Origin of the sequence: Sphaerisporangium dianthi (genome assembly GCF_042654065.1) — a bacterium.
Classification (GTDB): Bacteria; Actinomycetota; Actinomycetes; order Streptosporangiales; family Streptosporangiaceae; genus Sphaerisporangium; species Sphaerisporangium dianthi.
Genome location: NZ_JBHSFP010000006.1, coordinates 113677 through 344362, shown reverse-complemented (window position 1 = coordinate 344362; position 230686 = coordinate 113677). Strand labels below are relative to the sequence as shown.

General features: G+C 71.4%; 176 protein-coding genes (2 of these 176 running past the window's edge). 76 read left to right on the top strand and 100 right to left on the bottom strand.

Annotation, left to right across the window (positions count from 1 at the left end; genetic code table 11):
• A protein-coding gene (gene ftsE / locus ACFO60_RS12785) for a cell division ATP-binding protein FtsE (RefSeq protein WP_114029179.1) crosses the window boundary here: on the bottom strand, window positions 1-361 show its 5' portion. 329 nt of this gene lie to the left of the window's left edge; the window shows 361 of its 690 coding nt (coding positions 1-361); it begins with the start codon at window positions 359-361; its stop codon lies beyond the left edge, outside the window.
• Between the two features lie 236 nt (window positions 362-597).
• Here ftsE and ACFO60_RS12780 point away from each other — a divergent pair, with 236 nt between their 5' ends.
• On the top strand, window positions 598-789 hold the full coding sequence (locus ACFO60_RS12780; protein ID WP_380840282.1) for a hypothetical protein: 192 nt from the start codon (window positions 598-600) through the stop codon (window positions 787-789).
• A 219-nt stretch (window positions 790-1008) separates the two neighbouring features.
• Here ACFO60_RS12780 and prfB read toward each other — a convergent pair whose 3' ends face one another.
• Window positions 1009-2130: a peptide chain release factor 2 gene (prfB, locus tag ACFO60_RS12775; protein ID WP_380840281.1), complete on the bottom strand. Its 1122-nt coding sequence runs from the start codon at window positions 2128-2130 to the stop codon at window positions 1009-1011.
• A gap of 84 nt (window positions 2131-2214) precedes the next feature.
• On the opposite strand from prfB, the gene ACFO60_RS12770 reads away from it, so the two are divergent.
• Entirely contained in the window at window positions 2215-3279 is a 1065-nt protein-coding gene (locus tag ACFO60_RS12770) for a DUF8094 domain-containing protein (RefSeq protein WP_380840280.1), read from the top strand.
• A 104-nt stretch (window positions 3280-3383) separates the two neighbouring features.
• On the opposite strand, the gene ACFO60_RS12765 is transcribed toward ACFO60_RS12770, so the two are convergent.
• Window positions 3384-8270 carry an NAD-glutamate dehydrogenase gene (locus tag ACFO60_RS12765; protein ID WP_380840279.1) on the bottom strand — a complete coding sequence of 1629 codons (4887 nt, stop codon included), beginning with the start codon at window positions 8268-8270 and terminating at the stop codon, window positions 3384-3386.
• Between the two features lie 346 nt (window positions 8271-8616).
• Here ACFO60_RS12765 and ACFO60_RS12760 point away from each other — a divergent pair, with 346 nt between their 5' ends.
• From ACFO60_RS12760 to ACFO60_RS12750, 3 genes are all read left to right on the top strand, one after another.
• The gene (locus tag ACFO60_RS12760) at window positions 8617-10245 is read left to right on the top strand and encodes an FAD-binding oxidoreductase (RefSeq protein ID WP_380840278.1); all 1629 of its coding nucleotides are present in this window, start codon (window positions 8617-8619) and stop codon (window positions 10243-10245) included.
• Window positions 10246-10505: 260 nt separating this feature from the next.
• Window positions 10506-10937 carry a VOC family protein gene (locus ACFO60_RS12755; RefSeq protein ID WP_380840313.1) on the top strand — a complete coding sequence of 144 codons (432 nt, stop codon included), beginning with the start codon at window positions 10506-10508 and terminating at the stop codon, window positions 10935-10937.
• Between the two features lie 178 nt (window positions 10938-11115).
• Window positions 11116-11976 carry a hypothetical protein gene (locus ACFO60_RS12750; protein WP_380840277.1) on the top strand — a complete coding sequence of 287 codons (861 nt, stop codon included), beginning with the start codon at window positions 11116-11118 and terminating at the stop codon, window positions 11974-11976.
• A 204-nt stretch (window positions 11977-12180) separates the two neighbouring features.
• Here the strand turns inward: ACFO60_RS12750 and ACFO60_RS12745 are convergent, their stop codons facing one another.
• Together ACFO60_RS12745 and ACFO60_RS12740 are read right to left on the bottom strand one after the other, a co-directional pair.
• Window positions 12181-14061 carry an acetoacetate--CoA ligase gene (locus tag ACFO60_RS12745; RefSeq protein WP_380840276.1) on the bottom strand — a complete coding sequence of 627 codons (1881 nt, stop codon included), beginning with the start codon at window positions 14059-14061 and terminating at the stop codon, window positions 12181-12183.
• Window positions 14062-14222: 161 nt separating this feature from the next.
• The gene (locus ACFO60_RS12740) at window positions 14223-15170 is read right to left on the bottom strand and encodes a DUF2218 domain-containing protein (protein WP_380840275.1); all 948 of its coding nucleotides are present in this window, start codon (window positions 15168-15170) and stop codon (window positions 14223-14225) included.
• Window positions 15171-15517: 347 nt separating this feature from the next.
• Between ACFO60_RS12740 and ACFO60_RS12735 the strand changes: the two genes are divergently transcribed.
• Window positions 15518-15739, top strand: coding sequence for a helix-hairpin-helix domain-containing protein (locus tag ACFO60_RS12735; RefSeq protein ID WP_380840274.1), 222 nt, complete (start codon window positions 15518-15520; stop codon window positions 15737-15739).
• A 93-nt stretch (window positions 15740-15832) separates the two neighbouring features.
• Here the strand turns inward: ACFO60_RS12735 and ACFO60_RS12730 are convergent, their stop codons facing one another.
• The 10 genes from ACFO60_RS12730 to ACFO60_RS12685 form a co-directional block, all read right to left on the bottom strand.
• Window positions 15833-16540 carry an HAD family hydrolase gene (locus ACFO60_RS12730; protein WP_380840273.1) on the bottom strand — a complete coding sequence of 236 codons (708 nt, stop codon included), beginning with the start codon at window positions 16538-16540 and terminating at the stop codon, window positions 15833-15835.
• Between the two features lie 203 nt (window positions 16541-16743).
• Window positions 16744-17382 (bottom strand): HAD family hydrolase, encoded by a 639-nt coding sequence (locus ACFO60_RS12725; RefSeq protein WP_380840272.1) that lies wholly within the window; start codon window positions 17380-17382, stop codon window positions 16744-16746.
• A gap of 265 nt (window positions 17383-17647) precedes the next feature.
• Window positions 17648-18154, bottom strand: coding sequence for a DUF6912 family protein (locus ACFO60_RS12720; RefSeq protein WP_380840271.1), 507 nt, complete (start codon window positions 18152-18154; stop codon window positions 17648-17650).
• Window positions 18155-18557: 403 nt separating this feature from the next.
• A complete protein-coding gene (locus tag ACFO60_RS12715) occupies window positions 18558-19205 on the bottom strand; it encodes an HAD family hydrolase (RefSeq protein ID WP_380840270.1) in 648 nt (215 codons plus the stop codon).
• 86 nt (window positions 19206-19291) lie between these two features.
• Window positions 19292-21055, bottom strand: a complete 1764-nt coding sequence (locus ACFO60_RS12710) for a glycoside hydrolase family 3 protein (protein WP_380840269.1) — start codon at window positions 21053-21055, stop codon at window positions 19292-19294.
• Window positions 21056-21318: 263 nt separating this feature from the next.
• The gene (gene ptsP / locus ACFO60_RS12705; protein WP_380840268.1) at window positions 21319-22989 is read right to left on the bottom strand and encodes a phosphoenolpyruvate--protein phosphotransferase; all 1671 of its coding nucleotides are present in this window, start codon (window positions 22987-22989) and stop codon (window positions 21319-21321) included.
• Window positions 22990-23012: 23 nt separating this feature from the next.
• A complete protein-coding gene (locus ACFO60_RS12700) occupies window positions 23013-23270 on the bottom strand; it encodes an HPr family phosphocarrier protein (protein ID WP_380840267.1) in 258 nt (85 codons plus the stop codon).
• A gap of 406 nt (window positions 23271-23676) precedes the next feature.
• Entirely contained in the window at window positions 23677-24126 is a 450-nt protein-coding gene (locus ACFO60_RS12695; protein WP_380840266.1) for a PTS sugar transporter subunit IIA, read from the bottom strand.
• A 23-nt stretch (window positions 24127-24149) separates the two neighbouring features.
• Entirely contained in the window at window positions 24150-24386 is a 237-nt protein-coding gene (locus ACFO60_RS12690) for a PTS sugar transporter subunit IIB (protein WP_380840265.1), read from the bottom strand.
• Window positions 24387-24427: 41 nt separating this feature from the next.
• Window positions 24428-25462, bottom strand: coding sequence for an SIS domain-containing protein (locus tag ACFO60_RS12685; protein WP_380840264.1), 1035 nt, complete (start codon window positions 25460-25462; stop codon window positions 24428-24430).
• Between the two features lie 158 nt (window positions 25463-25620).
• Between ACFO60_RS12685 and ACFO60_RS12680 the strand changes: the two genes are divergently transcribed.
• The 3 genes from ACFO60_RS12680 (at window position 25621) to ACFO60_RS12670 (ending at window position 28843) form a co-directional block, all read left to right on the top strand.
• Complete coding sequence (locus tag ACFO60_RS12680) at window positions 25621-26361, top strand: GntR family transcriptional regulator (RefSeq protein WP_380840262.1); 741 nt, start codon at window positions 25621-25623, stop codon at window positions 26359-26361.
• 342 nt (window positions 26362-26703) lie between these two features.
• Complete coding sequence (locus ACFO60_RS12675) at window positions 26704-28032, top strand: PTS transporter subunit EIIC (RefSeq protein WP_380840312.1); 1329 nt, start codon at window positions 26704-26706, stop codon at window positions 28030-28032.
• Between the two features lie 169 nt (window positions 28033-28201).
• On the top strand, window positions 28202-28843 hold the full coding sequence (locus ACFO60_RS12670; protein WP_380840261.1) for an Rv3235 family protein: 642 nt from the start codon (window positions 28202-28204) through the stop codon (window positions 28841-28843).
• Between the two features lie 73 nt (window positions 28844-28916).
• Here ACFO60_RS12670 and secA read toward each other — a convergent pair whose 3' ends face one another.
• Window positions 28917-31727, bottom strand: a complete 2811-nt coding sequence (gene secA, locus ACFO60_RS12660; protein WP_417765080.1) for a preprotein translocase subunit SecA — start codon at window positions 31725-31727, stop codon at window positions 28917-28919.
• Window positions 31728-32021: 294 nt separating this feature from the next.
• Between secA and ACFO60_RS12655 the strand changes: the two genes are divergently transcribed.
• Together ACFO60_RS12655 and ACFO60_RS12650 are read left to right on the top strand one after the other, a co-directional pair.
• The gene (locus ACFO60_RS12655; RefSeq protein WP_380840259.1) at window positions 32022-32312 is read left to right on the top strand and encodes an HGxxPAAW family protein; all 291 of its coding nucleotides are present in this window, start codon (window positions 32022-32024) and stop codon (window positions 32310-32312) included.
• Between the two features lie 92 nt (window positions 32313-32404).
• Entirely contained in the window at window positions 32405-33676 is a 1272-nt protein-coding gene (locus ACFO60_RS12650; RefSeq protein ID WP_380840258.1) for a winged helix-turn-helix domain-containing protein, read from the top strand.
• Between the two features lie 106 nt (window positions 33677-33782).
• Here the strand turns inward: ACFO60_RS12650 and ACFO60_RS12645 are convergent, their stop codons facing one another.
• The 6 genes from ACFO60_RS12645 to mtrA all read right to left on the bottom strand — a co-directional run bounded on the left by ACFO60_RS12645 (window position 33783) and on the right by mtrA (window position 40890).
• The gene (locus ACFO60_RS12645; protein ID WP_380840256.1) at window positions 33783-34487 is read right to left on the bottom strand and encodes a response regulator; all 705 of its coding nucleotides are present in this window, start codon (window positions 34485-34487) and stop codon (window positions 33783-33785) included.
• A gap of 136 nt (window positions 34488-34623) precedes the next feature.
• Complete coding sequence (gene hpf / locus ACFO60_RS12640) at window positions 34624-35292, bottom strand: ribosome hibernation-promoting factor, HPF/YfiA family (protein ID WP_380840255.1); 669 nt, start codon at window positions 35290-35292, stop codon at window positions 34624-34626.
• Between the two features lie 544 nt (window positions 35293-35836).
• Window positions 35837-36553: a ComF family protein gene (locus ACFO60_RS12635; protein WP_380840254.1), complete on the bottom strand. Its 717-nt coding sequence runs from the start codon at window positions 36551-36553 to the stop codon at window positions 35837-35839.
• Window positions 36554-36661: 108 nt separating this feature from the next.
• A complete protein-coding gene (locus tag ACFO60_RS12630; RefSeq protein ID WP_380840253.1) occupies window positions 36662-38413 on the bottom strand; it encodes an LpqB family beta-propeller domain-containing protein in 1752 nt (583 codons plus the stop codon).
• Window positions 38403-40169 (bottom strand): MtrAB system histidine kinase MtrB, encoded by a 1767-nt coding sequence (gene mtrB, locus ACFO60_RS12625; RefSeq protein ID WP_380840252.1) that lies wholly within the window; start codon window positions 40167-40169, stop codon window positions 38403-38405. The genes ACFO60_RS12630 and mtrB overlap by 11 nt, the downstream gene beginning before the upstream one ends.
• 43 nt (window positions 40170-40212) lie before the next feature.
• On the bottom strand, window positions 40213-40890 hold the full coding sequence (gene mtrA / locus ACFO60_RS12620) for an MtrAB system response regulator MtrA (RefSeq protein WP_114031473.1): 678 nt from the start codon (window positions 40888-40890) through the stop codon (window positions 40213-40215).
• A 304-nt stretch (window positions 40891-41194) separates the two neighbouring features.
• Here mtrA and ACFO60_RS12615 point away from each other — a divergent pair, with 304 nt between their 5' ends.
• The 5 genes from ACFO60_RS12615 to ACFO60_RS12595 are packed head-to-tail and all read left to right on the top strand — an operon-like array spanning window position 41195 to window position 47031.
• On the top strand, window positions 41195-42721 hold the full coding sequence (locus ACFO60_RS12615; RefSeq protein WP_380840251.1) for a DUF7847 domain-containing protein: 1527 nt from the start codon (window positions 41195-41197) through the stop codon (window positions 42719-42721).
• Window positions 42718-43362 carry a DUF4129 domain-containing protein gene (locus ACFO60_RS12610; RefSeq protein ID WP_380840250.1) on the top strand — a complete coding sequence of 215 codons (645 nt, stop codon included), beginning with the start codon at window positions 42718-42720 and terminating at the stop codon, window positions 43360-43362. The genes ACFO60_RS12615 and ACFO60_RS12610 overlap by 4 nt, the downstream gene beginning before the upstream one ends.
• The gene (locus ACFO60_RS12605; RefSeq protein WP_380840249.1) at window positions 43359-44546 is read left to right on the top strand and encodes a DUF4350 domain-containing protein; all 1188 of its coding nucleotides are present in this window, start codon (window positions 43359-43361) and stop codon (window positions 44544-44546) included. Before ACFO60_RS12610 ends, ACFO60_RS12605 begins: the two co-directional genes overlap by 4 nt.
• A 23-nt stretch (window positions 44547-44569) precedes the next feature.
• On the top strand, window positions 44570-45667 hold the full coding sequence (locus tag ACFO60_RS12600; protein ID WP_380840248.1) for an AAA family ATPase: 1098 nt from the start codon (window positions 44570-44572) through the stop codon (window positions 45665-45667).
• Complete coding sequence (locus ACFO60_RS12595; protein ID WP_380840246.1) at window positions 45667-47031, top strand: DUF58 domain-containing protein; 1365 nt, start codon at window positions 45667-45669, stop codon at window positions 47029-47031. The genes ACFO60_RS12600 and ACFO60_RS12595 overlap by 1 nt, the downstream gene beginning before the upstream one ends.
• A gap of 53 nt (window positions 47032-47084) precedes the next feature.
• Here ACFO60_RS12595 and ACFO60_RS12590 read toward each other — a convergent pair whose 3' ends face one another.
• On the bottom strand, window positions 47085-47672 hold the full coding sequence (locus tag ACFO60_RS12590; RefSeq protein ID WP_380840245.1) for an XdhC family protein: 588 nt from the start codon (window positions 47670-47672) through the stop codon (window positions 47085-47087).
• Window positions 47673-47848: 176 nt separating this feature from the next.
• Between ACFO60_RS12590 and ACFO60_RS12585 the strand changes: the two genes are divergently transcribed.
• Window positions 47849-48307 carry an NUDIX domain-containing protein gene (locus tag ACFO60_RS12585; RefSeq protein WP_380840244.1) on the top strand — a complete coding sequence of 153 codons (459 nt, stop codon included), beginning with the start codon at window positions 47849-47851 and terminating at the stop codon, window positions 48305-48307.
• Window positions 48308-48446: 139 nt separating this feature from the next.
• On the opposite strand, the gene ACFO60_RS12580 is transcribed toward ACFO60_RS12585, so the two are convergent.
• Together ACFO60_RS12580 and ACFO60_RS12575 are read right to left on the bottom strand one after the other, a co-directional pair.
• Window positions 48447-50132 carry a penicillin-binding transpeptidase domain-containing protein gene (locus tag ACFO60_RS12580; RefSeq protein ID WP_380840243.1) on the bottom strand — a complete coding sequence of 562 codons (1686 nt, stop codon included), beginning with the start codon at window positions 50130-50132 and terminating at the stop codon, window positions 48447-48449.
• 274 nt (window positions 50133-50406) lie between these two features.
• The gene (locus ACFO60_RS12575) at window positions 50407-51114 is read right to left on the bottom strand and encodes an SDR family oxidoreductase (RefSeq protein ID WP_380840242.1); all 708 of its coding nucleotides are present in this window, start codon (window positions 51112-51114) and stop codon (window positions 50407-50409) included.
• 59 nt (window positions 51115-51173) lie between these two features.
• Here ACFO60_RS12575 and ACFO60_RS12570 point away from each other — a divergent pair, with 59 nt between their 5' ends.
• On the top strand, window positions 51174-51590 hold the full coding sequence (locus ACFO60_RS12570) for a MerR family transcriptional regulator (RefSeq protein WP_380840240.1): 417 nt from the start codon (window positions 51174-51176) through the stop codon (window positions 51588-51590).
• 99 nt (window positions 51591-51689) lie between these two features.
• Here ACFO60_RS12570 and ACFO60_RS12565 read toward each other — a convergent pair whose 3' ends face one another.
• Window positions 51690-52679 (bottom strand): stage II sporulation protein M, encoded by a 990-nt coding sequence (locus ACFO60_RS12565; protein ID WP_380840239.1) that lies wholly within the window; start codon window positions 52677-52679, stop codon window positions 51690-51692.
• A 38-nt stretch (window positions 52680-52717) separates the two neighbouring features.
• Here ACFO60_RS12565 and ACFO60_RS12560 point away from each other — a divergent pair, with 38 nt between their 5' ends.
• Complete coding sequence (locus ACFO60_RS12560) at window positions 52718-53620, top strand: RDD family protein (RefSeq protein WP_380840238.1); 903 nt, start codon at window positions 52718-52720, stop codon at window positions 53618-53620.
• A gap of 162 nt (window positions 53621-53782) precedes the next feature.
• Here ACFO60_RS12560 and ACFO60_RS12555 read toward each other — a convergent pair whose 3' ends face one another.
• Genes ACFO60_RS12555 through ACFO60_RS12535 form a run of 5 tightly spaced genes read right to left on the bottom strand, consistent with a single transcriptional unit; the run spans window position 53783 to window position 59750 of the window.
• The gene (locus ACFO60_RS12555) at window positions 53783-54745 is read right to left on the bottom strand and encodes an ABC transporter permease (protein WP_380840237.1); all 963 of its coding nucleotides are present in this window, start codon (window positions 54743-54745) and stop codon (window positions 53783-53785) included.
• 3 nt (window positions 54746-54748) lie between these two features.
• Window positions 54749-55768, bottom strand: a complete 1020-nt coding sequence (locus ACFO60_RS12550; RefSeq protein WP_380840236.1) for an ABC transporter permease — start codon at window positions 55766-55768, stop codon at window positions 54749-54751.
• Between the two features lie 52 nt (window positions 55769-55820).
• The gene (locus ACFO60_RS12545) at window positions 55821-56822 is read right to left on the bottom strand and encodes an ABC transporter ATP-binding protein (protein ID WP_380840234.1); all 1002 of its coding nucleotides are present in this window, start codon (window positions 56820-56822) and stop codon (window positions 55821-55823) included.
• On the bottom strand, window positions 56819-57868 hold the full coding sequence (locus ACFO60_RS12540; protein WP_380840233.1) for an ABC transporter ATP-binding protein: 1050 nt from the start codon (window positions 57866-57868) through the stop codon (window positions 56819-56821). The genes ACFO60_RS12545 and ACFO60_RS12540 overlap by 4 nt, the downstream gene beginning before the upstream one ends.
• 49 nt (window positions 57869-57917) lie before the next feature.
• Window positions 57918-59750, bottom strand: coding sequence for an ABC transporter substrate-binding protein (locus tag ACFO60_RS12535; protein ID WP_380840231.1), 1833 nt, complete (start codon window positions 59748-59750; stop codon window positions 57918-57920).
• A 434-nt stretch (window positions 59751-60184) separates the two neighbouring features.
• On the opposite strand from ACFO60_RS12535, the gene ACFO60_RS12530 reads away from it, so the two are divergent.
• Window positions 60185-61423 carry a carboxylate-amine ligase gene (locus tag ACFO60_RS12530; RefSeq protein WP_380840230.1) on the top strand — a complete coding sequence of 413 codons (1239 nt, stop codon included), beginning with the start codon at window positions 60185-60187 and terminating at the stop codon, window positions 61421-61423.
• Here the strand turns inward: ACFO60_RS12530 and ACFO60_RS12525 are convergent.
• Together ACFO60_RS12525 and ahcY are read right to left on the bottom strand one after the other, a co-directional pair.
• Window positions 61393-62643 (bottom strand): adenosylhomocysteinase, encoded by a 1251-nt coding sequence (locus ACFO60_RS12525; protein ID WP_380840229.1) that lies wholly within the window; start codon window positions 62641-62643, stop codon window positions 61393-61395. The two genes, ACFO60_RS12530 and ACFO60_RS12525, sit on opposite strands and share 31 nt — an antisense overlap.
• Window positions 62644-62723: 80 nt before the next feature.
• A complete protein-coding gene (gene ahcY, locus ACFO60_RS12520; protein ID WP_380840228.1) occupies window positions 62724-64151 on the bottom strand; it encodes an adenosylhomocysteinase in 1428 nt (475 codons plus the stop codon).
• Between the two features lie 111 nt (window positions 64152-64262).
• Between ahcY and ACFO60_RS12515 the strand changes: the two genes are divergently transcribed.
• Together ACFO60_RS12515 and ACFO60_RS12510 are read left to right on the top strand one after the other, a co-directional pair.
• Complete coding sequence (locus ACFO60_RS12515; RefSeq protein ID WP_380840227.1) at window positions 64263-64598, top strand: MerR family transcriptional regulator; 336 nt, start codon at window positions 64263-64265, stop codon at window positions 64596-64598.
• Window positions 64595-64879 (top strand): helix-turn-helix domain-containing protein, encoded by a 285-nt coding sequence (locus ACFO60_RS12510; RefSeq protein ID WP_380840310.1) that lies wholly within the window; start codon window positions 64595-64597, stop codon window positions 64877-64879. Before ACFO60_RS12515 ends, ACFO60_RS12510 begins: the two co-directional genes overlap by 4 nt.
• A gap of 359 nt (window positions 64880-65238) precedes the next feature.
• Here the strand turns inward: ACFO60_RS12510 and ACFO60_RS12505 are convergent, their stop codons facing one another.
• The 5 genes from ACFO60_RS12505 to ACFO60_RS12485 all read right to left on the bottom strand — a co-directional run bounded on the left by ACFO60_RS12505 (window position 65239) and on the right by ACFO60_RS12485 (window position 69459).
• Entirely contained in the window at window positions 65239-66222 is a 984-nt protein-coding gene (locus ACFO60_RS12505; protein WP_380840226.1) for a cation diffusion facilitator family transporter, read from the bottom strand.
• A 67-nt stretch (window positions 66223-66289) separates the two neighbouring features.
• Window positions 66290-67411 (bottom strand): SIS domain-containing protein, encoded by a 1122-nt coding sequence (locus tag ACFO60_RS12500; protein ID WP_380840225.1) that lies wholly within the window; start codon window positions 67409-67411, stop codon window positions 66290-66292.
• On the bottom strand, window positions 67408-67581 hold the full coding sequence (locus tag ACFO60_RS12495) for a Trm112 family protein (RefSeq protein WP_380840224.1): 174 nt from the start codon (window positions 67579-67581) through the stop codon (window positions 67408-67410). Before ACFO60_RS12495 ends, ACFO60_RS12500 begins: the two co-directional genes overlap by 4 nt.
• The gene (locus ACFO60_RS12490; protein WP_380840223.1) at window positions 67578-68951 is read right to left on the bottom strand and encodes a phosphomannomutase/phosphoglucomutase; all 1374 of its coding nucleotides are present in this window, start codon (window positions 68949-68951) and stop codon (window positions 67578-67580) included. Before ACFO60_RS12490 ends, ACFO60_RS12495 begins: the two co-directional genes overlap by 4 nt.
• Before the next feature lie 136 nt (window positions 68952-69087).
• A complete protein-coding gene (locus tag ACFO60_RS12485; protein WP_380840222.1) occupies window positions 69088-69459 on the bottom strand; it encodes a DUF3499 domain-containing protein in 372 nt (123 codons plus the stop codon).
• A gap of 290 nt (window positions 69460-69749) precedes the next feature.
• Here ACFO60_RS12485 and ACFO60_RS12480 point away from each other — a divergent pair, with 290 nt between their 5' ends.
• Window positions 69750-70145, top strand: a complete 396-nt coding sequence (locus tag ACFO60_RS12480; RefSeq protein WP_380840221.1) for a metallopeptidase family protein — start codon at window positions 69750-69752, stop codon at window positions 70143-70145.
• 111 nt (window positions 70146-70256) lie between these two features.
• On the opposite strand, the gene ACFO60_RS12475 is transcribed toward ACFO60_RS12480, so the two are convergent.
• The 4 genes from ACFO60_RS12475 to ACFO60_RS12460 form a co-directional block, all read right to left on the bottom strand.
• Window positions 70257-71723 (bottom strand): DUF5719 family protein, encoded by a 1467-nt coding sequence (locus ACFO60_RS12475; RefSeq protein ID WP_380840220.1) that lies wholly within the window; start codon window positions 71721-71723, stop codon window positions 70257-70259.
• Window positions 71720-74794, bottom strand: coding sequence for a glycosyltransferase (locus ACFO60_RS12470; RefSeq protein WP_380840218.1), 3075 nt, complete (start codon window positions 74792-74794; stop codon window positions 71720-71722). The genes ACFO60_RS12475 and ACFO60_RS12470 overlap by 4 nt, the downstream gene beginning before the upstream one ends.
• Before the next feature lie 282 nt (window positions 74795-75076).
• On the bottom strand, window positions 75077-75319 hold the full coding sequence (locus tag ACFO60_RS12465) for a WhiB family transcriptional regulator (RefSeq protein WP_184889896.1): 243 nt from the start codon (window positions 75317-75319) through the stop codon (window positions 75077-75079).
• A gap of 275 nt (window positions 75320-75594) precedes the next feature.
• Window positions 75595-78129, bottom strand: a complete 2535-nt coding sequence (locus ACFO60_RS12460; protein WP_380840217.1) for a hypothetical protein — start codon at window positions 78127-78129, stop codon at window positions 75595-75597.
• A gap of 211 nt (window positions 78130-78340) precedes the next feature.
• On the opposite strand from ACFO60_RS12460, the gene cofD reads away from it, so the two are divergent.
• From cofD to ACFO60_RS12440, 4 genes are all read left to right on the top strand, one after another.
• Complete coding sequence (cofD, locus tag ACFO60_RS12455) at window positions 78341-79267, top strand: 2-phospho-L-lactate transferase (protein WP_380840216.1); 927 nt, start codon at window positions 78341-78343, stop codon at window positions 79265-79267.
• A complete protein-coding gene (locus tag ACFO60_RS12450) occupies window positions 79264-80529 on the top strand; it encodes a coenzyme F420-0:L-glutamate ligase (protein ID WP_380840215.1) in 1266 nt (421 codons plus the stop codon). Before cofD ends, ACFO60_RS12450 begins: the two co-directional genes overlap by 4 nt.
• A gap of 251 nt (window positions 80530-80780) precedes the next feature.
• Window positions 80781-81695: a hypothetical protein gene (locus ACFO60_RS12445; protein ID WP_380840214.1), complete on the top strand. Its 915-nt coding sequence runs from the start codon at window positions 80781-80783 to the stop codon at window positions 81693-81695.
• An 82-nt stretch (window positions 81696-81777) separates the two neighbouring features.
• Entirely contained in the window at window positions 81778-82281 is a 504-nt protein-coding gene (locus ACFO60_RS12440; RefSeq protein WP_380840213.1) for a peptidase inhibitor family I36 protein, read from the top strand.
• A 194-nt stretch (window positions 82282-82475) separates the two neighbouring features.
• Here ACFO60_RS12440 and ACFO60_RS12435 read toward each other — a convergent pair whose 3' ends face one another.
• Window positions 82476-85181 carry a bifunctional FO biosynthesis protein CofGH gene (locus tag ACFO60_RS12435; protein ID WP_380840212.1) on the bottom strand — a complete coding sequence of 902 codons (2706 nt, stop codon included), beginning with the start codon at window positions 85179-85181 and terminating at the stop codon, window positions 82476-82478.
• A 218-nt stretch (window positions 85182-85399) separates the two neighbouring features.
• On the opposite strand from ACFO60_RS12435, the gene ACFO60_RS12430 reads away from it, so the two are divergent.
• Entirely contained in the window at window positions 85400-85543 is a 144-nt protein-coding gene (locus ACFO60_RS12430; RefSeq protein ID WP_380840211.1) for a hypothetical protein, read from the top strand.
• Window positions 85544-85585: 42 nt separating this feature from the next.
• On the opposite strand, the gene ACFO60_RS12425 is transcribed toward ACFO60_RS12430, so the two are convergent.
• The 5 genes from ACFO60_RS12425 to ACFO60_RS12405 form a co-directional block, all read right to left on the bottom strand.
• A complete protein-coding gene (locus ACFO60_RS12425; protein ID WP_380840210.1) occupies window positions 85586-86509 on the bottom strand; it encodes a DNA-3-methyladenine glycosylase family protein in 924 nt (307 codons plus the stop codon).
• 183 nt (window positions 86510-86692) lie between these two features.
• Window positions 86693-87796: a mannose-1-phosphate guanylyltransferase gene (gene manB, locus ACFO60_RS12420; protein ID WP_380840209.1), complete on the bottom strand. Its 1104-nt coding sequence runs from the start codon at window positions 87794-87796 to the stop codon at window positions 86693-86695.
• A gap of 14 nt (window positions 87797-87810) precedes the next feature.
• Complete coding sequence (locus tag ACFO60_RS12415; protein WP_380840208.1) at window positions 87811-88938, bottom strand: glycosyltransferase family 4 protein; 1128 nt, start codon at window positions 88936-88938, stop codon at window positions 87811-87813.
• 223 nt (window positions 88939-89161) lie between these two features.
• Complete coding sequence (locus ACFO60_RS12410; protein ID WP_380840207.1) at window positions 89162-90085, bottom strand: lysylphosphatidylglycerol synthase domain-containing protein; 924 nt, start codon at window positions 90083-90085, stop codon at window positions 89162-89164.
• Window positions 90086-90120: 35 nt separating this feature from the next.
• A complete protein-coding gene (locus ACFO60_RS12405) occupies window positions 90121-90999 on the bottom strand; it encodes a class I SAM-dependent methyltransferase (protein WP_380840206.1) in 879 nt (292 codons plus the stop codon).
• A 120-nt stretch (window positions 91000-91119) separates the two neighbouring features.
• Here ACFO60_RS12405 and ACFO60_RS12400 point away from each other — a divergent pair, with 120 nt between their 5' ends.
• A complete protein-coding gene (locus ACFO60_RS12400) occupies window positions 91120-92064 on the top strand; it encodes a lysylphosphatidylglycerol synthase domain-containing protein (RefSeq protein WP_380840205.1) in 945 nt (314 codons plus the stop codon).
• 13 nt (window positions 92065-92077) lie between these two features.
• Here the strand turns inward: ACFO60_RS12400 and ACFO60_RS12395 are convergent, their stop codons facing one another.
• The 4 genes from ACFO60_RS12395 to ACFO60_RS12380 form a co-directional block, all read right to left on the bottom strand.
• Window positions 92078-93160: a glycosyltransferase family 4 protein gene (locus ACFO60_RS12395; protein ID WP_380840204.1), complete on the bottom strand. Its 1083-nt coding sequence runs from the start codon at window positions 93158-93160 to the stop codon at window positions 92078-92080.
• A 1-nt stretch (window position 93161) separates the two neighbouring features.
• Complete coding sequence (locus ACFO60_RS12390) at window positions 93162-94091, bottom strand: glycosyltransferase family 2 protein (protein WP_380840203.1); 930 nt, start codon at window positions 94089-94091, stop codon at window positions 93162-93164.
• A gap of 165 nt (window positions 94092-94256) precedes the next feature.
• On the bottom strand, window positions 94257-95180 hold the full coding sequence (locus ACFO60_RS12385; RefSeq protein WP_380840202.1) for a permease-like cell division protein FtsX: 924 nt from the start codon (window positions 95178-95180) through the stop codon (window positions 94257-94259).
• 76 nt (window positions 95181-95256) lie between these two features.
• Complete coding sequence (locus ACFO60_RS12380) at window positions 95257-97539, bottom strand: hypothetical protein (protein WP_380840201.1); 2283 nt, start codon at window positions 97537-97539, stop codon at window positions 95257-95259.
• A 536-nt stretch (window positions 97540-98075) separates the two neighbouring features.
• On the opposite strand from ACFO60_RS12380, the gene ACFO60_RS12375 reads away from it, so the two are divergent.
• The 8 genes from ACFO60_RS12375 to ACFO60_RS12340 all read left to right on the top strand — a co-directional run bounded on the left by ACFO60_RS12375 (window position 98076) and on the right by ACFO60_RS12340 (window position 108396).
• Window positions 98076-99419, top strand: a complete 1344-nt coding sequence (locus ACFO60_RS12375; protein ID WP_380840200.1) for a phospholipid carrier-dependent glycosyltransferase — start codon at window positions 98076-98078, stop codon at window positions 99417-99419.
• A gap of 183 nt (window positions 99420-99602) precedes the next feature.
• Entirely contained in the window at window positions 99603-101459 is a 1857-nt protein-coding gene (locus ACFO60_RS12370) for an LCP family protein (protein WP_380840199.1), read from the top strand.
• Between the two features lie 338 nt (window positions 101460-101797).
• Window positions 101798-102190 carry a GntR family transcriptional regulator gene (locus ACFO60_RS12365; protein WP_380840197.1) on the top strand — a complete coding sequence of 131 codons (393 nt, stop codon included), beginning with the start codon at window positions 101798-101800 and terminating at the stop codon, window positions 102188-102190.
• Window positions 102187-103041, top strand: a complete 855-nt coding sequence (locus ACFO60_RS12360; protein WP_380840195.1) for an ABC transporter ATP-binding protein — start codon at window positions 102187-102189, stop codon at window positions 103039-103041. Before ACFO60_RS12365 ends, ACFO60_RS12360 begins: the two co-directional genes overlap by 4 nt.
• Window positions 103038-104000 carry a hypothetical protein gene (locus ACFO60_RS12355; protein WP_380840194.1) on the top strand — a complete coding sequence of 321 codons (963 nt, stop codon included), beginning with the start codon at window positions 103038-103040 and terminating at the stop codon, window positions 103998-104000. Before ACFO60_RS12360 ends, ACFO60_RS12355 begins: the two co-directional genes overlap by 4 nt.
• Before the next feature lie 233 nt (window positions 104001-104233).
• Window positions 104234-105985, top strand: coding sequence for an acyltransferase family protein (locus ACFO60_RS12350; protein WP_380840192.1), 1752 nt, complete (start codon window positions 104234-104236; stop codon window positions 105983-105985).
• Between the two features lie 80 nt (window positions 105986-106065).
• Entirely contained in the window at window positions 106066-107184 is a 1119-nt protein-coding gene (locus tag ACFO60_RS12345; protein ID WP_380840190.1) for a glycosyltransferase, read from the top strand.
• A 330-nt stretch (window positions 107185-107514) separates the two neighbouring features.
• On the top strand, window positions 107515-108396 hold the full coding sequence (locus tag ACFO60_RS12340; protein WP_380840188.1) for an acetoacetate decarboxylase family protein: 882 nt from the start codon (window positions 107515-107517) through the stop codon (window positions 108394-108396).
• 388 nt (window positions 108397-108784) lie between these two features.
• On the opposite strand, the gene ACFO60_RS12335 is transcribed toward ACFO60_RS12340, so the two are convergent.
• Complete coding sequence (locus ACFO60_RS12335) at window positions 108785-113017, bottom strand: tetratricopeptide repeat protein (RefSeq protein ID WP_380840187.1); 4233 nt, start codon at window positions 113015-113017, stop codon at window positions 108785-108787.
• Complete coding sequence (locus ACFO60_RS12330; RefSeq protein WP_380840185.1) at window positions 113014-113649, bottom strand: toll/interleukin-1 receptor domain-containing protein; 636 nt, start codon at window positions 113647-113649, stop codon at window positions 113014-113016. The genes ACFO60_RS12335 and ACFO60_RS12330 overlap by 4 nt, the downstream gene beginning before the upstream one ends.
• Window positions 113650-113899: 250 nt before the next feature.
• Here ACFO60_RS12330 and ACFO60_RS12325 point away from each other — a divergent pair, with 250 nt between their 5' ends.
• Window positions 113900-118585: a tetratricopeptide repeat protein gene (locus ACFO60_RS12325; protein ID WP_380840184.1), complete on the top strand. Its 4686-nt coding sequence runs from the start codon at window positions 113900-113902 to the stop codon at window positions 118583-118585.
• Between the two features lie 48 nt (window positions 118586-118633).
• On the opposite strand, the gene ACFO60_RS12320 is transcribed toward ACFO60_RS12325, so the two are convergent.
• The gene (locus ACFO60_RS12320) at window positions 118634-119218 is read right to left on the bottom strand and encodes a TetR/AcrR family transcriptional regulator (protein ID WP_380840182.1); all 585 of its coding nucleotides are present in this window, start codon (window positions 119216-119218) and stop codon (window positions 118634-118636) included.
• Window positions 119211-120047 carry an alpha/beta fold hydrolase gene (locus ACFO60_RS12315; protein WP_380840181.1) on the bottom strand — a complete coding sequence of 279 codons (837 nt, stop codon included), beginning with the start codon at window positions 120045-120047 and terminating at the stop codon, window positions 119211-119213. The genes ACFO60_RS12320 and ACFO60_RS12315 overlap by 8 nt, the downstream gene beginning before the upstream one ends.
• Before the next feature lie 258 nt (window positions 120048-120305).
• On the opposite strand from ACFO60_RS12315, the gene ACFO60_RS12310 reads away from it, so the two are divergent.
• The 3 genes from ACFO60_RS12310 to ACFO60_RS12300 all read left to right on the top strand — a co-directional run bounded on the left by ACFO60_RS12310 (window position 120306) and on the right by ACFO60_RS12300 (window position 123998).
• The gene (locus ACFO60_RS12310) at window positions 120306-120890 is read left to right on the top strand and encodes a DUF1707 SHOCT-like domain-containing protein (protein WP_380840179.1); all 585 of its coding nucleotides are present in this window, start codon (window positions 120306-120308) and stop codon (window positions 120888-120890) included.
• A 256-nt stretch (window positions 120891-121146) separates the two neighbouring features.
• A complete protein-coding gene (locus ACFO60_RS12305; RefSeq protein ID WP_380840178.1) occupies window positions 121147-121974 on the top strand; it encodes a DUF998 domain-containing protein in 828 nt (275 codons plus the stop codon).
• Window positions 121975-122114: 140 nt separating this feature from the next.
• Window positions 122115-123998, top strand: a complete 1884-nt coding sequence (locus ACFO60_RS12300) for an alpha/beta hydrolase (protein WP_380840177.1) — start codon at window positions 122115-122117, stop codon at window positions 123996-123998.
• 598 nt (window positions 123999-124596) lie between these two features.
• On the opposite strand, the gene ACFO60_RS12295 is transcribed toward ACFO60_RS12300, so the two are convergent.
• Window positions 124597-124794, bottom strand: a complete 198-nt coding sequence (locus ACFO60_RS12295) for a DUF397 domain-containing protein (protein ID WP_380840175.1) — start codon at window positions 124792-124794, stop codon at window positions 124597-124599.
• Window positions 124795-124801: 7 nt separating this feature from the next.
• The gene (locus tag ACFO60_RS12290; RefSeq protein WP_380840174.1) at window positions 124802-125659 is read right to left on the bottom strand and encodes a helix-turn-helix domain-containing protein; all 858 of its coding nucleotides are present in this window, start codon (window positions 125657-125659) and stop codon (window positions 124802-124804) included.
• A gap of 206 nt (window positions 125660-125865) precedes the next feature.
• On the opposite strand from ACFO60_RS12290, the gene ACFO60_RS12285 reads away from it, so the two are divergent.
• The 7 genes from ACFO60_RS12285 to ACFO60_RS12255 all read left to right on the top strand — a co-directional run bounded on the left by ACFO60_RS12285 (window position 125866) and on the right by ACFO60_RS12255 (window position 136743).
• Window positions 125866-126765, top strand: coding sequence for an ATP-binding protein (locus ACFO60_RS12285; RefSeq protein WP_380840173.1), 900 nt, complete (start codon window positions 125866-125868; stop codon window positions 126763-126765).
• Between the two features lie 114 nt (window positions 126766-126879).
• On the top strand, window positions 126880-127731 hold the full coding sequence (locus tag ACFO60_RS12280) for an AAA family ATPase (RefSeq protein ID WP_380840172.1): 852 nt from the start codon (window positions 126880-126882) through the stop codon (window positions 127729-127731).
• Window positions 127732-127890: 159 nt separating this feature from the next.
• A complete protein-coding gene (locus ACFO60_RS12275; protein ID WP_380840171.1) occupies window positions 127891-128760 on the top strand; it encodes an alpha/beta fold hydrolase in 870 nt (289 codons plus the stop codon).
• Window positions 128761-128964: 204 nt separating this feature from the next.
• Window positions 128965-130437 carry an AAA family ATPase gene (locus ACFO60_RS12270; RefSeq protein WP_380840170.1) on the top strand — a complete coding sequence of 491 codons (1473 nt, stop codon included), beginning with the start codon at window positions 128965-128967 and terminating at the stop codon, window positions 130435-130437.
• 263 nt (window positions 130438-130700) lie between these two features.
• On the top strand, window positions 130701-131960 hold the full coding sequence (locus ACFO60_RS12265) for a toll/interleukin-1 receptor domain-containing protein (protein ID WP_380840169.1): 1260 nt from the start codon (window positions 130701-130703) through the stop codon (window positions 131958-131960).
• 117 nt (window positions 131961-132077) lie between these two features.
• Window positions 132078-132869, top strand: coding sequence for a hypothetical protein (locus ACFO60_RS12260; protein ID WP_380840168.1), 792 nt, complete (start codon window positions 132078-132080; stop codon window positions 132867-132869).
• A 1327-nt stretch (window positions 132870-134196) separates the two neighbouring features.
• Window positions 134197-136743 (top strand): molybdopterin-containing oxidoreductase family protein, encoded by a 2547-nt coding sequence (locus tag ACFO60_RS12255; protein WP_380840167.1) that lies wholly within the window; start codon window positions 134197-134199, stop codon window positions 136741-136743.
• A 112-nt stretch (window positions 136744-136855) separates the two neighbouring features.
• On the opposite strand, the gene ACFO60_RS12250 is transcribed toward ACFO60_RS12255, so the two are convergent.
• Complete coding sequence (locus ACFO60_RS12250; RefSeq protein WP_380840166.1) at window positions 136856-137410, bottom strand: TetR/AcrR family transcriptional regulator; 555 nt, start codon at window positions 137408-137410, stop codon at window positions 136856-136858.
• 121 nt (window positions 137411-137531) lie between these two features.
• Between ACFO60_RS12250 and ACFO60_RS12245 the strand changes: the two genes are divergently transcribed.
• Complete coding sequence (locus tag ACFO60_RS12245; RefSeq protein WP_380840165.1) at window positions 137532-138194, top strand: class I SAM-dependent methyltransferase; 663 nt, start codon at window positions 137532-137534, stop codon at window positions 138192-138194.
• Between the two features lie 165 nt (window positions 138195-138359).
• Here ACFO60_RS12245 and ACFO60_RS12240 read toward each other — a convergent pair whose 3' ends face one another.
• The 7 genes from ACFO60_RS12240 to ACFO60_RS12210 all read right to left on the bottom strand — a co-directional run bounded on the left by ACFO60_RS12240 (window position 138360) and on the right by ACFO60_RS12210 (window position 145858).
• Entirely contained in the window at window positions 138360-138746 is a 387-nt protein-coding gene (locus tag ACFO60_RS12240; protein WP_380840164.1) for a hypothetical protein, read from the bottom strand.
• A gap of 233 nt (window positions 138747-138979) precedes the next feature.
• Window positions 138980-139879 (bottom strand): glycosyltransferase family 2 protein, encoded by a 900-nt coding sequence (locus tag ACFO60_RS12235; RefSeq protein WP_380840163.1) that lies wholly within the window; start codon window positions 139877-139879, stop codon window positions 138980-138982.
• Window positions 139880-140224: 345 nt separating this feature from the next.
• Entirely contained in the window at window positions 140225-140992 is a 768-nt protein-coding gene (locus ACFO60_RS12230) for a CDP-alcohol phosphatidyltransferase family protein (RefSeq protein ID WP_380840162.1), read from the bottom strand.
• Window positions 140970-142010, bottom strand: a complete 1041-nt coding sequence (locus ACFO60_RS12225; protein ID WP_380840309.1) for an iron-containing alcohol dehydrogenase family protein — start codon at window positions 142008-142010, stop codon at window positions 140970-140972. The genes ACFO60_RS12230 and ACFO60_RS12225 overlap by 23 nt, the downstream gene beginning before the upstream one ends.
• A 91-nt stretch (window positions 142011-142101) precedes the next feature.
• Window positions 142102-142836 (bottom strand): phosphocholine cytidylyltransferase family protein, encoded by a 735-nt coding sequence (locus ACFO60_RS12220; RefSeq protein ID WP_380840161.1) that lies wholly within the window; start codon window positions 142834-142836, stop codon window positions 142102-142104.
• A 144-nt stretch (window positions 142837-142980) separates the two neighbouring features.
• Complete coding sequence (locus tag ACFO60_RS12215; protein WP_380840160.1) at window positions 142981-143589, bottom strand: DUF5941 domain-containing protein; 609 nt, start codon at window positions 143587-143589, stop codon at window positions 142981-142983.
• 154 nt (window positions 143590-143743) lie between these two features.
• Window positions 143744-145858 (bottom strand): CDP-alcohol phosphatidyltransferase family protein, encoded by a 2115-nt coding sequence (locus tag ACFO60_RS12210; RefSeq protein ID WP_380840159.1) that lies wholly within the window; start codon window positions 145856-145858, stop codon window positions 143744-143746.
• Between the two features lie 311 nt (window positions 145859-146169).
• On the opposite strand from ACFO60_RS12210, the gene ACFO60_RS12205 reads away from it, so the two are divergent.
• Entirely contained in the window at window positions 146170-147594 is a 1425-nt protein-coding gene (locus ACFO60_RS12205) for an SDR family oxidoreductase (protein WP_380840158.1), read from the top strand.
• A 138-nt stretch (window positions 147595-147732) separates the two neighbouring features.
• Here ACFO60_RS12205 and ACFO60_RS12200 read toward each other — a convergent pair whose 3' ends face one another.
• Entirely contained in the window at window positions 147733-148755 is a 1023-nt protein-coding gene (locus ACFO60_RS12200) for a glycosyltransferase family 2 protein (RefSeq protein ID WP_380840308.1), read from the bottom strand.
• Window positions 148756-148825: 70 nt separating this feature from the next.
• Here ACFO60_RS12200 and ACFO60_RS12195 point away from each other — a divergent pair, with 70 nt between their 5' ends.
• Both ACFO60_RS12195 and ACFO60_RS12190 read left to right on the top strand, forming a co-directional pair.
• Window positions 148826-150319, top strand: coding sequence for an LCP family protein (locus tag ACFO60_RS12195; protein ID WP_380840156.1), 1494 nt, complete (start codon window positions 148826-148828; stop codon window positions 150317-150319).
• A gap of 103 nt (window positions 150320-150422) precedes the next feature.
• The gene (locus ACFO60_RS12190) at window positions 150423-152696 is read left to right on the top strand and encodes a DEAD/DEAH box helicase (RefSeq protein ID WP_380840155.1); all 2274 of its coding nucleotides are present in this window, start codon (window positions 150423-150425) and stop codon (window positions 152694-152696) included.
• Here the strand turns inward: ACFO60_RS12190 and ACFO60_RS12185 are convergent.
• From ACFO60_RS12185 to ACFO60_RS12165, 5 genes are all read right to left on the bottom strand, one after another.
• Entirely contained in the window at window positions 152677-153507 is an 831-nt protein-coding gene (locus ACFO60_RS12185; RefSeq protein WP_380840154.1) for a phosphoribosylaminoimidazolesuccinocarboxamide synthase, read from the bottom strand. The genes ACFO60_RS12190 and ACFO60_RS12185 overlap by 20 nt on opposite strands.
• Window positions 153508-153545: 38 nt before the next feature.
• Entirely contained in the window at window positions 153546-154319 is a 774-nt protein-coding gene (locus ACFO60_RS12180) for a hypothetical protein (protein ID WP_380840152.1), read from the bottom strand.
• A 178-nt stretch (window positions 154320-154497) separates the two neighbouring features.
• The gene (locus ACFO60_RS12175) at window positions 154498-155040 is read right to left on the bottom strand and encodes a hypothetical protein (protein WP_380840151.1); all 543 of its coding nucleotides are present in this window, start codon (window positions 155038-155040) and stop codon (window positions 154498-154500) included.
• A gap of 159 nt (window positions 155041-155199) precedes the next feature.
• Entirely contained in the window at window positions 155200-164256 is a 9057-nt protein-coding gene (locus tag ACFO60_RS12170) for a DUF7927 domain-containing protein (RefSeq protein ID WP_380840150.1), read from the bottom strand.
• A 136-nt stretch (window positions 164257-164392) separates the two neighbouring features.
• Entirely contained in the window at window positions 164393-165394 is a 1002-nt protein-coding gene (locus tag ACFO60_RS12165; protein WP_380840149.1) for a hypothetical protein, read from the bottom strand.
• A 333-nt stretch (window positions 165395-165727) separates the two neighbouring features.
• Here ACFO60_RS12165 and ACFO60_RS12160 point away from each other — a divergent pair, with 333 nt between their 5' ends.
• Entirely contained in the window at window positions 165728-166387 is a 660-nt protein-coding gene (locus ACFO60_RS12160; RefSeq protein WP_380840148.1) for a hypothetical protein, read from the top strand.
• A gap of 39 nt (window positions 166388-166426) precedes the next feature.
• Here ACFO60_RS12160 and ACFO60_RS12155 read toward each other — a convergent pair whose 3' ends face one another.
• From ACFO60_RS12155 to ACFO60_RS12145, 3 genes are all read right to left on the bottom strand, one after another.
• Complete coding sequence (locus ACFO60_RS12155) at window positions 166427-166891, bottom strand: hypothetical protein (RefSeq protein WP_380840146.1); 465 nt, start codon at window positions 166889-166891, stop codon at window positions 166427-166429.
• Window positions 166892-167087: 196 nt separating this feature from the next.
• Complete coding sequence (locus ACFO60_RS12150; protein ID WP_380840145.1) at window positions 167088-169883, bottom strand: helix-turn-helix transcriptional regulator; 2796 nt, start codon at window positions 169881-169883, stop codon at window positions 167088-167090.
• 246 nt (window positions 169884-170129) lie between these two features.
• Entirely contained in the window at window positions 170130-171560 is a 1431-nt protein-coding gene (locus ACFO60_RS12145; protein ID WP_380840144.1) for an MFS transporter, read from the bottom strand.
• A 211-nt stretch (window positions 171561-171771) separates the two neighbouring features.
• On the opposite strand from ACFO60_RS12145, the gene ACFO60_RS12140 reads away from it, so the two are divergent.
• The 8 genes from ACFO60_RS12140 (at window position 171772) to ACFO60_RS12105 (ending at window position 190576) form a co-directional block, all read left to right on the top strand.
• On the top strand, window positions 171772-172350 hold the full coding sequence (locus tag ACFO60_RS12140) for a TetR/AcrR family transcriptional regulator (RefSeq protein ID WP_380840143.1): 579 nt from the start codon (window positions 171772-171774) through the stop codon (window positions 172348-172350).
• 755 nt (window positions 172351-173105) lie between these two features.
• Complete coding sequence (locus ACFO60_RS12135) at window positions 173106-174851, top strand: hypothetical protein (protein WP_380840142.1); 1746 nt, start codon at window positions 173106-173108, stop codon at window positions 174849-174851.
• Window positions 174842-175183, top strand: coding sequence for a hypothetical protein (locus tag ACFO60_RS12130; RefSeq protein WP_380840141.1), 342 nt, complete (start codon window positions 174842-174844; stop codon window positions 175181-175183). The genes ACFO60_RS12135 and ACFO60_RS12130 overlap by 10 nt, the downstream gene beginning before the upstream one ends.
• Window positions 175184-175653: 470 nt before the next feature.
• Window positions 175654-182373 (top strand): amino acid adenylation domain-containing protein, encoded by a 6720-nt coding sequence (locus ACFO60_RS12125; RefSeq protein WP_380840140.1) that lies wholly within the window; start codon window positions 175654-175656, stop codon window positions 182371-182373.
• Window positions 182370-188147, top strand: coding sequence for an amino acid adenylation domain-containing protein (locus ACFO60_RS12120; RefSeq protein ID WP_380840139.1), 5778 nt, complete (start codon window positions 182370-182372; stop codon window positions 188145-188147). Before ACFO60_RS12125 ends, ACFO60_RS12120 begins: the two co-directional genes overlap by 4 nt.
• 1 nt (window position 188148) lies before the next feature.
• Window positions 188149-188334, top strand: a complete 186-nt coding sequence (locus ACFO60_RS12115; RefSeq protein WP_380840138.1) for an MbtH family protein — start codon at window positions 188149-188151, stop codon at window positions 188332-188334.
• Between the two features lie 85 nt (window positions 188335-188419).
• Window positions 188420-189862: a condensation domain-containing protein gene (locus ACFO60_RS12110; protein ID WP_380840136.1), complete on the top strand. Its 1443-nt coding sequence runs from the start codon at window positions 188420-188422 to the stop codon at window positions 189860-189862.
• A 33-nt stretch (window positions 189863-189895) separates the two neighbouring features.
• Window positions 189896-190576: a hypothetical protein gene (locus tag ACFO60_RS12105; RefSeq protein ID WP_380840135.1), complete on the top strand. Its 681-nt coding sequence runs from the start codon at window positions 189896-189898 to the stop codon at window positions 190574-190576.
• Between the two features lie 73 nt (window positions 190577-190649).
• Here ACFO60_RS12105 and ACFO60_RS12100 read toward each other — a convergent pair whose 3' ends face one another.
• Window positions 190650-191366, bottom strand: coding sequence for a class I SAM-dependent methyltransferase (locus ACFO60_RS12100; RefSeq protein ID WP_380840133.1), 717 nt, complete (start codon window positions 191364-191366; stop codon window positions 190650-190652).
• 174 nt (window positions 191367-191540) lie between these two features.
• Between ACFO60_RS12100 and ACFO60_RS12095 the strand changes: the two genes are divergently transcribed.
• Window positions 191541-192284, top strand: coding sequence for a hypothetical protein (locus ACFO60_RS12095; protein ID WP_380840132.1), 744 nt, complete (start codon window positions 191541-191543; stop codon window positions 192282-192284).
• Between the two features lie 37 nt (window positions 192285-192321).
• The gene (locus tag ACFO60_RS12090) at window positions 192322-193245 is read left to right on the top strand and encodes a hypothetical protein (RefSeq protein WP_380840131.1); all 924 of its coding nucleotides are present in this window, start codon (window positions 192322-192324) and stop codon (window positions 193243-193245) included.
• Between the two features lie 114 nt (window positions 193246-193359).
• Here the strand turns inward: ACFO60_RS12090 and ACFO60_RS12085 are convergent, their stop codons facing one another.
• Window positions 193360-194145, bottom strand: coding sequence for an SDR family NAD(P)-dependent oxidoreductase (locus ACFO60_RS12085; RefSeq protein WP_380840130.1), 786 nt, complete (start codon window positions 194143-194145; stop codon window positions 193360-193362).
• Window positions 194146-194231: 86 nt separating this feature from the next.
• Between ACFO60_RS12085 and ACFO60_RS12080 the strand changes: the two genes are divergently transcribed.
• Window positions 194232-195089, top strand: a complete 858-nt coding sequence (locus ACFO60_RS12080) for a helix-turn-helix transcriptional regulator (protein ID WP_380840129.1) — start codon at window positions 194232-194234, stop codon at window positions 195087-195089.
• A gap of 51 nt (window positions 195090-195140) precedes the next feature.
• Here the strand turns inward: ACFO60_RS12080 and ACFO60_RS12075 are convergent, their stop codons facing one another.
• Window positions 195141-196088, bottom strand: coding sequence for a TolB family protein (locus tag ACFO60_RS12075; RefSeq protein WP_380840127.1), 948 nt, complete (start codon window positions 196086-196088; stop codon window positions 195141-195143).
• Window positions 196089-196460: 372 nt separating this feature from the next.
• Between ACFO60_RS12075 and ACFO60_RS12070 the strand changes: the two genes are divergently transcribed.
• The 3 genes from ACFO60_RS12070 (at window position 196461) to ACFO60_RS12060 (ending at window position 199368) form a co-directional block, all read left to right on the top strand.
• Entirely contained in the window at window positions 196461-197684 is a 1224-nt protein-coding gene (locus ACFO60_RS12070; protein ID WP_380840126.1) for a serine hydrolase domain-containing protein, read from the top strand.
• A 143-nt stretch (window positions 197685-197827) separates the two neighbouring features.
• Complete coding sequence (locus ACFO60_RS12065; RefSeq protein WP_380840124.1) at window positions 197828-198316, top strand: SigE family RNA polymerase sigma factor; 489 nt, start codon at window positions 197828-197830, stop codon at window positions 198314-198316.
• Window positions 198313-199368 carry a hypothetical protein gene (locus tag ACFO60_RS12060; protein WP_380840123.1) on the top strand — a complete coding sequence of 352 codons (1056 nt, stop codon included), beginning with the start codon at window positions 198313-198315 and terminating at the stop codon, window positions 199366-199368. Before ACFO60_RS12065 ends, ACFO60_RS12060 begins: the two co-directional genes overlap by 4 nt.
• A 63-nt stretch (window positions 199369-199431) precedes the next feature.
• Here ACFO60_RS12060 and ACFO60_RS12055 read toward each other — a convergent pair whose 3' ends face one another.
• The gene (locus ACFO60_RS12055) at window positions 199432-200832 is read right to left on the bottom strand and encodes a sensor histidine kinase (RefSeq protein WP_380840121.1); all 1401 of its coding nucleotides are present in this window, start codon (window positions 200830-200832) and stop codon (window positions 199432-199434) included.
• Window positions 200833-200837: 5 nt separating this feature from the next.
• Window positions 200838-201506 carry a response regulator transcription factor gene (locus ACFO60_RS12050; RefSeq protein WP_380840120.1) on the bottom strand — a complete coding sequence of 223 codons (669 nt, stop codon included), beginning with the start codon at window positions 201504-201506 and terminating at the stop codon, window positions 200838-200840.
• Between the two features lie 75 nt (window positions 201507-201581).
• Here ACFO60_RS12050 and ACFO60_RS12045 point away from each other — a divergent pair, with 75 nt between their 5' ends.
• Entirely contained in the window at window positions 201582-203762 is a 2181-nt protein-coding gene (locus ACFO60_RS12045) for an MMPL family transporter (RefSeq protein ID WP_380840119.1), read from the top strand.
• Window positions 203763-204042: 280 nt separating this feature from the next.
• Window positions 204043-204510 carry a hypothetical protein gene (locus ACFO60_RS12040; protein ID WP_380840118.1) on the top strand — a complete coding sequence of 156 codons (468 nt, stop codon included), beginning with the start codon at window positions 204043-204045 and terminating at the stop codon, window positions 204508-204510.
• 195 nt (window positions 204511-204705) lie between these two features.
• Here ACFO60_RS12040 and ACFO60_RS12035 read toward each other — a convergent pair whose 3' ends face one another.
• The 5 genes from ACFO60_RS12035 to ACFO60_RS12015 form a co-directional block, all read right to left on the bottom strand.
• Window positions 204706-205050: a cold-shock protein gene (locus tag ACFO60_RS12035; protein WP_380840117.1), complete on the bottom strand. Its 345-nt coding sequence runs from the start codon at window positions 205048-205050 to the stop codon at window positions 204706-204708.
• Window positions 205051-205057: 7 nt separating this feature from the next.
• Window positions 205058-205159, bottom strand: coding sequence for a DUF397 domain-containing protein (locus ACFO60_RS12030; protein ID WP_380840307.1), 102 nt, complete (start codon window positions 205157-205159; stop codon window positions 205058-205060).
• A gap of 121 nt (window positions 205160-205280) precedes the next feature.
• Entirely contained in the window at window positions 205281-205949 is a 669-nt protein-coding gene (locus tag ACFO60_RS12025) for a DUF5753 domain-containing protein (RefSeq protein ID WP_380840116.1), read from the bottom strand.
• A gap of 64 nt (window positions 205950-206013) precedes the next feature.
• On the bottom strand, window positions 206014-206268 hold the full coding sequence (locus tag ACFO60_RS12020; protein ID WP_380840115.1) for a hypothetical protein: 255 nt from the start codon (window positions 206266-206268) through the stop codon (window positions 206014-206016).
• 312 nt (window positions 206269-206580) lie between these two features.
• Window positions 206581-207744 carry an acyl-CoA dehydrogenase family protein gene (locus ACFO60_RS12015; protein WP_380840114.1) on the bottom strand — a complete coding sequence of 388 codons (1164 nt, stop codon included), beginning with the start codon at window positions 207742-207744 and terminating at the stop codon, window positions 206581-206583.
• A gap of 175 nt (window positions 207745-207919) precedes the next feature.
• Here ACFO60_RS12015 and ACFO60_RS12010 point away from each other — a divergent pair, with 175 nt between their 5' ends.
• Complete coding sequence (locus ACFO60_RS12010; protein WP_380840112.1) at window positions 207920-209239, top strand: UDP-glucose dehydrogenase family protein; 1320 nt, start codon at window positions 207920-207922, stop codon at window positions 209237-209239.
• Between the two features lie 122 nt (window positions 209240-209361).
• Here the strand turns inward: ACFO60_RS12010 and purE are convergent, their stop codons facing one another.
• From purE to ACFO60_RS11995, 3 genes are all read right to left on the bottom strand, one after another.
• Window positions 209362-209883 carry a 5-(carboxyamino)imidazole ribonucleotide mutase gene (gene purE, locus ACFO60_RS12005; RefSeq protein WP_380840110.1) on the bottom strand — a complete coding sequence of 174 codons (522 nt, stop codon included), beginning with the start codon at window positions 209881-209883 and terminating at the stop codon, window positions 209362-209364.
• Window positions 209883-211052, bottom strand: a complete 1170-nt coding sequence (locus ACFO60_RS12000; protein WP_380840109.1) for a 5-(carboxyamino)imidazole ribonucleotide synthase — start codon at window positions 211050-211052, stop codon at window positions 209883-209885. Before ACFO60_RS12000 ends, purE begins: the two co-directional genes overlap by 1 nt.
• 67 nt (window positions 211053-211119) lie before the next feature.
• Entirely contained in the window at window positions 211120-212079 is a 960-nt protein-coding gene (locus tag ACFO60_RS11995; protein WP_380840107.1) for a DUF8094 domain-containing protein, read from the bottom strand.
• Window positions 212080-212257: 178 nt separating this feature from the next.
• Between ACFO60_RS11995 and ACFO60_RS11990 the strand changes: the two genes are divergently transcribed.
• Complete coding sequence (locus ACFO60_RS11990; protein WP_380840105.1) at window positions 212258-212875, top strand: GtrA family protein; 618 nt, start codon at window positions 212258-212260, stop codon at window positions 212873-212875.
• Here the strand turns inward: ACFO60_RS11990 and ACFO60_RS11985 are convergent.
• From ACFO60_RS11985 to ACFO60_RS11945, 9 genes are all read right to left on the bottom strand, one after another.
• On the bottom strand, window positions 212859-214130 hold the full coding sequence (locus ACFO60_RS11985) for an ATP-binding protein (protein ID WP_380840103.1): 1272 nt from the start codon (window positions 214128-214130) through the stop codon (window positions 212859-212861). The genes ACFO60_RS11990 and ACFO60_RS11985 overlap by 17 nt on opposite strands.
• An 11-nt stretch (window positions 214131-214141) precedes the next feature.
• Entirely contained in the window at window positions 214142-214810 is a 669-nt protein-coding gene (locus ACFO60_RS11980) for a response regulator transcription factor (protein ID WP_030451323.1), read from the bottom strand.
• A gap of 275 nt (window positions 214811-215085) precedes the next feature.
• Window positions 215086-215574, bottom strand: coding sequence for a bacterioferritin (bfr, locus tag ACFO60_RS11975; RefSeq protein WP_380840102.1), 489 nt, complete (start codon window positions 215572-215574; stop codon window positions 215086-215088).
• 14 nt (window positions 215575-215588) lie between these two features.
• Complete coding sequence (locus ACFO60_RS11970; RefSeq protein ID WP_380840306.1) at window positions 215589-215768, bottom strand: (2Fe-2S)-binding protein; 180 nt, start codon at window positions 215766-215768, stop codon at window positions 215589-215591.
• A 171-nt stretch (window positions 215769-215939) separates the two neighbouring features.
• A complete protein-coding gene (locus ACFO60_RS11965; protein WP_380840100.1) occupies window positions 215940-216563 on the bottom strand; it encodes an MBL fold metallo-hydrolase in 624 nt (207 codons plus the stop codon).
• A 52-nt stretch (window positions 216564-216615) separates the two neighbouring features.
• A complete protein-coding gene (locus ACFO60_RS11960) occupies window positions 216616-217701 on the bottom strand; it encodes an S-(hydroxymethyl)mycothiol dehydrogenase (RefSeq protein WP_380840098.1) in 1086 nt (361 codons plus the stop codon).
• A gap of 80 nt (window positions 217702-217781) precedes the next feature.
• Entirely contained in the window at window positions 217782-218774 is a 993-nt protein-coding gene (locus ACFO60_RS11955) for an adenylate/guanylate cyclase domain-containing protein (RefSeq protein WP_380840097.1), read from the bottom strand.
• Between the two features lie 33 nt (window positions 218775-218807).
• Window positions 218808-219320, bottom strand: a complete 513-nt coding sequence (locus tag ACFO60_RS11950) for a PH domain-containing protein (RefSeq protein WP_380840096.1) — start codon at window positions 219318-219320, stop codon at window positions 218808-218810.
• Window positions 219321-219387: 67 nt separating this feature from the next.
• Window positions 219388-220212, bottom strand: coding sequence for a biotin--[acetyl-CoA-carboxylase] ligase (locus tag ACFO60_RS11945; RefSeq protein WP_380840095.1), 825 nt, complete (start codon window positions 220210-220212; stop codon window positions 219388-219390).
• A 216-nt stretch (window positions 220213-220428) separates the two neighbouring features.
• On the opposite strand from ACFO60_RS11945, the gene ACFO60_RS11940 reads away from it, so the two are divergent.
• The 4 genes from ACFO60_RS11940 to ACFO60_RS11925 all read left to right on the top strand — a co-directional run bounded on the left by ACFO60_RS11940 (window position 220429) and on the right by ACFO60_RS11925 (window position 224333).
• Entirely contained in the window at window positions 220429-222645 is a 2217-nt protein-coding gene (locus tag ACFO60_RS11940) for an FdhF/YdeP family oxidoreductase (RefSeq protein WP_380840094.1), read from the top strand.
• 38 nt (window positions 222646-222683) lie between these two features.
• Window positions 222684-223589 carry a formate dehydrogenase accessory sulfurtransferase FdhD gene (fdhD, locus tag ACFO60_RS11935; RefSeq protein WP_380840305.1) on the top strand — a complete coding sequence of 302 codons (906 nt, stop codon included), beginning with the start codon at window positions 222684-222686 and terminating at the stop codon, window positions 223587-223589.
• Window positions 223590-223654: 65 nt separating this feature from the next.
• Complete coding sequence (locus ACFO60_RS11930) at window positions 223655-223942, top strand: type II toxin-antitoxin system Phd/YefM family antitoxin (RefSeq protein ID WP_380840092.1); 288 nt, start codon at window positions 223655-223657, stop codon at window positions 223940-223942.
• A complete protein-coding gene (locus ACFO60_RS11925; protein ID WP_380840091.1) occupies window positions 223914-224333 on the top strand; it encodes a type II toxin-antitoxin system VapC family toxin in 420 nt (139 codons plus the stop codon). Before ACFO60_RS11930 ends, ACFO60_RS11925 begins: the two co-directional genes overlap by 29 nt.
• Window positions 224334-224385: 52 nt before the next feature.
• Here the strand turns inward: ACFO60_RS11925 and ACFO60_RS11920 are convergent, their stop codons facing one another.
• From ACFO60_RS11920 to ACFO60_RS11910, 3 genes are all read right to left on the bottom strand, one after another.
• A complete protein-coding gene (locus ACFO60_RS11920) occupies window positions 224386-227100 on the bottom strand; it encodes a phosphoenolpyruvate carboxylase (protein ID WP_380840090.1) in 2715 nt (904 codons plus the stop codon).
• 202 nt (window positions 227101-227302) lie between these two features.
• Complete coding sequence (locus ACFO60_RS11915) at window positions 227303-228859, bottom strand: hypothetical protein (RefSeq protein ID WP_380840088.1); 1557 nt, start codon at window positions 228857-228859, stop codon at window positions 227303-227305.
• Window positions 228835-229680 (bottom strand): ABC transporter ATP-binding protein, encoded by an 846-nt coding sequence (locus ACFO60_RS11910; protein ID WP_380840087.1) that lies wholly within the window; start codon window positions 229678-229680, stop codon window positions 228835-228837. Before ACFO60_RS11910 ends, ACFO60_RS11915 begins: the two co-directional genes overlap by 25 nt.
• A gap of 136 nt (window positions 229681-229816) precedes the next feature.
• On the opposite strand from ACFO60_RS11910, the gene ACFO60_RS11905 reads away from it, so the two are divergent.
• On the top strand, window positions 229817-230686 hold the 5' portion of the coding sequence (locus ACFO60_RS11905) for an acyl-CoA carboxylase subunit beta (protein WP_380840086.1). 729 nt of this gene lie beyond the right edge of the window; only the first 870 of its 1599 coding nucleotides appear in the window; it begins with the start codon at window positions 229817-229819; its stop codon lies beyond the right edge, outside the window.

The following is a 230686-nucleotide window of genomic DNA, read 5'->3' as shown; positions in this document are numbered from 1 at the left end:
CGGGCACCACCTTGCGGATGAACCGCCGGGGCTTGCCGATGACCTCCAGCGCGAACGCCACGTTCTCGTAGACGTTCTTGTTGGGCAGCAGCCGGAAGTCCTGGAACACACAGCCGATGCGGCGGCGCAGGTGCGGCACCTTGAAGTTCGACAGGCGCGCCAGATCCTTACCGGCGACATGGATCGCGCCCGAGTTGGGGCGCTCTTCCTTCAGGACCAGCCGGAGAAAGGTCGACTTCCCCGACCCCGAAGGACCGACCAGGAACACGAACTCGCCCTTGTCGACATCCACGCTGACGTGGTCGAGGGCGGGGCGGTTCTGGTTAACGTAGACCTTGGTGACATTATCGAAATGGATCACAGGCGCATCACGGCATGCCAGTCTAGGGGTTAGGACGGTCGCGGAGGTGGCCGCGTGAGCCACATCGCCTTGCTCGCCGGCCGGGGGGCGCCGCTCTTTACCGACGATCGACGTTCCGGTTGGCCGAGGCTCAGTCTAGGGGTAACACTGGCATGGAACGTCCATAACGGAAACAAAACGATTCCACACTCGCTAACAGGGTGGTAAAGCGATCACCGTGGAGAGGGAGATATCCCGTGAGCTGCGAACATCTCATCTGCGCCAACTGCGCCGGCCCGGTGGTCGAGGGTCGCTGCTCGGCCTGCCGGGCCGGCAGGGCCAGGGTCCACCACCATGGGCTGGGCGGGCTGTCGCCCATGCTCATCGCGATCGTGCTGCTCATCGTGCTCGCCTGCACGCTGGCGCTGAATCACCTGTACGGCGCCTGATCCACCCCGCGTGCGGGCGGCTTCGGGCGGCCTGAATCGGCCGCGCGGCGGCACTCGTGCCAAGGGTGCCGGCCGGAGGCCCGGCGGCGCCCGGCCCCCTCTGAGGGTGGCGCGCGTCCTGCAGGACGCCACACGGCCGCCCGGCGGACGGCGGCCTAAGGGTGGCAGGCAGAATTCAGGGGCGGCACTGTGGCGGCGCCCCGGTTCGGCTCGCGGTGATCAGCTTGCCGCGCCGCCGGCCTCCTGACGGCGCATCCAGCGGATCTCGCCCTCGATGAACTCGTCGAGGTCGCCGTCGAGCACCGAGGTCGGGTTGCCCGCCTCGACCGACGTGCGCAGGTCCTTCACGATCTGGTAGGGGTGCAGGACGTAGTTGCGGATCTGCGTGCCCCACGAGGTCGTCGACTCGCCGCGCAGCTCGGACATCTTCGCGGCCTCCTCCTGCCGCTTGCGCTCGAGCAGCTTGGCCTGCAGCACCGTCATCGCCGAGGCGCGGTTCTGCAGCTGGGAGCGCTCGTTCTGGCAGGAGACCACGATGCCCGTCGGCAGGTGGGTGATGCGCACCGCGGAGTCGGTGGTGTTGACGCCCTGGCCGCCGGGGCCGGAGGAACGGTAGACGTCGATGCGCAGATCGTCCTCGTTGATGTCGATGTGGTCGGTCTGCTCGACGACCGGCACCACGTCGACGCCCGCGAACGAGGTCTGGCGGCGGCCCTGGTTGTCGAACGGGCTGATGCGGACCAGCCGGTGGGTGCCGTGCTCGCCCCGCAGCGTCCCGTAGGCGTAGGGCGCCTTGACCACGAAGGTCGCGGACTTGATGCCCGCCTCTTCGGCGTAGGAGGTGTCGTAGATCTCGGTGGAGTGACCCTTGCGCTCGGCCCACCGGAGGTACATGCGCAGGAGCATCTGGGCCCAGTCGGCCGCGTCCACGCCGCCGGCCTGCGAGTTGATCGTCACGAGCGCCTCGCGGGCGTCGTACGGACCCGCGAGCAGGGTGCGCACCTCGAGGGCGTTGACGTCGGAGCGCAGGGAGGACAGCTCGCGGCCGGCCTCTTCGCGCGTGTCGGCGTCGTCCTCGGCCTCTGCCAGCTCGTACAGGACGGAGATGTCGTCCAGCCGCCGGATCAGGTTCTCGACGCGGTTGAGCTCGCCCTGCATGTGGGAGAGCTTGCTGGTGACCTTCTGCGCCTGCTCAGGGTCGTTCCACAGGTCGGGCGCGGCAGCCTGCTCCTCCAACTCGGCGATCTGCTTGCGCATGACGTCGAGATCCAGCACATCCTGAATGCCCTTCAGAGTGCCGGTAAGCTCGCTGATCTCTTCTGCGGGATCGATGGCTGCCACATCTGCCAAGAGTACGCGAAGCCGGAGCCACCTCGCGCGTGGCTAGCATGGGCGTTCTGCGGGGGGACTCATCGGGAGGCGAGCGTGACCAGGACCATGCGTGCGGCCCTCGCGCTGTCTTCGCTGGCCTGCGCGTTGCTCGCCTGTACGGCGCCGCCCGCGCGGATCAGTCGCGGCGCGGTCCCGGCGTCCCCGGTCACCAGCGCCTCCGCCACGCCCGGCCCCTCCGCCGCGCGCGAGGAGCCGGCGGTGACGCTCACCGAGGCCGGCACGGTGCTGCGCGAGATCCTCGCGGCCGACGACGTCGCCCGCGCGGGCGGCGCCGAGTCCTACGCCGTCGAGCAGTCACGGGACGCGCAGCGGCCGCTCACCGTGGTGGCGTTCGAGTCGACCGGTCTGCGGCCTTCCCGCTACCGCTGGGACAGGCCGGCGCTGCTGGTGCCGCGCCTGCGGCCCGACCGCTATCCCTACTGGTTCGCGGCGGTCGTCCGGCGCGAGGATTCCAAGGGCAAGAGCCGCACGGCGGTGCTGGCCTTCATGAAGCAGTACAAGACCTCCGACTGGCAGCTCAGCTTCGCCTCGCTGCTCGAGCCGCGCGCCGAGCCGCCCGCCGTCGCGCTGGACGACGAGGGGTACGCGACGCCGCTGGCCACGCGGGACGACTCGGTCGCGATCAGCCCGCACCTGATGGCGCCGCTGCACGCGACCATCGCCGAGGAGGGCCCCAAGGGGTACGCGGCGAGCCTGATCGCGCCGGGGCCGCTGACCACCGGCTACTTCGACGAGGTCGAGAAGCTCCAGCCCGAGTACAAGTCGCGCGGCTTCCTGTACGACTCGCTGTTCGCCGCCACGGCCTTCCCGATCTACGCGCTGCGCACGACCGACGGCGGGGCGGCCATCCTCTACTCCCTGACGCGCACGACGCTCCGCCAGGCCAAGGTCTCCCGTGCCGCGGGCCTGGTGCCGGTCCCGAAGGCCGTCCGGTGGACCGTCGGCAGGGTCCTGGTGCCCACCACACTGCGCATGGTCGAGACCCAGCAGTACGTCGGCCACGTGGCCCGCAGGGGCGCCGGCCAGCCGGCCACGATCGTCGGCTTCGACGGCGCCGCCACGAGCGTCACCGCCCCGTTCATCTTCCCCCCCAAGTGACGCTCGGGTCGCCGGCCGGCGACCCTCATGTCGCCCGGCCCCCGGCCGAGCGGGGTCCCGGCCGACCCGGGTCCCGGCCGCGCCGTTCGCGCGGCCGGGTTCCCTCAGCGTCCGGCGTGGGGAAGGTTGCTGGTCGCCACCAGGGTGCGGATGGCCCTGAGCGCGACCGAGAGCGTGGCCAGGTCGAAGTGGTCGCTCTCCCAGATCTCCGACAGCGTCTGGCGCGCCCGCGCGACGGCGGCCGAGTTGACCTCGGACCAGCGGCCGAGGCGCTCCTCGGGGGACAGCCCCGGCTCGCTGTGCACGAGCACATCCCTGGTCAGCGTGGCGTGCGCGGCGTACAGGTCGTCGCGCAGCGCGGCCCTGGCCATCGAGTTCCACCGGTTGTCGCGGGGAAGGGCGATGACCCGCTCGCGCAGCCGGGCGAGCTGGAGCCGCTCGGCCAGGTCGAAGTAGACCTCCGCGACGTCGTTCACCGGGCGGCCGGTGAACGAGGAGATCTCCACCAGGTCGAACGTCGAGTACGCCGGCACCATCACCGCCGCGCGCTCGGCCAGGTCGGCCGGCACGCCCCGGGCCAGGTAGCCGTCGCGGCGCTCCTCGAAGGCCGCGAGGTCGGGGCCGGCGAGCATCTTGGGCAGGTGGGGCAGCAGCCCGTTGGCGCCCTCCACGAAGAACCGCGTCGCGCCGGCCAGGTCGAGCGGCGGACGGCGGTTGCCGAGCAGCCACCGCGCGCCGCGCTCGGCGAGCTTGCGGCCCTCAAGGAGCATGGCGAGCTGGGTCGCGGTGTCGACCTTGTTGTCCAGGGACTCCACCGCCCGCCAGAAGCCCGGCAGCTCGAAGACCTCCCGCGACACCAGGTAGGCCCGGGCGATGTCGGGGGTGGAGGCGCCGGTCTCCTCGCCGAAGCGGAACATGAACGTCGTGCCGCTGGCGTTGACCAGGTCGTTCACCACACAGGTGGTGATGATCTCGCGGCGCAGCGGGTGGGCGTCCATCGCGGCGCGGAAGCGCTCGCGCAGCGCCGAGGGGAAGTACGACACCAGCCATGAGGTCAGGTAGGGGTCGTCGGGCAGGTCGGAGGCGAGCAGCTCGTGGTCGGCCACCAGCTTGGTGTAGGCCAGCAGCACCGAGAACTCCGGCGCGGTCAGCCCGAGGTGGGCCTGGCGCCGCTCGGCCAGCGTCTTGTCCGAGGGCAGGGCCTCGAGCTCCCGGTTGATCAGACCGTCGCGTTCCAGCTTGCGCAGGTAGCGGGCGTGGATGTGCAGCATCTCCGGCGCCTGCGAGCGGGCGGCGGAAAGGACGATGTTCTGCGCCTTGTTGTCGCGCAGCACCAGGCCGGCGACCTCGTCGGTCATGTCCAGGAAGAGCTGGTCGCGGTCGGACTCGTTCAGCTCGCCGTCGCGCACCAGCCGGTCCAGGAGGACCTTGATGTTGACCTCGTGGTCGGAGGTGTCCACGCCGGCCGAGTTGTCGATGAAGTCGGTGTTGACGTAACCGCCGTTGAGCGCGAACTCGATGCGGGCGAGCTGGGTGAGCCCGAGGTTGCCGCCCTCGCCGACCACCTTGCAGCGCAGGTCGGAGGCGTTGACCCGCAGCGCGTCGTTGGCCTTGTCGCCCACGTCGGCGTGGCTCTCGGCGGAGGACTTGACGTAGGTGCCGATGCCGCCGTTCCACAGCAGGTCCACCGGGGCCCTGAGGATGGCGCTGATCAGGTCGCTCGGCGTCATCGCCGCCACGCCCTCGCGGATGCCGAGGGCGGCGCGCATCTGCGGGGACACCGGCACCGACTTGGCCGTGCGCGGCCAGACGCCGCCGCCGGCCGAGATGGCCTCGGTGTCGTAGTCGGCCCACGAGCTGCGCGGCAGCTCGAACAGGCGTGACCGTTCCGCGAAGCCCTTCCCCGCGTCGGGCGAGGGGTCGACGAAGATGTGCCGGTGGTCGAAGGCCGCGACCAGCCTGATGTGCCGGGACAGCAGCATGCCGTTGCCGAACACGTCGCCGGACATGTCGCCGACGCCCGCCACCGTGAAGTCGGTGCTCTGGACGTCGACGCCCATCGAGCGGAAGTGGTAGGCGACCGACTCCCAGGCGCCGCGCGCGGTGATGCCCATGGCCTTGTGGTCGTATCCGACCGAACCGCCGGAGGCGAACGCGTCGCCGAGCCAGAAGCCGTACTCCTTGGCGACGCTGTTGGCGATGTCGGAGAAGGTGGCGGTTCCCTTGTCCGCCGCGACGACCAGGTAGGTGTCGTCGCCGTCGTGCCTGATGACGCCGTGCGGCGGGACCACCTGGTTGTCGACGAGGTTGTCGGTGATGTCCAGCAGGCCGCAGATGAACTGCCGGTAGCAGGCCACGCCCTCGGCCAGCACCTCGTCACGGCCCCCGCCGGCCGGCGGCCGCTTGACGACGAAGCCGCCCTTGGAGCCGGTGGGCACGATGACGGTGTTCTTCACCATCTGGGCCTTGACCAGGCCGAGCACCTCGGTGCGGAAGTCCTCCATGCGGTCGGACCACCGCAGGCCGCCCCGCGCCACCTTCCCGAAGCGCAGGTGGACGCCCTCCACCCGCGGCGAGTACACGAAGATCTCGTACTTGGGGCGGGGCAGCGGCAGCACGCTGATCACCGAGGAGTCGAACTTCAGCGAGATGTAGGGCTTGCGCCCGCCGTCCGCCCGCTGGAAGGCATTGGTGCGCAGCGTCGCGCAGATCATCTCCAGGTAGGCCCGCAGGATGCGGTCCTCGTCCAGCGAGGCCACCTCGTCCAGGGCCGCGAGGATCTCCTCGTGCAGCGCGTCGGCGATGTCCTCGCGCACGTCGTCGGCGCGGCGCGGGTCCAGCCGGGCCTCGAACAGCCGCACGAGCAGCTTGGCCAGCCGGATGTTGCCGAGCAGCACCTTCTCGATATAGCGCTGGCTGAAGGCGGTGCCGGCCTGGCGCAGGTATTTGGCGTACACGCGCAGGAACAGCGCCTGCTCCCAGGTCAGGCCCGCGGCGATGACCAGCCCGTTGAACCCGTCGCTCTCGATCTCGCCACGCCACAGCGCCCCGGCGGCGTCCTCGAACAGCCGCTTGAAGTCCTCGTCGCCGATCGTCACCGTGGACGGGCAGCGCAGGCCGAAGTCGTAGATCCAGGCGGGCTGCTCGCCCGGGCTGCCGATCTGGTACGGCCGTTCGTCCACCACCTCGACGCCCATCCGCGACAGCAGCGGGAGCACGTCCGACAGCGAGACGGGCGCGCCGATGCGGAAGAGCTTGAACCGCCACTCGCACTGGACGCGGTCCTTGGGCCGGTACAGGTTCATGGCGACCTCGCCGGGAGCGCCGGCGAGGCGATCCAGGGTGCACAGGTCGGCGACGGCCGTGCCGGGGTCGAAGTCGGCCTTGTAGCCCTCCGGGAACGCCTCCGCGTACCTGCTGGACAGCGTGGTCCCCGCCCGCCCGGACGGGAGCCGCGCGACCTGCTCGTCGGGGATCAGCGCGATCGCGTCGAGGAGGTCGTCCTCCCAGGTGCGGGTGGTGGCCGCGATGCGCGCCTCCAGCGCCGGCACGTCGACCTCGCGCCTGCCGAGGGCCTTGCCGCGCTCGCCGCGCACGACGATGTGCAGGCGGGCCAGGGGCGACTCGCCGAGCATCGTGCTGTAGTCGAGGGTCGCGCCGTCGAGCGCCTCCAGCAGGATCTCCTGCATGTGGACGCGCACGTCGGTGTTGTACCGGTCACGGGGCAGGTAGATCAGGCAGGAGATGTAGCGGTTGTAGTCGTCGGCGCGCAGGAAGAGCTTGACGCGCTTGCGCTCGCGCAGCCGCAGCACCTCGAGCGCCATCGGCGCGAGTTCGTCGGCGTGCACCTGGAACAGCTCGGCGCGCGGGTAGGTCTCCAGGATCTCGATGAGATCCTGGCCGTCATGGCTGTCCGCGGGCAGGCCCGCCTGGTCGAGCACCTCGGCGAGGCGGCGGCGCAGCACCGGGATGTGCGCGATGGACTCGCTGTAGGCGACGTGGGAGAACAGGCCGAGGAAGCGGCGCTCGCCCACGACCTCGCCCTCGGGGGAGAAGACCTTGACGCCGATGTAGTCCAGGTAGGCCGGACGGTGCACGGTCGCGCGGCTGTTGGCCTTGGTCACCACGAGAAGCTGTTTCTCGCGGGCCTTCGCGCGCAGTTCGGGCGACATGGCGGCGAAGCTGGCCGAGCCGGCCTTGTCGGCCCGCAGGATGCCGAGGCCCGTGCCGGGGAAGGCGCGCAGCCCGTCGCCGTCCGGCGCCTGCTCCAGGCGGTACTCGCGGTAGCCGAGGAAGTTGAAGTGGCCGTCGGCCAGCCAGCGGAGCAGCTCGACGCTGTCGGCGACGTCGCCCCGCGGGAGCGCGGGCGGCGCGGACTCGAGGTCGGCGGCGATGCTCAGCGCCAGGGCCCGCATCTTGGCCGAGTCCTCGACGGCGGAGCGGACGTCCTGCAGGATCCGCTGCAGGTCGCCCTCGATCTCGGCGAGCACCTCGGGGGCGGGCCGGCGGTCGAGCTCGATGTGCATCCACGACTCGACGAGGAACTGCCCGGTCAGGTCGGCGTCGTCGGCGCCGAGCATGCGGCCGGTCATGTCGCGGCGCACCTTGATCTGCGGGTGCACGACGAGCTGGCTGCCGATGCCGTGGCGCTCGAGCTCCATGGTGACCGAGTCGACCAGGTAGGGCATGTCGTCGGTGGTGACCTCGACGACCGCGCCGCCCGCCTGGCCCTTGTCCTGCGGCTCGGGCGCGTAGACGCGCACGAGCGCCCGTCCCTGCGGGCGGTGCGAGGCGAACATCCGATGGCCCAGCGCGACGGCGCCGGCCTGGGCGGGGTCGCGGTCGATCACGTCCTCGGGCGCGACATGCCGATAGTAGAGCCGGAGGAACGCCAGGATGCTCTCACCGTCAAGGTGGTCGGCCTCCGGGGTACCAGCACACAGTTCAGCAGCGGACCGGAGCAGCTGATCCTTTGCCTCTTCGAGCGGCATGTCGCTTCTCACTCCTTTGTGAGTGTTCGCCTTGTACGCGTCGGTCTGGTCCGGGGCGGGGGTCACGTCAGGGGCATGCCACGCACCCGGATGCGCGACACCTCCACGGGCGGGCCGGAGCTCGATCGCCGTTGACCAGTTCCATCCCGCCGTACCCGATATCAGCCCATCACACCTGAAACGTCAACTTGTGCGATATCGTGCGCAATTCCCCTGTCAGTGCGAGTCTTCCACGGCCACCACGTGCGCCGTGACCGATCCGTGATAAACCATGACCCTTTCGGGGACGTCTCATAGGACAGGCGTTACCTTCGCCACTGTCGCCCGTTCCGAAAGATGAGTGATCATGCATCCCGCGCTCGACCGGCGGACCTTCCTCCGGGCCTCCGCCGTCGCCGCGGCGGCCGCGGCCACCGCCTGCGCCCCGTCCGGAGTCGCGGCGCGGGCCACGACGGCCGCCGCGACCGGCAGGCCGGTCGGCTCGGGCCCCGCGTCCCCAGGCACGGCGTCCTCCGGCACGGGGCCGGCGGCCGCGGGGTCGGCGCCGTCCGCCGCGTCCGCTACGGGCACCGTGGCGCGCACCGGCGCGCGCGGCGCTCCGTCCCCCTCCGACTGGTCCTCTCTCGGCAGAGGTCTCGCGGGCCGGCTGGTCCGTCCCGGCGACGCCTCCTACGACGCGGCGCGCCGCCTGTACAACCCCTCCTTCGACGGCATCCGGCCGAGCGGCGTGGCCTACTGCGCCAACCCCTCCGACGTGGCCGAGTGCCTGGCCTTCGCGCGGCGGCTCGGCGTGCCGGTGACCTCGCGGTCGGGCGGCCACAGCTACGCGGGATGGTCCACCGGCACCGGACTGGTGATCGACGTCTCGCGCATGAACACCGTCCGGGCCTCCTCCGGCCGCGCCGTCGTGGGCGCGGGCGCGCAGCTCGTCGACGTCTACGACCGACTGGCCGCGCGCGGCGTCAGCATTCCGGCGGGCTCGTGCCCCACCGTGGGCGTCGCGGGCCTGACACTCGGCGGCGGCATCGGCGTCGTCGCGAGAAAGTACGGCCTCACCTGCGACGTGCTGGAGTCACTGCAGATCGTCACGGCCGACGGGCGGGTGCGCACCTGCGACGCCCGCCACGACCCCGAGCTGTACTGGGCCTCGCGCGGCGGCGGAGGCGGCAACTTCGGCGTCGCGGTGTCGTTCACCTTCCGCACCCACCACGCGCAGGACCTCACCCTGTTCTTCCTGCACTGGCCCTGGTCGCGGGCGCGCAAGGCGGTCGCGGCCTGGCAGGCGTGGGCGCCGTTCGCGCCCGACGCGCTGTGGAGCAACCTCCACCTGTCCCAGGACCCCTCGCTGGACCTGCAGATCGGCGGGGTCTACGTCGGCCCGCGAGCCGAGTGCGAACGGCTGCTCGAACCGCTGATCGCCAAGATCGGGTCCGAGCCGTCCAGCCGGTACCTCACCCGGACCTCCTACCAGCACGCCATGATGATCGAGGCGGGCTGCTCCTCCCGCACCGTCTCCCAGTGCCACCGGCCGGGGAACCTGCCGGGGCGGACGGCCGACGGCCGCTTCCCGCGCGACGCGTTCGGCGCCAAGTCGCACATGGCCTACCGACCCCTGTCGGCGTCCGGCGTCGGCACCCTGGTCGACCGGGTGGCGCGCCCCGGAAGGCACGCCGTGCTGCTGGACGCCCTCGGCGGGGCGGTCGGGCGGGTCAAGCCCGGCGCCACCGCCTTCCCGCACCGCGCGGCGCTGTTCAGCGTGCAGTACTACGCGCACATGGCAGGCGCGGCGGCCTGGCTGCGCGGCGCGCACGGCGCGATGGCACCCCACTTCGGCGACCATGCGTATGTCAACTACATCGACCCTGCGCTGAGCGGCTGGCGTCAGGCCTACTACGGTGCCAACGCCACGCGCCTGGCCAAGGCCAAGGCCACCTACGACCCCGCCCGCCTCTTCCGCTTCCCCCAGGCGATCTGACCCCCCGAAAGAACCTGGCCGACCTGCCCCGGCTCCCGGGGCGCCCCTGCTCCCTGGGCCGCCCGGCTGCCCCGGCTGCCCCTGCCCCACCGCCCGGGCCGTCCCGGAATGGCCGGACCGTCCGGGCCGTCTGGTTCCTGGGGTGATGAGACGTCCGCGAGCGGTCTGGGGATGAACGATCCCGACTCCCCCGGGCGGCCCGTTCGTCCCGGTGTGTCCATACTGACCTTGTGACCCGCACGGACCACGAGGAGATCCGCATGGCTTCGCCCGCCCCGTCCATCCCCCGCTTCCACCTGGCCGTCCCGGTCGACGACCTCGCGGCCGCCCGGGTCTTCTACGGCGAGGTGCTCGGCTGCGAGCAGGGGCGCAGCTCCGAGCGCTGGATCGACTGGAACCTGCTCGGGCACCAGTTCGTCACGCATCTCGCCCCGCGTCCCCCTGCCACGGCGCACAACCCGGTGGACGGGCACGACGTGCCCGTCCCGCACTTCGGCCTGATCCTCGCCACTCCGGAGTTCCACCGGCTGGCCGAGCGCTTCCGGGCCGCGGGGGCCCGCTTCGTGATCGAGCCCTACCTGCGCTTCGCCGGAGAGCCGGGAGAGCAGTGGACGATGTTCCTGCTCGACCCCGCCGGCAACGCCCTTGAGTTCAAGGCGTTCGCCGATGACGCGCAGGTGTTCGCCACCTGAACCGGCCGTATTCCGGCGGTGACCGAAATGTTTAAAAGTCTATTACCGCTCAGTAGCGCCGCTACGCTCATACGCCGTGATCAATCAGCAGGTTCCTGTAGAACATACCTCTAATGGGACGAATACCAGCGCCAACGCCCCGGCCCCCTCTGGAGCGGACGACGAGAAGCCGAGCGCCATGGCCCTGCTCGAACGGATCGCCTCAGTGGTCCTGCCGATCGGCGTCGGGCTCTACGCGGTGCTCTACCTCGGCATCGAGGCGATTTACAACCTCTTCGGCATCACGCCGCAGCAGGCGGGCATCGACCAGGCCGTCCTGTTCGGCCGGCTCTCCGGCACCCTGATCCTGCTGCTGCTCATCGCCCTGCCCACGCTCGGGCTCTTGGTCGCCTTGTACTGGGTGCTCGACAAGTTGACCTTCGGTGGGCTGTCACGGCTGGTGGGTTTCTTCCGGGAGCACCCCTGGGTGGCCGCGACGATCGCCGCGCTGTGGAGCGGCGCCACCTACTGGGGCGTGTTCAGCGTCCTCGGCGACGTCACGGCCGCGGCCATGGTGCCCATCGCCGTGGGACTCGGCGTGCTGACGTTCCTGGTGCCGTTCCGGCTGATGCGCCGCAAGCCGGTCGGCCGCGCCGGAATGAGGCTGGTCGTGGGCGCCCTGACCGGCATCGGCCTGGGGTGGCTGCTCATCTGGCAGATGGTCCTCGCGGCCGCGGACGTGTACCAGTACGGCAAGTCCGATCCTCTGCCGGGCCTCGCGGGCAACAATCTGCTGGACTTCGTGGGCTTCCAGGACCAGTGGGCCGTGCTCAAGGACGGCGACGACAAGCCGCTCTATGACGGCCGGTCGATGCTGCTCCTCGGCGAGTCCGACGGCGTCTACGCCTTCTACGACTGCGAGAAGCAGGTCACGATCCGCCGGGCCGCCGAGGGCACCAACCTCGGCGACATCGTGATCGCCCCTGAGCTGCCCAAGGACTACGCCTGCGGCACGCCGGCCGAAGGGCAGGCCGACGACCAGACCGCCACGAACCAGTAGGCCTCTCCCCGCGTCTCTCATGGCGAGGCCGCCCCGCCAGGCGGCCTCGACCCCGGCTCCCGGCCGCCGATCCCCCCGGCGGCTCCGCCCCACTCCCGCTCGCCCCGCTCGCGGACCCTCGTAGTCCCGGCCGCCGCCCCGCTCGCGGCCTCTCCGCTCTCCCGGCCGCCGGACGCGGCGGCCGGGCCTCCGGGGGGACGGGCCTCACGGGACGAAGTGCTTGAGGACCTCCGGGTTGGCCATGGCGCCGGTGTTGGCGGCCTTCTCCACGGGCGTGCCGAGCAGGATCTTGCGTACCGGCACCTCCAGCTTCTTGCCGCTCAGCGTGCGCGGGATGCCAGGCACCTCGATGATCTCGTTGGGCACGTGGCGCGGCGACAGCTCGGTCCTGAGCGCGTTCTTCAGCTCCCTCACCAGCGCATCGGTCAGCGCCTCGCCCTCGGCCATCGTCACGTACAGCAGCAGCCTGCCCTCCTGCCCGAGCTGCCCGGTGTCGATGACCAGGCTGTCCGCGACGGCGGGGAAGCGCTCGACGACGCGGTAGAACTCACTGGTGCCCATGCGGACCCCGCCGCGGTTGAGCGTCGAGTCCGAACGCCCGTAGATCACGCAGCCGCCGTCGGGCAGGATCTTGATCCAGTCTCCGTGCCGCCATACCCCTGGGTACTCGGCGAAGTAGCTCTCCTCGTACCGGGTGCCGTCCGGGTCGTTCCAGAACATCACCGGCATGGAGGGCATGGGCCGGGTGACCACCAGCTCGCCGACCTCGCCGATCAGCGGTTTGCCGTCGGGGTCGAAGGACTCGACCAGCGCGCCCAGGCAGCGGCAGGAGATCACCCCGGCCCTGATCGGCAGCAACGGCACCGCGCCCACGAAGCCGGTGCACACGTCGGTCCCGCCGGAGAACGACCCGAGTTGCACCTTGGGCAGCACCTCGTACAACCACGCGAAGCCCTCGGGGGGCAGCGGCGAGCCCGTCGAGCCGACCCCGCGCAACCGGTCGAGGCCGGACGGGCGCACCCCCTCGCGCATGGAGGCGATGATGTACGGCGCGCCGGTGCCGAAGTAGGTCACGCCTTCCTCCGCGGCCAGCCGCCACAGCGCGTCGGTCCGCGGATGCGCGGCGCTGCCGTCGTACAGGACCACGGTCGCGCCGACCAGCAGCCCGCCGACCAGGAAGTTCCACATCATCCAGCCGGTGGTGGTGTACCAGAAGAACACGTCCTGCTCGCCGAGGTCCTGATGGAAGCTCAGCGCCTTCAGGTGCTCCAGCACGATGCCGCCGTGCCCGTGGACGATCGGCTTGGGCAGCCCGGTGGTGCCGGAGGAGTACACCACCCACAGGGGGTGGTCGAACGGCACCGGCTCGAAGTCCAGCGGCGCCGGACGCGACCGTAGCTCCTCCCACGACTCGGCGCCGACGACCACGGTCGCGGCCAGGCCGGGCAGCCGGGCGGCGATGTCGGCGACGACGTCCGAGCGGTCGAACTCGCGGCCGTTGTACCGGTAACGGTCGACCGCGATCAGCACCTTCGGCGTGATCTGTGTGAAGCGGTCGACGACGCTGGAGGCGCCGAAGTCGGGCGAACAAGACGACCAGATCGCGCCGAGGCTGGCGGTGGCGAGGAAGGCGACCAGCGCCTCAGGGGTGTTCGGCAGGTAGGCCGCCACGCGATCGCCCCGGGTGACGCCGTGGCGCACCAGCCCCGCCCGCACGCGGGCGACCTCCTCGGCAAGCTCCCCGTACGTCAGCGTGCGCCGCCCGCCGGTCTCGTCGCGGGCGATGACGGCCAGGCGCCCGGAGTCACCACGCAGGGCGTTCGCGGCGTAGTTCAGCGCCGCTCCTCCGAACCATTTCGCGCCCGGCATCGTTCCACTTACGACGGGCCCGTCGCCACGGTCACCGACGACCGAGAAATAGTCCCAGACCGCCGGCCAGAACTCCTCGGGAGACTCGACCGACCATCGCCACAGAGCGTCGTAATCGTGCTCGGGACGCCCCAGCCATTCGGCGAACCGGGTGATCTTCGCATTGCCGATCACCTCGGGGGACGGCTCCCAGAGCAGCGCACCTTCCTCAACCATGGCCCCATCCTGCCCCCACCTCCGACCCGGCACCATCCCGCCCGCCCACACAGCGCCTCCCCGCAGGTCCGGCGGGCGACCACACTTCGGCGGACGAGATGCCGCGTGACCATGTGGGCGGCGCCCAGGCCCAGGGGCGCCGCCCACCGTCGCCGCCGGGGTCAGCGCCTGCGGGCGACCGTGACGCCGTCCCGCACGGGCAGCATCACCGACTCGACCCGCTCGTCGGCGACGATGGCGTCGTTCAGGGCCCGCATCGCCAGGTGGTGCTCCTCCTCGAACGCCGGGTCGACGACGCGCCCGCCGAGGAACACGTTGTCCAGGACGACCAGTCCTCCGGGCCGCAGCCGCCGCACGATCTCCTCGTAGTAGGCCGGGTAGTTCACCTTGTCGGCGTCGATGAACGCGAAGTCGATGGACGGCTCGTCGGGCAGCGCGCGCAGCGTCTCGACCGCCGGCGCGATCTTCAGGTCGATGCGGTCGGCGACGCCCGCGCGGTCCCAGTACGAACGGGCGACCGAAGTCCACTCGTCGCTGACGTCGCAGGCGAGAAGGCGCCCCCCGTCGGCCAGCCCCCGGGCGATGCAGATGGAGGAGTACCCGGTGAACACGCCGACCTCGACTGCCTGCCGAGCACCGGCCATGCGCACCAGCATGGTGAGGAACGCGCCCTCGTCCTGCGAGATCTGCATGGTCCAGGCGCCGCCGGTCGTCTCGCGCGTCTTCACGGCCAGTTCCTGCAGCACCTCGTCGGCCGGGGTGCACTGCGTGATCAGGTAGTCGTCGATGAGCGGGTCGACGATGCGCATCTCCTCGGCGCCCACCGGCGCCGACCAGTCGACGGCCAGTTCCTCCTGGGTGGCGAAGCGCAGCAGGTGCTTGGTCACCACCTCCTCCACGTGCTTCAGCGACTCGGCGTCCGCCGCCGTGGCGATCATCTCGATCGCCGGCCCGGTCGGCGTCAGCACGCACCGCCCGCGTTTCAACGTGATGACGGCCCTGCCGTCACCGGAGATCTCGGTGGTCGCTTTGTGACTCATGTGCGAGACCAGTTGCTTGATGTACCGCCCAGGCCGCTCGGTCGCGACGGAGGCCGTCGAGTAAGGCATCGAAGTCCTTAGGGTTTGAGAGGGGCACGGCCCGCAGGCAGCGGGCCGATCGGCGGCCCGGACGAAGATCGCCCCTCCCGGCCGCCGATGGTGACTCATAAGCAACAAAGGTAGGCCGCGCCGATCATCCCCACCTCCTACCCCGTACCGACCTCCCCTCCGTTCGACGCCGGACGCGGTGCCCGCGAAGACACGCACGGAGTCGCTCCGCCTTGCCGCGACGCGGGGTCCGTCCAGTCGGCTCCCGGATGGACGAGCGAGCGGCCCACCCTGCGGACCCGGCGGGGCTACGGTGTACGCGTCGTCGTTCATGCGCCTGTCATGAGCACCACGGAGGAGGAGAACCGATGGCATCCGAGCGGAACGGCTCTGGGGAGCTGGAACTGCCCGCGGGGCTGGGCAAGCCGGCGCAGCGAGCGCTCGCGGCCGCCGGGTACACCCGCCTGGATCAGCTCGCCGAGGTCAGCGAAGCCGACCTCGCCCGGCTCCACGGCATGGGCCCGAAGGCCGTCGCCCGCCTTCGCCAGGCGCTCGCCGACCACGGCCTGACCTTCGCCGCCGAGAGCTGACCGGCCCTCGCGCTCCATCGGGCAAGGCTCCATGTCCTGGCTTCCCCGCCCTTGCGACGGGGGCCCACCCTCGCCCTCGCGCCCGGGAACGCCTCACCCCGCCTTGCGGTCCATCGGGGTGGTGAGCTTGGCGACGGCGCTGACGACCTCGGAGGCGTTGGTCAGGTCGGGGAGGACGATGTCCGCGCCGGCCTCGTGCAGCTCGGTCGGGGTGGAGCGGCCGGAGGCGACGGCGATCATCGACGCTCCCGCGATGCGCGCCGTCTGGACGTCTCTGGCCGAGTCGCCGATCAGCACGGTGTTGGACCCGTCGCAGCGGAAGCCGTACATCTGCTTGACCCTGCCCTGGGACACCTGCAGAAGGCTCGCCTTGGGATAGACCTCCTCGCCGTAGCCTCCGACCTCGAAGTCGACGTACTTGTCCAGGCCGAAGGCGTTCAGCTTGAGCGCGGCATTGCTCTTGATCGTGCCGGTCAGGACGGACTGGACCACGCCGCCGAGCCGGGCCACCGCCTTGAGCGCGTCCTTGGCCCCGGGCATGACGCGCCCGTCCTTGACGAGGCTCCTGCGGCGGGCGGCGAAGGCGTGCGCCAGGGCATCGATGAACCGCGGCAGATGCTCGTCGCCGGTCACGATGCCGTTGATGGCCAGCGTCTCGAAGATGATCTCAGAGTCGGGACGGCCCATCGCGGGCGCCAGCTTCACCAGTGGACGCCCGGTGACCTGCTTGAAAGCATCGGCGTACGCGTCGCGGGTGACGATCGTCACATCGACCAGGGTGAGGTCGATGTTCCATAGCACGAGACGGTTAATGGGGGGCCTCCGAACGCGCGATACCAGTGCGCTCAGGGTACGACGATCGCGCCCTCCCAGCGCCGAACGATGCCCAACTCGTCACCTCACTGGCCGTATGTCCGCTTCGCCCCCTGGCCGGGCGCTTCGAGGCGCCCGGCCAGAGGACGGCGGCCGAGACGGCGGACCCCCGGGTCACGCCCGGGCGAGCGTCACGAGGCGAAGGTGAAGGCCTCGGAAAGAGTGTCGACGACCGGGAAGCCGGAGGCCGCGAGGTCGGTCCGGCGGGTCATGCCGCCGGTGTACAGCACCGCCGAGGCGCCGACGTGCTGCGCCGCGTGCGCGTCGTCGAGGCTGTCGCCGATCACCAGGATGTGGGACGGCTTCACGTCCAGCGACTCGATGTGCGCCACCATGTGCTCGGCCTTGCTCCCGCCGGGCGCGCCGTTGGAGAGGCCGTCGATGCGGGCGAAGTAGCGGTCGATGCCCAGGTCGGCGGCCTTGCGCACCAGCCGGTCGTGAGCCCACATGGACAGCAGCGACTGCGTGCGCCCTGACTCCGCCCACTCGTGCAGGCAGTCGAGCGCGTCCGCGGCCAGGGCGCAGGCCTCCATCAGGTCGTGATAGTTGTCGTGGAAGGCCTGGTCGAGCCGCTCCCACTCTCCCTCGTGCAGCGGCCGGCCGAGGATGCGCTCATAGGCCACCCAGATCGGCCTGGTGTAGGCGGCGCGGAACCCCTCGGCGTCCATATCGGGCAGGCCGTAGGGCTTGAACACGGCGTTCGTCGCCCCGACGACGGCGTCTATGTCGTGGAACAGAGTTCCGTTCCAGTCCCAGATGATGTGCTTCATGGTGCCGTCAAGCCTAATGCGGCTCCGTGCCGTCGTCACCGGATTAACCCCGCGCCGCACGCCATAAGGGCGAGCACGGTCACCGGGTCAACGCCCGTACCGCACGCCATAAGGACGAGCACGATCACCGGGGCAACGCCCGCGCAGCACGCCACGAGGGCGAGCACGGTCACCGGGGTCGGTCCGTGACCACGCCCTCAGGCCGCCGACGGCCCCGCGTCCCCGGGCATGCTCTCGCAGCCGGCGGGCCTGCCGGTGCGGCGCTTCACGCGAGGACGTCGGGGATCTCCTGGGTGGCGTACCACAGCAGTTCGTGGGCCTCGGCTCCGTCGACCACGAACCGCGCGTCGTCGTCCCCCGCGTCGGCCGAGAACACGGCGGCGACGGCGGCCTCGATGTCGGGGACGGCCTGCGGGTCGTCCACGTGCACCGAGGCGATCTGCTTCATCCGGACCTCGGCCGGGATGCGCACCCGGGAACGCTCGTCGATGTCGAGACCGGCGATGACGAGGTCATCGGGCACCTCGGCGGCGACGACCACCCGCCGGGCGGCGACGTCGACCCCGTCGGCGCGGTCGGCCGCGAGCATCCGCAGGGACGCCTTCGCCGCGTCCGTCAGGGCCACATATTCGAGTTCCTCGGTGTCACCCGAGGCGTACCACTCGACCAGCGCGGGCGTCACCGCGTATCCGGTCAGGGGAGCCGGGCCGACCTCGCCCGCACTCACCACCCGGGCCAGCGAGGGAAGGGTGCACGGCAGGTACACGCGCATGCGTTTGTTCCTCAATCACGATATTGCCGGACATCGGCGTCAAAGCGGCGCCGATCAGCTGAACGAGTGCGCCGGCCACCGCCTCACGGACCGTACACCATCACCGGCGTTCCCATCGCGAACTCCCCCGCCGCACCCGGCCCGTGAAGCCGGAGCCGCCTGTCGTCAGGGCTCCGTGCTCAACAGCCGGAGGGGATCCGGTGCGGAGACGGCAGAGCTCGGACTCCGCCCCGGTCACCGTGGAAGCGTCTTGTCGAAGGCCGAGGTCACGTGGCCGGTGAGCGCGGCGGTGCCAGCGCCGGCCACCACGCCGGCCGCCGAGACCCGCGAGCGCGTCAGCCTCGCCTTCCCCCCTTCGGGGTGGGCCGGTGCGAGCGGGCGCTCGCGCGCGGCCTGTTCGCCGTCATCGGAGGGGGAGGTCGCAGAGGGCTTCCAGGGCGGTGATGGTGGTGTCGGTGTCGCGGTGGTGCAGGCCGACGATGCCCAGGGCGCGGGCGGCCACGATGTTGGCCTCGATGTCGTCGATGAAGACGCATTCGTGCGGCCGCAGGCCGACCAGGCCGAGAGCGTGGTGGAAGATGCGCGGCTCGGGCTTGCGCATGCCGACCTCGCCGGAGATGACGATCTGGTCGAAGTAGTGCTCCCAGCCGTCCCTGCTGTAGGTGTGCCCCCAGGAGTTGGAGACCAGGCAGGTGGCCAGGCCCGCCGCGCGGGCGACCCGCAGCATCTCGTACATCGGCTGCACCGGCCGGAAACCGGCGAACATGCGGTCGATCAGCCCCTCGGCGACCAGCGGCACGCCGTGAAGAGTGATCAGCCGGGCGGCCAGATCGCGCTCGAACGTCGCGACGTCGATCTCGCCTCGTTCGAGCGCGTGGATCGGATTCTCACCGGTGACGGCGCCCTGCTCGTAGGCACGCCTGACGAGCTCGCTCATGAGCTCGCGGTAGTGCTCGCCGTCGATGCCGTCGGCGTCGAGCCACTCGGCGATCGCCTCGTGCAGGCTGGTGGTGAGCACCCCGCCCCAGTCGATCAGCACACCTTTCACCATGTTCGCTCCTCATGTCCCGCCGGGGCCTTTCAGGGTAAGCCGAGCGCTGCGCCCGCCCATAGCCCAGCCCCTGTCAGGGGACCGGGTCAGCGAGCAGGTAAGCGGACGGGGAGGGTGCCTTTGGGGGTGAGGGCGCCGGTCAGGGCCTTGGCGGCCGCGCGGAGGGAGGCGTCGCCGTCCGCGTAGACGGCGAGCGCCGCGTCGTATCCCCGCAACCGCGCAAGCTCGTACGGAGCGCCCATCGACACGATGACGACCTTCTTGCCGGTGGCGTCCATCGCGGAGACCAGGCGCGCCTGCGCGGGCCCGGCGTCCTTGGTGGTGACCACGATCGTGTCGGCCTTGGCGGCGGCCGACCGGGCGCTCGCGATCTGGGCCGCCGTCGGCGTCTCCCCCGTGCCGGCGGCCGACGCGCCCTCGAGTCTGCCCGCGAGGCGCCGGCCCGCCGGCCCGGTGACCAGCACGCGGCCCTTCAGCGGGAGAATCTTCGCGCCCTTGACCGGGGTGACGGAGCGGTCGGCGATGCCCTGGGCGATCGTGCGGTGCTCACCCGAGCGCACGGCCTTCGCCGCCTGACCGGCGTCGGCCGGCGGCGCGTCGAGAATGCCGCGGTCGGCCTTCAGCGTGAGCAGCCGTGTGACGGACTCATCGAGCCGCCGGCGGGAGATGCGTCCGGACTTCACGGCGTTCAGCACCGCGTCGTGGGCCTTGCGGAAATTCGGTGGCATGAGCAGGAGGTCGACCCCCGCGAGGACGGCGCGCACGGCCACCTCGGCGTCGCCGTACCTCTCGCGGACGCCCTGCATGTCGAGGGCGTCGGTGCTCACGACGCCGTCGAAGCCCAGCTTGTCGCGCAGCAGCCCGGTCAGGATGGGCTTGGACAGGGTCGCGGGATCGCCGGTCGGGTCGAGCTTGGGCATCACGACATGAGCGGTCATCACGATGTCGACGCCTCGGCGGACGGCCTCTTTGAAGGGGGGAGCGTCCAGCCTCTCCCATTGGGAACGCGTGTGGCCGATGACCGGCAGGCCGCTGTGACTGTCGACCTTGGTGTCGCCGTGCCCCGGGAAGTGTTTGGCCGCGCTGCCCACCCCGGCGTCGTGGAAGCCGTCGACGGCCGCCCCCACCATGGCCGAGACCCGCTTCGGATCAGAGCCGTAGGACCGAACGCCGATCACTGGATTCGCGGGGTTGACGTTGACATCGGCCACCGGCGCGAAGTCGAGGTTGATGCCGAGGGCACGGAGCTCTTCGCCGGTCACCCGGGCGGCCGCGCGGGCGGTGGCAGGGTCGCGCGTGGCGCCGATCGCCATGCTGCCCGGCACGTCGGTCACGATGGACCCGAGCCGCGAGACCACGCCGTTCTCCTGGTCGGCGCCGATGAGCAGCGGGACCTTCGAGGCCTTCTGCAGACCGCGGGTGAAGGCGACCAGCTGGCGGGCGTCGCCGACGTTGCCCGCCCACGGGAACAGGATGACGCCGCCCGGATGGTATTTCCCGACCACCGCGGCGGGGCTGCCCACGCCGAACCTGGCCTGGTTCTCGCCGTGCGCGCCGTCGGCGCGCGGGCCGTACACGACGGGCATGAACAGCTGGCCGACCTTGTCGGCGAGGCTCATCGCGGCGAGCCGCGAGGCGACCGCGGAATCGGAGGACACGCCGGTGGACGCCTGCGAGGATGCGGCCCCGGCGGAGGCCGAGGCCGGGCCGGCGCCGGTGGTCTCGGTGACGCCGGGCGGGGCCGCGCCCGTGCGCGATGGCGCCTCGACGGTCGTGGGCGATGTGGCGGCGCACCCGGCCGTCAGCGTCGCGACCAGCAGAAGCACCGATGCGGGGGAAGGTCTGGCCATGCCCCAACCGTATCCGCGCCACCGGGCGCACGTTCGCCGCTCTGTGGATAACTCCTGTCACGGCGATCCGAGGAGCACGGCTATGCGACGCGCACACGCGCACATCGAGTGACCGGCCTCACCCGCCTCCACCGGCACCGCGACACCGGCCTCCACCGGCACCGCGACCGGCCTCCACCGGCACCGCGACCGGTCTCGGCCGGCACCACGATCAGCACCGGGCGTACGGGTGGGCTCGGCGACGGGGACCGGCGGAGACGCGGTCAGAGGCCCAGCGCGGAGAGGCCGGGGAGGTGGGTGCGGGCGGCGGCCCGCGCTGCCTCGGGGGTGCTCTGAGCACGGGCGGCGACGGCGGCGGCGCGGCACTGGGCGAAGGTGTGGCGGGCGAGCGCGGCGCGCACCCAGGGAAGGGCGGGGGCGCCCATCGACAGCGAGCTCATTCCGAGGCCGACCAGCACGCACGCGAGCGCCGGATCTGCGCACGCCTCGCCGCAGACCCCGCAGGGGACCCCCGCCGAGGCGGTCATCGCCACCAGGTCGAGCAGGACGGGCTGCCAGGGGTCCTGGAAGGCGGCCAGCGCGCCGACCTCGCGGTCGGCCGCGAAGGTGTACTGGGCGAGGTCGTTGGTGCCGATGGAGAAGAAGTCGACGGCGGGGGCGAGGTCGGCGGCGCGGAGCGCCGCGGCCGGGACCTCGATCATGACACCTGCCGAGCGCAGGCCCGCGGCCCTGCACGCCGCCACGAACCAGGCGGCCTCCTCGGGCGTCGCCACCATCGGGGCCATGGCCCGGACGTCGGCCTCCGAGCCTTCCGCGGCGCGGGCGAGCGCGCGCAGCTGCCCGGCCATGACGTCAGGAAATATCCGCATAATGCGGATGCCGCGTGCGCCCAGAGCCGGGTTGGGCTCGTTCTCGGTCGGCGGCAGGAACCCCAGCGGCTTGTCCGCACCCGCGTCCAGCACGCGCACCACCACAGGCCCCCCGGGGAAGGCGGAGACGACCTCGCGATAGGCCGCCTCCTGCTCCTCCTCCGAGGGCGCGACGTCGCGGTCGAGGAACAGGAACTCCGTGCGGTAAAGCCCGACTCCCTCGGCGCCGTACTCTTTGGCCAGCTCCAGGTCGCGAGGCCCGCCGATGTTGGCCAGCAGGGCCACGGGGCGGCCGTCGGCGGTCACGCCGGGGCCGGTGGCCGAGGTGAGCGCCGTGTCCCGCGACCGCGCGGCCTCGATCGTCGCCGCGACCTCCTCCTGCGAGGGCACCAGCCCGACCGTGCCGGTGGCGCCGTCGACCAGGACGGAGGTGCCGTTGACGATCGAGGTGGCACCGGCGCAGGCGACGACGGCCGGCACGCCCATGGCGCGGGCGAGGATCGCCGTGTGGCTCGTGGGACCGCCCTGCTCGGTGACGAACGCCGCGACGATGTCCCTGGACAGCAGCGCTGTGTCGGCGGGCGCGAGGTCGCGGGCGACCAGCACGTACGGTTTGTCGCCCTTCTCGGGCAGGCCGCGCGCCGGCAGGCCGGCCAGTTCGGCGATCACCCGGTCACGGATGTCCTCCAAGTCGGCGACGCGTTCGCCGAGGTAGCCGCCGATCTGCGCGAGGATGTCGTTGTACCGCATGAACGCCTCGTACACCGCCCGCTCGGCGGAGGTGCCGGCGTTGACCAGGTCGGCGACCTCGCTGGACAGCGTGGGGTCGCGCGCGATCATCGCCTGGGCGGCGAGGACGTCCTGCGCGTCGCCGCCCGCGGCCTCGCCGCGGGCCTCCAGCTCGGCGGCCACCCGCTCGACGGCCGCCTCCACGCGTGCGACCTCGGCCACCACGTCGCCCCCGTGCCGCGACCCTGCCGGCGGCTCGGGAACGGCGGCGCCCATGAGGTACGCCGGTCCGTAGCCCGCGCCGGGACTGACCCCGGTCCCCGTCAACCTCTCCATGGCCTCGGGCCTCGCATCAGGTCTCAGGGCACCGACACGATCGCGGCCAGCTCGTCGAGCACCTGGTCGGCGCCGTCGCCGTCGGCGTGGATGACGATGACCTCGCCGTTCCTGACGTCCAGCGCCAGGATGGACAGGATGCTCTTGGCGCTGACGGGCGGACGGCCCGGCTTGCCCACGGTGATGTCGATGGGGGCCTTGGCTGCGGTCTGCACGAACGTCGCCGCCGGGCGGGCGTGCAGACCCACCGATGACTCCACGATGACCTTGCGCTCGGCCACGGTTCCTCCTTCAATCCGTCCGGGGCGGTCCGGACCACCCGGTGACAAGCAGTACGGCTAGCACGTTATTCGGAGATAGGTGCTATCTCCGGGAACGGCCAGCTAACACCGGGCAGATCCGGCATGGCTGGTTCGGCGACGGACAGGTGACGCAGGGATGTCGCCGCCCCAGCACGTTCATACCCGCCCTCCGGACGGTGGCAGGCGGCACGAGCGTACCTGGTCACCGGCCATGGACGGTCTCCGCCTGCCAGTCTCGGCCAAGGCGGGCCTTCCTGCCCCACCCGAACCGGTCCTACTTTCGTTCCCCACGGCCGCCCGGGGGGCTCGCGACCGCCGCCGCCAAGCACCCCGCCGCGCGTCCCGCGCGCCTGGCGCGGCTCCTGATCCCGCCACAGACCGGTGCTCAGCGCCACCGGAACAGTTCCTCCCCCGCGCGCACGGGGCCGGCGGCGAGGATCGCGGTGAGCGTGCCAGGAAGCGCGTCCAGGGCGACGACCGGGCAGACCGGGGACATCCCGCCGGCCGCGACCGCCGCCGGGTCCCAGGCGACGACCGGCTCGCCCGCGCGCACGCGCTCGCCCTCGCCGGTGAGCAGCCGGAACCCCTCGCCCTTGAGCAGCACCGTGTCGATGCCCAGGTGGACGAGCACCGCCCGCCCGTCCTCGCCCGCGATCACGTACGCGTGCGGATGGAGCTTGAGCACCCGCCCACCGATCGGGGCGAGCGCCTCAGCGGCCTCCCTGGCCGGGTCGATCGCCGTGCCCGGCCCCACCAGCCCGCCGGCGAACACCGGATCGGGCACGGCGGCCAGTCCCACGACATGCCCCGCCACGGGGGCGAGAACGGTCGTCATGGCACTCCCGCCGGCCGCGAGGCTCACTCGATGAGATCGTCGATGTCGGAGGCGATCGTGTCGGCGTCGGGACCCACCACGACCTGGACGACGTTGCCCGCCGCCATGACGCCGTGGGCGCCGGCCGCCCGCAGGGCGGCGTGGTCCACCTTGGAGGCGTCGCGCACCTCGGTGCGGAGGCGGGTGATGCACGGCTCTATCTCGATGATGTTGTCGACGCCACCGAGCCCGGCGATGATCGCGTTGGCGTCTGCCGCCATGTCCGTCCTCCTCGTTGCACCTGAAGGCAAAGCTAGTGGCGCTATTCCGTCTGCGTCACCTTGTTCAGGCCGCGAGGAGAGTCGGGGTCGATGCCCCGGCGGCGGGCGAGGGCCTCGGTCAGGATCTGCGCCGGGACGATCAGGCCCATCGGGGCCACCCACTCGGGCAGCGCGGGGCCGTTGAGCGAGGCCGTGGAGGCCGCGGCCAGCTCGGCGCCGCCGCCGACGCCGTACGCCGACGCGCCGGCGCCGGTGACCCGCCGGGCGAGGGCGACGGTGCCGGGCAGCGTGGGCCCCTCGTCGGCGGCGACCAGCAGCGCGGGCGTCCGCTCGTCCACGACCGCGATGGGGCCGTGCAGCAGGTCGGCGTACGACAGGCCCATGGCGTGCAGGTAGCAGGCCTCCTTGAGCTTGAGCGCGGTCTCCAGCGCGGTGGAGAACGCCATGCCGCGGCCCGACACCACGACGCCGGACACCTCGGCGAGCCCTTCGACCACGGTGTCGACGTCGCCGGGATCGGCGATCAACTGCTCGACGGCGTCGGGGACGCGGTCGAGGTCGCGGGCGTCCACCTCGGCTCCGAGGCCGAGGGCGAGCACGGCCAGCGCGGCGAGCTGGGTGGTGTAGGTCTTGGTGGCGGGGACGGCCTTCTCTTCGCCCGCCTGGGTGCACAGCGCGAGGTGGGCGGTCTCGGCGAGCGGCGAGTGCTCGCCGCCGTTGGTGATCGCGACGGTGCCCGCGCCGCAGTCTCTGGCCCAGGCGAGGGTCTCGACGATCTCCTCGGTCTTGCCCGACTGGGAGAGCGCGACCGCGAGCACGCCGGTGAGGTCGAGCTTGCGCTTGTAGGTGGTGGCGATGGACGGCGCGGCGAGGGAGGACATGCGCCCCGCGCGCGCCTCGATCAGGTAACGGCCGTAGACGGCGGCGTTGTCCGAGGTGCCCCGGGCGATGAAGATGAGCTGCCGGGTCTGCCCTGCCAGGGCCGCGACCTCGCCGACCCTCGGGAGCAGGGCGTCGAGCGTGGCTCTGAGCGCGGCCGGCTGCTCGGCTATCTCGCTGCGCATCATCGTGGTCATCGGTGCCCGTCCTTCGGCTCTGGAGGGCGAGATCGGGCCGTTATCGATCCGTCGCCGGTCCGTACGTTGACACTCTTTTCAGGCATGTGGTCTAGTCCGGACTAGACCAGCACAAACCTTAACTCAAACCCCAACGGAGATCGAGAGGAGGGAAAACAGTGGCCCAGATAGACCCCGACAGCCCTGTGCCGAAGTACTTCCAGCTTCGCGAGATCCTCCTCGATCTCATCGAGGGCAACGAGCTGACCATCGGAGCGGCGATCCCCTCCGAACGGGAGCTCTGCCAGCGTTTCGGCCTGTCACGCATGACTGTACGCCAGGCCGTCGACCATCTCGTCTCCGAGGGGCGGCTGCACCGCGTCGCCGGCAAGGGCACCTTCGTGGCCCGTCCGAAGATCGAGATGGCGCTGCGGCTCACCTCGTTCAGCGACGACATGCGCGCGCGGGGCATGGAGCCCGGGTCGCGCGACCTGGACCGGCGGGTGGTCCGGGCCAGCGCCCACCTGGCGCGCGAACTCGGCATCCAGCCGGGCGCGGCCGTGCACTTCATCGAGCGGCTGCGCACGGCGGACGGGGAACCGCTGTGCATCGAGAGGGCGCACATCCCGGTGTCCTTCGCGCCCGACCTGGCGTCGTTCGACCTGTCGGGACGGTCGCTGTACGCGCTGCTGGAGACGCGCCACGGAGTGGTGCTGGACGCGGGAGAACTGACCATCGACGGAGGCGTCGCCGACCCCGGAGACGCCGACCTCCTCAAGCTGCCACGAGGCGGCGCCGTGCTGCTGCTCCAACGCCGGTCCTTCGCCGGTGGCGTCTGCGTCGAGTTCGGGGTCTCGACCTACCGTGCCGACCGGTACCAGCTCCGCACGGTGCTGGAGATACCGACGCGGCGAGGCTGAGCCTCCCATCCCATTCCTGGAGGAAAGCCGATGAGCCCCCCTTCGGCCGACGCCACCCCGCCCGCCCCTGACACGCCCGGCATGTCCGTCTCACCCACCGGCGGCTCCATCTCAACCTCCGGCGGTTCCGCCCCTCCCTCCGGCGGCTCCGTCCCGCCCCCCGGCGGCTCCGCCCTGCTCTCCAGCGGTTCCGCCCTGCCCTCCGGCGGCTCCATCCCGCCCTCCGGTGGTTCCACCCTGCCCTCCGGCGCCGCCGCCCCGGGCGCCTCCGCCCCGGACGCCGCCGCCGCGCCGTCCCCGGCCGGCGGACCGCCCGCCCCGCCCTCGCGCCGCTCGGCCCTCATGGCGGTCCTGTCGCGCATCGGCCGGTCCCTGATGCTGCCCATCGCCGCGCTCCCCGCGGCCGGCCTGATGCTGCGGCTCGGCCAGGACGACCTGCTCGGGCGCACCGGCAACGCCGCCCTCGACAAGATCGCCGAGGTGGTGGGCGGCGCGGGAGGGGTGCTGTTCGACAACCTGCCCCTGCTGTTCGCCATCGGCGTGGCAGTCGGGTTCGCCCGCCGCTCGGACGGCTCCACGGCGCTCGCGGCGCTCGTCGGCTATCTGGTCTTCGACCGGGTGTCGCGGCTGCTGTTCTTCGACGCCTCCGGGTTCGCCGTCCACGACCGGGTCTCCCAGACGGTCGTGCGGGCCGACGGGCGCGCGGCCGAGGTGATCGACCTCGCGGCGGGCAACCCGACCGGCGTGCTCGGCGGCATCGTCATCGGGATCACCGCGGCGCTGCTCTACCAGCGGTACCACCGCGTCAAGCTGCCCACCTGGCTGGCGTTCTTCGGCGGACGGCGATTCGTGCCCATCGTCACGGCCTTCGCCGCGCTGCTCCTCGGCGTGGTCTTCGGGCTGGTGTGGCAGCCGGTCGGCGAGGGCATGACCGCGTTCGGCCAGTGGCTCGTCGACCACTCCACGGCCGGCGCCGGCATCTACGGCGTCGCCAACCGGCTGCTCATCCCGCTCGGGTTGCACCACTTCCTGAACTCGATCGTGTGGTTCCAGGTGCCGGACTGCACCGTGGCGGGCAAGGAGTTCGCCGGCGATCTCACCTGCTACCTGCAGGGCAACCCCGGGTCGGGCGAGTTCATGGCCGGCTTCTTCCCGGTCATCATGTTCGGCCTGCCCGCCGCCGCGATCGCCATCTGGCGCGCCGCGCCGCCGCACCGCCGGCGCGCCGTCGGCGGCATCATGATCTCGGCGGCGCTGGTCGCGTTCGTCACCGGGATCACCGAGCCGATCGAGTTCGCGTTCATCTTCGTCGCGCCGCTGCTCTTCGTGATCCACGCTCTGCTCACCGGGCTGTCGATGGCGCTGGTCGCGGCGATGGACGGGCATCTGGGCTTCAGCTTCTCGGCCGGGGCCATCGACGCCGCGCTCAACGCCACCAAGTCCAACACCGACAGGTTCTGGCAGATCATGCTGCTCGGCGTGGTCTACGCGGCGGTGTACTACGCGGTGTTCAGCTTCCTGATCAGACGGCTGAACATCATGACCCCCGGGCGGGAGCCCGAGCCGGACGTCGACGCCGGGGAGGTCACCGGCGCGCCGGGCGCGCGTGCCCCGGCCACCTCCGGGCGGGTTTCGGACGGCGGCCCGGCGGGCGGCGAACCGCCCGAATAGCGCTTCACGGCGAACGGGCGCTCCCGCGGCGCGGCGATCATCGGGACAAGTCGTACGAACCGCAGCGCCGGGCGCGGCAAGTTGGCAGCCCAACCTGCCGAGGAGGTATCAGCGCGGCCGGCCGAAAACTCCTTACTGCGTCACTTCCCCCGACGTCACCGGAGTCCCGATGCCCCGCTCCCCCGAGCCTTCCCGCCCTCGCACCCGTTCGCGCGCCTCTCGCCCCGCCGGCCCCGCCCGGCCCGTCTCGCTGCCCCGGCTGCGTCCCGTCCCGCCGGCCGACCCGCCCTACGACGACGAACGCGACCCTGGGTACGCGCCGCCGCCTCCCGCGCAGGCGGCCCTCGCCCTCACCTACGACCCCCCGTGGGAGGCGGCGGCCGCGGCCGGGCACGCCTCCCCCGTACCGGCCGCGGCCGGGCACGCCTCGCCCGAACCGGCCTCCGCCGAGCCGGTCTCCGGCGCCGCCCTCCAGGGGTACGAGACGCGCCGGGTGGCGGCCCCGCCGCCCGATGTGCGCAGGCTGCGCGCCATCGGGCAGGCGATGGCCGAGATCCTCGCGGGCCGGCGCCCGCCCGGCACCGTCGCCGACCGGCTGACCGACAAGGCGTACGCCGACCTCGTGCGGGCCGGCACGATGATCCGCACCAGGCGGCCGCCGCTCGTCGCGCTGCCCCACGTCAAGCAGCCGCACGGCGGAGCCGTCGAGGCGTGCCTGCTGGTGCGCTGCGGAGAGCGCAGCCACGTGCTGGCGCTCCGCCTCGAACGGCGCGGCGTCCAGTGGCTCGTCACCGACTTCGAGACCGCCTGACCGCCCGCACGGCCCCCTCCACGCGGCAGGCCCCGTGACCGGCGGGTCACGGGGCCTGCTGCGGACGTGCTGATCAGGCGGTGGCGTTCTTCGGGTCGCCGTGGCAGCGCTTGTACTTCTTGCCCGAGCCGCAGGGGCAGGGGGCGTTGCGCTCGACGCTGCCGTACGCGGCGCGCTCTTCGGCCGTCGTGCGCACCCGGGTGCGCTCGACGTCGCCGCTCTCGCCCGGAGCGCTGTAGATCATCTCGCTGGGACGCTGCGGGCGGCGCAGCGCCTTGGAGATGATCGCCTGGGTCTCCGTGACGCCGGCGTCCTGCGGGGCGTCCTGCGGGACCTCTTCGACGATCGGGTTGTCCTGCACCTCGATCTCGAGGTTGAACAGGAAGCCGACCGACTCCTCCTTGATGCCCTCGAGCATGGCCGCGAACATGTCGAAGCCCTCGCGCTGGTATTCGATCACCGGGTCGCGCTGGGCGTAGGCGCGCAGCGCGATGCCGTCGCGGAGGTAGTCCATCTCGTACAGGTGCTCGCGCCACTTGCGGTCGAGGACCGACAGGATGACCCTTCGCTCGACCTCGCGCATGGTCTCGGCCCCGAGCTCTTCCTCGCGGCGGTCGTAGGCCGCCAGGGCGTCGGCCTTGACGCGCTCGCCGATGAGCTCGGCGGTGAGGCCCTCGCGCTCGCCGCCGGCCTCCTCGATCAGCTCGTCGGCCGTGACCGAGATCGGGTAGAGCTGCTGGAAGGCCTTCCAGAGCTTGTCCAGATCCCACTCTTCGGCGAAGCCCTCGGCGGTGGCGGCCTGGACGTACCCGTCGACGACCTCGGTGATGAACTGGCGCACCTGCTCGTGCAGGTCGGCGCCCTCCAGCACCCGGTGGCGCTCGGCGTAGATCACCTTGCGCTGGCGGTTCATGACCTCGTCGTACTTCAGAACGTCCTTGCGGATCTCGAAGTTCTGCTGCTCGACCTGGTGCTGAGCGGAGGCGATGGCCTTGGAGACGATGCCCGACTCGATCGGCACGTCCTCGGGGATGTTCAGCCGCGTCATGATCATTTCGACCCGGGCGGAGTTGAACAGCCGCATGAGGTCGTCTTCCAGCGACAGGTAGAACCGGGACTCGCCCGGGTCGCCCTGACGGCCGGAACGGCCGCGCAGCTGGTTGTCGATGCGGCGGGACTCGTGGCGCTCGGTGCCGAGGACGTACAGGCCACCCAGCTCGGTGACCTCGTCGTGCTCGGCGCTGACGGCCTCCTTGGCCTTCTCGAGGGCCTCGGGCCAGGCCTTCTCGTACTCGTCGGGCGTCTCCGACGGGGACAGGCCGCGCTGCTGGAGCTCGATGTCGGCGCGGAACTCGGGATTGCCGCCGAGCATGATGTCGGTGCCGCGGCCGGCCATGTTGGTGGCGACGGTCACGGCATGCTTGCGGCCCGCCTCGGCGATGATCGTGGCCTCACGCGCGTGGTTCTTGGCGTTGAGGACCTCGTGGGCGACGCCGGCCCGCTTGAGCGCCTTGGAGAGCTTCTCGGACTTCTCGACCGAGGTGGTGCCGACCAGGACCGGCTGCCCCTTCTCGAAGCGCTCCTTGATGTCCTGGACGCAGGCGTTGAACTTGGCGTCCTCGGACTTGTAGACCACGTCGGCCTGGTCTTTGCGCACCATCGGCCGGTTGGTCGGGATCGGGATGACGCCGAGTTTGTAGGTCTGGTGGAACTCGTTGGCCTCGGTGGCCGCCGTGCCGGTCATGCCGGCGAGCTTGCCGTAGAGGCGGAAGTAGTTCTGCAGCGTGACGGTGGCGAGGGTCTGGTTCTCGTCCTTGACCTTCACGGCCTCTTTGGCCTCGATGGCCTGGTGCATGCCCTCGTTGTAGCGGCGGCCGTGCAGGACGCGACCGGTGAACTCGTCCACGATCAGGACCTCGCCGTCGACGACGATGTAGTCCTTGTCCTTCTTGTACAGCTCTTTGGCCTTGATGGCGTTGTTGAGGAAGCCGACGAGGTGCGTGTGCTCGGGCTTGTAGAGGTTGTCGATGCCGAGCCAGTCTTCGACCCGCTCGACGCCGGCCTCGAGGACGCCGACCGTGCGCTTCTTCTCGTCGACGATGTAGTCGCCGGTGCTCTCTTCGCCTTCCTTGCCCTCGACGCCGCGGCGCAGGCGGGGGACGATCTTGGCGAACTCGGCGTACCACTTGCCCGACTGCTCGCCGGGGCCGGAGATGATCAGCGGCGTGCGGGCCTCGTCGATGAGGATGGAGTCGACCTCGTCGACGATGGCGAAGTTGTGGCCGCGCTGGACGCACTCCTCCAGCGACCACGCCATGTTGTCGCGCAGGTAGTCGAAGCCGAACTCGTTGTTCGTGCCGTAGGTGATGTCGGCGCTGTACTGACGGCGGCGCTCGTCGGGCGCCATGTTGGCCAGGATGACGCCGACCTCGAGGCCCAGGAAGCGGTGGACGCGCCCCATGTTGTCGGCGTCGCGCTTGGCCAGGTAGTCGTTGACCGTGACGACGTGGACGCCCTTGCCGGAGATGGCGTTGAGGTAGGAGGGCAGCGTGCAGGTCAGGGTCTTGCCCTCACCGGTGCGCATCTCGGCGATGTTGCCGAGGTGGAGCGCGGCCCCGCCCATGATCTGCACGTCGAAGTGGCGCTGGCCGAGGACCCTGCGGGCCGCCTCGCGCACGGCGGCGAACGCCTCGGGAAGCAGATCTTCGAGGGACTCGCCGTCGGTGTGGCGCTGCTTGAACTCGTCGGTCAGCGCGCGCAGGTCGGCATCGCTCAGGCTGGTGAAGTCGGACTCGATGGAGTTGACCTGCTCGGAGATCCGCTTCAGCTTACGCAGGACCTTGCCCTCGCCGGCGCGAAGAATCTTGTCGAGAATGGCTGGCACTTTGAGTAAAGCTCCTCGCAGGTCTGTACCGCGGCCCGACGGCTGCGGACATGAGGACGAGACATGGTTCCCCACAGCCATGGTAGGCGGTTTCACCACCGGACACAGCCATCGTCAATGACGCTGTCGGGGACCGGAGAGTTCCCGACGCGCCTTCCACCGGTGGCCTTGCGAGGGTGCGGCATGCGGCACGGCCGGTGACGTTGTATATCGTGCGATGGTACGGGCAGGGAATCTTCGCCTCTGGGCGGCCCTCCGGCGGCAAGTGAAATCTAACGAGAACAAGGAGTCGGGATGGCCGAGAGCGCACCGGCGAAAGTACACAGCGGCCAGTCGCACGCCGGGCGGGCCTCGTCATGGCTCGCGGTCACCGTGATCCTGCTTGGCTTCACGATCGGCGGCGCGGCGCTCGTGATGGGCCCCAACTGGCTCCTCTTCTGGGTCGGCGGCGGCGTGGTCATCGTGATCGGCGGCATCCTCGCCCTCATCTTCGACATCTTCTCCGACGTCATCGAGGACGCCCCGCGCGAGATCGCGGTGCAGGAGCACCACTCGCCCTTCGAGCACCACGGCGAGCACGCCTGATCGGTCACCACGGCGAGCGCGCCTGATCGGCGCCCGTCCCGGGACGACACCTTCATAGCGGTTTCGTCGGTGCCCGGCCCTACCATCGACACATGCCGAACGGTCTCCCCGCCTCCGTGCTGACGCTGTCCGCAGACGAGGCCCGCCGCGTCATCCTGCGCGCCCAGGGCCTCCTCGGAGCCGACTCCCGCCGGGGCGGGGTCACCGCCATGCTGCGGCGGCTGGCCGCCGTGCAGCTCGACACCATCTCCGTGCTGGCCCGCTCCCACGAGCTGGTGGCGTACGCGCGGCTCGGCCCCGTCGGCCGGGCCAAGGTCGAGCGGGCCTACTGGCACGAGCCCGCCACCGCCTTCGAATACTGGTGCCACGCCGCCTGCGTCGTCCCGATCGGCGACTGGCCGCTGTACGCCTTCCGCCGCCGCGCCTACCGCGACCGGCGCTATCGCTGGCACGAGGTCCCCCCGACCATCGACAAGGTGCTCGAACAGGTCAGGAACGAGGGGCCGGTGACCACCACCGACCTGGGCGGCGCCAAGAACGGCGGCCCCTGGTGGGACTGGTCGGACGTCAAGATCGCCGTGGAGTTCCTGCTCGACATCGGTGAGGTGGTCTGCACCCGCAGGGTGGGCTGGCGCCGCGTCTACGACGTGGCCGAGCGCGTGGTCCCGCCCGCCCTCCTCGGTCACGAGCTCACCGACGCCGAGTGTGTGAGTGGCCTCGCCGGGCACGCCGGCCGCGCTCTGGGGGTGGCCGCCCGCGCCGACCTCGCCGACTTCATCCGGGTGAGGGGCGCGCAGGGGGCCCTGCTGGACGAGGCGCTGCTCGACGGCTCCGCCGGCCTTGTTCCCGTGCACGTCGACGGCTGGGGCGCCCGCCGCGGCGACGGGGCGGCCTCGGGGGCGCGACCTGCGGCCAACGCCTGGGCCGATCCGGCGGCCCTCGCCACCGCGCCGCGCGGCCGCCACCGCACCACCCCGCTGTCCCCGTTCGACTCGCTGGTCTGGGACCGCGCCCGCACCGAGCGGGTCTTCGGCTTCACCCACCGGCTCGAGGCCTACGTGCCCAAGGACAAGCGGGTGCACGGCTACTTCACGATGCCGGTGCTGGCCGGCGGCCGGCTGATCGGGCGTGTGGACCCCGCGCGCGACGGCTCGACCTTCGTGGCGCGGCAGGTCGGCTTCGAGCCGGTGGCGGGGCGCGGCGCCGCGGCCCGCACCGCCGCGGCCGTCGAGGCGATGAGCGAGGCGCTGTGGGAGGCCGCGGCCTGGGTCGGCTGCGACGACGTGCGCGTCGAGCGCGTCGGCGCCCCGCAGCTGGCCGCCCCTCTGGAGGCGGCGCTGCGCCGCCTTCCGACCGGCCTCTGACAAGCACGGCGAAGCCCTCACGGGGCGCGGAGGCGCTCAGAGGCCGCCGAGCGCCGGCGCGCCAGGGCTCGTCGTGCGGGCGGCCCGTCTCAGGTGGTCTCGAGCCTCAGGTGATCTCGAGAAGGCGTTCCCGGACGGCGTAGACGACGGCTTCCATGCGCGAGTGCAGCTGGAGCTTCTCCAGGATGTTGCGCACGTGGTTCTTGACGGTGTTCTCGGAGATGAACAGCTGCTTGGCGATCTCGCGGTTGTTCATGCCCTTGGCGACCAGGCGCAGAACCTCCATCTCTCGCTCGGTCAGCCGCGGCACCGGCAGCTGCGGAGGACGCTCGGCCTCTTTGCGGCTCATGTTGGCGAACTCGCTGATCAGCTTGGCCGCCATCGCCGGGTTGATGAGCGACTGGCCCTCGTGGACGCCGCGTACGGCGTCGGGCACCTCGTCGATCTGGACGTCCTTGAGCAGGTAGCCGGTGGCGCCCGCCTTGATCGCCTCGAAGAGGTCCTCCTCCTCGTCGCTCACGGTGAGCATCACGATGCGCGCGCTCGGCACCGATGCCTTGATCACCCGGGTCGCCTCGATGCCGCTCTGGCGCGGCATGCGGACGTCCATCAGCACGACGTCCGGCAGGAGACGATCGGCGATCTCGACCGCCTCCTGACCGTCGCTCGCCTCGCCGACCACTTCGATGTCCGGCTCCGCGGCCAATGCCAGCTCGAGACTCCGCCGGATCAGCGCGTGATCGTCCACGATCAGCACACGGATCGGCTCCTGACTCCCGGAGCGGCCGGCCGTTTCGTCGGTCTGCGTCACGCCTCCTCCTCGTGGGGAGCCGGTCGCGCGGGTAGGTCGACCCCTACCGCGCGACGCTCCCGCGCCCTCGGAACCGCCATCATTACACGGCTTCCGGGGGCGCGGGGGTGGTCGAGAGGATCATCGAACGCGTTGGTTACTGTTCCACGAGCCGCAACACGCCGTACGCGTACCCGACGCGCCGGTACACGACGCTGGGCAACCCGCACTCTTTGTCCCTGAACAGGTAGAAGTCGTGGCCGACCAGTTCCATCTCCAGCAGTGCCTGATCGATGGTCATGGCGTCGGCCTCGTGGAACTTCTCCCGGACGACGAGGGGCCCGTCGCCGTCCATCTCGATCGGGACGATGGGCTCGGAGTACTCGGCCTCGCGCCGCGGCCGCTCATGTGCGGGCTCGGCCTGGACGACGGGCTCGGGCGAAAGCGGTTCGGGCAAGGACTCGTAGGAGTCGGCCAGGACGGAGGTCAGTTCGGCTACCGATGGGGGGCAATGGTTGCCATGGTGGACCTTCCGGCGGTCGGCTATGCGCCGGAGCCGTCCTTCGAGCTTGCCGAGGGCGATGTCGAGGGCCGCGAACCGGTCGTCGGCGGACGCTTCCGCCCGGACCGCCGGTCCCTTGGAATGGATGGTGAGCTCCACCCGCTCACGGTGCTCGGTCGCCCGCACGTTCGCTTCCTTCGACACCTCCACATCGACGCGTATGAGCTTGTTGTCCAGTCGCTCGATCCTGGCCAGTTTGGTCGTCACGTGATCGCGGAATCGGTCACTCACACTGGTGTGCCGTCCCTTGACGATGATGTCCACTCAAAGGCCCCCCTTCGTCTCGACTGCGAGGAGGGCACCCGTCCGGCCGACCTGGTCTTCGTCCCCACATCCGCCTGCTGAGGGGTTCGCAGCGCTGTCGCCACTACTGCCCTTCTCTTCTGGCGGAGGACATCTGGACCTCCGGGAAGGCAGGACTTATCCCTAAGCCGCACCGTGATCGGTCGACAAAGAGTCGCCTTACGTGGGCCGTTTAGCCTGCGGCTGGCATCGGCTAGCCAGTCCGGTCCCCTTGCGGGGGTCGGTCCGGCGCAACCACGGACCCGAACGGGTGCCATGCTCGAACGCTAGTCCCTGCAAGCGCGAATGTCAGCCGCGGGATCGCCTAAAGGATCACTATGAGTGATTCACTTGCGGCGAGGAGGACATTCGCGGACGCGGCGTTGACCAAGCTCGGCCCGCTTCCGTGCGGGCTTCTCACGCCGAATGACCAGGTAGGTAAGGGTCCGCGGACAGCAAGATGTGGCCGGTCGGCCATGCCCATGATTTGACCTTGGGATTACCCTGCGTAATCTTCGGAGATTACTCAAATCCGGGCGTGTCGCCTGCGCCTCGGCGTGGCGGCCAGCGTGACGGCGAGCGGCACGGCCGCCCCCGCGCCGCGAAGCGCCCGCGCCGCCTCGGCCAGGGTGGCGCCGGTGGTGACGATGTCGTCGAGGAGGACCACGACGGCCGCGGGCGAGCCCTGGAGGCGCCGCTGGACGGCGATCGGCCCGCCTCGCACACCGAGTGCCCGGTCGATGTTGGCGGCCCTCTCTGACGCGCTCAGGCCCGCCTGGTCGCGGACCCGGCGACGCTGCGCCAAGACGGGCGCCGCGACGGCCGGCCATCCGCGCGCCCGCAGCGCCCGCGCCGCCAGGACGGCCAGGCGCCGCACCGGGTCGTGCCCTCGCCGCCGCACGGACCGCCGGGAGCTCGGGACGGGGACCAGGATGAGCGGCGCGCCGGACGGGAAGCCGCGCGCCGCGAGCGCCGCGAGCAACGTGGACGCCAGGCAGGCCGCGAGCGGCGGGGCCAGCGCCGTGCGGCCGCGCTCTTTGTAGGCCAGCACGACGCGGCGGACGGCGCCCTCGTAGCAGGCGGCCGACCAGCAGTCGGGAAGGCCGGGCGGCGGCGGGCCTGGCGGCCGGGGCACGGGCTCGCCGCGCAGCTCAGCCGCGCAGAGGCGGCAGACGGGGGCGCCCGGCAGTGCGCACCCGGCGCAGCGGCGCGGCGAGATCAGGTCGAGGAGGGCGGTCAGCACCCGCCCACCATGAGGCCCGCCACCGACGGCGCCGGGCGGTTCCCCCCGGTCGTCCACAGGCGACCACCCCGAACCGGCCCAATACGGCCACCGTCCACAACCCGGAACTCAGCCGAGGGGATAGGCCGGGAAGTCGGCGCCGTCCTTGACGACGGTGGTCCACTGGCTCTTCGGGGTCCAGACCGCGATCTCGCCGTTGGCCCTCCGGGCGAGGATGGTCGCCGGGTCGGGGGCCGCGGCGACGCTCTCGATGCGCGCGGCGGTCTTGGGCTCCTCCACCGGCACGCCCTGCGTGACCGACCACGTCCTCAGCTCGCTGTCGGCCTTGCTCTTCATCAGCACGAGCAGCGTGTCGGCGTCCCGCCAGGCGATGTCGATGATCTGCTGGCTCTCGCTCGCCGGCACCAGCGGCCGCAGGTTCTGGATCTTCCACTCGTGCCGGTTGACGGAGCCGACCAGCACGCGCTCGCCGTCACCGTGGTCGGCGATGACGGCCACCCTGGCGCCGTCGCGCGCCACGCGGAAGGCCTTCACGTCGCTGGCCTCAAGGCCCGGCGCGCTCACGGGGAACTGCCGCGTGGCGTCGTGCGCCCTGAGCACCTGCGCCTTGCGCGGCCCCTGCTGGACCACCGACCACAGGTCGCCGTAGCGGTCCCAGGACGGCGGGGTCAGGTGCGCCCCGTCGATCCAGCGCTGCCACTGGCTGCCGGGAGTGATGCCGCTGACGTAGACCCCGCCGGCCTTCTCGAGCGCCGCCACCTTGACCGCCTGGTCGTTGGACACCGCCAGGTGGGTGAACTGCCGCGCCCCGGGCTGGCCGACGCCGACCACGACCGGGTTGTCGCTCTCTTTGTCCAGCCGGTGCAGCCTGCCCTGTTGGAGGTAGTAGGCCTGCGGCTGGGCGAGCACGTTCGGGTCGAAGTGGTCGTAGTCGCGCGGGTCGATGACGAACGGCCCGCCGGGGAACTGCTCGCCGTTGACCCGCACCTCGATGCGCCGCGACTCGGTGAGCGGTTTCAGCGTCCAGGAGAGCTGGGCCGCCAGCGCCTCGCGCCTGCCCTCGGCCAGCGCGGACTCGACCAGGCCGTAGGTGAAGTCGACCACGACGGTGTCGTTCTCCACGAACACGTCGTTGACGTCGACGTTCGGTCCGAACGTGGACTCGACGGCGCCCCTGAGCGGCGCCGTGGGGCCGAGGAGCAGCCGGTGGACCAGCGACTTGGCCAGCCCTTCGCTGGGATTGATCGGCACGCGCACCTGGTCGGCCACCAGGCCGGCCCTCTGGTAGGCCGCGAAGTACAGGTTGAACGAGCGGTAGGTGCGCCTGAAGTCGTCGCCGGTCAGCCAGAGCCCCGAGGGCGCCGAGGAGATGCGCCACTCGTCCTGCACCTTGACCAGCGTGAACTCGCGGCCGGTGTCGCCGCCCGCGGCGGCGTCGCTCGGCACATAGTGCCCGTCGCCGTCGAGCGTGCCGAGCACGGCGCCCTTCAACGTCACGCGGGTCTGCTGGATGTCCACCCTCGGCGTGTCGAGGGCGAGGGACCCCTCGTACACGGTGACCGCGTCGAAGGGGCTCCAGGTGCGCTGGGCGTCCCCGGTGAGGTATTCCCTGGCCCTGGCGCGCAGCGGGTCGTCGAAGCTCGCCGCCGCCGCCAGGAAGCCGGTGACGATGTCCAGCGGCGACCCTTTCGGCTTCGGCTCCTCGGGGAGGATGCGGACGTACGGCTGGCTCAGCGCGTCTCCCCCGCGACCGCCCCCCACCGCGAAGACGGTGCCGCCGGTCTGGACCGTCGAGCAGGCGGCCGAGAGCACCGCCACCAGGGCCAGCGCGACCCCCCGCAGCACGGCCCTAGTCGCCATCGAAGGCCCCCTCTATGGCCGGGGAGAGGACCGGGGTGGCCTGGCCTCTCCACGTGCGCCGCATCTCGACCTCGGGCGGCACCAGAGGCAGCGGCGATCCGCGCAGCTCTGCGCCGGCCTGCCGGGGCAGCGACAGCCGGAACTGCGAGCCTTCGCCGGGTATGCCCCACGCCTGCAGCCAGCCGCCGTGCAGAACGGCGTCCTCGCGGGAGATCGCCAGGCCGAGGCCCGTGCCGCCGATGGTGCGCGCCCGGGAGGGGTCGGCGCGCCAGAACCGGTCGAAGACCATGTTCTCCTCACCGGCCTTGAGCCCCACTCCGTGGTCGCGCACGGCCACGGCCACGGCGTCGCGGTCGGCGCCGAGGGTGACCACGATGTCGCGGCCCTCGCCGTGCTCGATGGCGTTGAACAGCAGGTTGCGCAGGATGCGCTCGACCCTGCGGCTGTCGACCTCGGCCATGCACGGCTCGTTGGGCAGCCGCAGGTCGAGCCGGGTGGCCTTGCGCTCGGCGAGCGGCTGGGAGTCGCCGACCGCCCGGAGCACCACGTCGCGCATGTCGACCGAGTCGATGTCGAGCGTCGCCGCGCCCGCGTCGTAGCGGCTGATCTCGAGCAGGTCGGCCAGCATCGACTCGAACCGTTCGAGCTGGTTCTGCATGAGCTCGGCCGAGCGCGCCGCCGCCGGGTCGAAGTCCTCGCGGCTCTCGTACAGCAGGTCGGCCGCCATGCGGACGGTGGTCAGCGGCGTGCGCAGCTCGTGCGAGACGTCGGAGACGAACTGCCGCTGGACCTGGGAGAGCTCCTCCAACTGGTGGATCTTCAACGCCAGCGTCGAGGCCATCTCGTTGAAGGAGGCGGCCAGGCGGGCGAGGTCGTCCTCGCCGCGCACCTTCAGGCGTTCCTCCAGCCGTCCGGCGGCCAGGCGCTCGGCGGCCTGGCGGGTGAGCCGGACCGGGGTGACGACCTGGCGGGTGACCAGCGAGGCGACGGCCGCCAGCAGCAGCACCAGGGCCACGCTCACCACGACGAGCCACTGCTGGACCTGCGAGAGGGTGTTCACGTCGTCGACGAGAGGGAAGAAGTGGTAGACCTCGTAGTCGCCGTCGACGTTCGGCACCATGGCGCCGATCACCAGCGCGGGCGTCGGCTGCGGGTCGCCCTGGTAGTACATCGAGGTGTACTGCGCCTGCGGCCCGTTCTTGGCCTGCCGCACGGCGTCGCGCAGCCTCGGGGTGACGCTTCTCTGGTCGATGTCGCCCGTGCCGCGCCCTTCGCCGACGCGGTAGCCGCTGAGGATGACGACGCTGTAGCGCGCGTCGGCCCGCCGCGCGAGCGCGTCCGCCGCCTGGTCGACCGGATTGCGGAACGCGCCGTCGGAGTCGTCGCTCTGCGTCGTCGCCGACTGCTTGGCGGTGGTGACCTGGGTCTGGGCGAGGTACCCCGCCACGGTGGTGACGTTCGCCTGGGCCTCGGCGATCGCCGTCTGCTTGCGCCCGTCCAGCACCGCCGTCTTGATCATCTGGAGCAGGAAGAGGCCGAGCACCGCGACGACGGTCATGGAGATGACGAGCGTGCTGGTGACGACCCTCAGCTGCAGCGAGCGGCGCCACATGCGGCGCACCCGTCCCGCGGCGCGCCGGGCCCGCCGGCGGACGCCGCGCACTATCTGGCGAGGGGTCCGCCGGGTCTTCTTCTTCGGCTTGGGCCGGCCCGGGGAAGGGCGGGCGGCGCCGGAAGAGGAGGTGGGAAGGGCCATGGGGTTGTCCCGGGTCACGGCGCGGGGCGGCGGCGGGCGCCGCCTACGCCGGGCCGGCCTTGTATCCGACGCCGCGGACGGTCACCACGATCTCGGGGTGCTCGGGATCCTTCTCGATCTTGGCGCGGAGCCGCTGCACGTGCACGTTGACCAGCCGCGTGTCGGCCGCGTGGCGGTAACCCCAGACCTGTTCGAGCAGCACCTCGCGGGTGAACACCTGGCGCGGCTTGCGGGCGAGGGCGACCAGCAGGTCGAACTCGAGCGGGGTGAGGTTGACGGTCTCTTCCTCGCGCTTGACCGAGTGGCCGGCGACGTCGATCGTGATGTCGCCGATCTGCAGCACCTCGGGCGTCGGCTCGTCGGTGCGGCGCAGCCTGGCCCGCACCCGGGCCACGAGCTCTTTGGGCTTGAACGGCTTGACGATGTAGTCGTCCGCGCCGGACTCGAGCCCGAGCACCACGTCTATGGTGTCGCTCTTGGCGGTGAGCATGACGATCGGCACGCCGGACTCGGCGCGGATGCGGCGGCACACGTCGATGCCGTCGGCGCCGGGCAGCATCAGGTCGAGCAGCACCAGATCTGGTCTGGTGTCGCGGAACGCGTCCAACGCCTTGTCGCCGTCGGAGACGAACGACGGCTCGAAGCCTTCGCCCCGAAGGACAATGCCGAGCATCTCGGCGAGAGCGGCGTCGTCGTCGACGACCAGCACGCGTCCTTTCATGGCCCCTCATTCGTTCAGCGCAGTATGGAGGTGGAGGCGAAAGCCGTACGACCGACCGAAGGCTACCCGTGACCTACCCCTGGGTGATAAACGACCGAACAATAGCCCCACCGAAAGCCGAATTTTAGGCGCAGGTTACGGAACCCGCCAATGATCTGGCGCGATGAGCTTGTGGCGTGGCGTGGCGGGCGTCCGCGGGAGGCCTGCCACAAGTTTGCGCCAAGTGGGTCGCATTCGGCCATCCGAGCGCCTGATCGCGCGGCCTCACACCACGAGCGGGCGTGCGACATGCCAGGATTGGGATATGTCAGACGGTCCCGGCTCCGCGCCCGGCACGCCCCAAGGCTGGGCGCAGAATCAGCCTCCGCCGTACGTCCCCCCGGACCAGACGCCGTGGACCGCCCCTGGCGCGCCGAACCCGCCCGACGGCGAGAAGCCCTCCGGCCGGGCCGCGCAGCCGCCCGCCGAGCAGGACGCCCCCTCCCGGCGACCGGACGCGCCCGCCCACGCACCGCCCGGCGGAGGGACGCCGCAGCACGCGCCGCCCTACGGGGCCCCGCAGGACGGGCCGGCATACGGGGGTCAGCCGCAGTACGCGCCGCCCCCACCCCACGGGCAGCCGCAATACGCGCCGCCCCCGCCCCAGGGGCAGGGACACCCTTACGCGCCGCCGTCGCCCGGCGGGCAGCCGTACCAGCCGGGCCAGTCCGGCCCGCACGGCGGGTACGCGCCCTACGGACAGCCGCCGCCCGGCCATGGCGGGCCGTACGGCTTCCGGCCGCCGCCGCAGGCCCTGCGCCCCGGCATCATCCCGCTCCGCCCGCTGGCGCTCGGCGACATCCTGGACGGCACGATCAAGCTGATCCGGTCGAACCCGAAGGCCACGCTCGGCCTGTCGGCGATCGCCGCCGCCATCGGCACGCTGCCGCTGGCGATCGGCCAGTCGATCTACTACAACTCGATCGGCGGGTTCCTCACCGACCCCGGCGCCCTCCAGGAGGGTGACGAACTGCCCCTCGGCGGGCTGATCGCCCAGCTCGGCGGTGCGCTGCTGAGCCTGATCATGCAGTTCATCCTGGTCACCGTGCTGACCGGCATGCTCACCCGGGTGCTCGGCCGGGCCGTCTTCGGCGGCCGCATCACCATCGGGGAGGCCTGGCGGCTCACCCGGTCGCGCCTTCCCGCGCTGTTCGGGCTCGCCCTGCTCACCGGCCTGCTCGCGGTGCTGCCGCTCGCCCTGGCGGTGCTGCTCGTCGTGCTCGTCGCGACCGCCGCCTCGCAGGTCGCCATCGGGCTCACCGTGGTCGCGCTCGTCGTGGCCTATGTCGCCTACGTCCTGGCGCTCAGCGCGCGCTTCTCGATGGCGTCGGCGACGATCGTGCTCGAGCGGCGCGGCGTCTTCGACGCGATGCGCAGGTCGTGGCGGCTGGTCGGCACCGGCTTCTGGCGCGTGCTCGGCATCCTGGTGCTGACCCAGCTGCTGGCCGCCATGCTGGGCTACGTCCTGTCGCTGCCTGTCACCGTCATCAGCCTCGTCGTGTCGTTCGGCGGCCAGGGAAGCGTCGTCGCCGCGGTGATCACCACGATCCTGCTCACGCTCGGCGGCATCCTCGGCTCGATGGTCACCTATCCCGTCCAGGCGGGGGTCAACGGCCTGCTGTACACCGACCTGCGGATGCGCGCCGAGGCGTTCGACCTGGTCCTGCAGACCGCCGCGATCGAGCAGCAGCGCCTGGGCTGGGTGCCGGCCACCGCCGACGAGCTGTGGCACCCCTCCCACGCCGCCGGCGGGTCGAGCACGAACGTCCCCGGCCCCACCGCGGCGCCGTGACCGTCGTCGCGGCCGGCGCCATCGCCCTGCTGGACGACGTCGGGCGCGATGAGGCCCGGCGCCGGGCCATCGAAGAGCTGGTCAAGCCCGAATACCAGCAAGAGTCGCTGCTCGAGCGCTTCTACCGGATGTTCAGGGAGTTCCTCGACAGCCTGCTCGACAGCACGCCGGGAGGGGTGCCGGGCGGTGTCCTGGCGCTGCTCGTGGTGCTCCTCATCGTCGCCGCGCTGGTCGTCCTCGTCGTCTGGCGGGCCCGCAAGGCCACCGGTGCCCGCCGCGCGGCGGCCGAGGGCCTGTTCGGGCCCAAGGCGCGCACCGCCGGCGAGCACCGCGCCGAGGCCGAGCGCCTCGCCGGCGAGTCGCGCTGGGCCGAGGCCGTCCAAGAGCGGCTGCGCGCGATCGCGCGCGACCTGGAGGACCGCGCCATCGTGGCGCCGCAGCCCGGCCGCACGGCCGACGAGCTGGCGGTGACGGCCGGACGCGAGCTTCCCTCCCTCGCGCCCGCGCTGGCCGCCGCCGCCCGGCTGTTCGACGACGTCACCTACGGCCAGGCGCCCGGCACCGCTGAGGGATACCGGTCGATGTCCGACCTCGACGCGGACGTCAGAGCGGCCCGTCCCGCCGCGGCGGGGGTCTCATGACCCTCGCCGCGCCCGCACGGGAGGCCGCGCCGCCCGGGCCCGCCACCTCGGCGTCCACCTCGCCCACCGCGCGGAGCATGTGGCGCGGCAGCCGCGGCATGGTGCTGCTCGGCGTGCTCGTGGTGCTGGTCTCCGCCGGCGCCGCGCTGCTCGCCGGCACCTCGGCGGAGGGCCGCAGGCTCGACCCCGCGGACACCTCGCTGACCGGCGGCAGGGCGCTCGCCCAGATCCTGCGCGGCCACGGCGTCCGGGTCGAGCGGGTCTCCACGGTGGACGACGTCGTGCGCCTGGACGGGCCCGGCAGCCGGGTCCTGGTGTCGGACACCTCGTTCCTCACCGACGACGAGATCTCGCGGCTCTCACGTACGCGGGCGCACCGGCTGATCGTGGGCACGGTGGACGGCCTCTCCCGGCTGGCCCCCGGCGTGACCCCCTCGGGCGACGCCACGACGCGTTCCCGTGAGCCCCGGTGCGCCTTCCCCTCCGCCGTTCGGGCGGGCAGCGCCCACCTGGGCGGCACGCTGTTCACCGTGCCGCGCGGGTCGATCGGCTGCTACGCCGCCGAAGACGGCGCGAGCCTGGTGCACTCGCCGGGCTCCCGCACGGTGACCGTGGTCGGGGACGACTCCTTCATGACCAACATGCGGCTCGCCGAGGACGGCAACGCCGCGCTGGCGATGAACCTCGCGGGCGCCCAGCCCGTGCTGATCTGGCTGGTCGCGCCCGACCAGCCGCGGGCGGTCCCCGGCTCCGGGGAGGCGAGCGCCGCCGACCTCATCCCGCCGGGCGTCCCCTGGGCCGTGGTGCAGCTCGGCGTCGCGCTCGCGGTGGTGGCGTTCTGGCGGGGCCGCCGCCTCGGTCCCGTCGTGGTGGAGCGGTTGCCGGTGGTCGTCCGCGCGGCCGAGACCGTCGAGGGCCGCGGCCGCCTCTACCGGGCGCGCCGTGCCCGCGACCGGGCGTCGGCCACGCTGCGCGCCGCGTGCGCCGCCCGGCTCGTCCCGCGGCTCGGGCTGTCCGGGGAGGCGACTCCGATCGAGATCGTCGCCGCGACCGCGCTGCGCACCGGGCAGGATGCGGTCTGGGTACGTTCAGTGATGTACGGCCCGACACCCACCGGCGATGCCGGGCTCATCGCCTTGGCGGGCCACCTCGACACCCTGGAAAGGCAGGTACGAGAGCAGTGACCACTCCTCCGCCCGGAGCCCCGATGAGCGGACCACCCGGTCACGCTTGGCCCGCGGCGCCCCCCTCCGCGTCCACCCCGGCCACGCCCCCCGCGCCGCAGGCGGCGACCGGCGGCGAGCCCGCGCGCGAGGGCGGCGAGCCCGCACGGCCCGTCGTCGTGCACGCGAACGGCCCCGGGGACCAGGCCAGGGCGGCGCTCGGCGCGCTGCGCGCCGAGGTGGCCAAGGCGGTGGTGGGGCAGGACGCCGTGGTCACCGGCCTGGTCATCGCCCTGCTCTGCAGGGGGCACGTCCTGCTGGAAGGCGTTCCCGGCGTCGCCAAGACGCTTCTTGTGCGCACGCTCTCCTCCACGCTGTCCCTCGGCTTCAAGCGCGTCCAGTTCACCCCTGACCTCATGCCGGGCGACGTCACCGGCTCGCTGGTCTACGACGCCAAGACGGCGGAGTTCGCCTTCCGCGAAGGGCCGATCTTCACCAACCTGCTGCTCGCCGACGAGATCAACCGCACGCCGCCGAAGACCCAGGCCGCGCTGCTGGAGGCCATGGAGGAGCGGCAGGTCAGCGTCGACGGCTCGCCGGTGCGGCTGCCCGACCCCTTCGTGGTGGTCGCCACGCAGAACCCCATCGAGTACGAGGGCACCTACCAGCTGCCCGAGGCGCAGCTCGACCGGTTCCTGCTCAAGCTCACCGTGCCGCTGCCGCCCCGCGACCAGGAGATCGCGGTGCTCGAACGGCACGCGCTCGGTTTCGACCCCAAGGACCTCTCGCACGTCAGGCAGGTGGCCTCCGCCGCCGACCTGGCCGCCGGGCGTGCCGAGGTCGCCAAGCTGCACGTCGCGCCCGAGGTGCTCGGGTACATCGTGGACCTCGCGCGGGCGACGCGCACGTCCCCGTCGCTGCAGCTCGGCGTGTCCCCCCGCGGGGCCACGGCGCTGCTGGCCGCGGCACGCGCGTGGGCCTGGCTGTCGGGACGCTCGTACGTCACGCCCGACGACGTGAAGGCGCTGGCCAAGCCCGCGCTGCGGCACCGCGTGCAGCTGCGCCCCGAGGCCGAGCTGGAGGGGGCGACGCCGGACGGCCTGCTCGACGGCGTCCTCGCGTCGGTCCCGGTCCCCCGCTGATGGCGCTCACCGGCCGCGCGGGGCTGGTCGCCGCGCTCGGCGCGGTCGTGGTGCTGTTCGCGCCGCGGCCGGGCTACGCCGTGCTCGGGCTGCTGCTGGTGCTCGCGGCGCTGGTCGCGGTGGACCTGCTGCTGGCCGGCGGCGTCCGCCCTCTGCGCTTTCGCCGGGGCGGCGAGCGGCTCGTGCGGCTGGGCGAGTCGGTGACCGTGGAGCTCATCGTGGAGAACCCCGGACGCCGCCGCGTCCGTGGCACGCTGCGGGACGCGTGGCCGCCGTCGGCAGGGGCCGCGCCGCGCCACCTGCGCGCGGACGTCCCCGCCGGTGAGCGGCGCCGCCTCACGACGACGCTGACGCCGTCGCGGCGCGGCGACCGGGAGGCCGTCACGGTGACGGTGCGCTCGCTCGGCCCGCTCGGCATCGCCGCGCGCCAGGGGTCGCACAAGGTGCCGTGGTCGGTGCGCGTGCTTCCGCCCTTCCTCAGCCGCAAGCACCTGCCCGCGAAGCTGTCCAGGCTGCGCGAGCTGGAAGGGCAGCATCCCGCGCTCGTGCGCGGACAGGGCACCGAGTTCGACTCCCTGCGCGAGTACGTCGTCGGCGACGACGTGCGTTCGATCGACTGGCGGGCCACGGCGCGCCGTTCGGACGTCGTCGTGCGCACCTGGCGCCCCGAACGCGACCGGCGGGTGCTGATCGTCCTGGACACGGGCCGCACGGCCGCCGGCCGCGTCGGCACCTCCCCGATCCCCGTGGCGGGCGGCGGCGACGGCGCCCCGGACCCTTCAGGGGCGCGGGGCGCGGCGGGGTGGCCGCGGCTCGACTGGTCGATGGACGCGGCGCTGCTGCTGGCCGCGCTCGCCACCAGGGCCGGTGACCGCGTCGACTTCCTCGCCCACGACCGCGCCGTGCGGGCGTGGACGTCCGGCGCGTCCCGCACCGACTCGCTGACCGCCCTGGTCAACGTGATGGCCCCCATCGACGCCGAACTGGTCGAGTCCGACTCGGCGGCCATGGCGGCGGCCGTGCTGGCCCGCGCGAAACGGCGCTGCCTGGTCGTCCTGCTGACCGACCTCAACCCCGCGGCCATGGACGAGGGCCTCCTGCCGGTGCTGCCGCAGCTCTCCGCACGCCACCTGGTGCTGGTCGCCGCGGTCGCCGACCCGCGCGTCGCCGAGATGGCGGCCGGGCGCGGCACGGCGGAGCTGGTGTACGACGCGGCGGCGGCCGAGCACCTGCGCGGGCAGCGCGCCCGGCTCACCGCTCTGCTGCGCCGCCAGGGCTGCGAGGTGGTCGACGCCGCCCCCGACGACCTCGCCCCTGCCCTCGCCGACGCCTACCTCTCCCTCAAGGCCGCCGGCCGCCTCTAGCGCGCGAGAAGCAGGCCGGACCCACCGGGACGCGCTCGCCCGCGTCCCCGCTGTCAGAAGGCGAAGCCGCCGGGGCGGCCGTTGCGGTCGGCGAGCAGGCCGGCGAGGGTGGACACGGCGATCTCCGGTGGCGTCTTCGAGCCGATGTTCAGGCCGATCGGCCGGTGCACGCGGGCCACCTGCTCGGGCGGCACGCCGAGCGCGGCCAGCGCCGCCACGTGGGGCGCGGTGTGGCGAGGGCTGCCCATCACGCCGATCCACCGGCACGGGAAGCCGAGCAGCTCGTGCAGCAGCTCCCCCAGCTCGGGGCGGTCGTGGTCGGTGAGCACCACGTCGGCGGTGTCGTCCAGCCAGGCCGGGACCTTGGTCACCACCTCGGCGGCGGGCATGCCTTCGGCCGCCACCCGCTCGGCCCGCTCGGCGTCGGGCTCCAGCAGGACGGCCCGGAACCCCAGATCGGCGCCGTAGCGGAGCAGGTGGCCCGCGACCGGCGAGCTGAACACGGCGACGAGGGTCCGCTCGTCCCCCTGGGACGCGCCGGCGGCCCCGGGCGCCGCCTCACCGTGCGCCACGGCGCAGGCCGGGTCCGTTTCGTGGACGTGGTCACGGTCATGGTCATGGTCGTCATGCGAGTGGCCCATAGCCGCAGTCTCGCACCCGCTCCCGCACCCCGCACAGCACCATCCGGGGCGCCTGGGCGGCCACGGGCTTCCCCATGGGACCGTCAGCGCGCTGATCACTGACCTATCGTGTGACGTCGCGAAGCGGGCTGGGCAAGGCGGGCGAGGAGCGGCGTGCGGAACTTCGAAGGAGCGGCGTGCGGAAGTTGATGGTGCGGGCCTGGCGGGCCCTTCGCCCCGTCCAGTGGCGGGTGCTGTGGTTCACCCACGCGAAGTTCATGGTCGGGGTCACCGGGGTCGTGCGCGACGCCGAGGGCAGGGTGCTCCTGGTGAAGCACCGGTTCTGGCCGGAGGGCCGCCAGTGGGGGCTGCCCGGCGGCTACGCGAAGAAGTCCGAGACCTTCGAGGACACCCTGGTCCGCGAGGTCCGCGAGGAGACCGGGCTGGACATCCGGGTGCTCGGCCTCACGCTGCTCAAGAGCGGCTACCGGCTGCGGGCGGAGGTCGCCTTCGAGGCCGAGCTCATAGGCGGCGCGATCGGCCTCGACTCATTCGAGATCATCGAAGCCGGCTGGTTCGCCGCCCACGAACTGCCCGCCGGCCTCCGGGAACCCCACCGCCTCCTCATCAACGGCTTCCCGAGCGCGAACGCCTGACCTCCCCGGCGGCCTCTCCACGAGCCTCCGCACCCTGCGGAACAGAGCGTGCTCGTTCGGCACCGGGTCGGCGGGGCGGTGAGTCGTGGATGTGGCACCGCCGCACGGCGGGAACCCGGCGAACGTCGCGGATACGACGCTAGAGGGCATGGAGGAACTTGGCGGCGATGGGAGCGGCCGTGGCGCCGCCGCTGCCGCCGTTCTGGACGAACACCGCGAAGGCCAGCGAATCGCGATATCCGATGAACCACGCGTGCGGGGACGCGCCCTGGACCTCGGCGGTGCCGGTCTTGCCGGAGGTCCCGGCGGGCAGTCCGGCCCGCGCGGCGGTGCCCTGCGTGACGACGGCCCTCATCATGGTGCGGAGCCCGGCCGCGATGCCCGGGTCCAGCGGCGCCGGGGCCGGTGATCCCGCGGGCGGGGACTCGGTCATGACGGCGGGCTTCCACGTGCCGCTCGCGACCGCGGCGGCGACCTCGGCCATGCAGAGCGGGCTGCCCTGCACCGAGTTCTGCCCGATGGCGTCCGCGCCCAGGTCGTCCAGGCCCCCGTACGGCCGGATGCGGCAGGTGCTCAGCCCCGGCTTCTCGCGGAAGCCGAACCGGTCGGCCGCCTCCGCCCGCAGGCGGTCGTCGCGCAGCCGCTCGTAGGCCTGCCGGACGAACGTCGTGTTGCACGAGAGCGCGAAGGCCGTGGTCAGGGTCACGGTGCCGTGGTCGGCGCCGCCGTCGTTGTGGAAGCTGCGGGCGTTCGGGATGGTGTAGGCGCCCGGGCACGCCACCTGCGCGTCCGGCGCGAGTCCCGAACGGAGCAGCGCCGCGGCGGTCACCACCTTGAACGACGACCCCGGCGGGTACAGGCCGTTGAACGCCCGCTTGCCGCCGAGGGTGTCGGCCACGGCCCGCACCTGCCCGCTCCGCGCGTCCAGCGCCACGATCGCCGCCGGCCGCCCGACACCGTCCAGGGCCCGCGCCGCGGCCTTCTGCACCGGCCCCGAGATGGTCGTCCGCGTCGCCTGCGGCGCCGTGTCCGGGGTGGCCAGCAGGACCTTCCCGGACGGGACCTCCTCAAGGGCGAGGCGGACCGCGGCGGCGCCCAGGCCGGGGAAGTAGTCCCCGGCCCTGCTGTCCGCGGGGAACGGCCTGCCCTCGCGGGTGAGCGCGGCCGGCCGGGCCACCTTGGTCTCCTTCAGCCGCAGCGCGCCGCCGTTCTTGAGCGAGGGGTGCAGCGTCTCGGGACCCCACATCACCCTCCACGCCCCGTCGCGCCGCGCCAGGCGCAGCACCGAGGCGAAGTCCCACCTGCCGAGGCCGGTCACCTGGCGGGTCCCCTGGAACGGAACCTCCGCGGCGTCGGCGCCCTGGAGGCGCGGCGTTCCCGGGGCCAGGGCGAGCGAGGCGATGCGCAACTCGGCGCTGAACCGCCGGTGCCGGTCGGCGAAGTCCGCCGGCGGGTCGGCCACCAGCCCGGACATGGCCGAGAAGTCGCCGGCCTGCCAGGCGGCGAAGTATCGGGCCGCCACCACGTCCGGACCCTCCTGCGAGGCGGGCGGCGCGGGGGCGGACGACACGGGGACGACCGGCGGGTTCGACGGCATGGCCGTCACCAGGGGGCTGGGCACCTCAGGGACCGACGTGGCGGAATTCTCCGGCGCGGGCTCGGATGTGGGGGGCGTCGACTCGGCTTTGTGCGTGGGCAGCGGGGACCGCCGTCCGCTGTTCCGCGACGCCTCCAGCGAGTCGGGGGTGGTGAGCATGGCGACCACGCCGAAGACGACGATCAGCACCACCGCCCCGACCATGACCAGCGGCCACCGAGTACGCATGCGCCTCCACCACCGGTGTCCACGGGACCGGCAAACGGGAAAGAGATCACAAAAACCATATCCCGCCCAACCGACAAATCAGATCTCATCCCCCCAGGTCCGGCCCCTAACCCGCATTACCTCCCGACCACCCCAACGAATGACGCGCTCGCCTAGACCGGCGCGCCCGCAACGAAGCCACGAACTCCAGCGAGCGGGTGCGGCTCCATGCACGCGCTGCGGCCTGAAGGCCATGGTCGCGGCCGCCGCGACCATGGCCCTCAAAATCGCCAGGTCAGACAGAGAGGGCCGCCGCCGCTTCCCGGTAGACGACATCCGGGTCCTCCGACATCCAGGCCTTCACCTGGCGGCTCCAGTCGTCGGCGAGCACCTCGGGCCGGTGTCCCTCGATGCCGTCCAGGGCTGCCGCGACGATCACCTCGGGGGCGGTCTTGTCGCCCTCGTACCAGGCCATCATGTCGGTGTCCGCGGCGCCCAGGTGCAGGCCCGTCACCAGGGTGCGCTGGCCGGCCAGCTCCAGGCGGACGTTGTTGGTGAGCGCCCACTCGGCGGCCTTGGCCGCGTGGTAGGCGCCCGCACCGTCGACGGCGAGCCACGAGATCGCGGACAGCACGTTGAGGATCGCGCCGTCGGCCAACTGGGGCGCGAAGGCGCGGATCACGTTGAGGGTGCCGTAGAAGTGCGTGTCCATCTCGCGGCGGATCATGTCGAGGTCCCCGGTGACCAGGTTCGCCCCCGTCGAGATTCCCGCGTTGTTGATGACGATCTTGACATCGGGCGCCGCCGCCGCCGCGTCGGCGACCGATGCCGGATCGGTGACGTCGAGTCGCAGCGGGACGACCCCTGGCACGTCGATGAGGTCCGGGCGCCGGGCGGTCGCGTACACCTTGCCGGCGCCGCGGTCGAGAAGGGAAAGGGCGAACTGCCGGCCCAGGCCGCGGTTGGCGCCGGTGACCAGCACATGTGCTCCGTTGATCTGCATGCCGGATACGGTAGAACCTGACGTTGACGTCAGAGGCAAGTGTCGTGATGGAGGCCACAGTGCGTATCGGCGAGTTGGCGGCGCGGTCAGGCGTCAGCGTACGGGCCCTGCGCTACTACGAGGAGCAGGGGCTGCTGGAGGCGGGCCGGAGCGGCTCCGGACAGCGCCATTACCCCGAGGCCGCGGCCGACCGGGTCCAGCTCATCCAGACGCTCTACGCGGCCGGCCTGTCCAGCCGGACCATCGCCGAGCTGCTGCCCTGCGTCGAGGCCAAGGTCAACACTCCGGAGTCGCGGGCCCTGCTGACCGCCGAGCGTGACCGCATCGACGCCCAGATCGCCGCGCTGACCCGTACCCGTGACCACCTCGACGCGGTCATCCTGCTCTGCGGAAGCCCTGCAAGCGGCTGCAGGTACATCCCCGACCAGGACCTCGCCGCGCAGGCGAATTACGCCGCTTACTCCGCGACGCCGTGATCGCGACGGCACGAACGTCGCCCTGAGGGATACAGCGCCGGAGGCACCATTTCGAAGAGGCGGCCACCATCACCACGCCGCCGGTTGTTGTGGTGGGAGTCAGGTGGAGGGGGCCACGTCGGGGGTGCGTTCGAGGTCGCCGCTCTCGCCCGCGCGAAGGGCGCGGCGGCCGAAGTACACGACGTACGCCAGGAAGGCGGCCTCCGCGAGCACGCCGGTGCCGATGCGCGCCCACGTGGGAAGCGGCGACGGCGTCACCATGGCCTCGATCAGGCCGGAGACCAGCAGCACCACGACCAGGCCCAGCGCGACGCTCACCACGGCGCGCCCCTGTTCGGCGAGCGCCTCGGCGCGGCTTCGCGGCCCCGGGTCGATCGCCGTCCACCCGAGCCGCATGCCGACGGCGGCGGCCAGGAAGACGGCCGTCAGCTCCAGCAGGCCGTGCGGGGTGATCAGGCCGAAGAACACGTCCAGCCGGTCGCGCGAGGCCATGAGACCGCCTGAGATGCCGACGTTCGCGGCGTTCTGCCACAGGATGTAGGGGATCGGGATGCCGAGGAGGACCGACATCGCGATGACCTGCATCGACACCCAGGCGTTGTTGATCCACACCTGCCCGGCGAACGCCCCGGCCGGATGCTCGGAGTAGTAGTCGGCGAAGTCGTGCTCGACGAGCTGCTTGATCTGCTCGGGCCCGGCGATCGCCGCCTGCACGTCGGCGTTGCGCGCGACCCACACGCCGAGCACGACCGAGACCGCCAGGAAGACGACGGTCGTGCCCGCCCACCACCAGCGCGCCCGGTAGGCCACCACAGGGAAGGAGACGGTGAAGAACCGGATGAACTCGCGCCAGGCGGGGGTGTGCGCGCCCGTCACGGCCGAGCGCGCCCGTGCGACCAGCGCCGACAGCCGGCCCACGAGCAGCCGGTCGGAGCCCGACCTGACGATGGACAGGTGGGTCGCCACGCGCTGGTAGAGGTCCACCAGCTCGTCGACCTCCGGGCCGGTCAGCGAGCCGCGATGGCGCACCAGCGTCTCGAGCCGGTCCCACGTCGGCCTGTGCACGGAGACGAACGCGTCGATGTCCACGCACGAAAGCCTATTGGCCCGATGGATAGGGTGGAGGCGTGGCAGATGTGGTGACCGGTGAGGCCGTCGTCGTCGAGGTGCGGGTGGCCCAGCTGCCGAGCCGCGCGGTGGCCCTGATGATCGACATGCTGCTGCAGTTCGCGGCCATCATCGGGCTGTCCATGCTGTTCGGCATGCTCTCGATCGTCACCGAGGAGGCCTTCGCCGCCGCGCTGACGATCCTGCTGGGCGCCCTGGTGATGGTCGGCTACCCGGTGATCTTCGAGACGCTGGGCCGCGGCCGCAGCCTCGGAAAGCTGGCCCTCGGGCTGCGGGTGGTCAGCGACGACGGCGGGCCCGAGCGGTTCCGGCAGGCCATGTTCCGCGGGCTGGCCGGGCTGATCGAGTTCTGGCTGCTCTTCGGGGCGCCCGCGCTGATCAGCTCGCTGGTCAACGAGCGCGGCAAACGGCTCGGCGACGTCTTCGCGGGCACCATCGTGATCTCCGAGCGGGCTCCGCGGCAGGCGCCGCCGCCCGAGATGCCGCCGCCGCTGGCCGCGTGGGCCACGACACTGGAGCTGTCCCGGCTGCCGGAGGATCTCGCCGCGACGGCCCGGCAATACCTGTCGCGCTGGCACCAGCTCTCCCCCGCCGTCCGCCACGAGATGGGCGTGCGCATCGCCGGTCAGTTCGCGTCGTTCGTCTCGCCGCCGCCTCCGCCCGCCGCGCCGCCCTACGCCTACCTCGCCGCCGTCCTGGCCGAGCGCCGCCGCCGCACGCAGGCGCGGCTGACCCTCCAGGCGTCGCAGGCGCGATCGATGTCGTCCGCCCCCTCCTTCGCCGGCCTGCCGGTGGCGCCGCCCCCTCCGCCGCATTTTCCCGCCCCGTTCCCTTCGCCCGCTTCGCCGCCCTCACCTGGGGGAACACGGCCTACGGCCGGTGGTTTCCTCCCTCCTGTCTAGATTTCGGAGGCATGCTGAGGCATACATGCCCCGATAAGGGGCACGGAGACGTCCAGCGGGCCACTGGGGCATTGGCCCGCTACGTGGGAACGGGTGTGGCCGGCGCGCGAGGGAGAGGACGCGCCGGCCACACCCACGTACGGCCCCGGCTTCCCGCGCCGCTCAGGCGAGCCTGACGCGGGCGTCCAGGAAGGCGTAGGCCACGTCGACCAGCAGGTTGGCGACGACCACGGCCGCCGCCGTGATCAGCACCACACCCATGATCACCGGCAGGTCGCCGCTCACGAACGCCTGGACGACCGCCTGCCCGACGCCGCCGAGCCCGAAGACCGACTCGGTGACCACCACTCCGCCGATCAGCGTCCCGACGTCCACGCCGAGTTGTGAGACCACCGGCGTCAGCGCCGAGCGCAGGCCGTGCCGCACGATGACCCGCCGCTCTGGCACGCCTTTGGCGCGCGCCGTCCTGATGTAGTCCTCTCCGAGCACGTCGAGCATCGAACCCCGCGTGAGCCGCAGGTAGGTCGCCGCCTGCACGGTGGCGAGCGTGACCCAGGGCAGGATCAGATGCCGCGCCCACTCGGCCGGGTCCTGCCAGAGGTCCACGTAGGAGTCCGGCGGGAAGATCGGGAGCCCGGCCTTGGTGAGCTGGAAGAACAGCAGGTACAGCAGCAGCAGCCCGATCACGAACGTCGGCATCGAGACCCCGGCCAGCGCCAGGAACGTCAGGATCCGGTCGAGCGGCGAGCGGGCCCGAGTGGCGCTGAGCACGCCCGCGCTGACGCCGACCAGGAACCACAGCGCCGCGCCGCCGATCACCAGGGACAGGGTCGGCGGGAGGTCGGCGGCGACGAGCTTGCCGACCGATTCGCCGTTGAAGTACGACTTGCCGAGGTCGCCGTGCAGCAGACGGCCCATGTACTGGCCGTACTGCACGAGGACGGGCTGGTCGAGGCCGAGGTCGCGCCGGATGAGGTCGACCTGTTCCTCGGTGGCCTGGCGGCCGGCGAGCGTGCGGGCCGGGTCGCCGGGGGCCACGAAGAACATGAAGAACGTCCCGAGCGTGACCAGCCACAGGACGACCACGCCGAGCAGCACGCGCCGGATGATGAAGCGGCGGAACATCGGTCAGCCCTCCGTGGAGTTCTCGTTCGCGCGGGGGCCGCGCCCGCCGGACGCGCGCCGGTCGCGGGCGCGTCTGCGCAGGACGCCTCTGCGCCGGCTGAACAGGCGCTCCGTGCGCGGGTCGATGGCGTCGCGCACGCCGTCGCCGAGCAGGTTGAACGCGAGCGTGGCCAGCAGCAGGGTGCCCGCCGGGAAGGTGAGGTACCACCAGGCCACCCGGTAGAAGCCCTGCGCCTCGCTGAGCAGGTTGCCCCAGGACGGCGTGGGCGGGACGATGCCGAGCCCGAGGTAGGACAACGTGGACTCGAACACGATGGCCGCGGGCACCAGCAGCGTGACCAGCACGATCACCGGGGCGAGCAGGTTCGGCAGGATGTCGACGACCATGATGCGCGCGTCGCTCGCGCCGAGCGACTTGGCCGCCTCGACGTACTCCCGCTCCTTGATCGACATCGTCTGCCCGCGCACGATGCGGGCGATCGCGGCCCAGGAGTAGAACGCGATCACCCCGATCGTGGCGGTCAGCGACGGCCCGGCGATGGACACGACCGCGATCGCGAAGATCAGGTACGGGAACGAGAGCACGACGTCCATCAGGCGCGACAGCAGCGTGTCGACCACGCCGCCGTAGAAGCCGGCCAGCAGCCCCACGGCGACGCCGAGCAGCGCGGCGATGCCGGTGGACGCCACGCCGACGACCAGCGACACCCGAGCCCCGTACAGCACCCGGATGAACAGGTCGCGGCCGAGGCGGTCGGTGCCGAACCAGAAGGCGCCGTTCGGCGGCACCGGGAGCCCCTGGCCGGTGATGCCGACGTCCCGGAACTGCTCGTCGGGGCCGTGGCCGCTCCACTCGGCGATCAGCGGCGCGGCCGCGGCCAGCACGAGCATGAGCAGCACGACGACCGCCGAGGTCAGGGCCACCTTGTCGGTCCGGACGCGGGCCCAGGCCAGGGCCCAGGGACTGCGTCCCGCGATGGGCGCGCCGGGCACGGTCTCGGGGCGCATCTCGGTGAGGGTCACCTCGTCCCCCTCTCACGGTGCGGCTCCGCCCGCGGGCGCGTGTGGGTGAAGGTCAACTCCTCCCCCTCTCACCGGCCGGCGGGTCGCCGCCGATCGGGAAGTGGCAGGCCGCCAGGTGCGCCGCGCCTTCCAGCAGGGGCTCCCTGACCGCGCAGACGTCCCCGGCGCGCGGGCACCGGGGGTGGAACCGGCAGCCGGACGGCGGGTCGATCGGCGAGGGCACGTCGCCGGTGAGGACGACCCGGCCGCGCCGGTCGGCGGCGTCAGGGTCGGCGACGGCCGTGGCGGACAGCAGCGCGTCGGCGTACGGGTGGCGGGGGTGCTCGTACAGCTCGCCGGCCTCGGCGAGCTCCACGACGCGCCCGAGGTACATCACGGCGATGCGGTCGCTGACGTGCCGGACCACCGACAGGTCGTGCGCGATGAACAGGTACGTCAGCCCGAAGTCGTCCTGGAGGTCCTTGAGCAGGTTGAGGATCTGGGCCTGGACGGACACGTCGAGCGCCGACACCGGCTCGTCGCAGATGATCAGCCGGGGCCGCAGCGCCAGGGCGCGGGCGACGCCGATGCGCTGGCGCTGGCCGCCGGAGAACTCGGCGGGGAACCGGTTGTAGTGCTCGGGGTTGAGCCCGACCCGCTCCATCAGCTCGGCGACCGCGCGCCGCCGCTCCTTGGGGGTGCCGATGCCGTGGATGACCAGCGGGTCGGCGATGATCGAGCCGACGCGCCTGCGCGGGTTGAGCGAGCCGTAGGGGTCCTGGAACATCACCTGGACGTCCCGGCGGAACGGCCGCATCGCCCCGCGCGACAGGTTGGTGATGTCCTGGCCGTCGAAGACGACCTTGCCGGAGGTGACCGGGTACAGCCCGGCGATGCACCGGGCCAGGGTGGACTTGCCGCATCCCGTCTCTCCCACCAGGCCGAGCGTCTCGCCGGGCGCGAGGGTGAGGCTCACCCCGTCGACCGCGTGCACCTGCCCGACCCTGCGGCGCAGCACGGCGCCCTCGTGGACGGGGAAGTGCTTGACCAGGTCGTCGACTTCGAGAAGGTTCATGCCACCTCTCCGCTCGCCTGGTCCTGGGCCCGCGCGGCGCGCAGCCGCGCGGCCTCCGCCTCCTCGCCCAGGCCGACGGCCTCGTGCGGCAGCCAGCAGGCCGAGGCGTGGTCGCCGTCGCCGGTGACCCGCGCGAGCGGCGGGAGCTCGGCGGCGCAGACGGGCATGGCGTAGCGGCAGCGCGGGTGGAAGGCGCACCCGGGCGGCACGGCGATCATGCTCGGGGGCTGCCCGGGTATCGGCCGCAGCCGGCCCTTCCGCACCCCCGTGCTGCCGGGAATCGACTCCAGCAGGCCCTTGGTGTACGGGTGGTGCGGCCGGTAGTAGATCGTCCGCCGGCCGGCGCGCTCCACCGGGAGCCCGGCGTACATGACCATGACCTCGTCGGCGACGCCCGCCACGACGCCGAGGTCGTGGGTGATCAGCAGCAGCGCGATGTCGAACTCGCGCTGCAGGCGCGTGATCAGGTCGAGGATCTGCGCCTGGACGGTGGCGTCGAGCGCGGTGGTGGGCTCGTCCGCGACCACCAGCCTGGGGTTGAGCGCCAGCGCCATCGCGATCATCGCCCGCTGCCGCATGCCGCCCGAGAACTGGTGCGGGTAGTCGTCCACCCTGCGGTCCGGGCGCGGGATGCCGACCAGGCCCAGCAGCTCCACCGCGCGCCGCCGCGCCTCGGCGCGGCTCACGTTCGCGTCGTGGACGCGGATCAGCTCGGCGATCTGCCAGCCGACCTTGTAGAGCGGGTGCAGGCTGGTCAGCGGATCCTGAAAGATCACGCTTATCGCCGACCCGCGGATCCGCCGGAGCCGCTCCTCGTCCATGGTGAGCAGGTCCATGCCCTCGAAGAGGGCGGTGCCGGAGATGTCGGCCTCGGGGAGCAGGCCGAGGATCGCCTGCGTGCTCACCGTCTTGCCGCTCCCCGACTCCCCGACGATCGCCAGCGTCCGCCCAGGCTCGACGCTGAACGACAGGCCGCGGACGGCCCGCACGAGGCCGTCCGCGGTCGGGAAGCCGACCGTGAGGTCCTTGACTTCCAGAAGGCTCATCGGCCGGTCCTTCGTCCGAGTTCCCCGATCATGGGCTGGGTGCCCTCCATCACGGGCTCGGCGGGTCGAGCCAGAGGTTGGTGACGTCGTAGAGCTGGAACGCGGGCAGGTACAGCGCGTTCTTGACCCGCTTTGCGTGGTAGATCGGCGTGTTCTGGTTCTGGAAGGGGACGATCACCGCGTCGGCCATCACCTTCTGGTCCACCTGGTGCCACAGGGCCGCCGACTTCGCCGCGTCGGGCTCGGCCAGCGCCCGCTTGATCAGCTCGTCGACCTCGGGGTTGCTGTAGCAGCCGTAGTTGGAGGTGCCGGCGGTGCAGTTGGTCTGGAACAGCGGCTGCGCCACCGAGCGCCCGTTGTTGCCGTACCAGTCGGGCACCCAGCCGGGTGCCGAGATATCCCACTTGCTGTCCTTGGCGAGGGACACGTTCTGCAGGAAGGCGCCGTAGTAGTCGCCCTGCCGTACCGGCAGGCCCTTGACCGTGATACCGCATTTCTGCAGGTCGGCGGAGTACGACTGGAAGACCGACGGGTGGTTGCCGGCGTTGCGGTACGCCCCGGTGAGGGTGAGCCCGCCGGGGTACCCGGCCTCGGCGAGCATCTGCTTGCACTTGGCGGGGTCGCCCTCGTCGCCCGGCGTCGGGTACGGGTTGTACTCCTGGTAGCCGATGTTGCCCGGCGGGATGGCGGTGTGCAGCGGCGTGTTGAGCTCCTTGCCGCCGTAGATCTTGCCGATGGCCACCTTGCTGATCGCGTACTCGATGGCCTGGCGCACCTTGAGCTTGCCCACGGCTCCGCCCGCGTTCTTGCTCTGCAGGTTGAACACCAGGTAGGGGTTGGTGATGGCGCCGGGGAAGACCTTGTAGTCCTGGTCGCCGGAGGAGGCGAGGCGCGGGAGCTGCGCGGTCGGCACGGGCAGGTCCCACGACAGGTCGGCGGTGCCGGCCTCCAGCTGCTGCTGCACGCTGTCGGGCTCGGTGACGCCCTGCTTGACCTCGATGGCGTCCACGTACTGGTGGCGGATCGGGTCGGCCTCCTGCTTCCAGGCCGGGTTGCGCTCCAGCCTGATCTCCTTCGTCGCCACGTACTTGGTGATCTTGTAGGGACCGTTGGAGATGACGTGCTGACGGAAGTCGGCGTCGTCGGGGGCGTACTGGTCGTACTCCTGCGGCGCCGCCGAGGCGAAGTTCAGCGACAGGATGTTGAGGAAGTCGGCGGCCGGCTGGACCAGCGTGAACACCAGCGTCTTGTCGTCCTTGGCCCGCACGCCCGAGATGTCATGGGAGTTCTGGAATTCTGCCAGGGCCTTCGGGGTGGGCTTGTCCTTCTCGAACGCCTTGGCATAGGCAGTGCAGTACTCCGCCATGCCCTTGATGGTGCTGGTGTAGTAACCGGGCGCTCCGGCGCCGGCCACCGGGTTGCACAGCCGTTTGAAGCCGCGCACGAAGTCCTGCGCGGTGACCGCCCGCGGCGGCGCGGTGTCCCACTGGACGCCGTCGCGGAGCTTGACGGTGTAGGTGAGCAGGTCCTTGCTCAGGCCGCCGTTCGCCGCGGTGGGGATCTCCGCGGCGACGTCGGGGACGACCTCCAGCGCCTTCTTGAGGTCCGCCCGCGCGGCCAGCGAGAACAGCTGGCGGGCGTAGGAGCGCAGGATGCCGTTCGTCACGGTGTAGTAGGTGCTGGTCGGGTCGAGATGGTCGACGTCGCCGCCGCCGACGAGCCGCAGCGTGCCGCCTCGGACGGGTTCGCCCGCCGGCTGCCGCGCGCCGGCGGAGTTCCCGGTGCCGCCGGTGCCGCCGGTGCCACTGTCGGTCGCGCAGGCCGCGGCGAGCAGCGTCGCCGCCGCCGCGACCGCGATGGTGAGATGGCGCGTTCTGGCCATCTGCCCTCCTCGTTCAGAGATGGGGGGATCCTGGTGGCCGGTCGCGGGGCGGGCACGCGCTATCGTGTCGCTCGGCCCCGCGGCGCGGAGATGGTCGCTCGGATGACGTTCGCTGGGAGATCGAGAGCCGCTCTGATTGAAGGAACCCATTTCCGAGGGCGGCTGTCGAGGCCGGTTACGCAACCGATGGCGATGCGCGATCCATAAGTGATACCGGTACGGTGCCGATACATCAGCAAATCGCAACACAACCGTCGAATAACCGCCTGCCGCACGCCTGACCTGCGGGGACGGTGCCACCGGCCGTGACATTAAAAGGGTGTCCCCGGGACGGGCACGCGCGAGGTAAAACGTGTTTCCGGACTATTGGTAAGGGCATCCACATACTTGAACATCTGCTTCCTCCTGGGATGAACCCGAACGAGGTGAAGCCGATGACGACCTCGCACGCGAAACCTCCTTGCCCGGTGCTGACCATGGGCATGGAGGAGGAGTTCCTGCTGATCGATCCGCGCAGCGGAGGCCTTCGTCCCGTCGCGGACCAGCTCATGCGCCGCCTCGGCGGGGCGGCGGCCTGCCAGGTCGTGCCGGAGCTGACCAAGTGCCAGGTCGAGACCAACAGCGCCGTCCACACCGACCTGCGCGGGCTCGCGGCCGACCTGCTGCGGCTGCGGACCCTCACCGCCGCGGCGGCCTCCGGCGCCGGAGCCGGGCTGGCCGCCTGCGGGACATGCCTGGCCGGGGGCGGCGGCATGCCCGCCCTCAGCTCGTCCCCGCGCTACTGGCGCATGTACGGGCAGTACCGCGCCGTCCTGTACGGGCAGGGGGTCTGTGGCTGCCACGTGCACGTCGGCATCGCCGACCGCGAGGAGGCGGTGCAGGTCAGCAACCACGCGCGGCCCTGGCTGCCGCTCCTGCTGGCCCTGAGCGCCAACTCCCCCATCACCGACGGCAAGGACACCGGCTACGCGAGCTGGCGCGCGATGCTGTGGGCACGCTGGCCGAGCTCCGGTCCTCCGCCCTTCTTCCACTCGGCCGGCCACTACGACAGCCTGCTGCGAGGCCTGCACGCCAGCGGGGCCATCCTCGACCGCGGCATGGTGTACTGGCTGGTCAGGCTGTCCCACCACCTGCCGACCCTGGAGTTCCGCACGGCCGACACCTGCGCCACGGTCGGCGAGGCCGTCATGCTGGCCGGGCTGGTCCGCGCGCTGGCCGCCACCGCCCTCGACGACGTGCGCAGGGGCATCCCGGCCCCGCCGGTCGACCAGACGCTGCTGTGCGCCGCGTACTGGCGCGCGGCCCGCGACGGCATGGAGGGCGACGCCTACGACCTGCTCACCGGCCGCGTCATCCCCGCGTGGACGCTCGCCGAGCGGCTGCTGGAGCGGGTGCGGCCCGGCCTCTCGGCCGGCGGCGACCTGCCCCTGGTGACGGCCGAGCTGGGACGCATGCGGCGCCACGGCTCGGGCGCGGCGCGCCAGCGGGCCGCCTACCGCCGCCGCGACCGGGTGACGGACGTGGCCGAGCTGATCATCAGGCAGACCGTGGGCGTCCCGGAGCTGCTCGGCGGCCCGCCGCCCTCACCGGGCCCCGCCGTCGCCGGGACGCACGCCGCCCCGGTCGGCGGCGCCGCCCGGGCTCAGGAGCCGACCCGCCAGGAGCTCAGGTAGTCGGCCTGGACGGCGGTGAGCGCGTCGATCTCGATGCCGGCCGCGCCGAGCTTCAGCCGCGCCACCTCGGTGTCGATCTCCGCGGGGACGTCGTACACCCCCGGAGCGAGCCGGGCGCGCTCGCCGGCCAGCCACGCGACGGCGAGCGCCTGGGCGGAGAACGACATGTCCATCACGGCCGCGGGATGTCCCTCGGCGGCCGTCAGATTGACCAGGCGTCCCTCGGCCAGCAGGAGGAGGCGCCTGCCGTCCCGCATGACGTACTCGTCGGTGTAGGGCCGCACGCCGAAATTCACCTCCTGCGCCATCCCTTCCAGGGCGCGCACGTCGATCTCGACGTCGAAGTGGCCCGCGTTGGCCAGGATGGCGCCGTCCTTCATCGCGGCCAGGTGCTCGCCGCGGACGACGTCGCGGTTGCCGGTGACGGTGATGAACAGGTCGCCCGCGCGGGCCGCCTCGCTCATCGGCAGCACCTCATACCCCTGCAGGGCGGCGTCCAGCGCCTTGACCGGGTCGATCTCGGTGACGATCACCCGGGAGCCCTGGCCGCGGGCCCGCTCGGCGACGCCGCGCCCGCAGAAGCCGAACCCGGCCACGACGACCGTTCGCCCCGCGAGCAGGATGTTGGTGGCCCGCACGATGCCGTCGAGCGTGGACTGGCCCGTGCCGTACCGGTTGTCGAACATGCGCTTGGTGCGGGTGTCGTTCACCGCGACCATCGGGAAGCGCAGCGCCTGCTCGGCCGCCATCTGGCGCAGCCGGATGATGCCCGTCGTGGTCTCCTCGCAGCCGCCCGAGACTCCGTCCAGCAGCTCGACCCGCTCGGTGTGCAGGATGTTGACCAGGTCGCATCCGTCGTCCAGCACGAGATCGGGCCCGATGTCGAGCGCCTCGTGGATGTGGCGGTAGTAGGTGCCGCGGTCGACGCCGGCCCGCGCGTGCACCTCGACCCCGTAGGACCGCAGCGCCGCCGCGACGTCGTTCTGCGTGGACAGCGGATTGGACGCCGCCAGCGCGATCTCGGCCCCGCCCGCCTTGAGCGCGCCGACGAGCACCGCGGTCTCGGCCGTCACGTGCAGGCAGGCGGCGATCTTCAGGCCTTCCAGCGGGCGCGTCTCGTCGAAACGCGCCCCGATGGCGCGGAGCACGGGCATGGAGCGCAGCGCCCAGTCGATGCGCCGCTCCCCCGCCTCGGCGAGCGGCGCGTCCTCGACCTCCACGGTCCCCCCTGCTCCTTCGTGGCACAGGGTCCCCGCGCGAACCCGCGCGGGGACCCTGCCGTGATCGTCGATCGTGTCGATCAGTAGCGGTAGTGGTCCGGCTTGAACGGGCCCTCGATGTCCACGCCGATGTACTCGGCCTGGGCCTTGGTCAGCGTGGTGAGCTTGACGCCCAGCGCGTCGAGGTGGAGCCGCGCGACCTTCTCGTCCAGGTGCTTGGGCAGCACGTAGACGCCGATCGGGTACTGGTCGGTCTTGGTGAACAGCTCGATCTGCGCGATCACCTGGTTGGTGAAGGAGTTCGACATCACGAAGCTCGGGTGGCCGGTGGCGCAGCCGAGGTTCATCAGGCGGCCCTCGGCGAGCACGATGATCTGGTGCCCGTCGGGGAAGCTCCAGGTGTGGACCTGCGGCTTGACCTCGGTCTTCACGATGCCCGGGACCTTCGCCAGGCCGGCCATGTCGATCTCGTTGTCGAAGTGGCCGATGTTGGAGACGATCGCGTTGTGCTTCATCCGGCCCATGTGGTCGGCCGTGATGATGTCGTAGTTGCCGGTCGTGGTCACGAAGATGTCGGCGATGCCGACGACGTCCTCCAGGGTGGTCACCTGGAAGCCGTCCATGGCGGCCTGGAGCGCGCAGATGGGGTCGATCTCGGTGACGATCACGCGGGCGCCCTGACCGCGCAGCGCGTCGGCGCACCCCTTGCCCACGTCGCCGTAGCCGCACACCACGGCCACCTTGCCGCCGATGAGCACGTCGGTGGCCCGGTTGAGGCCGTCGATGACGCTGTGGCGGCAGCCGTACTTGTTGTCGAACTTGCTCTTGGTGACCGAGTCGTTGACGTTGATGGCCGGGAAGAGCAGCGTGCCGGCCTTGAACATCTCGTACAGGCGGTGGACGCCGGTCGTGGTCTCCTCGGTGACGCCCCTGATGCCCTCGGCGACCTTGGTCCACCGGCCCTCGTCGTTCACCGTGCGGCGGAGGAGGTCGAGGATGATCTTCCACTCCTCCGGGTCCTCCTCGGCGGGCGAGGGAACGGCGCCGGCCTTCTCGTACTCGGCGCCCTTGTGCACCAGCAGGGTGGCGTCGCCGCCGTCGTCGAGGATCATGTTCGGGCCGCTGCCGTCAGGCCAGCGCAGCGCCTGGTCGGTGCACCACCAGTACTCCTCCAGCGTCTCGCCCTTCCAGGCGAACACCGGAACGCCGCTGGGGGCGTCGACGGTGCCCTCGGGGCCGACGGCGACCGCGGCGGCGGCGTGGTCCTGGGTGGAGAAGATGTTGCAGCTCACCCAGCGGACGTCGGCGCCGAGCGCGACCAGCGTCTCGATCAGCACGGCGGTCTGGATCGTCATGTGGAGGGAGCCCATGATCTTGGCTCCGCTCAGCGGGCGAGACTCGGCGTACTCGCGGCGGACCGCCATCAGCCCCGGCATCTCATGCTCGGCGAGCTGGATCTCTCTGCGGCCGAAATCGGCCAGCGCAAGGTCGGCGACCTTGAAGTCCATGGTGTCTTCCCCTCAACACGGTCATTGCGTCTCTGCGAGTTTAAGAGCCCTGCGGACCCCAACGCATCCCCAGAACTATGAACCTGACACAATTATGTAAGGATTGGCTCCATGCGCATCACTGAGGCGGCGAAACGCCTGGGAATGTCCCCCCGGATGCTCCGCTACCGCGAAGCGCTCGGCCTGCTGCCTCCGACGCGCGAGAAGGGTTCCCATCGGCGCTTCGGCCCCGAGGAGCTCGCGGCCGTCACCCAGGCCATGGACCTGGAGCGCCGCTTCGACGTCTCGCCGGCCGAGCTGGCCTTCGCCCTGCGCGTGCTGAGCGAGCCCGCCGTCGCCCAGGCCGTCCGCGACCTGGGCCTGCGCATCGGCCGCATCCAGGCCCCCCGCCGAGCCCTCGACTTCGAGAAGGAAAAAGCCCTCCGCCTCCTCCGCCAAACCCGCTGAGAGACCTCCCACCCACCGAAGTCCCGGCCTTCACCCCCAAGCCCTCGCCTCCGCGCGCCGGACGCGCTCCGGCTCGGCCGGCGTTCTCCCATGGGGCAAGCCCCCATCGTCCTGAGGCGAGCGACGCCACCAACGATTCCACCGGGCCGGCGCTCGGTCTCGGGCAGCGCATTCGCCACCTGCGCGAACGCCGCGACATGACCCGCGAAGTCCTCGCCGGTCTCATCGGTAAGCCGGCGTCCTGGCCCAAGCAGGTCGAAAGCGGGCGCCTGCGGCCTTGATGTTGGCGAGAGTCTCTTGACTCACTCAGCGTAGCCATCCAGCTCGGAGTGGCATGCAAGTCCCTACACACTTCGAGTGCAGGGGTGCCCATGGCGCTACGGTTCTACGGCAAGGGCGGCAGTCGGACAGAGAGCTGCCCTTCGGTGCACGGGGACGACGCTGACGGGAGCCTGGTGATCGTCGGCCGGCCCGTCGAGGACCCCGAAGTGCTCGCCGGATCTCCGAGTCAACAGCGGGAAAGCATGATGAGCCCTTCGACGGGGGTCGAAGGGGGGCTTGCCCCCTGGGAGAACACCGCCCGAGCCGGAGCGCGCCCAGCGCGCGGAGGCGAGGACCTTCGCGCGGAGGCGAGGGTGGGTCAGGCGTGGTCGGCTGGGGTGGGGGTGCTGGGCTCGGAGGCGGAGGGGTCCACAGGGGAGCGGGGGGCGTCGGCCTTGCGGTAGAGGTCGGGCTCCAGGTAGATCACCTTTGCCATCGGCTCGGCCTCGCGGACGCGGCGCTCGGCCTCGTCGATGCCCTTGGCGACCTCGGCCGCCGTGTCGTCGTGCTCCACGGCGATCTTCGCGGCGACCAGCAGCTCTTCGGGACCGAGGTGCAGAGTGCGCAGGTGGATGACCCGGCTGATCTCGGGAGCGGCCTCCAGCGCGTCGCAGATGCGGTCTTCGACCTCGGGGGCCGCGCTCTCGCCGATGAGCAGCGACTTGGTCTCGATGGCCAGGATCACCGCGATGACCGCGAGCAGCACGCCGATCATGAGGGTGCCGACGCCGTCCCACACGCCGTCGCCCGTGACCACGGCCATGGTCACGCCGAAGAGCGCGAAGATCAGGCCGAGCAGCGCGCCGAGGTCCTCCAGCAGCACGACGGGCAGCTCGGGGGCCTTGGCGCGGCGGATGAACCTCACCCACGACTGCTCGCCCTTGAGCGGCAGGGACTCGACGATCGCGGTGCGGAACGAGAAGCCCTCGGCGACGATCGCGAAGATCAGCACGCCGAACGCCCAGATCGGCGACTCGACGGCGTGCGGGTGGGAGATCTTCTCGATGCCCTCGTACAGCGAGAACACCGCGCCGATCGTGAACAGCACGACCGCGACCACGAAGGCGTAGAAGTAGCGCTCGCGACCGTAGCCGAAGGGGTGCTTGCGGTTCTCGCGCTTCCTCGCCCGCCTGTTGCCGAGCAGGAGCAGCGCCTGGTTGCCCGAGTCGGCGACCGAGTGGACCGACTCTGCGAGCATCGACGACGACCCCGTGAACAGGAACGCCACGAACTTCGCCACCGCGATCGCCAGGTTGGCCCCCAGCGCCGCGATGATCGCCTTGGTACCGCCGCCCGCGCTCACCCGCAGTCTCCACCCATCCCGTCAGAACCGTGCTCGCCCACCGCCGGCAAAGCGGTCATCGCAGATCTTATGGGGTAACTCGCGCCTTGAGTTCCGCGACGGTCTCCACCGGGGCCGGATCGACACCGTACCCCAGGGCAAGATAAACAGTCGCGTAGTCGACCATCCCGACGAGGGAGGCCAGCCGCTCAAGGGGATGCACGCCCTCGGCGGTGATCTCGGTGACCGGGACGCCCCGCTGCTCGGCCATGCGCACGGCGAGCGCGCGCGTCTTGGTCGCCTGCGCGAGCTCGTCCAGGTCGCGCAGGACGATCAGCCGCAGGGCCAGGGACGGCCCCTCGCCGAAGATGTCGCGTTCGGCGAGCGGGCCCTCGAAGGTCGCCACCAGATCGTGGCCCGCGTCGGGGATGTCGCCGCGGATCGCCGGGTACTTGGCGTTCTTCGCCAGCTGCGACACCAGCCGGTGCGCGACCGTGGACGTCACCGGCGAGGTGCCCCACACCATGGGGATCGTGTCGGCGATCTCGACGGCCAGGGTCTTGCCGGGGTTGATGAACGACTCGCTGGAGGGCCGGCAGCGGTGCGCGATGTCCTCCAGGCGCGCGGCCGCGGCCTCCACGACCTCGGGGCCGACCTCGGCCAGCCCGAGCTCCGACGCCACGGCCACCAGCGGCATGGCCAGCGCCCACAGGCTCGCCCGGGACGACGGGAAGCCGCCCGAGACGGGGACGACCGGCACGTGCAGGCCGGAGGCCTGCTCGGCGATCGCCTGGAGCGGCGAGCGGGGCCGGCAGACCGCCAGCAGGCGGCACCCGCGGCGGACGGCCTCCAGCGCCAGGGTGCGGGTCTCCTCGGTCACGCCGGACGACGACACCGCGATGACCAGGTCGGCGGCCCCGACCCAGCCCGGCAGGCGGTAGGAGCGGACGGTCACGATGGGGATCGGCACCCCGCCGCCGCACACGGCGGACAGCATGTCGCCCGCGAGGGCGGAGGTGCCCATGCCCACGACCACGATCGCCCGTGGCCGGTCGCCGCGCGACAGCAGGGATACGCCCGCCTCCAGCGCGCTGCGGTGCGAGGTGCGCACCTGCGCGCCGGAGGAGGCGATCGCCGGCAGCATGCCGGACGGGTCGCCCTCGGTCAGGACCGCCGCGTCGTCCAGCCGCTCGGGCTCGAAGGAGGTCACGCCTTGCGTGCCTCGTCGACCAGCAGCACCGGGATGTCGTCGCGGACCGGATAGACCAGCCCGCAGGTCTCGGAGCTGCACGCCAGCTCGTCGGTCTCGGCACTGGCGGTGAGCGGCGACTTGCACGCCGGGCACGCCAGGATGTCGAGCAGCCAGTCGTCGATCTTCACGATGCACTCCTCACGACGGCGAGGACCTCGTCCCGGACCACCGCCATCAGCTGGTCGTCGGCCGCCTCGGTGTTCAACCGGAGGAGCGGCTCTGTGTTGGACGGACGAAGATTGAACCACCAGTCGGGCCCCGACACGGTCAGGCCGTCGAGCTCGTCCACCGAGGCCCCCTCGCGGCCGGCGAAGGCCGCGCGCACCCGGGCCATGGCCGCGGCCTGGTCGGAGACGGTGCTGTTGATCTCGCCGGACGCCGCGTAGCGTGAATAGCGCCCGAGCAGCTCCGACAGCGGGCGCCGCTGCTCGCCCAGCGCGGCCAGCACGTGCAGCGCGGCCAGCATGCCGGAGTCGGCGTACCAGAAGTCACGGAAGTAGTAGTGCGCGGAGTGCTCGCCGCCGAAGACCGCGCCCGTGCGGGCCATCTCGGCCTTGATGTAGGAGTGGCCGACGCGGGTGCGCACCGGGACGCCGCCGTGCTCGGCGATGATCTCGGGCACGGCCTTGGAGGTGATCAGGTTGTGGATCACCGTCGCGCCCGGATGCCTGGCCAGCTCGCGGACCGCGACCAGCGCGGTGACCGCCGAGGGCGACACCGACTCGCCGCGCTCGTCGATGACCCAGCACCGGTCGGCGTCGCCGTCGAAGGCCAGGCCGAGGTCGGCCCCCTTGTCCAGGACGGCCTTCTGCAGGTCGCGCAGGTTGTCGGGCTCCAGCGGGTTGGCCTCGTGGTTGGGGAAGGTGCCGTCGAGCTCGAAGTACAGCGGCGTCAGCTCGACGGGCAGGCCGTCGAGCACCGCCGGGACGGTGTGGCCGCCCATGCCGTTGCCGGCGTCCACGACGACCTTCAGCGGCCGGGAGTCCGACAGGTCGACCAGTCCGCGCAGGTGGGCGGCGTACCCGGCGAGCAGGTCGCGCCGGGCGACCTTCCCCTGCGCGCCCGCCCCACCCGCGGCCGGCCCCGCCGCGGAGGCGAGGATCTCGGCGGCGCGGTCGCGGACCTCGATGAGGCCGGTGTCGGCGCCCACGGGGACGGCGCCCGCGCGGCAGAGCTTCATGCCGTTGTAGCGCGCCGGGTTGTGGCTGGCCGTGAACATCGCCCCGGGCAGGCCGAGGCTGCCGCTGGCGTAGTACAGCAGGTCGGTCGAGCCCAGCCCGGCGTCGACCACGTCGGCGCCCCGGCCGGTCACGCCCCGCGCGAAGGCGGCGGACAGCGGGACGGACGAGGGGCGCATGTCATGGGCGACCACGACGGCCGTGGCTCCGAGCACTTCGGTGAAGGCGGCGCCGACGGCCTCGGCGGCGGCCTCGTCGAGCTCACCCGGCACGACGCCGCGGATGTCATACGCCTTGAAGATCTTGGCGAGGTCGCCCACTGCCGCTCCGCATCCAGTCACGTCTTTTCGGTCGAGCCTACTGTGTCCCATGGCGGTATTCGACGAACCCTCGGTGAGTGATCGCGGCCTGGGACGCTCGTGCGGCGGCGTGGAGCGGTGGACGCCGCCGGGAGCCTCAGCGCTCCAGATTCTGCTGCTGCTGGGCCGAGCGCAGGACCCTCAGGTGGCCGCGGCGGCCCACCTCGACCCCCTGGCCCACCGGCTCGCCGGACGAGGGGGTGGGCCGCGCGGCCTCGCGCACGGCGTTGGCCAGGGCCTCCAGGTCGTCGGTGGTCGGCTGCCCGGCCTCCGAAGGCAGCCGGACGACCTCCCACCCGCGGGGGGCGGTCAGCCGCTCCGCGTGGTCCGCGCACAGGTCGTAGCAGTGTGGTTCGACGTACGTCGCCAGCGGGCCGAGCACCGCGGTCGAGTCGGCGTAGACGTACGTGAGTGTGAAGACGGCAGGCTGCCTGCAGGCGGTACGGGAACAGCTGCGGACGGGGCTCACGGAGGGACCGTATCCGGTCCGCGTTCACATTGCCACCACCCGGCAGCTCTTAACGAGCGTGTCGCCACATTTCGGACACTTACCCGCCGTTTACGGGCTGTATATCGCCACCTGGTACGGCTTTGACGGACGGCCCTTTCCAGGGGCCCGTCCACGGGCGGCCGCCCGGACGTCCAGGGAGTGGGCACGGGATCCGGGAGGCACGATCTAGGCTTGGCTATGTGAGTCCGGCCCCAGGCGGCACGCCCCGCCCCAACCGCCCGCGGCGGCGCGATCGGCACGGCCGCGGCATGCGAGGTCCGCTCGCCCCGTCGCACGTGCCCATCGCACGCTCCCGGAGCGAGCGCTTCGACGATTTCGTGCTGGACGCCGTCGACCGGCTCAAGCCGAAGTGGGGCGGCCAGCTCTCGTCGGTCGAGTTCGCGGTCGAGGACGTGCCCCCCGCCGACGAGCTGGTCGACGGGCCGGGCAGGCTCTCCTCCGACCCGATCCCCTTCGGCCGGGCCCAGCCGGCCGCCGGCGGCTCCCCAGCGGTCGTGGTGATCTACCGCCGCCCGCTGGAGGCCCGCGCCCGCGACCGCGACACACTGGGCGCCCTCGTGCACGACGTCGTCGTCGAGCAGGTCGCCAACCTCCTCGGCCTGTCCCCCGAGACCGTCGACCCCGGCTACGACGACCGCCACTGACGCACCGCCGGAGCGAAGACCGCCTCACTGAGCTTCGGGGACGCTGATCCGTCCCGACGGTCATGTCGGGCTGATCTTCTCCGACGCCGGCGACGTCTCGGCGGTGTCGGACTATCGCGCCGCGATCGGCTGAGCCGGAGCCGCGGGGAGGACGACGTCCGCGGTCTCCAGCACCGGAGGCACGACGGCCCAGGTGCGGGCCAGGGCGAGCGGCTGGGTGGTGAGCAGCAGGCCGTCGGTGGTGCGCTCGTCCAGCACCCGGCCCCCGTACACCGGGCCGGAACGCGGCAGAGGCGTCACCACGACGCTGAAGTCGCCCCCGCCCGGAGGGGCGAGCTTGATCTCTTTGGTGCGCGCGGCGGGGATCTCGACGTCCACGGCCGGCGGCGGGGCGCCCTTGCGGGGCAGCGCCTGCACGCGTACCTTCGCCGCCGCGGCGGGCGCCGACAGGATCAACCGGGACGAGACGCCCTTGCCGCCGCGGTTGTCGGCCACCACGCTGCCGAACTCGATGGCGGGGGCTCCGGCGGTGAACGCGACGTCCGGCTTGGCGCCGGTGCCGGTGGCCATCACCCCGGCCACGACCGGCACCTCGGCGGTGAGCACGACGGCCGCCGGCTGGCCGCCGATGCCGGTGGACAGGTCGAGCGAGGCGGTGGAGCCGGCGGGCACGTCCAGCGACTCGCGGTTCTTCATCGCGTAGAAGCCGTCGGCGGTCAGCGCCTTGACGTGGACGGTGGTGTCGCTCTCCCCTGGCGCCGTGACGTACAGCTCGCGCAGTCCTCCGCCGCCCGGGATGCCCGGGACGACGACGGTCGTGGCGGGCCCGGCCGAAGCGGGGAGCCAGTCGGCGCCCTTGCCCTTGCCGAGGACCGCCCGCGCCGAGGCGGCCACCCGTCCGCTGATGGTGCGCACCTCCACGGCCATGACCAGCGGCGAGGGGGCGAGGTCGCGCAGCCGCACGGCGCGGTGCTCGCCGGGTGCGAGCACCAGGCTGTTGCCGCGGTCGCTGACCACGGGGCCCTCTCCCGCGTAGATGAGGACCTCGACGATGGTCTCGGCGGCGTCGGCGTTGGTCAGGTAGAGCGTCACGTCGGCGGCGGCCGGGCCGGGGCCGACGAACCACGTCCCCGCGCCGGGCTCGGCGCACCGCACCCCGGCCAGGCCGCGCTCGGCGCCGGTGAGCCGCCGGGTCGTCTGCGCGGCCTCCAGGCCGGCGGCCATCGCGCCGGTGCCGGAGACCTCCACCGGGCCGGACTTGCCGGGCACCTCGCGCTGCCACAGCACGCCGGGCCGGTCGAGCCGCGTGGCGCCGGGGGTCTTGTCCCCGGGCTTCGCCACCTCGGCGACCGTGGCGACCCCGTCGCCCTTGCCGCCCGGCGGAGTGATGGCGCTGACGCGGGCGCCGGCCGGGTCGGGGCAGACGGTGGAGACCGACTCCACCGCGACCCTGCCGGGCGCGGCGACGGGGACGGGCGCGACGCCCTGGCGGGTGACGAACGCGACGCCGAACAGGGCCGCGAGGGCTATCAGCACCAGGGCGAGGAACCCGAAACGGTTCTCGATCAGCGCCCTCATCGGACCAGCACCTCCTGGGGCTCCCGCTCGACCGCCGCCTCGACGTACTCCTCCACGGCCTCCGAGCCGCGAGCGCCCGGCAGGGCCAGGATCGAGACCAGGGCCACGAGCGCGAGCTGCGCCCACAGCCACACCTCGTGCCAGAACGCGCCGTGCTCCACGGTGACGCGGCCTCCGGCGGCGGGGGCGTCGAAGCCCTGCGCCCAGCCGTCGACGGTGCGCACCGCGAGCGAGGAGCCGCCGGCCGTGGCCGTCCACCCGCCGGCGGGCTCTGCCAGCACCAGGGTGCGCTTGACCGGGCCGGCCGGGACGGTGACGGTCAGCCCGCCGCCGGCCGTCCCGGCGTACTGCACGGGGGTCCGCCGGCCGTCCTCCTCCAGCAGGTAGGCCCGGCCGAGCGGCTGCACCATGCGCCACAGCCCGCCGTCCGGGGAGAGGTTCATCCGCGCCAGCGCGGGATCGGAGTCCAAGGAGCGCCGGACCTCGGGCGCGACGGGCCCGGGCACGGCGACGAAGCGGACGCCGTAGGAGGCCAGGGCGACGGCGTCGTCCCCGCCGCGGCCGGAGATGACGCCCGCCACGATGTCCGACAGCCGGCGGCGGGCGGCGTCCGGCACCGGCAGCTCGGTCTCGCCGATCAGCGGTGTGCGCCCGCGCAGGAGGGTGAAGCTCAGCAGGCCGTCGGCGCCCGAGCGCAGCACGACCGTGCTCTCGTCCCGGGTCGAGGCCGCCGCGACGAAGTCGGTGACCACGCTGGGCACGCCGCGCCGCAGCGGCCCGCTGACGCCGTCCTTCACCCACAGGCCCGCCACCAGGACCGGCGAGGTGCAGGCCACCAGGACCATGAGGGCGGCGACGGCGCGGCGCAGGCCGCCCGCCCGGTGGAGCTCGATGACCCGGTGCCCGGTGAGGGCGGCGGCCACGATGAGGCCGGTCGCGGCGAAGGCCAGCGGCACGCCCGGCCAGGCGGGGACGCCCTCGACCGGGACGCGGGCGGCCACGATCGCCACGAGGACGCCGAAGACGGTGACGCCCCAGCCGACCACGACCACCATCTGATGGCGGCGGAACAGCAGGGCGGCCAGCGCGGCGGCGATCAGCCCGCCGGTCGCCCACACGGGCGGCACGCCGGGGCCGCCCGGGCTGAGCAGCAGGAGCGACTGCGGCGGCAGCCGGAGGTCGACCAGGCCTGCCCGGTGCAGACCGGCTTCGAGCAGGATGCGCCCGGGGTCGGCGGCGATCTGGGCCAGCCAGGGGAACAGCAGCACGATCGGGACGGCCATCGCGATGCCGAGCGAGACGCCGACCCCGCGCCTGACCCCGCCGAAGGAGACCGCGGCGAGGCCGCCGAGCACCGCCACCAGCACGTACACCAGCGGCGCGAACGCCGTGCCCACCGCGAGCAGCAGGCCGAGCGCCCACGCGGCCCGCCGGGCGCTGCGGCGCTCGCCGGTGATGACCCTGGCGGCGAACGCGGCGTAGGCGGGGAGCAGGACGAACACCACCGCCGTGCCGAGCCGCCCGGCCGCGACGGCGCCGGTCGCCACCGGGAGCAGCGCGTAGGACGCGGCGAGCCACACGCGGGCCAGCGGATGGGAGATCATCGATCGGGTCGCGACATAGGCGGACAGACCGGCCAGCGGAACGCAGCCGAGCAGCAGCACCGAGACGGCGAGCCAGGTCTTGCCGAGGAAGAGCGCCGAGAGTGCGGCGAGGACGGCGGCGTACGGCGGAGCCCAGCCGTCGGAGCCGAGACCGGCGCCGTGGTAGCCCGAGGTGTAGAACTGCCACAGGTCGGAGGCGCCGCCCACGACCGGCACGAGCGCGCCCCCGCCGAGCAGGCCGCCGTACAGCAGCGACCGCTCGGCGACGGCCGTGACGGCCACCAGGCCGAGGCAGAGCAGCACGCCGGGGTTGCTGAAGACGCGTTGCATCAGCCCGGCGTCGGTGAGCAGCTCTTCGCCGTCGTCCTCCCCGGCGGGCTCGGAGATCACCGCGTGGTGCCGGCCGGCGGAGTCGATGGGCCCCGCCCCCGACAGGTAGCCCTGCACCATGTCGGTCAGGCGCCTGAAAGCCATGCCCGACGGCGTGAACAGCTTTTTGACCTTGGGATAGCCCTGTTTCCTGTCCTGCTTCCTGGCCTTCCTCGCCTTGAGCAGGCGGCGGGGGCCGCCGAGGACCGAGGCGAACGCCACCACCTCGTCCAGGGCGTTGGCCGGCTGCTTGGCCAGCAGCAGCAACAGCGTGCGGAACAGCGAGAGGAACAGGTTGCGCACGATCGACCACTGCATCTGCCGGAACGGCAGGTTCGCCATGATCACGAACATGGCGTTGTGCCGGTCCAGCCTGCGGGGATGGACGTCGCTCACCGCCATGCGCCGCCTGCGCCGCGTCGCCGCCTCGGCGTGCCAGGCGACCGCGTCGGTGACGCACAGCACGCGGTGGCCGGCGGCGGTGGCGCGCCAGCACAGGTCGAGGTCGTCGCGGAACAGGGGCAGTGCGAGGTCGAGGCCGCCGAGCGACTCCCACACGTCGCGGCGGATGAGCATGCCGGCCGTGGACACCGCCAGCACCTCGTGGACGCCGTCGTGCTGGCCCTGGTCGTACTCACGGGGTTCGAGGCCGGTGTCGCGGCGGCCTGACCGGTCGACCGTGACGCCGACCTCCAGCAGGGTGCGGCGGTCGAGCCAGTCGCGCAGCTTGGGGCCGAGGATGGTGGCCTTCTTGTCCCCGGCGGCGGCCCACAGCAGGGCCTCCAGGGCGTGCCTGTCGGGCGCGCAGTCGTCGTGCAGCAGCCAGATCCACTCTTCGCCGCCGGTGCGCGGCAGCCGTTCGAGCACCGCCGCGACGGCGCCGCCGAACCCGGTGGAGCGGGGCATGGTGAGGACGGAGTTCGGGCCGAACGCCTCGGTGAGCATCTTGACGCTGCCGTCGCGGCTGCCGTTGTCCACGCCGACGACCCGGTCGAGGGGTCGCGTCTGGCGCAGGACGCCCTCCAGCGTCTCCTTCAACCAGCGGGCGCCGTCATGGGAGACGACGATCGCTGTGACCGATGGACGCGGCGGTTGCACGGAGATGGTGTCCTTGGAGGCTCGTGTGGCTTTGCGCCGATCACGATACGGCACCCCGGGCATACCGGGTCCGCCAGTCGGCCAATCAGGTCGGCCACGGCTTCTCGCGAGCGCTCCTTCGCCGGCGCCACGGCGCTCGCCCTGCCGACCACGTCCCCTCGCCCGGCCATCGGCTGTGGGCTCCCCTGCCCACGGCCGGCGGCCGTGACCGTGATCGTTCGGTGTCGCTCGTGACGTCGTCGCTACCGGCGGCGCCGACCGATCGGCGCCCGCCGGACCGGCTCAGCCGGCCTCTCGCTTGATCCTTCGCCGTTCTCGTTCGGACAATCCCCCCCAGATGCCGAACCTCTCGTCATGCTGCAGCGCGTACTCGAGGCACTCGGCCCGCACTTCGCAGGACCGGCACACCTTCTTGGCCTCTCGCGTGGAACCGCCCTTCTCTGGAAAAAACGCCTCTGGATCCGTCTGCGCGCATAGCGCGCGCTCTTGCCATCCCAGCTCTTCCGCGCCGAGCATCTGTGCCATGACCAGGTCGGTCACTGCACACCTCCTGCTGATCGCCCGCCCGCCCCGCAACGGAGCCCCCCTTTTGAACACCTTCCTCAATACCCAGCATGTGAAAGGCGTAACAACACAGCTGTAATTACACGCGTGTGCCGCGTGTGGCGTCAAGCGGCATGACAGTATCCGGGGAAAGACCAGCTTGCCCCGGTATGCAGGCATCGGCGGCATCCGCGGCCGCGTCCGTCACCCGCCTGTCGGCGGAACGGCGGCCCTCTGACTCCCGATCTTCTATGCCCTCAGCGGTCGGAACCGTACCAGCGCGCTCCCTGATCAGCACCGGAACCTGTCTGATCTCTACCATCGCTTTCCTCGGGCCTTGCCGGGGAGGAGCGGTCGGGGGCGTAGATCGCGGTGGGGTCGATCGCCTCGTCGGGCCGGCCCTGTGCGGCGGACGGCGGCATCGGGGCGTTCAACGGGTCGTTCTGGAAGGCCTTGGGGTCGAAGCGCACGGTCTTCTCCGCGGGCTCCTCCCAGCCGGGCCGGGCCTGCTGGTGACCCGGATACGGCGCCTGGTCCTGAACAGGCCGGTCCTGGCCGGTCGAGTAGGGCTGGTCCTGGACCGGCGAGTAGGACTGGTCCTGGGCCGGCCGGTACGGCTGGGGGTCGGCCGAGGGGCGCGTCCCGTAGCCCGAGGGGTCCGACGGCGACTGCGGGTGCCCGAACGGGCTCGCGCCGTAGGTGGGGGCGTAGTCGGGCGACCGCACCGGCTGCGTGCCGGTGTACTCCGACGGGCCCTGGCCCGCGCCGGCGTCGGAGGACGGCGTCGCGGAGGCGCCGCCGCCTTGCGCCTGCTGGTAATTCTGGGCCTGCTGGTAGGCCTGCGCGATCTGCTGCTGGCGCGCGTCCCCGGCGGCCTCCGCGTACAGCGGCGAGGGCTCGGCCGGACGCCCCAGGTCCCCGGAGGAGTAACCACCGTAGGACTCCCCGCCGGTCTGCCCATGGGACTCGCCGCCGGTCTGCCCGTAGGAGTTCGGTTGCGTGGTGCCCAGCCCGTACGACGAGGGCTGGTCCAGCGGACTCGCCTGAGGGCCGGTCGCCGCATAAGACGACGGCTGATCCAGCGGACTCACCTGCGAACCCGTCTGACCATACGACGACGGCTGATCGAGCAGGCTCGGCTGCGAACCGGTCTGACCGTACGACGAGGGCTGGTCCAGCGGACTCGCCTGAGGGCCGGTCGCCGCATAAGACGACGGCTGATCCAGCGGACTCACCTGCGAACCCGTCTGACCGTACGACGAGGGCTGGTCCAGCGGACTCGCCTGAGGGCCGGTCGCCGCATAAGACGACGGCTGATCCAGCGGACTCACCTGCGAACCCGTCTGACCGTACGACGACGGCTGGTCCAGCGGGCTCGGCTGCGAACCCGTCTGGCCGTAGGCGCTCGCCGTCTGCGGCGGCTGCCCATAGGTCGGGGACAGGTCGAAGGACGGCGTCTCGTTCGCGGGCAGGGCCTGACGCGCGCCGGTGGTGAAGGCGTCCGGACCGGCGAAGCCGCCGCCCGTCCCCGGAGGGCCGTAGGGAGAGGGGGTCTGCGCGTAGGGATCGGTGGCCTGCGGGGGCTGCCCCGCCTGCTGCGGCGCGAAGGGGGACGCGGCCGGCTGCCCGAACGCCCCCGAACCCGGCTGCTCATAGGAACCGGAGGGCTGGGGCTCGTACTTGCCCGTGCCAGGCTGCTCATAGGAACCGGAGGGCTGGGGCTCGTACTTGCCGGTTCCAGGCTGCTCGTAGGCGCCGGAAGGCTGGGGCTCGTAGGAACCTGGGCCCGGCTGCTCGTAGGAACCGGAGGGCCGCTGCTCGTACCCGCCGCCGGGCTGCGGCGCTCCGGGAGCGCGCGGCTGCTCGTACGCGCCCGACGGCTGCGACTCGTACCCGCCCGGAGCCGGCGGCTCGTACGAACCCGGGGCCTGCGCGAACTGTCCGTTCGGCGTCCCCGGTCCGTAGGGGTCGGCGGACGCCTGGGCCGCCGCCGGCGCGTACGGGTCGATCGGCTGGGAGTGCTGCGGGGAGTACCCGCCGGGCGGAGGAGGCAGCGCGGGCTGGTAGCCGCCGCCCTGGCCGTTGAAAGGACCGCCCGCCTGCCCCGCCTGCCCCGGCTGTCCGGGCTGTCCGGGCTGTCCGGGCTGTCCGGGCTGCTCGGGGTGGCCGTGCTGGGGTCCGGCCTGGTGCGGAACGGGCTGCTGCTGCGGGCCGCCCTGCCCCTGGGGCGGGCCCGCCTGCTCGCGGAACCCGTGCTGCGGCTGCTCGTAGGAGCCGTACTGAGGGCCCGGCTGCCCGGGGTGTCCCTGGGGCCCGAAGCCGGGCATGCCGAACGCGTCCTGCCGGGGCCGGGACGCCGCGGGCGCGCCGGCGGGAAGCACCGACATCGCGTACACCAGCCCGACGGCTGCGAGGCCGAGGGAGGCCAGTCCGGTCAGCAGTACCTCGATCACGCCGAGGCCGCCGCCCGCGCCGCCGCTGAGGAGGACGCCGATGAGAGCGATCACACCGAACACGACCGCGACCGCGAGCGTGATGACGGCGATGAGGTTGACCAGGCGGGCGCGGGGGGTGGGCGGCCCGAACCTGGTGACCAGGACGACCGCGCCGAGCGCGAGGGCCACGTTGACCGGCGAGTCCAGACGGGGCAGCGTGGAGGCGGCCCGGATGCCGAAGGGCAGCCCGGAGCCGAGGAACATGCTCTCCACTCCGACCAGGACCTGCGTGCAGACCACCGCGAGCATCAGCCAGGCCGCGGGCTCGCGGAGCCGTCCGGGCTCGACTTTGACCACAACTACCCCCCAATGGGTCCATACGTCAACCGCAGTTTTGCACATCTCCGCACTTTGAGGGCACGAGACTCAAGAACCTCATTGATCACATACGTCCGTCTTGTCCGGTATTTTCGGCCGCCATCCGCTGTGGAGCAGGGGTTTCACGGCGCCGCGGCTCCGCCCACCGGCCGGGGATCGAGCAAGAACGAGGCAATGAAACACTTGACACATGCGCATCCTGTCCCTGGCCGGCGGCATCGGCGGCGCCCGCTTCCTTCGCGGGCTCCAGGCCGCCGCCCCCGACGCGGAGATCACCGTCATCGGCAACACCGGCGATGACATCACCCTTTTCGGGCTCCGCGTCTGTCCCGATCTCGACACCGTCATGTACACCCTCGGCGGCGGCATCGACGAGGAACAGGGCTGGGGCCGGGCCGGCGAGACCCACGCCGTCAAGAGCGAGCTGGCCGCCTACGGCATGGAGCCGCAGTGGTTCGGCCTCGGCGACCGCGACATCGCCACCCACATCGTCCGCACGCAGATGCTGAACGCGGGTTACCCGCTGTCGGCGATCACCGAGGCGCTGTGCGACCGCTGGAACCCCGGCGTCCGGCTGATCCCGATGACCGACGACCGCGCCGAGACCCACGTGGTCGTCGAGGACGAGCAGGGCAGGCGGGCGATCCACTTCCAAGAGTGGTGGGTGCGCCTGCGCGCCTCGGTGCCCGCCCGGCAGATCGTCCTCACCGGGGCGGAGGACGCCAAGCCCGCTCCCGGCGTGCTGGAGGCCATCGAGCAGGCCGACGCGGTGATCCTGCCGCCGTCCAACCCGGTGGTGAGCATCGGGACGATCCTGCAGATCCCCGGCATCCGGGAGGCCCTGGAGGCCAAGACCGTGGTCGGCGTCTCCCCCATCATCGGCGGCGCCCCGGTGCGCGGCATGGCCGACGCCTGCCTGACCGCCATCGGCGTCGAGACCAGCGCCCAGGCCGTGCTGGAGCTCTACGGCTCCCGCCTCCTCGACGGCTGGCTCGTCGCCGAGCAGGACGCCGGGGTCGCGCTCGACGGCGTGCGCGTGGTGTCCCGGCCGCTGCTCATGACCGACGTCGAGGCGACCGCAGGCATCGCCCGCGCCGCCCTGGAGCTGGCCAGGTGATCACCGTCCACGGGGTGCCCGGCCTGCCGGAGGTGCGGCCGGGGGACGACCTCGCCGAGCTGATCACGCGCGCGGTGCCCGACCTGGCCGACGGCGACATCGTCGTGGTCACCTCCAAGATCGTGAGCAAGGCCGAGGGCCGCGTCCGGCGGGCGGACGGCCGCGCCGAGGCGATCGCGGAGGAGACCGAGCGCGTGGTGGCCCGCCGTGGCGACACCGTGATCGCGCAGACCCGTCACGGCTTCGTCATGGCGGCGGCCGGCGTCGACGCCTCCAACACCGAGCCCGGCACCGTGCTCCTCCTGCCGCTCGATCCGGACGCCTCCGCCCGCCGCATCCGGTCCGGCCTGCGGGCGCGGGCCGGGGTGATCCTGTCCGACACCTTCGGCCGTCCCTGGCGCAACGGGCTGACCGACGTGGCGATCGGCGCGGCGGGCGTCCGGCCGCTGGACGACTTCCGCGGCCGCTCCGACACCTACGGCAACCCGCTGTCGGCGACGGTCACCGCGCTTGCCGACGAGATCGCCTCGGCCGCCGAACTGGTCAAGGGCAAGCTGGACGGGGTGCCGGTGGCCGTCGTCCGGGGGCTGGCCCACCTGGTGACCGACGAGGACGGGCCCGGGGTACGGCCGCTGGTGCGTCCCGCCGACGAGGACATGTTCCGGTACGGCTCGGCCGACGTGCTGTTCGCGCGGCGCACGATCAGGGAGTTCTCCGCCGAGCCGGTGGACCCCGCCGCCGTCAGGCGCGCCGTGGCCGCCGCGATCAGCGCGCCCGCCCCGCACCACACGACGCCCTGGCGTTTCGTGCTGCTCGAGTCGGCCGGCGCGCGCGAGAAGCTGCTGGACGCCATGCTCGCGGCCTGGGAGCGCGACCTGCGCGCCACCGGTTTCACCGAGGAGTCGGTCGCCCGCCGGGTGCGGCGCGGTGACGTCCTTCGCCGCGCCCCGTACCTGGTGGTCCCCTGCCTGGTGATGGAGGGGTCCCACACCTATCCCGACGACCGCCGCAACGCCGCCGAGCGCGAGATGTTCGTCGTCGCCACCGGCGCGGGCGTGCAGAACCTGCTGGTGCAGCTCGCCGTCGAGGGCCTGGGGTCGGCGTGGGTGTCCTCCACGATGTTCTGCCGCGAGGTCGTGCGCGAGGTGCTGGACCTGCCCGGCGCGTGGGACCCGATGGGGGCCGTGGCCGTCGGGCACGCCGCCGCGCCGCCCCGCGACCGTCCTTCGCGCGATCCCGCCGACTTCATCGTCACCCGCTAGAGGCCCGGCCGCCGCCCCGCCCCTTCCTCACCGCCGCGTGCCCGACAGCCGGACATCGTGCCGGTCATCCATCGGGCCGGTCATCGCGCCCGACCGCGAGGCTGAGCGTTGAGCACCCTTGCGTTTCCACGCAAAGGTCTTGTTCCCGCATCCGGCGCTCATCGATGCTGCGGCCACCGGGCGCATCCGGTTAGCGCGAATCCGGCCGCCGCTCGACAGCGGCCGGGCACGGGGGACGGGGAGGAGAGCGCATGCGGTTTCACCGGCGTGCCCTCGCCGCCATCGCGGCGGTGGGAGCGACCGTGCTGGCGGTGGTCTTCAACGCGGTGGACGAACCGGCTCCCAGCCGGTCCGCGGCCGCGGCCACGTCCGCCGCTCCCACGCGGTCCCTCACCGAGCAGGAGAAGGACCTGCTGCACGACGCCGAGGACAAGCTGATGCGTTCGTGCATGGGAGCCCGCGGCTTCGACATGTGGGCCGTGCCCCGGCGGCCGCTGCCGGAAGACCGCGACTTTCCCTACGTCATCGACGATGTGCCATGGGCCTCCCGGCATGGCTACGGCAGTGACATCCAGGCGCGACGCGACAGGTTGCGCGGATCCGATCCCAACCGGCGGTACTTCACCGGTCTGACGCCGGCGGAACGGCAGCGCGCGCTGGACGCTCTGCACGGCGAACGATCCGCGAGGCGACTGGAGGTCAAAACCCCGAACGGCATGACCGTCGGCCGGGTCGACGACGGTTGCGTCGCGCAGGCCCAAGAGAAGCTCTACGGGGATGTCGAGGTCTGGTTCCGCGTCACGACGGTGACCGATGCGCTCACCGAGATCCGCGAAAGACAGGTGCTCGCCGATGCCGAGTTCACCGAGTCGGTCAAGAAATGGTCCACCTGCATGGGTGCGAAGGGGTTCCGCTACACAGATCCCTACGAAGCCCGTGCCGCGTTCACGAACCCCGACAAGGCCACGGCGCGGACGAAAGAAGTGCGCACAGCGGTCGCCGAGGCCGGATGCGCGATGAGCAGCGGCCTGTCCGACACCATCCGTCGCCTGGACCGGCAGTACGGCGAGCGCCTGCGGCGTGCGTACTCCGGCGAGGTGAACACCCGGCTGCGACTGGAACTCGCCGCGCTGGGACGCGCCGACTCCCTCGTCCAGTCGGGATGAGACCCGCCATGTCACGGGAATTCTCTCGTGCGGCGCGGGAAACCCACGGGGCCAATCGGCCGAGCAGAGAAAAGAGAGAGCAATGCACAGGAGAAACACCGCCCTCGCCGCGCTGGGACTCGCCACCCTGGCGCTGTTCGCCACCCCCGGTGTGGCGCAGGCGGACAACCCTTCATCATCCGGTTCCGACGCGATCGCACCGACGACGGCCGTGCCGATCGCGTCGGCCGCGTCGGCCGCGTCATCGCCGGACGGCTACTTCGTGGCGTGGGTGAATACCAACAGAGGAGGCCCTTACTGCGAGTGGCTCAACGATGACAGCAACTGGGACACCTGTTCGGGAATGTTCAGGGAGATGAGCATGCGCAACCAGGCGAGTTCCCTGGAGAACCGCGGCTGGCCCGGCTCGTACGACGACGTCAACCTGTACTACAGCCCGAGTTACGGGGGCTCCAGGAACTGCCTGCCCAACGGCTACTATCTGAACAACCTCGCGGGCATCTATTTCCTGTGGGACGGAAAAGCGGGCCAGGGCAAATCGATGAACAAGAACATCGCGAGCCACCGCTGGACGAACTCCTGCTGAGCCCGGTGGCACGGCGACACCGGCGTCTTCGCGCCTGAAAGGCCGCGGCATCCGGCGAAGGGCTCCTCGCCCCGACGAAGGAAGTCGGAACGGAGAAACCCCCGGCCGGATGCCGCGGCCCGGAAATCACCATAGGCGAAACAGAAGCGGGACCATCACCTCGCGACGCGTCGCGGCGCCGCGGGGAGGGCGGGTCAGGCGAGCGGGACGGTGCGGCGGACGCTGCGGCAGACGCCGTCGCTGACCTGCGCCGCCGCCACCCGCTCCTGTGACGGGATGCCGTACCCGGTGGTGCGCTGGCGCAGCGGGCGGCCGGTCGGCTCCACCATCGCGGCGATGTCGGTGATCGTCTTGTACGAGCCGTTCTCCGACCCGGCCATTCTGCTGATCGTCTCCTCCATCAGCGTGCCGCCCAGGTCGTTCACGCCGCCCGACAGCACGGCCCGGCACAGATCGTCCTGGAGCTTCACCCACGAGCACTGGATGTTGGCGATCGCGCCGTGCAGCATGACGCGCGCCAGCGCGTGCACGGCGCGGTTCTCCCGAGCCGTCGGCCCCGGGCGGGCGATGCCGGCCAGGTAGATCGGGGCGCTGTGGTGCACGAACGGCAGCAGCACGAACTCCGAGAAGCCGCCGGTCTCCTCCTGGATGCGGCGGATCAGCCGGATGTGCGCCACCCAGTGGGCCGGGGTGTCCACGTGGCCGTACATCATCGTCGAGGTCGTCGGGATGCCGGCGCGGTGCGCGGTGGTGATCACCTCGACCCACTCGCGGGCCGGCAGCTTGCCCTTGGTCAGCACCCAGCGCACGTCGTCGTCGAGGATCTCCGCCGCCGTGCCGGGCAGCGAGTCGACCCCGGCCTCCTTCGCGGCCACCAGCCAGTCGTGGATCGACAGGTTCGTCCGGCTGGCGCCGTTGATGACCTCCATCGGGGAGAAGGCGTGGACGTGGATGTCCGGGACCCTCCGCTTCACCGCCCTGGCGATGTCGAAGTAGGCCGTGCCGGGCAGGTCGGGGTGGATGCCGCCCTGCATGCACACCTCGGTCGCCCCCGCCTCCCACGCCTCGGCGGCCCGGTCGGCGACCTGGTCGAGGGACAGGGTGAAGGCGTCGGCGTCGGTGCGCCGCTGCGCGAACGCGCAGAAGCGGCAGCCGGTGTAGCAGACGTTGGTGAAGTTGATGTTGCGGTTGACCACGTAGGTCACCTCGTCGCCCGCGGCCTCCCGGCGCAGGTCGTCGGCCACCCGGCACAGCTCCTCGAGGTCGGCGCCGTCCGCGCCGAGCAGCGTGAGCGCCTGGGCGTCGGTGAGTCGCGCCGGGTCGGCCGCCGCGCGGCGCAGGGCCTCGCGCAGGTCCCCGTCGACGACGCCCCCACCCCCGCGCGCCGGGGCGGAGAGACCGCCCGCCGTACCGCCTCCCGCAAGGCCGCCACCCGCCGTGCCCTCCGCCACGCCTTCCGCCGTGCCCTCCGCAACGCCGCCGCCCACCGGGACGCCGCCCACCGGGACGCCGTCCGCCGGGGCGCCGGCGGGCGGGACGCGGTCGCGCAGGGCGTCCCAGTCGCCGTAGACGTGCGCGAAGTCGTCGCGCCTGTCCTGCGAGCGCCCGGAGGCGTCCACCTCGACGTGCAGGTCCGTACGTCCTGCGGCGGCGAACCCGCCGTCCGGCTCCTGCCACGGCCTGCCCGCCGGCGTCACGTCCCGCGCGAGGCCCGTCTCCGGGTCGGCCAGGGCGTCGACGTGGGCGCGCAGGCGCGGGTCCAGCCAGGGCTCGCCGGCGAGCACGTACTCGGGGTAGATCGTCAGGCGTTCCCGCAGCGTGAACCCGGTGGCGGCGGTGCGGGCCGCGAGATCCTCGATCTGCGGCCAGGGCCGCTCGGGGTTGACATGGTCGGGGGTCAGCGGCGAGACCCCGCCCCAGTCGTCGATGCCGGCCCTGATCATCAGGCCGTACTCGTCGCCGATGAGGTTCGGCGGCGCCTGGACGCGGGTCCTGCCGCCGAGCACGAGCCGGGTGACCGCGATGGTGGCGGCCAGCTCGTGCAGGTCGGCGTCCGGCATGCCGCGCATCGCGGTGTCCGGTTTGGCGCGGAAGTTCTGGACGATGACCTCCTGCACGCCGCCGTACTCGCGGGCGACCCGCCGGATCGCGAAGATCGACTCGGCGCGGTCGGCGACGGTCTCGCCGATGCCGATCAGGATGCCGGTCGTGAACGGCACGTTGGTGCGGCCGGCGTCCTCCAGCACGCGCACGCGCACGGCGGGGTCCTTGTCCGGCGAGCCGTAGTGGGCCTGCCCCTTCTCCTCGAACAGCCGCCGGGAGGTGGTCTCCAGCATCATTCCCATGGACGGGGCGACCGGCTTGAGCCGCTGGAGGTCGCGCCAGGTCATGACCCCGGGGTTCAGGTGCGGCAGCAGCCCGGTCTCCTCCAGGACGCGGATGGCCATGGCGCGCACGTAGGACAGGGTGTCGTCGTACCCGTGGGCGTCCAGCCACTCGCGCGCCTGGTGCCATCGGTCCTCGGGCCGGTCGCCGAGGGTGAACAGCGCCTCCTTGCAGCCCATGGCCGCGCCCTGCCTGGCGATCTCCAGTACCTCGTCCGGGCTGAGGAACGGCGCGGGCAGCTTGCCGGGGGCGGTGGCGAACGTGCAGTAGCCGCAGTGGTCCCGGCACAGACGGGTGAGCGGGATGAACACCTTGCGACTGTAGGTGATGATCTTCTCTCTGCCCACCGAGGCCAGCCCGGCGTCCCGGACACGGCCGGCGTGGTCGAGCAGGCGGTCGAGGTCGGCGCCTCTCGCGTGCAGCAGAACCGTGGCCTCCGCCAGGTCGAGCGCCTTGCCGTCCCTCGCCCGTGCCAGCGCCCGCCGCATGGCTGCGTCTGTGGGATTCGCGTTCATGCATCGCACAGTACGAAACCGCCGGGGCCGTGCGCACCGCCGGGGGTGCCGGTGCCCGCGCGACCGATCATGTCCGCGAGCCGTCCGTGACCTTGGGAGGAGGTCACTTGCTTTAGCGAGCCTTAACGGTATGGCCCAGATATTCTCGATAGACGTGAAAATATGCACGAGCACATAATGAGAGGGCAACCACGAGAGACCTTCCCCAAGGAGTCCCGATGTCCTGGATGATCCCCCTCCTCCTCATCGCCGTGGCGGCCGTGCTCGCCCCGCGGTTCGGCACCGACACCCGCGATGGGCGCGACTGGGCGCCTGGTTCGTCCTCCATGCCCGGTGGACAGCCGTCCTTACCGACCCGCTGACCCCACCCCGGCCGGCACAAAGGAGAGGTCGCCGCGCCCTGGTCAGAACGAGCGGTAGTCGCGGGCGGCCATGCGGGGACCGCGGGCCGGCGGCCGGCGGCCGCCGAGTTCGAGCAGCCGCACGACGCGGTGGCGGTGTCCCCGGTAGGGCTCGAGCAGCTCCAGCATTCCCGCGTCGTCGGTCTTGCTTCCGGTCAGCGACCAGCCGACCAGCGAAGCAAGGTGGTAGTCGCCGACCGAGACGGCGTCGCAGTCGCCGTACGCCCGCTGGCGGGTCTCCGCGGACGTCCACACCCCGACGCCCGGCAGCGCCCGCAGCAGCCGGTCGGCCTCCGCCTCCCCGGCCGCCTCCAGCTTGCCGGCGTGCACCGCCGCGTTGACGATCGTGCGCGCCCGCACGGCCTCCGCCCCCGCGCGGTGCCAGTCCCAGGACGGGATCTCGCGCCAGACCGCGGGCTCGGGGAACACCCGCATCATCGCGGGCGCCGGGCCCGGCGCGGGCTCGCCGTACCTGGCGAGCAGCCACCGCCACGCCCGCCACGCCTCCCGGCCGACCACCTTCTGCTCCAGGACGGCGGGAACCAGCGCCTCGAACACGCGCAGCGTGCGGCCCATGCGCAGCCCCGGGTGCCGGGAGGCGAGCTCGCGCACCAGCGCGTGCGCCTCGCTCCCGAGGCCTTCCATCAGGCGGACGAAGTCGCCGGCCCGGTCATGGGCGCCGAGGAGCTCGGGCAGGGTCTCCAGCAGCCAGCCCGCGCCCGGCCCGAAGGCGTGGGCGACCACCGCCCGCTCGGCCGGCTCGGCGGTGACGCGCAGTGTGCCGGGCCCCTCGGGGGTGCGGGAGGTGCGCCAGATCGCCCGGTCGGCGGTGAGCTGCCATGCGGGGTCGCCGCCGCCGCGCCGGTGCGGCGCCATGGCGGACGCCACGTCCACCGGCCGGTCGGACCGCCACCTGCGTTCTCGCACAGCGCCCAGACTATTGCGCGCGGCCGAGCCGGCCGCGCGCGTACCCCGCTCCGCGCGGACCGCCCTCCGCCGCCTGAGCGAGGCTCTCCCCGGTCTCGGCGGACGCCCTTCCATAGCGGGCGCCCTTCCCATGCGAGCGCCCCGCAGAGCGGGACATCCGCCGGAGCGGGCGTCCCCGCCGGATCAGACGTCGCTGGAGAAGCGGACCGCGTTCGGCGGCAGCCGCACGCCCGGCCAGACGCGGGCGCCGGCCAGCAGCTCGTTGCCGGACCCCACGACCGCGCCGTCTCCGATGACGGCGTTGCGCAGCACCGCTCCGGAGGCGACCCTGGCCTGCGCGCCGACCACCGAGTCGACGACGACCGCCCCGGACTCGATCACGCAGTCGGCGTCCAGCACGCTGCCGTGGACCGAGGCGTCGGACTCGACGACCGCCCTCGGCCCCACGACCGAGCCGCCCTCGATCTTGGCGCTGGGCGAGACCTCGGCCCCGGGCATCGTCAGGAACTCCCCGCACGGGCCGGGCAGCGCCGGAGAGGGCAGGCGGCCCAGCACCAGGTCGCAGGAGCCCTGGACGAACGCCGCGGGGGTGCCCACGTCCAGCCAGTACGAACGGTCGGCGTACCCGAGCACGAGCTCACCGGCGGTGATCATGCCGGGGAACGTCTCGCGTTCGACGGAGATCACCTGCCCCTCCGGGATCCGGTCGATGACCGAACGCTGGAAGACGTAGCATCCGGCGTTGATGCGGTTGGTCACCGGGTTGGGGGTCTTCTCGAGGAAGGCGGTCACCCGGCCCTCCTCGTCGGTGGGCACGCACCCGAACCGCGACGGGTCGTCCACCTCGGTGAGGTGGAGCGTGATCGCCGCCCGCCGCGTCACGTGCATGCCGACCTGCTCGGAGATGTCGTGCCCGGAGAGGATGTCGCCGTTGAGCACGAGCACCGGCGCGTCCGGGCCGCAGGTCAGCGCCTGGGCGGCGTTGCGGATGGCCCCGCCGGTGCCGAGCGGGGTCTCTTCGGTCATGTACTCCAGTGACAGGCCGAAGGCGGAGCCGTCGCCGAACGCCTCCGCGAACATGGAGGCGCGGTAGGAGGTGGCGAAGACGATGCGCCGGACGCCGGACGACCTGGCGCGGGCGAGCTGGTGGGCGAGGAAGGGGACGCCGGCTGTCGGAAGCAGCGGCTTGGGGGTGCTCAAGGTGAGGGGGCGCAGACGGGTGCCTTGTCCACCTACAAGGAGAATGGCCTCGAGATGCGCCGACTCCGGCGAGTAGCTGCTCGTCACACCGTGAGGCTAGCTCACTGATCGACCGCCCGTTGATAGCTCATCATGTGCGCCTCGGCCGAGGCGTCCCAGGTGAACTCTCTCGACCTGGCCAGACCCGCCTCGGCCAGCGTGTGCCGTCGTTCGGGAGACTCCAGCAACGTCCTCAGAGCGCCCCTGATGCTCTCGACGTCGGGCTCGGTGTAGGCGACGGCCTCCCCGCCGACCTCGGGCAGCGACGTGCGGTGGGTGGTCAGCACCGGCGCCCCGCAGGCCATGGCCTCCAGCACGGGCAGCCCGAACCCCTCGCCGCGGGAGGGGAAGGCGACCACGACGGCGCCGCCGAGGAAGCCGGGCAGGTCGGCGAAGGACAGGTAGCCCGGCCGCACCACCCGCACGGTCACCGGGAGCCCGCTGATCGCCTCGTCCACCTCGTCGCTCCAGCCGGCCGCGCTCGCCAGGACCAGCGCCGGCGGCGACGGCAGGTCGCCGACGGCCTGGCCGAAGCCCTTCACCAGGTTCGGGACGTTCTTGCGCGGCTCGAAGGCGCCGAGGAAGGCGACGTACGGGCGGCCGCGCAGCCCCAGCCGGCCGGCCACCCTTTTGATCTCGTCCTCGGAAGGCCGGTGGAACAGCGCCCGGTCGACCCCGTGGTAGGCGACGTCGATGCGCGTCGGATCGGCCGCGAGCACCCGCACCAGTTCGTCACGGGTGGCCTTGGACGGCACGATGACCCGCTCGGCGCCGCGGACCGCCGTGCGGGTCGCCGCGCGGAAGAAGGACGACCTGATGGTGTCGTGCCTGTCGGGCTCGGTGAAGCAGGTGACGTCGTGCACGGTCGCGACCGTGGGCAGCCCGGCGTGCAGCGGGATGGAGTAGTAGGGGGCGTGGATCACCTGCGCGCCGACCTGGCGGGCCACCACCGGGATGCCGGTCTGCTCCCAGACCAGCCGGGCGGCCCGGTTGGTGATCGCCGGCGGCCCGGCGAGGATGCGGGCGGATGGCGCGATCTTGCCGTAGCGCTCGGCGTCTGCCCTCTGGCAGACGACCGCGAGGTCGGCGCCCGCCCGGTCAAGTGCGGCGACCAGCCCGTCGACGTAGCGGATCAGGGCGCCGCGGTCGGCGGGCACCGCCGCGGCGTCGACGAGCACTCGGGGCGTCAAGAGCGATCGCTCCCTTCCGATCTCCGTGCAGGCCAATGCGGAGATCGCGCACAGGCGAAGAGCACCGGATCGCCGTCGACCGGCAGAGCACCTTGGTGTCCCGCAGCCGCGGCCGGACTCTCGCCCCCGATCCCCATCGGCTTCACTCTATTGCGCGGGTCCCCCGAATCGGGAGAGATATGACACGCATTTAGGGCGTCGAGCGGGCAACGAATGCGAAAAATCAGTCGTGATCGGCCGAGACGGGAACGATATCCGTGTGCCGGGCGGCCAGGCCCGCGAGGCCCGCGCACACCAGGTCGCCTAGCGAGACCAGCAGCCGCGAGCACAGCGCCGCCGCGACCGCCGACCCGGCGTCGAGGACCGGGGCCAGCGCCGCCACCAGCGCCACCTCGCGCACTCCCGCCCCGGCGGGCGCGATGACGACGATGAAGCCCAGGCACCAGGCGAGCGCGAACGCCCCGGGGGACAGCAGCAGGGCCCGCGGCCCGGCCGCGCCGAGGCCCGCCACGAGGAGCCACAGGTGGACCCCGTAGGCGGCCCAGCCGGCGAAGGCCCACCCGGCCGAGGCGAGCACCCCGCGGCGGCTCAGCGGACGCTCCAGCGGCGGCCGTCTGAGCAGCCGCAGGCCGAAGGCGAGCACGCCGTTGACGACGCGGGGGTGCAGCCCGGCGACGAGCACGGGGAGCAGCAGGAGCAGCCAGGCGTAGCGGGCCACGGAGTCGCCGGCGAAGACGGGCAGGGTGAGAGCGGCCACGGACAGACCACTGGCCAGATAGATGGGATATGTCAGGAAGAAGGCGGTGGCGCTGCGCGAGCGCGGGACACCGAGGTCCTTGCCCATCTCCATCTGCGCGAGCACCGGCCACAGCGACCCGGGGATGTACTTGCCGAGCTGGCCCACGAAGAAGACCTTGGCCGCGCCGGTGAGCGGCAGGGGCGACCCGAGGTCGGCCAGCAGGGCGCGCCACATCAGCATGCCGGCCGCCAGAGCCGCCAGCACGGCCACGAGCGAACCGGCGAGCAGCGGCCAGGACAGGCGGGAGAACCCGTCGGCCACCTGCGCCCACCGCCCGGCGACGGCCCACACGCCGAACCCGAGGGCCACCAGCAGGAACACCAGGCGGATCAGCTTCTTGCGTGTCACGCGCGGAGGCGAAGCGGTCGCGGGGCGCGTACCGGTCACGAGGTGCGTACCGGTTGTGGGATGCGCACCGGCGCCGGGGCCTGCGGGAGGGCGGGCCCGAGCGGCCTGCGCGGCGTCTTGGTCGCCACCCACAGGTAGGTCGGCACGACGGGCAGCAGCGCGCGCAGCGCCGGGCGCGGCGTCCTCGCCAGCGTGCCCTGCGCGACCCGCCCGACGGCGCCCGGGAACAGCTCGGCGCCGGCGAAGCGCCCGGGCGAGGCGAGCACGGGGAAGGAGTAGTCCCAGACGTGGAAGCCGGCGAGCATGCGGCGCAGCCCGGCCCGCGTGCGGAACCGCTCGTAGTAGTGGTCGGCGCGGCCGAAGGCGCGCACGTAGCGGTCGGCCAGCGACGGCGGGAGGTAGGAGAGGAACGGCAGCTTGTAGTGCGGTTCCATCACGCCGAGCCGGTTGCCCAGCCCCAGGTACAGCACGCCGTCGTCGGCCAGCACGCGGTGCAGCTCGCGCACCACCGCGTCAGGGTCGACCACGTGCTCGTAGATGTGGTTCAGCACCAGCACGTCCATCGAGCCGTCGGGGAACGGCAGCGCCGTGCCGTCGGCGCAGACGAACTCCACCCGCTCGCCGAACCGCTCGTCCGCCTTGCGCAGGCCGGGCACGTCGATGTCGACCCCGAACGCGTGCCGCGCGCCCGCCGACGCCAGCTCGTCGGCGATGAACCCGGCCGAGCACCCGATGTCGGCCACCGTCAGCCCGTCGAGCACCCCCGGCGCGCCGGGCCCGGGAACGGGGTCGCGGCCCAGGAAGTGCGCGAGCACGGCGATGATCTTGGAGGCCTTGCGGCGCCGCTTCGCCTCGTCCAGCATCGCCGCCTGGATCTCCGAATACGCAAGCTGCGCCACCCGTTCAGTGCCCACGCCGCCCAACTTTAGTGGGTAGGGGCGGCGGGCCTCGTATGGTCAGGGAAGGTCCATGATCACGCAACGGCATGAGCCGGACGGCTACCGGCGGGTAACAGGTCGTCGTACGCTGGGCGGATGCTGAGCCGGTTGCGATCAAGTCCCCTGCTCCGGGCGGGGCTCGCGCTCGTCGCCCTCGCCTTCCTGGCATACGGCCTGTCCCGCAACTGGAACGGCACCGTCGCCGCCCTCGGCCGGCTGTCGTGGTGGACGGTGGCGGGGTCCTTCGCCGCCGTCCTGGCCGGGCTCGGGTTCATGCTCGTGGCCTGGCAGGTGGTGCTCGCCGGGTTCGGCACGCACCTGCCGCTGCGGGTCGCCGCCAAGGTGCTGTTCGTGGGGCAGCTCGGCAAGTACGTCCCCGGCTCGGTGTGGGCGTTCGCCGCCATGATGGAGCTGGCCCGCGACCACGGCTCCCCGCCGCGCCGGACGTTCGGCGCGACCGTGGTCGGGCTGGTGGTCTCGCTCGGCTGCGCGCTGGCCCTCGCCGCGGTCACCTTGCCGCTGACCTCGCAAGATGTGGTGCGGCAGGCGTGGTACCTGCTGCTGCTGATCCCCTTCATCGTGCTCGGGCTGCATCCCCGCGTGCTGACGTTCGGGCTGAACCTCGCGCTGCGGGTCGCCCGCAAGGAGCCCCTCGACCAGGTGCTTCCCGGGTCCGCGATGCTCGTGGCGGCCGCCTGGACGATGGCCGGCTGGCTGTTCTACGGCGTGCACATCTGGCTGCTGCTCGACGACATGCGCCCGGGGGGCGGCCCGTCGCTGTTCGCCGTCGCCGCCGGGGCGTACGCGCTCGCCTGGGTGACCGGGCTGCTCACCGTGATCGTCCCGGCGGGCATCGGCGTCCGCGAGGGCGCCATGGTGCTGGTGCTCACGCCCGTCCTGGACGCCCCGCACGCGCTGGTCGTCGCGGTGGTGTCCCGGCTCGCGTTCACGCTGGCCGACGCCGTCTGGGCCGGCATCGGGTTCGTGGCCGCGCGCGGTCAGGCTCCCGCCGAGAGCGAACCGGCGTACGCGGCCAGGTAGAGCTCGTACGCGGTCAGGCTCCCGCGGAGAGCAGGGCGGTCGTGTACGCGGCCCAGAAAGGCTCGGGGTCGACGGCCTTGACGCCCTGGCGCAGCCGCTCGGGCTCGCCCTCTTCGTAGAACCGGGTGATCACCCCGGTCAGCGCGTCCACCGAGCCGGGCTCGGCGAGCAGGCCGTCCACGCCGTCGGTGATGTGGTCGGCCAGCGCGCCCACCCGGGTGGCGATGACCGGCAGGCCGTGCTCGTGGCCGAGCCAGGCGTTCTGGCTGGCCGTGGCCGACCGGTAGGGCAGCACCAGGGCGTCGGCCCCGGCGAACAGCCCCGGCACCTCGCCGGCCGCCACGTACCCGGGCCGCAGGTCGACCCGGTCGCCCAGGCCCAGCTCGGCGATCAGGGCGCGCGTCTCGTCCAGGCCGCCCCAGAACTCGCCCGCCACCGTGAGCGACACGTCAGGGACCTGGGCGAGGGCGCGCAGCAGCAGGTCGAGGCCCTTGTACGGGCGCACCATGCCGAAGAAGAGCAGCCTGCGGCGCACCCCGCCGCCCCCGCCCGCGGGCGGGGCGCTCGTGGCGGGAAGATGCGGCGGCAGCCCGGCCACCCTCACCGGCGCGGGCGTGAGCCCACCGGCCGTCGCCGCCTGCTCCCGCGAGTGCGCGAGCACCCGGTCGACCCGCCGCAGCAGGGCCTTCACCAGCGGCGCGTCATACGGCTTGCGTTCGTGCGGCAGCACGTTGTGGCAGAGCGCGACCACCTCGGTCGCACGGCGCAGCCCTGCCAGGATGCCGAGGTAAGGCGGCACCTGCACGGGACTGAGCAGGGTCAGCACGGCGAGGTCGGCGCCGCGCAGCCGGCGCCCGCAGCGCAGCCACCCGTCGGGACGGCGCCAGTCGAGGTCCCGCCGGACGTGCGCGAACGGCTCGCCCTCCGGCGAGGAGATCGTCTGCTGCCCCGGGTACAGGAAGGACGGGTACTGGGCGCGCCAGGACTCGATCACGACGTCGTGGCCGAGCGCCGTCAGCCGGTGGGCCAGCTCGGTCGTGTGCTGCGCCCCGCCGCCCTTGTACGGGTAGGTCGGCCCGACGATCGCGACGCGCACGTCATTCGCCCCGGGATCGCACGATCAGGTCGGCGAGCAGCGCCAGCGATCCGATGATCAACCCGGACAGGAAGGTCATCACCGTGCTCGCCGGGAAGTAGAACGGGTGCCGGATCATGTCGACGACGCCCTTGCCCAGCGCGATCACGACCAGCCAGATCGCCGGCGGCATCAGCACCTTGAGCGGGTTGAAGTACATCACCATGCGCAGCACCTGCAAGATGTAGCGGTAGGCGTCGGAGATGAAGCTGAACTTCGACGTCCCCGCCCGCTTGCTGTACTCGATCGGCATGTAGTGCACGTCGTGCTGGTTCGACAGGAACGCCAGCGTGATCGTCGTCACGCAGGAGAACCCGGGAGGCAGCAGGCGCAGGTACGGCAGCGAGACCGACTTGCGGAAGGCCCGCAGGCCGGAGTTCAGGTCGGGGATCTCCTGCCCCGCCAGGCGCTCGGCGACCTTGCGGATGAACCACTTGGCCGGCACGCGCAGGATCTTGTGCGAGCCCTGCTCGCTGGTGCGCGCGCCCACGACCTGGTCGATCGTCGGATCCTTCTCCAGGATCTGCACCAGCTCGGGGATGCGCTCGTTGGGGTAGGTCATGTCGGCGTCGGTCCACACGACGATCTCGCCGCGCGCGTCCTGGGTGCCGATGCGCCGCACCGTGCCCGAGCCGCCGTTGCGGTGGAAGGCGACGATGCGCATCTCGGGGAACCGGGGCGCGGCCTCGCGCAGCCGGGCGAGGGTGTCGTCGGTGGAGTGGTCGTCCACGGCCATCAGCTCATAGGTGTAACCGCTCGCGTCCATCGCGCCGCAGATGCGCTCTACCTCGGCGATGACGTGATCCTGCTCGTTGTAACAGGGCAGGACGATCGTCACATACGGTTTGGCGTCCACGGCGGATCCAGTCTCAGGCGTCTCGGTCACACTCACGTCGGGCGAGGATACAGTGCGCGGCCGGCATACGAGTGGCCCCCGACCCCATCTGGGACTCTTCTCAATCCCATTTGTGTCCTTCCCGGCTCTTCGGGCTGTATGCCGCGCTCTGCGTGATCTGTCCCACGTCGCGGCGCCCGGCGACATCACCGCCCCTGGCGGTCACCACACCAACTGCACGCCGGTCACACCCTTGAGCGCCTCCCGTACACGCCGGGCGGCGTCCGGCCCGGCGATCTTCACGTGGTAGGACTCGTTCATGTCGCCCAGCAGGATCGGCCCCTCGTACGGCGACCCCTCCGGGTAGTAGTGGCGCTCCAGCCTCAACGCATGGGACTGGTCCTCGAAGTAGACCTTCTCCACCCCGCGCACCTCGCGGATCCTGTCGAGGATGGCCTGCTTCTCCTCTTCGGTGAGCGGGCGGTGCTTGAGCGGCGCGCACACCCGCGCGGGATCATTGCGGCACAACGTCACCGTGACGTCCGCCCTGCCCTGCCAGAAGTCCGTCGGCAGCCGGTCCGCCCTCTCCACGCCCGCGATGCGCCGCGCCTGCTCCGCCACCTGGCCGAACAGGGCGGGGTCGCGGAGCACGCCCTCGAACGTGTCCTGCATCATGTCCAGGGTGATCCGCCCCGTGCGGCCGTCCGGGTCGATGTACGTCTTGTCCGACATGCGTTGATACCTGGCCTCCCTGCTGACGAACCGCAGCGAGACGACTCCCGGGATCGCGCGCAGGCGCTCCTCCAGGCGGCGGGTGTCCTTGGCCGCCTCGGCTCCCCTGGTCCCGGACGGACACCTGAAGAACCTGCCCTGGCACAGTGAGACCGTGAACCGGTCCTGGACCGGCAGCGCGGCGTCCGGCGGCGGGAGCGGCTTGCGCGACTCCTGGTACAGGTACCAGCCGCCGCTCCCCAGCAGCCCGAGCAGGACGACGACGGCCGCCCCGACCGCCAGCAGCCTCCGGTGGGCCGACGCCCACCGCCTGCCGGCCGCCTCCCACGCCTGTAAGCGCGACTCCCGCTCGGGGTCGCCGTCCCCGAACGACAGTTCCTCGCCGGCCTCGGGCGGCTCCACTCGCCATTCCATGCCGCCCAACTCTCCCGATCGCGACCGCCCGCCGTCAACCGCGCCGCCGCCGCCCGCCACCGTGGCCGGCCCGTCCTCACTCGGGTCGCGGAATGACCATCCAGACGTCGATGGAGAACGACCAGGTGCCGTTCGGCGGGTCGACCAGAGAACGCTCGTCCTGGCGGGCGCGGAGCCTCACCACCTGCGTGGGCGTGCCGTACCGCACCAGCTGCACCCGCTCGGCGGCCAGCAGCACCGGGACGCGGCCGGCCGCGCGTATCCGCGCGGCCAGGCGGGACACGTCGGAGGCCGCCGCCACGTCACGGCTCGTGCCCGCCTGACCGGCGTCCTCCGTGGTCTCCGCCGGGGAGCCCGCCGGCGGCGCCGTCCCGCCCGCCTGGCGGACCTGCGCGGCCGGGCGGTCGCACATGGCGCGGACGACCTGCGTGAACCGCTCGCCGGTGACCCGCTCGACGAGCAGGACCGAGGCGTCACGCGGCAGCGCGGCGCACAGCCCCCGCACCGCCGCCGCCTCCCCGCGCTCCACGGGCGTGAACGCCGTGCCGATCGAGGTCACCGCGGCGGGCGCCACCAGCAGCACGGCGCCCGCCGCGGCCAGCCGGCGCATGGACGCCGGCCCGTACCCGGCGTCGCGGATCTTCTCCCACGCCCAGCGCAGGCCCCACGCGGCCAGGACGATCAGGCCGGGGATCACCACCGGCACCAGCCGCCGCGACGCGAACGGGTGGTCCGGCGTGATGGCCGGCCGCCACAGAGTGGTCACGGTCGTCCAGCCGATGATCGCCAGCGGCAGCAGCCAGAGGAAGCCCTTGCCCTGTGCCATCCGCCGCGCCATCACGGCGGCGGCCAGCGTGGCCAGCATGACCACGGGCACGCCGACGTACCAGATCACCCAGTACAGCGACTGCTCCGAATACAGGCGGCCCGGATCGCTCGGCAGCCCGTTCGCCTTCTGCGTCCACCCGATGAAGACGGAGTTGAGGGCGTCCTCCACCGTTCCGGGCACCCGCCGCACGGTCTGCACCCAGGGACGCACGGCGAACCCGGCCATGACCAGGACGACCAGCACCGCCGCCACGTCGGGCAGGCGGCGCGCCGGACGCCACGCGCGCACGGCGTCCCAGGCCGCCGGGACGACCCTCGGCCCGGCCACAGCGCCCGCCACGGTCAGCGCGAGCACCAGCCCGCAGATGGCGAGCAGCGGCTTGACCGAGTCCGACAGATAGTTGAGATAGGGCCTGGCCAGGAAGAACGCGGCGACCAGCCCCAGGCCGGCCCCCGCGAGCAGGCCTCCGAGCAGCGGCACGCCCATGCGCGCGTACGCCTCGCCCCGGCCGCTCCGGCCCCGCAGCGCGATCAGCACGCCCGCGTAGGCGAGCACAGGAAGCACGTCGCGCAGCCCGTCGATGCGCACGAGGACGGCGAGACCGAAGGCGAGCCCCGCGAGCACCGCCGCGCCCCGCGTCCTGCCGCGCGCGTCGGCGGCCAGCGCCATGCCCCCGAAGATCAGGATGAGGGACGGGATCTCGCTGAAGGTGGTGCGCGAGGTGTAGAGGATCGGCAGCGCCACCGCGAACGTGAGCGCCGCCGCGGGCGCCCACCGCGCGCCCGCCAGCCGGGCGGCGACCCCGGCCACGGTCAGCACGGCCAGGGCGCCGAGCACCGGCGGCGTCAACAGCAGGCCGGACAGCCCCGCGAGCCAGTCGCCGACGGCGTCGACGAGCGGCGCTCCCGGCATGAACTGCGGCACCACCGCGCCGCCGTGGTCGTAGAACCCCACGCTGTCGAACCGCAGCGCCGGATCGGGGCCGCCGAACGCCGCCGTGGGGTACGGGATGGGAAGGAAGCCGTGCCCGGCCAGCCAGGCGGTGTACTGCGCGTACGTCGCCGGGTCCCTGCGGACGATCAGTTGCTCGGTGTGGAAGACGGCGTTGAACACCCCGGAGGCGGCCGCGATGCCCACGACCGCCGCCACATGCCAGGCGGAGGCGTCCGCCACCTCCCCGCCGCCCTCGGCGGCCCAGCGCCCCTTCCCCCGCTCACCAGGCCCCGCGCCGTTCCGCCGGCCCCTGACCCCCGCACCGCCCAGCCGGCCCCCGGCTCCTGGACCGCCCAGTCGGCCCCCGGCCTTCACACCGTCCAGCCGGACTCTGGCCCCCGCGCCGTACAGGCACAGGACCACGGCGAGGGTGCCGCCGAGCAGGAGCGCCGGCAGCGGGCGGAACCAGCCGGCCATCAGCAGCGGCAGCCCTGCGAGCAGCCAGCCGGTCAGCGCGAGCACGGGCATGACCGTGACCGCCGCGAGCACCCGGCCCGCCGGCGGCCACCATGAGCGATCGCGCCACACTCCGTCCATCAGCCCCGCGAGCCTAACGGCCACCCCGCCCCCGTACGCCAAGCCGCCCCTTCCACCACCTCGCGACTCTCCGCCCCCCTCGTCGCCCTGGCCCTCCACCTCGCGGCCCCCGGCTCCGCCTCGCGACCGCCGGCCCCGCCCCTCCCTCGCCCCTTTACCTTCCCCCACCGCGGCTCCCCTGACGTGTGTGCGCCTCATCGCCGTGTGGCGGACGGGTAACGTAACGGCGCGTACTCGGTTCCGGGTACCGGTTTCGTTGATCGGGCTTCGTCGGACGTTTCGGGTAGCCGGGACGCGGGTGGCGATGGGCTGGGGGTGGAGTGGTCGCGGCGGGACAGGGCTCCGGGCTGCGGGACGGCACGAGAGGGCCGTCCGGGCGGCTGCCGGCCTGGCGTGGCCCGCGCCTGCGCCTGCGCCCAGGACGGTGGGCTCCGCGACCGCGCCTGGGGCGGTGGGCTCCGTCGCGGCAGGCCCTGCGGGCACACCGCTGGTTCCTCGGGGTCCTCGGGCTGGGCGCGGCCCTGAGAGTGGTGGCCATGATGGGCTATCGGCCGGCGCTCTGGTTCCCCGACTCCTACACCTACGTGGTGACGGCGCTGCACCCCCGCCCCGACCTGGTGCGCCCGGCCGGGTACTCCCTGTTCCTGCGGCTGCTGGAGCCGTTCCACGGCTTCGGCTTCGTGGCGTTCGTCCAGCACCTGCTCGGGCTCGCCGTCGGCGTGCTGGTGTACGCGGCCGTGAACCGCGCCGGGGGACGAGCCTGGGCTGCCACGCTCGCGGCCGCCCCCGTGCTGCTCGACGCCTACCAGATCCAGCTGGAGCACCTGCTCGTCTCGGACACGCTGTTCGCCTTTCTGCTGGTGGCGGCGGTTTTCGCGCTGCTCGGCAGGCCCACCTGGCGTTCGGCCTGCGTCGCGGGCGCGCTGCTGGGCGCCGCCACGCTGACGCGGACGGTGGGACTCCCACTGCTCGCGGTGGTGGCGGCCTGGCTGCTGATCCGCCACGCGAGGGCGGAGGTGCGCGGAGGGCTGGGCGGGCTCGCGCGCGGCGGGCGCCTGGTGGCGGTGCTGGTGCTGGTGGCGGCGGTGCCGATCGCCGGGTACGCCGCGTGGTTCTGGGCGACCTACCACCGGGTGGGCATCGTCGGCTCCAACGGGGTGTTCCTGTACGGGCGGACGATGTCGTTCGCCGACTGCGCCGTCATGCGCCCGCCCGCGGACCTGGCGGTGCTGTGCGACAGCAGGCCGCCCTCGCGCCGCCCGCCGTCCCAGGAGTACGTGTGGGCGCCGGACGCGCCGCTGGTGGCGCTGCCCGGCATCACCTTCACGGCGGAGACCGACCGGCTCGCCGGGCGGTTCGCGTTCCTCGCCCTGCGCAGCCAACCGGCCGACTACGCCGCCTCGGTGCTGTCGGAACTCGTCCGCTCGTTCGCCTGGGGCCGGCCGGTCTATCCCGACCAGGTGACCTACGACTATTACGAGTTCCCGTCCCGGACGCCCGCGCCGCCCGACCGCTTCCCCGCCGCGCACGGCGCCGATCTCGCCGTGCGCTACGAGCGGGGTCCCGTCGACACGCGCGTCGTCGAGCCGTTCGCGGGGTGGATGCGCGCCTACCAGGACGTGGCCGGGGCGCCGGGAACGGTGCTGCTGGCCGTCCTGCTGCTGCCTCCGGCCGTCGCCGCCGCCCGCGCGTGGAGGAGACGGCGGGCGCATGGGGCGGGCGTAGGTCAAGCGTGGGGGCTGCCGTGGGTCATGGCGGTGTCTTTGCTGGTCGTTCCGGCGGCCACCGCGGAGTTCGACTACCGCTACGTGCTGCCCGCCGTGCCGCTCGCGTTCCTCGCCGCCGCGCTCCTGACGGCCCGGCAGGAAGATCGGTCATGATAGTCGTGACCTGGTGATCCTGTGAACTTCCGGTAAAGCCACCGATTCGGTTATTCCAGGAAATATCCTCGTATCAGTATGCTTGGCCGCCTGATCAACCCCCTCTGGAGTAAACATGATCTTGCGCCTGTTCACCCGATCATGCTGCCCAGAACCGGGCCGGTGACCTAACCTCGTGACGAAATGAGCGAGCACCGACACGGCGCCACGGTCAGGGACAACCGGACGGCGTCCTCCGCGCCCGGTCGCCGGTCCAGCCGCGACGGCGCGATGGAACCTCACTCCGACGCCCCTCCCCGCGAGGGAGGCCGTCGCCGCAGAGGCGTTCCCCCCGGCACCCAGGAACCCGTACGACCCGCGGGCCCCTACGGCCCGTACGAGAACCATCCCTCGGGGCCACAGGATTTCCCCGGCGTGGACGAGACGCGCGGCGGACGCCAGCGGGGCGTTCCCGTCGAGGCGCCCCCTCCCCCACCGGACGGGCCGGGCCGGGGCCGCCGGCGCGGCGGCGGCGGCGGTGACGGCGGCGCCGGAGGCGGCGGCCGCGCTCCCCATGGCGGCGGCGGGCGCATGCGCGTCCTGGCCTACGTCAGCATCGCGCTGACCAGCGTCATGGTGCTGCTGTCGCTCACCGGCTACACGCTCTACCGCAACGTGCTGGGCGAGGTCCGCACAGAGGACGTCAGCGGCGATCTCAACGCCAACCGCCCGGTGAACGCCACCGGCGCGCTCAACGTACTGCTGGTCGGCTCCGACTCCCGCGCGGGCGACAACAAGAAGTACGGCCAGCACATGGGCGACCTGGGCGAGCGCACCGACACGATCATCCTCATGCACGTGTCGCCGAACCGCGACAAGGCGACGCTGATCAGCTTCCCGCGCGACTCGATGGTGCAGATCCCGGCGTGCAAGAACGCCCGCACCAAGGTGGCCATGCCGCCGCGCCTGGACATGATCAACTCCGCCTTCAACGAGGGCGGCATGGGCTGCACGATCAACACGATCGAGGCGAACACCAACATCCGCGTCGACCACTACATCAAGGTCGACTTCACCGGCTTCAAGGCCATCGTCGACGCGCTGGAAGGCATCCAGATCTGCGTGCCCACGGCGGTGGACGACCGGCAGGCCAAACTCCACCTGCAGGCGGGCAAGCAGATCGTCAAGGGCGAGACCGCGCTCGCCTACGTCCGCGCCCGCCACTCGCTCGGCGACGGCAGCGACATCAGCCGCATCAAGCGGCAGCAGATCTTCCTGTCCCAGGTCGTGAAGAAGGCCACCAGCGGCGACACCCTGACCAACCCGCCCAAGCTGCTGAGCCTCGTCACGGCGGGCGCCCACTCGGTCGTCATGGACCCGCAGCTCGACGTCGACACGCTGATCCAGATCGCCCAGAGCGCGCGCAGCCTCACCGCCAAGGGCGTCAAGTTCGTCACGGTTCCCTGGGAGCCGTACACCGAGGACAAGAACCGCGTCCAGTGGAAGCAGCCGGACGCGAGCAAGATGTTCGAGTCGCTGCGCACGGACATCGAGGTCACCCCGCCGCCCAAGCCGAGCGCGTCGTCCTCCGCGGGGCCGGCCAAGCCGGCGGTCAAGCCGGGCGAGGTGCGCATCCAGGTGGTCAACGGCACCAACACCTCGGGCAAGGCCAGGGAGGTCGCCGAGGCGCTGGCGGCGCAGGGCTTCAAGGTCACACAGGTCGGCGACGCGCGCAACGCGGACGGCACCGACCGGCCGAAGACCATGCTGCTGTACGCGAAGAACGCCGCCGACGGCGCCGACTACGCCGACCCGGTGGCCGCGAAGCTGGCGCCCAAGGTCACTCCGGCCGCGGGCAAGGTCAAGGCCGGACTCCTCCAGCCGTTCACCCCGTCGGTGACGTCCGCCACGCCGCCGGCCGGCGCGAACGCCACGCCGCCGCCCGGGTCCCCCATCATCCAGCTGGTCATCGGGGCCGACTTCAAGAACGTCAAGATCCCGGTCACCATCCCCGACAGCGCCCGGGTCGTCGACTCCAAGACCGACGTCTGCAGCACCTGACGCCACCGGCGCCACCGGCGCCACCGGCATCGCCGGCTTCCTGACCGGCGGACATACGAAGGCCCGGTCCCCTCGCGGGGGACCGGGCCTTTCCGTTCCCAGCGGAGGAGTGCCCTTAGCGGCCGGAGGGACCACCGGGAACACCTGCTGCCGAGAACACCGGGCAACCCGAGCGCAACAAGCGCGCCGAGAAACCCGAGCGCACCGAGCGCACCGAGCGCACCGAGCGCACCGAGCGCACCGAGGGGCCACCTCCGCGACACCGGTGGCGTTGACAAGCGCGGAGCTCGTCCAACACTATTTCACTACTCATATAGTGAAGGGGTGTTTCCGGCTCGATGCTCGACTTCCATCTCGACCGCGGATCAGGCGTCTCGACGTACCTCCAGCTCGTTCACCAGGTCAAACAGGCCTTACGGCTGGGCACACTGCGCCCGGGCGACAAGCTGCCCACCGCGCGCGAGGTCGTCGACGCCCTGGCGATCAACCCCAACACCGTTCTGAAGGCGTACCGCGAGCTGGAGCGCGAGGGCCTGGTGACCGGAAAGCCCGGCCTCGGCACGTTCGTCCAGCGCTCGATCGGCGGCGCCCGGCTGGCCGGTCACGCCGGCCTGCGCCACGGCCTCGACGCGTGGGTGCGCGAGGCACGCGACGCCGGTCTCGACCGCGAGGACATGGAGACGCTGTTCGCCCAGGCGATGGCCGGCACGTTCCGGGAGGGCATCGCGTGACCCTCGCACTCCAGACGACCGGTCTCGGCGTCCGCCTCCGGCGCGCGTGGGCGCTGCGCGACTGCTCGCTCGCCATCCCGGCAGGGCGGGTCGCCGCCCTCGTCGGCCCCAACGGCGCGGGCAAGAGCACGCTCCTCCACGCCATCGTCGGGCTGCTCGCTCCCACCCGAGGAACGATCTCCGTAGCGGGCGAGGCCGCCTTCATGGCCCAGGACAAGCCGCTGTACGAGGGGTTCACCGTCGCCGAGACGCTGGCCTTCGGACGCCGGCTGAACCCCGGCTGGGACGGCCCGTACGCGATCGGCAGGCTCGAACGGCTGGGCATCCCGCTGGACCGCAAGGTCGGCAGGCTGTCGGGCGGGCAGCAGGCCCAGGTCGCGCTCACCGTCGCGCTGGCCAAACGCCCCGACCTGATCGCCCTGGACGAACCGCTGGCCAACCTCGACCCCCTGGCCAGGCACGACGTCATGCGCGCGCTCATGGTCGAGGTCGCGGAACAGCGGACGACCGTCCTGATCTCCTCGCACGTCGTGGCCGACCTCGAGGACACCTGCGACTGGCTCGTCGTACTGAACGGCGGCACGGTGCAGGTCAGCGGCGACATCGACGACCTGCTCGCCGGGCACCAGGTGCTGTCGGGGCCGGCCGAGGCGGCCGGCGGCGTCACGTCCAGGACCGCGGTGGTGGAGGAGGTCCGCACCGGGACGCGGGTCAGGCTCCTGGTACGGGGCGCGCCGGTGACCGACCCGCGCTGGAGCGCCCGGCCGGTGAGCCTGGAAGAGCTGGTGATGGCCTACCTGCGCAACCCGCAGTGCGCGGCCCTGCCCCGGCTCGCGGAGGTGAGCGCGTGATCTGGCTGACCTGGCGGCAGCACCGAGCGCAGATCCTCGTCACCGCCGGGCTGCTGGCCGTGCTCGGCCTGCTCCTGCTCGGGTCGGCGGTGGAGGCGAAGCTCTACGTCGCCGGCAACGCGCCGCCCGGCTGCCCCGGCCCCGCACCCGCCTGCTGGGACCTGACCGCGGCGCTCAGCGAGCGCTACTACGCCATCTACACGATCTACGGCTGGATGCCGCTGGTGGCGCCCGCGCTGATCGGCGCGTTCTGGGGCGCGCCGCTGCTGGGCCGGGAGTACGAGCGAGGCACGCACAAGCTCGCCTGGACGCAGTCGGTGTCCGCCGGCCGCTGGCTCACGGCGAAGCTCGCCGTTCTCGGCGGGATGGTCGTCGCCGGAGGCCTGCTGCTGTCGGCGATGATCAGCCTGTGGCGCCGGGTGTTCTGGGACGGGATCGATCGGTCGTTCGGCAACCTCGGCGTGTTCAACATGGTCGGCGTGGTGCCGGCGGCGTGGTGGCTGTACGCGTTCGCCCTCGGCACGGCGGCGGGAGTGCTGTTCCGCCGGACGCTCCCGGCGATGGCGCTCGTCGTGGCCGGCATCGCGGTCACCATGTTCACCCTGTTCGGTCTCAGCGCGCACTACGCCGAGCCGGCGCGCACCCTGCTGACGGGCACCACCGTGCTCCCCGACTCCGACGCGCGACTGGTGCGCGCCGCCTGGGTCGACCCCTCCGGCAGGGAACTGACGGACGCGCCCGCGGGCGTCTGCCTCCACCGGCCGGACACCGGGCAGAGCGACCGCGGTCAGCGAGCGTACGAGCAGTGCCTCTTCGGCAAGGGCTACCGGTTCGCCATCTACTATCACCCGCCCACGCGGTTCTGGCGGTTCCAGTGGACCGAGACCGCCCTTCTCACCGCGCTGTCGCTCGCGCTGGCCGGAGCGGCCGTCCACCGCGTGCTCCGGCGCAAGGTGTGAGGCGGCGCGGAGGCAGCCCGAACGGGAGGGCCTTGACTGGACTTGGCAGGGATTGTCAGATGGCCCAGCAAGCCGAAGTTTCGACTCCGTCGCGACATTTGAAGATCGGCACGTTAGGGTGGATGATCTGGCAGGGCGTGTCCCCGCGTTCCGTTCCGCCACATCGGCCGAGGGCGCCCGCCGCAGTCAGAAGCTACCCCTGGTCTCCCGACAGATAGCTGAGCGTTTCCCCCGTGAGTGACACCAGATCCTCCTTCCAGGTTCCGGCTTCGCGCACCCCCGGCGTCTCCACCGACGCCGGGGAGGCCGCCCCGCCCGACGAACGAGGACAGGCGCCGATCGATCCAGCCCTGGACACCGGTGCGAGCACCGGCGAGGAGGAGGCGCCCACCGCCCGGTGGCCCGTCCCCGACTACGCCGAGCCGCCGACGGGCGCCTGGGACCGTCATCGGCCCCCGACGGGCGAGCTCGCCCGGGAGCCCCGCTGGCCGGTCCCCGACGGCACCACGGCCGCCGGCGGCACGACGAGCGCCGCCGGCACGGCCGCCGAGGACGACCCCGAGACGTTCACCTTCGACCGTCCCGTGCGCGACGACCGCCCGGCAGGTCAGGGCCCCTCCACGTCTTCGGGCCCGCACAACGTGCCGTCGTCCTCGGGCGCACACGGCTCACCGTGGTCCTCGGGCCCGCACAACTTGCCGTCATCCTCAAGCCCGCACGGCTCGCAGGCGCCGGCGTCCGGCGACGCGTCGGACGGCTTCTCGTACTGGCAGCGACCCGCGACCCAGCAGGCGGCCCCGGCCACACCGCCGGGCCGTCCCGGCCCCGGCACGCCCGCGTCCGCCTCCGCCTCGGAGCGACGGCCCGCCGGCCACGGCCAGAGCCCCGCCGGCCACGGCCAGCGTCCCGGCGACGAGGCCGACGAATGGGACGACTCCGCTCCTGAGGAGGCCCCGTCGGCCAAGCCGGCGAAGCGGCCCCGCGAGCCGTACCTGGACAACGTGAAGTTCCTGCTCATCGCGCTCGTGCCGGCCGGGCACGCGCTGGTGCCGACGCTGTCGGCGCACTCCTCGCGCTCGGCCTACCTGTTCATCTACGTGTTCCACATGCCGTTGTTCGTCGTCATCAGCGGCTACCTGAGCCGGAACTTCTGGAACTCCAACGCCAAGACGAACAAGCTCGTCGACACCTTCCTCGTGCCGTACGTGATCGTGGAGGTCGGCTACGCCGTGCTCCGCTTCGCGCTCGGCCACAAGTGGAGCCTGACGATCATCGACCCGGCCTGGCTGAACTGGTATCTGCTCGCCCTGCTGCTGTGGCGGCTGTCGACGCCGGTGTGGAAGCGCATGCGCCACCCGTTCCCGATCGCGATCGCGGTCTACCTGCTCGCCGGCCTGTCCGACCTGCCGGGCGACTTCAGCATGGACCGCTTCTTCGGGCTGATGCCGTTCTTCGTGCTCGGCCTGTGGATGCAGCCGCACCACTTCGAGATGCTCAACCGCGTCTGGGTGAAGATCGTGGCCGTCGTGGTGCTCGTCGGAGCGGCGGGCGTCGCGATCCTCATCGCCCCGCACGTGCCGCTCGACCCGGTGTACTTCAAGGACAGCTACGCCGAGCTGCACCTGTCGTGGTGGGTGGGCATGGGCATGCGCGCCGGACTGCTCGTCGCCGCGCTGGCGGTCTCGTTCGCGATCTTGGCGCTGGTGCCGCGCAGGAACACCTGGTTCTCCGACCTCGGCACCCGCACGCTCTACTGCTACCTGCTCCACGGCATCCCGGTGATGATCGCCAAGGAGATGGGCTGGCTGAGCTTCCCCTGGCTGCACGGCCCGCTCGGCGTCATGGCGATCTTGAGCAGCGCCTTCGCCCTGGCCATCGTCCTGTGCCTGCCCGAGACGCGCACGGTGTTCAAGTGGCTGCTCGAGCCGCGCCTCACCTGGCTCTACCGCAGACCGTCCGGCCAGACCAAGCAGGCGACCACGTAGCGGCGGATGTTCAGCGGCATTTCCTCCGTGATTCACGGTCCGCACCCGGACAAGAAGGGAACGCCGCGCAACATCGACGCATGAAGGTATGTGTCGGCACGATCGTCCACCACCCGGAGGACGCGCGGATCATGCACAGGCAGATCCGCGCGCTGCTCGACGCCGGGCACGAGGTGACCTACGTCGCGCCGTTCACCCATTGCAACGTCACGCCGCCCCAGGAGATCCGGGCGATCGACGTGCCCCGCGCCGTCGGGATACGCCGCGGCCACGCGCTGAACGCGGCGCGCGGCGCGCTCCGTCGAGGCGTCAAGGACGCCGACCTGCTGCTGGTGCACGACCTCGAGCTGCTGTTCGCCCTGCCGCGGCGGCGCCCGACGACGGTGTGGGACGTGCACGAGGACATCGTGGGCGCCCTGGACACCAAGACCTACCTTCCGCCGTCCGCCCGCCGGATGCTGCCGGGTGTGCTCCGCCGGATCGAGAGCCGCGCTGAGCGCCGGCTGCACCTCATCCTGGCCGAGTCCGCCTACCGCGACCGTTTCGCCGGTGACCACCCGGTGATCCCGAACACCACGTACGTCCCCGAGACGCCGCCCCAGCTCCCGGGCGCCAACCGGGTGGTGTACATCGGGCAGCTGTCGGAGGCCAGGGGCGCGCTGGAGATGATCGAGCTGGCGCGCAGGCTCCGGCCGCACGGCATCCGGCTGGACCTGATCGGCGCCGCCGACCCCGCGATCCGCCCGTCCCTGCGCGACGCGCAGCGCGAAGGCCTGCTCGACTGGTTCGGGTACGTGCCGAACAACCACGCGCTCCGCATGGCCCAAGGGGCCCTCGCCGGGCTATCCCTGCTGCACGACGTGCCCAACTACCGGCAGTCCCTGCCGACCAAGGTCATCGAGTACATGGCCAGGGGCCTACCGGTGATCACCACGCCGCTGCCGCTGGCCGCCTCGATCGTCGGCCGCGCCGACTGCGGCGTCATCGTCCCCTACGGCGACGTGGACACGGTCGTCCAGGCCGTGCTGCGGCTGCGCGACGACCCCGAGCGGCGGGCCGTCATGGGCGCCCGGGGGTACGCCGAGGCCCGGGGCCAGTACCACTGGCCCGACCACGCCCGCGAGTTCGTCGCCCGCCTCGAAGAATGGGCCGCCACCCCGGCCCCCGCCCGCAACCTCCACCACGCCGCCCTAGCCTGACCATCCTCCCTGCCCCCACCCCTCGCTCGCCACCGCCCCCGCTCGCCTCCCCCACCGTTCCCCACTGCCTTCCCACCCCCTCGGACCGCCCTCCCACCGCCCGCCCACTACGCCCGGTGCCTCTCCAACAGCCCTTTCACCGGCCGCAGACGCCCTCCCCTGCCCTCCCACCGCCCCTGCACCGCCCTTTCGACGGCCTTCCCCTGGCCCGCCTCGCTTCCGCCTCTCTCCCCCTGAGCCGACGCTCCGCCACCGACCCACGAGGCGAGCCGGCGAGCGCGATTCCCCATCGGCTGGCGTCCCGCATGCTTGATTGGTGTACTGGACATTGTGACTAGCCATCTCATTCAGGGACGCCGGGTCACCATGCCGGTGGAGGTACGGGACGCCGCCATCTGCGCTGCCATGTACCTCGTCCGGGCCGACGCCGCCCGCGCGGTGCTCGCCTACGCCGATCTCGACGTCACCGAGGTCCTCCCCGGCAAGGCCCTGTGCGCGCTCGGCTTCATCCGCTACACCGACGGCGACCTCGGGTCCTACAACGAGTTCGGCATGGGCTTCGCCGTCCGTCCCCCGCACGCCGCCCGCCCGCCCACGCGGAGCACGCTGTCCGGGCTCAAGGATGTACGCCTGCACGGCGCCGGAGGCTTCGTCCACTGGCTTCCGGTCGACCAGGGGTTCACCCTGGAGGCCGGCCGCTCCATCTGGGGCTTCCCCAAGGAACTGGCCGAAGTCGACCTCCGGCTGTCCTCCCCCTACAAGCGCTGCATACTGCGCAAGGACGGCCGCCTCGTCGTCGACCTCCTGATCCGCCCCGGCATGCCCGTTCCCAGCCTGCCCAACCCCAGCGGCCTCCGCCTCCACCTTCCCAACCCAGGCGGCCCCGGCCTACCCACCCCCGACGGCCCTTGCGACCCGGGCCTTAGCCTTCCCCTGCCCGGGAACCTCGGGCTGCGCCTTTCCATGCTCGGGGGCGGCCCCGTCACCACGGACGCCTACACGCGCCTGGACGGCCTGACCCGGCGCGTTCCCTGGACGATGCGCCCCCGCGGCGTCCGCACCCGTCCCGGCGGAGCGCTGATCAGGCTCGGCAACCACCCCATCGCCAAGGAGCTCAGCGAACTGGGCCTCCCCAAACGCGCCCTCCTCACCCTCACCGCCTCCCACGCCACAATGACCTTCCACCCCGCCCACCCCCTCGGCGACACCTGATGCGATGACCACGTGCCTTCACCGGACGCGGCTCTTCACCCGGTGTGATGCCGGATGGAACCACCGCAGGACGCGGCTCTTCGCCCGATGTAGCGCTGAATCGAATCGGCGCTAGGCGCGACTCTTCACCCCCGGTATGCCACTGGATAGAACCACCGCCGAGCGCGACACCTCACCCGATGCAGCGCTGAACCGAATCAGCACCGAGCGCGACTCCTCCCTGGCATGGCACTGGTCGCCCCGGTATGACACTGGACAAGACCACCACCGAGCGCGAATTTCACCCAGTGTGACGCTGTATGTGATCGGCGCCGGGTCGGGGGGCGTTGTACGGCGATTCCGGCGCCGCCGTACGGCGCCCGACCCGCGAACGTTCGTAGACAGCGCACTACCCCTCAGCCAAGGGAAGGGCAGCGACGACGTTTTCGACACTCCCGGCATCGAGGTGCTCACCGAGAAGCCGCCGGAACACCTCGTCCCCCAGCACATCCCGCTGCCGCCCCAGCCAGCTCAGGCACATGGAAGCCTGCGGTGCCTGCAGCTCCAAAAAGATGACCAAGCCGTTCAACGTATAGGCGACCGCCTCATCAGCCCGACGTGTCTTGGTGTACAAGACGCCGATCTGCGCAAGCGAGATGGCCATGCCCACCCGGTCGCCCAGTTCCTCCTCGATGGTCAGGGACCGGCGGTACCACTCCAGCGCCTGGTCATACTCACCCCGCAGTTCGGCGATCATGCCGAGCTGGTGGTAGCCGCCAGCCATGCCCACCCGGTCGCCCAGTTCCTCCTCGATGGTCAGGGACCGGCGGTACCACTCCAGCGCCTGGTCATACTCACCCCGCTCCTGAGCGATCATGCCGAGCTGGTGGTAGCCGGAGGCCATGCCCGCCCGGTTGCCCAGTTCCTCCTTGATGGTCAGGGACCGGCGGTACCACTCCAGCGCCTGGTCATACTCACCCCGCTCCTGAGCGATCATGCCGAGCTGGTGGTAGCCGGCGGCCATGCCCGCCCGGTTGCCCAGTTCCTCCTTGATGGTCAGGGACCGGCGGTACCACTCCAACGCCTGGTCATACTCACCCCGCTCCTGAGCGATCATGCCGAGCTGGTGGTAGCCGGTGGCCATGCCCGCCCGGTTGCCCAGTTCCTCCTTGATGGTCAGGGATCGGCCGTACCACTCCAACGCCTGGTCATACTCACCCCGCTCCTGAGCGATGATGCCGAGCTGGTGGAAGCCGGCCGCCTGCTCGCGGCTGCCCTCGGCGAACCACGACAACGTCTCCCGGTGAAGCTGCTCCTCCCACCCCCACGCCCCCCAGGTATGCAACCGCCGACACACCCAGTCGGTCACCGCCGCTGCCGCATCCACATCGCCAGCGGCGTGATGGTGGTACCGCGCCTCCACCAGGTCATCCACATCCTCGCGTGGGTCTTGTGGCAGCACCTTCACCCGCCACCGCCAATACCCTGCCGCGGCCCCATGCGCCGAACCCACATCCTCCGCCGGGGTGAGTTCCGGATGGGCCAGGGTGGCCGCCGTCCACCGATGCACCACGAACGACGTACCGTGCTCCTCATCTGCCAGCGGGACCACCAACCCCAACCCCGTCAGCATCCCCACCGCCGCATCCACCCCCGACGGCTCACAAATCGGCGGCACCCGCCACGCCGCCACATCCCGCGCCACCTGCTCAGACTGCTGCGCCGACAACCCCAAATCCTCCACACCCGCGTGCGGATCCTCCCGCCGCGCCAGCTTCAGACGCTCATCCAGACGGTTCAACCGCTCTTCCACAGCCGGATCCGGGTCCGCTGGGGTGCTCACCGGCCAGGCCAACCCTGTCCGGTACACCGGACGGCGGTACACCGACACCCCCACCAGCACCCGGCGCGCGAAATCGTCCAGCACATCCAGCAGGTCACCCACCAGCGCGTCATCCACCGCCAACGTGACCGCCTCGGCCAACACCCCGTCCAACCGCCCACCACTCACCGAAACCCGAGCTCGGTCCACCTCCGTGGCGCCGGCCGAGACCTGGACCCACGATGCCGCCCGATCACGACCTACGTCCGGCGCGCCGTCCGATGCCCACTCCTCCCGGCTCAGCCAGCCGGACGGATCGGCGATTCCCCGCCGCCGTAACAGCCCTTCCAGACGCTCCCGCACGTCGGCGAAGCGTGCTTGCCCGCCGCGCAGCAGCGCGTCCACGTACTCAAGAGTCCGTGGATGACCGCCCACCATCACCCACGCGCGCTGCTGGTCCTCCACCCCCAAAACGTTCAACCCCGGCAGACGCCACATCAGCTTGCGCGCCTCGGCCCACGACAACGGACCCAGGTGACGAACCACCAACCGCCCCTCCGCACTCTGTGGAAGAACGACCGGGAAACGGCTGGTCACGAGCAGCTTGTGGCGTCCGCGCATGCGGATCCACGTGGTCAGGAAGGCGGCCAGTTCCGCGTCCCGTACGGTCCACGTGGCCTGGTCGTAGACGAGGTTGTCCTCGAAGTTGTCCAGCAGCAGGGTCACGGGGACCTGGGTGAGCAGGGCGCCGAGCGTCTTGAGCCGGTCCGCCCACGTCTCCTGCGGCTGACGGATGTACGCGGCGAGGCGCCGGATCCCCTCGTCGTCGAAGGTGGCGAGCAGGGTGCGGCCGACTTCGTCGAGGAGCTGGTCGGGGCTGGTCTGGCTGATCGCCGACACGATCACGCCCGCGTCGGCGCCGAGGCGGCGCAGGAGTTCGGCGGCCAGGCTGCTCTTGCCCACTCCGCCGATTCCGTGCAGCAGCACGCCCGCCCCGTCCGCACGCAAGGCGGCCACGGCGGTGCGGATCTCGGCGCGACGGCCGACGAACTCGCCCACCTTGCGTAACGGCACCCCGTCAGCGAACTGCGGGTCGACCGGTGGAGCGATGTCCTCGAAACCGTCATCGGGGTTGTACAGCGGCAGGGATGGCCCGCGCAGGAACAGCGCAGGAGTGGCCCATTCCACCAGAGAGGCCCCCAACGTCCCCGGGGGCAGCCTCCGACGGGCCTGCTCCAATCGGCGGCGCGCGTCACAGAAGGCGGGCAGCACCTCCGGGATGTCGCGGACGGCCAGCTCGTAGTAGAGCGACTCGGCCAGCGCCGTCGCGTAGGGATCGGTCACCGGGGCCGTCATCGCCAGGACGGCGGGGACCCCTGCGGCCGACAAGCCCCGCGCCAGGCCGGTCAGATCCGCCGATGCCGGCTGACCGGCTTGGCCGGGTGCCAGATGGCCGGCTTCGTCCGATGCCGGCTGGATGGTGTGCCCGGGGGCCGACTGACCGGTTTCGTGGGGTGCCGGCTGACCGGCCTGGTCGGCCGGGGTGAGGGCGGTGGAGCAGCCGGACAGGACGAGTAGTGGGACGCTCGCGTTGTCGGGGAGCCCCTCGTCGATGAACCGCTGGGTGGTGACCTTGTCGACCCGGCCGTCGGCGTCCTCAAGGAGCAGCTTTCCGGCGGAGGCATGGCAGGAGATGTGCAGGACGTGGTAGCGCTCTTGCAGCAGCGCCTCGCGGATCGCCTCCAGTGTGCCCTGGTTCAGAATCCGGACGTACGCCCCGGGCCTGCCGCGCGATCCCCGGCGCGCGGACTCCACCGAGTCGAGGATCTTGCCGAGCTCCGCTTCCAGGTCAAGCTGCGGACCGCTGCCGTCACCCTGCGGCGCCGCCATCGCGACCAGGATCCGCAGCGGGCCGTTGACGGCCATCACCGGCGCCGCGGTGGCACTGGTTACGCTACGGAACACCTGAACGCGGGACTGCAAGGCCAGCGGCTCCATCTGGCCCGGTACGCGTAACGTCTCCCACGGCAGGTCGGCCAGTTCCTCGGAGATCTCCAGGCCAAGGCGCAGGCCAGCGGCCTGGGTTCGTGCCGTGTCCAGTTCGGCGACGAGCGCGTCGGCGACCGCTGCGGGCAGGAAGGCGGCGCCCAGCTCCCTGCCGTACTCGGCGAGCAGCGTCTCCACCCCGTCGGCCGCCTGCACCCCGCGGGTGACGAGGACGCCCCGGTCCCGTGCCGCCGCCAGCCGCCAGTCCAGCTCCCCCAGCCGCGGACTCGTCTTGACCGCGTCGCTCACCGGTTCCCCGGTGCCAGGCAGCAGGGTCACCCGGTCGGTGGCTATCCGCAGGACGCAGTGGCGCGGGCCGTCCGGCCTGACCTTCGTCCCCGGCCGCCGCGCGGGTCCGAGTACCGGCACAGGAGCCTGCCCGTGCAGGGCGCGTACCAGCTCGGCGAGCCGCCGGTCGGCCTCCTGCCCGTCCACCTGGGAGAAGTCCACGGCGAAGCGGTTGGCCGCGAACTCCGGCAGGTCGACATCCTCGATGCGCACCGGGATGAACCGCCGGCCGTCCTGGATCGAGCGGCGCATCAGGCTCTCGTACGCCTCGCGCACCCAGCCGTCGGCGAGTGAGGCGCGACTGAACACCAGGATGCCCTGCCCGGCCGCGCCGATCGCCTGCTCGAACGCGGCGACGATCAGCGCGCCCGGAGAGGCCAGCACCTCCCGGTGGGTCACCGTCAGTCCGGTCTCTCGCAGCCGGTCGGCGAGCCAGCGCACCCATGCTTCGTCCTGCGGCGCACTGGCGATGAAGACGTCGGTCACGAGGCGGCCCGCAGCGCTTCGGCGAGCTGGTCCATCCGTTCGTCGAAGACGTCGTCGCCGACATCACACAGGTCGGAGTAGAAGCGGGTGCGAGCGAACTCCGGCAGCGGCACGTCGTCGGTGCGTACGGGGATGAACAGCTGGCCGGTCTCGATCGACCGTTGGATGAGGATGTAGTACTCGTTGGTGACCCAGCCGCTGGCCATGGAGGCATGGCTGAAGACCAGCAGCCCGTGTGCCGACTCGCGGATGGTCTTCTCGATCCCGTGGACGAGCGGCGTGCCGGGCCTCATGAAGACCTCGTCCAGAGCCACTCGGATACCGCGGTGCCGCAGGCGTTCCACCAGGTCTTTCACGAGCTTCGCGTCGTCGTGGGAGTAGGAGACGAACACGTCGTACACCGTCGCGGAGGTCGTGTTCACCGAGGCGGCCGGGCTCGCGCTCGTAGGAGAACTCGCGCTCGTGGAAGAAGCGGTGGTGGTATGGCTGGCCGCCGTTGCCGCTGCTCCGAGGCCCTGCCGTCGGGCACGCCTGCGCGACAGCTGTCCCCTGATCGGCACCCACGCGAAGTAGGCGCCCGCGATGCCCGCGACAGTGCCGACCAGGGTGAGCGCCAAACCGGCCAGGTCCATGCCAATCAGGCTAAGTGCCGTAGGCGGACGGTGGCGGTATGTAGCCGAATCGAGTCCACTATGGAAAACAGGAAAACCGATCGCCAAGTACAGGCGTCCAAGCGACAGGACGAAGCAGGCGGGGAACCTCCATCTTCGACGGCGGGACGAAGCATGCGAGGACTGCCGTTTTCGACAGCAGGACGAAGTGGGCGGGGACTTCGGTCTTCGAGGAGCGGGACGACGCGGGGGGATCGAGGGGCGCGACGGAATGGGCGAGCGGGGCGGGATGGGCGAGCGGCCGGCGAGCGCGACCTACGACGTGTTCATCGTGCACGCCCAAGACGACCTCGAATGGGCCCGCCGCCTCCAGGCCCGGCTGTCGCAGGACGGGCTCCAGGCCGCGTTGGAGAGGTACCTTCCAGGCGACGTCATCATCAGCCGCATCGAAGAGCTGATCGGCGCCTCGTCCACCACCGTGTTCGTCTACAGCCGGGCCACCGCGGCCGATCCGATGACGGCCGCCAAGTACGCGGCCCTGCTCACCGGTCCCGACGAGCGAAGGTTCATCCCCGCCCTGCTCGACGACGTCCCGATCGGCCCGTTCGCCGCGGCCCGCCGCGCGCTCGACTTCCGCGGCGAGAACCAGGAGCGGCCCTACCGCGAACTGGTGGAGGTGCTCCGCGGCCCACCGGCCCTCGGTGGAGCCACGGATTCCGACCAGTCATCCGAATCCTTCCGATCCTTCCGGCATCACCGGCCTGAGGGGGCACGAGAGGTCCTGCTGCACATCGGCGGGACGGAGGTGGCCTTCGGCCCGGCCGACGAAGGACCGCAGGCCAGGCACGTACCAGGACAGATCACGCACACTCTGGAAGAACGGATATGGCACCTCGACCGCGTCCGTGACGGGCGGTCCACCGAACTCCCCACCAAGGACGGAGCCTTGTCAGGACGCCGAGGCGCTCGGTTGGACGCCGTCCTGCGCGACGTGGGCGTCCGACTGGGAGGGGTCTTCCTCGACGGGCCGGCCGGGAACGCTCTGGCCACCGCCGTAGAGGACGCGGCGGGACGGAACAGCGCGCTGCGTCTCGGCTTGCGGGTCGAGGACGACCTGGCCGAACTGCCGTGGGAGACGCTGGTGCCGCCCGGCCACGAGCAGCCGCTGGTCCTTCATCCGCACGTGGACCTGTTCCGGCACCTCCCGGCGAACGGGGACATCCCCGCCATCGGCATCCGGGCTCCGTTGCGGATCCTCGCCGTGGTCGCCGCGCCCGACGGACCGGGCGGCGGGCCGCTGCTCGACCTGGAGGCGGAGCTGCGCCGCATCCTCGACTCGGTGGACGACGCCCGCCGCCACGCGGCCGCGCACGTGCGCATCCTGAACGAAGGCACCCTGTCGGCCGTCCAGGACGCGCTCAAGCAGGAACGTTTCCACGTCCTGCACATCTCCTGTCACGCCGGCCCCGGGGTGCTGTTGATGGAGGACGAGCGTGGCGGTGTCGACGAGGTCACCGCCACCCGCTTGGCCAGGGCGATCCCCCGCGACCAGGGCGTCCCGCTGGTCGTCCTGTCCGGATGCTCCACCGCACTCGACGTCCGCACCATCACCGAAGACGCCGCGCCAACCCGGCGAACCTCCCGCGACGGCACATCCTCATCGGACGAGCCGCCGGACCCGGAAACGCCTGACGACGCCGAGGCTTCGCCGAACGAGCCGTCGGGTTCGGAGCCGTCACACGACGGCATGTCGTCGCTGGAGGAGTCGCCGGATCTGGAACCATCCCACGGCGGCGAGCCTTCGCTGGACGAGTTGCCGGGCCCGGAAACGTCCGAGGGGGAGGCTGCGCTCGCGGGGCTGGCGCGGGGCTTGTCGGCGGCGGGCGTCCCGGCCGTCCTGGCGATGACCGCTCCGGTGACCGACGACTACGCCAGCATGCTCACCGGCGCGCTATACCGGGAGCTGGCCGTCCGGCCGCAGCCGGACGTGCTCACCGCGCTGTCGGAAGCCCGCCGCACCCTGGAGGAGACCCGCCGGGCGGCGCCCGCGGGCAGCCCGGACGCCGACCTGGCAGAGTGGGCCACCCCGGCTCTGTTCCTGCGCGGCCCGTCGCTGCCGCTGTACGACGTGAGCGACGGTGTGGACGCGAACGTGAAGCCGCCGCGTGCCGTCATGCTGGACCGGGGCGTGGTCGTGCGGGCGGTCGGCGACTTCGTCGGCCGGCGCGCCGAACTGCGCATCCTGCGGGCCGCCCTCCGTCACCATCCCGGCGTGCTGCTCCACGGCATCGGCGGGGTGGGCAAGAGCAGCCTCGCCGCCGAACTCCTCGGACGGCTCGGCGGCGACGCCGGGCTGGTCGTGTCCCTGGTCGGCCGCACCAGCCCCGACCAGATCTTCGGCGCCGTCGCGGACAAGCTGCTGGCGGCCACCGCCACGGCCGGCGCCCCGGCCGAACCGCTGCGCGAGCTGACCCAGTTCCTGCGCCGGCTGGACTTCCCCTGGCAGGTACGCCTCGACGCGCTCGGCGGGGCCCTGGCCGAAGTGCCCGCCGAGCTGAGGCTCAAGGTGGCCGCTCCGCCGATCACTCTCCTGCTCGACAACTTCGAGGACAACGTCGACGTCAACGAGCACTTCGCCTTCCTCGATCAGGAACTCGCCGCGTTCCTCGCCGCCTGGGTCACCACATCGCGGCAGACGAAACTCCTGGTCACCAGCCGCTTCCCGTTCGAGCTTCCGGAGGGTGCCGAGCGTGGGCTGATGGCTCACCATCTGGGTCCGTTGTCGTGGGCCGAGGCGCGCAAGCTGATGTGGCGGCTGCCGGGGTTGAACGTTTTGGGGGTGGAGGACCAGCAGCGCGCGTGGGTGATGGTGGGCGGTCATCCACGGACGCTTGAATACGTGGACGCGCTGCTGCGCGGCGGCCAGGCACGCTTCGCCGACGTACGGGAGCGTCTGGAACGGCTGTTGCGGCGGCGGGGGATCGCCGATCCGTCCGGGTGGCTGAGCAGGCAGGACTGGGGCTCCGATGACGTGCCGGACGCGGGTGGTGACCGGGTCGCCTCCTCGGCCCAGGTCTCGGCCGGTGCCACGGAGGTGGACCGAGCCTGGGTCTCGGTTAGTGGTGAGCGGTTGAACGGGGTGGTGGCCGAGGCGGTCACGTTGGCGGTGGATGACGCGCTGGTGGGTGACCTGCTGGATGTGCTGGACGATTTCGCGCGCCGGGTGCTGGTGGGGGTGTCGGTGTACCGGTGCCCGGTGGACCGGGCGGGTCTGGCCTGGCCGGTGAGCACCCCGGCAGACCCCGATCCGGCTGTGGAAGAGCGGTTGAACCGTCTGGATGAGCGTCTGAAGCTGGCGCGGCGGGAGAATCCGCACGCAGGAGTGGAGGATCTGGGCTTGTCGGCCCAGGAGGCCGAGCAGACGGCTCGGGATGTGATGGGGTGGCGGGTGCCGCCGATTTGTGAGCCGTCGGGGGTGGATGCGGCGGTGGGGGTGCTGGCGGGGTTGGGGTTGGTGGTCCCGCTGGCCGATGAGGAGCACGGTGCGGCGTTTGTGGTGCATCGGTGGACGGCTGCCACCCTGGCCCGTCCGGAGCTGACGCCAGCGGAGCAGATGGGGTCAGCGCATCGGGCGGCGGCGGAGTATTGGCGGTGGCGGGTGCAGGTGCTGCCACAGAACCGCCGCGAGCGTGTGGATGACATGGTGGAGGCGCGCTACCACCATCACGCCGCAGGGGATCTGCAGCAGGCTGCGAGGGCAACCGATTGGGTGTGCCGGCGGTTGCATGCCTGGGGGGCGTGGGGATGGGAAGAGCAGCTCTACCAGGAGACGTTGTCCTGGTTCGCCGCAGGCAGCCGCCAGCAGGCGGCCGGCTTCCACCACCTCGGCATGATCGCTCAACTACGGGGTGAGTACGACCAGGCGCTGGAGTGGTACCACCAATCCTTGGCCATCGACGAAGAACTGGGCAACCGGGCGGGCATGGCCGCCAGCTACCACCAACTCGGCATCATCGCCCAACTGCGGAGTGAGTACGACCAGGCGCTGGAGTGGTACCACCAATCCCTGACCATCAAGGAAGAACTCGACGACCGCGCGGGCATGGCCTCCAGCTACCACCAACTCGGCATCATCGCCCAACTGCGGAGTGAGTACGACCAGGCGCTGGAGTGGTACCACCAATCCCTGACCATCAAGGAAGAACTCGACGACCGCGCGGGCATGGCCTCCAGCTACCACCAACTCGGCAGGATCGCTCAGGAGCGGGGTGAGTATGACCAGGCGCTGGAGTGGTGCCGCAGGTCCCTGGCCATCGAGGAGGAACTGGGTGACCGGGCGGGCATGGCCTCCGGCTACCACCAGCTCGGCATGATCGCCCAGGAGTGGGATGAGTATGACCAGGCGCTGGAGTGGTACCGCAGGTCCCTGGCCATCCGTGAGGAACTGGGCGACCGGGCGGGCATGGCCACCAGCTACCACCAACTCGGCATCATCGCCCAACTGCGGAGTGAGTACGACCAGGCGCTGGAGTGGTACCACCAATCCCTGACGATCAAGGAGGAACTGGGCAATCGGGCGGGCATGGCCACCAGCTACCACCAACTCGGCATCATCGCTCAGGAGCGGGGTGAATACGACCAGGCGCTGGAGTGGTACCGCCGATCTCTGACCATTGATGAGGACCTGGGCAGCCGCGCGGGCATGGCCATCTCGCTCACACAGATCGGCATCTTGTACACCGAGACCCGTCGGGCTGATGAGGCGGTCGTCTATACGTTGAACGGCTTGGCCATCTTTTTGGAGCTCCAGGCACCGCAGGCTTCCATGTGCCTGAGCTGGCTGGCCCAGCAGCGGGATGCGCTCGGGGACGAGGTGTTCCGGCGGCTTCTCGCTGAGCGCCTTGACACCGAGAGCATCGACTCCCTTCTCGACTTGTTGGATCGCACCGACGAATGATTTTCAACGGGCTTCATCGGACGCGTCATCGAGCCAGAGCGTCGCGCATCAGGAGGTGCTCCCCTGGCTCGGGGGCGGCTTTGGCAGGCCGGCGGTGATCATGTGGATGAGGAGGTCGTAGGTGTCGTCCAGGCCGACGGGGAGGCCGAACCCGTCTGCCGACTCAAGGACGGCGAAGCCGTGGGCGGCCGCGCGCAGGCACCTCACCGCGTGGATGGCGTCCGCCCCCTCCAGCCCGTACCCGCGCAGCGCGGCGAGCAGGATCTCGACCAGTGTCTCGCCCGCCTTGGCGCGCGCGCTTCCCTCGGGCGGCGCCGTCTGGATCATCGCGGCGTACCGGCCGGGGTTGGCCACGACGTAGGCGCGGTAGGCGTCCATCAAGGCGCGCAGCGCCTGGTCTCCGGACCGGCCGAGCAGGGCCTCGCGCAGCCGGTCGGCCAACTCGTCCATGACGCGGACGGTCACCAGGTCGTTGAGCTCGGCGAGGTTGCGCACGTGCTTGTACAGGGACGGCGTGGCGACGCCCGCGCGTGCGGCCACCGCCGACAGGGTGACGGCGGCCGTGCCCTCCTCGTCGATGATGCGCAGCGCGATGTCGACGACCGCGTCCGGCGACAGCCCTGCCCTAGCCACGGGCGTCGTCCTTCAGGAAGCGCAGCATGGCCTCGGCGACCTCGGCGGGGAACTGCGCGTGCGGGTAGTGGCCGGCGCCCTCGATCATCACGACGGCGCCGCGTCCGGCCGGCATCCCGGCGACGATGCCGTCCGCCTCGGCCCGGGGGTCCATCCAGTCGGGGTCGAGCGTCCCCATGACGACCAGGGCGGGCACCCGCAGGTTGGGGAGCTGGGCGCCCGCGTCGGTCGGCGCGGACATGCCCATCTTGCTCAGCACCGCCATCCGCCCCGGCCGGCGCAGCGCGGTCGCCAGACCGGACATGTACGAGTCGTAGTCGGCAGGGCGGGCGCCGGGGTAGGCGTGGTCGAGGTAGCGCCGCCACAGACCCACACTGCGCAGTATCCCGGTGCCGAGCAGCAGCAGAAGGCCCTTGCGGTACCGAGCGTTGCCCAGCAGGCCGCCCAGGCTGATCTTCTGCGCCCGGGTGAACGGGCCGATCTCGACGACCGCGCTGACCAGCTCGGGCTCCAGTGCGGCGGCGATGGTGGCCGCGCCGCCGGCGAAGGAGTGCCCGGCCACGACCGCCGGCCCGCCCAGGTGGCGGATCAGCGCGAGCAGATCGCCGGCGACGTCGGTGCGGGTGTAGGAGGGCCATCCGGTGGTCGACTCTCCGTGGCCGCGCAGGTCGGCCTTGACGACCCGGTAGCCGGCGGCCACCAGGCGCGGCGCGAGCGAGCGGTACGCCTCCCGCCCGTCGCCCATGCCGTGCGCCAGCACGATCAGCGGCCCCTCCCCCGACACCTCGTACGCGAGCCGCCCGCCCTCGATCTCCAGGAATTCCGTCATGATGCCCTCCGCGACCAGCAAGCTAACTTGGATAGCCAAAAAGCTAACAGGCTTAGCCAGCGCCGTCAACCGGCCGGCATGCCACGCGCCCAACCTGGACGACGGCAGGCCGGGCGACCGCCCCCTCAAGAGGCACGGACGCCGAACGGCTTCCTCGCCCAAACCTCCCCGCATGGGTTCGGCGACATCGCCTCTCATCTCGATGACCGATCTGACCGATACCCCCGAATTGCAGGCAAGATTGTCTAGAGTTGGAGCGTGAGCGGAGAGTTAGCGCCCCGGTCCCCTGAGTGGCGCATGTCCGACGCCGACCGCGAGCGGGTCGCCGAGAGACTGCAGGCGGCGGCAGGCGAAGGACGGCTGAGCCAGGAAGAGTTCGAGCAACGCCTGAGCGGGGTCCTCGCGGCACGCACGTTCGGCGAGGTCGAGCAGTACGTCGCCGACCTTCCCGGAGCGGCGATCTCGATCCCGGTGCAGGAACGGGGCGAGTTGCGCACCACGGCGGCCGGCCTGAAACGGCGCGGCCGATGGGTCGTGCCCCGGCAGCTCCTGGTGACGGCCAAGGCCGGCTCGGTGAAGCTCGACTTCACCGACGCCCTCATCTCCCATCCGGTCGTGGAGATCTACCTCGATGTGGTCGCGGGCTCGACCACGCTGGTGCTGCCGCGCGGCGCCACGGTGGACATCGACAACGTGGAAATGGTGGCGGGCAACTCCCACGTGCGGAAGTTGACCACCTCGCCGATCGCGGGAGACGGCCTCCACTTCGTGGTCCGTGGCAAACAGCGCCTCGGCAGCCTCACCGTCCGGCCCCAGCGCCGCCTCGGCAACTGGAAGTGGTGACCTCCCTCCGCCACCCGCCTCCGTCCCACCTCTGATCGCAGCCGCGTCATACGCGCGGCCGACGCGACTCACACGCCCGCCTCACTCGTACGCCCCGTACTGCTCGCGCGCCCGATGCTGTCAATAAAGGTTGACGGACGAGGTTCGTCAATATAAGTTGACAGCCGAGACGAGCTCCGCCTGGCGAGCTCTCGACGGATGTCGGACGGAGACGAACCATGAAAACCCGCGCGCACCCGGGGTCGAGGCGGTCGCGATGAAGAGCCCCGTCACCCGAGGTCTGTTATGGGGCGGAACGGTCGCCGGGCCGCTCTTCACTGCGGCATTCCTGATCGAAGGAGCCACCAGGGCCGACTACGACCCCCTGCGTCATCCCGTCAGCTCCCTCGCGCTCGGCCCGTCCGGCTGGACACAGGACCTCAACTTCATCGTGGCCGGGCTGCTGACCCTGGGCTTCGCCGTCGCCCTCCGCAAGCTCCTCCGTCCCGGCCCGCCCACTCCGGACGCGCTCGAAGCCGGCACGCGGAGCACGCGCGACGAGCCCGTCCCGGCCGGCGGCACCCTCGTCCTCGAACGTCCCTCCGCGCGCGCACCGGAACCTCTCCCCGCATCCCGCACCGGATTGAGGCGAGGAGCCACCTGGGGTCCAATCCTGATCGGTGTCTGGGCGGTCCAGTTGATCCTCGCCGGGATCTTCGTCACCGACCCGGTCAGCGGCTACCCGCCGGGCACTCCCGACCGTCTCACCGAGTACGTCACCACCCACGGAGCCGTCCACGACCTCGTGTCCATCCCCGGCTTCATCGCCCTGGCGGCGGCCTTCCTCGTCTTCGCCGTCCGGTTCGCCGCACAGCGGTCACGCGGCTGGGCCGCCTACTCGGTGATCACCTTCGCCGTCTTCGCAGTCGCGTTCTACCTCTCCAGCAGGGGCTTCGACCAATCGCCCGGCCTCGTGAAGTTCGGCGGCCTCTTCCAGCGCCTCGCCGTCACGACCGGCTGGCTCTGGCTGACCCTCCTCGCCACGCGCCACCTCTCCCCCACTGCGGCACCCACGAACGAACCAGCGAGCACGACGGCCAGATAGAACGACTACATCCAGCGGATCACCACGATCCTCGGGCCCGGAAATGACACAACCCTAATCACTAATCCGACATTTCCTTCTCTGTCGATTTAGCAGGAAATCTTGTCTTAAGTCGGCTGGTCATGTGATGCTGGCTCGCTGTGGCGACGGGGGTTACCGAACTTCAAGGCGTCTTATCGCGGGTCGTACGGCTGGCCGAGGAGAACACCTCGGCGCTGGACTCGTGCGCCCGCTGCATGTCGGCCAGCGCATGGGTCGGCGGAGGCGCACCGGGATTCGCCAAGGCCCTGTCGGGACAACGCATCGCCTTACAGCGCGCGTTCGAGGCGGCGGCCCACGGCATCGTCGACCGCATCCGCCAGGAGGGCGGCCAGGCGTCCTACCCCTCCTTCACCACCTCGGCGAGCGCCCTCAGCGCGGCCGGGCACGGCGACTTCGCCGGCATGAACGTCGACGCGATGACCCGCATGGTCGCCGACCTCAAGCAGGCAGGCCAGAACCTCCCGCTCGCCGGCCGGCGGCTCGCCGCCGAACTGGTCCCCCTCTGCCTGCCCGCCCAGGCGGCCCATCAGGTGACGAGCACCGGCACCTGGGCCGAGGAGCAGTCCCGCGACCTGCGATCACGCCTGGCCATGCTCCAGAAGGAACAGGACTCCGGCATGGCCACTCGGGCGATGGCCGCTTTCGGCCTGTTCGGCGCCCACGCGCCCGACCCGAAGGGCGCCGACAAGCTCCTGTCCGCCGCGACCACCGGCGACACGATCGCGCTCAAATCCCTGCTGACCCTCCAGCACACCGCCGAAGACCCCTCGCTGGCCGCCCGAGTGAACGTATGGTGGCGGCAACTCGGCAAGAGCACCCAGGACCGGCTCATCACCGCGTCCCCCGACCTCGTCGGCAACCTGAACGGCCTCCCGACCACCGTCCGCAACGAGGCCAACCGCGCCACCCTCGCCACCCAGGAGAAAGCGATCCAAGCCGACCTCGCCCGCCTCACGGCCCTCGGCACCGCAGGCGACGAGATCAAGCAGCTCCAACTGAAACTGGACCAGATCAAAGCCGTGAAAGCGAGTTTGCAACTAGGAGGGAAAGATGGACGTCCTCCTACCTACTTGATCGCCTTGGAGCTCGGTGGCCTCGGCAAGACGGCGATCTCGTTCGGCGATCCCGACAAGGCCGACAACATAGTGTCTTACGTTCCCGGGACAGGTACGACCCTCGGCGGCATCCTGGGCGATGCCAAGCGCGCGGACAGGCTATGGAGACAAGCCAGTCTGACGGCCGTCGGCGAGAACGTCGCCTCCATGGTCTGGCTCGGCTACGAAGCTCCCCAATGGGAAGCGACCGTGAAGGATTCGGACCACTCAGTGGCTCTACCGAAGGCCGCAGCGAAAGGAGCGCCGCAGTTGGCCGCCTTCACTGACGGACTTCACGCTACGCATCAGCCCGGCTCCGACGTCAGACTGACCGTCCTGGGGCACAGCTACGGATCACTCGTCACCGGCATGGCCGCCCGCCTCCGTCCAGGAAACTTCGCCGACCAGGTCATCTTTGTGGGCAGCCCCGGAGTCGGAGCATTGCAGGCCAAGCAACTACACGTCGGCCAGGTCTGGGTGGGAGAAGCACCGAACGATCCGGTGGGCGACATAGGCCACGTCAGTATCACGAAAGAGGGAATCGTGGCGGGAACGGGCCCCTTCGGCACCGACCCAAGCAGCCCCCTGTTCGGCGCGAAGCAATTTTATGCCGAGGGGACCAAGGACCCTTCGTACACTTTCAAGGGGCACTCGAGTTACTGGGACATCGATCAATCGACCGGCTACCAGTCAGCCTCTCTCAGAAATATCGCCTACCTCGTCAACGGACAATTCGACAGGCTGATTTCCTTTCCGATGCCCACGCCCTCACCCACTCCGCTGCCGGTCCCTCCTACACCCGCGCAGACCATGCCGTCACCGATCGTGGAGCCGACAGCGAACCCATCGCCACGTCCGCTTCCCTCCCCCTCGCCTTCGGGAAAGTAGGAGACCAGATGAGACGGCTGAGCATCGTCGCCATTGGAATCATCGCCCTCACCGCGGGCTGCAGTAGAGGAGAGATCGTGGACGGACCAGCGACTACGGCGACCTCGGCTGCGGGCGGTCCCACCATGACCCAGGTGCAGGCTTTGTCCCGTGTGGAACAGCTCATCAGTGACACGGCCAAGGCGATCGATCCAGAACCCCGGCTCGAACTGTACCGGCCCAGTCTCGCCGTAGATCATTGTGATGATCAAGGGGCTGACGGCTCGGGGGGACATGTGATGATCAGCCGCACCTACTACTTGCAGGGGATACCCAAAGACCGGCTCACTGACGTAGCGAAACAGGTGAAGACGTCCTGGGAGCGACAGGGTCATGCCGTCGAGGGAGTCTCAGAGAGTGGCACGGTCCTATCCGGTCACTCTCGCCCTGATAATTTCAGCCTGTCACTGGACCATGCCGACAATGACGTACTGGCGCTGGGGGCTACTTCTCCATGTGTATGGCCGAACGGTTCTCCAGCGCCAGGATCATAGGGTTCGCAGGCGCCGTACTCACGCCGTTGACCGGTACCGCTCGCTGCGATCTTCACCGCATGGTGTCAGACGAAGTCCCCACGCTTGACTCCGGCGATGAACTCCTGCCAATCCGATGAGGAGAACAACAGGACGGGCCCGACCGGTCGCTTACTGTCTCTTACGGCTCGTGTCCGATCCAGATGCGCCACCTCAACACAGTTCTCCTGCTGGCCGCTGTAGGAGCTCTTGTGCCATGTAGGTGACAGCGACGGGTGATCCATCTTGCCTCTACTCTCGTTGTAGACGAGCGATCAACGATGCGATGTAGGTGACCGACTCTTCCGCTGTGAGCGCCGCGGCGAGGACGCGGTTATGAATCAGCGTATATGCCTGCACCTCCTCTGGTCTTTCCAGGAACAGCGAATCTGTAGGCGTTTCCATATAGACGATGGATGGATCGAGGTCTCCCGCGAAGTCCAGAATGACGAAGCCGCAGGCCATCGCCACGTGGGCGCCGGCCGAGTTGGGAAGTACCTGGATCGTGATGTTGGGGAGCTTCGCCATCTCGATGATGTGCTTGAGCTGTTCCGCCATGACGTCGACACCGCCGACCAGCCTCAGCAGAGCCGCCTCGTCGATGACCGCCCACAGTTCGGGTGGATCTTCTCGGCGCAGGATTCCCTGGCGCGCCATGCGGCCCTCAACGCGACGGGTCACGGCCGCTTGATCTTCTTCTAACACCTGGCCGGCCCGGAAGATCGCTGTCGCGTACGTCATCGTCTGGAGCAAACCGGGCACGAACGCTATCTCGTACGTTCGCAACTGCGTGGCATCCGCCTCGAAACCAGGCAGGCTGCCCTGGAAGATGTCCTTGTAGCTCTGCCACCAGCCCTTCTCTCTGGACTGCCGCGCCAGGTTCAACACGGCTTCCCGAACTTTGGGGTCGGTGACGCCATAGAGGTCGAGAAGGAGCCGGATGTTACCGACGTCCGGCCGTGTCCACTTGTTCTGCTCCATATGGGTCAGGCGTCCGCGCGACCACTCCAGATGCTTACAGACTTCATCATGGGTCAAGCCGGCCTGTTCACGAAGCCGGATGAGCTCGGCGCTGAGACGTCGCCGTTTGACGGTAGGACTACCGGCCATGTGATGCCTCCTTCACGATCAGTGGCCGATCCTACGCATCACCTCTATGCACTGTGAGTGATTGACCGAATCCGGTCAGTTGTCTTTCGGCCTTGAAAGTTGGCATCGCAAGCGCCATGATGTGTGGCCAGTGACAGGGCGTAATCAACTCGTCACTATAACCGACATGTCCGATCAGCACTGATCCAGAAAGGCCGAGTGAATCCGTGGCGCTCACTTCAAAGAACGGCCACATGGCGGCGGACAGGGCGAAGGGGCAGCACCGACGCGGAACCGTCGAACAGCGAGTTGTGCCCAAAGGCTGGGACGCCGCTGAACGTGCCACTGCTGAGCACATCGATCAGCTGGAGCCGACGTGGGCCGTCTGGTACGGGGTGGGTAGTCGGCGGTTCTATGCGGTCGCCACTTGGCCGGCTCCCGTGCCGCTGATGGTGGAAGCCCGATCGGCCGACGAGCTGCGCGATCTCATGCGTGAGGCCGAAGTGACCTCGCTTACCTCCCGCGACATCGATCCACGGCCCAGGGTTCGGTGGCAGCCGATGAACCCGGGCCGGACACCGAAACTCACCGCGCTCTCTCCCCAAGGAGCATCGATGATCGAAACACCGGACGGTCTTCGTACCGTCAGCTGGGACCTGCCGCACGAGTTGGCGGCGGTCGGCAAGGCGCGGCACATGGCGAACGAGGTGCTCATCGCGTGGGATCTCGCCCATCTCGCCGACGATGTGGTTCTGGTGATCGGGGAATTGCTGGGGAACGCCATTTCCCACGGTGCGCCCCCGATCCGCCTCTCCCTGTGGTCCACGTCCGGCGAGCTGAGCGTCCGCGTCACCGATCACGGCCCTGGGACACCTCGGCGGCTCGACCTGGGACTCGACGCCGACCACGGGCGCGGGCTACCGATCGTGGCGGCGCTGGCCGGCGACTACGGCGTCATCCCCCTGGCCGACGGCCCGGGCAAGACGGTGTGGGCCCGCTGGAAGACCCGGCCGGCTCCATCGCGAGAGGCGCGCAGTACTCCCGAGAGGCTGATCCCCCGCCCGCGAACGCCCATGGACCCGGCCATGCCTCCCCCGGTCACCGGCAACGGCCATCACCCACGCTAGACACGACGGCGGCAGTCGCCGACTGTCTCTTGGCCGGGCACTGACGACCGCAGTATTCGAGATCACGTCGACGTTGACCGGACAGATCGACGTCACGACGGCGCAGGGAGTGTGATGGGGCGGACGGTGCCGTTTCTGCGGCGGGTGCGGGTGACGAACTACAAGAGCATCGCCAGTTGCGAGGTCGCCTTCAGCTCACTGCTGGTCCTGCTGGGGCCCAACGGGGCGGGGAAGAGTAACTTCGTGGACGCGCTCCGGTTCGTGGCGGACGCCCTGAACACGACGCCGGCCGATGCTGTGGCCAAACGTGGTGGCCTGAACGAAGTGCTCAGGCAGGCGCCCGATGCCGCGGATGAGTTCACCATTCATGTGGAGTTCGTCATCCAGGCTGCCGGGAAGCCGTCGCTGGTCGAGTACGCATTCGCGATCGGCCGGGACTCCACCGGACGCCGGCCGCTGCTGGTCAAGGAGGAGCACTGCGTCATCCGCCATGACCAGGACGATTCCAGATCGAAGGAAATCCGATTCGACACGCGGGCCGGCCTGATCCTCGGCGGCGGAGGCATCGAGCGGGACCGTCTCTACCTACCGCTGGCCGCCACCCAGGAGGACTTCAGCAACGCGTATCACGATCTCCGGGACATGCTCTTCCATCACCTGGACATCGAGGAGCCGGCGGCCGCCCTGCATCCGGCCGCCGCCGGCGCCTTGTTCGACGCGCTGACCGAGGCGAGCGAGCGGGTACAGGTTGTGATCACCACGCAGAGCGCCGACCTCCTCGATCGGGACGATGTCGATCCGGACTCCGTCAGGGTGGTGAGCATGACCGATGGGATCACCTTGATCGGTGAGATCGACGAGGTCAGCCGACGCCTTCTCCAGGACAGGCGGACCACCCTCGGCGAGCTCATGCGTGGCGGTCAACTCCGCCCGGGGCAGCGAATGGCCGAACCGATCGGCACCTGATAGGCCTGCCATCGCCGTCAGGCTCACCACCGCAAACTGAGGCCCCCACCAGCACCCGCTTGTCAGCGGGTGAGAAGGCATCGGCCCTGCATCCGGACTTCGGGATGGCGCGGGCGTAGGGTCCGATGAGTTCTCGACGCGCAAGGGGTATACACCGTTATGGCTACGCACATACTCGAAACTCCCGAGGTCGACCTCGCCTACGACGTCCACGGCCCGCTGCCGACCGCCGATGGACGGCCACCGCTGGTCATGATCGGCCAGCCCATGGACGCCAGCGGCTTCGGCGCGCTGGCGTCGCATTTCACCGACCGCACCGTGGTCACCTACGACCCGCGCGGCCTCGGCCGCAGCACCCGCAAGGACGGCCGGGTCGACCATGCGCCCGGAGTCCAGGCCGGCGACGTGCACGCCCTCATCGAGGCGCTCGGCGCGGGCCCGGTCGAGATGTTCGCGAGCAGCGGCGGTGCGGTGACCGCGCTCGCCCTCGTGGCGGCGTACCCCGATGACGTGACCACCCTGGTGGCGCACGAGCCGCCGCTCATTCCCGTGATCTCCGATGCCCAGGCCGCCGAGCGTGCCCGGGCCGGCGTCCGGGATGCGTACGAGGACAAAGGCCGGGGTGCCGGCATGGCGGCCTTCATCGCGATGACCTCGTGGCAGGGCGAGTACACCGACGACTACTTCGCCCAGCCCGCGCCGGATCCCGCCGCGTTCGGGATGCCGGCCGAGGACGACGGCTCCCGTGACGATCCGCTGCTCTCCGACCGGTCGTGGGCGGTCAGCAGCTACCGGCCCGACGTCGACGCGCTCACCTCCGCGCCGACCCGGGTCGTGATCGCGGTGGGCGAGGAAACCGGGGACACCTTCACCGGACGCACCTCGGTGGCGACGGCCGAACTCCTCGGGCAGGAGGCGACGGTCTTCCCGAGCCACCACGGCGGCTTCCTCGGCGGCGAGCACGGCTACGCAGGGCAGCCTGAGGCCTTCGCTCGCAAGCTGCGCGAGGTCCTCGACGCCACCGGCTGACGGTGGTCCTTCTGATGTCACGGGTGTTCGTCCGCACTCGCTCTCGGACGCCTGACGAGCCGGCAGCCATCGCGGTGAGGTGCGCCGATGCCCCGCGATGGCTGTGCGGACGACCCTGTCGAAGCTCCGGATCGCGCCGATCGCAAGCCGATGCTGAAGTACACTTCAGTGGATCGTACTTCAGTATCGGGGTGATGACTCTTGGTGGAAAAGCCGGGGCACATCTTCGGGCGGGACTGGGAGTGGGAGGCGCTGCGCGAGTTCGCCACCGGAACGCAGGCGGAGGTGGCGTTCGGCGTGGTCAGCGGCCGGCGGCGTCAGGGGAAGACGTTCCTGCTGCGGTCGCTCGCCGAAGCGCTGGGCGGCTTCTTCTTCGAGGCGACCGAGGGAACGGACGTCGAGTTGCTGCGCCTGTTCGGCATGGCGCTCGCCCGGCACACCGGCTCGCCGGTGGGGTACCCGTTCGCCGACTGGCGCGACGCGCTGACCTTCTTCTTCTCCCTGCCGAGGGAACGCCCGATGCCGCTGGTCATCGACGAGTTCCCATACCTGATGAAGGCCAACCCCGCCATCCCGTCCCTCCTCAAGCAGGAGATCGACCTGCGCGGGCGCACCCACGGAGGGAGCAGCAACGCGCGTGTGCTCATCTGCGGCTCGGCGCTGTCGGTCATGGGCAAGGTCCTGGCCGGGCAGGCGCCGCTGCGCGGGCGTGCGCGCCTGGAGCTCCTCGTCCAGTCACTGCCGTACCGCGAGGCGGCCGACTTCTGGGAGGTGTCGGATCCTCGGCTGGCCGTGATGCTCCATGCGATCGTCGGCGGCACTCCGGCATACCGGGACGAGTTCGTGGCGGGCGACCGGCCGGCTTCGCCGGAGGACTTCGACGCGTGGGTGGCGCGCACCGTGCTCAACCGGCGGACCTCCCTGTTCCGCGAAGGGCGGTACCTGCTGGCCGAGGAGCCGGCCATTCGTGACACCGCCCTGTATCACTCGGTACTGGCGGCGGTCGCGGAGGGCAACAACACCTGGGGGGGCATAGCCAGCCACATCGGGCACAAGTCATCGGACATCGCCCATCCGCTCAACGTCCTGGAGGACTGCGGCCTTCTCGTCAAGGAGAAGGACGCCTTCAGGACCGGACGGACGCGGTACCGCATCGCCGAGCCGCTGATCACCTTCTATCAGGCGATCATGCGTCCTGAATGGACCGATCTCAGCCTCGGTCTGGCCGAGGAGGTCTGGGGGCGCTCACGTCAGCGCTTCCTGTCGAAGGTCATTGGCCCGCACTTCGAGAACCTCTGCCGGGAGTACGCCCTGCGCTACGGGCGGCACCACTTCGGCGAGGGAGGCATCGGCGAGGTAGTGGCCGGAACGGTGGCCGATCCGCACGACAAGGCACAGATCGACGTGGACATCGCCGTTCTCGGCGTGCCCTATCCGGGCGAACCGCGTGAGATCAAGTCATTGGGCGAGGCCAAATGGGACAAGGTCATGGACCTTCGCCACCTCGGCCGGCTGCGCCGGGCCCGCGACCTGCTGGCGGCCAAGGGGTATGAGACGGCGAACACGGTGCTCGCCTGTTACAGCGGCGCGGGCTTCGACGACGCTCTGCGCGCCGAGGCGCGGCAGAACCCCGATGTGGTGCTGGTGGACGTGCCGATGCTCTACGGGCAGGGCTGAAACCGCATCTCACGGACGGTGCGCCGTGAGGACGGCGCGGACCGCCGGTCCACCGCCGTCCGAGGACGCACATCGATCACGAACGTTCCGTCTTTCCTGACGCGGAAGCCCCTCAATCCCGGACGGCTTTCACCTGGGCTTTCACCACTGCCGCCGGGGCAGAGGAAACCTGCGCTCTCCTCACGGCATCGAGGGGGAGATCGGTAGGCTGGTAGGTCTTAGCCGGGTCTTTCCCCTTCCGCGTGGGCCGTTGGTGATAACGGATGTTCGTACCGCTGCGAGATCGGCCATATCAGCTGTTCATCAGCTACGCGCACGAAGAGCGGAAGTTCGTCGTCGCGCTGGCCGCCTGGCTGGCGCAGGTAGCGGACGTCAGGATCTGGTGGGACGAGGACCGCCTGCCGGTGGCGTCGTCCGTCAGTTACAGCCTTCCCGAGGCGATGGGGCAGGCGAGGGGAATCATCATCGTGGTGTCCCGCGCCTCCGTGCGTTCCGGATGGGTGCGCGAGGAATGCGCGGCCGCGATAGGCCAGCGTGCGGCCGATCCCGCCTTTCGCATTCTGGCCGTCAAGATCGATGACGTGGAGATTCCGAAGCCGCTGGAGACGACCGTCTACATCAATATGCCGGAAAGCGGGCTGACGGCCGAGACCGCGTATCGCCTGCTGTGCGCGCTGCACACGGACGCGACCACGGTGTCACCGAAGGACGCGAACGACCTGTACGTCAGCCGGACGTGGCGGAGCAGCGAGTCGGGCCCCGCGGACGAGATCTGCTCGGCCTTCGCCGGGTCGGGATACCGGCTCGTCGGCGACTCGATCGACCAGCAGCGGGCCGACCGGGCGACGCGGGTCGGGTCCATCATCCGTAGTTGCGGCGCGCTGCTCGCGATCATGCCGTTGCGGGACGCGCGCGGGCGGACCTCCCCGTACATCCTGGAGGAGGTGGGCATAGCCCAGTCGCTGGGGCTGCCGTACCTGCTGGTCGCGGATCCGGGTGTCGTCGTGCCGGAGGGCCTGACGGAGGACGCCATGGACGGGCGGGTGTACCGGACGGACGAGCTCGCGAACTTCTCGGTGCTGGCGCAGGCCGTCGACGCCGTGCGCGAATATTACGAGCCGCCGCGCACACCGGACTACGCGTTCTACGCGGGGTCGCTCTCGAATCCCGCCAATGAGCACGTCTGCGGCCTGATCCGCGCGGTCACCGGAATGGACTGCGTCATGGGGCAGTATCTCCACGAACAGCAGGCCCAGCGCGCCATCATCGAGCGGATATCCCATGCTCGTTTCGTGGTCGCCGACGTCTCGGAGGACAATCGGAACGCGCTCATCGAGGCCGGCATAGCGCGCGGCGCGAACAGGCCGCTCATTCTCATGGCGCATGGCAGGCCACAGCCGTCCCGGTTCATGTTCCGCGATCTGGAGACGAACTTCTACGAGGACGAGGTCGAGATGCTCGGCAAGCTGTACCGGCTCGTCCACCCTTACCGGAAAAGGATCCTGAATTACGAGCTGGGTTAGTCTCGGCCGTCGGTGCGCACGCCCGCGACGGCGTTCGAAACCTCAGGCCACGCGGCCGGGCATGGCGGCATGGACGGCGAAGGCAGTGGCGGTCAACGAGCAATGGAGGAGCGGGTCATGCGGGTCGCGTTGTGGACCATCGTCGGGGTGGCGATCGCCGCGACCGTCGCCCGCTACGCGCTCTCCATCGCCATGGGCCTGGCGGATGACACGGCGGGCGCGACCGTGCTCACTGTCGTCTCTCTCGCCGCGGGCGGATGGCTGGCCGGACGGGCCGTGACCCGGCGGATCGGGCTGGTCTTCGTCGTCAGCGGGCTGCTCGGCTCCATCGAACCGGTCTTCTGGCTCTGGGAGCGGGTCGGGCCGCCGTTCCCGGAGATCGGCAACGAGATCGGCTTCGACGGCTGGCTGACGTACTGGGTGTGGATACCTCAGGTGCTGCTGATACCGCTGATCGCCATGTCTCTCTATCCGGACGGCCGCGTACGCCGGCGATCGGTCATGGCGGTGGCGGCGGCCGCGGTGGTCACGGCGTCGTTCACGGGCGCGACCCACAACTGGCCACGCAGCGATGGCGGCGCCCACGGCAATCCGCTGAGCCTGCCCTTGGGGCCCGCCCGGCTGCTGCTCGCCGCCACGCCAGTGCTCGTGGCCATCGCCCTGATGGTCGTGCTCGTCTCGCTGGTCGCCCGCCGGCCGGCCGGCGACCAGGTCACCCGCCGGCTCCTGCTGATCCCGTACGCCGTGGCCGCCGCGGCGCTGCTTCACCTGTCGTCGATGAGATTCCTGCCGGATGTGGCGCGCGACCTGAGATGGACGCTCGTCCTGCTGGTCGCGGCCTCGGCCGTCGGCCTCAGCCGTGCGACCGACGCGCAACCAGAACCGAGCACGCTCAGCGCGCGAAGCTGAGGGTCTTCAGGGGTTCAGGTACCCCCGAGGGCGGCGTGGACGGCGGGGAGGGTGGCGGCGCGACCAGGTGCTCCTCATCGAAGATCGCATGAGTCCTGGCCGGGGCGGTGAGAAACTAGCACGTGAGAGGTGTCCTCTCGATTTGGTTGACGGAAGCCTCAAGAACTTTCATCATCCCAGGTCGGAGGGCACCTCCTCTCATTTCACAGCAATCGGTTCAGATTCGGCTCGGTGGATCCAAGCTGAGCCAGCGTAAGAGCCCCTTGTGTGCGCGCCCGAAAGTGACCTCAGCGTTCCTCCGTCCTTGGAACGCGTCAATGCTCCGCACGCGTCCAAGACCGGCCACGCTTGCCGGTTGATACCGATAGGTACAGCCGATCAGGCGGGCGCATCCAGACCCGCGAGATCTTTTGAGGCGCCGCGCTCTCCGAGGCTGCAGACGCCGGCCTGTGTCCTCTACGGCTCTGATGAGGTGATCACCATAGGATGCGGTGACGCCTACTTCATCTTCCTGGAAGCGACTCGTTCCCGCACCCAATCGCGTGGAGTGGATCGCAGGTTCGCTCCGGTTGATGATTGACAAGTGTATTTCAGTCAATCATCATTGAGTCAATGAATTTGTTGTATCTCCGGCTGCGCCGGATGCGGCTTTACATTGTTCCATCTGAGCGCCGACTCCGATGAGGCGTCCGCCTCGGCCGTGCGGCTTTGTCGGCGCGCTTTGACGGCGCGCTTTGACGTATGCGCCTGTCCTGCGCGGCTGGGTGCTCTGTGAACCCCTCTAATCAAATAGGGATGCTTTCGCGCAGACCGACGCCTCCGCGAAATCAGGCGAGTAGGGGCGCTCGGGTGTAGCTCCTGCCCCCGCTCGCTGGGGCTCTGGCCTCACGAACGTCGCAGCCCGGTCACGCCGGCACCGGCGAGCGTTCACAAGGCTCCAGAGACCCTGACCGTCCCGTCGGAGTCTTCTCGGCGAAAGCCGGGTCTCCCGGTCCCACGACCGGAGCATGAGGCCGTGGTGCTGTCACGGCATGCAGCCGTCGGGACCGCTTCGGCGGTGGCGCCGAGACGCCGGGCGGCATGCTGCCTGCCCGGACCACTTTCGCGCGGCGCCGATCAACACAAGAGTGTCGCGGTACCACATGGAAGACTCCTGAATCCTCAGGGCACGGAGTCACGCGGCGCGGTGGGCGCGAGTGTGACGACGCAGGCGACGAATCCAACCCCTGATCCCTCATTGGCCTTGCGACCTCGGTTCCGATGGCATGCGCGAAGACCGTCACTCGGACGACCGCGCACGAGCACCGATTGAGACAGGAGACGAAGAATGGTCGACCAGGACGGCACCTCGCTCACAGACCACAAAGGCGTCACCCGGCGCGGCGTGTTGCGCGGTGCCCTGCTCGCCGGGGCCGGCACAGCCACAGGGGGCGTCACGGGGATCGTCTCACCGGCGGACCAGGCCGCCTTCGCAGCGTCACCGCCGGTCGGCGCGGGTGCTGGTGCGTCCTCGATGCCGGATCTCACGGTGGGATCGGCCGCTCTGACGCCCGACCGCGTCGTGAACAGTTCCTGCCAGTTCTGCAACAGCAACTGCCGGCTGCAGGTCTTCCTCAAGCTGGGCCGGGTCCTGGAGATCCGGGGTGAGGGGAAGGACCCGGTGCAAGACGGCAACTTGTGCGTCAAAGCGTCGTTGATGACGGAGCTCACCTACAGTCCTCTGCGTCTGACGAGGCCGCTGCGCCGTGTCTCCGGGCGCAAGGGCGACCCGGACAGCCGGTTCGAGCCCATCTCATGGGACGACGCGCTGGATGTCATCGCTCGTCGGTGGCTGGCGTTGCGCGATGCCGGAGAGGCCCGCGCGATAGCCAACCGGACCAACGGACGGTTGCCCCGCGGGACCGGCTCGCTGGCGACCCGAGTGTTCGCTCTGCTGGGCAGCCCCAATGACACGGACGTGGGCCCGGTGTGCAACGACGCCGGAGGGAACGCGCTCGCCACCACTTTCGGCCTGGGCAACTTCACGAACGGCTACGGCGTTGACGGTGCGACTGGGAAGGAGGATCTGGGCTCGGCGAAGTTCTTCCTCTTCCTGGGGACCAACCAGGGGGAGACCCATCCGGTCACCTTCGCTCATCTGCTGCGATGCCGGGAGCGGACGGGGGCGCGCCTGGTCGTCGTGGACCCGCGGAGCACTCCCACCACCGCCCTCGCCGACCAGTGGGTGGCGCCCAAGCCGCATACGGACTTCGCGCTCGCTCTCGGCATGCTGCACCACATCGTCACGACCGACCGCTATGACAAGGACTTCGTCGATCGCTGGGTACTCGGCTTCGACGAACTGCGCAAGCACCTGACAGCCGAGGGTTACACCCCCGAATGGGCGGCCGAGGTGAGCGGTGTTCCGGCGGAGACGATCCGCCGGCTCGCCGTCGACTACGCGACCATGCGGCCGGCCGCCATCTTCTGCAACGCCGGGATCTCCCACCAGCTCGGCGCGTTCGACACCTACCGCACGCTGGCCATGCTGGCGGCCGTGACCGGCAATATCGGTGTGGCCGGCGGCGGGTGCAACTTCATGCACAACACCTGGCCCGGCGGACTGAACCTGCCGCCGCTGAAGAGCACGCCTCCTGAGCGAGGCCCGGCTCTCCCCGTCGGCCCTGACGCGTTCGCCGAATCGATCCTCACGGGCAAGCCCTACCGGCTGAAGGCCGTCATGACCGAGGGGAACCCCCTGATCAGCTCGGCCAACACGAGCAAGGTGAAAGAGGCCTATTCCAAGCTCGACTTCTACGTCTACACGGGCCTGTTCATGGAAGAGGCGGCATACTACGCCGACATCATCCTGCCCGTCTGCAGCGGCCTGGAGTTCGAAGGCGTCTACATGCGACGCGACGACCGTGCCATCCGCTGGCAGGACGCCGCCGTCGCCCGGATCGGGGAGACCCGTTCCGACACCGAGATCTGGATCGACCTGGCCCAGGCTCTCGGCCGCAACGACCGGCGCCGCCCCGCCTCGTACTGGACCGGCGCTTTCCCCGTCGAGTGGAAGAACTACGCCACACTGTGGGACACCTTCGTCGCCAATACTCCCGGGATGGGCGGCATGACCCGCGAGCGCCTGCGCGCACGCACCGAACCTCTGCGCTGGCCGTGCCCGAGTGCCGACCACCCTGGCGTAAGCACCCTCTACCTCGATCATCCCAGCTGGTACAAGGCCGCGGACGCGCTGGACCCGGCCAATCGCGGCAAGCGTTTCCTCACACCGAGCGGCAAGGTCGAGATCACGACCCCGGACCTGGAGCGGCGGCTCACGCCGAGCGGACATGGCGCCCTGCCGGTCTTCTACACCCATCCTGAGGTCACCGGCGCGAATCCGACGCTGACCTACGAGGATCGGTACATCACCAATCCGATCAACCCGCATGCGCTGACGCGGCCCGTGCGCCTCGCGATCCCGGGATCGGGCGTGGTCCACAAGAAGTACCCTCTGATGGGCATGACAGGGCGCCCCAGTGTGGTGCACTTCGCCTCCGTCACCCATTGGGCGCCCACCGGCGAACGTCTCAACGGGATCCGTCTGGTGCAGATCCATCCGGCGACGGCCCGTGCTCTCGGCATCGCCGACGGCGACGCGGTCGTCGTCGAGAGCCCTCGCGGCGCGGTCACCGGCACCGCGCTTCTCGACTCCGGTATCCGGCCGGACACCATCTACATCCCCAACACGTTCGGCCCGGCGCAGCGCGTCGGTGACGATTATGGAGACCCTCGTTACGAGGCGGTCAACACATTGCTCGATGATCGCTTCTACGACAATCTTTCCGGGCAGCAGGCGTACAAGTGCTTCGCCTGCCGCGTTCGTAAGAAGTAGCGGCCGCCACCGGCAGTTCGACCAGCACGCAGAACCAGCACTGAGCGAGTCACCCAGAATCGTACGGTCGAGATGCCCCGCTTAACACCCACCTAGGGGCGTGCTATCGCCTTCAGGTGCGCCCCAGAGCGGCGTGGACGGCGGGGAGGGTGGCGGCGCGGAAGGCGGCGTCGAGGTCGGCGGGGGTCGCGGTGACGTCGCCGTCCAGCCAGGCGCGGAGCAGGGCCATGAAGGCGCCGACGACGCAGATGACCAACAGGTCGAGTGAGGGCGACGGCCGGCCGCCGGCGGCGATGAGTTCGTCCCGGACGATCGCGCTCAGCAGTTGCTCGCCGCGTGCCGCGATCGGGCCGCCGCCGCGCCGCCCCAGCAGGGCCCGCATGAGGCGGCGCCGCTCCTGGGCGTGTTCGAACATGGGCAGGCTGAACGCGAAGAGCCGTCCTGAGCGGGCCGCCGGCGCAGGATGGAGGAAGCCGAGCTGCTCGACGTTGCTGAACAGCACCTCCTGCTTGTCGGTGAAGTGCGCGTAGAACGTCGATCGGCCGACGTCGGCGCGGTCGATGATGTCGGTGACGGTGACGGCGTCGTAGCCCTTCTCCAGGATCAGCGACACGAGCGCCTCCTGGACGGCCCGCCGGGTGCGCCGGACCCGCCTGTCCTCGGACACTTTTCCGGCTCCTGTTCCGTACGGCACATCTCGGCCGATCTGCTCGTTGACTCCTCCACCATAGTGAACGCACCATTCATTACTGAACAGCCCGTTCGGAAATGGAAAGAAGGGACACATCATGGGCCTGGGAAAGCTGTTCCACGACCATGCCGAGCATGCGGACGGGGGCGGCACCATCGACCGTCCGCGCGTGTACGAGATCTTCGTCACGATCGCCTACCTCGGCGGCCGGCGCGCCGCCTTCACCCGCGCCGCGACGCTGGGCAGGGCGAGGGCGGGCGACCGCGTCCTCGACGTCGGCTGCGGCACCGGGTACCTGAGCCGCGTGCTGGCGCCGGTCGTCACCCCGACCGGGCACGTGACGGGCCTCGACCCCTCCCCCGCCATGGTCGAGTACGCGCGTCGCCGAGCGCCGGGCAACTGCGACTACGTCGTCGGCGAGGGGCAGGACCTGCCGTTCCCCGACGCCTCGTTCGACCTGGTGGTCTCCAGCCTCGCCGTCCACCACATCCCGGCCGGCGCCCGCGCGGCGGCGATGAGCGAGATGTTCCGCGTGCTGCGCCCGGGCGGGCGGCTGCTCATCGTCGAGTTCCGCCCGCCGTCCGGACATCTGGCCCGGCACGTGATCGGCCTGTTCACCGGCCCCGCCATGCTGCACAGCCCCGCCGAGCTGCTCGGCACGCTGATCCCCGACGCCGGCTTCCGGGTCGAGTCGGAGGGCGGCCTGCCGTCCTTGATGTACCACGTGCGCGCGGTTCGCCCGGCGGAACCGGCGCTCTGACACCGGCCGGCGCCGGGCCCGTGACGTCGTCGTGCGGGCGATCGACCGGCCGGAGGAATCTCCGTGCCATGGCCACCCGCTACGACGAACGCCCCGCATCCGCGTCCGGACCGTCACGGTCGCCGCCTCGGCCGGTCGGCGCCGCCTGGTCCGAGGAACGGCTCCTTATGGAATGGCCAGGAAGAACGGGGTGTTGGCGGCCACCTTGGTGTCGCTGGTGTTGAAGGCCACCATGATGGTGTGGAGCAGGTTGCCGCACAGGGGATGCGGCGCCGTCCAGACCCCGTAGGTCTTGTTGAGGTCGTTCCACGGGGTGACCAGCACCACCTCCGTGGACAGGTCGACGTCATTGCCGACGCGTACGCAGTACCGGCCCGTGAACGGCCGCGAGACGGAGACGATGTTCTTGCCGTAGGCGAGGGTGCCGATCGCACGGACCGCGGCGGCGGCCTGCGCGTAGGGCGAGGGTGCGGCGGCGGCCTGGACGGCGGTCGGCGCCAGGATCGCCGCGGCGGCCAGAGCTCCGGCGGCGATTCGTGTACGTGATTTCATGCTGTTCCCTTCGTGCCGGGTCCGCCCGAGAAGCGCGAATACCGCGGGCGGCCCATAAGATCAACAGCATGCAGAGTAATCAGCTGATTTCGCTCAGCAGTGAAGGCCCTCCGTGACGCCGGTCGAAGATCCACAAAATATGACTTTGGCCAATGCCGACGCTTCGCGCTGAGGAACCGTCGGTGTACGGGGTACACCCGCGCGAGTCAGAGGGTGGGCGGGCCGGGGGTCGGTCAGACGATGGGCGGGCGGCCGAGGCGGAGCATGCGCCAGGCGGTGCGCCACGCCATGGGGCGGCGCTCGCCCGCCGGCTCGCGCAGGCCCTCCTTGAAGCCCCGGAACCACGACTTGATCGCCACCGTGGACCGCTCGCGCAGCAGGGTCAGCAGCATCCAGTCGAGCAGGTAGAGCCCCGCGAGCGGCCAGGGCAGGTTGCGGCGGGCCAGCCAGACCCGGTTGCGCGCGTTGAGCCGGTAGAAGTCGGCATGGCGCGTCGGCGGCACCTGCGGGTGGTACATGACGGCATCGGCGTCGTACTCGATGCGGTAGCCCTCGCCGAGCAGGCGCCAGGCCAGGTCGGTCTCTTCGTGCGCGTAGAAGAACCGGCCTGGAAGACCGCCGACCTGCAGGAACGCCGAACGCCTGATGGCGCAGGCACCGCCGAGGAAGGTGGTCACCGGCGAGGAACGCTGGGGGTCGCCGGCGCGGAGCCGGGGGACGTGGCGCCGCTGGCCGACGCCGCCCTCGGGGTCCATGACCCGGAAGGAGATCACCGCGAGGTCGGGCTCGGCGGCGAAACGCTCGCGGACGTGCACCGCCACCTTGTCGTCGGCGTACCAGCCGTCGTCGTCGAGGAACAGCACGACGTCGCCCGTGCATTCGCGGACGCCGTGGTTGCGGCCCTCGGGGATGCCGACGTTGTGCGGGATGCGCACGGTGCGCACCGTCGCCGAGCCGTTCTGCGGCGGCACCGCGAGCGCGGGCACGTCGGCGCCGTTGCCCACGACGATGACCTCGATGTCGCCGTCGGTCTGCGTCAGCGCGGACTCGATCGCCCGGTCAAGCTCGGCGATCCGGTTGCCCATGGTGAGAATGACACACGAGATCTTCAACGCGTCATCGCCTCGACGCATGGAGAACGCATTGGGTCATGTTCACCGAGTCTGTGTGAGCGGGTCGTCTTGGGTGTCGCCGGGTACTGCGAAATAAGCGTATCGGAACTGTCCGCGAACCCCCGCCAAACGCTGACGGTGAGTCCGATGACGGCTCTTGACAGAGATACGACGCCGGTGGGCCGCCGCCGGTTCCGACGCTTTTCCATCTCGTACGAGCCGCTGCTCGGACGGCTGCCCACCACGGGCGGGCAGCCGCTCGTACGGGGGCCCACCACGGGCGGGCCGCCGTCCGGACGGCCACCCGCCTCGGGCGGGCCGCCGTCCGGATGCGTTCTCGTCTCGCGCGAGAGGCCCCGCCTCATGTCACGCCAGCCGCCGCGACGCCAGGATGCTGACGAGGTGGAGGACGGTCTGCAGCCCGGCGAACACGACGCAGGCCACGGTGAGCACCTGGGTGGCCGTCAGACCGCCCGCGATGGCGTCCCACAGCGCCGCGATCACTGCGATGATCGACAGCTCGACCGCCTGGAACACCCGGTGGAAGCGCAGCGCCGCCGCGATCTTGCGGGCCGCGCCGAGCCGGCGGGACTGGAAGTGCTCGGCCGCGGCCTCCGTGGTGGCGGCCAGGCCGGAGCGGGCTCTGGCGACGTCGACCAGGTCGGTCTCGGACTTGATCAGGATCGCGCCGAGGGCGGCGGCGAACCCGAGCACGGTGTACCAGTCGGGCAGCGTCTCGGAGGCCCGGAAGCCCAGCCCGATCAGCAGGGCCGCCTCGGCGAAGTAGTGGCCCACCCGGTCGAGGTACACGCCGGTGATCGAGGTGCGGTGCGTCCACCTGGCCAGCTCGCCGTCGGAGCAGTCGAGCAGCAGGTAGACCTGGATGAGCACGGCCGCGGCGACCGCCGCCCACAGGCCGGGCAGCGCCAGCACGGCGCCGGCCAGCACACCCGAGACGATCATGAGGCCGGTGACCTGGTTGGGCGAGATCGGCGTGCGGGCGAGCGCCCACGTCACGTAGATCGACAGCTTCCGCATGTAGAGCGCGCCGGCCCAGTGCTCGCCCGAGTTGCGTTCCATGGTGGTCTGCGGCTGCGCGACCGCGCGCAGCTCAATGACCGACGGCCCGGACATATTCCTCCACCCGGTCGCGCACCTCGGCCTCGGACAGGCGCAGGTGCTCAAGAATCGTGTATCGCCCGGGACGGGTCGACGGCGCCAGCATCACCGCGTCGGTGAACTGCGCGGCCGTCAGGCCGACATCGGAGGGGGTCACCGGCAGGCCGTGATGGCGCAGGCAGTGGGTGACCTGCGACAGCCGGTGCTCGTCCTCCCGCAGGAAGAAGCAGAAGGCCGCTCCGACCCCGGCGAGCTCGCCGTGGTTGGAGACGCCTGGATAGAGCTGATCCACGGCATGCAGGATCTCATGATCTCCGCCACTGCTGGGACGCGAGGACCCCGCCACGACCATCGACATGCCGGAGAGGATCAGCGACTCGGCCAGGACGGTGAGGAAGGCGTCGGACTCGACGGAGTCGCCGCGCCCGAGCACGGCTTCGGCGCTGGTGCGCGCCATGGCGACGGCCAGGCCGTCGATGGGCTCGCCGCGTTCGACGTTGCCGAGCTGCCAGTCTTCGATGGCGGACAGGTTGCTGATCACGTCGCCGACGCCCGACCGCACGAGCGCCGGGGGGGCGCCGTGGACGAAGTCGAGGTCGACGAGGATCGCCAGCGGCATCGGGACGCCGAACGACCCCTTGCCGCCCTCGTGCTCCAGCGAGGAGACCGGCGAGCAGATGCCGTCGTGGGAGAGGTTCGTGGCGACGGCGACCATCGGGATGCCGGCCAGCGACGCGGCGTACTTGGTCACGTCGATCGTCTTGCCGCCGCCGATGCCGACCACGGCCTCGTAGGCGCCCTTGCGCAGGTCGGCGCCGAGCGAGACGGCGGAGTCGACCGACCCGTCGGGGACCCGGAAGACCTCGGCGTCGCACAGCGTCGGCGCGATCAGGTCGGAGATGTGGGCGCCCTGCCCGGCGCCGACGGCGACCGCGACCCGGCCCGAGGTGGCCACCCGGCTGTCGGCGAGCAGCGCACCCAGCTCCGCCACCGCGCCCCGGCGGACCTCCACGGTCAGCGGAGCCATGAGCATCCGTGCTAGAAGCGGCATGCCGGCTCCCGCCCGCTCGCCGGCCCCGTGGCGCCCTCGCGGGCCGGCGGCCGGGCGCCCGCCGGCGGCTCGCCTAGTAGGTGCACGCGATCTCCCTGGCCCGGGCGAGGTCGTCGTGGTTGTCGACTTCCACCCAGTCGACCTTGCCGATGGGCGCGACGGCGATCTTCTCGCCGCGGGCGACCATCTCGCCGTACCCGTCCTCGTAGTACTGCTGGGGGTCGCGCTCGAAGGTGGCCTTCAGCGCGTCGGCGAGGCGGGCGGCGGCTCCGGGACGGATGAGCGTCGCGCCGATGTACTCGCCGAAGGCGTCGGCGGGGTCCATGAGCTTGGTGATGCGCCGCAGGTGGCCCTCGTCGTCGAGGGTGACCTTCATCTCTTCGTCGGCGAGCTGCTTCACGTCGTCGACGGCGAGCAGGATGTCGCTGGTCACGGGGGCCGACAGCAGCGTCCGCTCGACCGAGACGGGGTGGACGGTGTCGCCGTTCACCAGCAGGGCGCCCTCGGAGAAGTGATCGCGCGCGCACCACAGGGAGTAGGCGTTGTTCCACTCCTCGGCCTTGTCGTTGTGCACGAGGGTGAGCCGCACGTCATGCCGCCGCTCGAGCTCGGCCTTGCGGTCGTGGACCGCCTGTGCCGCGTAGCCGACGATGACCACGACATCCTTGAGGTCCACCGCCGCGAGGTTCCGCAGCGCGATGTCCAGGATCGTGGTGTCTCCGTCGACCGGCACGAGCGCTTTGGGCAGCGTGTCGGTGTACGGCCGCAGGCGTCGCCCGGCCCCGGCGGCCAGTACCATTCCCAGCAACGTGCACTCCTCAATCAAGCCAGAATCTGTAGGCCAAAGGTTAGTTGCCTGCGGGTGGTGATCGTGTAATCCGGAGTTCACCTATTCCGATACGCGACCAAACGTTGGCAACGCGGGCACCGCGTCCGCGGCCGGCGCGCGGTCTCAGTCGTGGCCGCCCAGGTCGGCCGCTTCGACTCCGGATCGCGGCGCGGCCAGCCAGCAGGTGACGCTCTCCCAGCAGAACAGCGCCGACAGGTAGAGCGCGAGCAGCGCGAACACCGGTGCGACGATGCCCAGCAGGGCGCCGAAGGCCACCAGCAGCATGCGCCCTTCCCAGCCCAGCCCCGCCGAGGCCAGCCACGGCGGCGGGTAGACGTGCTGGCGGCAGCGGTAGACGACGTCGTAGTGGTGGAACAGCATCGCGCCGAGCAGGGCGTACACCAGCACGCGCGGCACGTTCCACGCGAAGCCCACGCACGCCACGAACCCGTACTCGGTGAGGCGCAGGATGGGCGGGACCAGCCAGTCGAGCCGCCCGTCATGCGGGTGGGAGCTGCCCGGACCGGCGAGCATCAGCACCACGGCGGGCGCGAAGACGGCGGGCCCGTCGGCGCCCGCGACGCCGAGGAACAGCATCACGCCGGTCACGAACGCCCCGGCCAGCGCCGGCGGCAGCGGAGGGAGCTGGCCGGCGACGAGCAGGCCCATGCCGCGAGCGAGGACGCCGTCGTCCCGGTAGGTCACCACCGAACTGCGCGGAACCCTCGTCATGTGCACTCTTGTCATGCTCAAAGAGACCTCCTGATCATGTCCGAAGACCTCCCGCTCACGCTCACCGCGACCCCTGGTCGTGCCCGCACGGGCCTCCCGCCCGCGCTCGCAGCGGACCTCCGGTCGCGCTCACGGGGACCTCCTGGTGGTGTGCTCACAGGGACCTCGCGATGCGGCCGGTCAGCGTGTAGAGCGCCGCCAGGCCACCCCACGCCAGCAGTGCCAAGAAGGTGACGCGCGCGTTGAACAGGCCCGCCGTCACCGCGATCAGCATCATCCGCTCGCCGATCGGCAGGATGATGATCTTCTTCAGCCAGCGCGACGCCGTGTTCCGGTCGAGCCGCGCGGACAGCCGCACCACGAGCCCGCCCGTGCCGCGCCGCCTCACCACGGGGTTCGCCCCCGTCATGGTCGCCGCCCCGGCCGCCGTCGCCGTCCGCCCGGCCGTCGCGGCGAAGGGGGCGCCCGGAGGGTCACGCCTGAGCGGGACCTTCAGGTCGAGCGAGGCCGCGTGCCCGGGACGCTCCCAGATGAGGTCGACGCCCGCGGCCTCCGCCCGCGCCCCGGCGTAGGAGAAGTCGATCATGTGACGGATGGCCTGGACCAGCATGGCGGCCACCGCCAGGGCCCAGACGCCGCCCGGCCCCGTGACGCCCCCGTCCACGCCGCCGGCGTACCCGACCGCGAGACCGACGTAGACGACGTACTCTTTGACGCGGTCGAACGTGGCGTCCAGCCAGGCGCCGAGCGGCGAGAAGGCCCGGGTGTAGCGAGCCAGCTGCCCGTCCACGCAGTCGAGGACGAACGACAGGTAGAGCAGCACGGCTCCGGCCAGCTGCGCGCGCCGCTGCCCGGCGGAGAAGGCCACGGCCGCCAGGCCCGCCAGCCCCACGGACAGGCCGGTCACCGCGTTCGGCGTGAGCCCCAGCCGCGCCGCCGCCCGCACGACGTGCCGCGACCAGGAGCTCACCAGGAACGTCGCGACGAAGCCGTCATCGGACTTGACGGCGGCGGCCAGGCGGGCGCGGTCCTCGTCGACCTCGGCCAGCCGGGCGATCGCGGCGTCGGCGTCCTTCTGCCCGGTCACTCTCGCGCAGTGCAGCCGGCCGAGGGGCACCGCCCGTACGGTCACGCCCACCCGGACCAGTCCGGCCAGCAGCAGCTCGGTCACCTCGGTGTCGTCGGTGCCGCCGAGACGACGGTCGCGGGCGAGGTTGGCCAGTTCGTCGGCCACGTCGGCGAAGCTCGCCAGATCGGCCTCGCCCACGTGCAGCACGCCCCGGAAGCGGGCGTTCGGCTCGGACACGGTGTGGAAGGAGTTGCCCGCGGCGACCACGCGCCCCCGTTCGGCGCGTACCGGCGCGCGCGACGGGACGGGCGGAAACGGCGGGGTCGTCGTGAACGGGGGGATCGGCGTCGCCGTCGTCGCCGGGAACGGCGTGGCCGGCGCGCCGGGGCGGGAGCGGAGATCGTGCTCTGGGGCGACCAGCGCTCCGGTGCCCCGTGCCGGGTCGGCGAGCAGCAGGGCGAGCGCTTCGGTGTGCGCGACCAGGTCACCGGGGAACACCGCCACCGGGCCCGCGCCGGCCCGCGCGACGGCGGCCACCGCGCGAAGATCACCGGTCAGCCCCGGGCTGGGCACGGTGCCGCTCGCGTCCTCGGTAACAGGGTCGCTCCGGTGCCGCGTCACAGGGTCGCTTCGGCGCTGCGCCGCAGGGTCGTCTCGGTGTTGCGCCGCAGGGTCGTCTCGGCGCTGCGCCGCAGGGTCGTCTCGGTGTTGCGCCGCAGGGTCGCCCTCGAGCTCCCGCTCCAGGGCCTCGGGCCGCCCTGCCCCAGGCCGAGGCCCGGGTTCGACCTCATGCCCGGACGCGGTCCCGTCCGGTGACGGAGGCACGGTGTCCGGCACCGGGTCGAGCACGGGCGGGAGCCCGTCCGGGGACGGGGGCACGGTCTGCGGCACCGGGTCGAGCACGGGCGGGGTTCCGAACTCGGTGGCGTGCGCCGTGGACGTCCGGTCCGGCGATGCCGCGCCGGCCGCGGCCCTGGTGACGGTGTGGAGGGTCGTGACCGCAAGAGTGGTGAGCTGGTCTGCCAGCCGATCGACCAGCGTGCCCTCGGCGCACGCCAGCCGGGACCCCTCGGTGGTGGCGAGCACGACGGCGACGGCCGGCGCCGTCTTCCTGCCGGGCGGATCTCCCGGACGGTTCACGGACGCGGCGGGGCGCCTGCTCGGCGGCCTCACGGGGGGCGGGTACGCGGAGTCAGGCAACCGGGGTCTCCTTCCGCGACCGGGGATCGTCCACCCCGCAAAGTAACCGAGCCGTCACGGGCCTTGCAATCCCATCGGCGCGTTACCCGGCGATCCGCAGGTCATGGCCCCGCAGAAGTCGAGATATGACCACCCACCAGCCACGGTAAGTGACCGATTCCCACCATCAGCCCGTCACCGGACAAGAGGGACCGTCCCCCGGCCAACTCGCCGTACGGGCGGCCGAAGGGGAAGGAGGAGGATCCGGTGTGGGGCTCGGGTAGGGCTGAGTAGGGTCGTGCGCGAGCGAGCAGCGAGGAGGACGTCGAACTTTGGCCGCACAGGAACCAGGTCCGCCATCGGCCGAACAGGGCCGCCGCCGGACCGTCGGGGTGGTCCTCGCCGGCGGCGTCGGGCAGCGTGTCGGGCTGAACATGCCCAAGCAACTGCTCAAGGTCGCCGGACGGACGATCATCGAGCACACGCTCGCCGTCTTCGAGGCCGCGCCCGAGATCGACGAGATCGTCGTCCTGATGGCCCCCGGCCACGTCGCGGAGGCCGAGGAGATCGTCCGGCGGGGCGGCTTCGGCAAGGTGAGCACGGTCGTGGAGGGCGGGGCGAGCCGGACCGAGTCGACCTGGCGGGCGCTCCGCGCGATCGGCTCAGAGGAGTGCGACGTGCTCCTGCACGACGCCGTGCGCCCGCTGCTGGAGCCGCGCATCATCTCCGACTGCGTCGAGGCGCTCAGGACCCACCGCGCGGTCGGCGTCGCGATCCCGTCCTCGGACACGATGGTGGTGGCGGCGTCCGGCCCTCATGGGGAGGTCATCCAGGACGTCCCGGACCGTTCGCGGCTCCGGCGCGTCCAGACCCCGCAGTGCTTCCGGCTCTCGGTGATCAGGCAGGCGTACGAGCGCGCCTTCGCCGATCCGGAGTTCGCGACGCGGCCGGCCACCGACGACTGCGGCGTGGTGCTGAGGTACCTCCCGCAGGTCCCCATCCGCATCGTGCCGGGCAGCGAGCACAACATGAAGGTCACGCACCGGGTCGACGTCCACATCGCCGAGAGGCTCTTTGAGCTCGCCGGCCGGGCCGCTCCGGCCGCCGCCGGGCCGCAGGCCCGCCGCCGCGCCTTCGAGGGCAGGACGGTCGTGGTGTTCGACGGCGGCGGTGACGACGGCCTCGGGGCGCGGGTCGCCGCGCTGGCCGCCGGGTACGGCGCCGCCGTCCACCGCTTCTCCCGCGACCGGGACGGCGTCCGGGTGGAGGACCCCGCCTCGGTGTCCGACGCACTTGACCGGGTCGCCAAGGAGACCGGGCGCGTCGACCACGTGCTCGACGCCTCCGGCATGCCGCGCGCCGGGAGGCCGGGCGACCCCGCGGACCAGGCCATGGCGGAGGCCGTCCAGATCGGCTTCCTGGGCCCGGTCACCGTCGCCAGGGCGGCCTTCCCGCACCTGCGCGAGACCGGGGGGCGGCTGGTGCTGACGGTCGCTCCATCCGCCGCCTTCGGGCGCGCCGGCGCCGGCCCGGACGCCTCGGCCAGGGCGGCCAGGGCGGCCGTGGCCGAGCTGACCCGGGCTCTGGCGGAGGAATGGTCCGAGGCCGGCGTACGGGTCAACTGCGTGAACACAGAGCCCGAGGGAACGGGCGGCGCCGCCGGGGAGCCGTCGCCGCGCGCGATCGCCGAGGTGACCCTCGACCTGCTCGTCTCCGGCCTCACCGGCCGGGTGGTCGACCTTCCCGGCAGGCCCTGAAGCCCGGATTCACGCGTTCAGCAGCGCGCCGGCAGAACGGTCGGCGAGCGCATCGGGGAGAGTGGCGGCGCTTCCGGGATCGCTGGACGAGGGCACGAGCCGGAGGTGGGGCGCCCGAGGGCGCCCCACCTCCGGTGCTCAGGCGTCCTGCGGCGGCTTGCCGAGGCTCGGCGGGCTGGTGAGGAAACCCCAGCCCCACGAGAGGTGCATGGTGGCGTAGACCAGCGGCAGCCGGGCCAGCGCCGCGGAGGAGAGCCCCCGGCCGGTGGCCACCGAACCGGCCAGGATGGCGGCGACGTACGCGCCCGGGACCAGCAGAGTGGGCCAGTAGAACGGCGAGAGGAGCACCCCGAGCAGCATCGCCGCCACCGCGAACGGCGGCGCCAGATAGCGGAGGTTGATCGTGCCCTCGTGGGTGCGGGCCACGACCCGCCGCCAGCGCCCGTAGTGGAAGTACTGCTTGGCCAGGGCCTTCACGCTGGGCCGGGGCCGGTAGGAGACGCGCATGCGCGGCTGGAACCACACCAGGCCGCCGGTCTCGCGGATGCGGTGGTTCATCTCCCAGTCTTGGGCGCGCTGGAAGTGCTCGTCGTAGCCGCCGACGCGTTCGAGCGCCTCGCGGCGGAAGACGCCGAGGTAGACGGTGTCGGCCGGGCCCGCCACGCCTCCGGTGTGGAACCGCGCGTTGCCCACGCCGATCTTGGAGGTCATGGCGCGCGCCACGGCCTGCTCGAACGGCGAGACGCCCTCGGCGGCCATGATGCCGCCGACGTTGTCGGCGCCGGTGCTCTCGAGCGTCTCGACGGCGACCTGGAGGTAGTCCTCCGGGAGCATGGCGTGCCCGTCGACCCGGGCGATGATCCCGTTGCGGGACGCCCCGATCGCGGCGTTGAGCGCGTTCGGGGTGCGTCCGGTGGGGTTGGGCACGACCGTCACGCGGGGATCCTCGGCCGCGAGAGCGTCGGCCACCTCCTGCGTGCGGTCATGGGACGGGCCGATGGCGAGGACGACCTCGACAGGACCGTCGTAGCGTTGGGCGAGAACCTGCCGCACGGCCTCACGCAGGTGCCGCTCTTCGTTGAGCACCGGCATGATGACCGAGATCGGCGGCCAGACGCGCGTGGTCTGGCCCATTCGGGGCGAGTCGGGGAACTCCTTCATGGCGGCGCTCACGCTACTGTACGAGCGGGTGGGGACGGCAACCCATCGGGCGACGCGAGCGTCCTCACCGGTGAGCGTTCGACGCGGAGGGGGCCACCAGGTGACCGACGACGACTCCGGCGTCCACGTCGGCGGAGACGCCTACGGCGGCGTCCGGCTGTCGCAGCGCCGCACACGGCGGGCACGGGCCGGCCTGCGCGGGCTGATCGTCACCGGCGCCCTGTCGAGCACGGTGCTCCTCGGGTCGGGGGTGCTGTGGTTCCTGTCGACCTACGCCACCAGCCAGATCAAGTCCGTCAACGCCGGCACGGCCGGGTCGGACGCCCGCGGCGCCATGAACATCCTGCTCGTCGGGGTCGACAAGCGCGACGATCTCACGCGCCGCCAGCAGAACCAGCTCCATCTCGGCCGGGAGGTCGGCCAGCGCACCGATACGATGATGGTGATCCATCTGTCGGAGGACCATTCCAAGGTCACCGTGGTCAGCCTCCCCCGGGACAGCTGGGTCGACATCCCCGGCAAGGGCTCTCACAAGATCAACTCGGCCTACTCCCTCGGCGGGGCCCCGCTCGCCGTCCGCGCCGTCCGCGAGGCCACGGGGCTGACCATCAACCACTACGTCGAGGTCAACGTGCTGGGGTTCATCAACGTCGTGGACGCCCTGGGCGGCGTCTCGGTGTGCACCCCTGTCGCGATCGACGACCAGCACACGGGGTTCAAGCTCCAGCCGGGCACCTTCGAGCTGGACGGGGTGAAGGCGCTGTTCTACGCGCGCACCCGCGCCACCGCCCGGTCCGACCTCGACCGCATCGACCGCCAGCAGCAGGTCATCTCGGCCCTGCTCCAGCGGGCGCTGAGCGGCGGCACCCTGGCCAACCCGGCGAAGCTCACCGCGCTGGTCTCCTCCACCCTCAAGACCCTCACCGTCGACCAGGCCCTCGCCAAGGACCTGCTCGGCCTCGCCGACCAGCTGAAGGACGTCTCCACCGACGACGTGGCCTTCACGACGGTGCCGCTGGCCGATGTGGACTACAAGGCCCCCACCGGCGAGTCGGCGGTGCTGTGGGACAAGACGGCGGCCCGCGACCTGTTCAGGCGCATCAAGGCGGACGAGCCCCTGGTCAAGCCCGCCGCCACCAAGAGCGCGAGCGCGTCGCCCTCGCCGTCCCCCTCGAAGGCCGCGCTCACCGTCCCGCCGTCGCGCATCGCGGTCCGCGTCGTCAACGGCACCGCCATCGCCGGCCTGGGCGCGCGCACCAAGAACGAGCTGCTGAAGGCGGGTTTCCTGGTGCCGTCCCCTCCCGGGGACACCACCCCGAGGAACCACACCGACACCCTGGTGCGCTACCCGGCCGGACGCGAGGAGTCCGCCCGCACCGTCGCCGCCGCCATCCCCGGCGCCGACCTGCGCGAGGCGGACGTCCCCGGCATCGAGGTGATCGTCGGCAGCGAGTACTCCGGGACCAAGAAGGTCACCGTCAAGGAGACCGCGGCTCCGAGCACTCCGGCGGCCACGGCGCCCCCGGCGGCCAAGACCGCGACCCAGAACATCTGCAAGAAGTGAACTCCGGCGCGGCCGCCGGGGAATGGTGACCCTTCGCGTTGACACCGGCCGGGGCGGCACGCGACCGTGATCCTGTCGTTCGGCCACCATGGGAGGGCGAGGCATGGACAAGGTCGGGCACGGGGAAACGGACTCCAGGTCGTCCACGCCGGCGCCGTCCACGCCCGAGGAGGTGAGAGTCCTCCTTTCGGAGGCCGAGCGCCTGCTCGCCGCCGCCCGCGCGCTGGCCGCCGATGACGCCGCCGCGCGCGCCGGCGTCCAGCGGGCGCTGTCGGCCCTGCGAGCCCGCTCGGCGCGGGCGGACCTGGCCGCTATCCCCGTGGCGCGCCTGAAGGACGTCACCGACGGGCGGCTTCGGCTCGGCACGCTGGAGCAGGCCGGATACGCGACGGTCCTGGACATCCTGGACGCGACCCCGTACGCGCTGCAGTTGCTGCCCGGCATCGGCGCGCGGACCGCGGCGCAGGTGCACGCCGCCGCCGGGCAGATCGCCCGGGCGGCCGAAGAGACCGTGGCCGTGCGCATCGACGTGGACAGGCGCGACGCCGAGACCACGGCCCTGCTGATCGCGCTGCACCGGCTGGTGACCGCCGGTCCCGACCTGCCGCGGGCCGGCCGTGCGGCCAGGGCGGCGCAGGAGGAGCTCGGGGCGCTGCTGCCGGCGGCGCAGCCCGCGCGAAGCCGGCTGCGCATGCTGCTCGCGGGACGAGACGGGCGCCGCCGCGCGCGCGAGGCCGCCGCCGGTGTGGCCGGCGTGCTGGCGGCGGCGGCCGCGTCCGGGACGCCGCTGCTGCTCAACCAGGCCTCGGTCGACCTGCTGCGCCCTCAGGCGTCCGACATCGAGGCGTGGGCGGACTTCGAGCTGCGCCCGCCCGAGTACTACAACCTCCTCGCCGAGATCGCCGCCCTGGAGCCCGACCGCGTCGCGGCCGAGGGTTTCCTGCCCGACGTCATCTCGGCCCGGGTGCGGGCCCAGGAGCTGGACGACGTCCACCGGCGGGTGTCCCTGCGCGGCTACCAGGCGTTCGGCGCGCGGTTCGCCCTCGCCCAGCGGCGGGTGATCCTCGGGGACGAGATGGGGCTGGGCAAGACCGTCCAGGCCATCGCGGCCATCGCCCACCTCTGGGCGGGCGGGGCGCGGCACTTCCTCGTCGCCTGCCCGGCCAGCGTGCTGATCAACTGGATGCGCGAGATCGAGTCGCGCAGCACGCTGAAGGCCTACCGCCTGCACGGCCCCGACCGCGGCGCGGCCCTCGCCGAGTGGGTCCGCGGCGGCGGGGTCGCGGTGACCACCATCGACTCCCTGCACCGGCTGCCGACGACGGGCGAGGTGACGCTGAGCATGCTGGTGGTGGACGAGGCGCACTACGTCAAGAACCCGGCCACGCGGCGCTCCCAGGCCGTGGCCGAGTGGTGCGCCCGCACCGACCGGGTGCTGTTCATGACCGGGACTCCGATGGAGAACCGCGTGGAGGAGTTCCGCAACCTGGTCGGGCACCTGCGGCCCGACATGGTGCCCGGCGTGCGGGGCAGCGACGCCGCGGCGGGCGCCCAGGCGTTCCGCAGGGCCGTGGCGCCCGTCTACCTGCGCCGCAACCAGGAGGACGTCCTCACCGAGCTGCCCGACCTGGTGATGGTGGACGAATGGGAGGAGTTCAGCCCCGCCGACCTGGCCGCCTACCGTGCCGCGGTGGCCGAGGGGAACTTCATGGCGATGCGCCGCGCCGCCTACGCCGTCCCGCGGACCTCGGCCAAGCTCCAGCGGGTGCTGGAGCTCGTGGAGGAGGCCGCGGGCAACGGTCTGAAGGTCGTGGTGTTCTCCTACTTCCGCGACGTCGTGTCCGCCGTCCACCAGGCGCTGGACGGCCGGGCGTACGGCCCGATCTCCGGAGGGCTGTCCGTCACCGCCCGTCAGCGGATCGTCGACGCCTTCGGCGCCGCCCGCGGGCACGCCGTGCTGCTCAGCCAGATCCAGGCCGGGGGTCTCGGGCTGAACCTGCAGGCCGCCTCCGTCGTGGTCATCTGCGAGCCGCAGGTCAAGCCGACCATGGAGAGCCAGGCGGCCGGCCGGGCCCACCGCATGGGGCAGACCCGCAAGGTGCAGGTGCACCGGCTGCTGACGGCCGACAGCGTGGACCAGCGGATGCTCGACATCCTGCGCGCCAAGGCGAGGATCTTCGACACCTACGCCCGCCACAGCGACCTCGCCGAGTCGACGCCCGACGCGATCGACATCTCCGAGCAGACGCTGGCGCGGCAGATCGTCGCGGAGGAACAGCGGCGCCTCGCCCTGGCCCCCGGCACCCCGCCTCCGGAGGACGCCGGGGCGGGTCAGCCGCCCGAGGGGCCCGGCCGGGTCACCAGGACGTGCCGGTGATGCGCTCGTAGGCCTCGATGTAGCGGGCGCGGGTGAGCTCGACGATCTCGGCGGGCACTTCGGGGCCGGGCTCCTTCTTGTCCCAGCCGGTGCCGGTGGCCCAGTCGCGGACGAGTTGCTTGTCGAAGGCGTACTGCGGGCCGCCGGGCTTCCACCGGTCGGCCGGCCAGAAGCGGGAGGAGTCGGAGGTCAGCACCTCGTCCGCCAGCACCAGCGTGCCGTCGGCGGCCCTGCCGAACTCGAGTTTGGTGTCGGCGACGACCACGCCCCGCTCGGCGGCGAGCTCGGAGCCGCGCCGGTAGACCTCCAGCGTGATGCGGCGCAGCTCCTCGGCGGCCTCGGCGCCCTCTTGCGCGGCCACGTCGCCGAAGGTGATGAACTCGTCGTGCGCGCCGAGCTGCGCCTTGGTCGTGGGGGTGAAGACCGGCTCGGGCAGTTTGGAGCCCTCGACGAGGCCGGGGGGCAGCGCCACGCCCGAGACCGAGCCCCGCGCCTGGTACTCCTTCAGGCCGAGCCCCGCCAGGTAACCGCGCGCGATGCACTCGACCTGCACCATGTCGAGCATGCGGCAGCGCACCGCGCGGCCGGCGAACTCGGCCGGGACGTCGGTCGCCGAGATGACGTGGTTGGGCACGATGTCGGCGAGCTGCTCGAACCACCACAGCGAGAGCCTGGTGAGGATCTTGCCCTTGTCCGGGATGGGCGTCGGCAGGATCACGTCGTACACCGACATGCGGTCGGAGGCGACGAGGATGATGTCCCCGCGGTCCTCGTAGACGTCCCGGACCTTCCCGGAGTGGAGAAGTTTCACCCTGCCCCCTGCTCGTGCACCTCGCGGACGGACCAAGGCTACAGTCGCGCCGTCCACTGCCTGCGCCGCAGGGTTCTCCGGCGGGCGAGGACGCCGAGCAGGGCCGCCAGCGCGGCGACGACGCCCGCGCCCGCGTACCAGAGGCCGGGCCAGGGCCACCGTGACCCGTCCACGGCCGGGACCGGCAGCCGGTCGGAGTCGGCGGCGCAGACGATCGGCCGCTTGCCCTTCTTGGCCGTGGCGCAGGCGACGGCGGCGAGCCGCTGGGTGCCCGAGGGCAGCCGTCCGACCTGGACCGTCGTGCTGAACTGTCCGGTCCCGCCCGCCGGCACCACCCTGCTCCACGTCAGGCGGCCGTCCGTCACCTTGCCCTTGGGTGCGGAGGAGATGAGCCGCAGTCCCGGTATCAGGGTCTGGGTCAGCAGCAGAGGCGGCGAGTCGGCGTTGCCGCTGTTGCTCACCTTGATCGTGTACGTGAGCCGGTCGCCCGGCCCCACGTCGCGGCGGCCGTTCTCGATGCCGATGCGCAGCGCGTAGGCCTTCTTCGGTTTGTCCGGCTCCGGCCTGTCCGGGTGCGGAGTGACCGGGTGCGGCGTGACCGGGTGCGGCGTGGCCTGGCCCGGAGCCCCCGGGCCCGGAGCCGCCGGGCCGGGAGTGGACGGGCCGGGAGTCGCCGGGCCAGGAGTGGACGCGCGGGCCGCCGCGACCCCCGCGGGCAGCAGTGCGACCGCCGCGGCCACGCCCGCGCCGGCCACCCGCCACGCGAATGCGAAGCCTCCGGATCCTCGCCTCAGGACGAACGGAAAGCACATCGGCAACCACCCTTCGAGCGAAAGACCCACGCCGGTGCGAGTTCGCCGAATGGAATTCGCGACTCGCACGGTAACGGCGGCGAGCGCGGATCCGGCTCCACGCACCGGCGCGTCTCGAAGTCTTTGACGAAATGCGGTCGAATACCGGCCCTCACCGTGGCCGGGCCGGAACCCGCCTCTACAACGTGGTCGCGACGTAGTCCAGGATGCCGCTGTAGGTGTCCGGCCGCACGAACGGCACGGTGATCCGGTAATTGTTGGTGATGAGATCGCCGTCCGTGGCCGAGGCGGTGTTCTTGATGGCCACCACCACCGGGGTCGGATAGGTCAGGTTGACGTATGCGCCTCCCTGCACCGGCCCGTTGACCTGCAGGGAGTTCGCCGGGATGACGTCGGTGTTGCCGGGGGTGGCGCCGGTGAGGTTCGCCGTGCGCGGGACGACCGACACGTTGTAGCCGGCGAAGTTGTTCGTGGTCACGGTCATGGTGACCGGGTCGGCCACCGTGGTCGGGACGCTTCCCGGTGCGCCGGTGAGGGTGAAGGACTCGGTGAGTCCCGTCAGCGTGATCGACGACAGCACCACGACGTTCGCGGTCGTGCTGTCGGTGTCGGTGTCCGCCAGGACCGATGACGCCGTGAAGCCGAAAACTCCCGCTGCCAGAGCCGCGGCTCCCACGCCCGCAGCGAGGCACGCGCACCACTTCGCACGATATCTGTTCACCTTCGACACCAACTCCCTAGAAGCTCCGTTGCATCAATATGATCACCGGGAAATGCCATCACCAAACCCCGAGAACAGGCCTTTCAGCACCATTGGCATTTCAAAGTCCTACCGCACGAAATTGCCCCTGCAAACACCGTAGAACGGACATCGTCGACATTATTCCGTGGTCGCCACATAGTCGATCGTCGCGGAATACTGCCCGGACGGGACAAATGGAATATCCACCTCGTAGTCATTCCTGAGAACGTCGCCGTTCTGTGCCGAGGGACCGGACTGCTGGTGGACGGGCACAGGGACGGTCGCCGACAGCGGCTGGAAGGACGACGTGCCGGTCTCGCGCACCTTCAGTGCGGAGATCGGGATGGTGGCGTCGGTGCGGGGCGAGGTGAGCACCGCCGAGGCGGCCTGCGCCGTGACGCTGTAGCCGCCCGGGCTGTTGGTCACCACGGTCATCGTCACCACGCCGTCACCGCGGACCGTGGTGTCGGGCAGCCCCGTCAACGTGAAGCCCTCGCCCAGGTCGCTGAGGGTGATGCTCTGCGCGATGACCGTGACCGTGTCGCCGCAGCGGCCGTCCGTGCCCCCCACCGGGCAGTTGCCGCCCACGGCCGCCGAGGTGACGGTGGTGGTGAGCACGCCGTCGCCGCTGATCGGGTTGTTCGCGGTGACGGTGTAGGTGATGGTGGCGGTGGCTCCGACGGCCAGGTTTCCGGTCCAGGTCAGGGTGGGCGCGGTGTAGGAGACGGCGCCGCTGGTCGCGGTGGCGTCGTTGTTGTAGACGGCGTCGTCCACCACCCCCGCGAGCGAATCGGCCACCGTCACACCCGTGTACGGCGTCTGACCGGTGTTGACCACCGTGACGGTGTAGGTGACGGTGCCCGCCGCCACGACGGTCGCCGCCCCTGCGGTCACGGTGATGGTGAGTGCGGGGATCAGGACGGTGAAGCGGGCGATGCACGCCTGGTCGGTGCCGCCGGGTGGGCAGTTGTTGCCCAGGGTGGTGGAGGTGACGCCGTTGTAGGGGCGTTTGTCGCCGGGGTCGGGGTCGCGGACGGTGACGGTGTAGGTGATGGTGGCGGTGGCTCCGATGGCCAGGTCGCCGGTCCAGGTGAGGTTGGGCGCGGTGTAGCCCACCGTTCCGGTGGAGGCGGTGGCGTCGTTGTTGTAGACCGCGTCGGTCAGCACCGTCGTCAGCGAGTCGGTGAAACTCGCCCCGGTGTAGGCGGTGGGGCCGGTGTTGGCGACGGTGACGGTGAAGGTCACCGTGTCGCCGGGTGTGGCGGTGGCCACGTTGGTGGACTTGGTGATGGTCAGCTGCGGGACCAGCACGGTGACCGTGGTGACACACCCGGGGTCGCTCCCGCCGGCCGGGCAGGTGTTGCCCGGCGTGGTCGAGGTGACCAGGCTGGTCACCGTGCCCGCGCCGGTGTAGGGATTGTTGACCGTCACCGAGGCGGTCGCGGTCACGCTCTGCCCGATGGCCAGATCCCCGACCCAGGTCACCGTCCCGTCCAGGTTGAAGGTCAGGTTCCCCGAGGTGGCCGTGCCGTCACCGTTGTAGGTGGTGCCCTCCGCCCCCGCCAGCGAGAAGGTGAAGTTCGCCTCCCCGTTGACGTACGCCGTCTGCCCGGTGTTGGTCACCGTCACCGTGTAACGCACCACATCGGTCGGCACCGCCGTCGAGATGTCCGTCGCCGTGACGATCGTCAGCACGCCGACCGGGACGGTGGCCAGGCACCGAGAATCGGTCCCGCCGGTGAGACAGTTGCTGCCCGAACTGGAGGACGTCACCGCGTTCGTCAGCACCTTGTTCCCCGTGTCCGGCGAGTTCACCGTCACCGAATAGGTCACGGTCGCCGCCGCGCCGACGGCCAGTGCGCCGGTCCACGTCAGGCTTGGACTGGAGAAGGAGACCGTCCCGGACGACGCGGCGGCGTCGCCGTTGTAGACCGCGTCGTCCAGCACCCCCGCCAGCGAATCGGAGAACGTCGCCGCCGCGTAGGCCGTCTGGCCGGTGTTGGTGACCGTGACGGTGTAGTTCACCGTGGCGCCCGGGGTCGTCGTGGCGGCGCCGGTCGTCTTCACGATCGTCAGGGCCGGGGTGAGCACGCCCACCGTCGCGGTGCACGCCGCGGGCCGTGTCGTGGACGTACAGGTGCTGCCCGCCGCCTCCGAGGACACCGGGTTCACCAGGACCTTGTCCCCGGGATCGGGATTACGGACGGTGACCGAGTAGGTGACGGTCACCGTCGCGCCGACGGCGATGTTCCCCGACCAGGTGAGGACCGTCCCCGCGAACGACACGGTGCCGCCGCTCGCCGAACCGTCGTCGTTGTAGACGGCGTCGTCCAGCACGCCGGACAGCTGGTCGGTGACGCTGATGCCCGTGTACGCCGTCTCTCCGGTGTTGTGCAGGGTGATCGTGTAGCCGACCGTGCCTCCCGGGACCGTGAACGCCGCGCTGCCGGTCTTGGTGATGGTCAGCCCGGGAATCAGAATCCGCACGTCGGTGGTGCACCTCGGGTCGCCGCTCCCCGTGAAGCAGTTGTTGCCCGGCGCGGAGGAAGAGGTGAGCAGGACGATGTCCCGGTCGCCGGTGGGCGGGTCATTGACCGTGAAAGACGCGCTGAGCACCACCACGCCGCCGACAGGGACGTCACCCGTCCACGTGAGACCGGCGGTACCGACCGACATGGTGCCCGAAGTGGCGCTCTGGTCGCCGTTTCCCGTGACGTCGTCCGACAGGTCCGTGCCGTCGAAGTAGACGCTGATCCCGTTGTAAGGCGTCTGCCCGGTGTTGGTGAAAGTGGAGGTCAGACGGATGAGGGCACCCGGTGTCGTGGTCGGCACGTCGGAGGTGTTGACGATGGTCAGTTCGGCGACCGTCACCGTGGCGGCGCAGCGGGGGTCACCGCTGCCGGACAGGCAGTTGCCGGTCGGCGAGGTGGAGACGAGCGTGTTCGCCAGGATGTCGTCGCCGGTCTTGGTGGCGTGGACGGTCACCGAGTAGGTGACGGTGACCGACCCACCGGCCGGCACGTCTCCGGTCCAGGTCAGCGTGGGCGCGGTGTAGCCCACCGTTCCGGACGAAGCGGCGGCGTCGGCGTTGTAGGTCGCGTCGTCCAGCACGTCCGTCAGCGGGTCGGTGAACGTCGCCCCCACGTAGGGCGAGGCCGCCGAGTTCGAGATGGTGATCGTGTAGCCGACCACGCCACTCCGGGTCGCCGAGGCCGCGCTGGGCGTCTTGACGAACGTCAGCACGTTGGTGGACGTGATCGGCACGGTGACGGCGCAGCGAGAGTCGGTGCCGCCCACCGCCGGGCAGTTGCCGCCCGCGGCGGTGGTGGTCACCGCGTTGGACAGGCTCGCGTCGCCGAGGTCGGGGTTGTTCACGACGATCGTGTAGGTGATGGTCGCCGCCGCGCCGACGGCCAGGTTCCCCGTCCAGGTCAGCGTGGGCGCGGTGTAGCCCACCGTTCCGGACGAAGCGGCGGCGTCGTTGCCGTAGGCCGCGTCGTCCAGCACGCCCGTCAGGTCGTCGGTGACGACCGCTCCGGTGTAGGGCGTCTGCCCGCTGTTGGTCACCGTGATCGTGTAGGTGACGGTCGAGCCGGCCGTGGTGTAGGGCTGGTCGGCGGTCTTGACGACCGTCAGGGCGGGAGTGAGCACGGCCACGTTGGCAGAGCAGGTCGCGCTCCCGCTGTCGGGCGGGCACAGGCTGCCGGCGGCGGTCGAGCTCACCTTGTCGACCATCAGCTTGTCGCCCGGATCGGGTGAAAGGACGGTCGCGGTGTAGGTGATGACGGCGGTGGCGCCGACCGCGAGGTCGCCCGTCCAGGTGAGAGTGGGCGCGGCGTAGCCGACCGTCCCGGTGGTGGCGGCGGCGTCGTTGTTGTAGACGGCGTCGTCCAGCAGGCCGGACAGGCTGTCGGTCACCGTCGCGCCGGTGTACGCGGTCTGGCCGGTGTTCTGGACGGTGACCGTGTAGCCGACGGTGCCACCGGGGACCTGGACCGCGGTGTTCGCGACCTTGGAGATGGACAGGGCCGGGATGAGCACGTCGGTGCGGGCCGTGCAGCGGGGGTCGGTGCCGCCCGCCGGGCAGTTGTTCCCCGGCGCGGAGGAGACCAGCGTGCCGGTGATCACCTTGTCGCCGGGGTCGGGATTGCGCACGGTCAGGGAGCCGGTGACGGTGACGACGCCTCCGGCCGGGATGTCCCCGGTCCAGGAGATGCCGGTGGGGCTGAGGCTCAGCGTCCCCGACGTGGCGGACTGGTCACCGTTGGGGATCGCGTCGTCCACGGTCCCGGCGGTGGGCGCGAAGACCGTGATCCCTGTGTAGGGCGTCTGGCCGGTGTTGGTGAAGGTGGCGGTCAGGTGCACGATGGAGCCGGGCGTCGTGGTGGGCTCGGCGTAGCTCTGGGACAGGATCAGCTGGGAGATCGGCACCGTGCTGGTGCAGCGGGTGTCGGTCCCGCCGGCCGGGCAGTTGTTGCCCGCGGCCGTCGAGGTGGCCGCGTTGACGAGCAGGCCGTTGCCCGAGATGGGGTTGTTCGTGGTGACGGTGTAGGTGATGGTGGCGGTGGCTCCGACGGCGAGGTTGCCGGTCCAGGTCAGGGTGGGCGCGGTGTAGCCCACCGTCCCGGACGAGGCGGTGGCGTCGCCGTTGTAGACCGCGTCGTCCAGCACCCCCGCGAGCGAGTCGGCCACGGTGATGCCCGTGTACGGCGTCGGGCCGGTGTTGGCGACCGTCATCGTGTACGTCACCGTGCCGCCGACGGCCACGGTGGGAGCGCCGGGGGTCACGGTGATGGTGAGTGCGGGGATCAGGACGGTGAAGCGGGCGATGCACGCCTGGTCGGTGCCGCCGGGTGGGCAGTTGTTGCCCAGGGTGGTGGAGGTGACGCCGTTGTAGGGGCGTTTGTCGCCGGGGTCGGGGTCGCGGACGGTGACGGTGTAGGTGATGGTGGCGGTGGCTCCGATGGCCAGGTCGCCGGTCCAGGTGAGGTTGGGCGCGGTGTAGCCCACCGTTCCGGTGGAGGCGGTGGCGTCGTTGTTGTAGACCGCGTCGGTCAGCACCGTCGTCAGCGAGTCGGTGAAACTCGCCCCGGTGTAGGCGGTGGGGCCGGTGTTGGCGACGGTGACGGTGAAGGTCACCGTGTCGCCGGGTGTGGCGGTGGCCACGTTGGTGGACTTGGTGATGGTCAGCTGCGGGACCAGCACGGTGACCGTGGTGACACACCCGGGGTCGCTCCCGCCGGCCGGGCAGGTGTTGCCCGGCGTGGTCGAGGTGACCAGGCTGGTCACCGTGCCCGCGCCGGTGTAGGGATTGTTGACCGTCACCGAGGCGGTCGCGGTCACGCTCTGCCCGATGGCCAGATCCCCGACCCAGGTCACCGTCCCGTCCAGGTTGAAGGTCAGGTTCCCCGAGGTGGCCGTGCCGTCACCGTTGTAGGTGGTGCCCTCCGCCCCCGCCAGCGAGAAGGTGAAGTTCGCCTCCCCGTTGACGTACGCCGTCTGCCCGGTGTTGGTCGCCGTCACCGTGTAACGCACCACATCGGTCGGCACCGCCGTCGAGATGTCCGTCGCCGTGACGATCGTGAGCTGGGGGATCAGCGCGGTGACGGAGGTCCTGCAGCGAGGGTCGGTCCCACCGGCAGGGCAGTTGCTGCCCGAGCTGGAGGAGGTCACCGCGTTCGTCAACGCCTTGTCCCCCGTGTCCGGCGATTTCACCGTCACCGAGTACGTCACCGTCGCCGATCCACCCGCGGCCAGGGCACCGGTCCACGTCAGCGTCGGACTGGTGAACGCCACCGCCCCGGATGACGCGGCCGCGTCGCCGTTGTAGACCGCGTCGTCCAGCACCCCCGCCAGCGAATCGGAGAACGTCGCCGCCGCGTACGCGGCCCGTCCGGTGTTGGTGACCGTGACGGTGTAGTTCACCGTGGCGCCCGGCGTCGTCGTGGCGGCCCCGGCGGTCTTCACGATCGTCAGGGCGAGCAGGCGGACGGTCGTCTGGCATCGCGGATCGGGGCTGCCGGTGGTGCAGTTGTTGCCGAGAGTCGGCGAGGTGACGGTGTTGGACATCGTCCCGTTCCCCGACCCCGCGGGGCGGACGGTCACCGAGTAGGTGATCGTCGCCGTCGCGCCGGCCGCCAGGTCACCGGTCCAGGTCACGTTCGGGCTGGTGAAGCCCGCCGTGCCGGAGGTGGCCGCGACGTCGGCGTTGTAGGTGGCGTCGTCCAGCACGTCCGTCAGCGGGTCGGTGAAGGTCACGCCGGTGAACGGGCTCGCGCTGGTGTTGGCGACCGTGATCGTGTAGCGGACGACCGTCCCGGGAGAGGCGTCCGCCGTGTCCGCCGTCTTGGTGATGATCAGCGGGCCGGCCGTGACGACGATCGTCGCCGACCTGGTGTCGCTCTGGCCGCGGGCGTCGGTGACCCGGACGGTGAAGGGGTAGCTCCCGACGACGGTGGGCGTGCCGGACAGCAGGCCCGTGCTCGGGTTGAGCGTGACGCCGGGCGGCAGGCTGCCCGCGCTCACCGACCACGCGTACGGCGCGGTGCCCCCGCTCACCGTGAGCTGGTCGCTGTAAGGAACGCCCACCTGCCCGGCCGGCGGTGGCGGGAAGGTCAGCGTCGGCGAGGCGACGATGACCACGGTCGCGGCGCGGGTGTCGCTCTGCCCGGCGGCGTCGACGATCCTGACGGTGAACGAGTAGCTTCCCGCCGCGGTGGGCGTGCCGGACAGCAGGCCCGTGCTCGGGTTGAGCGTGACGCCGGGCGGCAGGCTGCCCGCGCTCACCGACCACGCGATCGGCGCGGTGCCTCCGGTCATCGTCAGCGGGACGCTGTAGGCGATCCCCACCTGCCCGGAAGGCGGCGGCGGGAAGGTCAGGAGCGGGTTGGCGTTCGGCGTCACCGCCGTCGATCGGAGGGATGCGGGGCCGGGGCCGGCGGCGTTCACGGCGGTGACCGTGAAGGTGTAGGCGGTCCCCGCCGTCAGCCCGGTCGCGGTCCTGGTGGTCGCGGTGCCGGAGAAGGACTGCGGCGTCTGTGCCACGTCCCCGATGTACGGCGTCACGATGTACCCGGTGATCGGGCTGCTCCCGTTCGAGGGGGCCGTGAAGGTCAGCGTCGCCGACAGGTCCCCCGCCGTGACGGCGGTGATGGTGGGCTGGCCGGGCACGGTGTAGGGCACCACGGCGTTGGACTGGACGCTGGCGGCCCCGGTGCCGATCGCGTTGATCGCCGTGACCGTGAAGGTGTAGGACGCCCCGACGGTCAGCCCGGTCAGCGTCCGCGTGGTGGTCGAGGCGTCGAACGACTGCGGCGCCTGGGCGACGCCGTTGCGATAGGGCGTCACGACGTAGCCGGTGATGGGGCTGCCGTTGGCGGCCGGCGCCGTCCAGACGACGGTCGCGCTGGTGACGCCCGCGGTCGCCGTGGGGGCCGACGGCGTCCCCGGCGCCGAGGTGTAGACGTAGTTCGCCGCCCCCGCGACGCCGTCGGTCACCACCGTCACGGTGACGGTGGCGGCCGTGGCGCGCGGCGGCATCGAGTGGATCGTGAGGGTGCCGTTCCCGTTGTCGGTGAAGCATCCCGCGGCCGGGCCGGCCGCGCAGGGCAGCAGCACGACGGGCGTGCCGGCCTGCTGCTCGGCGGTCGTGCCGATCTCGATGGCGTTGGCGCCGATGAGGTTGGCGCCGCTGACCGTGACGGTGCCGCCGCCCGAGATCGTGCCACTGGCCGGCGAGAGCGTGATGCCCGACGGAGCCGCGGGGATCGTCCCCGCAGTCGTGGTCGTCGCGATCGCGGGGTTGGCGTCGTTGGAGGAGGCCGTGACCACGGAGGACGACTGGATCAGCGCCGGTGTCACGCTGCCGCCGGTGACGATGCCGACCATGGTGATCTCGGGCAGCGTCGACCCGGCCGCGAACGGCCCGTTGCTGTTGGTACAGGTGATCTTCTGCCCTGACGGCACCCCGCAGACCCAGCCCGCTCCGAACGCCCCGACCGGGACGACTCCGGCCGGCATCGTCTCGGTGACCGAGATCGGGGAGGTCTCGTTGTTGCCCGTGGCGGAGACCCCGGCTTTGACGGTGTAGGTGACCGGGCCGCCCGGCTGCGGCGATGAGCCGTTGTAGCTCGTCTGGGCGATGGTCAGCGCCGGAACGGGGTTGAAGCTGACGACCTTGGCGAAGTCGATCTCGTGGAAGTCGGTCGACCCGCCGGTGGATCCCACCCAGCCGAACGCCAGCTGGCGGGGGATGCCGTTGGCGTTGAGCCAGGTCGCCGACGGATACAGCGCCGGCGAGACCGTGGGAAGGGTGCCCTGCAGCGTCCGCTGTGTGCCGTTGACCGGGGTGAAGGCCACCTTGTAGGTGCCCGCGGGAACCGTCAGCCCCGAAGAGGTGACGAACGCGCTCGCGGTGGGGTTGATCGCCACCTCGACCGGTACGAGCGACGCGCCGCGGTTGTTGTTGGATCGCAGGGCGAGCGGCGGGGAGGCGGTCGTCGCGGCCGTGCTGTTGATCGCGCAGTAGCCGGTGGTGTTGTCGCCCGGGCCGCGGACCACCACCTGCCCGGGCACCCTGCCCCCGACGGTGCTGATGTACGGCGGGTCGGTGCAGCCGCTGCCCTCGTAGACGTTGTTGCTGAAGTTGCCGAACACGTCGAACCCGACGCCGAGATAGGCGTTCTCCAGGCCGGCGAGGTTGCCCTGCTTGCTGGAGGAGTAGCCGAGCGCGCCGCCGGGCTGGCCGATGGTCGCGGGCGGCACCGGGTTGGCCGGGTCGACGGCCGCCACGACGAAGGCGACGCCGTCGGCGCCGCTGCCTCCGTACTGGTACATGTTGAAGGTCACGTCCAGGCCCTGGGAGGTGGGGACGCTGACCGCGCCGAACACACCACCCTCCTGGAACGTCGAGGTGTTGGTGAGCCGCAGCACACCGAGCCCCGGGGCGTCGGTGTTGGTCGGGCAGGTGTGCAGGCCGGTGCCGGTGGTGTTGCCGCGCGCGCTCAGGCACACGGGGTTGGCCGCCGCCGACGGCAACGCCGGCAGGTAGACCGGATAAGTGGGGTCGGCCGAACTGGTCTTGAACGGCTGGTCGAACAGCGTGGTGCCGGCCGCGTGCGCGAACTGGGGCGCGAGGCCGCCCGCGCCGCTCAGCGTGGAGGCGAGCAGGCCGGCGAACGTGACGCGGGCGACCACGCGGCGGAACGCTCCCGGCCGCCCGGCCAGAACACGGCGGAGCGCGTCCGGCCGTACACGCCGGAGCGCGCCCGGCCGTCGGGCCAGGACGCGGCGCGGCCGGTCTGCCGCCGGCGCGTCGGCGGAGACGTTGCGCCTAGGCATCGGTGCGGCCCCCGGTGGCGTCGTGCCCCTCGGCCGCGTTCAGCGCGGCGGCGGCGGCGAGCACCTTGGCCCGGTAATGGCGCCGCGCGAACCACGCGAGCGTCAGGAGCGCCGCGAGTACGCCCAGCGCGACCGCCAGCAGGTGCAGTGGGAAGACGATGATCCGGGCGGTGGCCGAGCGCCGGGTGCCGTCGGCGGCGGGAATCGACACGGCGGCGTGGCAGACGCACATGAGCGGCGGGTTCCATTGGGTGGTCACCTCGCGGACCGAGCCGCGCAGGACGGTGAAGTCAGGGAAGGCGAGATCGTCCCCGCCGACCCGGACGTGCAGCCGCCCGCGGCCTCTGAAGTCCCGGTGCACCGTGCCGACGTCGCGGATCCTCGTGCTGATCACGACCGGTCCGCCGGTGACGAACTTCGGAGCGCGCAGATCGGCGATCTCGACGGTCCGGTCGACCGGACCCGGGACGGCGACGAAGACCGGCGCGGCGATCGCGCGGTTGACCCGGATGTTGGAGCGCGTGGTGCCCGCCGGCACCTTGAAGATCACGGCCAGGTGGTGCTCCCCCGGCTCCGGCGACGCCGGAACGGCGATCCGGACGGCCACCTTCCGCGTCTCGCCAGCCTCCATGCGAAGGCGCGCCGGCTGGACGCCGACCCACGCGGCCGCGGCGTACGGGGTCTCGCGCTCGAATCGCAGCGTGCCCTTCTCATCGGCGGTGAAATCGGCCTTCTCGACGGTCACCACGAACGGCGAGCGCCCTTTGTTCGTCACCTCGAAGTGCTGGACGGCGGAGACGCTGCCTGCCGGCACGACCAGCCGTGTCGGGCTCACCTGCAAGGAGAACCCCGGCTTGGGTCTCGAGGCCGCGATCGCGGCGGAGCCGGGCGCCCCCAGGCAGAGGATTCCCATGACCGCGATCAGCTTCGTCGCCAGCCGGCCGGTCACGACACCCACGGGCGTGACCGGTCGCCGATACTCAATCAACCTCATCCACGCCATCCCCGGCACCGTTAGCGATCAATGCTGGAAGTATCAGAATGATTACGGAGCGTAGTCAAGGATGATCGCCACACCGATCGGGTGTCTTCGCCCACGTCGGCGGATCGGCGTGACCGACCGACATATCCCCCAGCGTGCCATCAAATCGCATATACGACGCTTTCCGGACGGGGCGACATTGAGGTAATCACGTGATATCCCGCGGAAAACGGGAAAAGCCAGAAAGGGCGTACATGTCAAATCCGTAGGCAACGAACGGATTTTACGGTTCTTTCGGGGGAAATCATGATTGGACGGCTCGGGTCAACCGCGCTCGGCATCGAAATGGCGATAGTGTTCGCCCTGTCCGCGCCCGTGGCGGCGTCGGCGGCGTCCATCACCGCACCCGGCGACGACGGCCGGAACGCGCCCGGAGAAGCGGCCCCGGGCAGGGAGCGGTACGACCTGGGCTCGACCGAGGTGTCGATACGGGTGCTCCCCCCGGACGGGCCGACCCCCACCCCCAACCCCACGCCCACGCCCACGCCCTCACCCTCGCCCTCACCGACCCGCGGTGAGCCCGGGACGGGCGCCGGCGACCCGGGCACGGGGCCCGGAGCACCCGCCGGGACGGCCGGCGAGCCCGACGGCCCCGGGCCGGACGGGCACTCCTCCACCATGGACGGCGCCACGATCGACGGGTCCGAGCTGACCTCCATCGAGATCGGCGACACCGGCACCCGTACCCACCGCCGGCACCGCTCGTCGAACGCCGGTGACGCGGCCGGCGCGCGTGAACCGGGGCACGAGGGCGACCACCGCGGCCCGGCCCCCGCGCCCGCCCCTGCCCCCGCTCCCGCGCCTGGAGGACTCCCCTTCACGGGCGTCGACGCCCGGAGCCTGGGGATCACCGCGGCCGGGGGGCTGGTCGCCGTGCTCGCCGGGGCCGCCCTCGTCCGGCTCGCCACCCGGCGGAGGGGAAGGCCGACCCCGGACCGCGACTGATCACGCCAGGGCGGCCGGCGGCCGCCCTGGCGTGATCAGTCAGTAGACGATCAACCGGACGTGGGCCTGGTTGCGGACGACGCCGCCGGAGTTGCCGGGCTCGTACGTCGCCCTGACGATGTAGTTCCCCGGGGTGGCCCTCGCCAAGATCTCTATCTCGTTGGAGACGCAGTTGCTCCGCGTCCGCGTGCCGACGAAGGTCGCCACGTACGCGCCGTTGGATTCCCGGTAGACGTCCCAGAACGGGTCCTCGCCCTGCTTCAGGCCGTTGCCGCCGAAGCGTACGACGCCGTAGTACGGGACGTAGATGGTGCCCACCGGGCCGTCGATCGGGTCGGTCTCGTACTTGACGAACCCTCCGTTGGCGTACACGTGCGCATTGGTGGCGCACGCGGCGGCGCCGGCGGGCGCCCCGGTGGCCACCACCAGCGCCGCCGCGCTGACGAGCACCATCAACAGGCCGACGACCCGAGCCCGCATGCGGTGGGAGACGAACGTGCTCATCTCATACCTCCTTGGGTGGGGAACAGGATGAGGGTGAGCCGCCCGGCCGGAGCCGGCCGTGCCCACCCCGCCGCCGTCCGGCGGCGTCCGAGCCCATTACCGTCGTCCCGGCGGCCCGGCCGCTAGATCAGGCCACCTGACCCGTCGCGGGGCAGTGCGGGCCCGCTCTGATCCATCGGCCCGTCGTGACCTGCGGTCAGGCGTCCCGGCCGCCGAGCGCCGAGAAGATCTCGGCCAGTTCGCCGCGTCCCGTAACGCCGAGCTTGGTGTAGACGCGGGCGAGGGTGTTGTTGACGGTGTTGACCGAGAGGCCGAGCCGGGCGGCGATCTCCCGGCTCGGCAGGCCGCCGGCCAGCCGGGCGACCTCGCGTTCGCGCCGGGTGAGCACCGCGCTCAGGCCGTGCTCCTCCAGCAGCGGTGTGCGGGCCGCCGCGCACGTCTCCGCCAGCACCGTCGCGCGTTCGAGCATCGGCCGGGCGCGCGGGCCCCTGCCGCTCCGCAGGTACGCGTTCGCCGCCGCCCGCGCCGCCTCGGCGGCCAGCAGCAGGTGCCCGTGGTCGGCGAAGGCGCGGGCGGCCTGGTCCAGCGCCACGAAGTCGTCGGCGGCGAGCGCCGTGGCGGCGGCCGACAGGTGCGGCGCGAGCGTCAACGGCGTCGCGGCGGCCACCGCGGACAGCCGCGCGCGAACCCGCCGCGACGCGCCGAGCCGGGCGGCGTCATATAGGCAGACCGCCTCCATCGCCGGCTGCTCGGTGTCGCGGGCCAGATCGGCGGCCCGCTCCGCCAGACCGGCGGCCGCCGTGCGCATGCCGCCCGCCGCCTCGACCCAGGCGCGGGACAGCAGGATCCGCGGCTCGAAGATGCGGTTGGCCGCCCCGTCGTGCTCGTCGGCGCGGGCGAGCCATTCGCGGGCGCCCGCGGCGTCGCCGGTCAGCGCCACGGCCCCCGCGAGTTCGCCGAGGCACACCCGGACCAGTCCGTAGGTGTCGTCCTCCTCCAGCAGCATGACCGCCACGCGCAGCGCCGCCTGCGCGGCGTGCAGGTCACCCCGCGACTTCGCCACGATCCCGCGGAACCCCGCCCAGACGGCGGTCATCATGCCGGCGTCGCTGGCCACCGCCGCCCGGTGCCCGGCCTCCGCGACCTCGGCCGCCTCGGCCAGCCGCCCGGAGGCGTGCAGCGCGAAGCACAATCCGTAGCCCGCCTGTGCCCGCGCCCAGGGCAGCCGGCCGGCGTGCGCCTCGGCGAGGCGCACGCCGCGTTCGGCGATCGGCCTCGCCAGGTCCGGCCGGCCGAGCAGCCCGGCCGCCATCGCGCCGGCCATCGCGGCCCAGACGACGGCCTGCTCGCTCGCCTCCGGCAGGTCGAGGACCTTCCCGGCCACCTGAAGCGCTGATCGGCACCGCCCGTCGAACAGCAGGATCCACGACCGCGTCGACTCGGCCTCTCCTGTGCGGTCCTGTCCCTCCACACTCCCGAGGACGTCGCTCCCGCCGGCCCCGGGGACGCCGGCCGCCTCACCTGAGCCGTCGGGCGCGGGGCGGTACGAGGCGGGCACGGGATCGGAGGAACGAGCCGGCCCGGAAGCGCCATCGGAGAGGCGGGCGTGCCCAGGGTCCGGGTCACAGGACCGGGCCTGGCCGAGGGCCTGCTCGGCCTCGTGGGTGCGGCCGAGGCCCCAGTAGAGGATCAAAGCCCGCGTGACCGCCTGTGCCACCGGTGGTTCGCGGGTGGGCTCGGAGGTGGCCGGCAGCACGGCCACCGCTTCCCTGCCACGGCCCTGGAAGCTCAGTATCCGGGCCAGAAGCCAGTCCGCGTCGGCCCCGGCGCCGCAGTCGCGGGCGGCGCGTGCCAACTGCTCGGCCAGTCCCAGCTCGAAGCGGGATATCGCCTTCTCCGCCGCCTCCACCAGGTCGGCCGGACGGCCGGCGGTGCCCGACCTCAGGCGCCACACCCCGGCGAGGAAGGCGTCGTCGCGGCGGCGCCTCGGGCCCTCCGCCAGGGCGCCGGCGAGCCGATCCCAGATGACGCGGGCCCGGGTGACCGGCAGGCCGGCGCGCAGCGCCTCCGCGTACAGCGGGTGGGCCAGCCGCAGCGCCACCCTGGCTCCCGACCGCTCGACCACCGCCATGCCGCTGCGCTCGGCCGCCTCGATCGCCGCCGGGCCGGCCAGCCGGCCGAGCAGGGCCAGCGCCAGCGGCTCGCCACAGGCGATCATCTCCAGCACCTGCCGCGTCGCGGGGCTCAGCCCGCGCAGGCGCGCCGCGACCAGCTCCGCCACCCTGGCTCCGCCGGGGACCGTCCCGCGCCACCGCCAGACGCCGTTCCGGCGTACCAGCGCGCCGGTCTCCCTCGCGTCCGCCAGCAGCTCGCGCAGCATCAGGGGGTTGCCGCCCGCGAGCCGGTGCAGCGCACGCCTGCTGATGGGGTCGATCTGCCTGCCGAGCGCCTGGTCCAGCAGCGCGTCGACGGCCCCGGGCGGCAGAGGTTCCACCCGGAGTCTGAGCGTCGTCTCCCTGTTCAGCGCCGCGACGGCGTCGTTGCCCGGCTCACCGTGCCGCACGGTGAGGAGGGGCACCACCAGGCGCCGGGCCGCGAGCTGGTGGAGCAGCGCGGCGGAGGGCTCGTCCAGCAGGTGGGCGTCGTCGACGACCGCGAGCAGCGGTCCCTGCGCGGTCCTGGACGCGACCCGCTCGATCACCCGGGCCAGCAACGCCACCCGGCTCCCGGCCGACCACATGGAGTCGGGCAGCAGGTGCGACAGCGCGCCGAAAGGGATGGAGGCGGCGGCGCGGGTCGCGACCACCCACTCGTGGTCGCGTCCGCGCGCCGACCAGCGTCCCAGCGCCTCGCGGGCGAGCCTGGTCTTGCCCACCCCGGCGACGCCGACGATCGCCACCCCGCCGCCGTCGGCGGCGAGCGCCGCCTCGACCGCCCGCAACTCCGCGTCACGGCCGGTCAGCGGCCAGTCGCCCATCTGTACAGGTGTCACTGTCGTCTCCCATACAGCGCTTCGCCGGTCGAGACGGCGCTCAGCGGACACCGATATACGTACGGCGCCACACCGCTGGATGACGCGGGCCGCCACCGGGCTCACGCCGTCACGACGGCCGACCACGGCACACGGCCCGCGCGTCACACGGTCAGCCCGTCCTGCGGTCAGCCCGTCACACGGTCAGCGAGTCCGCCAGGCCGTCTCGCGGCCAGGCCTTCATCGGTCATAGGTGAGGTCAGGCCATCACCGGGCGGAGGCTTCGCTGAGCATCTCGTCGCGGGCCGTCCGGTGGGCGGCGGCGCGGCGGGCGGAGGGGACCATCAGCGCCAGGGCGAGGGTGACCGCCGCGATCACGGCGAGCAGCAGGAAGGCCGAGGTGAAGCCGGACGCCTGGGGCAGGCCGTCCGGGCGGGGGTGGGCGATGATGACCGAGCCGATGACCGCGGCGCCGATCGAGCCGCCGATGGTGCGGATGTTGGCGTTCATGCCGCTGGCGATCCCGGTCTGGTGTGCCGGGACGTTCTGCACGATCAGGCTGGTCATGGCGGAGTAGGCGAGGCCGAGTCCGATGCCCACGACGCCTTCGGCCACCGCGATCTGCCACGGCCGGTCGTGGTAGGCGGCGAAGCCCGCGGCGGCGACCAGGCAGAAGGCCGAACCCCACACGAGCTGTGCCTTGACCCCGACGAACGGCGCGATCGGGCCGCTCAGGTAGCCCGCGAGCGCCATCGTGACGAGCATGGGCAGCGTCAGCAGGCCGGCCTCGGTGACGCTGGAGCCGAATCCGTAGCCGGCGACCGGCGGCGTCTGCAGGAATATCGGTACGAACGCGACGACCGAGAACATGCCGGCGCCGAAGAGCAGGGCCACCACGTTGGTGGTCCACACCGCGGGAAGCCGCATCATGCGCATGTCCACCAGCGGATCGCGCGAGCGCAGTTCCACGGCGATCCATGCGGCGAACGCGAGCACGGCGACGGCGAGCAGCGTGATGACGCGGGCCGATCCCCAGCCCCAGGAGGAGGTGTTGCTCAGTGGGATCAGCAGCGCCACGAGCCAGGTGGACAGCAGGGCGGCGGCGAGCCAGTCGACGCGGCCGGGCGTGCGGACGGGGGACGCGGGGACGTACCGGTGGGCGAGGGCGGCGGTCCCCGTCACGACGAACATCGGGATCCAGAACAACCACCGCCAGTTGAGGGCCTGGACGATCGGCCCGGCGAGCACGGTGCCCAGTCCGCCGCCGACCGCGAGCACGGCCGACAGGCCGCCGACGGCCGAGGGCACCCGCTCGGGCGGGAACTCGTCGCGGATGATCCCGAAGGAGAGGGGGAACACCGCTCCCCCGAGGCCCTGCATGACCCGGCCCGCGATGAGCACTCCGATGTTGGGCGCGAGCGCGGCGACCAGGCTTCCTGCCGCGATCGCCCCGAGCGCGACGAGCAGCGTGCGCTCCTTGCCGATCATGTCGCCGACGCGGCCGAGCAGCGGGGTGGCGACCGAGGCCGACAGCAGCCACGCCGTCAGCACCCAGGTCACGGTGCTCTGGGTGGTGTGAAGATCGTGCTGGATGGTGGGGAGCACCGGGCTGACCAGCGACTGCAGCATCGCGAACGAGGCCGCGGCGGCCGAGAGCACGACGAAGGTCAGCCGTGGTGACGAGGTCTTGCCTGCCATGAGGGTCCTTTGGTGACGATGACGCGAGCAGCGGCGTCGCAGACAGGTGCGCCGGCATGCGGGTCGCACGAGCGGGCCACTCGGTCTGTTAAAGTCGAGGTGGGCCTCCACAAAGACGGAGGCAAGCCTCCGATCAAAGCGGAGGCACTCCTCCACAGTAGCGGAGGCCAGCCTCCGCTACAACCCCGAGGGCCGCGTCCAGGAGGTGAGCGTGACCGAGAACACCCCCCGCACCCTGGGCGTCGCGGTACGGCGCCCGCAACGCGCCGACGCGCGCCGCAACTTCGACGCCCTACTCAACGCGGCACGCGAGGCGTTCGCCGAGAACGGCACCGGCGCGTCACTCGAAGAGATCGCGCGCCGCGCGGGCGTCGGCATCGGCACGCTCTACCGCAACTTCCCCACCCGCCAGGATCTCTTCGACAGCGTGTACGTCGGCGAGGTGGAGGAGCTGTGCCGGGTGGCGCAGGAGGCCGCCGATCTGCCGCCGTGGGAGGCCTTCGTCGGCTGGCTGCGGAGCTTCGTCTCCTACTTCGCCACCAAGAGGGCCCTCTACGAGGAGCTCAACCGCGACTCCGAGATGTTCCGCGCCTGCCGCGCCGCGATATACGCCGCGGGCGAACCGCTGCTCGCTCGCGCCCAGCAGGCCGGCGAGGCCCGCGCGGACGCCGGCTTCGACGACGTGCTCCGCATGGTCAGCGGCATCACCTCGGCCGCCTTCGTCGACGACGACCAGCGCGACCGCGTCCTCACCTTCGCCCTCGACGGCCTGCGCACCGGCCGCGTCTAGCCGCGGCAGGCAGCACACGGGCGGCGCCTGACATCCGGTACGCCCGTGGAAGCGGCCCCCATCTCGCGGCCGGGCTCGCCGGGACATCACCCGGAAAGCAGAATCCCTAAAAGGACTTCTGCGACATATCAAGAAATTAAGGGATTCAAGACACTGGCACCCATTCCCTCCTGAGAGGGCTGTCACGATCAGGCATACACGCCCGTCCGAAATGGCGTGTCGCGATTTCCGCGCGCCCTCCGGTACTCCACATCCGGATCACCCGCGTCTATTCGTTGAATCACTGGAGATCCGCCGAGGCGGCGCCGGAGAAAGGCGGGACCATGGATCTGGCCGCACTTCTCGGCGCGGCCATCTCGGGATTGACGGCCATAGCGCTGGCCGCCGAACTCGCCCGCCGGTCGCTTCGCCGCCGCCGGCGTGAGGACGGCGGATACTCACCTGACAGGAACAGGCAGAATCAGCCACCGGCGTCGCGCCGTCCGCCGCAACCCCCTCAGGGCCCGGTCCTCCCCGAGCCGCCGTGGCCTCCGGCACCTGGCGAGCCTCCGTCTGCCCAGCAGCCCGGACCGGCCACCGCCCCCTCGCCCATCCCGCCCCTCGGGGCGGCCGCCCCGCCCCCGTCCTCCGCCCGGCCTGCCCCGTCCGCACCGCCGGGGTACCAGGAGCCTCCCCCGCCCTACCCGGTACCTCCACCGCGCGCCAGTGGACGCCACGCCGCGCCCCTCGAAGGCGAGTCCGCCGGCGGCCGTCATGTGAACATCTACGTGGCCCGCGAGGGCTCCGAAGTGCCGGTCGGCGAGCCGCTGGCCCCCGAGACGGGCTACGAGGTCGTGTGCAACGTCGGCGCACCCGACCCGCGCAGCCTGCTCACGCCCGAGACCGGCTCGGCGTTCCCCGGCGAGATGCTGCCGAGCGACGCGCCCGAACTCCAGGCCGTCCTTTACGTCCGCGGCGCACCCGCAGGCAGGGCTGTCCGCCTCCAGGTGCCGGCACGGGGCGACAGTCCGTGGATCCGGCTGCCCCTCCCCGGGCAGCCCGCCGGGACCGCCGTCCACGCCGAGCTGACGCTCTACTACGGCGTCGTGGCCGTCCACGTCACGGCCATCACGGTCCCCGTCGGCGGCCCGCCCGGCCGCGGCCGCCCGACCGCGAAGGCCCTGTACAAGCTGTCGCGGTCGTTCTCCGGTCTCGGCCGCCTGGCGTCGCGCCGGCTGAGCGTCCTGGTCTCCGGCGAGCCGACCTCGCCGGCGCTGCAGGTCAACGGCATGAGCTTCGCGCCGAACAGCATCTCGGTCGAGGCGAAGGCCGTCGACGACGCCGTCTTCGCGGCCCGCAAGCACCTCTATCGGATGCAGTTCGGCGAAGGGCCGGTCAGCCGTTACTCCGGTTCCTACGGCAAGTCCTACGACGCCCTCGTCGCCGACCTCCGCGTCCTGGCCAACCTCGGCGCCAGGTTGTACGACAACCTGTTCCCCCGCCCCGACGTGTACACCACCATGGCCGAACTGGTCCGGATGGAGGCCGCCAGCCATGTTCGCCCCCCGATTCTGCAGGTGGTCGGCCTCGGTGAACGGCCGGCGCCGATCCCTTGGGCGGTGCTCTATGACCTTCCGCTCGGCGGCGTGCCGAGCCGCTACAAGCCCTGCCGCTCCATCGCCGAGTACGGCCCCGGCGCGCCCGGGTCATCCGCGCCCGCCCGTTGCCCCTATGAGGCCGACCACCGGGACGGCGACCGGTGGAAACCCGACCAGCTCTGCCCCTGGGGGTTCTGGGGCCTGTCCTCCATCATCGAGCACCCGCCTTACGTCGAGGGGCGCGACCTGGAGCACGTGGTCGAGGACGGCGGCGGCGGGCTTCCGGTGTCGGTGCTGGCCGTGGACTCCTCCGACGGCCTGGACCTGGGGCTCACCCGCCGCCACTTCGACGCCCTGACCACCCGGCTCGGAGAAGCCATCATCCGGCCGGCCATCACGACCCTGGAAGGGCTCTGCGCCGAGCTGGCCGGCGAGACCATGGACGTGGTCTACATGTACTCCCACTGCGGCTACGACATGGCGGCCGACGGCGTGGGCTACGACCTGTACCTGCGCATGTACGGCGACACCCTCACCCCCGCCGACGTCAACCAGTGGACCCGCACGAGCGGCTGGCCCGACCCGCACTGGCCGCGCCGTCACCCGCTCGTCATCCTCAACGGCTGCCACACCACCGAGACCGTCACCGGCACCTTCAGCAGCTTCGTCAGGTCGTTCGCCAACCGCGCCCAGGCCTCCGGAGTCATCGGCACCGAGATCACGATGGAGCAGGGGCTGGCCGGTTGGGCCATGGAACTGTTCCTCACCGAGTTCGTCCACGGGGCCACCGTCGGCGAGGCGCTGCGCGACACCCGCTGGCGGATGTTCGCCAGGGGCAACCTCATGGGCCTCGCCTACACCCCCCATTGCCTGGCCGAGCTGACGCTGCGCCGGGCCCTTCGCATGGAGTCGCCATGGTATTGACCATCGGAGTCGTCTGCTTCGGACTGCTCGTCGGGTTCATCACCTATCGGACACTGATCCGGGCCACGGCCGCCGCCTCGATCAGCGATCTCGCCACGGTCATCGGCGCCGTCGGCGGCGGCGCCGTCACGGTCATCGCCCAACCGGGCACCGACCTGTTCGGCTGGTACGCCATCGCGCTCCTCGCCGGTTTCGTCGCCTACGGCGCGCTGTACGCCCTCACCCGGGGGGCGGGGAACTTCGCGGTGGTGATGGCCCAGCAGACGGTCATCGCCGGCAGCGCCGTCACCCCCTCCCCCTCCGCCTCCCCCTCCGGCCCACAGGCCCGCTGAGCGGTTTCGCCCGGCCGCAGAAGGAGGAGGAACCGAAGGGCTGATCGCTCAGCCTCGCCCGGCCGGCTCGCGACCACCCCCGGCGGACAACGCCATCGGCCGCACCGAAGGTGTCCATTCGGCGGCGTGAGGTGGTCCGATACTTTTCGGCTCACAACTTTCGATTTTTCTCTGTTCCTCCCCGGCCCGTGTGCCTATTCTGCCGATACCAGAAGTTTTGGCGATGCCTAAAACCGGATGAACTGGTACTTCTATGCCCATCGACGGGGTGTGGACGGCCGAAATATCGGCGTTGGGGGCAAAATGTTTCGGACCCGTGCGGCAGAGGGCGGCCGTTGGCTCGTCCTCCCCAACCTGCTCGCACGTCGCGCGGAGGAGCGGGCAGGCAGCCCGGCGACCGTCGTGGCGGACGTCGGAAAGATCTCGTTCCAGGCCCGGCGACTCACGTGTATGGACCGGAGAGAACGCACATGACCCACGGACAGGAAAGCAGTCCGGCTTCGTTCGCCCAGCAGGGCATCTGGATCGGCGAGCGGCTGGGCGCCGGCCAGGCTTACCACATGCCGCTGGCCCTGTGGTTCGACGGCGACCTCGACGTGCCCGCGCTGCTCGCGGCGTGCGCCGGCGTGGTGGCCAGGCACCCGGTGCTCGCCACCACCGTCGTGGAGGGCGGCGACGGGCCTCACCTGGCCGAGGCGGCGGAGCCGTCGGTCACCGTCGTCGAGCTGCCCGACCCCTCCCCGCAGGCCCTCGACCGGCTCATCGCCGACGAGACCGCCCGCCCGTTCGACCTGGAGAAGGGGCCGCCCGCCAGGTTCGTCCTCGCCCCCGCGGGCCCGCGACGGCACCTGCTGCTGTTCGTCGCCCACCACCTGGTCTTCGACGGCATGTCCAAGGACGTCCTCGTCGGCGACCTGGCCCGGTACTACGCCGAGAGGACCGCCCTCCCGCAGCCGCCCACCGAAGGGACCGCTCTGCGAGAGCCGTCCACCGAGGGAACCGCGCCGCGGGAGCCGTCCACCGAGGGAACCGCCCCGCGTAAGCCGTTGTCCTTCGCCGACGCCGCCCGTGCGGAGCGGGAGCGGGTCTCGGCCGCGCTGCCCGCCGCCCGCGAGTTCTGGGCCGGACGCTGGAGCGAGCCCGCCGAGGTCGTGCTGCCGGGTCAGCGGCGCACGGCCGGACGCTACGGGCCCGGTGAGCAGATCGGCGGCGGCGCCGACCACGAGTTACGCCGCTTCGCCGCCGAGGTGGCGCGGGCGGCGGGCGCGACGATCTTCGAGGCGCTCGTCGCCGCCGTGCACGGGCTGCTGTTCAGGTACGGCGGGCAGAACGCGACCGTCATGGTCGATGTGACGACGCGCGGTCCCGCGACCCGCGACCACATCGGGCCGTTCGTCAACGAACTGCCCGTCATGGCGCGCCCGGAGCCCGGGCAGAGCTTCCGCGAGTTCGTCCAGGTGGTCCGCGGCGGGCTGCGCGAGATGTACGCGCACCGGGAGGTGCCGCTCGCCCGAGCGGTCGGCCTCGCGCCGCGCGGCGCCGTGGCACCCGTGTCGATCAGCTACCGCAGGCGGGACTCCGAGCCGGAGTTCCCCGGCCTCGACGTCTCGGTCGACTGGACGATGTTCGGCGGGGGCGTGCGGAACGCCCTGCACCTGCAGTTCGTGGACGGCCCCGGCGGGCTGGACACGTGCCTGCGGTTCGACCCCGCCGCCGTCGACCCCGGCGCCGTCGTCCGGTTCCGCGACGGCCTGCGCGCGCTGCTCCGCCACGCCGCCGCCGATCCCGGCGTGCGCCTGGCCGAGCTGGACGTCATCTCCCCGGCCGAGCGGTCGCGGCTGCTCGTCGAATGGAACGCCACCGCGGCGGCCCGTTCCGGGGCGGCGACGCTGCCCGGCCTGTTCGCCGAGCAGGTGCGGGCTCGCCCCGACGCGGTGGCCGTGACCTGCGAGGGCCGCTCGCTCACCTTCGCCGGGCTGGACGCCGCCGCCGACCGGCTCGCGCGACGGCTGCGCAGGGCCGGAGTGGGCCGCGGCGACCTCGTCGCGGTGCACCTGCCGCGCTCGGAGACGCTGCTGGTAGCCCTGCTCGCCGCGCACAAGGCCGGCGCCGCGTACCTGCCGCTGGATCCGGACCATCCGGCGGAACGGCTCGCCATGATCATGGCGGACGCCCGGCCACGGCTGTCGCTCTCGGACACCGCCGCGCCCTTCGCCCTGCCGGGACCGGTCCTTCTCGTCGCGGAGGAGGACGAGGAGGAGGAGAGCCCGGACCCGGTCGAATCGGACGAGACGCCCCCGGCCACACCGGGGGATCTCGCGTACGTGATCTACACCTCGGGGTCGACCGGCCGTCCGAAAGGCGTCGAAGTCGAGCACGGCAACCTGGCGAACCTGCTGCTCTCGATGCGTGACCGGCTCGGCTCGGGGCCCGGCGACGGCTGGCTCGCGCTCACCTCGCCCGCGTTCGACATCAGCGCCCTGGAGCTCTACCTGCCGCTGGTCACCGGGGGACGGGTCGTCGTCGCCTCCCCCGGCGCCGTACGCCGCCCCGAGGCGCTGGCCCGGCTGGTCGCCGAGCAGGGCGTCACGTACGTGCAGGCCACCCCGTCGGTGTGGCGGCTGCTGCTGCCGGGCGGCATCGCCGGAGCGACCGCGCTCACGGGCGGGGAGGCGCTGCCGCCGCGGCTCGCGGCCGAACTGCGGGCGCGGTTCGACCGCGTGTTCAACGTGTACGGCCCGACCGAGACGACCATCTGGAGCACCCTCGGCGAGCCGGGCGAGCCGGGCGAGCCGGGCGAGGTCGTCACGATCGGCCGCCCGATCGACAACACCCAGGTGTACCTGCTCGACGAGGCGCTGCGCCCGGTGCCCGCCGGCGTGGCCGGTGAACTGTGCGTCGGCGGCGCCGGGGTGGCGCGCGGCTACCGGGGCAGACCGGGCCGCACTGCCGAGCGGTTCGTCCCCGACCCGTTCGGCCCGCCGGGATCGCGGCTGTACCGGACCGGCGACCTGGCCCGCCACCGGGCGGACGGCGAGATCGAGTTCATCGGCCGCCAGGACGGCCAGGTCAAGCTGCTCGGCCACCGCATCGAGCTCGGCGAGATCGAGGCCCGTCTGCTCGACCATCCTCAGGTCGCCGAGGCGGCGGTGCTGCTCGCCGGCACGGACGCGGGCGAGCCCCGCCTGATCGCGTACGTCGTACCCGCGGCGGGCGCCCGTCCGGAACCCGGGGCGCTGACCGCCCACCTGGGCAGGACCCTGCCCCGGCCGATGCTGCCCGCCGCGTACGTCATGCTGGACGCCCTGCCGCTGAACCCCATCGGCAAGCTCGACCGCGCGGCCCTGCCCGAGCCGGCGGCCTCCTCCGATGGCGGCCCCCGCGGCACGGCCGCCGCCGCCGTCCTCAACCAGGCCACGGCCGCCGTCCCGGACCAGACCACCGCCACCGCCACCGTGCCGGGCGGGGCCGGCGCCGCCGGTCTCGGGCAGGCCGGCGCCACCGTGCCGGGCGAGGACGGTGCCGCCGGTCTGGTCGAGGAGATCAGACTGATCTGGCAGGAGGTCCTGGAGCTCGACGAGATCGCCGACGACGACGACCTGTTCGACCTCGGCGGGCACTCGATCACCATCACCCAGATCACCGCGCGCATCAGGGAGCGCCTCGGGGTCGAGATGTCCCTCGACGCCTTCTTCGACGACCCCACCATCACCGGGGTCGCCGAGGAGATCACGGCTCTGCGCGGGGACGCCGAGGACCCGGGCGAGGAGCCGCCCGTGCCCGCCGGGGTGCGGCCCCGCCCGGCCGGGGTGAACCCGCCGCTGTCGCCCGCGCAGCAGCGGCTGTGGTTCCTGCAGCGCTTCGATCCCGGGGACGCCTCCTACAACATGTACCTGGTGCTGCGGCTGCGCGGCCGGCTGGACGGCGAGGCGCTCGGCGCGGCCCTGGACGCCGTGGTGGCGCGGCACGAGAGCCTGCGCACCTCGTTCACCGACGGCGGCGACGACGGCGAGCCGGTGACGGTCGTCCACCCGCCCGGCCCGGTTCCCGTCGAACGGTTCGACCTCACCGCGTACGCCGACGCCGAGGAGCGGGCGCGGAGCCTGGTCGCCGAGCGCACCAACGCGCCGTTTGACCTGGCAGGGCCGCCGCCGCTGCGGGTCGGCCTGCTCGCCCTCGGCCCGGACGACCACGTGCTCTGCTTCGTGCTGCACCACATCATCGCGGACGGGTGGTCACTCGGGATCCTGCTCGACGACCTGTTCGCCCTCTACCAGGCCGGCGTCGAGGGCCGCGAGCCCGGCCTTCGCGCGCTGCCGGTCCAGTACGGCGACATCGCGTCGTGGCAGCGGGAACACGAGTCCGGACCGGCCGCCGAGGAGGCGCTGGAGTACTGGCGCGGCCGGCTCGCCGCGCCGCCGGTGCTGGAGCTGCCCACCGACATGCCGGCGGGGCGGCGGCCCGAGGGGGCCTTCCACCCGTTCCCGATCTCCGAGCGGGTCGTCACCCGGCTTGAACGGCTGGCGCAGGAGCACGGCGCGTCCCTGTTCATGGTGCTGGCCGCCGCGTACCAGGTGCTGCTGGCCCGGCACAGCGGGCAGGAGGACATCCTGGTCGGCACGCCGTGGGCGGTCCGTGACCGGGTCGAGTTCGAACCGGTCGTCGGCTACCTCACCGACACCCTGGTGCTGCGCGGCGACCTCGGCGGGGACCCGGCCTTCTCCGACCTGCTCGACGCCACCCGCCGTACGGTGCTGGAGGCGCACGCGCACCGCACCGTCCCGTTCGAGCGGCTCGCCGGGGAGCTGGGCGTGCCCCGGGACGTCCAGCACAACCCGCTCCTCTCGACCATGATCATCCTGCACAGCCAGGCCGGTGACGGCGCCCCGCCCGAGCGGATCGGCGATCTCCGGGTGGAGCTGTTCGACGGCGGGTACCGGCAGGCCAAGTTCGACCTGGCCCTGGAGACCTGGCGCCAGAGCGACGGCCTGCTCGCCGTGCTCGGCTACGACGCCACGCTGTTCCACGCGGCGACCGTGGAAAGCCTCGCCGAACGGTTCGCCGCACTCCTGCGAGGCATCGCCGACGCCCCCGCCACCCCGATCTCACGCCTGCCGATGCTGACGGCCGCCGACGAGGCGATCCTCGCCGCGACCCGTACGGCCGGAGGCGGTACCGCCGGGAGGGATACGGAGCAGGGCGGTACGGCGCAGAGCGATATGGCTTGGAGGGATACGGGGCAGGGCGATACCGCCGAGAGCGGTGCCGCTGAGAGGGATACGGCGGAGTGGGGTGCGGCCGACGGGCCCCGCAGGGCCGTCACGGCCGTCACGGCCGTGGAGACGGTCCCCGCGCTGTTCGCGCGGGTGGCGGGCGCGACCCCCGGCGCCACGGCTCTGGTCTGCGGCGACGAGCGGCTGAGCTACGGGGAACTGGACACCAGGACGGCGCGGCTGGCCGCTCTGCTGCGGCGGCGCGGGGTCGTCCCCGGCGAGGTCGTCGGGGTCTGCCTCGGCCGCTCGGCCGACGCGCTGGTCGCGTTGCTCGCCGTGTGGCGGGCCGGCGCCGCGTACCTGCCGCTCGATCCCGACTATCCAGACGAACGCCTCGCGTTCCTGGTCGATGACAGCGGCGCCCGCCTGGTCGTGGCCGGCGAAGGACTCGCCCACCGCCTGCCGCCGGGAACCCCGCTGCTCACCGCCCGCCTCAAGCCCGGCACAGGCGAGCCGGGCGCGCGCGGCTACGAGTGGCGGGCTTCAGACCCCGGTGACGACGAACGGCGGACGGTAGAGCCCGGCGACGACGAGTGGCGGACGCCCGAGCCCGGCGACCCGGCGTATGTGATCTACACCTCCGGCTCGACCGGCCGCCCCAAGGGCGTGCTGGTCGAGCACGGCGCCCTGGCCGGACGCGTGCGCTGGATGCGGGAGGCCTACGGCATCGGCCCCGCCGACCGGGTCGTCCAGTTCGCGTCGCTCAGTTTCGACGCCCACGCCGAGGAGCTCTACCCGGCGCTGACGGCAGGGGCGTCCGTGCTGCTGCTGCCCGACGGCGCCGCGACCCTGCCGGACGCGCTCCGCGGCGCGGCCGGCAGGCAGGTCACCGTGCTCGACCTGCCCACCGCCTACTGGCACCGGCTCACCGAGGCGCTCGACGACCTGACCTGGCCGGAGCGGCTGCGCTTGGTGATCATCGGCGGCGAGCAGGCGCACGCCGCCGCCGTGGCCCGCTGGCGCGACCGGTTCGGCGACCGGGTCCGGCTGGTCAACACCTACGGGCCGACGGAGGCGACCGTCATCGCCACGGCCGCCGCCCTCGGCGCGGCGGACGCCGGACGCCGCCCGCCCATCGGGCGGCCCATCGCGGGCGCGACCGCGCACGTCCTCGGCCCGTACGGCGAGCCGGTGCCCCCCGGCGTCTCCGGCGAGCTGTACCTGGGCGGGGCCGGGCTGGCGCGCGGCTACCTCGGCCGCCCGGCGCTGACCGCGGAGCGGTTCGTCCCCGACCCGTACGGTCCACCCGGCTCGCGGCTGTACCGCACCGGTGACCGGGCGCGGTGGCGGCCGGACGGGACTCTGGAATTCCTGGGCCGCTTCGACGGGCAGACGAAGGTGCGCGGCTTCCGGGTGGAGCCGGGAGAGGTCGAGGCGGCCCTGCTGGCCGACCCGCGGGTGCGCCAGGCGGTGGTGGCGGCGGACGGCGACCGGCTGGTGGCGTACGTGACCGGAACCGCCGATCCGGACGACCTGCGGCGGCGGCTGTCGGCGACCCTGCCGCCGCACCTGGTGCCGACGGCCTGGGTGCCGATGGACGCGTTGCCGCTCACCGTCACCGGCAAGGTGGACCTGACGGCGCTGCCGGCGCCCGCGCCGGAGCCCGCCGTCGAGTTCGTGCGGCCCCGTACCGACGCGGAGACCCTGGTCGCCAGAGTCTGGGCGGAGGTGCTCGGCCTTGAGGAGATCGGCGCACTCGACGACTTCTTCGCCCTCGGCGGCCACTCGCTGCTCGCCATCAGGGTGGCGGCCCTGCTGCGCAACGCCGTCGACGTCGAGGTGCCGATCCGCACGGTGTTCGACCGGCCGACCGTCGCCGGGCTGGCCGACGCGGTGGAGAGCCTGCTGATCGAGCAGCTCTCCGGCCTCTCGGAGACCGAGGCGGCCCACCTGCTGGACTCGGAGGCTCTCCGTTGAGCGGCGCGCGCACCGGCGCCGACGAGCGACCGGCCACCGAGGACGAACCCCCCGCCCGCGAGAACGGACCGTCGGCCGGCAAGAACGGGCCGCCGGCCGAGAGCACAGACGGGCTGCCGACCGGCAGGGACCGGCTTTCGGCCGGCAGGGACGGGCCGCCCTCCCGCAAGGACGGACCGACGGCCGAGAGGGATGGGCTGTCGGCGACCAAGCGGGAGTTGCTGGCGCGGCGGCTGCGCCAGGGCGCGGCGGCGGCGCCGCGGCGGACCATCCCGGCGCGCCCCGCCGGGGAGCCGCCTCCGCTGTCGCACGCCCAGGAGCGGTTGTGGTTCCTGGAGCAGTTCGCGCCGGGCACCACCCAGCTCACCATCCCGCTCAGGCTCCGGCTGCGCGGGCCCCTGGACTCGGGCCGGCTGGCCGACGCGCTCGCCGGCGTCGCGGCCGCGCACGACGCGCTGCGCACGCGCTACCCGGCCACCTGGGACGGCCGGCCGGAGGCGGTCACCGACGACGGCGCCACCCTGTCGCTGACCGTGCGCGACGCCCCCGGCGAAGCCGCCGCGAAAGCGCTGGCCGAGGAGTTCCTCGCGGTGCCGTTCGACCTCGCCACCGGCCCGGTGGCACGGGCGCTGCTGGTCAGGCTGGCCGACGAGGACCACGTACTGGTGATCGCCGTGCACCACATCGCCGCCGACGGCTGGTCGGCCGAGCTGCTGGTGGGCGAGGTCCTCTCCCGGTACGACGGCGCCGTCCCCGCGGCGCCCGAGGTGGGATACGGCGACTACGCGGCCTGGCAGCGGGGCCTCGCGCCGCCGCAGGGGGACCTCGCGTTCTGGCGGGAGCGGCTGGCCGGGCTGGAGCCGCTCGACCTGCCCACCGACCGCCCGCGCCCGCCCGAGCGCACCTACGCCGGCGCCGCGCACGCCTTCCCCCTTGGTCCCGAACTGGCCGGGGCGCTCACGCGGCTGGGCCGCGAGCACAGGGCCACGCCGTACATGACGGTGCTCGCCGGGCTCGCCGCCCTGCTGGGCCGGTACGCGGGCGGCTCCGACGTGGCGGTGGGCTCCCCTGTGGCGGGCCGCCGGCTGCCGGAGCTGGACGGCGTGGTCGGCTGCTTCGTGAACATGCTGACGATGCGGGTGGACCTGTCGGGCGATCCGGCCTTCGGCGAGCTGCTCGACCGGGTGCGGGACGTCTCCGTGGACGCCTTCGCCCACCAGGACCTGCCGTTCGAGCAACTGGTCGCCGAGCTCGACCTGCCACGCCACGTGTCCCGGTCGCCGCTGTTCGGCGTCATCCTCGCCATGCAGAGCTATCGCACCGGCGCCGTTCACCCGCCCGCCGGGCTGAGCGTCGCCGACTTCCCCGTCGACGGCTGGGCGACCCGCTACGACCTGGAGCTCTACCTCGCCGACGACGCGGACGGCGGCCTTTCGGGACTGTTCGTCTACAACACCGACCTGTTCGAGGCGGCCACGGTCGAGCGGCTGGCCGGGCACCTGCGCACCCTGCTGGAGCGGGTGAGCGCCCGGCCAGGACTTCCGCTGTCGCGCATCGACCTGCTCACCGAGGACGAACGGCGCCTGGTCGTCGACGGCTGGAACGACACCGCCACCGAGTTCCCCGGCGAGGCCACCCTGCACGGGCCGATCGAGGCACGGGCGGCGAGCACGCCCGAGGCGGTCGCGGTCCGGTTCGAGGGGCGCTCGCTGTCGTACGGGGAACTGGACGCGGCCGCGACCCGGGTCGCGCACACGCTGCGCGACCTCGGGGCGGGCGTGGGGTCGGTGGTCGCGGTCTGCGCCGAGCGATCGCTGGAACTGCTGCCCGCCCTGCTCGGCGTGCTCAAGGCGGGGGCGGCGTACCTGCCGATCGACCCCGGCTACCCGGCGGACCGGGTGTCGTTCATGCTGGCGGACGCCGCTCCGGCCGTGCTCCTCACCCAACGGCGGATCAGGCCCACGCTCCCGGACACCTCGGCGCGCGTCCTGGATCTGGACGACGTTCTCGACCCGGACGCGTGGACCGGCGGCGCGGGCCCGCTGCCGGACGTGCACCCGGGCGACGTCGCGTACGTCATCTACACCTCGGGCTCCACGGGGCGGCCCAAGGGCGTGCCCAACACCCACGGCGGCATCGCCAACCGTCTCGACTGGATGCAGGACCGGTTCCGCCTCGGCGCCGGCGACGTGGTGGCCCAGAAGACCCCGCTGAGCTTCGACGTGTCGGTATGGGAGCTGTTCTGGCCGCTGCGCGAGGGCGCGCGCATGGTGCTCGCCACCCCCGGCGGTCACAAGGATCCGGCGTACCTGCGCAAACTGATCGTCACCCAGGGGGTGACCACCGCCCACTTCGTGCCCTCGATGCTGGGCGTGTTCCTCGGCGAGGCGGGCGCGGCGGGCTGCGGGTCGCTGCGCCGGGTGATCTGCTCGGGCGAGGAGCTCCCGGCCGACCTGGCCCGCCGCTGCGTCGCCGCGCTGCCCGCGGCCGAGCTGCACAACCTGTACGGCCCGACCGAGGCGGCCGTCGACGTGTCCGCCTGGCACTGCCCGCCCGAGGCGCTCGCCGCGGAAGCCAGGGTGCCGATCGGCACGCCCATCGCCAACACCGCCCTGTACGTCCTCGGCGAGAGCATGGAGCCGGCGCCGATCGGGGTGCCGGGCGAGCTGTACATCGGCGGCGCCGGCCTGGCGAGGGGCTACCTGAACCGGCCCGCGCTCACCGCCGACCGCTTCGTCCCCGACCCGTTCGGGCCGCCGGGTTCGCGGCTGTACCGCACCGGCGACCTGGCCCGCCGCCGGCCCGACGGGGCGCTCGAGTTCCTCGGCCGCCTCGACACCCAGGTCAAGCTGCGCGGCCTGCGGATCGAGCTCGGCGAGATCGAGGCCGCGCTGCGCGCGATGCCCGAGGTGCGGGACGCCGCCGTGATCGTCCGCGAGGACCGCCTGGTGGCCTACCTCGTGCCGGACGACGCCGACCTCGCCGCCGTACGGGCGGAGCTGAAGAGGACCCTGCCCGACTACATGGTGCCGGGCGGCTACGTCGGCCTGGACGCGCTTCCGCTCAGCCCCAACGGCAAGCTGGACCGCCGGGCGCTGCCGGCGCCGGTCGCCGGGCGCGACGCCGGGGTCGAGTTCGCCGCGCCCGGCACCCCCACCGAGCTGGCGCTCGCCGAGATCTGGGCCGAACTCCTCGGCGTCGAGGTCATCGGGCTCGACGACGACTTCTTCGACCTCGGCGGGCACTCCCTGCTCGCCATCCAGGTGGTGGCCCGGCTGCGTAACCGCGTCGACGGCCAGGTCGCCGTGATGGACGTGTTCAAGAACCCCACCATCCGGGAGCTGGCCGCGCTCGCCGACGTCCCCGCCGAGCGACGCGGGCCCCGCGAGCTGCTGCACCGCCTGACCTCCGCCGGCAGCACCGCGCCGGTGGTGAGCTACGTGTGCGTGCCGTACGGGGGCGGCAGCGCGGTCGTCTACCAGCCCCTCGCCGACGCCCTGCCGGACGGGCACGCCCTGTGGTCGGTGGCGATCCCCGGCCACGACGTGGGGGTCGAGGAGGGCACGCTGCCGTTCGACGACCTCGCCGCCGCGTGCGTGGGCGAGATCATGGACAAGGTCGAAGGACCCGTCATCCTGTACGGGCACTGCGGCGTCGGCTCGGCCCTGACCGTCGAACTCTCCCGGCGGCTGGAGGCGGCAGGACGCGACCTCGTCGCGGTCTACATCGGCGGTATCTTCCCGTTCGCCCGGCCGCGCGGAGCCCTGCTGTCGCGCATCTCACGGCTCGCCGAGGCCGAGCGGCTGCGCGGCGACCAGCGCTACGTCAACTGGCTGATCTCGATGGGCCTGGAGATGGGCGAGATCGACCCGGCGCAGGCCCGGCGGATCGTGCGCAACATGCGCCGGGACTCGCGGGAGGCGGAGGACTACTACACCCGCCTGCTGGAGGGCGGCGTCGACCGGCTGCGCGCACCGGTGATCAGCGTGGTGGGGACCGAGGACCCGGCGACGGACTACTACCAGGAACGCTTCCGCGAATGGCACTTCCTGACCTCGGTCTCGGCCGTCGTCGTCCTCGCCGAGGCCGGTCACTTCTTCCTGAAGTACCGGGCCGAGGAACTGGCGGAGATCGTCACCACCACCCACCGGACGCTGACCGAACTCCAACCCGCACCCGAGCCCGAAACCGGACACAGACCCCCACCCACACCTGCACCCCGACCCGGACCGCGGGACCTCAGGCCACAGGATCCGGCACCCCACGAGCCCGTATCGCGCGAGTCCGGCCCTCAGGCCCCCGGAGCGCGCGAATCCGGACCACGCGAATCCGCCTCGCGGGACAGGCCGGCGCGGACGCCGGAGGCCACCTGGTGGCTGCACGACACCTCGCGCTCCGAGACGCGGGTGGCGCCCGGCGGCGTGCGCCCCAGCATCCCGCGTTTCCTGGCCGTCGCGCTCAGCCAGCTGACCTCCGTCATCGGGTCGGCGCTGACGGAGTTCGCCGTACCCCTGTGGGTCTACACGACGACGGGGTCGGTGGCGAAGTTCGCCTTGATGGCCGTCGTCGGCCTGGTGCCCGGGCTGCTCACCGCCCCCATCGCCGGGGCGATCATCGACCGGGCCAGCCGGCGCCGGGTGATGCTGGCCGGCGACGTGGCCGCGTTCTCCGTCCAGCTCGCGTTCGGCGTCCTGCTGTGGACCGGGCACCTGTCGGTGGGGTTGATCTACCCGCTGCTGGGCTGCCTGTCGGTCGCCCTGACCTTCCAGCGGCTCGCGTACATCTCAGCGGTGCCGCAGCTCGTGCCCAAGCACTATCTCGGGCACGCCGTCGGGATCATGCAGCTGGGCACCGGCACGGCGCAGCTCCTGGTGCCGATCTTCGCCGTCGGTCTGCTCGCCGAGATCGGCCTCGGCGGCATCCTGGTCCTGGACGTCGTCAGTTACGCGGTCGCGATCGTCGCGCTGCTGGTGGTGCGCTTCCCCGCCACGATGCCCTGGCGGCGCCGCGAGTCGATCAAGGCGGAGATCCTGGGCGGGCTGCGCTACTCTCTCGGGCACCGCGGCTTCGTGGCGATGCTGCTGTTCTTCGTGGTGCTGAACGTGTTCCTGTCGCCGCTCCTGCTAATGTTCTCGCCGCTCGTGCTGTCGTTCGCCGGGCTGGCCGACGTCGGGCGCATCGCGTTCCTGGCCGGGGCCGGCACGTTCGCCGGGGCGCTCATCATGATCATCTGGGGTGGCCCGCGCCGCCTGCGGCTGCGCGGGGTGCTGCTGTGCACGCTGATCCTCGGCTTCTTCTGCGTGGTCACCGGCCTGCGCGCCGATCTGACCGTGATCGCGGTCGGCGTGTGCGGCATGACGCTCTGGATCACCCTGCTCAACGGCATCTACACGACCATCGTGCAGGTCAAGGTGCCGCAACGGTTCCACGGCCGGGTGTTCGCCATGAACACGCTGATCGCGTGGTCCACGCTGCCCATCGGCTTCGGGCTGGTCGCCCCGTACGCCGCCGGAGTGCTCGACCCGCTGCTCGTCCAGGGCGGCGCGCTGGCCCCGACCGTCGGCGCGCTCATCGGCACCGGCCCCGGCCGCGGCATCGGGCTCATGTACGCCCTCTTCGGCGTCGTCATCGTGCTGATCGTGCTGATCGCGTCGCGCGTCCCGGCGCTGGCCCGCTTCGACCAGGAGGTCCCCGACGCCGTCGCCGACGACCTCGTCGGCGTCCAGGCGCTGCGAGGCGCCACCCCCACCCGTACCGAAACGACGGAGGCGTGACATGAACCAGGTTGTCGTCAACGACGAGGACCAGTACTCGCTGTGGCCCCTCGACCGGGAACTCCCGGCCGGATGGCGAGCCACGGGGTTCACCGGCGGCAAGCAGGAGTGCCTGGACCACATCGACCAGGTCTGGACGGACATGCGCCCGCGCAGCGCGCGGCTCCGCGAGGACGGCGCGGCATGACCTGCGCCACGGACCGGCCCAGGGCGCGGCCGGACGCCCACGATCCGGCGGGACGGCCGAGGTGAACGGCACAATGGACGGCCCGATGAACGGTCCAGCGAACGCCCCGGCCAACGACTCGGTGAACGGCTCGTTGAACGGCTCGGTGAACGTGCCGTTCCGCGGAGAGCGGGACGGCGAGGCGGAGCTGACCTGGGGACAGCGGCTGATGTGGCGGGCCGTCCACCTGATGGGCGACAGCCAGTCCTACCTCAACTGCCCCTGGGTGCTCCCGGTCTACGGCAGGCGCGACCTCGCCGCCGTACTGGCCGCGCTGCGCGCGCTGCTCGAACGCCACGAGAGCCTGCGCACCACCTTCACCGGCACGCCGGACGGGCCGGTGCAGCGGGTGGCGCGCGAGGGGGAACTGCGCGTCGAGCTGGTCGAGGCGGGCCCCGAGCGCGGGCTGCGCGTGGCCGAGCGCCTCGGCGTGGAGATGAGCGCCACCGCGTTCGCGCACGACGAGGAGCTGCCGCTGCGCTGCGCGGTCGTGCTCAAGGACGGCCGCCCGTTCGCGCTGGCGCTCAGCTTCTCCCACCTGGCCGTCGACTACCAGGCGCTGGCCCTGCTGACCGCGGAGTGGAAGGCGCTGCTCAAAGGCGAGGCCCTGGCGCCGGCCGGCTGGCAGCCGGCGGACCAGGCGGCCCTGGAACGCGAGGAGTCCTGGCAGGCCCACTCCGGCAGGTCGGTCGAGTACTGGCGCTCGATCCTCCAAGAGGTCCCCCTGGAGGTGTTCGACCACGAGCCCGGAGAGCCGGAGGATCCGCGGTTCATCGAGGTCGGCATGGAGTCCGTCGCGCTCGCGGCCGCCGCGACAGTGCTGGCCGGGCGCTGGACCGTCAGCACGACCAGCGTCCTGCTCGCGGCCTGCGCGACCGTCCTGGCCGTGGTGAGCGGGCGCCCGAGAGCCGTCATGCAGCTCGTCCACAGCAACCGCCGCGACGCCCGCACCCGCACCATGGTCGGCACCGTCGGGCAGGACGCCCTGTTCGTGCTCGACCTGCCGGCGACGGACTTCACCGCCGTCTGCCGGGCCGCGCACTCCACCGCCCTCGGGGCCTACCGGAACGCCTGCTACGACCCGTTCGCGATGCAGGCCATGCGCGAGGAGATCGGCCGCCGCCGAGGCCGGGAACCCGACCTGGACGCCTTCTTCAACGACCGCCGCGGGATCGGCACCTGGCCCTCACTGCCGAACTTCGCACCCGGCGAGGACCTGTCCGTCCTGGCCGGGAAGACCCGCACCTACGTCACGAACGCCTGGCCGGGCGTCCGTTTCAAGGTGTTCTTCACCGTGGGGACGGCGGCCGGCACCGGACAGCTGAGCCTCATCATCGACACCGCCTACCTGCCACGGGAGACCGCGAGGACGATGCTCCTCGCCATCGAGACCCTCCTGCTCCGCAGCCTCACGGAAGACGTCCCCCTGACCGAGGTCCCCCACCTGTGCTCCCCGCCGTTGACGGACGCGGGCCGCGGTCACGCCTGAACCGGCGATACGGGCCAGGGAGCCCGCGTCCAGGTGAACTCAGAGCCGGTCGCGGGCGTCTCATGGCATGTGATCAGAAAGGTGATGGCGACGGTGCCCGTGGTCGCGTCGTTACTGGCGGGATGCGGCCTGGCCGGGGCGGAGACGGCGAGGATCCCCAAGGGGTTCCTGCTGACCGAGGTCCAGGCGAGCGCGACGCGTCCGCCCGAGATGACGGAAGAGGACTGGTGGAAGGTCAGCGACAGCACCTCCCGGCGGCTGGAGCTCAACCCCTGTGAGTCCAGGAGGACGTCGCGCGACGGTCGCGTCGCCATGCGCACCATCACCCACCTGACCAGCGGCCCTTCCTATGACAGCGAACAACTTGTGCTGTACCGGACCGCCGTGGCCGCGCACGACGCGTTCCGCGAGCTGCGGGGGGAGGTGAGGTCGTGTCCCGGCAAGGGCTCCCCGTCGAGCTCCAAGGTCGGTTACTTCGGCAGGCCGCTGCGCGTGGGAGACGAGGCCATGTCCGTCGGGCTGTACTTCATGAGGGACGGCAGGCGCAGGCGCGACCCCGGCCGGTTGTGGGCCGTCGCCCGCCGGGGCGCCGCCGTGTTCCTCTACAGCTCCGACGAGGTCCCCGAGGACCCGGCCTCCCTGGTGAAGCGGCTCGCCGGCCAGGCGGGAGAGATGGCCGCGAAGGTGTGCGGCCTTCCCCAGGTGTGCGGCTGAGCCGACGTTCACAGGACCGCTTCGCCGGCGCCTCGACGCCTGGCACGGCCCCACGCCCGGTGGCCGTGAGCACCTATCTCCGGAACGAGCTCACGAGAAGATCGGAAAGCCGCCACAGTCCCAGCGACTTGTCGGCGTACGCCCCATCGCCCTCCTCGCACCTCTCGTTCACGAGATCCAGCGGGGGCGGGAAGTTGAATGGCTCCAGCATGAGATTGAGTGGGCGCCAATCTCCGGTCTGGATGTCTACATTTCTATCTATCTGCGTAAATGTCGTGGTGAGAAGGAAGGTCGATCCACTTTCCTTCATGTTGGAAAGCGCCTCTCGCGCCTCCTTGTAGGTCAGATGGACGAGGCAGTCGCGACACAGGATGATGTCGGCCTGAGGCAGGGGGTCACGGACGATGTCCAGGCACTGAAATCTCCGGAGCCGCCCTTGATGCTCGCGCTGATTGTTGTCGACGATCGCCTGGACCAGATCCAGCCCCAAGTACTCGATACCCGACAGATCGACTTTGCTCATCCAGCCGAAGTCGCCGCATGGAGCGTCGAGCAGACGACGGACACCGAGACGGCGCATGAGCCGCGGAATCTCCGTGCGCAGCGTCTCGGTCGCCAGGAACTCCGAGCCTTCCCCCGAGGGAGACTCCGAGCTTCCCCACAGATTGGTCTCGTAGATGAACGTGAAGACTTCAGCGCGGTCGTAGTTGCACAGGTGAGGAGCGTGCTCGCGAAAGCGAGAGCTCGCCAGGACCGGAGGACGGAGGCCGGCGGGCGGCAGCGAGGACATCGTCTCCCCCTAGTGTCAGCCAATGCCGGTAATTGTATAGAACCTTAACAGTCAAGCAAGGATCGTCGCCAGACTCATCATTTCGGCCGCCCTCTAAGCTCGATATGATGACCGCACGAACATGCGCCCAAGAGGGCGCCCTATACGATTAATTACATGGCGCATCGTTCCCGGTTGATCGAAATGTTGTTCGGTGCACTCGCTCTGCTCATCGGCTTCAACCTTGACCTTGACAAGTTGATCGGGAAAGTCGCCGACGCCCTCGGCCTCCAGAGTCCCTCCGTGCTCCGCACCATCTTCCTCGGCACCGTCGTCCCCGGCGTCATCTTCGTATTGACCTGGACCGCGATCCATGTATATGAATCAATCATCTGGCCCTTGCTCCCCGGCGACCACAAACTGTCCGGCTTGTGGGTATATGCACTAGTAGCGCATATTGATGGCGATCATATCTCCGTCGCTGGATGGTTTCGAGTGGAGCAGCGCCTTGATGGAGTCTCCATCCCCGAAGCCAGGGCGTACTACGTGGAGAGCGATGAGGGGCTCACCTTCCGGGGCGACTGGACCAGTCGTACCGTCTGGGCAGGTGTTGAGAGCGTCGCGTTCCTGTTCGCGATGATCGCCGATGGCGCCGTCCGAGAGCCGATGCCGACTCGGTACGAGGGTCATATGCAACTCATGAGGCACGGTCCCCACAAGCAGGGCGAGCGAGAGTTCTGGTCGGGATACTTCCACGATCTGGGTGATCGGCGCGGCATCCACGGCCCCGTTATCGCACTACGGCTTCGCGACAGGAGGTCAACGCGTTCCCCGCTCGATGCGATCGATCGGCACCTGCCATACCTGAAGCTTCGGGTAGGTGAGCTCACCGGCGAAAGGGTCACCAGAGGAGTCGCCAAAGGAAGGGACGCGGAGTGAAGCGAACCGATCGAGCCGGGATCGACGTCTAGGAGGTGTGAAGCCTCTTTCCTTGATCGGCCTCGGCCTCGCGGCGGCCGGGGTGTGCGCGGGGGCCGTGGTGCTCTGGGGGCCGGCCGGCGCGTCACCGCCCGTACCGTCCACCTGCCCGCAGCGCTGGGGCGGCGACGACATCGGCGGCTGGGTGCCCGCCGCCGCCGACATCGACGGCGTGGAGGAGTCACTCGTCCCCGGCTCGCCGGCACAGGCCCTCATCTGCGCCTACCCCGGGGACAACACGCATGCGGGCGGCGAGCGGCTGGCCGGTTCGCGGACGCTGACCGACCAGGCGGCGGCGATGGCCCGTGACCTCGCCTACCTCCCGGTGACCACCGCCGACACAGGCCGCGCATGTACGTTGATGGGCGGACCGATGACCAACTACCTCATCCGGTTCGCCTACCCCGACGGCCGCGCACTGTGGGTGGGCAGCGCCGAGGAGATCAACCACTGCGTGCGGACCACCAACGGCACGGCCGGCACCTCCGCCTACACCGGCCCCGCCATCACCACCGCCTACAAGGACGGCGTCTGGCGGCCCGTCCCGCCGGAGGATCCCTGCCGGGGTCCCGGCGACCGCCGGGGTCAGGGCGAGCTGATGGTTCCGGGACGACCGGGCCGGCTCACCGTGTGCAGGGACGCCACGTACAACCGTCCGCCCTACCGCAGACGGCACGGCAGGGACATCGCCCGCGCCCTGGCCGCCACTCTGAACTCCCTGGACACCGTGCCGAGCCGGAACCGCTGCCAGGAGGCAGGCGCTCACGAACGCGGCATCCGGCTCATATTCGACTACCCGGAAGGACCGGCCGCCGCGGTGAGGATCTCGATGAGCTGCGTCCCCGCCATCGACAACGGCCTGCTCCAAGCCGACCTGAACGACCAGGTCCGCGACCAGGTCCTCCGCCTCGCCCCGTCCTGACGACGGACCGCGCCCCCGCCACCACCGGCTCCCACCTGAGCGGTCTGAGCGGCGCCGAAATGGGGCGAGCGGGCGGCCACCGCTCACGACGACGGTTTGCCCGGGCTCTCCCTTTCAGGCGCCGGCGCCGCCGTCCACCGGCAGGATCGCGCCGGTGACCATCGAGGCCCGGTCGCTGAGCAGCCATGCGGCCGCCTCGGCGACTTCGTGGGGCTCGGCCATCCGTCCGAGTGGGCTCGACGCCTTGATGCGCTCGACGACGCCGGGGGTCGCCGCCTCCCATGTGTCGATCATCTCGGTGGCGGTGCCGCCGGGGGTGATGCCGTTCACCCGGATGCCATCACGGGCCCAGCTCACCGCGGCGGTCTCGGTGATGCTGTTGAGAGCGCGCTTCATCGCGCCGTACGCGGGGAGGGCGGGGTTCGCGCGGCGGCTGCCGATGCTCGAGGTGTTGACGATCGCCCCACCGCCGTTGCGTCGCATGAGCGCGGCCTCGGCGGTCATGGCGGTCCAGTGCGCGTGGAAGTTCACGGCGAACTGCTCGTCGATGTCCTCGTCGGTCGTGGTGTCGAGCGGGCCGACCTGCCGCTGGATCGCCGCGCCGTTGTTGAAGGCGCCGTCGAGCCGTCCGTGCAGCTCTTCCACGCGGTCGACGGCGACGCGGATGCTCGCGCGGTCGGCGAGATCCAGGGCGACGGCGTCCGCCACGCCGCCGCCGGCGCGGATCTCGGTGACGATGCGGTCGAGGGCGTCGGTGCCGCGGGAGGCGAGCACGACAGCCGCGCCCTCCCTGGCGAAGAGCCGGGCCGCGGCCGCGCCGATGCCGCGGCTGGCGCCGGTGATGAACACGACCTTGCCGGTGAGCAGTCCGACTGGGGTGGTGCCGATGTTGTCCGTCATGCCGACAGTGTCATGCCGGCCGGGGATCCGGATACAGGCACAGGCGGTACCAGGATCCGACGCCGCGCGGCGTGCAGACTGGGAGTATGGACAAGCGGGAACTCGGGGCATTCCTCCGTAGCCGTCGCGAGCGGCTCCGGCCGGAGGACGCCGGCCTCCCCTCGGGCTCGCGACGCCGGACGCCGGGTCTTCGCCGCGAGGAGGTCGCGGTCCTCGCGCACATCTCCACCGAGTACTACGTCCGGCTCGAACAGGGCAGGGCGCCGCGACCGTCGGGCGAGGTCCTCGCCGGGATCGCGGGCGCGCTGCGGCTCACGGACGCCGAGTCCGATCACCTCCACGTCCTCGCGGGCACCGCGCCGATCCGTACCGGACTGCATCGGCGCGACGTCCGGCCGAGCATCCTCGCGCTCATCGAGCGGCTGCCGCAGACGGCCGCTTTCGTGACCTCCGCCGTGTTCGAGGTGCTCGCGTGGAACGACCTCGCCGCCGCGCTCATGGAGGACTTCGCCGAGCTCGCCCCGGAGGACCGCAATCTCGCGCGCCGGGCGTTCCTCGGGCCGGCGCGCCCCGATGCGACGCTGTACGGGATCTCCGACGCCACGGAGTTCCGGCACCACGTCGTCAGGGAGCTCCGGTCCACCCTCGCCCGGTACCCGTCCGACCCCGCGGTGACCGATCTCGTCGCCGAGCTCCGCGATGCCGGCACCGAGTTCGCCCGGCTCTGGGAGCGGCACGACGTGCAGGCCGCGCCGATGCTCACGAAGACCTTCCGTCACCCGGTCGTCGGAGAGGTCACCGTCGACTGCGACTCGCTCACGCTCACGGACCGCGACCAGCACCTCGTGCTCTACAGCGCGCCGCCAGGATCCCCTGGCGCCGAGGCTCTGGCCCTGCTGAACGTCCTCGGACCCGAGTGCGTCAAGGCGAACCGTCCGCTCTGACAGAGGCCGGCACGTGCCGACGTGCCTGAAGACCATCGAGCGCGGTCGCCCTCATAGAGCGAGAACGTAACCTCCGATGGAGGAGGGGATGACGAAGGAGTCCAGCCGCTGCAGTTTGCGCGTCGTGCGGTTCAATCGGTACCAGGTGTGCGTCCTGCGGTACTCGCCGCCGCCCAGCTGACGGTCCGAGCGGGCCAGGACATCGACATGGCCTGCTTTGTCCCAGCGTGCCGCCAGAGGGAATTCGCCCTTGCCGAGCCGGATGGGGACGGTGCTCTTCTTGCCGGTCGCCAAGTTGCGGAACTGGACCGCGTTGCTGAGGGAGCCACCGTCGTTGCGGCGAGTACCGGCCACGGTGACACCGTCAGGGCCGAGCGCTCCTCGCAGGTAGACCGATCGCCGCAGTTTGACCGACCACTTCCCGGTCGAGTAGAGCACCGCCGTGCGGTTGTTCCCGGCGAGCATCCGCTTCCCGTCCGGGCCGAAACTCCACGACTGGTACCCCTTGGGCAGCGTGAAGACCTTTCCGGTGACGGTGTCCGCGATGCGGTCGACCTCCCGCTCGGAGACCAGGACGCCACGCATGCTGACGAACCGGCCCTGCGGGGAAAGGGTCAACGCGTCCATCCGGAGGTCGTCGGGCCACCTCACCTTGGGAATCGGGCGTGCCCTGCCGGTGGCGGCCTGCCAGATCATCAGCACGCCATCGCGCTCCCGGAAGTACGCGACCTGCGTGCCGTCCGGGGACACGTCGACGACGCCCTGCGCCACGTACTCGCCGGCCGCCACGGTCCTGCGCGCCTCAGGTAGCGCGACGACGCGGCCGTCGCTCAACCACACCTTCCACGGCCCGCACGGACGTCGTCCGCCATCGTCCTGCCGGCACGCACCCATGCCGACATAACGGACCACCGACGTGTCGGACGCGGCCTCGACCTGGGGACCCGCCGCGACCGCGGCGGCGCCCATCACCCCGGCAAGAATCACTCGGAACAACATCCCGACATCCTTTCACAAACACCACAAAAACTACACAGTACGTTCGTGAGTTCGCCGGTATGACGGCCCTTGGCCATGGTCGCCGACTCGAATGCCGGATGACATCTCTGTGTGCACCTTCTGAGGCGGATGATTTCAGGCGGCTGCCATCAAATCCGGATGGCGGCCATCTTGCCCGAGGTGACCGACGACGTCGAGCGGCGTTAACAAACAGATATGCGGAAGAAAAAAGGCGTCGATCGCCGTTTGTGATTCTGAGCAACGGAAAGCAAACCCCCATAAGAATGGTCCACCGGGACGTTCTCGAACGGGACTCGCTCGATTCGGAGAAATGCCGGAATTTCGGGACAGCGGTATGCCCATGGGGGGAAAATGCTCAAGCGTCCTAATGTTGTCGGATTCCTGGCGATCAGCGCCGCACTGGCCGGCGGGGCCGTACCCTTGGCCGCTCCCGCCATCGCCGTATCCGCCCGGAGCACCGTCGCGAGCGGCCTCGCCCTCGATCGCGCGGCTCCCCAGAGATCGGACCCGCTGGCCACCTCACCCGCGCCGCAGGGTGATCTGACCGCTGAAGTGATGCGGGCGTACCTGCAGGACCTGGCCGACAAGAAGCAGTTCACCGGCGCGGCTCTGGTGGTACGCCACGGGGAGGTGCTGGTGCGTTTCGCCGCCGGCGAGGCCGACGAGGAGAATCACATCCCCGTCCGGCCGGACACGGTCTTCCGCGTCGCCTCGGTCACCAAGCAGTTCACCTCGATGCTCGTGCTGAAGTTGCGCGACCGTGGACTGCTCGGCCTGGACGACCCGATCTGCCCGTATCTCGTCCCGGCGTACATCGCGGCCTGCCCGAAGGCGTGGTGGCCCATCACGATCCGCGAGATCGTCACCCATACCTCCGGCATCCCCGACATCCAGGGACTGCCCGGCTTCTATGCCAAGCTCTCACAGCCGACCACGACCAGGCGGCTCATCCAGCGCTTCGTGCACGAGCCACTGGACTTCAAGCCCGGCACCAGCTGGAAGTACAGCAGCTCCGGCTACATCCTGGCCGGGGCGATCATCCAGAAGGTGACGCACAAGCCGTACGGCACCGTGCTGCACAAAATGATCGCCGGCCCGCTGGACCTCGAGCACACCGGCTACAGCAGGGGAAATCCGCCCCCCGGATACGCGAAGGGCTACTTCACGCTCGGATCGCCGGCCCCGCCCATCAGCGGCTCCCAGGCGTTCTCCGCGAGCGGCATGTACTCCAACGTCGACGACCTCGTCCGCTGGGACCGGTCGTTCGGCGCCTACCTGGTCGCGCCACCCGCCACCGTCAAGCAGGCGTTCACCCCACAGGCGCGGTGCCCCGCCAACGGCTGCCTCAACCTGCCGTCGTCCTCGTACGCCTTCGGCTGGCTCGTCGACCGGCTCGACGGGCACCGGCTCCGCTACCACCCGGGTCTTCTCCCGGGCTACGCGGCGAGCAACATGTACCTGCCCGACGACGACATCGCGGTGGTCGTGCTGAGCAACGTGGAGGACACCAACACGAACGGCATCGCCCGCCACCTCGCCACGATCGCCCTCGAGACTTACGAGTGCCTCTGTTGAGCGCGCGGCCGTCCATCGCCTCCAGGCGGCTCGCCGGACGCGGGCAACCCGGACTGAGCGTCGATGCGTCACTACGGTGACAGGCCGACGGGAAGGCCCGGGACGACTCGGTCGGCGGACGCCGGCGGACGGGAGGAAAGCGCGTGGCGGATCGGGCGCTTTATCAGGATTTCGTGCTGGCGAGATCCGACCGGCTGTTACGCACGGCCTACCTGCTGACCCACGACTGGGGCCTGGCGGAGGACCTCCTGCAGGAATCCCTGGCCAAGGCCTGGTTCGCCTGGCAGGCCGTGGAAGAGCCCGAGGCGTACGTGCGCAGGGTGCTGGTGACCACGTACACCTCGTGGTGGCGCAGGCGGTGGCGGCGGGAGGTGCCTCGCGACGACCTTCCCGACACACCTGCCGCGGAGCACTCGGGCGGCCTCGCCGAGCGTGAGGCGCTCTGGCGGGCCGTGGGACGGCTGCCCGCCAGGCAGCGTGCCGTGGTGGTGCTGCGGTTCTACGAGGACCTGCCGGTGGCCGAGGTGGCCCGGCTGATGGGCTGCGAGACCGGCACCGTCAAGAGCCAGACTTCGAAGGCGCTGGCCAAGCTGCGCGTGGACGAGTCGATCGCGAAGGAGTTGCACCGTTGACCGTACAAGATCTCCAGAACGCGCTGCGCTCCCACGGCGAGGCCCCCGTCCCCGCCAACCCCGCCCGCCACGATCAGGTCCAGGCGCGCATCCGCAGGATTCGCCGGCGCAGGCACGCGGCCGTCGCGGGCGCGGCGGCCGCGGCGTTGAGCGCGGCCGCGGTGCTGGGCTTCGTCTCACTGTCGGGCCAGGCCCAGCGGGACCAGGACGCGGTGGCCGTCGCACAGCGGTCGAGCGGGGTGCCGGCTCAGAAGTCCGGTCCTCCGGAGCACACGGCACTTCCACGGACCTTCACCTCCGCGGACGGCACCGAGTACCGGCGCCTGGCCGTGACCGCCATCGCGAAGACCGGCGCGAAGAAGGCCACCGTGACGGTGCCGGTCACCGGGAAGCCGCTGGACATCGCGGCGGTCTGCTCCGGGGGGCGCAGGTCGAGCATGGGTGTGCTGGTCCGCATCAATGGCCGGGCTGGAGGGCAGGGCCCTCTGCCATGCGCGACGGGGAGACAACTCGTGCCGCTGGCCGTGCCCGCGGGCGCCGGTGAGCGGATCACCGTCACCTTCGAACTGGTCAAGCGTCTGTCGGGGTGCGTGATCGTGGCGGGCTCCTGCGTGCAGCCGGACGATGCGCGCGTCCGCTGGTCCCTGGCCGTGTACGAGTGGACGCCGCCCGAGCACCCGGTCGAGCCGCAGGCGCCGCGCGGCCTCCCCAAGCCCCCGAAGGGATACAGTCCGGCCGATTCCCGGACCGGCACCTGGCCGCGCGACAGGTCACTGACATTCGACGTGCTCGGCGACGGGAAACCGATCGGCGTCCACCACGTCTGCACCGGCGACGTGGCTTCGCGGCTGTCGTTCGAGATCGAGCTGAACGGCCGTTTCGCCTCGCGGGGCGGGTGCGGCGCGTGGACGGACAAGTCGTCTTCCCTGACACTGGCCGAGTTCCGCGTACCGAAGGGCAAGAAGGCGACCATCACGGTGAACCTCACCATGCGCCCCGAGGCGCCGAACCGCCCGGTCCGATGGTCCGTCGGCCTCTGGCACCGCCAGTAGTCGCGCACGCGCTTTCCGGGCGAGCGCGCGGTCCGAAACCGGCCGCGAACCCGCCCGGAAGCCTTATTCGCCCCCGCGCGGGAGCCGGAGCTCGAACGCGGCGCCCGAGTCGGACGGCAGGGCGCGGGCGTGCCCATGGTGGGCGGCCGCGACGGCCGCGACGATGGCGAGCCCCAGGCCGGTGCCCGAGCGGCGGGTGGGGTCGGCGCGGTAGAAACGCTCGAACGCGCGCGCCGCCTGCACGGCGCTCAGCCCCGGACCCTCGTCGCGCACCTCGACGACCGCGTCGTCGCCCTCCGCCCGGGCGGTCACCGTCGCCGCCGTGCCCGCAGGGGTGTGCGTGCGCACATTGGCCAGCAGGTTGTCCAGGGCCTGGCGCAGGCGCGTGCGGTCGCCGCGGATGACGACGGGGCCGGCCGCCTGGAGGGTCACAGAACGGCCGAGGTCCACGGCCGCGGAGGCGGCGACGGCCTCGGCGGCGAGATCGGCGAGATCGACCGGCTCGCGTTCGAGCGGGCGCCGCTCGTCGAGGCTGGCCAGCAGGAGGAGCTCGTGCACGAGGATGCCCATGTGCTCGGCCTCGGCCTCGATCCTGGCCAAGGTCTTGGCCAGGTCACCGGGACGGTCCGCGGCGCCGCGGCGGAACAGCTCCGCGTACCCCCGTATGGAGGCCACGGGCGTGCGCAGCTCGTGCGAGGCGTCGGCGATGAAGCGGCGCAGCCGTTCCTCCGAGGCGGCGCGCTCTCGGAAGGCGGCCTCGATCTGGCCGAGCATCGCGTTCAGTGCCAGCCCGAGCCTGCCCGCCTCGGTGTGCGGCTCGGCCGGCTCGACCCGCCGGGTGAGATCGCCGCCGCCGATGGCCTGGGCGGTCGCGGCGATGGCGTCCAGAGGGCGCAGCGCGTGGCGGATCGCTCGAAAGGCGACAAACGCGAGCACGCAGAGCACGAGCAGCGTGATGGCCGCGAAGACGCCGGTCAGCCGCTTGGTGATGGCGTCGTACTCGGTCGTGCGGATCCCGCTGACCAGGATCCGGCCGTCCGGGAGCCAGGAGTAGCGCAGCCACCACTGGTCCTCGCTCGCGAAAGGGCCGCCCAGGTCGGGGGCGGCGTCCTCGCGTACGTAGACGGCCCCGTCCGGGTCGGCGGCGGTCGGGCGGCGGGGCGAGATGGCGCCGGTGCGCACGTCGGCTGAGAGAACGGTCCTGATCACGTCGCCGCGAGCGTCGCGCACCTGGAGGAAGGACGGAGTCGCCGCGGCGGAGAACAACCGGGCCGTCTCCTCATCCGGCGAGCGGTCCTCGGCGAGGAGCGGAGTGACGGCCGCGGCGAAGCGGCCGAGCTGGCCGCGAGCGCGCTCCGCGCCGGCGTCTCTGGTGATGCCCCAGGTCACCAGCGGCACGCCGACGAGCCCTGCCGTCAGCAGGGCGAGCACGGTGAGGGTCAGGCGCGCCCGCAGCGACCGCACGCGGATCACGACCGCGGCGGGCGCAGTACGTAGCCGACGCGCGGGACGGTGTGAACGAGCGGCGGGTCGCCGATCTTCCTGCGCAGGTAGCTCACGTACGTGTGGACGAGGCCCTCGCTGCCGCCGCTCTCGGACGCCCAGACGTGGTCGAGTATCTGCTGTTTGGTGAGCACCCGGCCGGCATTGGCCAGCAGGTAGCGCAGCAGTGCGTACTCCTTCGGACTCAGCTCGATCAGGCGGCCCTCGCGGCGTACCTCACGGGGGCCGTCGTCGATCTCCAGGCCCGCGTAGGAGAGCCGGTCGGCGGACATCGTGCGGCGCAGGACGACATGGGTCCGCGCGATCAGCTCCTCCAGACTGAACGGCTTGGTCAGATAGTCGTCCCCACCCGACCTGAGACCGGCGATCTTGTCCTCGGTGCGGCCCATCGCGGTCAGGAAGATGATCGGGAACCGATGGCCCAGCCGCCGCAGCCGCCGGCAGGTGTCCAGCCCGGAGCCGTCGGGCAGTCTGATGTCCAGGACGAGCAGGTCCGGCGGGTATCCGGCCACCCGGGAGACCGCCTCGCTCCCCGACCCCGCGGCCTCCGCTTCGAAGCCCTCATAACGCATGGCCATCACCACGAGGTCGGCGAGATGGGGGTCGTCGTCCACGACGAGGATGCGCGCGCTCATCAGGCCAGTCTGCCGTGGAGTTCTCAAGGAACTCTGTCACAGAGGAACTGAAGAGCGCGCTGCTGCACTGGGCGCATGAATCATCTAGGTGACCGGTTCACCGCGCGACTCGGACGGTTCGTGCTGCGGCACAAGCTCGTGGTGGTCCTGGCCTGGCTGGCGGTCGCGGTAGCGGGAGTGTTCGCGACCGTCGCCATGGGCGACCGGCTGACGGAGGACTTCGCCCAGCCCGGGCAACCCGGGTACGAGGCCAACCAGGCCATGCACCGGCTCTACGGGACCGGCGGCGACGACCCGCCTCTCGTCGTCGTCGTCACGTTGCCGGCGGGCAGCACAGCGGCCGGGCAGCGCGCGGAGATCGGCGAACTGTTCTCGGCCGCCGTCTCGGCCATGGGCGTGCGCGTCGTGTCGTACGCCGACACCGCCGACCCGCGATTCGTCGGCGACGACGGGCGGACCACGTACGGGCTGGTGTTCACCGAACCCACGCGCGGCATGAACGCCGATCTGAGCGAGCCTCTCAGGAAGGCGTTACAGCCGGCGTTGATGCCGGGCGCGACGCTGCGCGTCACCGGCATGGAGGCCCTGGCCGAAGCCGAGGCGAAGGGCCTCGACGTGCTCGCCGAGACGCTCATCGGCGGGCTGGGGGCGCTGATCGTGCTCGGATTCGTGTTCGGCTCGGTGCTCGCGCTGGTGCCCGTCCTGGTGGCGGCCGTGTCGATCCCCGTCACCTTCCTGGCGGTGTACGGCCTGACCGGCGTGACGGACGTGCACACGATCGTGCGGTTCATCGTCGCCCTGGTAGGGCTGGGCGTGGCCATCGACTACTCGCTGCTGCTCATCACCCGCTGGCGGGAGGAGCGCGCGCTCGGGTACGAAGGCGAGGCGGCCGTCGAGCACGCCATGGCGACGGCGGGCCGCTCCGTGGTGGTCAGCGGGGCCACCGTGGGCATCGGCCTGCTGGCCATGGTGGTCATCCCGGTGCCGTTTCTGCGCAGCGTCGGGTACGGCGGCATCATGGTGCCGCTCGTCAGCGTGGCGGCCGTACTGACCTTGCTGCCGGTCCTGCTGGCCAAGGGCGGGCCGCGTCTCGACTGGCCCCGCCGCCGGCTCCCCGCCGAGTCCGGCCGGTGGTCGGCCTGGGCACGGGGCGTGGTGCGGTTCCGCTGGGCCGGGCTGGCCGCGTCCGGCGCGCTGCTCGCGGCGCTCGGCTGGGCGGCGTTCTCGCTTCAGCTCGGCCAGCCGGTGAGCGACTCCCTGCCCCGAACCGGACCCGCCTACGAGGGGCTGTCCGAGCTGCGGCGGGCGGGCGTTCCCTCCGGGGTGCTCACCCCGCTCGACGTGATCCTTCCCCCTGGCGTCGATCCCGCCGCGCAGGCGGCGCGCCTGGCGGAGCTGCCCGGCGTGCGCACGGCGGTGGCCCCGCACGGCCGGCGGAGCGGCGGAACGTCGCTGATCACGGTCGTCCCCTCGGACGAGACGGGCACGGAGGCGGGCCGGGCCACGATCGCCCGGGTCCGCGCGGCGGTGCCCGCGGGCTCCCAGGTCTCGGGCGAGGGACCGCAGAGCCTCGACTTCGTGGCCGCGGTCTACGGAGGCTTCCCCGCCATGCTCGCGCTCATCTCCGTCCTGACGTTCCTGCTGCTCGTGCGGGCCTTCCGCTCGCTGTTGCTGGCGGTCAAGGCGATCGTGCTCAACTTGCTCTCGCTCGGTGCCACCATGGGCGCGGTGGTGCTCGTCTGGCAGTACGGCTATGGCTCCGAGCCGATCTGGGGGCTGGCCGGCACGGGCTCCATCTCCGAGTTCATCCCCGTCATGATCTTCGCGTTCCTGTACGGGCTGTCGATGGACTACGAGGTGTTCATCCTGGCCAGGATGCGGGAGGCGTACGACCGGACCGGCTCCACCGACGAGGCGGTCGTCAAGGGCCTGGGGCGGACCGGACGGCTCGTCACCAGCGCGGCGCTGATCCTGTTCCTGGCGTTCGGCTCGCTGGCGGCGGCCCCGCAGCCGGAGATCAAGATGTTCGCGACGGGGCTCGGGCTGGGCGTGCTGCTGGACGCGACCGTGATCAGGGCGCTGCTGCTGCCGGCGTTCGTCGCCGTGATGGGCCGATGGAACTGGTGGCTGCCCGGCTGGCTGGCCTCGCTCGTGCGGGTGCCCGCCGGCCGGCCGGCCATTCCACTACCAGTCGGTGCGCCCGGGCCGCGGCCTGAGTCCGATCCCGCAGGTCAAGGCCGACGGATCCACGAGTAGTCCGGCGGCGCCAGTTCGAGAGCATCCACCAGCGTCCTGGTGGCGGAGCCTGGCGCTTCGGAGGGCACGTGAGGAGCCGGCGCGCCATGACCGTTCTCCGGATCTGGTCGGCGCCCTCGCCGATTCGAGTGATCTCCGATGCGTGATCAGGCCACCTGCGAAAACAGCTCGATCACGGGGATGATCGGCGGTTACGCTTGCGAGCGTCTCGCGTCACTATGCACCGCTTCGGGTACTCCCACGGAACGGCGACGGACAGGACGGAAACTTGGAGGCTTCCGTGGCGATGCCCAGGAAGGGCTCACGGCACATCAGCGTCGACGGCACCGCCTTCCGCTGGCGGATCCGGCACAAGCCCACCTACTGCCAGGGCAACGGCTGGAGTCCCCTCACCGTCACTGTTGAACGGACCGAGGAGCCGGGGCGTGTGCTCGTGGTGTCACTTCCCTGCGCTCGGCCGGACAACTGGCTCGGAGAACGGACGATCGCGGTCCGCCCCGTCCTCGTCGCCGGATGCATCCGGCGAGCCGTCGAACAGGGATGGAACCCCGGGCGACCGGGCTCGGCGTTCACCCTCACCGTCACCGAGGACGAACTGGCCGTACTCCTGGGCGAACCGCCTCAGTACCTGATCCCCTTCCTCTGGGGCATGATCCCCGAAGGCGGAGGCATCAAGGACCTCCCCCGATGCACCGAAATCTGGAGCCGGCACAAGCAGGACCCCGACCAGGCGCCTTCCGATCCATAGGGAAGGGCAAGGGTTTCATGGGTGAGCGATCGCGCTGCTCAGGTGGTGGACGCAGTGCGGTGATGTGCGATCGCGCACGGCGGCGTTGCTGTACGGACTGCCGTACTGACCGGCCATGTCGGAGTCACGTTCCGCAGAGTGATCCGCGAAACGCCCCCGCCTCGCACGTCGAGGCGGGGGCTCGCCATGCCGTCCCTATTCCGGCTCCACGTTGTCGTATTGAAGCTCCAAATGCGAATGGTAGCCACCAGATTCGGCTGACGGAATCTCGTTGGCCGCAATTCCTTCGGATTGATCCCCGCGTCCGACCGGCCAGACGCGCACGGCTCGGAACCGGTAGCCGTCTTGCGGGAACTCCTCCCAAGTAAAGCGGACCGACTGGCCTACCGTCAGGTTCCGCGGGGGCTTCATGACAATGTGCGAGAAGTGCACCCAGACCTCGCCGGGGAGGTCATCGGAAGTGATCACTCCTAGACCGTCGATGTCATGCCACTCCGCGACAATTCCAATTGTAGCGTCGCGCTCGTCATCATGTGTCATCCAACTCCTACGCTGTCGTATTCGTCAACCGCACATACATGCGGAATGCGGTCCACTCCGAAGCCATGCATCGCAGGGGCTCGCACGAGGGGTTCTTGGAGTCGCGTATGGCCTTGGCGTCGTCAGGCAGGTCGGCGATCTCGACGCAGTCGTTTCCGCGGCGCTGTGGGAGGACTTGCGCCAGGTGGCGGTGGAGAGGTCGTGGGCGTAGAGGTCGGGCGTGGGGTCGGTCACGTCGTCTTGCCTTCCTCCATGCGGGTGATCAGGCCCACGGAGTCGTCCACCGGTAGTGCGGCGGCCACGATCCGGTCGAACGCGTCGGCGAAGGTCTTCACCTCTGCGACATTTTCAACATATGAGGCGCCGATCAGGTTTTCCAGCAGTACGACGTCAGGCATGGCGCCAGGAAAGCCGACCAGGCTGAACCCGCCTGCGCTTCCCGGATGCGGGGTCGCGTCCAAGGGCATGATCTGCACCGTGATGGTGGGCAGCTCCGCGACCTCCCTGAGTCTCCGAAGCTGATCGCGCATGGTGTCCGGTCGTACCGCGAATCGCTGCCGCAGGACGGCTTCCGAGATGACCGCCCACATCGTCAGCGGCCCGCCGGGACGGGTGAGCACGGCCTGACGCGCCATACGGACTTCAGCGAGGGCGGCGATCTCCTCAGGAGTACGGGTCATGGTGATGCCGGCGATGGTCTCGCGGGCGTACGCGGCGGTCCGCATCAGGCCCGGGATGAGCAGTGGGGCGAAGACTCGAATGCCGGCGCTGTCTGACTCCAGGGAGATGCAGTCGGCATAGGCCGGCGCGACGATCCCGCTGTAGGTCTGCCACCAGCCGCGCTTGCCCGCGTCTTTGGCCAGTCCTTCGAGCGCGTCGAAGATCTCTGGGGCGGTCACGCCGTACGCCGTGAGCAGGGCGGCGACTTCAGCCGGGCGGATGTGAGCGTCGCAAGGTGGTCGGTCAAGTCCGCCGGCGGAAGAAAGGGTACGCCTCTGGTCGGCCCCTTTGATCCGTGGACACGGACCAGTGGACGAGCATCCAGCCGGAGGCTTCAATGGCCTCAATCATCTCCGCCCAACCAGAGACCGAGCCTGTGAAGTCGTGATGAAACGCCGGGGTGTTCAGGCGGGGTGTGAACACCCATCGCCCCTCCTCCAGAGCCCGATGCGCCTCCTGCTTGAGAGCGTCGATCTTCGCGTTCTTGATGAAACCCATCTACGTCCCCTCCCATGCCCACGCTAACGTGAATGCAAAGTGGGACGCCTGAGGGGCAGTTACGGTTCACCCTGCGTGACGGCGGCCATCGCGTAGACACTGTCGTCGTTGGGTCGACGACGGAGGCTCGTCGACGTAAGCCGCAAGCACTGCGTAAAGGTATCGCCACAGAGGGGAATGGGCGTGGCGTTCCCACGTGTGCGCCGAAACGACCTCTGCTATACGGGACGCAATTCGGGGCGAAAGCCGCACAAGCCAACCTGGACGCATGTGAAGCCGACGCTCGCAGCCCTTCGACTGCTGATCAGGGGGCTACTTGAGGAGTTGGCGGGCCATGACCATGCGTTGGATCTGGTTGGTGCCCTCGTAGATTTGGGTGATCTTGGCGTCGCGCATCATGCGTTCGACGGGGTAGTCGCGGGTGTAGCCGTAGCCGCCGAGGAGTTGGACGGCGTCGGTGGTGATCTCCATGGCGGCGTCGGAGGCGGCGCACTTGGCGGCGCTTCCGAAGAAGGTCAGGTCGGGCACCTTCTCGCCGTGCATGGCGGCCTCGGACTTGGCGGCGGCTGCGTAGGTGAGCTGCCGGGCGGCCTCCAGCTTCATGGCCATGTCGGCGATCATGAACTGGAGCCCCTGGAACTCGGCGATGGGCTTGCCGAACTGCTTGCGCTCCTTGACGTACCCGATGGCGTAGTCGAGCGCGCCCTGGGCGATGCCGAGGGCCTGCGCGGCGATGGTGATGCGGGTGTGGTCGAGCGTGGCGAGGGCCGTCTTGAAGCCGGTGCCCTCCTCGCCGATCATGCGGTCGGCCGGGATGCGCGCGTTCTCGAAGATGACCTGGCGGGTCGGTGAACCCTTGATGCCGAGCTTCTTCTCCTTGGCGCCGAAGGACACCCCTTCGTCGGACTTCTCCACGACGAACGCCGAGATGCCCCGCGCCCCGGCGTCCGGGTCGGTCACCGCCATGACCGTGTAGAACTCCGACACGCCGGCGTTGGTGATCCACATCTTGGTGCCGTTGAGCACGTAGTGGTCGCCGTCCCGGACGGCCCTGGTCTTCATCGCCGCGGCGTCGGATCCGGCCTCGGGCTCGGACAGGGCGTAGGAGAACATTCCCTCGCCGCGCGCGACCTGGCTCAGGTACCGCTGCTTGAGCTCCTCGGAGGCCGACAGCAGCAGCGGCACGGTGCCGAGCTTGTTGACCGCCGGGATCAAGGATGAGGAGGCGCAGGCGCGCGCGACCTCCTCGATGACGATCACGACCGCGAGCGCGTCCGCGCCGGCCCCGCCATACTGCTCGGGGATGTGCACCGCGTGCAGGTCGGCGGAGACGAGGGCCTTGTAGGCGTCCCACGGGAACTCGCCGGCCTCGTCGACCGTGGCGGCGTGCGGGGCGATCTTCTCGTCGGCGAGGGCCCGGACGGTCTCGCGCAGCATCACGTGCTCTTCGCCGGGCGCGTAGAGAGGGAAGCTCATGGACAAATACTAGGACGTCCAACAATACGAAGTCCTACTCAGGGGTATACCAGAGGCACCCCTCCGGCGAAATGTCCGGTTTGTACTGTTGCGGGGGGCGGGGGGGCCGGTAACATGCCTCGGCAACGTAACGGTAAAGATTGGGTCGACAGCGGTACATGGAGGGAGCACGCTCGTGTCCTATCGCCTGACGGTCCTCGGGACCGGATACCTGGGTGCCACGCACGCGGCGTGCATGGCCGCACTGGGCTTCGAAGTGGTCGGCCTGGACGTGGACCCGGACAAGGTCGCCCGCCTTCAGGCAGGGGAGCTCCCCATCCACGAACCCGGCCTGCAGGACCTGCTGCAACAGGGGCTCGCGTCCGGGCGGCTGCGCTTCACCACCTCCTACCAGGAGGCCGCCGAGTTCGGCGACGTCCACTTCATCTGCGTGGGCACGCCCCAGAAGAAGGGCGAGTACGCCGCCGACGTCTCCTATCTCGACGCGGTGGTCGAGTCGCTGGCGCCACACCTGACCCGCGACTGCCTGGTGGTCGGCAAGTCCACCGTGCCGGTCGGCACCGCCCAGCGCCTCGCCGACAAGCTCGTCCGGCTGTCGCCCGCCGGGGAGGCCGTCGAGCTCACCTGGAACCCCGAGTTTCTGCGCGAAGGCTTCGCCGTCCAGGACACCATGCACCCTGACCGCATCGTGCTCGGCGTCGTCTCCGAAAAGGCCGAAAAGGTGATGCGGGAGGTGTACGAGTCGATGCTGGCGGACGGCACGCCTCTGATCATCACCGACTACCCGACCGCCGAGCTGGTCAAGGTCGCGGCCAACGCCTTCCTGGCCACCAAGATCTCCTTCATCAACGCGATGGCCGAGGTCTGCGAGGCCGCGCACGCCGACGTCAAGGACCTGTCGCTGGCGCTGTCGTTCGACGAGCGCATCGGGGGCCGGTTCCTCAATCCCGGCCTCGGCTTCGGCGGCGGCTGCCTGCCCAAGGACATCAGGGCCTTCATGGCCCGCGCGGGCGAGCTGGGCGCCGACCAGGCGCTCACGTTCCTGCGCGAGGTGGACGCCATCAACATGCGCCGCCGGGCCCGCATGGTGGACCTGGCCCGCGGGCTGGTGGGCGGTTCCTTCCGGGGGTGCACGGTCGCGGTGCTCGGCGCGGCCTTCAAGCCGAACTCCGACGACATCCGCGACTCGCCCGCGCTGGACGTCGCCGTGAAGATCCGCGAGCAGGGCGGCCAGGTCACGGTGTACGACCCGGTCGCGCTGGAGAACGCGCGCCGGGCGCACCCGGCCCTCGCGTTCGGCTCCTCGGCGCTGGAGGCCGCGAAGGACGCGCACGTCGTGCTGCTGCTGACCGAGTGGCAGGAGTTCATCGACCTCGACCCCGAGGAGCTCGGCGGGGTGGTGGCCACCCGCAAGATCGTGGACGGCCGCAACGCCCTGGACGCCGAGACCTGGCGCGCCGCCGGCTGGCACTACCGCGCCCTCGGCCGTCCGTAGGTCGCCGCGGGCGCGTCGCCAGGCCGCACGCGCGGACGGCCTGGCGTCATGCCGGCGGCCGTCACGTCGCCCACCGGACGACGTGACGGCAACCGCCCACCGGCCGACGTGACGGCGGCGGGCTAGCCGTCGCTCGCCGCGAGGGTCGCGGCCTCGGCGCGCAGGCGTTCGCCCTTGGCGTGGGCCTGGTCCCTGAGCGACGACTGGAACGCCAGCATCTTCGCGCGCAGGTCCTCGTCGGCGGCGGCGAGGATGCGCACCGCGAGCAGCCCCGCGTTGCGGGCGCCGCCGATCGCCACGGTGGCCACCGGCACGCCGGCGGGCATCTGCACGATGGACAGCAGAGAGTCCATGCCGTCCAGGTACTTCAGCGGGACCGGGACGCCGATCACCGGCAGCGGGGTCACCGACGCCAGCATGCCCGGCAGGTGGGCGGCCCCGCCCGCGCCGGCGATGAGGACCTTCAGCCCGCGCCCGGCCGCCCGCTCGCCGTAGGAGATCATCTCGTGGGGCATGCGGTGGGCGGAGACCACGTCGGCCTCGAACGGGACGCCGAACTCGCCGAGCGCCTCGGCGGCGAGCCGCATCACCGGCCAGTCGGAGTCGCTGCCCATCACGATGCCGACCTGGGGATCGCCGGCCATCAGACGTACTCTCCCGTCGCGAGGTGCACGGCGGCATGGCGGGCGCGGGCGCGCACCTCGCCGAGGTCGGTGCCGAGCGCGGTGACGTGCCCGATCTTGCGGCCGGGCCGCACCTCCTTGCCGTAGAAGTGGATCTTCACGCCGGGGTCGTGCGCCATCACGTGCTCATACCGGCCGAAGATGCCGGGATCGGCGCCGCCGAGCACGTTGGCCATGACGACGACGGGCGCCGCCGGGGCCGGCGAGCCGAGCGGCAGGTCGAGCACGGCCCGCAGGTGCTGTTCGAACTGCGAGGTGCGGGCGCCCTCGATGGTCCAGTGGCCGCTGTTGTGCGGCCGCATGGCCAGCTCGTTGACCACGACCTTGCCGCCGGGGAGCTGGAACATCTCGACGGCGAGCAGGCCGGTCACACCCAGCTCGTTGGCGATCTTCAAGGCGATGTGCTGGGCCTGGGCGGCGTGCTCGGGGTCCAGGCCGGGCGCCGGCGCGATGACCTCGACGCAGATGCCGTCCTGCTGGACGGTCTCGACGACGGGGTAGCTGACGCCCTGCCCGTGCGGAGAGCGCGCCACCAGCACGGCCAGCTCGCGCTCGAACGGCACGAACGCCTCGGCCATCACCTCGGTGCCGCTGGCGAGCACCGCCGCGACCTCCTCGGGCGAGGAGCACACCCACACGCCCCGGCCGTCGTAGCCGCCGCGCACCGCCTTGAGCACGACCGGCCAGCCGTGCTCCTTGCCGAAGCCTTCCAGGTCGCCGGCGGAGGAGACCTTCGCCCAGGGTGGGCAGGGGACGCCGATCGCGGTGAGGCGCTCGCGCATCACCGCCTTGTCCTGCGCGTGCACCAGGGCCTCCGCCCCGGGACGCACGGCGTACCCGGCGGCGGCGAGGGCCCCGATGTGGCCGGTCGGCACGTGCTCGTGGTCGAAGGTGATCGCGTCGCAGCCCTCGGCGAACGCGCGCAGAGCGGCGAGGTCGCGGTAGTCGCCGAGCCGGGTGTCGGCGATCACCCGCGACGCGCTCTCGTCGAAGGAGTTCGCCAGGACGCGCAGTTCGACGCCCAGCGCGATGGCGGCCTGCTGGGTCATCCGCGCGAGCTGTCCCGCGCCCACCATGCCGACGACAGGCCCTATGTGAGGGGTTTCCCTCCTGGTCACAACACTGGTCACAAGCCCAAACCCTATCCGCGCCGTCCGGCTGCCCCGCTGCCGCCCATGCCCGCCGCGGCCGGGAGGGTCAGCGGGTGATGTCGGCGAGCCCTCGGGACATGGCCACGGTCGTCAGCCTCCCGTCGGGCGCGACCTTGGTGGCGAGCGAGACGACCTCGGTGACGTGGATGACGGCGCGGTCGGCTCCGCCGGTGAACGCGCGCAGGGCGTCCGCGCCGAACAGCGGGTGGGTCAGCCTGCGGGAGCGCGCCTTCTGCGTGTAGATGATCTTTATGGCGTGGAAGACCAGCGCGCCGCCGCCTTCCACGCCGAGCGCCCTGGTGTCCTCCGGCACGAGCTGGACGTCGTAGCTCAGCCGGTCGGGCCGCACCGTGGCCGGCTTCTTGACCAGCTCGGTCAGCAGGTTCCTCATCGGGTCCCCGGAGACGAACCGCACGCCGGTGAGCCCGAAGCGGTCGGACAGGAACGCCAGGTGCTTCTGCGGGACGAGCCTGGCGCGCAGCCCGTCCTCGGGGTCCTCGGTGGGGACGGCGCGGGTGACCTCGTCGGCGTCGAGGCCGGGCTCGCGCCCGGCCAGCCGCACCGGGCCGTACGCCAGCCGCCAGCGGTCCTCCTCGTAGGCGAACACGAAGTAGGACGGCTGCGGCTTGCGCGCCAGGGCGACGAACCAGGGCCGCTCAACGGCACGGTCGGGCAGGAAGTAGTCGACGTCGCCGTAGGCCACGGGCGCGGGAACCGGGCGGCCGTTCCGGGTGGCCTCGCAGGCCCGGCCGCCCAGTTCGCTCGCGGCGGAGGTGGTCAGGAACAGGACTTTGGCGCAGTCGCGTTTCCTGCGCGCCTCGTCGAGTTCCTTGAGCAGCTCGAACGCCGTGGCGGCCTCGCTCTCTTGGACCGTGCGCGCGGAGGCGGTGTCGGCCACGGGTTCCGGTGTCGGAGAAGCCTCGCCTCCGTTCACCGCGCCGCAGCCGGTCAGCAGGGCGACGCTGATTCCCAAAGCGACCAGTCGGCGCAGCACGCTGCGAGCCACCTCTCCATGGCGCACCTTCGCGATCTGCGGCGCAGCCTAGCGCACCACCTCGGTTACTAGCCGTGAAAGTGCCGATATTTCAACAAATAGTGTTAATGGTCGACTTGACCGAGGCGGCGCGGGGCAGTCGGCACACCGGTAACCTGAAGAGGCTCCCGGACACCTAGGAAGGACCGTTGTGCAGTTCATCCGTCGTCTGTATGACCAGTTCTCCTCTCTCCTCCGAGAGCTCGCCAAGTTCGGCATCGTCGGCGCCGTCGCCTTCATCGTCGACTGGGGAACCACCAACCTCCTGCGGTACGGCGTCCCCTTGGGCCCGCTGACCTCCAAGACCCTGGCCACGGTGCTCGCCGCCACCCTGGCCTATCTGGCCAACCGCTACTGGACCTGGCGCCACCGCGAGCAGACCGGCCTGGCCAGGGAGTATTTCCTGTTCTTCGTGCTCAACGGCATCGGCCTGCTGATCTCTCTGCTCATCATCGGGTTCGTCGAATACACGCTCAAAATGACCGACCCGGTGAGCTACAACATCTCCTTCTTCATCGGCACCGCCCTCGGCACGCTGTTCAGGTTCTGGTCGTACAAGAAGTGGGTGTTCCTGCCGCCGGAGCTTCCTTCCGTCGACCCGCACACCGGGCTTCCCGAGGTCGAGGGGGCCGCGCCCCAGCGGAACGCCCATGAGGCCCCCGCCGGCCAGTCCCCGCCCGGCATGCCCGGCACGCCGATCCCCGGCGGCGTCAACGGCGCCGAGACCAGCGCCAACGGCAACTCTCCGGGGGTCACGCCGGTCCGCTGACGACGCGGTGGCGGGCGGTCTCGCAGGCCGGGCGCAGGAACAGCGCGAACACCGCCGGTCGCGTGCGCACCAGCTCAAGGCGGCCTCCGTCGGAGGCGGTGAGGGCACGGGCCAGCGTGAGTCCGAGCCCCGTGCCCCCGCCGCCGCTGACGTTGCGGTCGAACACGCGGGCGCGCAGATGCTCGGGGATGCCGCGGCCCTGGTCGGCGACCTCGATCACGATGGACTTGTCCGAGCTGCCCGTGGTGATCGTCACCTGGCCGCCGCCGTGCTCCAGCGAGTTCTCCAGCAGCGTCGAGACCACCTGGCTCAGCCCTCCCTTGCTGACCAGGGCGAGCAGGTCGCGGTCGCCGGCCAGGCTGAGCTTGCGCCTGGCCCGGCGGAAGGCGGGCTCCCACTCGGTGACCTGCTGGCGCAGCACCTCGTCCACCGAGATCGCCTCGGCCTGGGCGTGGCGTTGCCTGCGGGCGGCGGCGAGCAGCTCGTCGATGACCGCGGTGAGCCGCTCGGCCTGGATGATCGCCGCCTCGCCCTCATCACGGACGATGGCGGGCTGGTCGGCGGCGGCCACGATCTCCTCCAGCCGCATGGTGAGCCCGGTGAGCGGCGTGCGGAGCTGGTGGGAGGCGTCGGTGGCGAACTCCCGCTCGCGGCTCAGCAGGTCGGCGATGCGGGTCGCGCTGCGGTCGAGCACCTCGGCCACACGGTCGAGTTCGGGTATGCCGTAGCGATGCCTGCTCGGCCGGGCCTCGCCTGAGCCCAGCCGCTCCGCGATCCTCGCCAGGTCCAGGAGCGGCAGGGTGAGACGGCGTGACTGCACGACGGCGAGCGACACGGCGACGGCGAGCGCCAGCCCGGCGAGGGCCACGATGAGCATGAGCCATCCCCGGACATTACGCTCGACCTGGGCGCGGTCTCGCGTTATCCGGACATAGACCCCGCTCTCCGAGTGGGTCTCCTCGGTCATCTGCCGGCCGGACGGCGGCTCGGCTCCCACCATGACGGTCGGGCTGTTGCGGATGAAGATCTGCACGTATCTGCTGGGGTACTGCCGCTGCAGCTCGTCGGGATCGATCGGCCGATCTTCGATACGAGCGTATTCCACCTGGCTCAGCAGCAGCGTGGCCTGTGCCCGGAGCTGCTGGACCGCCTCGTCGTTGATGAGACGGGTGACCACCAGACCGAGCGGGACCCCCAGGAGCAAGACCGCGATGGCCGCGACCACCAAGGTCGAGGACAGTAACCTCCGGCGCATCTAGCTATGGGCTATTCGCGCTCGAATCGGAAGCCGACCCCACGGACCGTGGTGATGTAGCGCGGCTTGGCGGCGTCGTCCCCCAGCTTGCGCCGCAGCCATGAGATGTGCATGTCGAGAGTCTTCGTCGAACCCCACCAGTTGGTGTCCCACACCTCGCGCATGATCTGCTCGCGCGTGACGACCTTGCCGGCGTCGCGCACGAGCACGCGAAGGAGGTCGAACTCCTTGGTGGTGAGATGCAGCTCCTTGTCTCCCATCCAGGCACGGCGCGAGTCGGCGTCGATGCGCACGCCCTGGACCACGGGGGTCTCGGACGTGCCGCGCCGCAGGAGCGCCCGCACCCGGGCGAGCAGTTCGGCAAGCCTGAACGGCTTGGTCACGTAGTCATCGGCACCGGCGTCGAGCCCGACCACGGTGTCGACCTCGTCGACGCGTGCGGTCAGGATGAGCACGGGCGTGCCGTGCCCTTCGGCGCGGATGCGGCGGGCGACCTCCAGGCCGTCCATTTCAGGTAGGCCCAGGTCGAGCACAATGAGGTCGACGCCCCCGGACAGAGCCCTTTCCAGGGCCTGCGGGCCATCGGGACTCACCTCCACCTGGTAGCCCTCTCGGCGCAGCGCGCGCGCCAGGGGCTCGGAGATCGAGGTGTCATCCTCGGCGAGAAGTACGCAGGTCATAAAGCGATCGTAGGACCTTAGGCGATCGTTTCCCGGGTGCAGCGCGCGGTTTGACTCGTCGTTGACCCACCAATTGACCTGGGCAAAGACTCAGAAACTCGGACGACCCCACCCGCATTACCTCCTACCCCGATCGCCTCAGGAGTACGCTCGCGAAGCGGCGCGAGAACGCGGAGCGGCGTGTCGCGGCTACCCATCGAAACGGGCGGAAGCGGAAACGAGCGCGCCCCCGGCCGGGCATGAACCCGGAGCCGAGGGCGCGGCGCCTCGCCGAGTCAGGAGCCGGAGCCCCCGGGCGGGTCCACGTACCGCTGGAGGTAGAGGCCCTCGCCGAGGGTCTCCAGGAGCTGCAGCTCGGTCTCCAGGTAGTCGATGTGGTGTTCCTCGTCCTTGAGGATGTCCTCGAAGATGCGGGCGGAGGTGACGTCGCCGCGCTCGCGCATGAGCTGGATGCCCGGCCGCAGCCTCCGGACGACCTCCACCTCGAGTTCGAGGTCGGCGGTCAGCTGCTCCCTGATGGTCTGCCCGATGTGCAGGGTGCCGAGCTTCTGGTAGTTCGGGAGGCCCTCCAGGAACAGGATGCGGTCGGTGAGCACCTCGGCGTGCCGCATCTCGTCGATCGACTCGGCTCTCGTGACGGCGGCGAGCTTGGTGTAGCCCCAGTGCTCCTGCAGCTTGGCGTGCAGGAAGTACTGGTTGATGGCGGTGAGCTCCGACGTCAACTGTTCATTGAGCAGAGCGATGATCTCTGTGTCCCCCTGCACGTGCTGCCTCCCATTTACGCGGTCGCGACCAGATCCTCCGATCTCTTCAGCATCGCACAGATCTTCCGCACGCATGTCGCGCAGTCGGCGCCCGCGCCCGTTGCGTCGCGGATCTGTCGCGCGCTCCTGGCCCCCGAGGCGATGCAGTCGTGCACATCGCTATCGGTCACCGCCCGGCAGATGCATACGTACATGCTGGGTACGCCCTTCACGTCAAAATAGGTTAGGCATACCTAAGGTAACCCACACAGGTAAGGGTTGCCTATGTGAGCTGTGCAACATCGACCGAGCCTTCACCCGGCCATGCCGTGCCCTCGCGCCCCGCCGACCCGGCGCGCCCTACCGACGATGCACGCGGACCTGCGTCAATGCCCCCGGCTGATCCACTCCTGAAGGTCGGGCGCCTCGGCGCCGATGCTCGTGGAATCGCCGTGCCCGGTGTGCACGACCGTCTCGGGCGGCAGTGTGAGCAGCCGGTCGCGGATGCTGCCGATGATCGTGTCGAAGGACGAGTAGGAGCGTCCGGTCGCCCCCGGCCCGCCGGAGAACAGGGTGTCCCCGGTGAACACCGCGCCGAGCTCGGGAGCGTACAGGCACACCGCGCCCGGGGCGTGCCCGGGAGTGTGCAGCACGTGCAGCGCGGCCCCCGCGACCTCGATCACGTCGCCGTCCTTGAGCGGCTCGTACTCGCGCTCGGCGCCGTAGACCATCTCCCACAGCACGGCGTCCGCCGGATGCAGCATGATCGGCGCGCCGGTCGCGTCCGCCAGCGCCCCCGCCGCGTTGATGTGGTCGTTGTGCGCGTGGGTGCACACGATGGCCTTGAGCCGCCGGCCGCCGACCGCCTGCCGGATGGCCTCCGCGTCGTGCGCGGCGTCGATCACGACGACCTCGTGGTCGTCGCCGACCAGCCACACATTGTTGTCGACGTCCCAGCTGCCGCCGTCCAGCGTGAACGTCCCCGACGTGACGATCTTCCCGATGGTCATCGCGGGCCCTCCCCTCGTGTCACGGCCCGCCGCGCCGGAACGCGCGCCGGGGTCACAGGACCACCACCGAACGGAGCACCTCGCCGCGTTGCATCTTGGCGAAGGCGTCCTCGACCTGGTCCAGTTCGATCGTCTCGGACACGAACCCGTCGAGGTTCAGCCGCCCCTGCAGGTAGAGGTCGATGAGCATGGGGAAGTCGCGGCTCGGCAGGCAGTCGCCGTACCAGGAGGACTTCAGCGCCCCGCCCCGGCCGAAGACGTCCAGCAGCGGCAGCTCCAGCATCATGTCCGGCGTCGGCACGCCGACCAGCACGACGGTGCCGGCCAGGTCGCGCGCGTAGAAGGCCTGCTTGTAGGTCTCGGGGCGGCCGACGGCCTCGATCACCACGTCGGCCCCGTGCCCGCCGGTCAGCTCGCGGATCGCCTCGACGGCGTCGGTGGTCGAGGAGTTGACGACGTGCGTCGCGCCGAACCGGCCGGCCAGGTCGAGCTTGCGGTCGTCCACGTCCACCGCGATGATCCGCGCCGCCCCCGCGAGCGACGACCCGAGGATGGCCGCGTCGCCCACGCCGCCGCAGCCGATGACGGCCACCGAGTCGCCGCGCGAGACGCCGCCGGTGTTGATCGCCGCGCCCAGGCCGGCCATCACGCCGCAGCCGAGCAGGCCCGCCACCGCCGGCCGGGCGTCGGGGTCGACCTTGGTGCACTGCCCGGCGGCGACCAGGGTCTTGGCGGCGAACGCGCCGATGCCGAGGGCGGGGCTGAGCGGCGTGCCGTCGGCGAGGGTCATCTTCTGGGCGGCGTTGTGGGTGGCGAAGCAGTACCAGGGACGGCCCCGCAGGCAGGCCCGGCAGTTGCCGCAGACGGCCCGCCAGTTGAGGATCACGTAGTCACCGGGGGCGACGCCGGTCACGCCGGGGCCGACGGCCTCCACCACTCCGGCGGCCTCGTGACCGAGCAGGAACGGGAACTCGTCGTTGATGCCGCCCTCGCGATAGTGCAGGTCGGTGTGGCACACTCCGCACGCCTGCACGTTGACGACCGCCTCGCCCGGGCCGGGGTCGGGGACGATGACGGTCTGCAGGGTCACGGCTTCGCCCTTGCCACTGGCGATCACGCCCTGGACTTCGTACGGCATGGTGCGTCTCTCCCTCTATCGGCCTGCACAACGTATATCGGCACGCCCTGGCGTTGACAACGCTGACGGTAGCGCCCGCCTCAGGACCGGCGGAGCACGTACGGCTGGATCATGCCGAGGCCGCGGGCGGGCCTGCGGCGGATGCGCTGGGCCAGCAGGCCGGGGGCGCCCTCGACGCCTTCGGCGAGGCCGGGGTCCACCAGCACGGTGCACGGCCGGGCGATCGCGGTGAGCCGGGCGGCGAGGTTGACCGTGGTGCCGAACACGTCGCCCATGACCGGCAGGACGGGCCCGTACGACAGCCCGACCCGCACCTCCCTGCCGTCCTCGAGGAGCACGTCCACAAGGTCGAGGGCGATGCGCGCCGCCGTCTCGGCCGTCGGGGCGGTGAACAGCACCTCGTCTCCGAGGGTCTTGACCAGCCGGGCGCCGTGACCGGCGACCACGTCGGAGGCCCTGGCCTCGAAGTTCTCCACCAGCTCGGCCAGGCCCTGCTCGTCCAGCTCGCGCGACACCTGGGTGAACGACACCAGGTCGGCGAACCCGACGGCCAGGCTGGGCCGTCCCGGCGCGGTCTCGGCGCCGACGTCGGCCGTCGCGAGCAGACGGGCGCCGGCGGCGGCGAGCTGGGCGCGCCACACGTGCACGAGGAGCCGCTCGAAGTCGGGCAGCAGCCGCCGCGTCACCTCCATGACGCCCGCCAGGTCTTCGTCGCCCGGCGGCTCCGACAGGTCGAGCAGCGCGCCGATCATGATCTCGGACTGCCACTGCGCGAGCCTCGCGGTGGTCTGGCCCAGCGCGCGGGCCATCCGCACGACGGTCTCCTCGTCGATCATCTCGCCGCCGAGCATGCCCGCCACGCGGCCCAGGGCCTCCACGTCGGCGTCGGTGAAGGCGCGGGCGTCGTCGGCCGGGGTGGCGAAGCCGAGCGCCCGCCAGATGCGGCGGGCCAGCTCGGGCGGGACGCCCGCGAGCTCCGCCACATCGCCCTGGGTATGGCGAGGCGCCGAGCCCACGAACAGCTGCTCGATCTCTTCGGCCGTGGGACGGCGCACGGTGTCGGTCTCACGCACCTTCAGGAGGTTACGCCACCTTCGGGGCATGTCTCACCGGCCGTCGATGTCCCCGTCGGATGCGTCCTCCACCAGCCGGAACAGCTCTGACCGGACGGCCTGGATCTTGGGGATGTCCCTGAGGTTGATCTCCCCCTTGTCGGAGGCCGACTCGACCACGAGCGTGCCGCAGCCGAGCATCCGCTCGACGAAGCTCTGGTCGGAGCTCACGCTGTTGACCTTGGTGAGCGGGATGTCGTCGTCGGACTTGCTGAGGATGCCGGTGCTGATGTTGAACCGGTGCGTGGTCAGCGTGTACGACGTCGTCTTCCACCGCAGGTACGGGATGAAGGACCACAGCGTCAGCGCGACGACCGAGACGACGGCCACCGCGATCCACGCGAAGCCCGCGTACTCGTAGTCGGTGGGGATGAACAGCAAGGCCGCGCTGGAGGCGGCGATGACCAGCAGAAGCGCGACGAACGGCAGCACCAGGCGCTTCCAGTGCGGGTGGAAGGAGTGGACGACCCGCTCCCCCGTCGTCAGATGATGTTCAGGGAGACCCATGGGGCAAATCGTGGCACGCCCACCGGCCCCACGTCTCCCTACGGTGAAGTCGGCGCGGCGAGGAGCGTCAGGGCTGGGCGGGGCGGACGTGGATCACGTCGCCCGCGCTGAGCGCGTGGCCGGCGCCGCCGGCGTCGACGACCAGCTGCCCGGAGACGTCCACGCCGGTGGCGACCCCCCGCAGCACGCGGTCGCCGGGCAGCTCGACCCTGACCTCTTTGCCGATGGTGGCGCTCGCCGCGATGTAGGCGGCGCGCAGCCCGCTGGCGTCGGCGTCGCCGCCCGCCGCCACCCAGTCGCGGTAGTGCGTCTCGACCTCTCGCAGCACGCCCCTGATCAGCGGGTCGCGGTCGGCGCACTCGGCCTCCTCGATGGCCAGCGAGGTGGCGGTGGGGACGGGCAGCTCCGCCGGCCGCAGCGAGACGTTGAGGCCCATGCCGACGACGACGGCGCCCTCCACCCGCTCGGCGAGGATGCCCGCGAGCTTGCGCTCGCCGATGAGCAGGTCGTTCGGCCACTTCAGCCGGACGTCCACGTTCGCGAGGCGGCGCACGGCCGAGGCGGCGGCCAGCGCCACCAGCAGCGTCAGCCAGCCCTGCCTGGCCGCCGGGACGGCGGGGCGCAGCAGCATGGAGAAGGTCAGGCTGGAGCGCGCGGGAGCCGTCCACACCCGGCCGAGGCGCCCGCGCCCGCTGTCCTGCAGCTCGGCGATGAGCACCGCCCCCTCGCCGGCCCCCTCGCGCGCGGCCCGCGCCAGGTCGGCGTTGGTTGAGCCGGTGCGGCCGACGACGGCGAGCCGCGTCCAAAGGCTCCCCGGACGGACGACGGCCCTGTTCAGCGCGGCCTCGGACAGAGGCGGCCGCTCCAGATCGGTGTACGGCGAATCGAGCACCCCTCCATCCTCCTCCCTGCCGCACGGTCATGCTCCACCGCCCACGGGACGACCGGCCCGCAGTGGGTAAGGCGTCATCACGGGCGCGGACCGGCCCCGCCCGGCGGGGGCCGTGCCGCGGGTGGCCCCCGGTTCGTCAGATCGGGGGAAAAGATGATGCTATGAGCAGGCCGCGCGAACGGCCGGCAACAGGGACGAGAAACGGGTGAACGTCCGGTGAGCAAGCGTCTGGACCCTCGGAACTGGGCGAGCTGGAAGCCCTTCGGCATCGGCGAGCGCAAGCCCAACAACTATCTGGAACTGTGGAAGGCGTTCCGGTCCGTCAAGGGCCGCCGGCGCTACGCCTGGCGCATCCTCACCCAGGGCACCTGCGACGGCTGCGCCCTGGGCACCCGCGGGATGCGCGACTGGACCATGGACGAGATCCACCTGTGCAACATCCGGCTGCGCCTGCTCAAGCTGAACACCATGCCGCCGCTGGACCCGGCGCCGCTGGCCGACGTCTCGGCGCTGGCGGCGATGCGCAGCGCCGAGCTGCGCGACCTCGGCCGCCTGCCCTACCCGATGCTGCGCCGCAAGGGCGAGCCCGGCTTCACCCGCGTGAGCTGGGACGAGGCGCTCGACCTTGCCGCCTCCCACCTGCACGCCGGCGCGCGGGCCGGCGCCTACCTCACCAGCCGGGGCGTGCCGAACGAGAACTACTTCGCCGCCCAGAAGGCCGTGCGGGCGCTCGGCACCAACTCCATCGACAACGCCGCGCGCATCTGCCACTCGCCCTCGACGGTGGCGCTGAAGCAGACCATCGGCGCCGCCGCGACCACCTGTTCCTACACCGACTGGATCGGCTCCGACCTCATCGTCTTCATCGGCTCCAACCCCTCCAACAACCAGCCGGTCGCCATGAAGTACCTGTACCACGCCAAGAAGGCCGGCACCCGCGTCGTGATGGTCAACTCCTACCGCGAGCCCGGCATGCAGCGCTACTGGGTGCCGTCCAACGCCGAGTCCGCGGTGTTCGGCACCAAGATCACCGACGACTTCTTCGGGGTGAACGTCGGCGGCGACATCGGCTTCCTCAACGGCGTGCTCAAGCACCTCGTCGAGAACGACTGGCTGGACAAGGCGTTCATCGACGCGCACACCGCCGGCTTCGAGGACGCCCGGCGGGCGGTGGCCGCCCAGTCGTGGGAGTCGCTGGAGGCGCTCAGCGGCGCGACGCGGGAGCAGATGTACGAGCTGGCCAAGCTGCTCGGCGAGGCGAAGTCGGCGGTGCTGGTGTGGTCGATGGGCATCACCCAGCACTCCTACGGCGAGGAGAACGTCCGCTCCATCGTCAACCTGGCCCTGGCCAGAGGGTTCGTCGGGCGCGACCACTGCGGCCTGATGCCGATCCGCGGGCACAGCGGCGTCCAGGGCGGCGCCGAGATGGGCGCCTACGCCACCGGCCTGCCCGGCGGCCTGCCGATCACCCCGGAGAACGCCGGCAGGTTCACCGAGCGGTGGGGCTTCGAGGTGCCGGCCACACCGGGGCTCACCGTGACCGACATGATCGACGCGGCCCACGCGGGCGAGCTGGACGTCCTGATCTCCTCCGGCGGCAACTTCCTGGAGGTGCTGCCCGACCCCGCCTACTGCCGCGAGGCGCTCGCCCGCCTCCCGCTGCGCGTGCACATCGACATCGTGCTGTCCAGCCAGATGCTCGCCGAGGCGCAGGGCGACGTGCTGCTGCTGCCGGCGCAGACGCGGTACGAGATGGCGGGCGGGGTGACCGAGACCTCGACCGAGCGCCGCGTCATCTTCTCCCCCGAGGTCGAGGGGCCGCGCGCCGGCGAGGCCTGGCCCGAGTGGAAGATCTTCACCGAGCTCGCGGCCCGCGCCCGGCCCGAGCTGGCGGACAAGATCCGCTATCCGGGCGGCACGCCGCAGATCCGCCGGGAGATCGAGGACGCCGTGCCGTTCTACGCCGGCATCGCCGCGCTGGCCGCGTTCGGGGACAACGTGCAGTACGGCGGGCGGCATCTGTGCCCCGGCGGCCGGTTCCCCACCGCCGACGGCCTCGGGCGCTTCTCGTCGGTCGCCCTCCCCGAGCTGGAGCGCCCCGACGGCTCGTTCATGGTGGCCACGCGGCGCGGCAAGCAGTTCAACAGCATGGTCCACGAGCGCCGCGACGGCTTCAACGGCGCCACCCGCGAGGCCGTCCTGATCAGCCCGTACGACGCCGACCGGCTCGGCCTTCCCGACGGCGCCGAGATCGAGCTGCGCGGCGCGGCCGGACGGTTCACCGGCCGCGTGCTGCGCGCGCCGCTGACGCCCGGCAACCTGCAGATCCACTGGCCGGAGGGCAACGTGCTGCTGGACGCCGCCCGCCGCTCCCCCGACGCCCGCATCCCCGACTACAACGCCGTGGTCACGCTGCGGAGGACCGCACCATGACCACCGGCGAGCTGCCGGAGCGGCGCTTCACCGAGGTCATGGGGCGCGTGCGCCCGGGGCCGACGAGCAGGGTGCGGGTGCGCGAGGTGTCCGGCGCGGCCGTGCGAGACCGGCGCGACGACCTGGCGACCGAGGAGCCGCTGGAGATCCGCGTCGCCGCGGGCGGGGACACCCGCACCCTGGCGATCACCATGCGGACGCCGGGGGCCGACTTCGAGCTCGCGGCCGGCTTCCTGTCCGGCGAGGGCATCGCGCGAGCGGAGGACATCGCCTCGATCGCCTACTGCACCGACGAGGACCTTCCGCCGGAGACCCGCTACAACACCGTCACCGTCCACCTGCGGGGCCGGAGCCTGCCCGAGCTGCCGGCCATGGACCGGCATTTCATGACATCGAGTGCCTGTGGCGTCTGCGGCACCGCCAGCCTCGACGCCCTCCACACCCGTCACGCCGCCCTGACAGAAGCCGCCCCTCGCGGCGCGGACGACCACTGCGTCCAAGGCGCCCTGCCCGGGCGGGCGCTGCCGCCGGTCCCCGCCGACGTCCTCTACGGGCTGCCCGGACGGCTGCGCGAGGCCCAGGGCATCTTCGGCAAGACCGGCGGCCTGCACGCCGCCGGCCTGTTCACGGCCGACGGGTCGCTGCTCGCCGTGCGCGAGGACGTCGGCCGGCACAACGCCGTGGACAAGTTGGTCGGCTGGGCGCTGATGTCCGGGCGCCTGCCGCTCGAGGCGAACCTCCTGCTCGTCAGCGGCAGGACGAGCTACGAGATCATGCAGAAGGCCCTGGCCGCCGGCCTTCCCATGGTGTGCGGCGTGTCGGCGCCCTCATCGCTGGCCGTCGACCTGGCCAGGGACTTCGGCATGACCCTCGTCGGCTTCCTCCGCGGCGAACGCTTCAACATCTACGCCGCCCCTGAACGCGTGGCCACCGAACAGCCGTGACTTGGCCACACCACGGATCAGCCAAAGGTGTAGCACGACAGGACACAGCGAGCTACATTGGAGACATGAAGACCATCACGCAGCGGGAGTTCCGCAATAACTCCGCAGCCGTCATGGACGCCGTGGAGGCGGGCGAGATCTACCACATCACCCGTAACGGCGTCGAGGTCGCCGAACTGCGCCCCGTGGCCCGCAGAAGACGCCTGACCGCGGAGGAGCTGGTCGCTCGCCACCGTCGGCTGCCCCATGTGGATCATGCGCGCATGCGCCAGGACGCCGACGAATTCTTCGGCACGGAGGACCGGGTTGGCGACGATGACAGCCGTGGGACGAACGATCATGCCGGTTCGTGACGAGTCGGGAGTACTGGACACTTGTGCCTATATCGATCTAGGTCTGATCGATCCGGCACAATTGCCCGTACTTCCTGAGATCACCGCGATCACTCTCGCCGAACTCCACCAAGGGGTGGCGATGGCCAAGGACGGCGCTACCAGAGCCGCGCGCATGGAGAGGCTCGGCGCCGCCGTCACCGACTTCACCCCATTGCCTTTCGACGGGGACGCCGCCGCCCGGTACGGGACGCTGGTGGCCCTCACCATCGCCGCCGATCGAGACCCTCGCCCCCGCAGGCTGGACCTCATGATCGCGGCGGTGGCATCCGCCCAGGGCCTGCCGCTTTACACGCGCAACGGCGCCGATTTCAAGGGCCTTGAAAACGTGCTGACCGTCGTGTGCGTGTGACCTGTGCGCCTGGGCAGTCCCTGCGCACTTCGAGCCGGACGGCGGAGACGGGTCAGCCCGTGTTCTGGAGGCCGGCGGCGACGCCGTTGACGCTGAGCAGGAGGAGGGTCTCCAGGCGGTCGCGCTCGCCTTCCGAGAGGGGGTCCTCCGCTCGGAGGGCGGTGAGAGCGCGCAGCTGAAGGTGGGACAGGGCGTCCACGTAGGGGTCGCGCAGCTGGACGGCGCGAGAGAGCACCCGCCTGCTCTCCAGGAGCCTGGAGTGGCCGGTGACGGCGAGCACGAGCTTGCGGGTGAGGTCGTACTCGGCCAGCACCTGGTCGGCGAAGTCCTGCCGGCCGCCGAGCGCCAGGTAGCGGGCGGCGATCTGCCGGTCGGTCTTGGCCAGCGACATCTCGGCGTTGTCCATGAGCGAGGCGAACAGCGGCCACTCGCCGTAGGCCCGGCGCAGCTCGTCGAGCCCCGGACCGGGTTCGAGCGCCTCGGGCGCGGCGGATCCGGCCTCGGAGGCGGCGGGGGCGGTGGCGGCGAGGAGGCCGCTGCCGAGGCCGTACCAGCCGGGGAGGTTGACGCGGGTCTGCGCCCAGGCGAACACCCACGGGATCGCGCGCAGGTCGTCCAGTGACCGGGGGGCGCCGAGGCCGCGCCGGGCGGGACGGGAGCCGAGGCGCAGTGAACCGATCTCCTCCAGCGGGCTGACCAGACCGAACCACTCGGGGAACCCGGGAGCCTCGGTCAGCGCGCGGTACGCGCGTTCGGAGGCGGAGGCGACCCGCTCGGCCAGCAGCCGATAGCGCGCGGCGGCCTCGGCCGTGCGCGACTCGACCGAGGCCGTGGAGGCGAGCAGCACGGCGTTGGTCACCTGCTCGATGTGCCGCAGGGCGATCGCCGGGTGGCCGTACCTGGCGAAGATCACCTCGCCCTGCTCGGTGACCTTGAACCGGCCCGCGACCGAGCCGGGCGCCTGGGCCAGGACGGCCCGGTTGGCCGGGCCGCCGCCACGGCCGAGGGCGCCGCCACGGCCGTGGAACAGCGTCAGCCGCACATCGTTGGCCTTGGCCCACGCGGCGAGCTCGGCCTGCGCGTCGTACAGCTTGAGCGTCGCGGCGGCCGGGCCGAGCTCCTTGGCGGAGTCGGAGTAGCCGAGCATGACCTCAAGGCGGCGGCCGTTGGACTCCAGCCGCTTGCGCACGGCGGGCAGGCGCAGCATGCCCGTGAGCACGTCGGCCGAGTTGGCCAGGTCTTCCCCGGACTCGAAGAGCGGCACGACGTCGATCGTCGGGGCGCGGCTGCCCAGCGCGTGCTCGGCGAGCTCGTAGACGGCGGCGATGTCGTCCGCCGACCGGGTGAACGACACGACGTACCGCGGGCAGGCCTCGACCCCGAAGCGCTCCTGGATCCAGGCGATCATGCGCAGGGTGGCCAGGACCTCTTCGGTGCGCTCGGAGGTGGCGCCGTCCCGAACCTCCCGCAGGGCCGCGGCGTGCACCTGGGAGTGCTGGCGGACCTCCAGCTCGGCCAGGTGGAACCCGAAGGTCTCGACCTGCCAGATCAGATGCTGGACCTCGCCGTACGCCTGGCGCGTGGCGCCCGCCTCCACCAGGGAGGACTGGCACAGGCGCAGGTCTTTGAGCAGGTCGGCGGGCGAGCGGTAGGCCAGGTCGAGATCGCGGCGGCGGGTGGCGGCGATCTTGGCGGCCACGAAGAGCAGCCACTGGCGGTGCGCCTCGTGAGGTGAGCGCTTGGCCAGCTCGGCGACCAGCTCGGGGTGGTCGTCCGCCGCCGCCGTCAGCGCCTCGCGCAGTTCCTTGCTGGGCGGGCTGTCGTCGTTCCAGACGGTGAGGGTGCGGCCGATGCGGGTGGTGGCGTTCTCAAGGGCGGTCAGCACGTGCTCGGCCTGGATGAGCACGGCCTCCCTGGTCACCCGGGCGGTCACGTTCGGGTTGCCGTCGCGGTCGCCGCCGATCCAGCTGCCGTAGCGGATGAACGCCTTGGCCAGCGGCTCGCGCCGGCCGGTGCCCTCGGCGAGCGCGGCGTCCAGCGAGCGGTAGATGCGCGGGACGGTGCGGAACAGGGTCTCGTCGAACGCCGCCATCGCCGTGCGGACCTCGTCGAGCGGGTCGAGCTTGGTGTGCCGGAGCTGGGCCGTGCGCCACAGCAGGTCGATCTCCTCCAGCAGGCGGCGGTGCGCCTCGTCCCGTTCGTGGGCGCCCCGGTCGGGCCCGTTGTACTCGGCGAGCTGGGCGCTGATGCGCTGGATCGCGGTGGCCACCGCGCGGCGGCGCGCCTCGGTGGGGTGCGCGGTGAGCACCGGCCGGAACGAAAGGTCGGCGATCAGCCGCGCGAGCCCGTCGTCGCCGAGGTCGTGCTTCAGCTCGCCGACCGCCTGGGCGAGCGACTCGGGCAGCGTCGCCTCGCCGGTGTCCCTGGAGCGCAGGATGCGGATGCGGTAGTGCTCCTCGGCCAGGTTGACCAGGTGGAAGTAGCACGTGAACGCGCGGGCGATCTGCACGCTCCTGTCGATGGGCCACTCCGCGACCATGGCGGCCACGTCGTCGATGGACCGCTCGCGCCTGCGGGCGGCGATCACCGCTTTGCGCAGGCGCTCGACGTCCGCCAGGAGGTCGGGCCCGCCGTCCTCGGCGATGACGCGGCCCAGCAGTTCGCCCAGCATGCGCACGTCGGCGCGCAGCTCGTCGGGCATCTCTGACACGGCGCTGTGCCGTTCGACAGGAGAACGCTCTGCCTGCTGTGATGCGATGGCGGCCATACCACGAAGGGTATCCAGTGACCGTGGCACGCTGAGCACCAGTCTCATCCATTGGACTAGACCACTGGTTGCCGGCCGGTTGACCGCGGTCGACCGGCGGGTGAACCGGCCCGTCGGCGAGGTGCGAAGGGGCGGCGGACGCCGAACGGCCGACGCCGGCGAGAGGGTGACGCCGGCGGGAGGTGCGACGCCGGCGGGGATGTCAGGAGGGCCGCGAGACGGCGGCGAGAAGCTCGGGGAAGCGGGCGTATCCGATGGTCGCGGCCAGCCGCCGGCCCCCGAGGCCCACCGCCAGGCCGTACGGCACGACCAGCAAGGACACCCAGGTCAGCCCGAACAGCACCGGCACCACCACCGGCGCCGACAGCGCGCTCGTGCCGAGCATCGCGCCGAACGACCCGGCGAAGGCCACCCCGCCCTGGCCCGGGGCGGCGCTGGTGAAGGCGTTGAGCCGCTCTGGATAGGTGTAGGGCAGGACCACACTGGTCACCGCGCCCACGCCGAGCGCGATCTGCAGCAGTCCGAGGGAGGCGAGCAGCGCGGGCAGGGCCCAGACCGGACGCCCGGCGATCACCGCCCCGGCGATCGACAGCACGGCGAGCAGCGGGGCCGCGGCGAGCGAGACGGCCAGCTGCCGCCCCGCGAAGTCGGTGCGCAGGTCGCGCGGGGAGGAGTACACGATCAGGTTCATCCACATGGCCCGGCCGTCGATGCCGAAGGCGTTGGCGCCCTGCAGCCCGATCATGAGCGCGCCGATGCACGCCGGGGCGACGGCCAGAGCCGGGCCCGCCATGCTGTTCGAGTCGCCGCTCAGGGAGAACATCAGCACCGCGGAGATCCCCACCGCGGCCATCCATCCCATGCGCCCCCGAGGCTCGCGGCGCAGGTACTTCAGTTCCTTGGAGACGACGGCGCCGAGCGGGCCCGCGGGGAGCAGGCCGTCGAAGCGGCTGCGGCGCACCGAGCCGACCTCGGTGGAGGAGTCGGAGCCGGCCATCGTCCTGCGCAGCACGGCGATCCACACGACGGCGAGGACGAGCACCACGACGCCCACGGCCGCGATCTCGGCCAGCCCGGCGAGCGAGCCGTCGGCGATGGCGTGGGCGGCCATCGCGGGCGGCCCCCACCGCACCACGCCGGCCAGGCTCGCCAGCAGCTCGCGCGGCGCGGCGCCGATGCCCCGGTTGAGCAGGAGATTCGGCACCTGGGTCAGCAGGATGACGAAGACGGCGCCGACGGCGAGCAGGTCACGGCCGCGCCGGGTGCGCAGGACGCGCGACAGCGCCGTCGTGACGGCCCGGGAGGCCACCAGGCAGAACGCGAGCTGCAGGACCACCGCCACGAGGCCGATCAGCACCCCCGAGACGCCGCGCGCCAGGCCCACGACGGCGCCGAGGAGCGTGAACAGGGTGGCCAGCGGCCAGGGCCCGGTGACCGAGGCGGCGAACATGCCGGTGGCCATCTGGCGGGCGGTCAGCGGGAACAGCGCCAGCCGCGCCGGGTCGAGCGTCTCGTCGACCCCGAAGACGAGCAGCGGGCCGACCACCCACATCAGCGCGAGCAGGGTGAACAGCACCATGCCCACGTCCGTGGCGATGTCGGGCGGCGCCAGCCTCAGCAGGCCGGTCAGCGCGAGACCGCCGCACGCCGCCGTCGCCGCCCCGATGAGCGTGAGGATGAAACCGACCTGCCGCATGGCGTCGCCGCGCAGGTTGCCGGCGATCAGCCGCAGTTTCAGCCGGACGAAGAGCCACGCCATGTGGGCTCCTCCCCGGAGCCGAGCCACGCCAGGCCCTCCTCGCCGTTCTCCCTGGCGCCGACCAGGTGGAGCAGGGCCTCGTTGAGGGTCTGGCCGCCGCGGACCTCGCCGATCGGGCCCTGGGCGACGATGCGGCCGAGGTTCATCACCGACACCCAGTCGCACAGCCGCTCGACCAGCTCCATCACGTGGCTGGAGAACACGACCGTGGACCCCGAGGCGGTGTAGCGCTGCAGGACCTCGACCAGCGTGTTCGCGCTGATCGGGTCGACTCCCTCGAACGGCTCGTCCAGGAAGAGCACCGCGGGGTTGTGCAGCAGCGCGGCGGCCAGGCCGATCTTCTTGCGCATGCCCGTGGAGTAGTCCACGACGAGCTTGTCGGCCGAGCCGGTCAGGTCCATGACCTTGAGCAGCTCTTCGGCGCGCCGGGCGACCTCGTCCTTCGGAATGCCCCTGAGCTGCCCGTTGTACATCAGTAGCTCGCGTCCCGACAGCCGCTCGAACAGCCGCAGCCCTTCGGGGAGCACGCCGATCTGGGCCTTGATCACAACGGGGTCGCGCCACACGTTCACCCCGCCGACCTCGGCGGAGCCCGCGTCGGGCCGGAGCAGACCGGTGATCATGCTGAGCGTCGTGGTCTTGCCCGCGCCGTTCGGGCCGACCAGGCCGGCGAAGCTGCCGCGCGGCACCACCAGATCGACTCCGGCCACCGCCACCTGCTGCCCGAACCGCTTGAACAGCCCCCGCGTGCGGACCGCCTCGGCGCGTCCGGCCTGCCCCGCGGAGGCGGGCGCGCCGTCCCCGGCGGCGAAGTGGGTCATGGTGCCACTCTAACCGCGCGGAATGCTCCGCCTCGGGATCAACCGCCAGGAATCCTCCGCCTCCCCTCGGCCGGCGCCGCAGGAGAATCAGGCTCCGGTTGACCAGGACCGCGAGGGAGAGGACTAACCTACGCACATGAGCGCTGACCCGGTTCCGCACGTCGATGCGGTGGAACTGCACACCACCGCGGGAAAGATCGCCGACCTCGAGCGACGTCTCGACGAGGCCGCCCACGCCGGGTCGGCCCGCGCCGTCGAGAAGCAGCACGCCAAGGGCAAGATGACCGCGCGCGAGCGGCTGGTCGCCTTCCTCGACGAGGGTTCGTTCGTGGAATTCGACGAACTGGCCCGCCACCGGGCGTCCGCCTTCGGCATGGAGGCCGAGCGCCCGTACGGCGACGGGGTGGTGACCGGGCACGGCACTGTGGCGGGCCGTCCCGTGGCGGTCTTCGCCCAGGACTTCACGGTGTTCGGCGGCTCGCTCGGCGAGGTCTTCGGCGAGAAGATCGTCAAGGTCATGGACCACGCGGTGAAGACCGGGTGCCCGGTCGTCGGCATCAACGACTCCGGCGGCGCCCGCATCCAGGAGGGCGTGGTCGCGCTCGGCCTGTACGCCGAGATCTTCAAGCGCAACGTGCACGCCTCCGGCGTGATCCCGCAGATCTCGCTCATCATGGGGCCGTGCGCCGGCGGCGCGGTGTACTCCCCCGCGCTGACCGACTTCGTGCTCATGGTGCGCGAGAAGTCGCACATGTTCATCACGGGGCCTGACGTCATCAAGACGGTGACCGGCGAGGAGGTCACCTTCGAGGAGCTCGGCGGAGCGCACACCCACAACTCCAGGTCGGGGGTCGCCCACTATGAGGCGGCCGACGAGAACGACTGCCTGGAGTTCGCCCGGACGCTGCTGTCGTACCTGCCGTCCAACAACATGGACGAGGCGCCGCTGTTCGACTCCCCCGCCGACCTGGCCGTCACCGACGCCGACCGCGAGCTGGACGCGCTC

Excerpts from the sequence above, each read along its gene's own strand:
- ACFO60_RS12765 (WP_380840279.1), bottom strand. The coding sequence starts at position 8,270 with ATGCCGCTCGAAGAGGCAAAGGATCAGCTGCTCCGGTCCGCTGCTGAA.
- ACFO60_RS12760 (WP_380840278.1), top strand. The coding sequence starts at position 8,617 with ATGCATCCCGCGCTCGACCGGCGGACCTTCCTCCGGGCCTCCGCCGTC.
- ACFO60_RS12755 (WP_380840313.1), top strand. The coding sequence starts at position 10,506 with ATGGCTTCGCCCGCCCCGTCCATCCCCCGCTTCCACCTGGCCGTCCCG.
- ACFO60_RS12750 (WP_380840277.1), top strand. The coding sequence starts at position 11,116 with ATGGCCCTGCTCGAACGGATCGCCTCAGTGGTCCTGCCGATCGGCGTC.
- ACFO60_RS12745 (WP_380840276.1), bottom strand. The coding sequence starts at position 14,061 with ATGGTTGAGGAAGGTGCGCTGCTCTGGGAGCCGTCCCCCGAGGTGATC.
- ACFO60_RS12740 (WP_380840275.1), bottom strand. The coding sequence starts at position 15,170 with ATGCCTTACTCGACGGCCTCCGTCGCGACCGAGCGGCCTGGGCGGTAC.
- ACFO60_RS12735 (WP_380840274.1), top strand. The coding sequence starts at position 15,518 with ATGGCATCCGAGCGGAACGGCTCTGGGGAGCTGGAACTGCCCGCGGGG.
- ACFO60_RS12725 (WP_380840272.1), bottom strand. The coding sequence starts at position 17,382 with ATGAAGCACATCATCTGGGACTGGAACGGAACTCTGTTCCACGACATA.
- ACFO60_RS12720 (WP_380840271.1), bottom strand. The coding sequence starts at position 18,154 with ATGCGCGTGTACCTGCCGTGCACCCTTCCCTCGCTGGCCCGGGTGGTG.
- ACFO60_RS12715 (WP_380840270.1), bottom strand. The coding sequence starts at position 19,205 with ATGGTGAAAGGTGTGCTGATCGACTGGGGCGGGGTGCTCACCACCAGC.
- ACFO60_RS12710 (WP_380840269.1), bottom strand. The coding sequence starts at position 21,055 with ATGGCCAGACCTTCCCCCGCATCGGTGCTTCTGCTGGTCGCGACGCTG.
- ptsP (WP_380840268.1), bottom strand. The coding sequence starts at position 22,989 with ATGGAGAGGTTGACGGGGACCGGGGTCAGTCCCGGCGCGGGCTACGGA.
- ACFO60_RS12695 (WP_380840266.1), bottom strand. The coding sequence starts at position 24,126 with ATGACGACCGTTCTCGCCCCCGTGGCGGGGCATGTCGTGGGACTGGCC.
- ACFO60_RS12690 (WP_380840265.1), bottom strand. The coding sequence starts at position 24,386 with ATGGCGGCAGACGCCAACGCGATCATCGCCGGGCTCGGTGGCGTCGAC.
- ACFO60_RS12685 (WP_380840264.1), bottom strand. The coding sequence starts at position 25,462 with ATGACCACGATGATGCGCAGCGAGATAGCCGAGCAGCCGGCCGCGCTC.
- ACFO60_RS12675 (WP_380840312.1), top strand. The coding sequence starts at position 26,704 with ATGGCGGTCCTGTCGCGCATCGGCCGGTCCCTGATGCTGCCCATCGCC.
- ACFO60_RS12670 (WP_380840261.1), top strand. The coding sequence starts at position 28,202 with ATGCCCCGCTCCCCCGAGCCTTCCCGCCCTCGCACCCGTTCGCGCGCC.
- ACFO60_RS12655 (WP_380840259.1), top strand. The coding sequence starts at position 32,022 with ATGGCCGAGAGCGCACCGGCGAAAGTACACAGCGGCCAGTCGCACGCC.
- ACFO60_RS12650 (WP_380840258.1), top strand. The coding sequence starts at position 32,405 with ATGCCGAACGGTCTCCCCGCCTCCGTGCTGACGCTGTCCGCAGACGAG.
- ACFO60_RS12630 (WP_380840253.1), bottom strand. The coding sequence starts at position 38,413 with ATGGCGACTAGGGCCGTGCTGCGGGGGGTCGCGCTGGCCCTGGTGGCG.
- mtrB (WP_380840252.1), bottom strand. The coding sequence starts at position 40,169 with ATGGCCCTTCCCACCTCCTCTTCCGGCGCCGCCCGCCCTTCCCCGGGC.
- mtrA (WP_114031473.1), bottom strand. The coding sequence starts at position 40,890 with ATGAAAGGACGCGTGCTGGTCGTCGACGACGACGCCGCTCTCGCCGAG.
- ACFO60_RS12615 (WP_380840251.1), top strand. The coding sequence starts at position 41,195 with ATGTCAGACGGTCCCGGCTCCGCGCCCGGCACGCCCCAAGGCTGGGCG.
- ACFO60_RS12605 (WP_380840249.1), top strand. The coding sequence starts at position 43,359 with ATGACCCTCGCCGCGCCCGCACGGGAGGCCGCGCCGCCCGGGCCCGCC.
- ACFO60_RS12600 (WP_380840248.1), top strand. The coding sequence starts at position 44,570 with ATGAGCGGACCACCCGGTCACGCTTGGCCCGCGGCGCCCCCCTCCGCG.
- ACFO60_RS12595 (WP_380840246.1), top strand. The coding sequence starts at position 45,667 with ATGGCGCTCACCGGCCGCGCGGGGCTGGTCGCCGCGCTCGGCGCGGTC.
- ACFO60_RS12590 (WP_380840245.1), bottom strand. The coding sequence starts at position 47,672 with ATGGGCCACTCGCATGACGACCATGACCATGACCGTGACCACGTCCAC.
- ACFO60_RS12580 (WP_380840243.1), bottom strand. The coding sequence starts at position 50,132 with ATGCGTACTCGGTGGCCGCTGGTCATGGTCGGGGCGGTGGTGCTGATC.
- ACFO60_RS12575 (WP_380840242.1), bottom strand. The coding sequence starts at position 51,114 with ATGCAGATCAACGGAGCACATGTGCTGGTCACCGGCGCCAACCGCGGC.
- ACFO60_RS12555 (WP_380840237.1), bottom strand. The coding sequence starts at position 54,745 with ATGTTCCGCCGCTTCATCATCCGGCGCGTGCTGCTCGGCGTGGTCGTC.
- ACFO60_RS12545 (WP_380840234.1), bottom strand. The coding sequence starts at position 56,822 with ATGAACCTTCTCGAAGTCGACGACCTGGTCAAGCACTTCCCCGTCCAC.
- ACFO60_RS12540 (WP_380840233.1), bottom strand. The coding sequence starts at position 57,868 with ATGAGCCTTCTGGAAGTCAAGGACCTCACGGTCGGCTTCCCGACCGCG.
- ACFO60_RS12535 (WP_380840231.1), bottom strand. The coding sequence starts at position 59,750 with ATGGCCAGAACGCGCCATCTCACCATCGCGGTCGCGGCGGCGGCGACG.
- ACFO60_RS12530 (WP_380840230.1), top strand. The coding sequence starts at position 60,185 with ATGACGACCTCGCACGCGAAACCTCCTTGCCCGGTGCTGACCATGGGC.
- ahcY (WP_380840228.1), bottom strand. The coding sequence starts at position 64,151 with ATGGACTTCAAGGTCGCCGACCTTGCGCTGGCCGATTTCGGCCGCAGA.
- ACFO60_RS12515 (WP_380840227.1), top strand. The coding sequence starts at position 64,263 with ATGCGCATCACTGAGGCGGCGAAACGCCTGGGAATGTCCCCCCGGATG.
- ACFO60_RS12480 (WP_380840221.1), top strand. The coding sequence starts at position 69,750 with ATGCGAGGTCCGCTCGCCCCGTCGCACGTGCCCATCGCACGCTCCCGG.
- ACFO60_RS12475 (WP_380840220.1), bottom strand. The coding sequence starts at position 71,723 with ATGAGGGCGCTGATCGAGAACCGTTTCGGGTTCCTCGCCCTGGTGCTG.
- ACFO60_RS12465 (WP_184889896.1), bottom strand. The coding sequence starts at position 75,319 with ATGGCACAGATGCTCGGCGCGGAAGAGCTGGGATGGCAAGAGCGCGCG.
- cofD (WP_380840216.1), top strand. The coding sequence starts at position 78,341 with ATGCGCATCCTGTCCCTGGCCGGCGGCATCGGCGGCGCCCGCTTCCTT.
- ACFO60_RS12445 (WP_380840214.1), top strand. The coding sequence starts at position 80,781 with ATGCGGTTTCACCGGCGTGCCCTCGCCGCCATCGCGGCGGTGGGAGCG.
- ACFO60_RS12440 (WP_380840213.1), top strand. The coding sequence starts at position 81,778 with ATGCACAGGAGAAACACCGCCCTCGCCGCGCTGGGACTCGCCACCCTG.
- ACFO60_RS12435 (WP_380840212.1), bottom strand. The coding sequence starts at position 85,181 with ATGAACGCGAATCCCACAGACGCAGCCATGCGGCGGGCGCTGGCACGG.
- ACFO60_RS12430 (WP_380840211.1), top strand. The coding sequence starts at position 85,400 with ATGTCCTGGATGATCCCCCTCCTCCTCATCGCCGTGGCGGCCGTGCTC.
- ACFO60_RS12400 (WP_380840205.1), top strand. The coding sequence starts at position 91,120 with ATGCTGAGCCGGTTGCGATCAAGTCCCCTGCTCCGGGCGGGGCTCGCG.
- ACFO60_RS12385 (WP_380840202.1), bottom strand. The coding sequence starts at position 95,180 with ATGGAATGGCGAGTGGAGCCGCCCGAGGCCGGCGAGGAACTGTCGTTC.
- ACFO60_RS12380 (WP_380840201.1), bottom strand. The coding sequence starts at position 97,539 with ATGGACGGAGTGTGGCGCGATCGCTCATGGTGGCCGCCGGCGGGCCGG.
- ACFO60_RS12375 (WP_380840200.1), top strand. The coding sequence starts at position 98,076 with ATGATGGGCTATCGGCCGGCGCTCTGGTTCCCCGACTCCTACACCTAC.
- ACFO60_RS12370 (WP_380840199.1), top strand. The coding sequence starts at position 99,603 with ATGAGCGAGCACCGACACGGCGCCACGGTCAGGGACAACCGGACGGCG.
- ACFO60_RS12365 (WP_380840197.1), top strand. The coding sequence starts at position 101,798 with ATGCTCGACTTCCATCTCGACCGCGGATCAGGCGTCTCGACGTACCTC.
- ACFO60_RS12345 (WP_380840190.1), top strand. The coding sequence starts at position 106,066 with ATGAAGGTATGTGTCGGCACGATCGTCCACCACCCGGAGGACGCGCGG.
- ACFO60_RS12330 (WP_380840185.1), bottom strand. The coding sequence starts at position 113,649 with ATGGACCTGGCCGGTTTGGCGCTCACCCTGGTCGGCACTGTCGCGGGC.
- ACFO60_RS12325 (WP_380840184.1), top strand. The coding sequence starts at position 113,900 with ATGGGCGAGCGGGGCGGGATGGGCGAGCGGCCGGCGAGCGCGACCTAC.
- ACFO60_RS12315 (WP_380840181.1), bottom strand. The coding sequence starts at position 120,047 with ATGACGGAATTCCTGGAGATCGAGGGCGGGCGGCTCGCGTACGAGGTG.
- ACFO60_RS12305 (WP_380840178.1), top strand. The coding sequence starts at position 121,147 with ATGAAGAGCCCCGTCACCCGAGGTCTGTTATGGGGCGGAACGGTCGCC.
- ACFO60_RS12295 (WP_380840175.1), bottom strand. The coding sequence starts at position 124,794 with ATGGATCACCCGTCGCTGTCACCTACATGGCACAAGAGCTCCTACAGC.
- ACFO60_RS12290 (WP_380840174.1), bottom strand. The coding sequence starts at position 125,659 with ATGGCCGGTAGTCCTACCGTCAAACGGCGACGTCTCAGCGCCGAGCTC.
- ACFO60_RS12280 (WP_380840172.1), top strand. The coding sequence starts at position 126,880 with ATGGGGCGGACGGTGCCGTTTCTGCGGCGGGTGCGGGTGACGAACTAC.
- ACFO60_RS12275 (WP_380840171.1), top strand. The coding sequence starts at position 127,891 with ATGGCTACGCACATACTCGAAACTCCCGAGGTCGACCTCGCCTACGAC.
- ACFO60_RS12265 (WP_380840169.1), top strand. The coding sequence starts at position 130,701 with ATGTTCGTACCGCTGCGAGATCGGCCATATCAGCTGTTCATCAGCTAC.
- ACFO60_RS12260 (WP_380840168.1), top strand. The coding sequence starts at position 132,078 with ATGCGGGTCGCGTTGTGGACCATCGTCGGGGTGGCGATCGCCGCGACC.
- ACFO60_RS12255 (WP_380840167.1), top strand. The coding sequence starts at position 134,197 with ATGGTCGACCAGGACGGCACCTCGCTCACAGACCACAAAGGCGTCACC.
- ACFO60_RS12245 (WP_380840165.1), top strand. The coding sequence starts at position 137,532 with ATGGGCCTGGGAAAGCTGTTCCACGACCATGCCGAGCATGCGGACGGG.
- ACFO60_RS12240 (WP_380840164.1), bottom strand. The coding sequence starts at position 138,746 with ATGAAATCACGTACACGAATCGCCGCCGGAGCTCTGGCCGCCGCGGCG.
- ACFO60_RS12235 (WP_380840163.1), bottom strand. The coding sequence starts at position 139,879 with ATGCGTCGAGGCGATGACGCGTTGAAGATCTCGTGTGTCATTCTCACC.
- ACFO60_RS12230 (WP_380840162.1), bottom strand. The coding sequence starts at position 140,992 with ATGTCCGGGCCGTCGGTCATTGAGCTGCGCGCGGTCGCGCAGCCGCAG.
- ACFO60_RS12225 (WP_380840309.1), bottom strand. The coding sequence starts at position 142,010 with ATGCTCATGGCTCCGCTGACCGTGGAGGTCCGCCGGGGCGCGGTGGCG.
- ACFO60_RS12215 (WP_380840160.1), bottom strand. The coding sequence starts at position 143,589 with ATGACGAGGGTTCCGCGCAGTTCGGTGGTGACCTACCGGGACGACGGC.
- ACFO60_RS12200 (WP_380840308.1), bottom strand. The coding sequence starts at position 148,755 with ATGAAGGAGTTCCCCGACTCGCCCCGAATGGGCCAGACCACGCGCGTC.
- ACFO60_RS12190 (WP_380840155.1), top strand. The coding sequence starts at position 150,423 with ATGGACAAGGTCGGGCACGGGGAAACGGACTCCAGGTCGTCCACGCCG.
- ACFO60_RS12180 (WP_380840152.1), bottom strand. The coding sequence starts at position 154,319 with ATGTGCTTTCCGTTCGTCCTGAGGCGAGGATCCGGAGGCTTCGCATTC.
- ACFO60_RS12165 (WP_380840149.1), bottom strand. The coding sequence starts at position 165,394 with ATGAGGTTGATTGAGTATCGGCGACCGGTCACGCCCGTGGGTGTCGTG.
- ACFO60_RS12160 (WP_380840148.1), top strand. The coding sequence starts at position 165,728 with ATGGCGATAGTGTTCGCCCTGTCCGCGCCCGTGGCGGCGTCGGCGGCG.
- ACFO60_RS12155 (WP_380840146.1), bottom strand. The coding sequence starts at position 166,891 with ATGAGCACGTTCGTCTCCCACCGCATGCGGGCTCGGGTCGTCGGCCTG.
- ACFO60_RS12145 (WP_380840144.1), bottom strand. The coding sequence starts at position 171,560 with ATGGCAGGCAAGACCTCGTCACCACGGCTGACCTTCGTCGTGCTCTCG.
- ACFO60_RS12130 (WP_380840141.1), top strand. The coding sequence starts at position 174,842 with ATGGTATTGACCATCGGAGTCGTCTGCTTCGGACTGCTCGTCGGGTTC.
- ACFO60_RS12125 (WP_380840140.1), top strand. The coding sequence starts at position 175,654 with ATGACCCACGGACAGGAAAGCAGTCCGGCTTCGTTCGCCCAGCAGGGC.
- ACFO60_RS12115 (WP_380840138.1), top strand. The coding sequence starts at position 188,149 with ATGAACCAGGTTGTCGTCAACGACGAGGACCAGTACTCGCTGTGGCCC.
- ACFO60_RS12110 (WP_380840136.1), top strand. The coding sequence starts at position 188,420 with ATGAACGGTCCAGCGAACGCCCCGGCCAACGACTCGGTGAACGGCTCG.
- ACFO60_RS12100 (WP_380840133.1), bottom strand. The coding sequence starts at position 191,366 with ATGTCCTCGCTGCCGCCCGCCGGCCTCCGTCCTCCGGTCCTGGCGAGC.
- ACFO60_RS12085 (WP_380840130.1), bottom strand. The coding sequence starts at position 194,145 with ATGACGGACAACATCGGCACCACCCCAGTCGGACTGCTCACCGGCAAG.
- ACFO60_RS12080 (WP_380840129.1), top strand. The coding sequence starts at position 194,232 with ATGGACAAGCGGGAACTCGGGGCATTCCTCCGTAGCCGTCGCGAGCGG.
- ACFO60_RS12075 (WP_380840127.1), bottom strand. The coding sequence starts at position 196,088 with ATGTTGTTCCGAGTGATTCTTGCCGGGGTGATGGGCGCCGCCGCGGTC.
- ACFO60_RS12070 (WP_380840126.1), top strand. The coding sequence starts at position 196,461 with ATGCTCAAGCGTCCTAATGTTGTCGGATTCCTGGCGATCAGCGCCGCA.
- ACFO60_RS12050 (WP_380840120.1), bottom strand. The coding sequence starts at position 201,506 with ATGAGCGCGCGCATCCTCGTCGTGGACGACGACCCCCATCTCGCCGAC.
- ACFO60_RS12045 (WP_380840119.1), top strand. The coding sequence starts at position 201,582 with ATGAATCATCTAGGTGACCGGTTCACCGCGCGACTCGGACGGTTCGTG.
- ACFO60_RS12035 (WP_380840117.1), bottom strand. The coding sequence starts at position 205,050 with ATGACACATGATGACGAGCGCGACGCTACAATTGGAATTGTCGCGGAG.
- ACFO60_RS12020 (WP_380840115.1), bottom strand. The coding sequence starts at position 206,268 with ATGGGTTTCATCAAGAACGCGAAGATCGACGCTCTCAAGCAGGAGGCG.
- ACFO60_RS12015 (WP_380840114.1), bottom strand. The coding sequence starts at position 207,744 with ATGAGCTTCCCTCTCTACGCGCCCGGCGAAGAGCACGTGATGCTGCGC.
- purE (WP_380840110.1), bottom strand. The coding sequence starts at position 209,883 with ATGGCCGGCGATCCCCAGGTCGGCATCGTGATGGGCAGCGACTCCGAC.
- ACFO60_RS11985 (WP_380840103.1), bottom strand. The coding sequence starts at position 214,130 with ATGCGCCGGAGGTTACTGTCCTCGACCTTGGTGGTCGCGGCCATCGCG.
- ACFO60_RS11980 (WP_030451323.1), bottom strand. The coding sequence starts at position 214,810 with ATGACCTGCGTACTTCTCGCCGAGGATGACACCTCGATCTCCGAGCCC.
- ACFO60_RS11970 (WP_380840306.1), bottom strand. The coding sequence starts at position 215,768 with ATGTACGTATGCATCTGCCGGGCGGTGACCGATAGCGATGTGCACGAC.
- ACFO60_RS11965 (WP_380840100.1), bottom strand. The coding sequence starts at position 216,563 with ATGACCATCGGGAAGATCGTCACGTCGGGGACGTTCACGCTGGACGGC.
- ACFO60_RS11960 (WP_380840098.1), bottom strand. The coding sequence starts at position 217,701 with ATGCCGTACGAAGTCCAGGGCGTGATCGCCAGTGGCAAGGGCGAAGCC.
- ACFO60_RS11950 (WP_380840096.1), bottom strand. The coding sequence starts at position 219,320 with ATGGGTCTCCCTGAACATCATCTGACGACGGGGGAGCGGGTCGTCCAC.
- fdhD (WP_380840305.1), top strand. The coding sequence starts at position 222,684 with ATGGGGCGCGTGCGCCCGGGGCCGACGAGCAGGGTGCGGGTGCGCGAG.
- ACFO60_RS11930 (WP_380840092.1), top strand. The coding sequence starts at position 223,655 with ATGAAGACCATCACGCAGCGGGAGTTCCGCAATAACTCCGCAGCCGTC.
- ACFO60_RS11920 (WP_380840090.1), bottom strand. The coding sequence starts at position 227,100 with ATGGCCGCCATCGCATCACAGCAGGCAGAGCGTTCTCCTGTCGAACGG.
- ACFO60_RS11915 (WP_380840088.1), bottom strand. The coding sequence starts at position 228,859 with ATGGCGTGGCTCTTCGTCCGGCTGAAACTGCGGCTGATCGCCGGCAAC.
- ACFO60_RS11910 (WP_380840087.1), bottom strand. The coding sequence starts at position 229,680 with ATGACCCACTTCGCCGCCGGGGACGGCGCGCCCGCCTCCGCGGGGCAG.